At 46.8% G+C, this 223,999-nt stretch carries 214 protein-coding genes, 3 tRNA genes, 2 rRNA genes, 1 pseudogene, 3 riboswitches and 1 other annotated feature; of the genes and pseudogenes, 144 read left to right on the top strand and 76 right to left on the bottom strand.

Features of this window, described 5'->3' with window-relative positions:
• The 21 genes from rrf to ligA form a co-directional block, all read left to right on the top strand.
• Nucleotides 1-88 (top strand): 5S ribosomal RNA (rrf, locus tag KNQ03_RS15210); the annotation flags it as partial.
• A 99-nt stretch (nucleotides 89-187) separates the two neighbouring features.
• Nucleotides 188-385: an NETI motif-containing protein gene (locus KNQ03_RS15205; RefSeq protein ID WP_023467064.1), complete on the top strand. Its 198-nt coding sequence runs from the start codon at nucleotides 188-190 to the stop codon at nucleotides 383-385.
• Between the two features lie 209 nt (nucleotides 386-594).
• Nucleotides 595-696, top strand: a riboswitch (purine riboswitch).
• Nucleotides 697-785: 89 nt separating this feature from the next.
• Nucleotides 786-1,277 (top strand): 5-(carboxyamino)imidazole ribonucleotide mutase, encoded by a 492-nt coding sequence (gene purE, locus KNQ03_RS15200; RefSeq protein WP_050678980.1) that lies wholly within the window; start codon nucleotides 786-788, stop codon nucleotides 1,275-1,277.
• Nucleotides 1,274-2,377, top strand: coding sequence for a 5-(carboxyamino)imidazole ribonucleotide synthase (purK, locus tag KNQ03_RS15195; RefSeq protein WP_050678981.1), 1,104 nt, complete (start codon nucleotides 1,274-1,276; stop codon nucleotides 2,375-2,377). Before purE ends, purK begins: the two co-directional genes overlap by 4 nt.
• On the top strand, nucleotides 2,374-3,669 hold the full coding sequence (gene purB / locus KNQ03_RS15190) for an adenylosuccinate lyase (protein ID WP_214725379.1): 1,296 nt from the start codon (nucleotides 2,374-2,376) through the stop codon (nucleotides 3,667-3,669). Before purK ends, purB begins: the two co-directional genes overlap by 4 nt.
• 59 nt (nucleotides 3,670-3,728) lie before the next feature.
• On the top strand, nucleotides 3,729-4,436 hold the full coding sequence (purC, locus tag KNQ03_RS15185) for a phosphoribosylaminoimidazolesuccinocarboxamide synthase (RefSeq protein WP_058704942.1): 708 nt from the start codon (nucleotides 3,729-3,731) through the stop codon (nucleotides 4,434-4,436).
• Nucleotides 4,433-4,681, top strand: a complete 249-nt coding sequence (gene purS, locus KNQ03_RS15180) for a phosphoribosylformylglycinamidine synthase subunit PurS (protein WP_023467069.1) — start codon at nucleotides 4,433-4,435, stop codon at nucleotides 4,679-4,681. Before purC ends, purS begins: the two co-directional genes overlap by 4 nt.
• Complete coding sequence (gene purQ, locus KNQ03_RS15175) at nucleotides 4,678-5,361, top strand: phosphoribosylformylglycinamidine synthase subunit PurQ (RefSeq protein WP_050678983.1); 684 nt, start codon at nucleotides 4,678-4,680, stop codon at nucleotides 5,359-5,361. The genes purS and purQ overlap by 4 nt, the downstream gene beginning before the upstream one ends.
• Nucleotides 5,342-7,561, top strand: coding sequence for a phosphoribosylformylglycinamidine synthase subunit PurL (gene purL, locus KNQ03_RS15170; RefSeq protein ID WP_214725377.1), 2,220 nt, complete (start codon nucleotides 5,342-5,344; stop codon nucleotides 7,559-7,561). Before purQ ends, purL begins: the two co-directional genes overlap by 20 nt.
• Complete coding sequence (gene purF / locus KNQ03_RS15165) at nucleotides 7,537-8,946, top strand: amidophosphoribosyltransferase (protein ID WP_035398966.1); 1,410 nt, start codon at nucleotides 7,537-7,539, stop codon at nucleotides 8,944-8,946. The genes purL and purF overlap by 25 nt, the downstream gene beginning before the upstream one ends.
• A gap of 16 nt (nucleotides 8,947-8,962) precedes the next feature.
• Nucleotides 8,963-9,997, top strand: coding sequence for a phosphoribosylformylglycinamidine cyclo-ligase (gene purM / locus KNQ03_RS15160; RefSeq protein ID WP_029340745.1), 1,035 nt, complete (start codon nucleotides 8,963-8,965; stop codon nucleotides 9,995-9,997).
• On the top strand, nucleotides 9,994-10,569 hold the full coding sequence (gene purN / locus KNQ03_RS15155) for a phosphoribosylglycinamide formyltransferase (RefSeq protein WP_023467073.1): 576 nt from the start codon (nucleotides 9,994-9,996) through the stop codon (nucleotides 10,567-10,569). Before purM ends, purN begins: the two co-directional genes overlap by 4 nt.
• On the top strand, nucleotides 10,566-12,086 hold the full coding sequence (gene purH, locus KNQ03_RS15150; protein WP_058704946.1) for a bifunctional phosphoribosylaminoimidazolecarboxamide formyltransferase/IMP cyclohydrolase: 1,521 nt from the start codon (nucleotides 10,566-10,568) through the stop codon (nucleotides 12,084-12,086). The genes purN and purH overlap by 4 nt, the downstream gene beginning before the upstream one ends.
• A gap of 15 nt (nucleotides 12,087-12,101) precedes the next feature.
• The gene (gene purD, locus KNQ03_RS15145) at nucleotides 12,102-13,364 is read left to right on the top strand and encodes a phosphoribosylamine--glycine ligase (protein ID WP_214725375.1); all 1,263 of its coding nucleotides are present in this window, start codon (nucleotides 12,102-12,104) and stop codon (nucleotides 13,362-13,364) included.
• A gap of 210 nt (nucleotides 13,365-13,574) precedes the next feature.
• The gene (locus KNQ03_RS15140) at nucleotides 13,575-15,314 is read left to right on the top strand and encodes an adenine deaminase C-terminal domain-containing protein (RefSeq protein WP_214725373.1); all 1,740 of its coding nucleotides are present in this window, start codon (nucleotides 13,575-13,577) and stop codon (nucleotides 15,312-15,314) included.
• Between the two features lie 68 nt (nucleotides 15,315-15,382).
• Nucleotides 15,383-15,697 (top strand): YerC/YecD family TrpR-related protein, encoded by a 315-nt coding sequence (locus KNQ03_RS15135; RefSeq protein WP_023467078.1) that lies wholly within the window; start codon nucleotides 15,383-15,385, stop codon nucleotides 15,695-15,697.
• Nucleotides 15,698-15,734: 37 nt separating this feature from the next.
• Nucleotides 15,735-17,114 carry a TrkH family potassium uptake protein gene (locus tag KNQ03_RS15130; RefSeq protein WP_029340750.1) on the top strand — a complete coding sequence of 460 codons (1,380 nt, stop codon included), beginning with the start codon at nucleotides 15,735-15,737 and terminating at the stop codon, nucleotides 17,112-17,114.
• Nucleotides 17,115-17,126: 12 nt separating this feature from the next.
• Nucleotides 17,127-17,351, top strand: a complete 225-nt coding sequence (locus KNQ03_RS15125; RefSeq protein ID WP_064300874.1) for a hypothetical protein — start codon at nucleotides 17,127-17,129, stop codon at nucleotides 17,349-17,351.
• A gap of 62 nt (nucleotides 17,352-17,413) precedes the next feature.
• On the top strand, nucleotides 17,414-18,109 hold the full coding sequence (pcrB, locus tag KNQ03_RS15120) for a heptaprenylglyceryl phosphate synthase (protein WP_174316006.1): 696 nt from the start codon (nucleotides 17,414-17,416) through the stop codon (nucleotides 18,107-18,109).
• A gap of 45 nt (nucleotides 18,110-18,154) precedes the next feature.
• On the top strand, nucleotides 18,155-20,380 hold the full coding sequence (pcrA, locus tag KNQ03_RS15115) for a DNA helicase PcrA (protein ID WP_050678990.1): 2,226 nt from the start codon (nucleotides 18,155-18,157) through the stop codon (nucleotides 20,378-20,380).
• Between the two features lie 14 nt (nucleotides 20,381-20,394).
• Nucleotides 20,395-22,389, top strand: a complete 1,995-nt coding sequence (ligA, locus tag KNQ03_RS15110; protein WP_214725371.1) for an NAD-dependent DNA ligase LigA — start codon at nucleotides 20,395-20,397, stop codon at nucleotides 22,387-22,389.
• A 469-nt stretch (nucleotides 22,390-22,858) separates the two neighbouring features.
• Here the strand turns inward: ligA and KNQ03_RS15105 are convergent, their stop codons facing one another.
• Nucleotides 22,859-23,440 (bottom strand): class D sortase, encoded by a 582-nt coding sequence (locus KNQ03_RS15105; RefSeq protein ID WP_050678992.1) that lies wholly within the window; start codon nucleotides 23,438-23,440, stop codon nucleotides 22,859-22,861.
• A gap of 134 nt (nucleotides 23,441-23,574) precedes the next feature.
• Here KNQ03_RS15105 and KNQ03_RS15100 point away from each other — a divergent pair, with 134 nt between their 5' ends.
• From KNQ03_RS15100 to KNQ03_RS15090, 3 genes are all read left to right on the top strand, one after another.
• The gene (locus KNQ03_RS15100; RefSeq protein ID WP_047394974.1) at nucleotides 23,575-24,753 is read left to right on the top strand and encodes a CamS family sex pheromone protein; all 1,179 of its coding nucleotides are present in this window, start codon (nucleotides 23,575-23,577) and stop codon (nucleotides 24,751-24,753) included.
• A gap of 270 nt (nucleotides 24,754-25,023) precedes the next feature.
• Nucleotides 25,024-25,878: a MurR/RpiR family transcriptional regulator gene (locus KNQ03_RS15095; RefSeq protein WP_050678993.1), complete on the top strand. Its 855-nt coding sequence runs from the start codon at nucleotides 25,024-25,026 to the stop codon at nucleotides 25,876-25,878.
• Nucleotides 25,879-25,891: 13 nt separating this feature from the next.
• Nucleotides 25,892-27,067, top strand: coding sequence for a M20 metallopeptidase family protein (locus KNQ03_RS15090; protein WP_214725369.1), 1,176 nt, complete (start codon nucleotides 25,892-25,894; stop codon nucleotides 27,065-27,067).
• A 55-nt stretch (nucleotides 27,068-27,122) separates the two neighbouring features.
• On the opposite strand, the gene KNQ03_RS15085 is transcribed toward KNQ03_RS15090, so the two are convergent.
• Nucleotides 27,123-27,317, bottom strand: a complete 195-nt coding sequence (locus KNQ03_RS15085; protein ID WP_023467094.1) for a YwbE family protein — start codon at nucleotides 27,315-27,317, stop codon at nucleotides 27,123-27,125.
• A gap of 195 nt (nucleotides 27,318-27,512) precedes the next feature.
• Between KNQ03_RS15085 and KNQ03_RS15080 the strand changes: the two genes are divergently transcribed.
• From KNQ03_RS15080 to glsA, 3 genes are all read left to right on the top strand, one after another.
• The gene (locus KNQ03_RS15080) at nucleotides 27,513-28,370 is read left to right on the top strand and encodes a DnaJ C-terminal domain-containing protein (RefSeq protein WP_214725367.1); all 858 of its coding nucleotides are present in this window, start codon (nucleotides 27,513-27,515) and stop codon (nucleotides 28,368-28,370) included.
• Between the two features lie 6 nt (nucleotides 28,371-28,376).
• The gene (clpB, locus tag KNQ03_RS15075; protein ID WP_214725365.1) at nucleotides 28,377-30,953 is read left to right on the top strand and encodes an ATP-dependent chaperone ClpB; all 2,577 of its coding nucleotides are present in this window, start codon (nucleotides 28,377-28,379) and stop codon (nucleotides 30,951-30,953) included.
• 127 nt (nucleotides 30,954-31,080) lie between these two features.
• Nucleotides 31,081-32,013 (top strand): glutaminase A, encoded by a 933-nt coding sequence (gene glsA, locus KNQ03_RS15070; protein WP_023467099.1) that lies wholly within the window; start codon nucleotides 31,081-31,083, stop codon nucleotides 32,011-32,013.
• Here the strand turns inward: glsA and KNQ03_RS15065 are convergent.
• On the bottom strand, nucleotides 32,004-32,792 hold the full coding sequence (locus tag KNQ03_RS15065; protein WP_149426803.1) for a CHAD domain-containing protein: 789 nt from the start codon (nucleotides 32,790-32,792) through the stop codon (nucleotides 32,004-32,006). The two genes, glsA and KNQ03_RS15065, sit on opposite strands and share 10 nt — an antisense overlap.
• A gap of 92 nt (nucleotides 32,793-32,884) precedes the next feature.
• Here KNQ03_RS15065 and KNQ03_RS15060 point away from each other — a divergent pair, with 92 nt between their 5' ends.
• The 5 genes from KNQ03_RS15060 to KNQ03_RS15040 all read left to right on the top strand — a co-directional run bounded on the left by KNQ03_RS15060 (nucleotide 32,885) and on the right by KNQ03_RS15040 (nucleotide 40,306).
• Nucleotides 32,885-34,240, top strand: coding sequence for an MATE family efflux transporter (locus tag KNQ03_RS15060; RefSeq protein ID WP_023467101.1), 1,356 nt, complete (start codon nucleotides 32,885-32,887; stop codon nucleotides 34,238-34,240).
• Nucleotides 34,237-36,795: a bifunctional lysylphosphatidylglycerol flippase/synthetase MprF gene (gene mprF / locus KNQ03_RS15055; RefSeq protein WP_214725363.1), complete on the top strand. Its 2,559-nt coding sequence runs from the start codon at nucleotides 34,237-34,239 to the stop codon at nucleotides 36,793-36,795. The genes KNQ03_RS15060 and mprF overlap by 4 nt, the downstream gene beginning before the upstream one ends.
• A gap of 183 nt (nucleotides 36,796-36,978) precedes the next feature.
• Entirely contained in the window at nucleotides 36,979-38,136 is a 1,158-nt protein-coding gene (gene nagA, locus KNQ03_RS15050; protein ID WP_214725361.1) for an N-acetylglucosamine-6-phosphate deacetylase, read from the top strand.
• Nucleotides 38,133-38,894, top strand: coding sequence for a glucosamine-6-phosphate deaminase (gene nagB, locus KNQ03_RS15045; protein ID WP_050679000.1), 762 nt, complete (start codon nucleotides 38,133-38,135; stop codon nucleotides 38,892-38,894). The genes nagA and nagB overlap by 4 nt, the downstream gene beginning before the upstream one ends.
• A gap of 299 nt (nucleotides 38,895-39,193) precedes the next feature.
• Nucleotides 39,194-40,306, top strand: a complete 1,113-nt coding sequence (locus KNQ03_RS15040; protein WP_231681811.1) for an LCP family protein — start codon at nucleotides 39,194-39,196, stop codon at nucleotides 40,304-40,306.
• A gap of 56 nt (nucleotides 40,307-40,362) precedes the next feature.
• On the opposite strand, the gene phnF is transcribed toward KNQ03_RS15040, so the two are convergent.
• Nucleotides 40,363-41,097, bottom strand: a complete 735-nt coding sequence (phnF, locus tag KNQ03_RS15035; protein ID WP_029340766.1) for a phosphonate metabolism transcriptional regulator PhnF — start codon at nucleotides 41,095-41,097, stop codon at nucleotides 40,363-40,365.
• Between the two features lie 128 nt (nucleotides 41,098-41,225).
• Between phnF and KNQ03_RS15030 the strand changes: the two genes are divergently transcribed.
• From KNQ03_RS15030 to lysA, 12 genes are all read left to right on the top strand, one after another.
• Entirely contained in the window at nucleotides 41,226-42,374 is a 1,149-nt protein-coding gene (locus KNQ03_RS15030) for an alanyl-tRNA editing protein (protein ID WP_214725359.1), read from the top strand.
• Nucleotides 42,371-42,799: a GNAT family N-acetyltransferase gene (locus tag KNQ03_RS15025; RefSeq protein ID WP_050678062.1), complete on the top strand. Its 429-nt coding sequence runs from the start codon at nucleotides 42,371-42,373 to the stop codon at nucleotides 42,797-42,799. Before KNQ03_RS15030 ends, KNQ03_RS15025 begins: the two co-directional genes overlap by 4 nt.
• A 118-nt stretch (nucleotides 42,800-42,917) precedes the next feature.
• Entirely contained in the window at nucleotides 42,918-44,123 is a 1,206-nt protein-coding gene (locus tag KNQ03_RS15020; RefSeq protein WP_050678063.1) for an argininosuccinate synthase, read from the top strand.
• Nucleotides 44,120-45,490: an argininosuccinate lyase gene (gene argH, locus KNQ03_RS15015; RefSeq protein ID WP_047395002.1), complete on the top strand. Its 1,371-nt coding sequence runs from the start codon at nucleotides 44,120-44,122 to the stop codon at nucleotides 45,488-45,490. Before KNQ03_RS15020 ends, argH begins: the two co-directional genes overlap by 4 nt.
• A gap of 70 nt (nucleotides 45,491-45,560) precedes the next feature.
• Nucleotides 45,561-45,738, top strand: a riboswitch (Lysine riboswitch).
• 113 nt (nucleotides 45,739-45,851) lie between these two features.
• On the top strand, nucleotides 45,852-47,051 hold the full coding sequence (locus KNQ03_RS15010) for an aspartate kinase (RefSeq protein ID WP_023467116.1): 1,200 nt from the start codon (nucleotides 45,852-45,854) through the stop codon (nucleotides 47,049-47,051).
• Nucleotides 47,052-47,064: 13 nt separating this feature from the next.
• Complete coding sequence (locus KNQ03_RS15005) at nucleotides 47,065-48,057, top strand: aspartate-semialdehyde dehydrogenase (protein WP_055966597.1); 993 nt, start codon at nucleotides 47,065-47,067, stop codon at nucleotides 48,055-48,057.
• Nucleotides 48,058-48,074: 17 nt separating this feature from the next.
• Nucleotides 48,075-48,956, top strand: a complete 882-nt coding sequence (gene dapA, locus KNQ03_RS15000) for a 4-hydroxy-tetrahydrodipicolinate synthase (protein ID WP_023467119.1) — start codon at nucleotides 48,075-48,077, stop codon at nucleotides 48,954-48,956.
• Nucleotides 48,953-49,699, top strand: coding sequence for a 4-hydroxy-tetrahydrodipicolinate reductase (gene dapB / locus KNQ03_RS14995; RefSeq protein ID WP_023467121.1), 747 nt, complete (start codon nucleotides 48,953-48,955; stop codon nucleotides 49,697-49,699). Before dapA ends, dapB begins: the two co-directional genes overlap by 4 nt.
• Entirely contained in the window at nucleotides 49,686-50,393 is a 708-nt protein-coding gene (gene dapD, locus KNQ03_RS14990; protein WP_029340774.1) for a 2,3,4,5-tetrahydropyridine-2,6-dicarboxylate N-acetyltransferase, read from the top strand. Before dapB ends, dapD begins: the two co-directional genes overlap by 14 nt.
• Before the next feature lie 25 nt (nucleotides 50,394-50,418).
• On the top strand, nucleotides 50,419-51,351 hold the full coding sequence (locus tag KNQ03_RS14985; RefSeq protein ID WP_023467124.1) for a branched-chain amino acid transaminase: 933 nt from the start codon (nucleotides 50,419-50,421) through the stop codon (nucleotides 51,349-51,351).
• The gene (gene alr, locus KNQ03_RS14980; RefSeq protein WP_055966600.1) at nucleotides 51,348-52,406 is read left to right on the top strand and encodes an alanine racemase; all 1,059 of its coding nucleotides are present in this window, start codon (nucleotides 51,348-51,350) and stop codon (nucleotides 52,404-52,406) included. Before KNQ03_RS14985 ends, alr begins: the two co-directional genes overlap by 4 nt.
• Before the next feature lie 13 nt (nucleotides 52,407-52,419).
• A complete protein-coding gene (lysA, locus tag KNQ03_RS14975; RefSeq protein WP_149426811.1) occupies nucleotides 52,420-53,736 on the top strand; it encodes a diaminopimelate decarboxylase in 1,317 nt (438 codons plus the stop codon).
• 128 nt (nucleotides 53,737-53,864) lie between these two features.
• Here the strand turns inward: lysA and KNQ03_RS14970 are convergent, their stop codons facing one another.
• Nucleotides 53,865-54,860: a LysM peptidoglycan-binding domain-containing protein gene (locus KNQ03_RS14970; protein ID WP_214725356.1), complete on the bottom strand. Its 996-nt coding sequence runs from the start codon at nucleotides 54,858-54,860 to the stop codon at nucleotides 53,865-53,867.
• A gap of 192 nt (nucleotides 54,861-55,052) precedes the next feature.
• Here KNQ03_RS14970 and KNQ03_RS14965 point away from each other — a divergent pair, with 192 nt between their 5' ends.
• Together KNQ03_RS14965 and KNQ03_RS14960 are read left to right on the top strand one after the other, a co-directional pair.
• Nucleotides 55,053-56,180 carry an ABC transporter ATP-binding protein gene (locus KNQ03_RS14965; protein ID WP_029340778.1) on the top strand — a complete coding sequence of 376 codons (1,128 nt, stop codon included), beginning with the start codon at nucleotides 55,053-55,055 and terminating at the stop codon, nucleotides 56,178-56,180.
• Nucleotides 56,177-57,760, top strand: coding sequence for an ABC transporter permease/substrate-binding protein (locus tag KNQ03_RS14960; RefSeq protein ID WP_029340779.1), 1,584 nt, complete (start codon nucleotides 56,177-56,179; stop codon nucleotides 57,758-57,760). Before KNQ03_RS14965 ends, KNQ03_RS14960 begins: the two co-directional genes overlap by 4 nt.
• Before the next feature lie 145 nt (nucleotides 57,761-57,905).
• Here KNQ03_RS14960 and KNQ03_RS14955 read toward each other — a convergent pair whose 3' ends face one another.
• A complete protein-coding gene (locus KNQ03_RS14955) occupies nucleotides 57,906-58,091 on the bottom strand; it encodes a hypothetical protein (RefSeq protein ID WP_050678068.1) in 186 nt (61 codons plus the stop codon).
• A 111-nt stretch (nucleotides 58,092-58,202) separates the two neighbouring features.
• Nucleotides 58,203-58,742 carry a gamma carbonic anhydrase family protein gene (locus tag KNQ03_RS14950; RefSeq protein WP_214725354.1) on the bottom strand — a complete coding sequence of 180 codons (540 nt, stop codon included), beginning with the start codon at nucleotides 58,740-58,742 and terminating at the stop codon, nucleotides 58,203-58,205.
• A gap of 124 nt (nucleotides 58,743-58,866) precedes the next feature.
• Between KNQ03_RS14950 and ade the strand changes: the two genes are divergently transcribed.
• Both ade and KNQ03_RS14940 read left to right on the top strand, forming a co-directional pair.
• Nucleotides 58,867-60,600, top strand: coding sequence for an adenine deaminase (ade, locus tag KNQ03_RS14945; RefSeq protein WP_214725352.1), 1,734 nt, complete (start codon nucleotides 58,867-58,869; stop codon nucleotides 60,598-60,600).
• Between the two features lie 262 nt (nucleotides 60,601-60,862).
• A complete protein-coding gene (locus tag KNQ03_RS14940) occupies nucleotides 60,863-61,120 on the top strand; it encodes a hypothetical protein (RefSeq protein ID WP_023467133.1) in 258 nt (85 codons plus the stop codon).
• A 116-nt stretch (nucleotides 61,121-61,236) separates the two neighbouring features.
• On the opposite strand, the gene KNQ03_RS14935 is transcribed toward KNQ03_RS14940, so the two are convergent.
• Together KNQ03_RS14935 and KNQ03_RS14930 are read right to left on the bottom strand one after the other, a co-directional pair.
• Nucleotides 61,237-62,871, bottom strand: a complete 1,635-nt coding sequence (locus KNQ03_RS14935) for a peptide ABC transporter substrate-binding protein (protein WP_214725350.1) — start codon at nucleotides 62,869-62,871, stop codon at nucleotides 61,237-61,239.
• Between the two features lie 109 nt (nucleotides 62,872-62,980).
• Nucleotides 62,981-63,664, bottom strand: coding sequence for an MgtC/SapB family protein (locus KNQ03_RS14930; RefSeq protein ID WP_149426816.1), 684 nt, complete (start codon nucleotides 63,662-63,664; stop codon nucleotides 62,981-62,983).
• 110 nt (nucleotides 63,665-63,774) lie between these two features.
• On the opposite strand from KNQ03_RS14930, the gene KNQ03_RS14925 reads away from it, so the two are divergent.
• Nucleotides 63,775-65,172 (top strand): basic amino acid/polyamine antiporter, encoded by a 1,398-nt coding sequence (locus KNQ03_RS14925; RefSeq protein ID WP_208796388.1) that lies wholly within the window; start codon nucleotides 63,775-63,777, stop codon nucleotides 65,170-65,172.
• Between the two features lie 57 nt (nucleotides 65,173-65,229).
• On the opposite strand, the gene KNQ03_RS14920 is transcribed toward KNQ03_RS14925, so the two are convergent.
• On the bottom strand, nucleotides 65,230-67,257 hold the full coding sequence (locus KNQ03_RS14920) for a sensor domain-containing protein (RefSeq protein WP_149426818.1): 2,028 nt from the start codon (nucleotides 67,255-67,257) through the stop codon (nucleotides 65,230-65,232).
• A 186-nt stretch (nucleotides 67,258-67,443) separates the two neighbouring features.
• On the opposite strand from KNQ03_RS14920, the gene KNQ03_RS14915 reads away from it, so the two are divergent.
• From KNQ03_RS14915 to nagE, 3 genes are all read left to right on the top strand, one after another.
• The gene (locus KNQ03_RS14915) at nucleotides 67,444-68,646 is read left to right on the top strand and encodes an ornithine--oxo-acid transaminase (RefSeq protein WP_029340787.1); all 1,203 of its coding nucleotides are present in this window, start codon (nucleotides 67,444-67,446) and stop codon (nucleotides 68,644-68,646) included.
• Between the two features lie 151 nt (nucleotides 68,647-68,797).
• Nucleotides 68,798-68,995: a CsbD family protein gene (locus KNQ03_RS14910; protein ID WP_023467139.1), complete on the top strand. Its 198-nt coding sequence runs from the start codon at nucleotides 68,798-68,800 to the stop codon at nucleotides 68,993-68,995.
• Between the two features lie 213 nt (nucleotides 68,996-69,208).
• Nucleotides 69,209-70,717, top strand: coding sequence for an N-acetylglucosamine-specific PTS transporter subunit IIBC (nagE, locus tag KNQ03_RS14905; RefSeq protein WP_023467140.1), 1,509 nt, complete (start codon nucleotides 69,209-69,211; stop codon nucleotides 70,715-70,717).
• Between the two features lie 21 nt (nucleotides 70,718-70,738).
• On the opposite strand, the gene KNQ03_RS14900 is transcribed toward nagE, so the two are convergent.
• The 4 genes from KNQ03_RS14900 to yhfH form a co-directional block, all read right to left on the bottom strand.
• Nucleotides 70,739-71,641: an EamA family transporter gene (locus KNQ03_RS14900; RefSeq protein ID WP_214725348.1), complete on the bottom strand. Its 903-nt coding sequence runs from the start codon at nucleotides 71,639-71,641 to the stop codon at nucleotides 70,739-70,741.
• Nucleotides 71,642-71,741: 100 nt separating this feature from the next.
• Nucleotides 71,742-72,383, bottom strand: coding sequence for a YkyA family protein (locus KNQ03_RS14895; RefSeq protein ID WP_214725346.1), 642 nt, complete (start codon nucleotides 72,381-72,383; stop codon nucleotides 71,742-71,744).
• A 15-nt stretch (nucleotides 72,384-72,398) separates the two neighbouring features.
• A complete protein-coding gene (locus KNQ03_RS14890; protein WP_251140331.1) occupies nucleotides 72,399-73,025 on the bottom strand; it encodes a polysaccharide deacetylase family protein in 627 nt (208 codons plus the stop codon).
• A 411-nt stretch (nucleotides 73,026-73,436) separates the two neighbouring features.
• Nucleotides 73,437-73,583 carry a protein YhfH gene (gene yhfH, locus KNQ03_RS14885; RefSeq protein WP_064505459.1) on the bottom strand — a complete coding sequence of 49 codons (147 nt, stop codon included), beginning with the start codon at nucleotides 73,581-73,583 and terminating at the stop codon, nucleotides 73,437-73,439.
• Between the two features lie 185 nt (nucleotides 73,584-73,768).
• Between yhfH and KNQ03_RS14880 the strand changes: the two genes are divergently transcribed.
• Together KNQ03_RS14880 and KNQ03_RS14875 are read left to right on the top strand one after the other, a co-directional pair.
• Nucleotides 73,769-74,395, top strand: a complete 627-nt coding sequence (locus KNQ03_RS14880; RefSeq protein WP_214725342.1) for a nitroreductase family protein — start codon at nucleotides 73,769-73,771, stop codon at nucleotides 74,393-74,395.
• 140 nt (nucleotides 74,396-74,535) lie between these two features.
• Nucleotides 74,536-74,608 (top strand) — tRNA-Val (locus tag KNQ03_RS14875).
• 46 nt (nucleotides 74,609-74,654) lie between these two features.
• Here KNQ03_RS14875 and KNQ03_RS14870 read toward each other — a convergent pair.
• The gene (locus KNQ03_RS14870) at nucleotides 74,655-75,206 is read right to left on the bottom strand and encodes a YdhK family protein (RefSeq protein ID WP_133208512.1); all 552 of its coding nucleotides are present in this window, start codon (nucleotides 75,204-75,206) and stop codon (nucleotides 74,655-74,657) included.
• Nucleotides 75,207-75,353: 147 nt separating this feature from the next.
• Between KNQ03_RS14870 and KNQ03_RS14865 the strand changes: the two genes are divergently transcribed.
• From KNQ03_RS14865 to KNQ03_RS14855, 3 genes are read left to right on the top strand one after another with little or no spacing between them, the layout of a single operon-like run.
• Complete coding sequence (locus KNQ03_RS14865; protein WP_214725340.1) at nucleotides 75,354-76,703, top strand: sensor histidine kinase; 1,350 nt, start codon at nucleotides 75,354-75,356, stop codon at nucleotides 76,701-76,703.
• A gap of 1 nt (nucleotide 76,704) precedes the next feature.
• Nucleotides 76,705-77,355 carry a response regulator transcription factor gene (locus tag KNQ03_RS14860; RefSeq protein ID WP_023467148.1) on the top strand — a complete coding sequence of 217 codons (651 nt, stop codon included), beginning with the start codon at nucleotides 76,705-76,707 and terminating at the stop codon, nucleotides 77,353-77,355.
• A gap of 16 nt (nucleotides 77,356-77,371) precedes the next feature.
• Nucleotides 77,372-77,938: a histidine phosphatase family protein gene (locus KNQ03_RS14855; RefSeq protein ID WP_214725338.1), complete on the top strand. Its 567-nt coding sequence runs from the start codon at nucleotides 77,372-77,374 to the stop codon at nucleotides 77,936-77,938.
• A gap of 58 nt (nucleotides 77,939-77,996) precedes the next feature.
• Here the strand turns inward: KNQ03_RS14855 and KNQ03_RS14850 are convergent, their stop codons facing one another.
• Together KNQ03_RS14850 and KNQ03_RS14845 are read right to left on the bottom strand one after the other, a co-directional pair.
• A complete protein-coding gene (locus KNQ03_RS14850; RefSeq protein WP_069940308.1) occupies nucleotides 77,997-79,484 on the bottom strand; it encodes a phytoene desaturase family protein in 1,488 nt (495 codons plus the stop codon).
• Between the two features lie 16 nt (nucleotides 79,485-79,500).
• Complete coding sequence (locus KNQ03_RS14845; RefSeq protein WP_371743272.1) at nucleotides 79,501-80,046, bottom strand: methyltransferase family protein; 546 nt, start codon at nucleotides 80,044-80,046, stop codon at nucleotides 79,501-79,503.
• A gap of 216 nt (nucleotides 80,047-80,262) precedes the next feature.
• Here KNQ03_RS14845 and KNQ03_RS14840 point away from each other — a divergent pair, with 216 nt between their 5' ends.
• Together KNQ03_RS14840 and KNQ03_RS14835 are read left to right on the top strand one after the other, a co-directional pair.
• Entirely contained in the window at nucleotides 80,263-81,090 is an 828-nt protein-coding gene (locus tag KNQ03_RS14840) for a M15 family metallopeptidase (RefSeq protein WP_149426824.1), read from the top strand.
• Nucleotides 81,091-81,155: 65 nt separating this feature from the next.
• Nucleotides 81,156-81,632, top strand: a complete 477-nt coding sequence (locus KNQ03_RS14835; RefSeq protein WP_023467153.1) for a hypothetical protein — start codon at nucleotides 81,156-81,158, stop codon at nucleotides 81,630-81,632.
• Nucleotides 81,633-81,694: 62 nt separating this feature from the next.
• Here KNQ03_RS14835 and KNQ03_RS14830 read toward each other — a convergent pair whose 3' ends face one another.
• The gene (locus tag KNQ03_RS14830; RefSeq protein WP_214725336.1) at nucleotides 81,695-84,835 is read right to left on the bottom strand and encodes an efflux RND transporter permease subunit; all 3,141 of its coding nucleotides are present in this window, start codon (nucleotides 84,833-84,835) and stop codon (nucleotides 81,695-81,697) included.
• Between the two features lie 186 nt (nucleotides 84,836-85,021).
• Here KNQ03_RS14830 and KNQ03_RS14825 point away from each other — a divergent pair.
• Nucleotides 85,022-85,094 (top strand) — tRNA-Val (locus KNQ03_RS14825).
• Between the two features lie 95 nt (nucleotides 85,095-85,189).
• Here KNQ03_RS14825 and KNQ03_RS14820 read toward each other — a convergent pair.
• Nucleotides 85,190-86,212 carry a PTS sugar transporter subunit IIC gene (locus KNQ03_RS14820; protein ID WP_029340800.1) on the bottom strand — a complete coding sequence of 341 codons (1,023 nt, stop codon included), beginning with the start codon at nucleotides 86,210-86,212 and terminating at the stop codon, nucleotides 85,190-85,192.
• A gap of 360 nt (nucleotides 86,213-86,572) precedes the next feature.
• Here KNQ03_RS14820 and KNQ03_RS14815 point away from each other — a divergent pair, with 360 nt between their 5' ends.
• A complete protein-coding gene (locus tag KNQ03_RS14815) occupies nucleotides 86,573-87,307 on the top strand; it encodes a metallophosphoesterase family protein (RefSeq protein WP_214725334.1) in 735 nt (244 codons plus the stop codon).
• Between the two features lie 35 nt (nucleotides 87,308-87,342).
• Here KNQ03_RS14815 and KNQ03_RS14810 read toward each other — a convergent pair whose 3' ends face one another.
• Nucleotides 87,343-87,621: a hypothetical protein gene (locus KNQ03_RS14810; RefSeq protein ID WP_023467158.1), complete on the bottom strand. Its 279-nt coding sequence runs from the start codon at nucleotides 87,619-87,621 to the stop codon at nucleotides 87,343-87,345.
• Between the two features lie 125 nt (nucleotides 87,622-87,746).
• Between KNQ03_RS14810 and KNQ03_RS14805 the strand changes: the two genes are divergently transcribed.
• Nucleotides 87,747-88,382, top strand: a complete 636-nt coding sequence (locus tag KNQ03_RS14805) for a sterol desaturase family protein (protein WP_214725332.1) — start codon at nucleotides 87,747-87,749, stop codon at nucleotides 88,380-88,382.
• Between the two features lie 16 nt (nucleotides 88,383-88,398).
• Here KNQ03_RS14805 and KNQ03_RS14800 read toward each other — a convergent pair whose 3' ends face one another.
• From KNQ03_RS14800 to KNQ03_RS14790, 3 genes are all read right to left on the bottom strand, one after another.
• Nucleotides 88,399-88,953, bottom strand: coding sequence for a TetR/AcrR family transcriptional regulator (locus KNQ03_RS14800; protein WP_133208520.1), 555 nt, complete (start codon nucleotides 88,951-88,953; stop codon nucleotides 88,399-88,401).
• The gene (locus KNQ03_RS14795; RefSeq protein WP_214725330.1) at nucleotides 88,940-91,258 is read right to left on the bottom strand and encodes a YhgE/Pip domain-containing protein; all 2,319 of its coding nucleotides are present in this window, start codon (nucleotides 91,256-91,258) and stop codon (nucleotides 88,940-88,942) included. The genes KNQ03_RS14800 and KNQ03_RS14795 overlap by 14 nt, the downstream gene beginning before the upstream one ends.
• Before the next feature lie 151 nt (nucleotides 91,259-91,409).
• Complete coding sequence (locus tag KNQ03_RS14790; protein WP_214725328.1) at nucleotides 91,410-92,375, bottom strand: quinone oxidoreductase family protein; 966 nt, start codon at nucleotides 92,373-92,375, stop codon at nucleotides 91,410-91,412.
• A gap of 104 nt (nucleotides 92,376-92,479) precedes the next feature.
• Between KNQ03_RS14790 and yidD the strand changes: the two genes are divergently transcribed.
• A complete protein-coding gene (gene yidD / locus KNQ03_RS14785; RefSeq protein WP_058703741.1) occupies nucleotides 92,480-92,764 on the top strand; it encodes a membrane protein insertion efficiency factor YidD in 285 nt (94 codons plus the stop codon).
• Between the two features lie 107 nt (nucleotides 92,765-92,871).
• Here yidD and KNQ03_RS14780 read toward each other — a convergent pair whose 3' ends face one another.
• Nucleotides 92,872-93,261 (bottom strand): tautomerase family protein, encoded by a 390-nt coding sequence (locus KNQ03_RS14780; protein ID WP_029340806.1) that lies wholly within the window; start codon nucleotides 93,259-93,261, stop codon nucleotides 92,872-92,874.
• A 55-nt stretch (nucleotides 93,262-93,316) separates the two neighbouring features.
• On the bottom strand, nucleotides 93,317-94,801 hold the full coding sequence (locus tag KNQ03_RS14775; protein WP_023467170.1) for an aldehyde dehydrogenase family protein: 1,485 nt from the start codon (nucleotides 94,799-94,801) through the stop codon (nucleotides 93,317-93,319).
• A 181-nt stretch (nucleotides 94,802-94,982) separates the two neighbouring features.
• Between KNQ03_RS14775 and KNQ03_RS14770 the strand changes: the two genes are divergently transcribed.
• From KNQ03_RS14770 to KNQ03_RS14745, 6 genes are all read left to right on the top strand, one after another.
• Nucleotides 94,983-96,212, top strand: a complete 1,230-nt coding sequence (locus KNQ03_RS14770; protein WP_149426828.1) for a DUF2254 domain-containing protein — start codon at nucleotides 94,983-94,985, stop codon at nucleotides 96,210-96,212.
• A gap of 37 nt (nucleotides 96,213-96,249) precedes the next feature.
• A complete protein-coding gene (locus tag KNQ03_RS14765; protein WP_023467174.1) occupies nucleotides 96,250-96,732 on the top strand; it encodes a DUF456 domain-containing protein in 483 nt (160 codons plus the stop codon).
• Between the two features lie 192 nt (nucleotides 96,733-96,924).
• Complete coding sequence (locus KNQ03_RS14760) at nucleotides 96,925-98,262, top strand: hemolysin family protein (protein ID WP_047395079.1); 1,338 nt, start codon at nucleotides 96,925-96,927, stop codon at nucleotides 98,260-98,262.
• Between the two features lie 176 nt (nucleotides 98,263-98,438).
• Complete coding sequence (locus KNQ03_RS14755; RefSeq protein ID WP_023467178.1) at nucleotides 98,439-98,873, top strand: organic hydroperoxide resistance protein; 435 nt, start codon at nucleotides 98,439-98,441, stop codon at nucleotides 98,871-98,873.
• A gap of 32 nt (nucleotides 98,874-98,905) precedes the next feature.
• Entirely contained in the window at nucleotides 98,906-99,079 is a 174-nt protein-coding gene (locus KNQ03_RS14750; RefSeq protein ID WP_023467179.1) for a hypothetical protein, read from the top strand.
• 26 nt (nucleotides 99,080-99,105) lie between these two features.
• Nucleotides 99,106-99,618, top strand: a complete 513-nt coding sequence (locus KNQ03_RS14745; RefSeq protein ID WP_214725326.1) for a type 1 glutamine amidotransferase domain-containing protein — start codon at nucleotides 99,106-99,108, stop codon at nucleotides 99,616-99,618.
• 46 nt (nucleotides 99,619-99,664) lie between these two features.
• Here KNQ03_RS14745 and KNQ03_RS14740 read toward each other — a convergent pair whose 3' ends face one another.
• Nucleotides 99,665-100,075, bottom strand: a complete 411-nt coding sequence (locus KNQ03_RS14740) for a VOC family protein (protein ID WP_149426829.1) — start codon at nucleotides 100,073-100,075, stop codon at nucleotides 99,665-99,667.
• 263 nt (nucleotides 100,076-100,338) lie between these two features.
• On the opposite strand from KNQ03_RS14740, the gene KNQ03_RS17220 reads away from it, so the two are divergent.
• The 7 genes from KNQ03_RS17220 (at nucleotide 100,339) to KNQ03_RS14705 (ending at nucleotide 106,603) form a co-directional block, all read left to right on the top strand.
• Complete coding sequence (locus KNQ03_RS17220; protein ID WP_214725324.1) at nucleotides 100,339-101,775, top strand: murein hydrolase activator EnvC family protein; 1,437 nt, start codon at nucleotides 100,339-100,341, stop codon at nucleotides 101,773-101,775.
• Nucleotides 101,776-101,977: 202 nt separating this feature from the next.
• Nucleotides 101,978-103,255: a murein hydrolase activator EnvC family protein gene (locus KNQ03_RS14730; RefSeq protein ID WP_149426831.1), complete on the top strand. Its 1,278-nt coding sequence runs from the start codon at nucleotides 101,978-101,980 to the stop codon at nucleotides 103,253-103,255.
• Nucleotides 103,256-103,318: 63 nt separating this feature from the next.
• Nucleotides 103,319-103,429: riboswitch (TPP riboswitch) on the top strand.
• Between the two features lie 115 nt (nucleotides 103,430-103,544).
• Entirely contained in the window at nucleotides 103,545-104,348 is an 804-nt protein-coding gene (gene thiD / locus KNQ03_RS14725) for a bifunctional hydroxymethylpyrimidine kinase/phosphomethylpyrimidine kinase (RefSeq protein WP_050678097.1), read from the top strand.
• Nucleotides 104,329-105,096: a hydroxyethylthiazole kinase gene (thiM, locus tag KNQ03_RS14720; protein WP_214725322.1), complete on the top strand. Its 768-nt coding sequence runs from the start codon at nucleotides 104,329-104,331 to the stop codon at nucleotides 105,094-105,096. Before thiD ends, thiM begins: the two co-directional genes overlap by 20 nt.
• Nucleotides 105,086-105,724, top strand: coding sequence for a thiamine phosphate synthase (gene thiE, locus KNQ03_RS14715; RefSeq protein WP_214725320.1), 639 nt, complete (start codon nucleotides 105,086-105,088; stop codon nucleotides 105,722-105,724). Before thiM ends, thiE begins: the two co-directional genes overlap by 11 nt.
• A 206-nt stretch (nucleotides 105,725-105,930) precedes the next feature.
• Nucleotides 105,931-106,179 (top strand): hypothetical protein, encoded by a 249-nt coding sequence (locus tag KNQ03_RS17100; protein WP_251133732.1) that lies wholly within the window; start codon nucleotides 105,931-105,933, stop codon nucleotides 106,177-106,179.
• A 55-nt stretch (nucleotides 106,180-106,234) separates the two neighbouring features.
• Entirely contained in the window at nucleotides 106,235-106,603 is a 369-nt protein-coding gene (locus tag KNQ03_RS14705) for an ArsR/SmtB family transcription factor (RefSeq protein ID WP_050678101.1), read from the top strand.
• A gap of 45 nt (nucleotides 106,604-106,648) precedes the next feature.
• Here KNQ03_RS14705 and KNQ03_RS14700 read toward each other — a convergent pair whose 3' ends face one another.
• Together KNQ03_RS14700 and KNQ03_RS14695 are read right to left on the bottom strand one after the other, a co-directional pair.
• Nucleotides 106,649-107,287: a CHASE3 domain-containing protein gene (locus KNQ03_RS14700; RefSeq protein WP_214725318.1), complete on the bottom strand. Its 639-nt coding sequence runs from the start codon at nucleotides 107,285-107,287 to the stop codon at nucleotides 106,649-106,651.
• 193 nt (nucleotides 107,288-107,480) lie between these two features.
• Complete coding sequence (locus tag KNQ03_RS14695) at nucleotides 107,481-108,347, bottom strand: YitT family protein (protein ID WP_029340819.1); 867 nt, start codon at nucleotides 108,345-108,347, stop codon at nucleotides 107,481-107,483.
• A gap of 136 nt (nucleotides 108,348-108,483) precedes the next feature.
• Here KNQ03_RS14695 and KNQ03_RS14690 point away from each other — a divergent pair, with 136 nt between their 5' ends.
• Together KNQ03_RS14690 and KNQ03_RS14685 are read left to right on the top strand one after the other, a co-directional pair.
• Nucleotides 108,484-109,086 (top strand): hypothetical protein, encoded by a 603-nt coding sequence (locus tag KNQ03_RS14690; RefSeq protein WP_214725316.1) that lies wholly within the window; start codon nucleotides 108,484-108,486, stop codon nucleotides 109,084-109,086.
• Nucleotides 109,087-109,269: 183 nt separating this feature from the next.
• The gene (locus KNQ03_RS14685; protein ID WP_023467197.1) at nucleotides 109,270-110,106 is read left to right on the top strand and encodes a formate/nitrite transporter family protein; all 837 of its coding nucleotides are present in this window, start codon (nucleotides 109,270-109,272) and stop codon (nucleotides 110,104-110,106) included.
• Nucleotides 110,107-110,142: 36 nt separating this feature from the next.
• On the opposite strand, the gene KNQ03_RS14680 is transcribed toward KNQ03_RS14685, so the two are convergent.
• Nucleotides 110,143-110,562, bottom strand: a complete 420-nt coding sequence (locus tag KNQ03_RS14680) for a YkvA family protein (RefSeq protein WP_023467198.1) — start codon at nucleotides 110,560-110,562, stop codon at nucleotides 110,143-110,145.
• A gap of 98 nt (nucleotides 110,563-110,660) precedes the next feature.
• Here KNQ03_RS14680 and KNQ03_RS14675 point away from each other — a divergent pair, with 98 nt between their 5' ends.
• Complete coding sequence (locus KNQ03_RS14675; protein ID WP_035398837.1) at nucleotides 110,661-111,884, top strand: aminopeptidase; 1,224 nt, start codon at nucleotides 110,661-110,663, stop codon at nucleotides 111,882-111,884.
• Between the two features lie 55 nt (nucleotides 111,885-111,939).
• On the opposite strand, the gene murB is transcribed toward KNQ03_RS14675, so the two are convergent.
• Nucleotides 111,940-112,851, bottom strand: coding sequence for a UDP-N-acetylmuramate dehydrogenase (murB, locus tag KNQ03_RS14670; RefSeq protein WP_035398835.1), 912 nt, complete (start codon nucleotides 112,849-112,851; stop codon nucleotides 111,940-111,942).
• 248 nt (nucleotides 112,852-113,099) lie between these two features.
• Here murB and KNQ03_RS14665 point away from each other — a divergent pair, with 248 nt between their 5' ends.
• From KNQ03_RS14665 to KNQ03_RS14650, 4 genes are all read left to right on the top strand, one after another.
• Nucleotides 113,100-113,615, top strand: a complete 516-nt coding sequence (locus KNQ03_RS14665) for a GNAT family N-acetyltransferase (RefSeq protein ID WP_058703640.1) — start codon at nucleotides 113,100-113,102, stop codon at nucleotides 113,613-113,615.
• Between the two features lie 14 nt (nucleotides 113,616-113,629).
• Nucleotides 113,630-114,115, top strand: a complete 486-nt coding sequence (locus tag KNQ03_RS14660; protein ID WP_214725314.1) for a GNAT family N-acetyltransferase — start codon at nucleotides 113,630-113,632, stop codon at nucleotides 114,113-114,115.
• A gap of 29 nt (nucleotides 114,116-114,144) precedes the next feature.
• On the top strand, nucleotides 114,145-114,504 hold the full coding sequence (locus KNQ03_RS14655; RefSeq protein WP_064300833.1) for a hypothetical protein: 360 nt from the start codon (nucleotides 114,145-114,147) through the stop codon (nucleotides 114,502-114,504).
• A 112-nt stretch (nucleotides 114,505-114,616) separates the two neighbouring features.
• Nucleotides 114,617-115,552, top strand: coding sequence for a hypothetical protein (locus KNQ03_RS14650; protein WP_214725312.1), 936 nt, complete (start codon nucleotides 114,617-114,619; stop codon nucleotides 115,550-115,552).
• On the opposite strand, the gene KNQ03_RS14645 is transcribed toward KNQ03_RS14650, so the two are convergent.
• Nucleotides 115,541-116,371, bottom strand: a complete 831-nt coding sequence (locus KNQ03_RS14645; RefSeq protein WP_350468363.1) for a GNAT family N-acetyltransferase — start codon at nucleotides 116,369-116,371, stop codon at nucleotides 115,541-115,543. The genes KNQ03_RS14650 and KNQ03_RS14645 overlap by 12 nt on opposite strands.
• Nucleotides 116,372-116,520: 149 nt before the next feature.
• Here KNQ03_RS14645 and KNQ03_RS14640 point away from each other — a divergent pair, with 149 nt between their 5' ends.
• Nucleotides 116,521-116,784, top strand: a complete 264-nt coding sequence (locus tag KNQ03_RS14640) for a hypothetical protein (protein ID WP_149426844.1) — start codon at nucleotides 116,521-116,523, stop codon at nucleotides 116,782-116,784.
• 88 nt (nucleotides 116,785-116,872) lie between these two features.
• On the opposite strand, the gene KNQ03_RS14635 is transcribed toward KNQ03_RS14640, so the two are convergent.
• Nucleotides 116,873-117,784, bottom strand: a complete 912-nt coding sequence (locus KNQ03_RS14635) for a hypothetical protein (protein WP_029340830.1) — start codon at nucleotides 117,782-117,784, stop codon at nucleotides 116,873-116,875.
• 144 nt (nucleotides 117,785-117,928) lie between these two features.
• Here KNQ03_RS14635 and nfsA point away from each other — a divergent pair, with 144 nt between their 5' ends.
• From nfsA to KNQ03_RS14610, 5 genes are all read left to right on the top strand, one after another.
• Entirely contained in the window at nucleotides 117,929-118,675 is a 747-nt protein-coding gene (gene nfsA, locus KNQ03_RS14630) for an oxygen-insensitive NADPH nitroreductase (RefSeq protein WP_064300829.1), read from the top strand.
• 15 nt (nucleotides 118,676-118,690) lie between these two features.
• Complete coding sequence (locus KNQ03_RS14625; protein ID WP_251140329.1) at nucleotides 118,691-119,932, top strand: LCP family protein; 1,242 nt, start codon at nucleotides 118,691-118,693, stop codon at nucleotides 119,930-119,932.
• Between the two features lie 156 nt (nucleotides 119,933-120,088).
• On the top strand, nucleotides 120,089-120,799 hold the full coding sequence (locus KNQ03_RS14620; RefSeq protein WP_023467211.1) for an NAD(P)H-binding protein: 711 nt from the start codon (nucleotides 120,089-120,091) through the stop codon (nucleotides 120,797-120,799).
• A gap of 148 nt (nucleotides 120,800-120,947) precedes the next feature.
• Nucleotides 120,948-121,493: a TlpA family protein disulfide reductase gene (locus KNQ03_RS14615; RefSeq protein ID WP_214725308.1), complete on the top strand. Its 546-nt coding sequence runs from the start codon at nucleotides 120,948-120,950 to the stop codon at nucleotides 121,491-121,493.
• A 2-nt stretch (nucleotides 121,494-121,495) separates the two neighbouring features.
• Nucleotides 121,496-121,948 (top strand): hypothetical protein, encoded by a 453-nt coding sequence (locus KNQ03_RS14610; protein ID WP_149426847.1) that lies wholly within the window; start codon nucleotides 121,496-121,498, stop codon nucleotides 121,946-121,948.
• Nucleotides 121,949-122,039: 91 nt separating this feature from the next.
• Here the strand turns inward: KNQ03_RS14610 and KNQ03_RS14605 are convergent, their stop codons facing one another.
• The gene (locus tag KNQ03_RS14605) at nucleotides 122,040-122,249 is read right to left on the bottom strand and encodes a DUF3006 domain-containing protein (RefSeq protein ID WP_023467214.1); all 210 of its coding nucleotides are present in this window, start codon (nucleotides 122,247-122,249) and stop codon (nucleotides 122,040-122,042) included.
• Between the two features lie 258 nt (nucleotides 122,250-122,507).
• Nucleotides 122,508-123,884, bottom strand: coding sequence for a Na+/H+ antiporter NhaC (gene nhaC, locus KNQ03_RS14600; RefSeq protein WP_064300825.1), 1,377 nt, complete (start codon nucleotides 123,882-123,884; stop codon nucleotides 122,508-122,510).
• A gap of 507 nt (nucleotides 123,885-124,391) precedes the next feature.
• On the opposite strand from nhaC, the gene argC reads away from it, so the two are divergent.
• The 7 genes from argC to argF are packed head-to-tail and all read left to right on the top strand — an operon-like array spanning nucleotide 124,392 to nucleotide 133,552.
• Nucleotides 124,392-125,423: an N-acetyl-gamma-glutamyl-phosphate reductase gene (gene argC, locus KNQ03_RS14595; RefSeq protein ID WP_214725306.1), complete on the top strand. Its 1,032-nt coding sequence runs from the start codon at nucleotides 124,392-124,394 to the stop codon at nucleotides 125,421-125,423.
• A gap of 27 nt (nucleotides 125,424-125,450) precedes the next feature.
• Nucleotides 125,451-126,668, top strand: coding sequence for a bifunctional glutamate N-acetyltransferase/amino-acid acetyltransferase ArgJ (argJ, locus tag KNQ03_RS14590; protein WP_214725304.1), 1,218 nt, complete (start codon nucleotides 125,451-125,453; stop codon nucleotides 126,666-126,668).
• On the top strand, nucleotides 126,665-127,438 hold the full coding sequence (argB, locus tag KNQ03_RS14585) for an acetylglutamate kinase (protein WP_058265752.1): 774 nt from the start codon (nucleotides 126,665-126,667) through the stop codon (nucleotides 127,436-127,438). Before argJ ends, argB begins: the two co-directional genes overlap by 4 nt.
• Nucleotides 127,404-128,549 carry an acetylornithine transaminase gene (locus tag KNQ03_RS14580; protein ID WP_214725302.1) on the top strand — a complete coding sequence of 382 codons (1,146 nt, stop codon included), beginning with the start codon at nucleotides 127,404-127,406 and terminating at the stop codon, nucleotides 128,547-128,549. Before argB ends, KNQ03_RS14580 begins: the two co-directional genes overlap by 35 nt.
• On the top strand, nucleotides 128,546-129,604 hold the full coding sequence (locus KNQ03_RS14575; protein ID WP_214725300.1) for a carbamoyl phosphate synthase small subunit: 1,059 nt from the start codon (nucleotides 128,546-128,548) through the stop codon (nucleotides 129,602-129,604). Before KNQ03_RS14580 ends, KNQ03_RS14575 begins: the two co-directional genes overlap by 4 nt.
• Nucleotides 129,594-132,626, top strand: coding sequence for a carbamoyl-phosphate synthase (glutamine-hydrolyzing) large subunit (gene carB, locus KNQ03_RS14570; protein ID WP_214725298.1), 3,033 nt, complete (start codon nucleotides 129,594-129,596; stop codon nucleotides 132,624-132,626). The genes KNQ03_RS14575 and carB overlap by 11 nt, the downstream gene beginning before the upstream one ends.
• Nucleotides 132,623-133,552: an ornithine carbamoyltransferase gene (gene argF, locus KNQ03_RS14565; protein WP_214725296.1), complete on the top strand. Its 930-nt coding sequence runs from the start codon at nucleotides 132,623-132,625 to the stop codon at nucleotides 133,550-133,552. The genes carB and argF overlap by 4 nt, the downstream gene beginning before the upstream one ends.
• Nucleotides 133,553-133,605: 53 nt before the next feature.
• Here the strand turns inward: argF and KNQ03_RS14560 are convergent, their stop codons facing one another.
• The gene (locus KNQ03_RS14560) at nucleotides 133,606-134,415 is read right to left on the bottom strand and encodes an MBL fold metallo-hydrolase (RefSeq protein ID WP_058265756.1); all 810 of its coding nucleotides are present in this window, start codon (nucleotides 134,413-134,415) and stop codon (nucleotides 133,606-133,608) included.
• Nucleotides 134,416-134,567: 152 nt separating this feature from the next.
• Nucleotides 134,568-134,641, bottom strand: a tRNA-Gly gene (locus KNQ03_RS14555).
• 169 nt (nucleotides 134,642-134,810) lie between these two features.
• On the opposite strand from KNQ03_RS14555, the gene KNQ03_RS14550 reads away from it, so the two are divergent.
• Together KNQ03_RS14550 and KNQ03_RS14545 are read left to right on the top strand one after the other, a co-directional pair.
• Nucleotides 134,811-135,356, top strand: a complete 546-nt coding sequence (locus tag KNQ03_RS14550) for a hypothetical protein (RefSeq protein ID WP_371743270.1) — start codon at nucleotides 134,811-134,813, stop codon at nucleotides 135,354-135,356.
• Nucleotides 135,353-135,772 carry a hypothetical protein gene (locus tag KNQ03_RS14545; protein WP_023467229.1) on the top strand — a complete coding sequence of 140 codons (420 nt, stop codon included), beginning with the start codon at nucleotides 135,353-135,355 and terminating at the stop codon, nucleotides 135,770-135,772. Before KNQ03_RS14550 ends, KNQ03_RS14545 begins: the two co-directional genes overlap by 4 nt.
• A 73-nt stretch (nucleotides 135,773-135,845) precedes the next feature.
• On the opposite strand, the gene KNQ03_RS14540 is transcribed toward KNQ03_RS14545, so the two are convergent.
• A complete protein-coding gene (locus KNQ03_RS14540; RefSeq protein ID WP_251140328.1) occupies nucleotides 135,846-136,802 on the bottom strand; it encodes an alpha/beta fold hydrolase in 957 nt (318 codons plus the stop codon).
• Nucleotides 136,803-136,818: 16 nt separating this feature from the next.
• Nucleotides 136,819-138,498: a formate--tetrahydrofolate ligase gene (locus tag KNQ03_RS14535; protein ID WP_214725292.1), complete on the bottom strand. Its 1,680-nt coding sequence runs from the start codon at nucleotides 138,496-138,498 to the stop codon at nucleotides 136,819-136,821.
• 166 nt (nucleotides 138,499-138,664) lie between these two features.
• Here KNQ03_RS14535 and KNQ03_RS14530 point away from each other — a divergent pair, with 166 nt between their 5' ends.
• The 5 genes from KNQ03_RS14530 (at nucleotide 138,665) to KNQ03_RS14510 (ending at nucleotide 142,913) form a co-directional block, all read left to right on the top strand.
• On the top strand, nucleotides 138,665-139,552 hold the full coding sequence (locus KNQ03_RS14530; RefSeq protein ID WP_023467232.1) for a carbohydrate ABC transporter permease: 888 nt from the start codon (nucleotides 138,665-138,667) through the stop codon (nucleotides 139,550-139,552).
• Nucleotides 139,549-140,436, top strand: a complete 888-nt coding sequence (locus tag KNQ03_RS14525; RefSeq protein ID WP_058703664.1) for a carbohydrate ABC transporter permease — start codon at nucleotides 139,549-139,551, stop codon at nucleotides 140,434-140,436. Before KNQ03_RS14530 ends, KNQ03_RS14525 begins: the two co-directional genes overlap by 4 nt.
• Before the next feature lie 144 nt (nucleotides 140,437-140,580).
• Nucleotides 140,581-140,828 (top strand) — a binding site (T-box leader).
• A 66-nt stretch (nucleotides 140,829-140,894) separates the two neighbouring features.
• Complete coding sequence (gene asnA, locus KNQ03_RS14520) at nucleotides 140,895-141,869, top strand: aspartate--ammonia ligase (protein WP_035398809.1); 975 nt, start codon at nucleotides 140,895-140,897, stop codon at nucleotides 141,867-141,869.
• Between the two features lie 170 nt (nucleotides 141,870-142,039).
• Entirely contained in the window at nucleotides 142,040-142,261 is a 222-nt protein-coding gene (locus tag KNQ03_RS14515) for a hypothetical protein (RefSeq protein ID WP_058703665.1), read from the top strand.
• Between the two features lie 16 nt (nucleotides 142,262-142,277).
• Nucleotides 142,278-142,913, top strand: a complete 636-nt coding sequence (locus tag KNQ03_RS14510) for a DedA family protein (protein ID WP_149426856.1) — start codon at nucleotides 142,278-142,280, stop codon at nucleotides 142,911-142,913.
• A 59-nt stretch (nucleotides 142,914-142,972) separates the two neighbouring features.
• On the opposite strand, the gene KNQ03_RS14505 is transcribed toward KNQ03_RS14510, so the two are convergent.
• Nucleotides 142,973-144,433, bottom strand: coding sequence for a potassium/proton antiporter (locus KNQ03_RS14505; RefSeq protein WP_058703667.1), 1,461 nt, complete (start codon nucleotides 144,431-144,433; stop codon nucleotides 142,973-142,975).
• 188 nt (nucleotides 144,434-144,621) lie between these two features.
• Here KNQ03_RS14505 and KNQ03_RS14500 point away from each other — a divergent pair, with 188 nt between their 5' ends.
• The gene (locus KNQ03_RS14500; RefSeq protein ID WP_029340853.1) at nucleotides 144,622-145,902 is read left to right on the top strand and encodes an ABC transporter substrate-binding protein; all 1,281 of its coding nucleotides are present in this window, start codon (nucleotides 144,622-144,624) and stop codon (nucleotides 145,900-145,902) included.
• A gap of 57 nt (nucleotides 145,903-145,959) precedes the next feature.
• Here KNQ03_RS14500 and KNQ03_RS14495 read toward each other — a convergent pair whose 3' ends face one another.
• Nucleotides 145,960-147,252 carry an NCS2 family permease gene (locus KNQ03_RS14495; protein ID WP_149426858.1) on the bottom strand — a complete coding sequence of 431 codons (1,293 nt, stop codon included), beginning with the start codon at nucleotides 147,250-147,252 and terminating at the stop codon, nucleotides 145,960-145,962.
• Between the two features lie 197 nt (nucleotides 147,253-147,449).
• Here KNQ03_RS14495 and KNQ03_RS14490 point away from each other — a divergent pair, with 197 nt between their 5' ends.
• The 11 genes from KNQ03_RS14490 to KNQ03_RS14440 all read left to right on the top strand — a co-directional run bounded on the left by KNQ03_RS14490 (nucleotide 147,450) and on the right by KNQ03_RS14440 (nucleotide 158,359).
• Nucleotides 147,450-149,213 carry a sensor histidine kinase gene (locus KNQ03_RS14490; protein ID WP_214725290.1) on the top strand — a complete coding sequence of 588 codons (1,764 nt, stop codon included), beginning with the start codon at nucleotides 147,450-147,452 and terminating at the stop codon, nucleotides 149,211-149,213.
• Nucleotides 149,210-149,914: a response regulator transcription factor gene (locus KNQ03_RS14485; RefSeq protein ID WP_149426860.1), complete on the top strand. Its 705-nt coding sequence runs from the start codon at nucleotides 149,210-149,212 to the stop codon at nucleotides 149,912-149,914. Before KNQ03_RS14490 ends, KNQ03_RS14485 begins: the two co-directional genes overlap by 4 nt.
• Nucleotides 149,915-149,938: 24 nt before the next feature.
• On the top strand, nucleotides 149,939-150,646 hold the full coding sequence (gene deoD / locus KNQ03_RS14480) for a purine-nucleoside phosphorylase (protein ID WP_023467244.1): 708 nt from the start codon (nucleotides 149,939-149,941) through the stop codon (nucleotides 150,644-150,646).
• Between the two features lie 100 nt (nucleotides 150,647-150,746).
• Nucleotides 150,747-152,129: an aldehyde dehydrogenase gene (locus KNQ03_RS14475; protein ID WP_149426861.1), complete on the top strand. Its 1,383-nt coding sequence runs from the start codon at nucleotides 150,747-150,749 to the stop codon at nucleotides 152,127-152,129.
• Between the two features lie 62 nt (nucleotides 152,130-152,191).
• On the top strand, nucleotides 152,192-153,361 hold the full coding sequence (locus KNQ03_RS14470; RefSeq protein WP_214725383.1) for a CDP-glycerol glycerophosphotransferase family protein: 1,170 nt from the start codon (nucleotides 152,192-152,194) through the stop codon (nucleotides 153,359-153,361).
• 16 nt (nucleotides 153,362-153,377) lie between these two features.
• Nucleotides 153,378-153,767, top strand: coding sequence for a glycerol-3-phosphate cytidylyltransferase (gene tagD, locus KNQ03_RS14465; protein ID WP_050678243.1), 390 nt, complete (start codon nucleotides 153,378-153,380; stop codon nucleotides 153,765-153,767).
• A 53-nt stretch (nucleotides 153,768-153,820) separates the two neighbouring features.
• Complete coding sequence (locus tag KNQ03_RS14460) at nucleotides 153,821-154,975, top strand: CDP-glycerol glycerophosphotransferase family protein (protein ID WP_149426862.1); 1,155 nt, start codon at nucleotides 153,821-153,823, stop codon at nucleotides 154,973-154,975.
• 159 nt (nucleotides 154,976-155,134) lie between these two features.
• Nucleotides 155,135-155,848, top strand: coding sequence for a Crp/Fnr family transcriptional regulator (locus KNQ03_RS14455; RefSeq protein WP_231884726.1), 714 nt, complete (start codon nucleotides 155,135-155,137; stop codon nucleotides 155,846-155,848).
• Between the two features lie 221 nt (nucleotides 155,849-156,069).
• Nucleotides 156,070-156,183 carry a hypothetical protein gene (locus KNQ03_RS14450; RefSeq protein ID WP_023467253.1) on the top strand — a complete coding sequence of 38 codons (114 nt, stop codon included), beginning with the start codon at nucleotides 156,070-156,072 and terminating at the stop codon, nucleotides 156,181-156,183.
• A gap of 12 nt (nucleotides 156,184-156,195) precedes the next feature.
• A complete protein-coding gene (locus KNQ03_RS14445; RefSeq protein WP_050678241.1) occupies nucleotides 156,196-156,666 on the top strand; it encodes a cytochrome c oxidase subunit II in 471 nt (156 codons plus the stop codon).
• A gap of 1 nt (nucleotide 156,667) precedes the next feature.
• Nucleotides 156,668-158,359, top strand: coding sequence for a b(o/a)3-type cytochrome-c oxidase subunit 1 (locus tag KNQ03_RS14440; protein WP_023467255.1), 1,692 nt, complete (start codon nucleotides 156,668-156,670; stop codon nucleotides 158,357-158,359).
• Between the two features lie 291 nt (nucleotides 158,360-158,650).
• Here KNQ03_RS14440 and KNQ03_RS14435 read toward each other — a convergent pair whose 3' ends face one another.
• The 5 genes from KNQ03_RS14435 to KNQ03_RS14415 are packed head-to-tail and all read right to left on the bottom strand — an operon-like array spanning nucleotide 158,651 to nucleotide 162,124.
• The gene (locus KNQ03_RS14435; RefSeq protein WP_023467256.1) at nucleotides 158,651-159,280 is read right to left on the bottom strand and encodes a response regulator; all 630 of its coding nucleotides are present in this window, start codon (nucleotides 159,278-159,280) and stop codon (nucleotides 158,651-158,653) included.
• Entirely contained in the window at nucleotides 159,277-160,302 is a 1,026-nt protein-coding gene (locus KNQ03_RS14430; protein WP_034785901.1) for a sensor histidine kinase, read from the bottom strand. Before KNQ03_RS14430 ends, KNQ03_RS14435 begins: the two co-directional genes overlap by 4 nt.
• Nucleotides 160,299-161,018, bottom strand: coding sequence for a cell wall-active antibiotics response protein LiaF (liaF, locus tag KNQ03_RS14425; protein ID WP_029340864.1), 720 nt, complete (start codon nucleotides 161,016-161,018; stop codon nucleotides 160,299-160,301). The genes KNQ03_RS14430 and liaF overlap by 4 nt, the downstream gene beginning before the upstream one ends.
• 59 nt (nucleotides 161,019-161,077) lie before the next feature.
• A complete protein-coding gene (locus KNQ03_RS14420; protein ID WP_029340865.1) occupies nucleotides 161,078-161,695 on the bottom strand; it encodes a PspA/IM30 family protein in 618 nt (205 codons plus the stop codon).
• A gap of 51 nt (nucleotides 161,696-161,746) precedes the next feature.
• On the bottom strand, nucleotides 161,747-162,124 hold the full coding sequence (locus tag KNQ03_RS14415) for a lmo0954 family membrane protein (RefSeq protein WP_023467260.1): 378 nt from the start codon (nucleotides 162,122-162,124) through the stop codon (nucleotides 161,747-161,749).
• A gap of 306 nt (nucleotides 162,125-162,430) precedes the next feature.
• Here KNQ03_RS14415 and rsgA point away from each other — a divergent pair, with 306 nt between their 5' ends.
• Nucleotides 162,431-163,447, top strand: a complete 1,017-nt coding sequence (gene rsgA / locus KNQ03_RS14410) for a ribosome small subunit-dependent GTPase A (RefSeq protein WP_167507601.1) — start codon at nucleotides 162,431-162,433, stop codon at nucleotides 163,445-163,447.
• Nucleotides 163,448-163,519: 72 nt separating this feature from the next.
• On the opposite strand, the gene abc-f is transcribed toward rsgA, so the two are convergent.
• The 4 genes from abc-f to pflB all read right to left on the bottom strand — a co-directional run bounded on the left by abc-f (nucleotide 163,520) and on the right by pflB (nucleotide 168,498).
• A complete protein-coding gene (gene abc-f / locus KNQ03_RS14405) occupies nucleotides 163,520-165,220 on the bottom strand; it encodes a ribosomal protection-like ABC-F family protein (protein ID WP_214725288.1) in 1,701 nt (566 codons plus the stop codon).
• Nucleotides 165,221-165,240: 20 nt separating this feature from the next.
• A complete protein-coding gene (locus KNQ03_RS14400; RefSeq protein ID WP_158408684.1) occupies nucleotides 165,241-165,408 on the bottom strand; it encodes a hypothetical protein in 168 nt (55 codons plus the stop codon).
• An 86-nt stretch (nucleotides 165,409-165,494) separates the two neighbouring features.
• Nucleotides 165,495-166,214 (bottom strand): pyruvate formate-lyase-activating protein, encoded by a 720-nt coding sequence (gene pflA, locus KNQ03_RS14395; protein WP_214725286.1) that lies wholly within the window; start codon nucleotides 166,212-166,214, stop codon nucleotides 165,495-165,497.
• A gap of 34 nt (nucleotides 166,215-166,248) precedes the next feature.
• Nucleotides 166,249-168,498 (bottom strand): formate C-acetyltransferase, encoded by a 2,250-nt coding sequence (gene pflB / locus KNQ03_RS14390; protein WP_214725284.1) that lies wholly within the window; start codon nucleotides 168,496-168,498, stop codon nucleotides 166,249-166,251.
• A 339-nt stretch (nucleotides 168,499-168,837) separates the two neighbouring features.
• Here pflB and KNQ03_RS14385 point away from each other — a divergent pair, with 339 nt between their 5' ends.
• Genes KNQ03_RS14385 through KNQ03_RS14375 form a run of 3 tightly spaced genes read left to right on the top strand, consistent with a single transcriptional unit; the run spans nucleotide 168,838 to nucleotide 171,108 of the window.
• Nucleotides 168,838-169,266 (top strand): hypothetical protein, encoded by a 429-nt coding sequence (locus KNQ03_RS14385; protein ID WP_023467265.1) that lies wholly within the window; start codon nucleotides 168,838-168,840, stop codon nucleotides 169,264-169,266.
• 28 nt (nucleotides 169,267-169,294) lie between these two features.
• Nucleotides 169,295-170,467, top strand: coding sequence for a DEAD/DEAH box helicase (locus KNQ03_RS14380; RefSeq protein ID WP_023467266.1), 1,173 nt, complete (start codon nucleotides 169,295-169,297; stop codon nucleotides 170,465-170,467).
• Nucleotides 170,464-171,108: a hypothetical protein gene (locus tag KNQ03_RS14375; RefSeq protein WP_149426868.1), complete on the top strand. Its 645-nt coding sequence runs from the start codon at nucleotides 170,464-170,466 to the stop codon at nucleotides 171,106-171,108. The genes KNQ03_RS14380 and KNQ03_RS14375 overlap by 4 nt, the downstream gene beginning before the upstream one ends.
• A gap of 55 nt (nucleotides 171,109-171,163) precedes the next feature.
• On the opposite strand, the gene KNQ03_RS14370 is transcribed toward KNQ03_RS14375, so the two are convergent.
• The 7 genes from KNQ03_RS14370 to KNQ03_RS14340 all read right to left on the bottom strand — a co-directional run bounded on the left by KNQ03_RS14370 (nucleotide 171,164) and on the right by KNQ03_RS14340 (nucleotide 178,549).
• Nucleotides 171,164-172,951 carry a GGDEF domain-containing protein gene (locus tag KNQ03_RS14370; RefSeq protein WP_149426869.1) on the bottom strand — a complete coding sequence of 596 codons (1,788 nt, stop codon included), beginning with the start codon at nucleotides 172,949-172,951 and terminating at the stop codon, nucleotides 171,164-171,166.
• A 10-nt stretch (nucleotides 172,952-172,961) separates the two neighbouring features.
• Entirely contained in the window at nucleotides 172,962-174,803 is a 1,842-nt protein-coding gene (locus tag KNQ03_RS17285) for a GGDEF domain-containing protein (protein WP_149426870.1), read from the bottom strand.
• Between the two features lie 171 nt (nucleotides 174,804-174,974).
• Nucleotides 174,975-176,876, bottom strand: coding sequence for an ABC-F family ATP-binding cassette domain-containing protein (locus KNQ03_RS14360; RefSeq protein WP_214725282.1), 1,902 nt, complete (start codon nucleotides 176,874-176,876; stop codon nucleotides 174,975-174,977).
• 1 nt (nucleotide 176,877) lies between these two features.
• Nucleotides 176,878-177,576 carry a lysophospholipid acyltransferase family protein gene (locus KNQ03_RS14355; RefSeq protein ID WP_029340873.1) on the bottom strand — a complete coding sequence of 233 codons (699 nt, stop codon included), beginning with the start codon at nucleotides 177,574-177,576 and terminating at the stop codon, nucleotides 176,878-176,880.
• Between the two features lie 78 nt (nucleotides 177,577-177,654).
• The gene (locus KNQ03_RS14350; protein ID WP_023467272.1) at nucleotides 177,655-177,912 is read right to left on the bottom strand and encodes a hypothetical protein; all 258 of its coding nucleotides are present in this window, start codon (nucleotides 177,910-177,912) and stop codon (nucleotides 177,655-177,657) included.
• A gap of 38 nt (nucleotides 177,913-177,950) precedes the next feature.
• On the bottom strand, nucleotides 177,951-178,256 hold the full coding sequence (locus KNQ03_RS14345; RefSeq protein ID WP_050678231.1) for a hypothetical protein: 306 nt from the start codon (nucleotides 178,254-178,256) through the stop codon (nucleotides 177,951-177,953).
• 125 nt (nucleotides 178,257-178,381) lie between these two features.
• Entirely contained in the window at nucleotides 178,382-178,549 is a 168-nt protein-coding gene (locus KNQ03_RS14340) for a hypothetical protein (RefSeq protein WP_023467274.1), read from the bottom strand.
• A 233-nt stretch (nucleotides 178,550-178,782) separates the two neighbouring features.
• On the opposite strand from KNQ03_RS14340, the gene KNQ03_RS14335 reads away from it, so the two are divergent.
• The 5 genes from KNQ03_RS14335 to map all read left to right on the top strand — a co-directional run bounded on the left by KNQ03_RS14335 (nucleotide 178,783) and on the right by map (nucleotide 183,940).
• On the top strand, nucleotides 178,783-179,637 hold the full coding sequence (locus KNQ03_RS14335) for a CvfB family protein (RefSeq protein ID WP_023467275.1): 855 nt from the start codon (nucleotides 178,783-178,785) through the stop codon (nucleotides 179,635-179,637).
• A gap of 332 nt (nucleotides 179,638-179,969) precedes the next feature.
• Nucleotides 179,970-181,529 (top strand): degradosome RNA helicase CshA, encoded by a 1,560-nt coding sequence (gene cshA / locus KNQ03_RS14330; RefSeq protein WP_035398788.1) that lies wholly within the window; start codon nucleotides 179,970-179,972, stop codon nucleotides 181,527-181,529.
• Between the two features lie 106 nt (nucleotides 181,530-181,635).
• The gene (locus KNQ03_RS14325; RefSeq protein ID WP_023467277.1) at nucleotides 181,636-181,902 is read left to right on the top strand and encodes a hypothetical protein; all 267 of its coding nucleotides are present in this window, start codon (nucleotides 181,636-181,638) and stop codon (nucleotides 181,900-181,902) included.
• Nucleotides 181,903-181,974: 72 nt separating this feature from the next.
• Entirely contained in the window at nucleotides 181,975-183,165 is a 1,191-nt protein-coding gene (locus tag KNQ03_RS14320) for an EAL-associated domain-containing protein (protein ID WP_023467278.1), read from the top strand.
• A 13-nt stretch (nucleotides 183,166-183,178) separates the two neighbouring features.
• A complete protein-coding gene (map, locus tag KNQ03_RS14315) occupies nucleotides 183,179-183,940 on the top strand; it encodes a type I methionyl aminopeptidase (RefSeq protein WP_023467279.1) in 762 nt (253 codons plus the stop codon).
• Nucleotides 183,941-184,235: 295 nt separating this feature from the next.
• Here map and menC read toward each other — a convergent pair whose 3' ends face one another.
• The 6 genes from menC to KNQ03_RS14285 all read right to left on the bottom strand — a co-directional run bounded on the left by menC (nucleotide 184,236) and on the right by KNQ03_RS14285 (nucleotide 191,383).
• Nucleotides 184,236-185,306, bottom strand: a complete 1,071-nt coding sequence (gene menC, locus KNQ03_RS14310; protein ID WP_214725280.1) for an o-succinylbenzoate synthase — start codon at nucleotides 185,304-185,306, stop codon at nucleotides 184,236-184,238.
• Complete coding sequence (menE, locus tag KNQ03_RS14305) at nucleotides 185,303-186,685, bottom strand: o-succinylbenzoate--CoA ligase (protein ID WP_371743267.1); 1,383 nt, start codon at nucleotides 186,683-186,685, stop codon at nucleotides 185,303-185,305. Before menE ends, menC begins: the two co-directional genes overlap by 4 nt.
• A 63-nt stretch (nucleotides 186,686-186,748) precedes the next feature.
• On the bottom strand, nucleotides 186,749-187,573 hold the full coding sequence (menB, locus tag KNQ03_RS14300) for a 1,4-dihydroxy-2-naphthoyl-CoA synthase (protein ID WP_023469886.1): 825 nt from the start codon (nucleotides 187,571-187,573) through the stop codon (nucleotides 186,749-186,751).
• Nucleotides 187,574-187,591: 18 nt separating this feature from the next.
• Nucleotides 187,592-188,368, bottom strand: coding sequence for a 2-succinyl-6-hydroxy-2,4-cyclohexadiene-1-carboxylate synthase (menH, locus tag KNQ03_RS14295; protein WP_214725276.1), 777 nt, complete (start codon nucleotides 188,366-188,368; stop codon nucleotides 187,592-187,594).
• On the bottom strand, nucleotides 188,365-189,987 hold the full coding sequence (menD, locus tag KNQ03_RS14290; protein WP_251140327.1) for a 2-succinyl-5-enolpyruvyl-6-hydroxy-3-cyclohexene-1-carboxylic-acid synthase: 1,623 nt from the start codon (nucleotides 189,985-189,987) through the stop codon (nucleotides 188,365-188,367). The genes menH and menD overlap by 4 nt, the downstream gene beginning before the upstream one ends.
• A 10-nt stretch (nucleotides 189,988-189,997) precedes the next feature.
• Nucleotides 189,998-191,383, bottom strand: coding sequence for an isochorismate synthase (locus KNQ03_RS14285; protein ID WP_214725272.1), 1,386 nt, complete (start codon nucleotides 191,381-191,383; stop codon nucleotides 189,998-190,000).
• 159 nt (nucleotides 191,384-191,542) lie between these two features.
• Here KNQ03_RS14285 and KNQ03_RS14280 point away from each other — a divergent pair, with 159 nt between their 5' ends.
• The 4 genes from KNQ03_RS14280 to KNQ03_RS14265 all read left to right on the top strand — a co-directional run bounded on the left by KNQ03_RS14280 (nucleotide 191,543) and on the right by KNQ03_RS14265 (nucleotide 194,976).
• Complete coding sequence (locus KNQ03_RS14280; RefSeq protein ID WP_029340886.1) at nucleotides 191,543-192,436, top strand: 1,4-dihydroxy-2-naphthoate polyprenyltransferase; 894 nt, start codon at nucleotides 191,543-191,545, stop codon at nucleotides 192,434-192,436.
• Between the two features lie 175 nt (nucleotides 192,437-192,611).
• Nucleotides 192,612-193,523, top strand: a complete 912-nt coding sequence (locus KNQ03_RS14275) for a guanosine-inosine kinase (protein WP_149426878.1) — start codon at nucleotides 192,612-192,614, stop codon at nucleotides 193,521-193,523.
• Between the two features lie 29 nt (nucleotides 193,524-193,552).
• Nucleotides 193,553-193,981 (top strand): NUDIX hydrolase, encoded by a 429-nt coding sequence (locus KNQ03_RS14270; RefSeq protein WP_058704970.1) that lies wholly within the window; start codon nucleotides 193,553-193,555, stop codon nucleotides 193,979-193,981.
• An 86-nt stretch (nucleotides 193,982-194,067) separates the two neighbouring features.
• Nucleotides 194,068-194,976, top strand: a complete 909-nt coding sequence (locus tag KNQ03_RS14265) for a YihY/virulence factor BrkB family protein (RefSeq protein WP_174316027.1) — start codon at nucleotides 194,068-194,070, stop codon at nucleotides 194,974-194,976.
• Nucleotides 194,977-195,025: 49 nt separating this feature from the next.
• On the opposite strand, the gene KNQ03_RS14260 is transcribed toward KNQ03_RS14265, so the two are convergent.
• Nucleotides 195,026-196,975 (bottom strand): heavy metal translocating P-type ATPase, encoded by a 1,950-nt coding sequence (locus tag KNQ03_RS14260; RefSeq protein ID WP_214725270.1) that lies wholly within the window; start codon nucleotides 196,973-196,975, stop codon nucleotides 195,026-195,028.
• A 185-nt stretch (nucleotides 196,976-197,160) separates the two neighbouring features.
• Between KNQ03_RS14260 and KNQ03_RS14255 the strand changes: the two genes are divergently transcribed.
• On the top strand, nucleotides 197,161-198,090 hold the full coding sequence (locus KNQ03_RS14255; protein ID WP_050677392.1) for a DMT family transporter: 930 nt from the start codon (nucleotides 197,161-197,163) through the stop codon (nucleotides 198,088-198,090).
• A gap of 163 nt (nucleotides 198,091-198,253) precedes the next feature.
• Nucleotides 198,254-198,541, top strand: coding sequence for a hypothetical protein (locus tag KNQ03_RS14250; protein ID WP_023467290.1), 288 nt, complete (start codon nucleotides 198,254-198,256; stop codon nucleotides 198,539-198,541).
• 41 nt (nucleotides 198,542-198,582) lie between these two features.
• On the opposite strand, the pseudogene KNQ03_RS14245 reads toward KNQ03_RS14250, so the two are convergent.
• From KNQ03_RS14245 to yfkAB, 3 genes and pseudogenes are all read right to left on the bottom strand, one after another.
• Nucleotides 198,583-199,737, bottom strand: a pseudogene (locus KNQ03_RS14245) (MFS transporter); the annotation flags it as partial.
• Between the two features lie 68 nt (nucleotides 199,738-199,805).
• Nucleotides 199,806-199,988 (bottom strand): hypothetical protein, encoded by a 183-nt coding sequence (locus tag KNQ03_RS14240; RefSeq protein WP_023467292.1) that lies wholly within the window; start codon nucleotides 199,986-199,988, stop codon nucleotides 199,806-199,808.
• Nucleotides 199,989-200,074: 86 nt separating this feature from the next.
• The gene (gene yfkAB / locus KNQ03_RS14235) at nucleotides 200,075-201,187 is read right to left on the bottom strand and encodes a radical SAM/CxCxxxxC motif protein YfkAB (protein ID WP_214725268.1); all 1,113 of its coding nucleotides are present in this window, start codon (nucleotides 201,185-201,187) and stop codon (nucleotides 200,075-200,077) included.
• A gap of 84 nt (nucleotides 201,188-201,271) precedes the next feature.
• On the opposite strand from yfkAB, the gene KNQ03_RS14230 reads away from it, so the two are divergent.
• Nucleotides 201,272-201,484 (top strand): SE1561 family protein, encoded by a 213-nt coding sequence (locus KNQ03_RS14230; protein ID WP_023467294.1) that lies wholly within the window; start codon nucleotides 201,272-201,274, stop codon nucleotides 201,482-201,484.
• A 40-nt stretch (nucleotides 201,485-201,524) separates the two neighbouring features.
• A complete protein-coding gene (gene rlmD / locus KNQ03_RS14225) occupies nucleotides 201,525-202,910 on the top strand; it encodes a 23S rRNA (uracil(1939)-C(5))-methyltransferase RlmD (RefSeq protein WP_058265782.1) in 1,386 nt (461 codons plus the stop codon).
• A 50-nt stretch (nucleotides 202,911-202,960) separates the two neighbouring features.
• Here the strand turns inward: rlmD and KNQ03_RS14220 are convergent, their stop codons facing one another.
• From KNQ03_RS14220 to KNQ03_RS14190, 7 genes are all read right to left on the bottom strand, one after another.
• A complete protein-coding gene (locus KNQ03_RS14220) occupies nucleotides 202,961-203,839 on the bottom strand; it encodes an aldo/keto reductase (RefSeq protein ID WP_214725266.1) in 879 nt (292 codons plus the stop codon).
• Between the two features lie 32 nt (nucleotides 203,840-203,871).
• Nucleotides 203,872-204,438 carry a TVP38/TMEM64 family protein gene (locus KNQ03_RS14215; RefSeq protein WP_214725264.1) on the bottom strand — a complete coding sequence of 189 codons (567 nt, stop codon included), beginning with the start codon at nucleotides 204,436-204,438 and terminating at the stop codon, nucleotides 203,872-203,874.
• A complete protein-coding gene (locus KNQ03_RS14210) occupies nucleotides 204,435-205,829 on the bottom strand; it encodes a sensor histidine kinase (RefSeq protein ID WP_023467298.1) in 1,395 nt (464 codons plus the stop codon). Before KNQ03_RS14210 ends, KNQ03_RS14215 begins: the two co-directional genes overlap by 4 nt.
• The gene (locus tag KNQ03_RS14205; protein ID WP_023467299.1) at nucleotides 205,826-206,509 is read right to left on the bottom strand and encodes a response regulator transcription factor; all 684 of its coding nucleotides are present in this window, start codon (nucleotides 206,507-206,509) and stop codon (nucleotides 205,826-205,828) included. Before KNQ03_RS14205 ends, KNQ03_RS14210 begins: the two co-directional genes overlap by 4 nt.
• A gap of 127 nt (nucleotides 206,510-206,636) precedes the next feature.
• On the bottom strand, nucleotides 206,637-207,197 hold the full coding sequence (locus KNQ03_RS14200; RefSeq protein WP_023467300.1) for a GNAT family N-acetyltransferase: 561 nt from the start codon (nucleotides 207,195-207,197) through the stop codon (nucleotides 206,637-206,639).
• Between the two features lie 230 nt (nucleotides 207,198-207,427).
• Nucleotides 207,428-208,567, bottom strand: coding sequence for an amidohydrolase (locus KNQ03_RS14195; RefSeq protein ID WP_023467301.1), 1,140 nt, complete (start codon nucleotides 208,565-208,567; stop codon nucleotides 207,428-207,430).
• An 18-nt stretch (nucleotides 208,568-208,585) separates the two neighbouring features.
• Entirely contained in the window at nucleotides 208,586-209,494 is a 909-nt protein-coding gene (locus KNQ03_RS14190) for a TIGR01777 family oxidoreductase (RefSeq protein WP_214725262.1), read from the bottom strand.
• A 132-nt stretch (nucleotides 209,495-209,626) separates the two neighbouring features.
• Between KNQ03_RS14190 and KNQ03_RS14185 the strand changes: the two genes are divergently transcribed.
• The 5 genes from KNQ03_RS14185 to KNQ03_RS14165 all read left to right on the top strand — a co-directional run bounded on the left by KNQ03_RS14185 (nucleotide 209,627) and on the right by KNQ03_RS14165 (nucleotide 215,216).
• Nucleotides 209,627-210,442: a RecX family transcriptional regulator gene (locus KNQ03_RS14185; protein WP_064300788.1), complete on the top strand. Its 816-nt coding sequence runs from the start codon at nucleotides 209,627-209,629 to the stop codon at nucleotides 210,440-210,442.
• Between the two features lie 321 nt (nucleotides 210,443-210,763).
• Nucleotides 210,764-212,491: an ABC transporter ATP-binding protein gene (locus tag KNQ03_RS14180; protein WP_214725260.1), complete on the top strand. Its 1,728-nt coding sequence runs from the start codon at nucleotides 210,764-210,766 to the stop codon at nucleotides 212,489-212,491.
• Between the two features lie 14 nt (nucleotides 212,492-212,505).
• On the top strand, nucleotides 212,506-214,566 hold the full coding sequence (locus KNQ03_RS14175) for an ABC transporter ATP-binding protein (RefSeq protein ID WP_214725258.1): 2,061 nt from the start codon (nucleotides 212,506-212,508) through the stop codon (nucleotides 214,564-214,566).
• Between the two features lie 60 nt (nucleotides 214,567-214,626).
• Nucleotides 214,627-214,947 (top strand): DUF1811 family protein, encoded by a 321-nt coding sequence (locus KNQ03_RS14170; RefSeq protein ID WP_023467306.1) that lies wholly within the window; start codon nucleotides 214,627-214,629, stop codon nucleotides 214,945-214,947.
• Nucleotides 214,944-215,216, top strand: coding sequence for a YfhJ family protein (locus KNQ03_RS14165; protein WP_023467307.1), 273 nt, complete (start codon nucleotides 214,944-214,946; stop codon nucleotides 215,214-215,216). The genes KNQ03_RS14170 and KNQ03_RS14165 overlap by 4 nt, the downstream gene beginning before the upstream one ends.
• 45 nt (nucleotides 215,217-215,261) lie before the next feature.
• Here KNQ03_RS14165 and KNQ03_RS14160 read toward each other — a convergent pair whose 3' ends face one another.
• Nucleotides 215,262-216,245, bottom strand: a complete 984-nt coding sequence (locus KNQ03_RS14160) for a metal-dependent hydrolase (RefSeq protein ID WP_214725256.1) — start codon at nucleotides 216,243-216,245, stop codon at nucleotides 215,262-215,264.
• Between the two features lie 103 nt (nucleotides 216,246-216,348).
• Here KNQ03_RS14160 and mutY point away from each other — a divergent pair, with 103 nt between their 5' ends.
• The 4 genes from mutY (at nucleotide 216,349) to KNQ03_RS14140 (ending at nucleotide 220,273) form a co-directional block, all read left to right on the top strand.
• The gene (gene mutY / locus KNQ03_RS14155) at nucleotides 216,349-217,365 is read left to right on the top strand and encodes an A/G-specific adenine glycosylase (RefSeq protein WP_214725254.1); all 1,017 of its coding nucleotides are present in this window, start codon (nucleotides 216,349-216,351) and stop codon (nucleotides 217,363-217,365) included.
• Nucleotides 217,365-217,790 carry an SRPBCC family protein gene (locus KNQ03_RS14150; RefSeq protein ID WP_023467310.1) on the top strand — a complete coding sequence of 142 codons (426 nt, stop codon included), beginning with the start codon at nucleotides 217,365-217,367 and terminating at the stop codon, nucleotides 217,788-217,790. The genes mutY and KNQ03_RS14150 overlap by 1 nt, the downstream gene beginning before the upstream one ends.
• A gap of 116 nt (nucleotides 217,791-217,906) precedes the next feature.
• Entirely contained in the window at nucleotides 217,907-218,449 is a 543-nt protein-coding gene (gene ntdP, locus KNQ03_RS14145; protein WP_023467311.1) for a nucleoside tri-diphosphate phosphatase, read from the top strand.
• A gap of 90 nt (nucleotides 218,450-218,539) precedes the next feature.
• The gene (locus tag KNQ03_RS14140; RefSeq protein ID WP_214725381.1) at nucleotides 218,540-220,273 is read left to right on the top strand and encodes an ABC transporter ATP-binding protein; all 1,734 of its coding nucleotides are present in this window, start codon (nucleotides 218,540-218,542) and stop codon (nucleotides 220,271-220,273) included.
• 50 nt (nucleotides 220,274-220,323) lie between these two features.
• Here KNQ03_RS14140 and KNQ03_RS14135 read toward each other — a convergent pair whose 3' ends face one another.
• Entirely contained in the window at nucleotides 220,324-221,622 is a 1,299-nt protein-coding gene (locus KNQ03_RS14135; protein ID WP_023467313.1) for a glutamate-1-semialdehyde 2,1-aminomutase, read from the bottom strand.
• Between the two features lie 175 nt (nucleotides 221,623-221,797).
• On the opposite strand from KNQ03_RS14135, the gene perR reads away from it, so the two are divergent.
• Nucleotides 221,798-222,220 (top strand): peroxide-responsive transcriptional repressor PerR, encoded by a 423-nt coding sequence (perR, locus tag KNQ03_RS14130; RefSeq protein WP_369792039.1) that lies wholly within the window; start codon nucleotides 221,798-221,800, stop codon nucleotides 222,218-222,220.
• Between the two features lie 14 nt (nucleotides 222,221-222,234).
• Here perR and KNQ03_RS14125 read toward each other — a convergent pair whose 3' ends face one another.
• The gene (locus KNQ03_RS14125; RefSeq protein ID WP_029340912.1) at nucleotides 222,235-222,597 is read right to left on the bottom strand and encodes a DUF2614 family zinc ribbon-containing protein; all 363 of its coding nucleotides are present in this window, start codon (nucleotides 222,595-222,597) and stop codon (nucleotides 222,235-222,237) included.
• Nucleotides 222,598-222,711: 114 nt separating this feature from the next.
• On the opposite strand from KNQ03_RS14125, the gene KNQ03_RS14120 reads away from it, so the two are divergent.
• Together KNQ03_RS14120 and KNQ03_RS14115 are read left to right on the top strand one after the other, a co-directional pair.
• A complete protein-coding gene (locus KNQ03_RS14120; RefSeq protein WP_214725252.1) occupies nucleotides 222,712-223,581 on the top strand; it encodes a nucleotidyltransferase-like protein in 870 nt (289 codons plus the stop codon).
• Between the two features lie 348 nt (nucleotides 223,582-223,929).
• Nucleotides 223,930-223,999 (top strand): 16S ribosomal RNA (locus tag KNQ03_RS14115); the annotation flags it as partial.

Raw genomic sequence — 223,999 nt, 5'->3', positions numbered from 1 at the left:
CCGTTCCCATGCCGAACACGGAAGTTAAGCACTTGAACGCCGAAAGTAGTTGGGGGCTTCCCCCTGTGAGGATAGGACGTTGCCAGGCAAACGGTGGTTCTGGAGCATACGCTCAAGGGCCGCCGCTTTTTTGTGTCTTTTTGTAGAAAGACATGTATCCATTTTAATGAAGGGACTGAACAGGGATATGGCGAAAAAAACGAAACTACGCGTAGCCGTCGAAGAGAACGAGACGATTGGTGCCTGTTTGGATCGTATCGATGCCATGGGATACCGCCCGACGGTCCGACGAGAAGAACCGATCTTTGGATTAGACGCTAATGGCGAACCGTATCCAATTCGTCAGCAAATCGTCTTCGATTGCAAAGTGAAAGAGAACGAATAACTGCCTAGAGCATCCTCCGAATCATGTGGAGGGTGCTTTTTTTAGTGCTTGATTCCATGTGATGCCTTTCAAGAAAATAAACTCCGAATGGACACTAGATGAAATCAGAAAAACTACTTTTAAAACCGAACGATAAATTTTCAGACAATTAAATTGTTCGCCTTTGGTTGACGCCTTGGGATGGACTTGTTAAGATGAAGTCGTGACAGGATGATTGAATATAAACACCTCGTATAATAGCAGGGATATGGCTTGCAAGTTTCTACCCAACGACCCTAAATCGTTGGACTATGGGGTATATGGATGTTCGTCGATATTTCTTTGGCGTACCTTTTTATACCCTAAGCCACCCTTTTAGCCGTGGTTTGGGCTTTTTTTATGCACAAAGGAGGAAACAGCGATGGGAAATGCAGAAGTCGGCGTCATCATGGGAAGTCAATCGGATTGGGAAACGATGAAACATACATGTGATGTGTTGGAGCAACTTGAGATTCCTTACGAAAAGAAAGTCGTTTCCGCACACCGGACACCGGATCTAATGTTTCGTTATGCTGAATCAGCACGTGAACGAGGACTGAAGGTCATCATTGCCGGTGCAGGCGGTGCTGCTCATCTACCGGGCATGGTAGCCGCTAAAACGACATTACCCGTCGTCGGTGTTCCTGTGAAAAGTAGAGCGCTCCAAGGAATTGATTCCTTGCTCTCGATCGTTCAAATGCCAGGTGGTGTACCGGTCGCAACGGTTGCCATCGGAGAAGCAGGCGCAAAAAACGCCGGATTGCTAGCTGCTCAAATTCTTTCGATTCAAGATGAACGACTTGCCCGCAAGCTCGATCATATGCGAGTCGAACTAGAAGGAGACGTCATTGCATCTGGAGGAAACCTGTTATGAAACGAATCGGGATACTAGGTGGCGGTCAACTTGGTCGGATGATGGCACTGTCCGCCCGTGAGATGGGCTTTGAGATTCTGACACTCGATCCAACGGACAACGCACCATGTGCGCAAGTGGCGGATCAACATATTAAAGCTCCCTTTACGGATGTCGAGGCAGCGAAACAGCTCGCAGCTGAATCAGATGTCGTCACCTACGAATTCGAGAACATCTCGACGGAAGTCGCTGAAGCGATCGGGACGAAACTGATTCACGGAACGGATCTTCTTTTTCAAACGCAACATCGTGTACGGGAAAAAGAGATGATTGAACGCATTGGGCACTCTGTCGCTCCGTACCATCCGGTGACGCATCCTTCTGACTTAGAGGAAGCAAAACAGCGACTCGGCTTACCGTTCGTCTTGAAGACAGCACGATTCGGATACGACGGAAAAGGACAGACCGTCATTCGGACGGAAGAACAGTTCCAAGCGGCAATCAAACAATTCGAACCGACTGAGTATGTCGCAGAACAATGGTTACCGTTTGATCAGGAAATTTCCGTCATCGTCACTCGAAGCGCAACAGAGACTCGTGTTTTCCCGGTCAGTGAGAACATTCATCAAGAGAACATTTTGCATCTATCGATCGTACCGGCACGCATTTCCGAATCACTCGAACAAGAAGCAATTGCGCTCGCTGAATCGATCGCGGATGCCGTCGGGTTGATCGGTACACTCGCCATCGAGTTGTTTGTCGTTGGTTCTCGACTAATCGTCAATGAACTAGCACCCCGACCACACAATTCGGGTCACTATTCGATTGATGCTTGCGAAACATCCCAATTCGAGCAACATATCCGTGCCATCAGTGGTCTCCCACTCGGTGATACCCGTCTGACGACACCGGTCGTCATGGCGAACATCCTGGGTCAGCATGTCACAGCATTATACGAGGAACTGCCGAGACTAAACGCTCGGACGAAAGTTCACTTATATGGAAAAGCAGAAGCCAAGACAGGTCGTAAGATGGGACATTTGAACATTCTTGCGGATACGGTCGACGATGCTTTGGCAGAAGTCGAACGCCTGTCGATATGGAAGGAGACAGTTCAATGATCGAACGGTATACACGTCCTGAGATGAAAGCAATCTGGACCGAACAAAACAAATTCGAGGCTTGGTTAAAAGTCGAGATTCTTGCATGTGAAGCATGGAGTGAACTAGGTGTCATCCCGAAAGAGGACGTCCAGTTGCTTTGGGACAATGCCTCATTTGATGTCAACCGCATCCTTGAGATCGAACAAGAGACACGTCATGATGTCATCGCCTTTACGCGTGCCGTCTCTGAAACACTCGGAGAAGAACGCAAGTGGGTGCATTACGGACTCACGTCAACGGACGTCGTCGATACAGCACTCTCGTATTTGTTGAAGCAAGCAAACGACATTCTTGCTGCAGATCTTGATCGGTTCATCGAAATCTTAAAAATCAAAGCGAACGAACATAAATATACGGTCATGATGGGACGCACACATGGCGTACATGCAGAACCGACGACGTTCGGTCTGAAACTAGCGCTTTGGTATGAAGAGATGAAGCGGAATAAAGTTCGTTTCGAAGCAGCGCGTGAGACGGTCGAATACGGCAAGATGTCGGGTGCCGTCGGAACATTCGCGAACATCGATCCGTTCATTGAAAAGTATGTCTGCGAAAAGTTAGGGACAAAGCCCGCTCCGGTCTCAACGCAAACGTTACAACGTGATCGTCATGCACACTACATGTCGACGCTTGCTCTAATCGCGACATCGATCGAAAAGATGGCAACGGAAATCCGGGGTCTGCAAAAGACGGAAACACGTGAAGTCGAAGAATTCTTCGCTAAAGGTCAAAAAGGATCATCGGCGATGCCGCACAAGCGGAATCCGATCGGATCAGAGAACATGACAGGTCTTGCCCGAGTCATCCGTGGACACATGGTGACAGCGTACGAGAACGTCTCACTCTGGCACGAACGGGATATCTCGCATTCTTCGGCCGAACGCATCATTCTTCCGGATGCGACAGGACTACTCAACTATATGTTGAACCGTTTCGGAAACATCGTGAAGAACTTGACGGTCTTCCCGGAAAACATGAAGCGGAACATGGACCGGACGTTCGGAGTCATCTTCTCGGGACACGTCTTACTCGCTTTAATCGAAAAAGGCTGGTCACGTGAAGCCGCCTATGATTTCGTTCAGCCGCGTGCGATGCAGGCGTGGGAAGAACAAATCATGTTCCGTGACTTATTGTGGCAAGAAGAAGAGATTCAACAGCTTTTCACAGAAGAAGAGCTTGATGCGTGTTTCGATCCGACGTACCATACGAGTCGCGTCGATGAAATCTTTGAACGGTGTGGCTTGAACTAATCAACCTGAGACGGGGCACCTGCCCCGTCTACATCTTAGGATCATGGGGGACGAAAGCGATGCAACCACTTTATGAAGGAAAAGCAAAACGATTGTACACGACGCAGGAGCAGGATGTGCTCCGGATCGTCTATAAAGACGAAGCCACGGCATTCAACGGCGAGAAAAAAGAAGTCTTTGCTGGAAAAGGCGAATTAAACAACCGATTGACGAGTCATTTCTTTGAAATCCTCGAACAAGCGGGCATTCCGACACATTTCATTGAACGTGTCTCGGAGCGCGAACAGCTCGTACGTCGTGTCACCATCATTCCACTCGAAGTCGTCGTCAGAAACGTCGTCGCGGGAAGCTTGAGTAAACGGCTCGGTATCGAAGAAGGTACGGTGCTCGAAACACCAATCGTTGAGTTCTACTATAAAGATGATACGTTAGGCGATCCACTCGTCACCTCATCACACATCAATTTACTGAAGATTGCGACTTCTGAAGAGTTGAAACAGTTGTCGGACAAGGCACTTCGCGTGAATGAAGTCTTGCAACCTTACTTCCGTCAAAACGGAATCACGTTGATTGATTTTAAATTGGAGTACGGCAAGACGGCAGACGGAACGATTCTACTAGCAGATGAGATTTCACCTGATACATGTCGCTTGTGGGATCAGGCGACAGGAGAACATCTCGATAAAGATGTCTTCCGTCGCAATATCGGTTCACTGACAGAGACTTACCAAACACTATTCAATCGCCTAGGGGGAAACACACAATGAAAAAAGTCATCGTATCGATCGCATTACGGGAAAGCATTTTAGATCCACAAGGAGTTGCTGTAAAAGGCGGATTGCAACAGCTTGGTTTTACGGGTGTCGAGAGTGTCCGAATCGGAAAACAGATTGAACTGCTCGTTGAGACGGAAACGACAGAAGCGATGATTCATGAGATGTGTCAAAAACTACTCGTCAACACGGTGATGGAAGATTACCAGATTACGATCGAAGAGGTGACGCCAGCATGAAGTTCGCGGTCATCGTCTTTCCGGGATCGAACTGTGATTTAGATATGTACCATGCGGTCAAGGATGCTCTCGGAGAAGAAGCGGAATACGTCTTCCATACCGAAACATCACTTGAAGGCTACGACGGTGTCCTGTTACCGGGCGGATTCTCCTACGGTGATTACCTTCGTTGCGGCGCGATCGCGCGCTTCTCACCGATCATGGAAGAAGTCAAACGTTTTGCGGCAGAAGGGAAAACGGTCCTCGGGGTATGTAACGGATTCCAGATCCTTGTCGAAGCGGGACTCTTACCAGGTGTCTTGCACCGAAACAACGGCTTGAAGTTCATGTGCCGGACGGTTGAACTAAAGGTTGAGAATACAAAGACACGTTTTACATCGGATTACCTGCCAGGCGAGACGATTTCGATTCCGATCGCGCATGGTGAAGGAAACTACTACTGCGACGATGCGACTTACGCGATGCTACAAACGAACGGACAAATCGCCTTCACATATGTCGACAATCCGAACGGCTCGCGCGGCGATATCGCCGGAATCACGAACAAAGCCGGCAACGTTCTTGGGATGATGCCACACCCGGAACGAGCGGTCGAACTCTTGACCGGCGGAACAGATGGACTAAAACTCTTTACTTCACTCGTCAAACAGGGGGCACACCATGCTAAAACAACAGTCTGAACCAACACCAGAATTGATTCAAGAGCAACGCGTCTATGCCACGATGGGCTTGAGTGATACAGAATACCAGATGGTTGTCGATTTACTCGGACGCCAACCGAATTATACGGAAACAGGATTGTTCTCAGTCATGTGGTCCGAGCATTGTTCATACAAGACATCTAAACCCGTCCTCCGTCAATTCCCGACGACTGGACCACGTGTCTTACAAGGACCAGGGGAAGGTGCAGGTGTCGTTGATATCGGCGATGAGCAGGCAGTCGTCTTTAAGATCGAAAGCCACAACCATCCATCCGCTGTTGAACCGTATCAAGGGGCTGCGACAGGCGTCGGCGGAATCATTCGTGACATCTTCTCGATGGGCGCACGACCGGTCGCACTCATGAACTCGCTCCGTTTCGGTCATCTCGGTACACCACGTGTCAATCAACTGTTCGAACAAGTCGTCGCTGGGATCGCGGGTTATGGCAACTGTGTCGGGATCCCAACGATCGGTGGCGAAATCGGATTTGATCGCTCGTATGAAGGCAATCCACTCGTCAACGCGATGTGTATCGGTTTAATCAACCATGCGGATATTCAAAAAGGTCAGGCAAAAGGTGTCGGCAACTCAGTCATGTACGTCGGTGCAGCTACTGGACGCGACGGAATTCATGGTGCGACGTTTGCCTCGGAGGATCTCGGAGAGGATACGGAAGCAAAACGTCCGGCTGTTCAAGTCGGTGATCCATTCATGGAGAAGCTATTGATTGAAGCTTGTCTTGAAATCGTCGGGCACCCGGCACTGGTCGGAATGCAGGACATGGGTGCTGCTGGACTGACATCGTCTTCAGCAGAGATGGCTTCAAAAGCCGGTATGGGCATCGAGATGCACCTCGATGACGTTCCGCAACGAGAAACAGGGATGACTGCCTACGAAATGATGCTCTCGGAATCACAGGAGCGGATGTTACTCGTCGTCAAGCGTGGTCGCGAAGCAGAGATCGAAGCAATCGTCAGCAAATGGGGACTCCATGCCGTTCACGTTGGAGAAGTCATTGAAGAGAAAGTCTTACGTTTGATCCATCACGGGGATATCGTCGCAGAAGTTCCGGTCGACGCGTTAGCGGAAGAAGCACCAGTCTATGAAAAACCATCTCGCGTCCCTGCGTATTATGAAGAATTCCAAGCGATGGAAGAGACGCTTCCAGTCGTTGAAGACGTCGTTGAGACATGGCGGGCGCTACTACGTCAGCCGACGATCGCTTCAAAACGTTGGGTCTACGATCAGTACGATCATATGGTCCAGACATCGACCGTCGTCGCACCAGGATCAGACGCAGCCGTCATTCGTGTCCGCGGCACGAACAAAGCGCTCGCGATGACGACCGACTGTAACAGCCGCTTCGTCTACTTGGATCCATATGTCGGTGGACAGATTGCGGTTGCAGAAGCAGCCCGTAATATCGTCGCGAGTGGGGCGACACCACTCGCCATCACGGATTGCCTGAACTTCGGAAATCCGGATAAACCAGAAGGCTTCTGGCAGTTGCAGCAAGCAACAGCCGGTATGGCCGAAGCATGTCGTGTCCTTGAGACACCTGTCATCGGTGGAAACGTCTCACTCTACAACGAGTCAGCCGGTCAAGCGGTTCACCCGACACCGGTCGTCGGAATGGTTGGCTTACACGAGCAAACCGAATGGATCACAACGCAACACGTCAAACAAGCTGGTGACCAGATCTATCTATTAGGAGAAACAACAGACGAGTTTGGTGGCAGTGAGCTTCAATATATGCAATTCGGTAAATCATTCGGTCGCGCACCACAGATTGATTTAGCCGTCGAACACGCACGCTTACAATTGTTACAGCAGGCAGTACAAGCAGGTGAAGTCAATGCGATGCATGATGTATCAGAAGGTGGTCTTGCAATCGCTCTCGCTGAGATGACGTTTGGAACGGATCTCGGGTTGACGGTTCAGTTCAACGGACCAACCTTACACCTGTTCAGCGAATCGCAATCACGCTTCATCGTCACTGTGCCACAAGCGCACGTCACAGCATTCGAACAACGGACTGGTGCTCAAGCGATCGGTGTCGTCACGAACGATGAGCTTCTCGTCATCGAAACGGTAGAGACACGGATCGAAGCAGACCGTTCGACCTTACAGGAAGACTGGGAAGGAGCAATCGCGTGTTATATGACATCAAAGGACTAAATGAGGAGTGTGGCGTCTTCGGGATCTTCGGACAACCGAATGCAGCGCAACTCGCCTATTACGGCTTGCACAGTTTGCAACACCGGGGACAGGAAGGGGCAGGCATCGTCACGAGTGACGGTGACGACCTCTTCCCGCACCGCGGGCAAGGACTCGTAACGGAAGTCTTTTCGGAAGAGACACTGACGAATCTGAAAGGACATCACGCGATCGGACATGTCCGGTATTCGACAGCAGGTGGAAACACGCTTGAGAATACTCAACCGCTGCATTTCAAATCGCGGACGGGAGATCTCGCCCTCGCACATAACGGAAACCTCGTCAACGCCGATTCACTGAAGCACCTGTTAGAAGCAGAAGGTGCCATCTTTCAGACGACGAGTGATACGGAAGTCGTCGCCCATCTCGTCAAACGCAGTAAGCTCGACACACTCGAAGACCGGATTGCTGACAGTCTCGCGCGTCTTGTCGGGGCGTTCGCTTTTCTTTTCTTAACGGAAGACACGTTATTCGTAGCGGTCGATCCACACGGACTGCGTCCATTGTCACTCGGAAAGACACCGGACGGCGGCATCGTATTCGCATCAGAGACATGTGCCTTTGATATCGTCGGCGCGGAGTTCATTCGTGATATCGAGCCAGGGGAGCTCGTAACGATCACAGAACACGGTATGTCGTCTCGTCAATACATGGAACCACGTGAACGGGCGATGTGTTCGATGGAATACATCTACTTCTCACGTCCGGATTCAATCATTGATGGCGTCAACGTCCATACGGCCCGCAAAGCACTCGGGAAAAAGATGTATGAAGAAGCACCGGTCGAAGCAGACGTCGTTACCGGAGTGCCGGATTCAAGTATTTCGGCAGCGATCGGTTACGCGGAAGCGAGTGGGATTCCATATGAAATGGGATTGATCAAGAACCGGTATGTCGGACGGACGTTCATCCAGCCGTCACAAGAGTTACGGGAACGTGGGGTCAAAATGAAGTTGTCCGCGCTACGTGGCGTCGTGCAAGGAAAGCGTGTCATCATGGTCGATGATTCAATCGTCCGGGGAACGACGAGTCGCCGGATCGTCGGTTTATTACGTGAAGCCGGTGCGACGGAAGTGCACGTCCGCATCACGGCACCACCAATTACGAATCCATGTTATTACGGGATTGATACTTCATCGAAGGAAGAACTGATCTCTGCTCGGTTGATGCCGGAAGAAATCCGTCAGGAAATCGGTGCGGATTCACTTGAATTCTTGACTGTACCGGGCATGGTCGATGCCATCGATCGCCCGTTCGATGGACCGTTAAAAGGACAATGTACCGCTTGCTTCACAGGAGAGTATCCGACACCGCTCGGTTCGCTCGAGTTAGAAGCTAAACTTTGATAGATGGGGGAAGAACATGAGCAAACATTACGAAGCAGCAGGTGTGAGTCTGACAGCAGGATATGAGTCAGTCACCCGAATGAAAAAACACGTCGCCCGTTCGATGCGCAAAGAAGTATTGACGGGACTCGGTAGCTTTGGTGCGATGTTCGACCTCAGCCAATTGCAGTTGAAAGAACCGGTCCTTGTCAGTGGGACAGACGGTGTCGGTACGAAGCTGAAGCTCGCTTTCGCACTGGAACAACACGATACGATCGGAATCGACTGTGTCGCGATGTGTGTGAACGACATCATCGTCCAAGGCGCGGAACCACTTTATTTCCTTGATTATATCGCGCTCGGTCAGGCGATTCCGGCGAAGATCGAACGGATCGTCGCAGGTGTCGCAGAAGGTTGCGTCCAGGCGGGATGTACGTTAATCGGCGGCGAGACAGCGGAAATGCCAGGGATGTATGCGGACGGCGAATATGATATCGCCGGGTTCGCCGTCGGTGCCGTCGAGAAACAAAAATTGATCACAGGTGATAACGTCGCAGCGGGAGATGTCATTCTCGGTCTCGCTTCGTCCGGTGTCCATTCAAATGGCTTCTCACTCGTCCGTAAAATTGTCGCTGACAGTGGTCTCCGTTACGAAGATGAAGTCATGATGCTCGGTCATACGCTCGGAAATGCGCTCCTGATGCCAACACGTATCTACGTCGAAGCAGTCAAAGCAGCCCTTGAGACGGAAAAGATTCAAGCGATGGTCCATATTACGGGTGGTGGTTTCTACGAGAACGTACCACGTGTCTTACCAGAAGGGCTCGGCGCATCGTTCGATCCGAAAAAGTGGCCGACGTTACCAGTCTTCGACTGGCTCGAGCAAGCGGGTGATTTGCCACGACATGATATGTATAATGTCTTCAATATGGGGATCGGTTTCATGTTGATTGTCAAACCGGAAGATGTCGCGGAAGTGACAGCACGCCTCGCTCGTGAAAATGAGACGGCGTACGTGATTGGTCAGGTGACCGATCAAGAAGGTGTCCGGATTCAAGGAGTCGACGCATGAAGATCGCCTGTTTTGCATCAGGAAGCGGTAGTAATGTCGAAGCACTTTTTGAAGCAATCGAGGCAGGAACATTACATGCCTCGATCGAACTGATCGTCTGCGATCAACCGGACGCAGCAGTCATCGAACGGGCGAAACGACGCGGATGTGACGTCTTCGTCTTTCGGGCGAAGGACTATCCGGATAAACCGAGTTTTGAGCGGGAAATCATTGCCCGTCTTGAAGCAAAAGGCGTTGAACGGATCATTCTCGCCGGCTATATGCGATTGATTGGGGAAGAGTTGCTCGGACGATACGCAGGGCGGATCGTCAACATCCACCCGTCGCTACTTCCGGCCTTCCCGGGAAAAGATGCGATCGGTCAAGCATTTCGTGGCGGAGTTAAAATCACAGGTGTTACAATTCATATAGTCGATGAAGGCATGGACACAGGACCGATCATGGCCCAAGAAGCCGTCCGGATTACAGAAGAGATGACGCGTGAAACATTGCAACAAGCGATTCAGCGTGTCGAACATAGACTGTATCCGCAAGTCATCGAAGAGTGGATGAAAGAGGAGGCAAACGTATGAGAGCGTTAATTAGTGTGTCGGATAAAACAGGAATCGTCGAATTAGGACGAGCGTTTCATGAAGCAGGGATCGAGCTCGTCTCGACAGGCGGAACACATCAAGCGTTAGAGGAAGCTGGGCTTCCGGTCATTGGTATCAGTGAAGTCACACAATTCCCAGAAATGCTCGATGGGCGTGTCAAGACGCTCCATCCAATGGTTCATGGTGGATTACTCGGTCGTCGTGATCTTGAATCCCATCGTGAGCAGATGGCTGCGCAACAGATCCAACCGATTGATTTCGTCGTCGTCAATCTGTATCCGTTCAAGCAGACGGTCTTACAAGAAGACGTCGCCTATGCCGATGCGATCGAGAACATCGATATCGGTGGACCAAGCATGTTGCGTTCAGCAGCGAAAAACCACGCAGCTGTCACGGTCGTCGTCGACCCAGCTGATTACGAAACAGTCGTTGCTGAGGTTCGTGAAGGTGGAACGACGTTTGAGACACGCCAACGTCTTGCGGCGAAAGCATTCCGTCATACAGCAGCGTACGATGCGTTGATTGCGGATTATTTCTTGACGCAAACAGGTGAGAAGTTCCCGGATCAGTTGACGATCACGCTTGAAAAAGTCCAGGATCTTCGTTACGGAGAAAATCCACACCAAGAAGCAGCCTTCTATAAAACACCGATTTACCGTGGAGCATCTCTCGCTTCAGCGAAACAGTTGCACGGTAAAGAGTTGTCGTATAACAACATTCAAGATGCGAACGCTGCACTTGAAATTCTCGACGAGTTCCGCGAAGCAGCAGCTGTCGTCGTCAAACACATGAACCCATGTGGTGTTGCCGTCGGTCCAACGATCGGAGAGGCATTCCGCCGCGCTCATGCAGCCGATCCAGTGTCGATCTTCGGTGGCATCGTCGCCTTGAACCGTGAAGTCGATTTAGAGACAGCAGAACAATTGAGCGGTATTTTCCTTGAGATCATCATCGCTCCATCCTTCACAGAAGAAGCATTCGCCTTGTTGTCAGCGAAAAAGAACATCCGTCTGCTTGAACTCGACGTCAAGCGTGTCCAAGCGATCCGTTATACGGCAGTCGCTGGCGGCATGCTCGTCCAAGACAGTGACGATGAGACGCTTGATGATGCAGCAGCACGTGTCGTGACAGACCGCAAACCGACAGCAGCGGAATGGGAGGACTTGAAACTCGCATGGCGCGCCGTCAAACACGTCAAGTCGAATGCCATCGTTCTCGCGAAGGACGAAGTGACGGTCGGTGTTGGTGCAGGACAGATGAACCGTGTTGGTTCAGCGAACATCGCGATTACGCAAGCCGGAGAAAAAGCAGTTGGCGCGTCCCTTGCTTCCGATGCTTTCTTCCCAATGGGTGATACGGTCGAAGCGGCAGCAGCAGCTGGCATTACAGCAATTATTCAACCAGGCGGCTCGATTCGTGACCAAGAGTCGATCGATGCGTGTAACAAACATGGCATTACGATGGTCTTTACGAACGTTCGACATTTCAAACACTAAGTGGAGGCGATTTGAATGAAGGTATTGGTGATTGGTAAAGGAGGGCGTGAACACGCGCTCGTCTGGAAGCTGGCACAGGATGAACGGATCGAGACCGTGTATGCTGCGCCTGGGAATGCCGGGATGACACAAGCCACATGTGTTCCGATCGCCGAAGATGCTATCGATGAACTCGTGACGTTCGCACAAGACGAACAGATCGATTGGACGATCGTCGGACCAGAAGGACCACTTGTTCTCGGAGTCGTTAACGCCTTTCAGGCAGCGGGACTGCAAATCTTCGGACCAACACGGGAAGCGGCAGCGATCGAAGGAAGTAAGCAGTTCGCGAAAGAATTGATGGAGCGTGCCGGTATCCCGACCGCTGCTCACGCCGTCTTTACTTCAGCAGCAGATGCAAAGGCGTATGTTCGCAAAGCGGGTGCACCGATCGTCATCAAAGCCGATGGACTTGCTGCCGGAAAAGGAGTCACGGTCGCAGAAACCGTGGACCAGGCGCTTGTTGCAATCCACGATACGTTTGCCGGAGAATACGGTCAACAAAGCCGCGTCGTCATCGAAGAATGTCTGATCGGGGAAGAGTGTTCGTTGATGGCATTCGTGCACGAAGAGACGGTCATCCCGATGGTATTGTCGCAAGATCATAAACGGGCGTTTGACGGTGACTTAGGTCCGAACACAGGAGGCATGGGCGCGTATTCTCCGCTTCCTCAGTGGGACGAAGCAGCGTTGACGACAGAAGCTGTTGATCGCATCATTCAGCCACTCGTCGATCAGATGGCAAGCGAAGGAATTCCGTTCACCGGCTTCCTCTATGCCGGTCTGATGCTGACGAAACAAGGACCATTCGTCATCGAGTTCAATGCCCGGTTCGGTGATCCGGAAACAGAGGTCATTCTTCCGCGCTTAGAGACGCCGTTGCTTGATGTCATCATGCCGCTGATGGACGGACAGATACCAGAAGTCGTTTGGACGGATCAAGCAGCTGTCGGTGTCGTCGTCGCAGCAGAAGGATATCCGGAAGCGCCAAAAACGGGACAAGCGATTCCACTTGATCAGATCGGGGACGGTCTTCTCGTCTTTCATGCCGGTACGGCAGAACGAGACGATCAACTTGTCTCAGCTGGTGGACGTGTCCTTGTGTGTGTCAGTCGTGCCGAGACGATCGAGCAGGCTGTCGAACAGGTCTATGCGAACTTACCAGACATGACGGATCAACCATTCTTTTACCGAACTGATATCGCTCAAAAAGCCTTTCGTGCCTCGCATGAATCATGATATCTGAACCAGACGTGCTCGAAGGAGTGGCGTCTGGTTTTTTGTTTCTTGGCGAAGTGCACGAAAAGATTTGTCTTCCATGGCGAATTTGTGTTATTTTGACCAAATGAATCCGGAACGGGGCAAAACTTCTTGAAACTTACTTAGCAACATTTTAGTATAAGAACTATAAGAAAGCGTTTTCAATAAAACAAAGGAGGTCGAGCTTTCGTGAAAAAAAATTATGGAAGATCCCCTTGGACGAAATCTGAAGTACGAACACACCAAGCGGTCATCAGCGGAAAGCTTGCACCGACACTTGTCATACAGAATGCCACTTACCTGAATCATGGTGTCAAAGCATGGCGGACGGCGAATATTTGGATTAGTGGCGACCGGATCGTCTACGTCGGTCCAGAGATGCCGGAACAAGCCGATGCGTATCATGATGCGACAGGTCAATATATCGTACCCGGTTACATTGAACCCCATGCCCATCCGTTCCAACTTTACAATCCAGCGAGTCTTGCAAAATTCGCAGCAGAGCGGGGAACATCGACGCTCGTCAACGACAATATGTTGTTATTATTAGAGCCGACGGAGCAAGCGTTTGCTCAAGTCGAGGCGCTAGCAGACTTACCGACCTCAATGTACTGGTGGGCACGACTCGACGCACAAACCGAGCTTGATGCCGACAGTATCTCGATCGATAATCGCCGGATTCAAGCGTGGCTCAAGCATCCACAAGTCATCCAAGCAGGTGAGTTGACGGGATGGCCACGTCTCTCGCAAGGAGATGATGAACTGCTTCACTGGATGCAGGATGCGATTAAACTCGGAAAACCGATCGAAGGTCATTTTCCTGGTGCTTCAGCGAAGACGCTGACGAAGATGGCGCTTTATGGCGTGACGAGTGATCATGAAGCGATGACGGTTGAAGAAGCGATGACACGTCTTGAACTTGGCTACACGACGACGATTCGTTATTCATCGATTCGTCCAGATTTACCGGATATTTTTAAAGGTCTCGTCGAAGCAGGGTTGACGCAGTTTGATAAGGTACTCGTGACGACAGATGGTTCAACGCCGTCCTTTTATAAAGCAGGCATGATGGACGAGACGATTCGATTGATGCTTGAGGCAGGCATCCCGGTCGAAGAAGCATACCGGATCGCGTCGTACAATGCAGCGCGTCATTTTAATCTCGATCATCTACTCGGGAGTATCGCACCTGGACGGATCGCGCATCTCAATTTCCTTGAGGCAAAAGACGCACCGACACCTGTCGCCGTGCTTGCGCGCGGCACATGGGTCCGTCAAGCAGACATCCCATGTTACCCGGCAGAAGCGCTTGATGCAGTCTATGCGCTCATGCCACGTTCAGAAGTCCAGGTTTCGTTAACGGAACAGGATTTTTCGTTCAGCATGCCGGTTGGTCTTGAGATGGTCAATTCCGTCATCATGAAGCTCTATCAAGTTGAACACGATACAAGTGTGCCTGTGCTACCAGCAGGATGTGATGAATCCTTCCTGATGTTACTCGACCGAGAAGGGAAATGGCGACTGAATACCGTTCTGAAAAACTTTGCGACACAAGTCGGAGGTCTCGTCAGTTCGTACTCGATTAGCGGTGATATCTTGATGATCGGTAAATCGAAACGAGACATGCAAGTCGCGTTTGATCGCATGAAAGCGTTCGGTGGCGGAATCGTTCTCGTCGAGGACGGAGAAGTCATCGCTGAAGTTCCGTTGACCTTGATGGGGCAGACGTCTGACTTGCCACTCGAAGATTTGATCGTTCAGGAAACCGCTTTACGCGAAGCCTTGTTTGAACGCGGTTATGCGTTTGAAGATCCTGTCTATACGTTGCTATTCCTAGCGTCAACTCACTTGCCATATGTGCGGATCACGCCGCAGGGAATATACGAAGTCCTTCGGAAAAAAGTCCTTTTCCCAGCGATTTTGCGATGACGCTTGAATTTTAAAACGTCGCGCTTTAAACTATTAAAGAGCAATTGAATGGGAAAGGGAGTCACAAGATGCAACTCGATAAATTGCGTGGAAAAGAATTGGATCAGTTATTTACAGCCATCATGAAGATGGATTCATTAGAAGATTGTTATACGTTGTTCGAAGACTTAGCGACCGTCAACGAAATCCAGGCGCTCGCCCAACGTCTTGAAGTCGCACGTCAATTACGTGAAGGCAATACGTATCACAAAATCGAAAAGGCGACCGGTGCTTCAACAGCAACGATCTCGCGTGTCAAACGTTGCTTGAACTACGGTTCGGGCGGTTATGATCTGGCGCTTGCCCGCCTAGGTCTTATCGAGCAAGAAGTAGCGGATAACTAATGTTATCCGCTACTTCTATGAAGGGGGGCGTGTCATATTGGATTTTGCGTTACAACATAAAATTCAGCACTTCATTCGAAGGCTGACGCCCATCCAGTCGCTCGTCATCATCTACTTCGTTGCGGTCATCATCGGAATCATCATGCTCGGTCTGCCGTGGTCGACCAAGGGAGACTACAACTGGGATTTCACGGACCTCGTCTTCATGGCGGTCAGTTGTGTCAGTGTCACTGGTTTGACGACGGTCTCGGTCTCAGAAACCTTCACGACGTTCGGCTACTTCATGATCATGATTTTAGTGCAAGTCAGCGGAATCGGTTTGATGTCGCTTCATATCGCGATGTGGGTCATTCTCGGAAAACGAATCGGCTTTCGGGAACGCCAACTTGTCGTTCGAGATCAGAACCAGACGACGATGCAAGGGGTCGTCAAATACATTCGGGAAGTCATCTTGATCATCGTCTCGATTGAATTGATTGGGGCATTGATTCTCGGGCTGTACTATACGAAATATTTTCCGACACTAGGTGAAGCGATGCTCCAAGGACTGTTCGGATCGGTCAGTGCGACGACGAATGCTGGTTTTGATATCACGGGTGAATCGTTACTACCGTTTCGTGGTGATTTGTTCGTCGTCTTCATGCAAATTTTGTTACTGACACTTGGTGCGATCGGCTTTCCGGTACTCGTCGAAGTCCGGCGCTACATCTCGTACCGGGCGACACGCCAAGCGACACGTCAACCGTATCATTTTTCACTGTTTACAAAATTGACGGCGTCAACGTTCTTCATTCTCGTCCTATTCGGAACGGTAGCATTGCTGCTATTTGAATGGAACCAATCCTTTAAAGGTTTACCGATCGATGAGAAGCTCGTCGACGCCTTGTTCCAATCCGTCACGACCCGAAACGGGGGATTGACGACGGTCGACATCACCTCCTTCTCACAAGCGTCGATTTTCGTCTTGTCGCTCTTGATGTTCATCGGGGCGTCACCGTCTTCCGTTGGTGGGGGGATTCGAACGACGACGTTCGCGGTCGCCGTCTTGAGTGTCATCGCCTTCATCCGAGGCGAATACGGCATCAAAATCTTTGGTCGTGAGATTGGTCAGTCGGACATCTGGAAAGCCTTCGTCGTCATCGTCGTCTCGACTGGTGTGACGATGGTCGGATTGATCGTCTTATTGCTTGTCGAAGATGCCCCGTTCCTCGTGCTATTTTTTGAAGCCTGTTCAGCGTTCGGAACGACCGGTCTATCGCTCGGCATCACGGATCAATTATCGGATATCGGAAAATGGACGTTGTCTGTGCTGATGTTCATCGGTCGAATCGGTGTCATCTCGTTCGTTCTTCTCCTGAAAGCGAACCAACCGAAACGTAACTACAACTATCCGAAGGAATCCGTCATCATCGGATAAGGAGGCTCTTTTATGAAACGTGCCTTTTGGATCAACTTCGCCTATATCTTTGCTGTTCCTGTCTTACCGTTTTTGGCGCTCGTCAACGGTCGAGCACTCTGTTCACCGGATTCACCGTTACTGGACGTCCCGATACTCGGCTTCTTTTTGGCAGAACCGTGGGCGTTCGTGCCGGTATATGCTGTCTTTGCGTTGTTACTGGCGTCACTCTTGACGAAACGACGGACACACGTCTGACCATCTCGCCCTGCGCGAGATGGTTTTTTGTTTTATACTGAATGTGGAATGAGAAAGAGAGGATGGGACGAACCGTGTTATTACCTTTTAATGAATGGCGACATGTCTTTAAACTAGATCCAGCAAAACCAATTGATGATGCTAGCCTGCAGGCGATTGCGACGTCCGGAACGGATGCGATTCTTGTCGGTGGAACAGATGACATCACACTCGATGCGACGCTTGATCTCTTGATGCGTTTGCGCCGGTATCCAGTCGCAGTGGCACTCGAGATTTCTGAACTCGAAGCCGCAACGATGGGATTTGATACGTATCTGACACCGACGGTCCTGAATGCGGGAACATTAGAGTACGTCGTTGAAAAACAAGTCGAGGCGTTAGAACAAGTCGGTCATATGCTGGCGCACGCTGATCTTGTCGGGGAAGGGTATATCGTCCTGAATCCTGATGCGAAGGTCGCGCATGTGACACAAGCAAAACCGCTAACATTAGATGAGACCGTCGCTTATGCGCAGTTAGCGGATAGCGTCTTCCGTCTACCGGTCGTGTATCTCGAATACAGCGGCGTTTACGGAGAACCGGAACGAGTAGCAGCCGTTCGCGATGTCTTGAAACAGGCACGCCTGTTTTACGGTGGAGGAATCGACTCCGAGGAGCGAGCGCGTGAGATGCTGCAGTATGCGGATACGATCGTCGTCGGGAACGTCATTTATGAGGATTTAAAAGCAGCGCTTGCGACTGTCGCAGCGACACGATAAAATATAGGAACAAAAGTTCGGAATACAAGAAATGAGGCTATTGATATGTTTAATTTGAGTGAACAGCTCGTCAGTGGACTAAACCCTGAGCAAGCAAGAGCAGTCAAGCATACGGAAGGTCCACTGCTGATCATGGCAGGAGCCGGTTCCGGGAAGACACGCGTCCTGACACATCGGGTCGCTTATTTGATGGCGGCTAAACAAGTCGCACCGTGGAACATCCTCGCGATTACGTTCACGAACAAAGCGGCGCGGGAAATGCGAGACCGGATCGGTCGTTTGGTCGGTGGTGTCGCGAATGATATTTGGGTTTCGACCTTCCACTCGATGTGTGTCCGGATGTTACGTCGTGACATCGATCAGCTTGGGTACGATCGCAACTTCACGATTCTTGATTCAAGTGATCAGCAGTCGGCGATCAAGCTCGTCTTAAAGGAACAAAACTTGGATCCAAAAAAATGGGATCCACGTTCGATGCTGACGATCATCTCGTCACAGAAAAATGAATTACGCAGTGCTGAATTCTACGCCTCGATCGTGACGAGCCCGTATGAAAAGACAGTTGCTGAAATCTATAAAGGATATGAAGCGGTCTTACGCCGGAACAACGCGCTCGACTTTGATGATTTGATCGGAAAAACGACGGAATTGTTCAAGAAGAGTCCGGATGTCCTTGCTTACTATCAGAAGAAATTCCGCTACATTCATGTCGATGAGTATCAAGATACGAACAAAGCCCAGTATGATCTCGTCAACCTGTTAGCATCGGGACATCAGAATCTCTGTGTCGTTGGAGACTCGGATCAGTCGATCTATCGCTGGCGTGGTGCTGACATCGCGAACATCCTCTCGTTCGAAGAGGACTATCCGAATGCAGCTGTCATCTTACTCGAGCAAAACTACCGTTCTTCCAAACGAATCTTGGAAGCAGCCAACCATGTCATCCAAAACAACTCGACACGCAAAGATAAGAAACTTTGGACGGATAATGATGAAGGCGAGAAGCTCGTCGTTCATACGGCGGAGAATGAGCGGGAAGAAGCCTTTTATATCGTCCAGGAGATTCGGAACTCACTTCGTTACGGGATGAAACTGAGCGATATCGCGATTCTGTACCGGACGAATGCACAATCGCGTGCCATTGAGGAAACGCTTCTTAAGTCGAACGTTCCGTACAAAATGATCGGCGGCACGAAGTTCTACGATCGTAAAGAGATCAAGGACGTGCTTGCTTATCTCCGATTGATTTCGAATCCGGATGAAGACCTGTCCTTCGCGCGGATCGTCAACGAACCAAAACGCGGGATTGGTGCGACGACGATTGATAAGCTGCGTGATTTCGCTGACTTACAAGGTGTGTCATTGATGGAAGCGATTCGCGATATCGAATTGTCGAGTATCGCACCAAAGACGGCAGCGAAGCTGACGGATTTCCGGACGATGATTCTCGGACTCAGCCAAATGCAAGAATTCATCAGCCTGTCGGAACTAGTCGAAGAAGTGCTCGAAAAATCAGGCTATCGTCAAGTGCTGAAGGAAGATAAGACGCTTGAAGCACAAAGTCGTCTCGAGAACATCAACGAGTTCATCACCGTTGCACAAAACTTCGAGAAGGAGACGGCGAAAGCCGATCCAGAAGACCGGACGATCATCGCCTTCTTGACTGATTTGACACTCGTCGCCGATGTCGATTCACTCGACGAGACGGATCCAGAAGAACAAGTCACGTTGATGACGCTCCACTCGGCAAAAGGACTCGAGTTCCCGGTCGTCTTCTTGATTGGGATGGAGGAAGGGTTGTTCCCACATAGCCGCTCGCTTCAAGATGAAGACGAGATGGAAGAAGAACGTCGCCTCGCGTACGTCGGGATCACACGTGCTGAGAAACGCCTTTACTTGTCACACGCGCGGATGCGCTCCCTGTACGGACGAACGAATGCGAACCAAGAATCACGGTTCCTAGCAGAGCTGCCGGAAGTCGTCATCGAGCGGACCGGTAAAAAAGCGAAGCCACTCCCATGGGAAGACCGCCCTGTTCCGCAAGGCAAAGCCGTCATCGGTCGCTCGATCAGCAAACCGACAGCAATGAAGACGTCAGGTGCGGAAACGCTCGGTTGGTCGGTCGGAGATAAGGCAGAGCACGGGAAATGGGGACTTGGTACAGTCGTCCAGACTCGTGGTGAAGGGGATAATCTTGAAATCGATATCGCATTCCCAGCAGTCGGAATCAAACGATTGCTCGCGAAATTCGCACCGATTAAAAAGGTATGACGGGAGGTCCACGGATGGACGCAAGCCAGCGTATAGATGAGATTCGTCAAACATTGAACCGATACAGCTACGAATACTACGTACTGGATCAACCAACGGTACCGGATGCGACGTACGATCAATTGCTTCGTGAACTGACGGAGTTAGAAACAGAGCATCCAGAACTGATCACACCGGACTCTCCGACGCAACGCGTCGGAGCAGCACCGCTCGAAGCGTTCGAGAAGGTGACGCATGATTTACCGATGCTGTCGCTCGGAAACGTCTTTGATGAGACGGAAATTCGCGAATGGGTCGCTCGGATTGAGCGGTCGCTCGGACGTTCGACGACGTATGTCGCCGAACTGAAATTCGATGGACTTGCCATCTCGCTGAAATACGAAGACGGGCGATTCGTCCGTGGGGCGACGCGTGGCGATGGAACCGTCGGCGAAAACATCACGCAGAATCTACGGACGATCAAAGCGTTACCGCTTCGTCTGCAGGCAGAAGAGACGGTCGAAGTCCGCGGTGAGGCTTACATGCCGAAACAATCGTTCGAACGCTTGAATGAAGACCGGGCAAGCCGGGAAGAGACATTGTTCGCGAATCCGCGTAACGCTGCAGCAGGTAGCCTGCGTCAGCTGGATTCGTCGATCACAGCGTCGCGCAATCTGTCGTTATTCGTGTATGGCGTCGGCGTCAATACGTTGACGGCCCGTTCGCATAGCGAAGCGATGGCACAACTCGCTTCACTTGGGTTACCGACCAATCAACATATGCAGACATGTGAGACGGTGGAAGAGATTCTTGCCTATATCGCGCACTGGACGGAAGCACGCGCGAGCCTGCCATATGAGATCGACGGAATCGTCTTGAAAGTCGATCGATACGATGATCAGGAGGAGCTCGGCTTCACAGCAAAAAGTCCCCGCTTCGCGACAGCCTATAAGTTTGCGGCGGAAGAAGTCATGACGACGGTAGAAGACGTTGATTTCAGTGTCGGTCGGACCGGGAAAGTCACACCTCGCGCCCGTTTTGCACCGGTCGTCGTCGCAGGATCGACGGTGACGTATGCGACACTACACAACGCTGACTTCATCGCTGAAAAAGATATCCGCCTTCAGGACTCGGTCATCATTAAAAAAGCAGGCGATGTCATCCCGGCAGTCGTACAAGTCGTCACGGCAGAACGGACAGGGGAAGAGACACCAATCGTCTTCCCGACACATTGTCCGGCTTGTCAGTCGGAACTTGTCCGTCTCGAAGGTGAAGTCGACATCCGCTGTGTCAGTCCGGAATGTCCGGCGCAATTGATGGAAGGCATCATTCACTTCGTTTCGCGTCAGGCGATGAACATCGACGGTCTCGGTGAAAAAGTCGTCCGTCAATTGTATGATCATGAAGCAATCCGGACGATTGCCGATTTATATCGACTCGATCGTGAGGAGTTGTTGACGTTCGACCGGATGGGTGAGACGTCCGTTGATAAATTGCTTGCGGCGATCGAAGCCTCGAAACAGAACTCGGTTGAGCGTCTCTTGTTTGGTCTCGGAATCCGACTTGTTGGTCAAAAAGCGGCGTATCTTCTAGCGGAACGTTTTGATTCGTTAGCAGGGATTGCGGCTACAAGCTACGATGAGATTGTCGCAATCGATGGCATTGGGGGGAAAATCGCAGATTCAATCGTGAAGTACTTCGAGCATCCGGAAGCACAGGCATTGATTCGTGATTTGGAACAACTCGGCGTCAATCAACGTTTCCTTGGTGAACGGATCGATCAGACGAATGCACCGCTCGGCGGCAAAACGATTGTCTTGACGGGAACGCTCGAGAGCTTAAAACGGTCAGAGGCCGGTAAACGACTCGAAGCACTCGGAGCCGATGTGACAGGAAGTGTCAGTAAAAAGACGGACGTACTCGTCGCAGGGGAAAAGGCAGGCTCTAAACTGACGAAAGCGGAATCGCTTGGTATCGAAATTTGGGATGAAGCGCGTCTGTTAGAAGAATTAGCTAAACACGAAGCGTGAAAAGAATGAATGAGAACGATCAAATAAAAAGGAAGGCGGAATTCCGCCTTCCTTTGAAACTGAAGATAGTGTGCAATTTTTCTCTAACGAGAAGGATTGCGCTTTTTTGTTCGTCTCGCATCGTTTTCCTGGGACAAGCATCGCGCCGCTTCGCTTCGCTGCAGGGTCGCTCTTGCTTGTTTTTTCCTAGGAAGCGATGTCGAGGGAACAAAACGCTTCTCTGATCTTTCTTCCGGGGATAAAAAAGAATGACGCGTCATACGCCACTCCTACAGGAAAAAGCGCGATTTTGCGCTGTCAGAGACAAACGAGACCCGTTTTCCTGCTCGAATGGAGCGGGAAAACCGGCTTGTGTCTCGCCTGAGGAAAGGGCGTGAAAAGACGCGTCATTTTTTGAGTCATCCTTCTTTTTGTCTATAATCTGAAAGGAAGGCGGGATTCCGCCTTCCTTTATTCGTGTTCATCCTTGTCACGAAGCAATCGTTTCGCTCCGAATCAAAGTACCTTGTTTGATGAGACGATTCGTTGCCGTTTCTGGTGGATCACAGGTGATCAATGTGATGGTTGGGGAAGCGACGGATTGGTCGAGAACGGACAATGTCGTCGGTGTGACAAGACGACTGGACGTGATGCGGTACGTATACCGATGTGTTTTTGTCGTGACGACGACGGTATCGCCTTTTTTGACGTCAGGCAGACGATTGAAGTGAAGCCCTTCCGTGAAACTTCGGTGTCCGGCGAGCGCATAATTGCCTTTTCCAGGTGATCCGGTTTCTGGAATATGACCGATACTACGGTCCAACACCGCTGTCGTCGAACCCTCTAAGATGACTTGTTCAAAATCAATGCTTGGAATCGAGAGCAATCCGACACCAGATGTAGCAAGGGGTTGTTTTGTCTCTTTCGCATCGACGGTCTTCAAACTTTTGGTCCATTGTTCCTTTAAATTTGCTGCTTCCTGTTCACGCTGATAGTCACTGATGAAGGGCCAAGCAATAAGGGCGATGCCTGCCAGTAAAAAAAGCAAACCGATGAATTTACGACGTGTCATGAGAAAAAGTCCTTTCGGATACGCCAAGGCGCATCATCTTTTTTGAAAATCAGGGAAAAACTTGTCCTTCCCCGATGGAAAACGATTCTGTTATGATAAAGAGAACGATTTAAAAACATGGGGTGCAAATAGAGATGAACTATAAAACAGCAGTAGCGTTGACGTTATCGAGCACGTTATTTTTAGGTGCTTGTTCGTTCGACCTTTCGCCAAGTAGCGATACAAAAGAAGTCATTACTGAAAGTGAACAAGGTAAGGAAGTCCAAGCCGTTGTCAGTCCAGCCATTGATACGACGGATTCGTACTATCGGACGGTCTTGCCGTTTCGTCCAAGTGTCGCACGTGGAATGACACAAAAACGTGTCAGTTCACGTCTTGAGCTCGATGAAATCGAAACGGGTTTAATGCGTCATTCGACACAGTTTTTTGATCCGGAAAAATACTATTACCAAGAAGGTCAGTTACTCGAAGCCGACCAAATCGCGAAATGGTTGTTGCGAAAAGGAAAAGCAGGCGATGGCGTCAGCGATCCTGAAGGTCTGAACCCAGCCTACACGTCTGGTAAGTCGTATAAAGAAAAAAACCAAAAGTCACCTATGATTCTATCGCATATCTTAGAGCAAGACTACATGCTTGAAGAAGATAAGAAACTCGAACTTGGTGGCACGTCGATTGCGCTTGTCTTAAATAGTGAGTATGTGTTCCAAGATGAAAACTATGGACCGACCTATACCGTTAAACTTGATGAAAAGAAAGTCGTTGCTGAAGGGAAGCGGATGGCAAACGATTTAGTCAAGAAGATGCGTAAGACACAAGGGATGAAGACGACACCGATTCACGTCGCCCTCTACCTCCAGGAAAAAGAAGGGTCACCGGTTTCCGGTCACTATCTCTCGTCTGCATTCATCGGTCGCGGGAATCAAATCAGTGCGAACGACTGGAAAAACTACAATGAGCGCTATTACTACTACCCGTCAGCACGCGCAACGAATGACGTGCGGGATGATGCAGCGAAATTCGATTTATTCAAAGACCGCCTAGAAGACTACTTCCCGAACTACACCGGTATGATGGGGGAAGGCTTCTATCAAGAAGATGAACTTAAAAAGCTTGAGATGAAGATTCCCGTTCAATTTTACGGAAAAGCAGAACTCGTCGCATTCGTTCAGTACGTGACGTACCTGCTTGAGAATCGTTGGGAGTATAATCGAAACATTCCAACGACGATCACTGTGACGAACTTGAACGGGGATACGGAAGCGATGCTATTCCTCGATCCGGATACAAAGAAACCGATCGTCAAGATTCGTTGATTTCTCCATTCACTTTATGTAGCGACATTCCTCCAATGGGCGGAATGTCGCTTTTTTGTACGACGGATGCTGGAAGAGAGAAGCATATGAATCAGAAAGGAAGGGTATGGAAGAAGAATGGTATTTTGTTTCACTTTCCCATTTTTTAGATTTACGAAAGCCAGTAGAAGAGAGCATAATGAAAGAAGAACAGTTCTACACACAGGAACGACGAGGTAAGTGATGAATCGTCAGTTCTTTTAAGAAGAAGAGGATAAAGGAGAGATGTAGATGAAAGGCGGTATCTATTCACAAATCGGTGCAGTTCGAGAGGAACTACCATCGTCCTCACGAAAAGTCGCAGACTATGTCTTGACGCATATGAACCAAATTGCGCGCATGACGATCCACCAACTTGCAGAGGAATCAGATACAAGTGCCGCTGCAGTCGTCCGCTTCTGTCGCGCGCTTGGATTAAAAGGATACCCGGAGTTGCGGATGCGCATTTCTGCCGATACAGCACGGACGGATTTAAAAGGGTATCACGATATCGAAAAGGATGAACGTCCCGTCGACTTGATTGAAAAAACGCTTAGTAACAGTATTCAAGCATTACAGGATACTGCGAAGCAGTTGAATGATGAACGGATTGCGGATGCGATTGATGTGATTGATCAGGCGCGTGCGATTTATTTTTATGGGATTGGGGCATCCCATGTCGTAGCCGAAGACGCTGCTCAAAAATGGACGCGTGTCGGGAAACTAGCGATTCAAGAAACGGACCAGCATCTACTTGCGACGATCTTAGCGAATGCACGTAAAGAAGATGTCTTCTTTGCGATTTCCTATAGCGGAGAAACAGAAGAGGTCGTCGAATTGATCCGTTTGGCGAAAATCCAAGGGCTGAAGGTCATCAGTCTGACACGTTTCGGGGACAACCGGATCAGCCAACTAGCGGATATCGCGCTTTGGACATCACGCGCTCCGGAAGCACCGCTTCGTAGTGCGGCGCTCAGTTCGCGTCTCGCCCAACTATTTGCGATCGATGTCTTGTTCTTATCGTATGCTGCGGGACATTATGAAGACACACTCGAACGCCTTCAATACACGCGGGAAAGCGTTAAGACACTGCATCAAAAGAAATAAGGGGGATACATATATGTCAGAACGAACTGCCGGACTAGAAGCGTTGTATCCAGAAATGGTCGAGCGCCGTCGCTATTTACATCAGCACCCAGAGTTGTCGTTTCACGAAGTCGAGACCCCGCGTTATATCGCGCGACATTTAAAAGCGCTCGGAATCGAAGTCAAGACGGAGGTCGGCGGACGTGGTGTCGTCGGGTATATTCGTGGAGGAAAACCGGGAAAGACCGTCGCGTTACGCGCCGACTTTGATGCCTTACCGATTGCTGACGCTAAAGAGGTCGCGTATCGGTCGACGGTTCCGGGTGTGATGCATGCATGCGGTCACGATGGTCATACGGCGACGTTACTTGCTGTCGCAGAGACGCTCATGCAACAGCGAGAATCATTACCGGGGAACGTCGTTTTGATTCATCAACATGCGGAAGAAGTCGTTCCGGGCGGTGCACGCGATATGATTGCGGACGGTTGTCTCGAAGGAGTCGATGTCATCTTTGGAACGCATCTTTGGTCAACGATCGATTTAGGACACGTAGGTGTTCGGACTGGTCCGATCATGGCGGCGGCGGATAAGTTCGAACTGACCTTATATGGAAAAGGCGGACACGGTGCGAAACCACATGAGACGATTGATGCTGTCTTACTCGGGGCAACAATCGTTAAGGAATTACAATCGATCGTCAGTCGTCAACTCAATCCACTGGAGCCGGCAGTCGTGACCGTTGGAACATTACATGCTGGGAATACGTTTAATGTCATTGCAGATCAAGCGATGTTGACAGGAACGGTCCGGACGTTTGATGAAGCGACAGCGGACGAGATCATTGAGCGGATGGAGCGGACGATCAAAGGAATCTGTGAGGCAGTCGGAGCAACGTATCACTTTACATACGAAAAAGGCTATCCAGCTGTCGTCAATCATGCTGCACCCACCGCATTGATTGAATCTGTCGCACGAGAAGTTTTAGGAGACGAGCGTGTATTTGAGATTGAACCGACGATGGGTGGCGAGGACTTCGCTTATTACTTGCAACACGTACCTGGTGCGTTCTTCTTTACAGGAGCGGGAGATGCTTCGTATCCACCGCATCACCATCCACAGTTTGATTTTAAGGAGCCGGCGATGCTCGATGCAGCGCGTATTCTCGTCGAAGCGACATGGCGTTACTTAGAACAAGCTACTGAATCATGAAAAAATCGCTCGTCTTGACTCCGAAAAGGAATCAGGACGAGCGATTGCTGTCTTTTTATCCTAAAATTTCTTGAACACGACCGACTTGACCGTCTTCTAAGCGCACTTTAATCCCGTGCGGATGTTGCGGAGATTTCGTGAGAAGGTCTTTGACGATTCCTTCTGTTCGTTTACCTGTTCGTTGATCTTGCTTCAACACGATGCTGACTTTAAGACCGGGCGTGATATTTTTACGTGTTTTACCATCCATCTGTAGATCCTCCCATCGTTCATTTCCTGTTTGGCTATCAGTATAACATGGTTCAGTCGGTGAAACTTGTTTGTCGCAAGGACGTAAAGTGAAAAGAGAACAGAATGTCAGAAAAAAGTTTGACTATATTTGACCAATTAAGATACGACTTTTATAATTAAGGTAATGAAGTATAGGAAAAGGAAGTGAATTCGAATGGCAAAAGACTACTACCAAACACTCGGTGTCGCAAAGGATGCATCGAATCAAGATATTAAGCGCGCGTACCGCAAATTGGCAAAGCAGTATCACCCAGACGTCAATAAAGAGGCGAGTGCGGACCAGCGTTTCAAGGATATCCAAGAAGCCTTCGATGTGCTTGGAGATGAGGAAAAACGAGCGAAGTATGATCGATACGGCAGTAACTTCGATCAGATGGCAGGCGCTGGAGCTGGTGGCGCTGGAGATTACGAAGATCTGTTCCGACAGTTCGGAGGTGGTGGACGGACACGACCTGGACAATCGTTCGGATTTGAAGATATGTTCGGTTCGTTCTTTAGTCAGGAAGAAGTGTCGACCGATGAAGAGCTTGAATTGACGGTCCCACTCAGTCATCTCAGTACGAACGAAAAAGTCACGGTGCGTCTTGCGACGGGTTCGATCCAGCTGACGCTTCCGAAAGACGTCTATGACGGTAAAAAAGTTCGCTTACGTGGAAAAAGTTCAATGCGTAACCGACAAGGTGTCGCGGGAGATGTTTACGTGACGATTCACTTGAAGGATGACGATCAGTTCCGACGGGTCGACCAAGACGTCATTTCAACCGTCCGTGTTCATCCGACGACGCTTGTGCTCGGAGGCGAAGTCGTCGCAGATACGCTTGAAGGGAAACGAATCAAACTGAAAGTCAAACCGGGCACGAAACCAGGAGCACGACTCCGGATTCCAAATCGTGGTCTGAGTCAAGCGAATGGTCATCGTGGGGCGTTACTTGTCCAACTCGAAGTCAAGTTACCTGAGATGGACCGTTCCTTTTATGAAGAGTGGGAACGTCAACTTGCAGTGAAGGAGTGATCAAGGATGGATTTTGAACGTTTAACGGATCGGGCACACGAGGGAATCGTCTCTGCCCAAGCGATCGCGAAACAACGTCGTCATAGTGAAATCACAGAATGGCATTTGTTACTTGCCTTACTTGCTCAAGAAGAAGGGATTGCACGAGTCGTCTTTGAAAAGCTGAATCAACGGATTGAGATATTGAATGGAGCGATTGACGAGGCGATTGGTAAACTTCCTGCTTTGTCCCAGGCGACGACGCCTCGGATCGGTAGCTCGTTGCTGAACGTGTTGACGGAAGCAGAGACGGAAGCGCGTCTCATGCAGGATGACTATGTCTCCGTCGAACACTTATTGCAAGCATTGATCAAACAATCAAGTCCAGCAGCTCAGTACCTACGTCGTCAAGGCATCACGGAAGAGACACTCCGGGAAGCGATCGTCAGTATGCGAGGCAATCGGAAGGTCACGACGAAAAATCCCGAAGAGACGTTTGATGTGTTGAAAAAATATGGACGTGATCTCGTAGCGGATTTCCGGTCTGGAAAAACAGATCCGGTCATCGGTCGTGATGATGAGATTCGACGTGTCATCCGGATTTTGAGTCGGAAGACAAAAAACAATCCCGTCTTGATTGGAGAACCTGGCGTCGGGAAAACGGCAATCGTTGAAGGACTCGCGCAACGGATCGTCCGAGGGGATGTACCGGAGAGTCTGAAGAACAAGCAGTTGTTCAGTTTAGACATGAGTGCGCTCGTCGCTGGTGCGAAGTATCGGGGTGAGTTCGAAGAACGCCTGCAGGCAGTCTTGAATGAAGTCAAGGAAGCCGAAGGACAGATTCTCTTATTCATCGATGAGCTGCATACAATCGTCGGTGCTGGGAAGACGGACGGCGCAATGGATGCCGGAAACATGCTCAAGCCGATGCTTGCGCGAGGAGAATTGCACTGTATCGGTGCGACGACGCTAGATGAGTATCGGAAGTATATCGAAAAGGACCCGGCGCTCGAACGTCGCTTCCAACAAGTCCTCGTCGCGGAACCGGATGTCGAGGATACGATTTCCATTCTGCGTGGACTAAAAGAACGATTTGAGATTCACCACGGTGTACGGATTCATGATAATGCGCTCGTCGCGGCGGCGATGTTATCCGATCGGTATATCACGGACCGGTTCATGCCGGATAAGGCGATTGATCTCGTCGATGAAGCATGTGCGATGATTCGGACCGATATGGAGTCGATGCCAGCTGAGCTCGATTCACTCGTTCGTCGGGTCATGCAGCTCGAAATCGAAGAAGCGGCGTTAAAAAAAGAAACGGATGAAGCATCCCGGAAACGACTTGCCGTCTTACAGCAAGAGCTCAGCTCTGTCCGGGAAGACGAGAGTGCGCTGCGGACGCGATGGGAACGGGAAAAAGAGAGTTCGCAAAGTGTCCAGCAGTTACGTGCGGATCTTGAGAAGGCAAAACTGGCGTTACAAGAAGCGGAAGGGCGCTATGATTTGAACCGAGCATCGGAAATCAAGTACGGTCAAATTCCGGATCTTGAGGCACGTCTGAAAGTCGCGGAAGAGTCATCTGAACACGTCTCACACGAACTCGTTCGAGAGGCGGTGACGGAAGAAGAGATATCCGACATCGTTTCGAAATGGACCGGCATTCCAGTGACGCGGCTTGCGCAGGGCGAACGGGAAAAATTACTTTATCTTGAAGATACGCTTCATGAGCGTGTCTTCGGTCAAGACGAAGCGGTCCGTCTCGTCGCGGACGCTGTCATTCGAGCGCGAGCAGGCATCAAGGATCCGAACCGCCCGATTGGCTCGTTCTTGTTCCTCGGTCCGACAGGGGTCGGGAAGACAGAACTCGCAAAAGCCTTGGCAGCCGCGATGTTCGATAGTGAAGATCACATCGTCCGCATCGATATGTCGGAGTATATGGAAAAACACAATGTCTCCCGTCTCGTCGGTGCGCCTCCGGGATATGTCGGTTATGAAGAAGGCGGTCAATTGACGGAAGCCGTTCGACGGAGTCCGTATTCGGTTCTGTTGTTCGATGAGATCGAAAAAGCGCACGGCGACGTCTTTAATATTTTGCTTCAGTTGCTCGACGATGGTCGATTGACGGATGCGCAAGGACGGGTCGTCGACTTCAAAAACACGATCGTCATCATGACGTCAAACATCGGAGCACCCATCCTGCTTGAAGCCGCCAAAGATGGTGTCATCGATGCAGCGGAAGAGGAAGCCGTTCGCCAAGAACTGAAGCGCCACTTCCGACCGGAGTTCTTGAACCGGATCGATGATACGATTTTATTCCATCCACTCCACCGGACGGAAATCGAACGAATCATCGACAAAGCGGTCGAGAAAATGAGTTCACGTTTATCTGGACGTGGCATTACGATTGATGTCACGGATGCTGCGAAGACGTTGATTTTCGAAGAAGCCTTCGAACCACAATACGGGGCGCGTCCAATCAATCGTTATATGCAACGAACGATTGAGACGAAACTTGCCCGTGCCTTGATCAGTGGGGCGATTCAAGATGGCGCCCGGATTGCGATTGACGTAGAAGACGGCGAACTAGTCGTCCACGGATGAAGCAGATGCTAGAAAAAGGAGTCGACTCGGCTGAAACGAGTCGACTCCTTGTAGCGTTTACGGAAGAACCATATCCGTATTCGTCAGATGCGTGATAAGCTAGAAAAAAAGAGAAAGAGGGAACGCCATGAATGTTACACAAGCCCAACTCGAGGAGTTGATTGAAGAATGCCGTCCGTATACAGTGCTTGGACAAGTCGCCAGTTATATCCCAGAGCTTGCGAAGGTTGATCCGACACAACTCGGAATCGCCGTCTGTAATGCCGACGGGACGTTCGTTTCGGCAGGTGATGCGGATACGATGTTTACACTACAGAGTGTATCGAAGATCATCACGCTCGCATTCGTTCTCGAGACATTCGGAGAAGATTATGTTTTTTCAAAAGTCGGGATGGAACCGACAGGCGATGCGTTCAATTCGATCGCAAAACTTGAAGAGACGATTCCGACAAAACCGCTCAATCCAATGATCAATGCAGGGGCACTAGCCGTGACGAGTATGCTACCGGGAACGGATGCTGCCGATAAATTACTTCAATTGCGTCAATTCATCGCAAAGCTATTGGATATTGAAGTAGAAATGGTAAAATATGACGCAGATGTCGCTGAATCAGAATTCGAAACGACGGATTTGAATCGGGCGTTGCTCTACTTCATGCGCTATCACGGTGTCATCGAAGGCAATGTCGAAGAAATCATCGACGTCTATACGAAACAATGTGCGATTTTGACGAACTGTAAAGGACTTGCCATGATGGGGAAAATTTTGAGTACATCCGGTAAGACGCCATCAGGACGCCAAGTCATTTCACGTCGGAACGCACGAATCATTCGAGCAATCATGACGACGTGTGGCATGTACGATGCATCTGGAGAATTTTCCGTCCAAGTCGGGCTTCCAGGAAAAAGTGGTGTTTCCGGTGCAGTCGTTGCTTGCGGTCGAAGTGATTTCGATATGGCCGATCTCGGAATCGGTGTCTTTGGACCATCGCTTGATGCCAAAGGAAACTCGATTGCCGGAACAAAGATGCTGGAATTACTCGTTCAACGTCATCCATGAGCGATTTCAATCTGATCAAGCGCAGAACGTAGTTCGTCCTCTAACCGCTTGATCTGACGCAAACGCTCTTCTTGATAAGCAGATGGAACCTCGAAAGAGCGCCATCTTTCTAATCGCTGATACGTGTCATTGATGTGTCCGAGTCGTGTCTGGGTTGCCTTTAGACGATCGACAGCAGACTTCGGTTGATGCGTGTAGGGACGAAGATACTCGACCGTATAACGGTATGCTTTTGTAGCAAGCCGTAATTCATGCATCCGTTCGACACGCTTCGTTCCATCCTTTCGTTGCACTTTTTCAAATTGTTCACGTTTTTTTTCATAGCGTTTCTCAGCGGCCTGAATCAGCTCTTTTTCTGACATCCGTTTGAGGCGCTTTGTCATCGGACCGGCTAAAAAGCGACGAACGGATCGATCCAGTTCATTGGAGATCAAGAGATGCATCGTCTCGATTAAAGTCGAACGTTTCCCTTGAAGTTGCAGAGCGACATGGTTCGCGAATAACTGATCGATTTCTGTTTTGTTTGAGGTTGCTTCGAGTTGTACGTCGAGGTCACGGACTTCGCCGAAAGCATGCATCAGCCGCTTCCAAATCAAATAAACGGGTTCCTCCGTTAAATCGACCAATCGGGCGAATGTGATTAGTTTCCGTAACCGAATCCGCGCTTGATGGACATCTTCCGGATTTTCAAACGTTTGAGCCTCTTTGGCATAATGATTGAAGGTCGACCATGTCTCAAGCAGTTCGAAAGTCAGCTTTTCAGTATCTCGATGGTTCATGAGATGAATCCCTCCTCGGATTATTTTCGTAAGAGTTCAAGAGTGCTAGGTTTTAAAATTAAGGAGGACACCTCCTGAAATGTGGTGGAAACATGTTAGAAACAGTTACGTTCTCAGGAAAGATGAAGCAATTCATGAAAATTTTCTTTCCGATCCTCGTAACGCAAGTCGCGTTTTACTTAATTAGTTTTTTCGATACGGTCATGGCCGGTCGATATGGTTCTGCTGATTTAGCAGGCGTCGGGGTCGGAGCAAGTCTCTGGGCACCCGTCTACACAGGACTGACCGGTATTCTACTTGCCGTCGCACCGCTCGTTTCCCAAGCGATGGGAGCAAAACGCGAGCGGGAAGTCAAACGGATCGTCATGCAGGCGTTGTACGTTGCTGTCGTGATCATTGGTTTGACTGTCGTCATCGGACTTATTGCTGTCAATCCGATTCTCGAACGGATGGAGTTATCAGCAGAGGCGCGTGAAGTCGCGCGAAATTATCTCGTAATGTTAGCACTCGGGATCGTACCGATGTTCGTTTTCTTCGTTTTACGAACACTCGTCGATTCATTAGGTAAATCAAATATCACGATGGTCTTACTACTAATCTCTTTACCCATTAACGTCCTTTTCAATTATCTATTCATCTTCGGAAACTTCGGTTTTCCGGAACTTGGTGGAGTGGGCGCGGGAGTTGCGACTGCCATCACGTACTGGATTCTCTGTCTAGCGATCATCGCTGTCGTCTTCAAAGGAGAATTATTTCAACGCCTTGGGATTCTGCGGCGCTTTTACCGTCCAGATATGAAGCGAATCAAGGAATTGATTCTACTCGGTGCCCCGATTGGTCTAGCGATTTTTTCTGAAGTCAGTATTTTCTCGGCGGTCACGTTGCTGCTCGGAGCGTACGGCGATGTCATCATTGGTGCCTATCAAGCGGCCATCAACTTCGCTTCGTTCGTCTATATGATCCCATTATCTGCTGCGTCCGCTTTGACGATCACAGTCGGTTTTGAGGTCGGTGCCAAACGGATTAAGGACGCTGTCCAGTACGTCGTCATTGGATTGACGATGTGTGTTGCCGTCTCCTTGTTCTCCGGGATCTTGTTGTACTTAAAGAATGAAGAACTTGCCGCTTTATATAGTCGTGATCCTCAAGTCATCGAAGCAGCCGCACATTTCATGATTTTAGCGATTTTCTTTCAACTGTCGGATGCCGTTGCTGCACCGACGCAAGGTGCATTACGTGGATTCAAGGATGTCAACGTCACCTTCTTGTTGACGATTGCTGCCTACTGGGTCATTGGACTACCATTAGGTTTTTATCTCGAACGCTATACGACGCTCGGACCAGATGGTTACTGGTGGGGATTGATCATCGGTCTTGCGGTCGGAGCAACGCTACTACTTGTTCGTCTTATGCATTTAATCCGTAAATCAAGGAGGCTGGCAGCTTGAAATTCTCAAAACAACGCATCATGACGATTGCGAAGATCATCTTGCCGATCGTCTTGATTGGATTCATTTTTTATCAAGGACAAAACGAATTGCGTAGTTTGTCGCTACAGGAATCGATTCAAGCGATTCGTCAAGTCCCATCTTGGCAATTCATCCTGTTGATTCTCGCAGGTCTTGCGGCAGTCTCGACGATGTTCTTTTATGACTTCTTCTTATTACGTTCATTGGAGGCGAAAGTACCGATCGGACTAATTTTCCGAGCATCCTGGATTGCGAACTCCTTTAACGGCATCATCGGATTCGGCGGTCTCGCTGGGATGGCGATCCGCTCCGCTCTTTATCGACCATTCGTTGAAGGCGGTCGTTTGTTGAAGGCGATCGGCTGGATGGCACCGACGTTGATCAGTGGATTGTCCATCTTATCTGCCTTATCGCTTCTACACGTTTTTCCGGCGTTTGAAGTGCTCGATTTAAAAAAATGGCTGTGGCCCGTCATCATTGGTGTCGCATTCTTCTTTCCACTCTATCTGCTGTTCTCGTTTCGACGAGGCAATAGTAGCATCCATCCGAAATCGATTGCGTTATATTCACTCGTTTCACTCGCAGAATGGTTCAGTGCTGGCGTTGTCGTCTATCTGATCTTGGCAGCGCTCGGAACGGATGTTAGTTTCTCAAAAGTCATCGGTGTTTTCATCATCGCTGCGACAGCCGGTTTGATCTCGATGGTACCGGGTGGGTTTGGTTCGTTTGACTTAGTGTTTTTGATCGGCATGCAGCGTGCGGGTGTCGAGGAAGGCATCGTCTTGACAGGATTATTGATCTACCGTCTTGTCTACTACTTGATTCCGTTCCTGATCGGTGTCATTTTCTCAGCTCGGGAGTTCAGCGGTCCGGTCGTCAAGATGATCGAAGACAAACCGATCGTTGGTCCATCGATGGAGGTCGGGGGCGTCATTTGGCGCTTACAACTGCGATTCCTCAGTAAAATTCGTCATTTCACACTCGCATTGATCACACTCGTTGCCGGGATCACGATCTGGGGATTGGCGATTTTACCACCTGTCTCGACGCAATATGAATATTTGGAATCGAAATTACCGCATGAAGCGCTGTTACTCGCGAATAGTTTCTTCTTGATGGGCGGCTTATTGTTCGTCCTCTTATCGACAGCACTGTATCGTCGAACAAAACGGTCGTTATATATGATGTACGGGGCATCTTTTTTCGCGTTGATTGGAATGGCACTTCGTGGTTTTAACTTGATTTCCTTCCTTGCCGTCATCATCGTCCTCGTCTTGCTACTGATGTCGCGAAAAGCATTTCACCGAGAACGAACGCTCATTACGACGACACGGTTCATCCGGGTTGCCTTCGCTGGTCTATTGTACATTGGAGGATTCGTCTTTTTTGGATACGCCTTCTATACACTCGGATCAGCAGACGGAACAAAAGTGTATCCGGCACATGAAATTTTCATGTTTGCAGCGAGTGCCTCTATCTTTGCGCTCGTGTATGTTCTCGTCTTCATCCGCTTATTCAATACATTCAATCAACCGGTTCTCGGTGAGCGATTCGATGCTGAAAAGATCGAGTTGGTGTTGCGTGAGCAGGGTGGGAATTATTTAAGCCATCTCGCGTTTCTAGGTGATAAACGTTTCTTCTTCTCCGAAACAGGACGTTCATTCATCCAGTTCAGTCAGACCGGCAATCGGATCATGGTCCTTGGCGACCCTAGTGGAGATCCGAAGGAGCATTCACAAGTCATCGCGTCTTTCTTGCGTCGCGTCGAAGATCTTGGATATATTCCGAACATCTATCAAATTCAAGCGCAAAATATGTCTCTCTATCATGATTTTGGCTTCAACTTCTTCAAACTTGGTGAAGAAGCGATGGTTGATATTCCATCTTTCACTGTATCAGGAAAAAAACGAGCTGGACTTCGGTCGATTAAAAATCGCTTTGAACGAGAGGGCATGACGTTCGAAGTAGTCGAGCCACCTATTTCAGGAACTCTATTAGCAGAACTACAAGAGGTCTCCGACGAATGGTTAGGAGGGAAGTCCGAGAAAGGTTTCTCGCTCGGTTACTTCCACGAACCTTATTTAAACCGAGCACCGATCGGCATCATGCGTGAAGCGGAAGGACGATTGATCGGGTTCATGACATTCATGCCTGCTTACCAAGAAGGGGTCCTATCGATTGACTTGATGCGTTTTCGACCAGATGGACCGAATGGAATCATGGATGCGATGTTCATCCGACTATTCGAGTATGCGAAAGATGAAGGCTACCACACGTTCAACATGGGAATGGCTCCGCTTTCGTCCGTCGGAGAGGACGAGACGTCCTTCTGGCAAGAACGTGTGGCAGCGGATGTCTTCAATAATATTCGCTACATGTATAGTTTCACCGGTCTACGACGATACAAAGAAAAGTACGATCCAAAATGGGAAGGACGATATCTTGCTTACCGAAAGCGTCAATCGTTACCGATGGCAATCTTAAAAGCAACGCGTCTGATTTCTCGAAAGAAAGACCGGATTTTATTACCATGATCGACTGACGCATGAAGTCGGCAATCGACGGGTATACAAAGGGCGACCCCATATCTACGGATATGCGGGATCGTCCTTTTATAATTTCGTTTAAATGTACAAAGGTCTATACAACTAGAATTAATCGCGTTATACTAGATACGGAAGCAAGTCATGGAACGGATAGAGAAAGGAAGATGCCAGATGACAGTGATCATCAATGCTCGGATTTACACGGGAGAGCAGACGATTGAAGACGGCTTCATTCGTTTTGACCGAACAATCAAGGCGATTGGACCCATGTCGAAATTCGAGGAAATCGCAGGAGAAGAGATGATCGATGCGCAGCATCAATCACTCATTCCGGGAATGATCGATGTGCATATTCATGGGGGATATGATGTCGATGTCATGGATGGAGATGTCGAGAGGTTGCGTCATTTCAGCCGACAGATGTTACAAGAAGGTGTGACATCATTTTTAGCGACGACGATTACTCAGGACTGGGGAAATATCACACGCGCGCTTGAGACGGTCCGAGAGGTCGTAGCGCAAGACGATACAACGATCGTCGGCGTTCATCTTGAAGGACCATTCATCAATCCGGATTATGCGGGTGCACAGCCTCACGAACATATCGTCGAACCGGATGTCGAGCAGTTCTTGAAATGGCAAAAAGCAGCAGGGAACACGATCAAGCTCGTCACATACGCTCCGGAACGCCCGGGAGCACGGGCGTTCGAAGAAGCGGTGCGCTTGACGGGTGCGATTCCGTCAGCCGGACATACAGACGCGACGTATGCCCAAAACCAAGCCGGTCACGTCACGCATGGTACCCACCTCTACAATCAAATGCGGGCACTTCATCACCGGGAACCAGGTACGGTCGGATATTGCCTCCTGACACCAGACGTCTATGCGGAGATCATTCCGGATGGGATTCACAGTGCGCCAGAAATGGTCGACTTCGCCTACCGAATGAAAGGCGCAGATCGACTGATCGTCATCACGGATGCGATGCGTGCAAAAGGATTAGCTGATGGTGAATATGAGTTAGGTGGTCAGGCTGTATTCGTTCGAGACGGTGCGGCACGTCTTGAAAACGGTAGCTTAGCTGGAAGTGTCTTAACGATGGACACCGCCTTACGGAATATCATCGCCTATACAGGCTGTTCGCTCGAAGAAGCGGTCCGCATGACATCGGTCAATGCGGCAAAAGAACTTCAATTGACTCAAAAGGGTAGCCTCTCGGTCGGCAAGGATGCGGACATCGTCCTGCTCGACGAAGCGCTACACATTCAAGAAACGATTCATCGTGGTACGCGACACCGGATCACGAACGGAAAGGAGTCTACCTCATGAAATGGATGATCGTAGAAAAAGGAGAAGAATTAGCACAGGTGGCCTATCAATTTTTGAAACAGGAAATTGAGCGTCACCCGGAAGGTTTGACGGTAGGACTGGCAACGGGAAGTTCACCGGTCGGCGTCTATGAAGAATGGCGGAAGGATTCGCTCGATTGTCGACATGTGACGACGGTTAATCTAGACGAATATGTCGGTCTCAGCCCAGAGCATCCACAAAGTTATCATACGTTCATGCAAGAGCATCTATTCAAAGATGTCGCGTTTAAGGAATCATTCGTTCCAATCGGGGACACAGAAGATCCCGTGCGCGAAAGTGAACGATATGAAGCGCTCGTCCGCAATCGAGGAATCGACATTCAATTACTTGGAATCGGAGCGAATGGACACATCGCCTTCAATGAACCAGGTACACCGTTCGATGCTAAGACACACGTAACGGAATTGACAGAGTCGACACGAGAAGCGAACCAACGATTCTTTGATCGATTAGAAGAAGTACCGACGAAGGCGATCACGATGGGAATCGGTACGATCATGGAAGCGAAGAAAATCCTTCTCGTTGCTTCTAGTGAACGAAAGGCAGAAGCGGTTCGCGACATGATGGAAGGTGTCGCAACAACGGATTGTCCAGCGACTGTACTCAAGCGTCATGCTGATGTCATGGTGATCTTGGACGAAGAAGCTGCATCTTTATTGTCAGATGACGCTAAACGTACAGGACGGGCGGCTTATCTGAATTTCATGAAAGTATGACGATGGAAGAGCGATGAATCAAAAGGGATAGAGACAATCATTGGATTGACTCTATTCCTTTTTTTGATTCTGTTGAGCCTAGTCTCAAGCGATTTTTTATTTTGATAGAAAGGCATCAACAGGACATATACCAAGATCATTCAATCTCATGATACAGCGCACTAAGGGTCCATGATTTTTTCAGTGCAACGATTCCATACGATTTCTTTAATCGAAACGTAAATTGACATTTCATTAAATGTACGGATAATGGAGATTAGCGAACTTTACGGAAAATTTACATGAAAATGAGGGTTTACATGATGGAAACGCGATCCGCACGAAAGAGACAGCCAAGTGCTGGCAAGATGTTCATGAAAGTCATCGCTGCACTCGTCCTGCTTGTCACAATCATCGGTTCTGGATATGCTGGAGCTGTTTTTATTAAAACGCAAGAAACATTGGCAAAGACGCAGATTAACATTCCCGGCTCGAAGGTGAGCTCTAAATATGATGATGTTCCGTCTGAATCGTTCTTGATTCTTGGGACGGATGAAACGAAAAAAAGTAAAGAACGAAATGAACCGGCGCGATCAGATGTCATGATCGTCGGAATCTTAAATAAAAAAACGGAACAATTAGTGTTGACGAGTATTCCGCGTGATTCACTCGTGAACATCGATTATTCGAAATACGATGTACCTTATGGTAAGACAGGTGTTGAGCAAGATAAAATCACCCATGCCCATTACTTCGGTTCGATGGATAAATCGAATTCCTATAATGGGATTAAATTAGCGCGTGAAACGACAGAAAACCTGCTCGGTATTCAAATCGATCACGTCGTTAAAGTTAATTTCCAAGGATTCGTTCAATTGATCGATGCATTGGACGGCGTAGACATCGATGTACGATATGCGTTCAAAGAGCAAGATTCAAAACGTAAAGCCGGTACTGTCACTGTTGATAAAGGGATGCAACACTTAACAGGAGAGCAAGCACTTGCTTACGTCCGGAACCGTCATGATGATCCGCTCGGTGATATCGGACGCGGTCAAAAACAGATGCAAGTCATTCAAGCGGTCGCCAAAGAAGCGGCAAGTTTCCGTTCCCTCAGTGCATACCGTGATATTTTGGATGCTGTCGGTGATAACGTCGAAACGAATTTAGGTCCGAACGATTATACACGCTTAGCAGATTTCACAGCAGCGTTACGTAACACGACGGAGTACCAACTCGCTGGAGAAGGTTATATTGGTATCAGCGGGAAATGGGAGTATCACCTCGATCCGAATCAATTGGAGCAAGTGAAAAGTAACTTAGCAAAAGCGATGCAAGGTCAAGAAGTCGAACCGATCAAGGAAGAGACAGACCCGGCACAAAGCACGACAGAAGAACCAGTGACGGAAACAGAAGCCGTTCCTGCTCAATAATATACGCTAAAAATCCCCTTGTATCATCGTCACTATACGACGATACAAGGGGATTTTTAGCGTTGTCGTTCCATTTCGACGGTGAAGGTATAGCGGTCTCCTCGGTAAGCGGAGATGACATATTCAAACGGTTGCTCCGTTGTAAGATACGTCAGTTGCTCGACAGATAAGACAGGCGAAGCGGTCGATAGACCAAGATGGCCCGCCTCTTCCTTCGTTGCCAGGCGTGATTCGAACGTTTGACTCGCACGCCCAAGGTTTAATCCGCTCGCTTCTGCAAATGCATAGAGCGATGCGGTCGCGACGTCTTGATCGAGTCCAGGTAAGAGCTGTTCCGGGATATAGACGGTCTCAAGGGCAAGCGCTTGCTCATCAGCAATTCGTAAACGTTTCAGTTCATACACCGATGCCCCTTCGCGAATCCGTAGCTTATTGGCAATCGTCATCGAGGCGTCGATGATTTGATAGGAAAGTAGCGCACTCGTCGGTTCTAAACCTAAGTGCTCCATCTCTTCCGAGAAACTCGTCAATCCAGACAGTTGCATGACGATTTTTTTATTCGCGACGAATGTTCCACGTCCTTTTTGACGAATCAAGTAACCGGCGTTGACCAAGTTTGAAATGGCTTGTCGGACCGTCATTCGGCTGATTTGGTGCGCTTCGGCAAATTCGCGCTCGGACGGGATCAGATCGCCAGGTTGAAGAACACCGCTTTCGATTTGTTGTTTTAAGGCAGCTTCGATTTGATAGTAGATGGGGAGTGGTGAATTTTTATTGATATGCTGAATCACGGCATTTCGTCCCTTCGCGATCGGTAGTCTTTCGTCTAGTGTACTAGGAAAAAGGCAAGCCGACAAACGATTCTGGATGAAATATGGCATAATACAGAGTGAAACTGACAGAGAAAGGTGGTCGAGGCATGCGCCCCGAACAAATAGAATCCGATGTCCGAACCTTTCAGACATCCATTCGTGCAACAAAACAAATAGATGGCTATTGGGTTGCTTTAAAGAAAAGTTACTTCTATCCGGAGAGCGGTGGACAGCCGGCGGATCGTGGAACATTGAACGACCAACCGGTCCTTGACGTTCAAATCGAAGACGGTGTCGTCTGGCACCAACTGGCGACGCCGCTCACAGGTGACGTCACCGGTATCGTAGATGACGCAGTCCGGATCGATCATGCGGCGCAGCATACGGCACAACATGTCATCTCTGCAATCCTACAAGATGAATCAAATATCAAGACACTCAGTTTTCGGACGGGAAGTGAGGTCTCGACGCTTGATATCGAGACATCTGAATGGACAACTATGCAACAAGAACAGCTGGATCGACGATTACGACATGTGATTGAACAAGGATTACCGATCACGGCGACAGAGTATGACGAGGCGGAAGCGCTACGCTTACCATTACGAAAAACACCACAAGTTGAAGGACGAATTCGTGTCGTTCAAATCGGCACACTCGATTATAGTGCCTGTGGCGGGACGCATCTTGATTCGACGGCACAGCTCGAGTCGATTCTCTTTACCGGAGTCGAGCGGATTCGTGGAAATATTCGTCTGTCCTATGTCGCGAAGGAACGGGCATACCAACTCGTTCAGGCAGAACGACGAGCCTTACGGGAAGCGGCGCAAGCCTTGTCGGTCAAACCAGTTCAAATGCTAGAAGCCGTCCAAGCGTTACAAGAAGAGCAGAAACGCTTAACGAAACAGGTCGAACACGCCCAGGAACAACTCGCAACGTTCACACTCGCTCACGCTTTAGAACAACAAGAAGGCATTCTTGTGTTTGAACATCTGGATGAAGAAATCAAAATATCCGAGCAACTTGCTAAAGCGATTCAAGAAGCGGGACGCGTCGGCGTCGTCTGGAATGCGACGACGAACAAGTTACTGATGAGTAGTCCAGGTGAACCCCATCTCGGGAAGTTCGCTAAAGCACATGTCCAAACATTTAACGGGCGAGGCGGAGGAAGTGCGGTTCAGGCACAGGCACAATTTACGAATCGGGATGATGCGATGGCATATGTCGATCGATTACGGGAGGAATATCAGTCATGACAGTCATTCAAGTACGTACAGCAGAACAACATCAAGCCGTCCGGATGATCCGGGAGCGTGTCTTCGTCGAGGAACAAGGCGTACCACGCCATCTTGAATACGATACACACGATGAGACAGCGATTCATCTGCTTGTCCTCGATGAAAAGAGTCGACCGGTCGCAACGGGACGTACCCGCCCATATGACGACCAAAGGATGAAGGTAGAACGTGTAGCAACGCTAGCGACAGCACGAGGAAAAGGATACGGTGGTGAGTTGATGCAGGCGATGGAGCGTGTCGCACGGCGTGAAGGGAAACAACTTCTGACACTCGGTGCACAAGTTCAAGCCATCCCGTTTTATCAAGGACTCGGGTATACGATCGTCTCCGATGAATTCGATGATGCGGGCATCCCACACCGGACGATGGAGAAAAAAATGTAAGTCATTTTGAAAGAAATCCTGCAAAAAGGGTTTCTTTTTTTTGTTTTCTATGTATATATATAATTCATAATGAATTTTTATACATACAGATGAATTTAAAACCAGGAGGTAATTATACATGTCGAAACAAAAATTGATCTTAGCGTACTCTGGGGGACTTGATACATCGGTAGCCATCAAATGGTTGAGCAAGGACTATGACGTCATTGCCTTATGCATGGATGTCGGAGAAGGAAAAGATTTATCCGTCATTAAAGAAAAAGCACTCCTCGTCGGTGCGATCGAATCGATCGTCCTCGATGTTAAAGAAGAATTCGCACAAGACTTCGTCTTGCCAGCACTTCAATATGGCGCGCATTACGAAAATGCCTATCCGTTGATTTCAGCGCTTTCGCGTCCGTTGATCGCAGAAAAGCTCGTCGAAGTCGCGCATCAACATGGTGCAACAGCGGTTGCTCACGGATGTACCGGAAAAGGGAACGACCAAGTCCGGTTCGAAGTTTCGGTCGCAGCACTTGATCCATCACTCGAAGTCATCGCACCGGTTCGGGAATGGAAATGGTCACGGGAAGAAGAGATCGCCTATGCGAAAGAAAACAACGTGCCGATCCCGATCAACCTCGACAGCCCATACTCAATCGACATGAACCTCTGGGGACGGAGTAACGAGTGTGGCGTCCTAGAAAACCCTTGGACAGAGCCACCACAAGACGCTTACGCGTTAACAGTAGCGCCAGAAGACGCACCGGATCAGGCAGAAGAAGTCATCATTGGCTTTGAAGCAGGTGTTCCGGTCTCGATCAACGGAACGACATATCCACTGGCGAAACTGATCACGGAACTGAACATCATCGCTGGTGCACATGGGGTCGGACGGATCGACCACGTCGAGAACCGTCTCGTCGGTATCAAATCGCGGGAAGTCTATGAGTGCCCAGGAGCAACGGTTTTACTCAAAGCTCACGCTGCACTCGAGACGATTACATTGACGAAGGACGTCGCGCATTTCAAACCACTACTCAGCAAACAATACGCAGAAACGATCTATAACGGTCTCTTCCATGCACCATTGACAAAAGGCTTGAAAGCATTCCTGACGGCGACACAACAGGACGTCACAGGAGAAGTTCGCGTTAAACTGTTCAAAGGAAACGCAACCGTGACAGGTCGTCAGTCCGCTGTCTCACTCTACGATGAGAAACTTGCGACGTATACGAAAGAAGACGCGTTCGATCATGAAGCAGCAAAAGGCTTCATCAAATTACACGGACTTGCCGTTTCGACTCATGCGAGCGTACATCGTCAAGCGGGTGTAACGAAATGACCAAACTCTGGGGTGGACGTTTTACGGAAAGTGCTTCCGCTCAAGCGGAAGCCTTCGGAGCATCGATCACGTTCGATCAAAAATTAGCGAGCGTCGATTTAAAAGGCAGTCTCGCACACGCGCAGATGCTATTTGAACAAGGGATCCTCGCTCAAGACGAGTGGACACAAATCGAGCAAGGACTGAAGCAACTGGAAACGACGTTAGCGGATCATGTGTATACGCTAGCAGATGAAGACATTCATATGAATCTCGAGCGTCTATTGACGGAACAGATTGGTCCGGTTGCAGGAAAACTGCATACGGCACGGAGCCGAAATGACCAGGTCGCAACGGATTTACATCTATGGATGGAACAACATGTTGAAGCGTTGACGACGGCATTACGCGAGCTCCAATCGGTTATCACGGAACAAGCTGAGCAACATATCGAGACGGTCATGCCAGGTTATACGCATTTGCAACGGGCACAACCGATCTCGCTTGCGCATCACTTGCTCGCTTATTTCTGGATGTTCGAACGTGATGTCGAACGGTTGACGGATAATCAAAAGCGGATCCGGAAATCACCGCTCGGGGCAGGCGCGCTCGCAGGGACGACATTCCCAATCGATCGTTTCCGTTCTGCCGAGTTGCTCGGTTTTGAGTCAATCTATCCGAACAGTCTCGACGCTGTCTCCGACCGCGATTTCGTCATCGAATACCTCGGGATCGCCTCGACCGTCATGATGCATCTCTCGCGTTTTTGTGAAGAAATCATCATCTGGGCATCGCAAGAATTTGGCTTCATCGAGTTGTCTGATGCCTTCTCGACAGGGTCGAGCATGATGCCACAGAAGAAAAATCCTGATTTCGCTGAATTGATTCGTGGGAAAACGGGGCGCGTCTACGGCAATCTGATGGGCTTCTTGACGACGATGAAGGCATTACCACTCGCTTACAACAAAGACATGCAAGAGGATAAGGAAGGGGTCTTCGATACAGCAGATACCGTTCTCCAATCCGTTCAAATCTTCACCGGAATGATTGAATCTGCGACGTTTAAGACCGAAGCGCTGAAGAAGGCGACAATGCAAGACTTCTCGAATGCAACGGAACTCGCCGACTACCTTGTAACGAAAGGCATACCGTTCCGGGAAGCGCATGAAATCGTCGGCAAAGCCGTCCTTTACTGTGTGCAGAACGGTTGTTTCCTGAAGGATTTGAACCTCGAGACGTATCAAACGTTCCATCCTGATATCACAGAAGACGTCTATCCGCTCCTCGATCCGGTTCAAGCAGTAGCACGCCGGACTAGCTACGGCGGGACAGGGTTTGCTGCCGTGTCGGAGCAACTCGAACTCGCGAAACAGCATCTTGCGAATTGACGAATTTTGAAAAAAAACAGTCAAATGACTGGATTTAACAAAAGATGTCTGCTATAACTGTAACTAACAACCGACAGATAGAGGCGCGGATGACATGAGTAGCATCATTCTTGAAGGCAAGCATGCCGAATGATGTGAAAGGGGAAGTCCGCCGAAGTGAACGAGAAGATGCTTCTTCTTGTTTGCTGGTACAACGGTTAAGATCCGTTGTACTGCCGAAACCGATGTTTCGGAGCGCTATCTTACGTAAAAGAACGAATGACTTTGTCTTCGTTTGTCCGATCGTGATAACGACGGGCCGTAGGAACGCTCCTACCGGCCCGTCGTTTTTTTTCTGTATCGGGACAAAGGAGATAGGATTGTGACAACTGTACTTAAATTTGGTGGAAGCTCGGTTGCGACTGTCGAACAGATTCAGTCTATTGCGAATTATTTGAAGAGTCGCGCAGCCGAAGGTGAAAAACTCGTCGTCGTCGTTTCGGCGATGGGCAAGATGACAGATTCTTTGATTGCTCAGGCGCAAGCCATCACAGATCGCCCCGAGCGCCGAGAACTCGATCGTCTGCTTGCCATCGGAGAAGAACAGACGATTTCATTACTCAGCATCGCCCTCAACTCACTCGGCGTCAAAGCGTTATCGCAAACAGGCGCTCAAGCGGGAATCAGTACGATGGGATTGCATACGAAAAGTAAGATCAAACAGATTGATGGAAATCTATTACGACAAAAACTCGAAACGTACGATGTCGTCATCGTCGCCGGATTCCAAGGTGTCAACGAACTCGGTGATGTCACGACGCTTGGACGGGGTGGGTCGGATACAACGGCAGTTGCCCTTGCGGCAGTCCTTGATAAACGGTGCGAAATCTATACCGATGTCGACGGTGTCTATACAGCTGATCCGCGAATCCATGCTGCTGCTCAACCGATTCCGCACATCTCATATGATGAGATGATGGAGATGAGCGCCCTCGGGTCGAAGGTCATGGAAATGCGGAGTGTCGAACTAGGAAAAAAATACGGCGTACACATCTTCGTCGGGAAAACACTTGAATCGAAAAGGGGAACATGGATCATGGAAGCGACGGAAACAATGGAACAAAAAGCGGTGACGAGTGTCAGTGTGACGAAGAACGTCTTGACGGTATCAATCAAACACGTACCGCAAACGAACGCAGCAGTAGCCGATATCTTCGAACTGTTATCCAATCGCCACGTCAACATCGACATGATCAGTCAAACGACGTTCGACAGTGACATCTTCTTATCGTTCTCATGTCCACTCGATGAGGAAGAGTTCCTCGATGAAGCATTGAAAGACATCATGGATCGCTTCACGACAGTCAAGGTCGACCGCCACAATCAACACGCGAAATTATCTGTCGTCGGCATCGGGATGCGGGATGCAACAGGTGTCGCTTCGAAGTTGTTCGCAATCTTCCGAGCGGAGAACATTCCGTTCTATCAAGTTACGACTTCAGAAATCAGCATCTCATACACGATTGCACAAGCAGATATTGAACGGACGGTTGCAGCGATTGCAAACGCGTTCGAGTTATAAGGAGGAAAACAGGATGTATCATGTAGCAGTCATTGGAGCAACCGGCGCCGTCGGTCAAAAAATGTTACAAGTACTAGCCGAACTGGACTTCCCGGTCAGCCGCCTGTCCGCTTACGCTTCTGCTCGTTCAGCAGGGAACACGGTACAGTTCAAGGAAGAAGCCATTACGATCCAAGCACTGACACCAAGTATCACGGAAGACGAGATTGACGTCGCGTTGTTCGCGGCGGGCGGAACGATCAGTGAACAATATGCCCCGTTACTAGCTGAAAACGGAACACTCGTCGTTGATAATTCAAGTGCTTTCCGGATGCAGGAGACGATTCCGCTTGTCGTGCCAGAAGTCAATCCACAAGCGATTCAAGCGACGGACCGCTTGATCGCAAATCCGAACTGTTCGACGATTCAATCCGTCGTCGCCTTAGCACCGCTCCAGTCACTGGGATTCGAGCGTGTCAACTATACGACGTATCAGGCCGTATCCGGTTCTGGTCAAAAAGGAATAGAGGATCTGGCACGTGGAGCACGCGGAGAAGAGCCCGTCAATTATCCGCATCCGATTCACGATAACATCTTGCCACATATCGATGTGTTCCTTGAGAACGGCTATACGAAAGAAGAGCAGAAGATGATTGACGAAACACGGAAAATCTTCAATCTTCCAGCACTACCAGTCAGTGCGACATGTGTGCGTGTTCCAGTCACGAATTCTCACTCGGTTGCGATCAACGTCACGTTTACGCAGCCGACGACGGTTGCAGCGATCCGTGAAGCACTTGAAGGCGCACCGGGCGTCGTCCTCATCGATGATGTCGCGAATACGCGTTATCCGATGCCACTCGATGCAAGTGGTACGGACGACGTCTACGTCGGTCGGATTCGACAAGATGATAGTCTCGCGAACACGTTCCATCTCTGGTGTGTAGCCGACAACATTCGAAAAGGTGCCGCCTCGAATGCCGTACAAGTCGCACGCCAAGCAATCGAACAGTCGATTCATTCATAAAAAAGGAGGAGTTCTTCATGTTCAAAGGAGCAGGTACAGCGCTCGTCACACCATTTAATGAAGCAGGCGAGTTGGATCTACACGTATTCGAACGCTTGATCGAGCAACAACTCGCAGCAGGAATTCAGGCGCTTGTCGTCGGAGGAACGACAGGAGAAGGATCGACACTGACGAACACGGAATTCGAACAACTACTGACGACTGCCGTTCAAATCACGGCAGGACGAGTACCAGTCATTGCCGGAACGGGTTCGAACAACACGGCAGCAACAATCGAGAAGACGTTACTCGCAGAGCGCCTCGGTGCGGACGCAGCGATGCTCGTCACACCGTACTACAATAAAACATCGCAAGCGGGTCTCGTCGCACATTTCACGGCGGTCGCTGATGCAACCGAATTACCAATCATGCTGTACAACGTTCCATCGCGGACAGGAGTTGCGATCGCAGTCGAAACAGCAGTGACGTTAGCACGTCATCCACGAATCCAAGCGTTTAAGGAGGCGAGTGGAGACGTCAGCTTCATGGGTGAACTGATGGCGGCGATTCCGGAAGATTTCGCGGTCTTCTGTGGAAATGATGATCAAATCCTGCCGTACATGGCATGGGGGGCACAAGGCGTCATCTCAGTTCTTTCGAACCCGTACCCAGCAGAGACACAAGCACTTGCTGAGGCGTTACTCGCACAAGATCTCGTCACAGCTCGCCGGATTCAGGCAGACTTGTTACCGGTCATCGGTGCCTTGTTCAGTGACGTTAATCCGATTCCAGTCAAAGCATCGCTTGAAGAACTTGGCTTTGCTGTCGGTGCGCCGCGCTTGCCGCTCGTCCGTCAATCGGAAGCGGGACATGCCCACTTACTCGAAACGATGCGGGCTTACAAAGGAGTGGTTCGATGAAACTCGCGTTACACGGTTATGGGGCGACAGGACAATACGTCGTCGAACTCGCACCACAAAGTGTCGTGGCGATCGTTGACCGGACGAAGTCATCCGATACGATCGCTTCATATGCCGAGCTAACAGAGATGTCAGAAACGGTCGATGCGATCATCGACTTCTCGCATCCGAGTTTGCTACCTGATCTGCTCGCATACGGGCTGGCGACAAAAACACCACTCGTTATCGCAACGACTGGTTTTTCTGAGGCGGAACTGGCATCGATTAAGGACGCCGCAAAAGAAATTCCGATCTTCCAGTCGTACAACATGTCGTACGGTATCGCGATGGTGCAGCAACTGCTGAAGACACTTGTGCCACTAGCAGGAGCGTATGACATCGAATTGCTCGAGAAACATCATAACCAAAAAGTCGATGCGCCAAGCGGAACGGCTGAGTTGTTATTGCAAACGATTCAGACGGCACGTGACGTCACACCGGTATATGACCGGTCACAGACGCGGCAAAAGCGGGAGACGAACGAGATCGGGATGCACGCGATGCGCGGTGGAACGATCTTCGGAGAACACGAAGTCTTATTCGCAGGTGTCGACGAATTGATTGAAATCAAACATACAGCGCTATCGAAAAAAGTATTTGCTTCTGGTGCGATCAAAGCAGCTGAGGCACTCATTCAAAAAACAGCGGGACTCTATACATTAGAGACGCTCTACACACAGGAGGATTCACATGTTACTCACTGATGCTTACGAAATTGCTAAATTCATTAAAGATGCTAAAAAACAAACACCGGTAAAACTTTACGTCAACGGCGATTTGGCGGGCTTGACGATCGAAGGCGCTACAGCATTCGGATCAGATGAATCAAAGATTTTCTTCGCGGATGCAGGACTTGCGGCTACTTTCTTAGAAAAGTATTCAGATCGCATCACGGATGTTCACGTGGAGTATGACCGTCGCAACAGTGCGGTACCAATGCTTGATACACGTCACTTGAATGCGCGCATCGAACCAGGTTCATGGATTCGTGATCATGTCGTCATCGGTGACAACGCAGTCGTCATGATGGGTGCCATCATCAATATCGGTGCATCAATCGGAGATGGTACAATGATTGATATGAACGCTGTCGTCGGTGCACGTGGGACGATCGGGAAAAACGTTCATGTCGGCGCAGGTGCCGTGGTCGCGGGTGTCCTCGAACCACCTTCAAAAACACCTGTCATCATTGAAGACGGTGTCTTGATTGGTGCAAATGCAGTCATTCTTGAAGGCGTCAAAGTCGGCAAAGATGCCGTCGTCGCTGCTGGTAGTGTCGTCACAGAAGACGTACCTGCTGGAAGCGTCGTTGCTGGAACACCTGCACGTGTCATCAAACAGAAAGATGCGAAAACAGAAGAGAAGACGCAATTGGTGGATGATTTACGTTCACTCTGATTGACGTCGAAGAGGAGGAAAACACATGGCAGTGGATACACAGTATGGAGAAGCAATTTGGTTAGATGGAGTCTTTCATGATCCGAAAGATGCGAACACGAGCGTCATGTCACATGCGATTCACTACGGTAGTGGATTCTTTGAAGGAATTCGTGCATACGCGACACCGGACGGACCGGCGATTTTCCAATTGAAGGAACATATCGAGCGTCTCTTCCGCAGTTGTGCGTACTACCACGTCACGATTCCGTATACTGTCGACGAACTTGTTCAAGCAACGATCGATTTAGTTGCGAAAAACGGATTTGAATCGTGTTATATCCGTCCATTCGTGTTCCTCGGTACGCCATGGCAAGCATTGATGGCGAAAGATACGACGGTTCATGTCGGCATCTCTTGCTGGGAGCTTGGGGAATACTTCGATAAAGGTGCTGGCATCCGTGCCAAAGTCGCATCATACCGCCGCGTCTCATCAACGATGATGCCGATGCAAGCGAAAGCGGCTGCGAACTATATGAACTCACAACTCTTAAAAGGTGAAGCGATCCGTGATGGATTTGATGAAGCAATCGCGCTCGACATGAACGGAAACGTTAGTGAAGCGAGTGTTGCGAATCTTTTCCTTCTTAAAAACGGAACGATTCATACACCGTCACTTGATTGTTCAGTACTCGACGGTATCACACGCCAAGTCATCATCCGTTTGGCACAAGATCAAGGCTATCCTGTCGTCGAACGTCATATCGGACGCGATGAGCTGTATGTCGCAGATGAGATCTTCTTAACAGGAACAGCTGCTGAAATCACGAGTGTCGGTGAAATCGATCATATCTCGATCAACGGCGGAACACGGAACGTCGCAGATGAGTTGCTCGATCTTTATCGTCAAGCCGTCACAGGTCAATTACCGCAATACGCGGATTGGTTGACGTACGTGACACCTGCTGTCGCAGAATGACGACGCGTACACTCGTCACGATCGATCGGAAGGCGGTGCGACAGAATGTCGCATCGGTCTTCGCTCGGTCACGTAAACGTATTTTTGCCGTGGTCAAGAACAATGCGTATAACTTAGGTATGCTCGAGATGGTCGAGACGCTGATGGCATCTGATGTGCATCACTTTGCTGTCGCTGAGTTGTATGAAGCCATTGAAATCAAAACGAATTTTCCAGACAGTTATGTACTGGTGATGAATCCGACGGAGGATTTTGAAACAGCACGACGTTTCGGAATCGCACTCGGTGTCTCATCGCTAGAATGGCTCGCCCTAAACAGTAAACAGCTGCAGGGAATCGAGTTACATTTGAAGATCAACGTCGGGATGAATCGTTTTGGTGTCAGTTCGCTTCAAGAGGCGGAAGCTGTCCTTGCGCTTGCGCAAGCAGATTCGCTTGATTTAACAGGTTTATATACACACTTTCCACTTGCCGATGAACCGGATGCGGATCACGATGGACAAGTCGAACGTTTCGTCGCCATTGCCGATGTGTTACGAAAGCGCCATACGTTTACGTATATGCACTCGGAAAACAGTGCGACGATCGTCAAACACGATCCGCGTCTCGCATTTTGTAACTATGTCCGCCCTGGCATCTTCTTATTCGGCTATTCACCGATTGAAAAGATGGACTGGCTCGTTCCTTCGCTACGGATGACGACGGAGGTCGTTGAAATTCGCGAAATTGGACCGGGTGAGCATGTGGGATACGGGACGAACTTTACGAGTACAGAACCGATGCGGATTGCTATCTTACCCGTCGGATATGGAGACGGTGTAGTCCGTGGGCGTGCCGCGTTGCCTGTTCATATTAAAGAAAAACCTTATCCGGTCATCAATAAATTATTCATGAGTCATACGTTCGTCGCTGTCGATGGGACGATTGAGGTCGGAGACGAGGTCGTGCTATACGGGGATGGCGTTGAAATTGACGATATCACCCGGACAGGAGCAGCGAACAATTCAGAGCAGATGTGCGCCCGGTCGTGGCGTTTGACGCATCAGTATCTATAAGGAGGAACTTATTATGTATGGAAGTCAATACCTGACAGAAGAAAACAACACGTTGCACATCGATGGTGTCGCAGCGACCGATCTTGCAGCACAGTACGGAACACCATTGTACGTGATGGCAGAGCGGGAGCTGACGGATCGATTAGCGACCGTCCGGGAACACTTCCTTGATAAGTATCCGAACACGTATGCTTCCTTTGCTTCTAAAGCTCTGACGGTCAGTGCCGTATATGAACAAGTCGTGCGTCATGGTCTCGGAATCGATGTCGTTACGGGGGGAGAACTCTTCATCGCCCGTCAATCCGGGGTTCCGGCAGAACGGATCTATTTCCATGGTTCGAATAAATCGACGGCTGATCTTCAATATGCCGTTGAGCAAGGTGTCGGACGGATCGTCATCGATCACTTTGCCGAAATTGCACAACTGGAAGCCATCGCAGCGCAAGCTGGTCAAACGGTCCATGTCCTGATCCGGATCGTGCCACAAGTCATCGGGGGAGCGCATGCGAAAATCCAGACAGGTGGCGTCGATACGAAATTCGGTTTCTCAACACATGCGTCAGATTACTTGGACGCGATCGAGGCAATTTTAGCATCGGAACATCTGTCGTTACTTGGCATCCATTGTCATGTTGGTTCGCAAATCCAAGATCCGTCACTGTTCGAACAGACAGCTCGGACGATGATGGGCTTTGTCGAAACGATTCGTGCGCACCATGGCTTCACAGTCAGCGAAGTCAATGTTGGCGGTGGCTTCGGTATTGCCTATACACAGGACGATCAGCCGCTTGATTTTGAAGCGACGATCGCACGCGTCATGGACGTGATCGAGACGGAAACGGAGCGACTCGGCATCGAACGTCCACGAATCGGGATCGAGCCAGGGCGCTGGGTCGTTGCGAATGCAGGAACGACACTGTATACGGTCGGGGCCATCAAAGAAATTGAAGGCGTCAGAACATATCTTTCGGTCGATGGCGGAATGACGGATAACATTCGCCCAGCACTTTACGGTGCCGTGTATGAAACCGTCATCGCAAACCGGATGAGTGGTGAAACGACTGAAGTGACGGTCGTCGGAGCAGCTTGTGAATCAGGGGATCTCGTCGCTGAAAAAGCACAGTTGGTCACACCGAACGGTGGCGATACACTTGCTGTCTTTGGGACAGGAGCGTATAACTTCTCGATGGCAAGCAATTATAACCAGTTCTTACGTCCGGCACTCGTTTTCGTTCGGGACGGGGAATCCCGTGAAGTCGTCCGTCGACAAACGTATGCGGATTTGATTCAGTGTGATCTTGGGATCAACGGTGTCCGATCAGAGTCGTAAGAGGTGCGGGGTCAAACGAAAGGACAAAAAAAACCGACGCTATCGCGCCGGTTTCATGCATACGATCTAAAGCGATTCTTCTCTTGAATAGAGAGGGATCGTTTTTTTTTGTGTTGCGATTAGCATATTCAGTTTGGAATTTTTAAGACTTGTCCAACGAGCAAGAGGTTCGGATTCGTAATGTTGTTTGCCTGCATCAATGCTGTGACGGTGACACCATATCGTGTCGCAATCGAGTAAAGTGTATCACCGGCTTTAACCGTATAAGTCGTTGTTGGAATTTTCAAGACTTGACCGACGTTCAACAGATTCCAGTTCGTGATGTTATTCGCACTCGCGAGGGCAGAGACCGAGACGTTGTATTTGCGGGCGATGGAATAGAGTGTATCGCCAGCTTTGACGGTATACGTCGTACCGGTTGAAGTCGGTGACCGTAACAGTTCTGAAATCGTGACGAACGAATAGCCTTTTGCTTTTAGTTTTGAAATCATCGTCGGCAAGGCGGTCGGTGTTCCTTTCGCACCAGCACCGGTATGCATCAGAATAATCGATCCGGGAACGACTTTTGGTAATACACGATCCAAGATGGCTGTTGAAGAGATGCCTTTCCAATCCGTCGTATCAATATTCCATTGAATCGTTTTCGTATAACCTGCCGCCCCAACGGCACTCAATACGTTACTATTACTTGCACCGAACGGCGCTCGGAAAATTGGTTTCGTCGTTTTTCCGGTCAAGGACCGGATGAGAGATTCTGTTCGGGATAATTCACTCGTCATCTGGCTTGCTGTTAAGGTCGTAAAATCCGGATGCGAATACGAGTGATTGCCGATTTGGTGTGTAGGAGAGGCAGTTGTGATGTTCTTGATCGATTGAGGATGATTGTTTGCACCACTGCCTGTCAAAAAGAAAGTCGCTTTCACTTGGTTACTTTTTAAGATACTTAAGATTTTTGCAATGTTCGTCCCATCTGAACCGTCATCAAACGTCAATGCGACGACTTTTTGTGTCGTCGTTCCTTTCGTCACAAACGTAGAGCTCGCCGCATTAGCCTGTGAAGGAATCGAAAGTGGACTAAGGAGAAGTAATCCGATCATCATGATGGTAGGTTTCTTGATGTTCATCGTCTAGTACCTCCTTCATCAAAAACATGCTTTACAAGTACTCTTTATTAAGGTATTCCCTTTATTTTAAAAAAAGAACTAAGAAATTCCCGTTTTGCAAAGAAATAAAACTAAATTACAGAAAATTTGTTTAAACCGTAATCTTTTTGGGAAACCATAATATATGGAAATAGTAAAAAGGAGTGAGAAGGAATGATCGAATTCAAAAACGTCGGTAAGCAGTTTAAGGACAATGTCGTCTTGAAAGGCTTATCGCTCGAGATTCAAAAGGGTGAACTCGTTGTTTTCATCGGACCAAGTGGCTGTGGGAAAACGACGTCACTTAAGATGATCAATCGACTGATCGAACCTTCTTCAGGCACGATTTTGGTCAACGGGAAGGACATCATGAAGACGGACACGATCGAATTAAGACGTCATATGGGATATGTCATTCAGCAAACCGGCTTGTTCCCTCACATGACGGTCCGGGAAAACATTCAATTGATTGCTGGGCTTGAGGGGAAGAACCACGATGAGATGGATCAACGGACAGAACAACTGTTGACGATGGTCGGGCTTGATCCAAAGCAATTCATCGATCGTTATCCAAGCGAACTCAGTGGTGGGCAGCAACAGCGTGTTGGTTTCGCACGAGCTTTAATGAATGATCCTGATGTCATTTTGATGGATGAGCCGTTCAGTGCACTCGATCCCGTTACCCGTAACGATCTACAGGAAGAACTTTTTAACTTGCAGGAAGAAGTGAAAAAGACGATCGTTTTCGTCACCCATGATATGGATGAAGCGATCAAGTTAGCGGATCGGATATGTATCATGCGTGATGGGGAAATCGTCCAGTTCGATACTCCAGAAGAAATCTTGCGTCATCCAAAAGATGAATATGTCGAATCGTTCATCGGAAAAAATAAAATCTGGAGTAGTCCAGAATTCATCAAGGCAGAAGATATCATGATCGAGGACCCAGTTTCAATCAGTGGCAAACGGACGTTATTGCAGGGAATTGAAATCATGCGTGGACGCAAAGTCGACAGCCTGTTGATCACCGATCGTGACCGCGTCTTACAAGGGCTGATTAAGTTGAAGAACATCCAGACGATTCCGGATAAGAGCCAACGGATCGAAGAAGTGATGGAGGGCGAAATCATCGCCGTCAATGAACACGATTCATTACTCGATGTTCTTGAAGTCATGAATCAGGAAGAGACTGGTTATCTACCAGTAACGGATGCAACAGGAAAACTCAGAGGGTTGATTACACGTAGTAGCTTACTTTCCGTCTTGAGTGAGCAATTCATTCATGAGGAGGAAGTCCAATGAACGGATTCTTTGATTATGTAAAAAATAATACCGATCAGATCGGTGATTTATTGCTAGAGCACTTACAGCTGACGGTCTTTGCCGTCGTCATCGCGGTCGTTCTCGGGATTCCGATCGGAATTCTGATCACCCGTTACCAAAAGTTCGCGAAACCTGTCCTTGCGCTGACGAGTGTCGTGCAAGCCGTTCCGAGTCTTGCCTTACTTGGTTTCTTGATTCCGTTCATTGGTATCGGATCGACACCAGCGATCATCATGGTCGTGCTTTATTCACTCTTGCCAATCGTTAAAAATACGTACACGGGTCTGTCGAGCATTCCAGGGGACACGCTCGAAGCAGCTAAAGGAATTGGTTTAACGGATCGGCAAATCCTCAGTAAGGTTCAGATTCCACTTGCCTTGCCGATCATGATGGCAGGGATTCGAATTTCAGCCGTTACAGCTGTTGGTTTAATGACGATCTCAGCATTCATCGGTGCCGGTGGTCTTGGTTACCTCGTCTTCTCAGGTATTCAAACAGTTGATAATAACCAGATTCTTGCCGGAGCAATTCCAGCCGGTATTTTAGCACTCGTCATCGACTTCGTCGTCAGTCGGATTGAATACTCCGTGGCGCCAAATGGGATTCCACTTGCAGATGGTCGGATCAAGAATAAGGCACGGAAGCGTCGTAAGGCGATGCCAGCTGGACGTAAGATCGCGATTGCAAGTATCGTCTTCTTATTAATCGGTGGAACGGTCGCTTACTCTTTCCTCAAGGAAGATAAGATCGTCATCGGATCGAAGAACTTTACGGAACAATTGATTCTCGGAAATATGTTAGCGGATTTAATCGAAGATAAAACGGATTTAGAAGTCGAACGTCAATTGAACCTCGGGGGGACGAAAGTCGCTTACGGGGCGCTTGAAAAAGGGGAAATCGACGCGTATGTCGAGTACACAGGTACTTTGTTGATCGACGTGCTCAAGCAAGACGTCGAGACGGATCCAGAAACAGTTTATGCCAAAGTCGGGAAGATGATTCCTGAGAAAAGTCAGGTCGACGTCCTGGACCCAATCGGTTTCAACAATACGTATGCCCTCGCCATGACGAAAGAAGATATCGAAAAATATGACTTGAAGACGGTATCAGACATGTCAAAAGTCAGTGATCGTTTGATTCTCGGATCAACAATTGAATTTGCGAACCGGGAAGATGGTTATCTTGGTCTGAAGAAAAAGTATCCGGACATGAAATTCCAAGATGTACAACCAGTCGATGGAGGACTCCGTTATACAGCATTGACGAATGGTCGAACGAACGTCATCGATAGCTTCTCAACAGATGGTTTGTTACAAAAATTCGATTTAACAGTGCTAGAAGACGATAAAAAGTTCTTCCCACCATACTATGCGGTACCGCTTGTTCGTCAAGAAACACTTGAAGAACATCCGGAGCTGAAGAAAGTCCTCAACACGTTAAAAGATAAGATTACGGATGAGAAGATGCAAGAATTGAATTACAAAGCAGATGTCGAGAAACAGCGTCCTGAAAAAGTCGCGCGTGATTTCTTGATCGAAGAAGGATTAATTTCAAAATAAACAGATAGAGCCGAGGCGGGAATCCGCTTCGGCTCTTTTGGTATGCGCGCTGACGCGCTATATCGTTTTGGAAAATACGTAATCAAGTGATTAAATTATTTTTTGATGCGACTAGCGAGCCAAGCGCGAACAGTGCGTTGCTGAATCATACACGTTCTTCCTCTCGGTTTAATGTTCCAAGGCGGTGCTCGGCATCTTTAACGATACGTGCTTGGATCTCGACTGTCAACCAATCCGTTTCCGATTCGGGTAACGTCGGCAAACCGTAACTTGGGTTATTCGTAGATGAAAACAAATCAGACATGATGCGTTCTTCGTATACTGGAATCATATAAAATCCCCTCTCTGTGTCTTGATTCATCTCTTACACCTTTAGTGTACGAAAGAATTGTAAAGACGGAAGAGGGGAGGTGTTAAGAACCCGTGAACTTTGTAAACGTTCTCACAAACTTGTCAAATCCTCTGTGATGGCTTCACAACTGTCAGCATACTGCTGCCCTCGTTTCACGTATTTTCGGACTGTTCGTTCCATGATGAATCGATCATGGTCACTGATATCCCGGACGATTTTTGCAGGAACACCCATGACCATCGCGCCGGCAGGTACCTTCATTTTTGGCGGAACAAGACTCCCCGCAGCAACGAATGCCCCTTCTCCGATTTCGGCTTCATCGAGGATCGTCGCCGACATTCCGATTAACGCTCCTTTTCGAATGATTCCGCCGTGAATCATCGCCATATGACCAATCGTTACTTCATCTTCAATGATGGTCGGATACCCTTCATACTGATGAATCATCGAACCATCTTGGATGTTGACGCGTTCCCCGATGTGAATCGGACCTTCGTCTCCCCGGATGACCGTATTGAACCAGACAGATGAGTCTTTTCCGATCGTGACCTCTCCGATGACTTTAGATCCGTCCGCTAAATAAACGGATGGATCGATGCTTGGAACAAGTGAACCGACACGATATTTCATGCGTTTTTCCCCCTCAGGCATTAAATCGATACTCTTTCATCTTGACGTTACAAAAAATAAATTGCAACAGCTTCCAAACTAATTGTAAGATGGTAAAAATACGCTTACAACAGGAGGAGACAGGATGGAACAAACAGTGCGTGAACGATTGATCGCGATTGCTGCAAAAAAAGAGAAAGCAGCCGTCGTCTATCAGAATATTTCAGTCATTGATGTCATGACACGTGAGACATATACAGCAGATGTAGCGATTGATTCAGGTTATATTGCTGCTGTCGGAGAGGGGTATGAGGGAATCGAGAATCGTCCGGGAGAAGGACTTTTCATCGCGCCAAGTTTCGTTGATGCCCACGTCCATATTGAATCATCGATGGTGCCACCGAGTGAGTATGAAAAAGCGATTCTACCGTTAGGTGTCACGACGATCATCGCCGATCCGCATGAGATCGCGAATGTCAAAGGAGCAGAAGGATTATCCTTCATGCTAGACGATGCTGAAGGTCTCGCGCTTGATGTCCGGATGATGTTACCGAGCTGCGTACCGGCGACTTCGTTTGAACACGCGGGAGCATCACTTGATGCGGCGGCACTTGCACCGTTCGTCAATCATCCTGGTGTCCATGGTTTAGGAGAAGTCATGGATTATCCAGCGGTCGAACGAGCCGATCGCGATATGCTCCAAAAAATTAAACAGATCGAAGACGCAGGAAAACTGGTCGATGGTCATGCTGCGGGACTTGGACCACGCGAAATTAACATTTATGGTGTCGCCGGAATTCGAACGGATCATGAATCTGTCAGTAAGGAAGATGCGATCGCCCGAGCGCGTCGTGGTTTGTATGTCGAAGTGCGGGAAGGATCAGCTGCCCGAAACTTGAAGGAAGTACTCGATGCTGTGACAGAGAGCAACGCGAGCCGTTTCCTCTTCTGTACGGACGATAAGCATTTGGATGACACGTTACGAGAGGGAACGATCGACTATAATATCCGCTATGCGATTCGTCATGGAATTAAACGCGAAACAGCGTATGCGATGGCATCGTTGCATGCGACGAACGCGTATCGTTTAGACGATCGGGGAGCCATCGTACCAGGACGCCGGGCGGACTTCGTCTTGTTATCCGATGCCGATAACGTCGTGATTGACGAGGTTTATATTCAAGGGAATTGCGTCGCGCGAGCAGGAAAAACGATCCGAACAGTACGGCGCGCGCATGTTCCAGAATCGTTACGAGGTGCATTGAATACAAAACCGATTACGCCGGAAGTATTTGCGCTGCCACTTGAATCAGCACGGGCGCATGTCATCGGAGTCATTCCAAAAAGCATCGTTACGGAACACCTGATTCTCGATGTTCCACTTCAAGACGGGTATTTCGTTCCTGTGCCAGAGCAGGATCTTTTGAAGATCGCTGTCATTGAACGGCATCACGGCACATCCTTCTCGGCAGTCGGTATCGTCAAAGGTTTCAAGATGAAACGCGGAGCGATTGCGGCGACTGTTGCCCATGATTCGCACAACCTCGTCATCGTTGGCGCGTCGGATGAGGAAATGCAACTGGCTGCGGAACGTCTCGTCCAAGCGGGTGGGGGAGTCATTGCCGTCAATGGGCAAGAGGTACTTGCTGAGTTACCGCTTGAAATCGCTGGACTGATGACGAATCGTCCCTTCCAAGAAGTTGGAGATACACTCGAAGCATTGAATGATGCCCTCGATGTGTTAGAGGCGGATCGTTCCTTTAATCCCTATTTGACGATGTCATTCCTTTGCTTACCGGTCATTCCGGAGTTAAAGCTGACCGACAGTGGATTATTCGACGTAAAACACTTTCAGCATATTTCAGTACAAGCAGACTGATGTCCGTCGCGAGTCTGAGTCTCATTCCGGGACTCAGACCGTTTTTCTGTCAATCAAGTTACGTTAAAATCAAAAAAAGTCACTTTACAAAACGGTTAGAAATCCTTAATGAAACTTAATAGTTTGGATATTGAATCATTTTGGAAAGCTTGTTATAGTAGGTTCTATATCATTTGTGAGAAACCTCACTTTCTATGAAACTTTTATCTAGAAGGATCGTAGAAAATAGTAGGACAACAAGATTAGAAAGGAGATCATCATTATGGATAAGACTTATTTTGAAGGGCATGAAGCTTTGATTGCCGATGTCTATCGTTCATTCACGCGTCAGTTCCATGCGTTACCAACACATCGACGAACGAAACGTCAGTTGCGAAATCTTGCATTCTCCGTCATTCGTCAAGCTCGACCGACGTATGAGGAACGCACCGTTCTTTATGCTTACTTCGCTGAATTCTTCCGAGCAGTTGAGGAAGGACAGGATGAAGAGATTGCTTTTTATAAACAAATTGCACAGTAAAGACCCCCGATGGCTCCATCAGAAGGGGTCTTTGTTGTTTTCTGAGAATCACGTCTGGAAATAAAAAAACAAGTAGGGAACGAGGTCCGCTACTTGTTCATCAATGTTTTAAAGGGTTATTTTACTTCCATCCATTTAAAGCTCATATCGGCACCGAATGGGTGACGGTATAATTTATCAATGTTTGTACGTTGTAAGTAAGCTTCCCCTTTTTGGTAGATTGGTGCGATGGCATAGTCTTCTGTCAACAGCATTTTTTCAGCTTCTTGCATGTCCGACCAACGTTTCGCTTCATCTGCTTGTTGTTTTGCTCCTTTAATGAGATCATCGAACTTTTTGTTCGAGTATTCCATCCGGTTGAAGCTTCCATCCGTTAACCACATATCGAGGAACGTCATTGGATCCTGGTAGTCAGGTCCCCAACCAGCCGCAGAGATATCGTAATCTCCCTTCGATTCGAGTTCGAGGAAGTTTTTGAATGGTTGTTGTTTGATTTTGATCGTCAAACCAGGCAGGTGCTTCTCAAGATCTCCTTTTAAGTACTCAGAAACCTTCTTGAAGGCATCTTCATCTCGTGAGAGCATGCTGAGTTCAACTGTTTTCACACCAAGTTCCTTCAAGCCAGCATCCCAAGCTTTTTTCGCGGCGTCAGCATCGTAGCTTTGAAGATCTGGATATTTCGCGCGGAAGTCTTCCCCATCTGGTGTAAACGTGAAGTCTTTCGCGACGATGAAGTTTGCTGGTTTTGATCCATCGTTTAGGATGACATCTGTAATCCCTTGCTTTTCAAAACCAAGCGCGAGCGCTTTTCGGATGTTCTTATTTTTCAAAGCTTTATTCTTTTGGTTAAAGCGAAGGAAGTTGATCCGAGCATCTGGACGTGTCTTGTAATCATCTGATTTTTCATACTGCGAAACGAACTCAGACGTAATTGGTGCGAAGTCGACTTCTTTCGCTTCGAACAGGTTGACGCCAGTTGAGATTTCTTTGACGACCTTGACATCGATTTTATCCATCTTGACATTCGCTTTATCCCAGTAATCTGGATTTTTCTTGTATGTCCAGCCAGCATTTGCTTGCCACTTATCGAGGATGAAAGGTCCGTTGAAGACCATTGTATCAACACTTGTCGCGAACTTATCGCCTTTATCTTCGACGAATGATTGTTTTAATGGTAAGTAAGTTGGGAAACTTGTCAAACCAAGGAAATAAGGTGCTGGAGCTTCAAGTTGGACTTCAAGTGTTTGATCGTCGACTTTCTTGACACCGAGCTCATCAAGTTCAGCGTCGCCAGCCATGATTTTGTTGGCGTTCTTTAAATCTTGTAAAATGTACGCGTATTCTGCTGCTGTCTTCGGATCAAGTGCGCGTTTCCAAGCATAGATGAAATCATCTGCTGTGACGGCTGATCCATCTGACCACTTCGCATCTTTACGCAGTTTGAATGTGTATGTTTTTTTATCTTCCGACACTTCGACGCTTTCCGCGATTCCAGGTGTTGGTTTGTTATCTCCATCAAGACGATATAGCCCTTCAAAGACGTTGTTCGTGACGATGATGGAAGTCGAGTCCGTCGTTTTCGTCGGATCTAGCTGAGGTACATCCGTCGTCGAAACGAGTGTGACTTCCTTTTTTTTGTTTTTCGAATCTGATCCGCTTGTGTTTTCGTCATTTCCTTGCCCGCATGCAGCGACAGCAAGAAGCGCGATGCTGGAAAGTCCAGCAAAAGCGATTTTCGATGGTTTATTCATGGAACGATGACCCCCCGAGAGTTAGTGTTAAATATTTCAGAAAAATGTGAACATATTGTTAATTTAAGTGAAAGTGATTAAAAATGCAACATAAATTTTCAGATAATTCTCACTGATCAAGGTCTATATCCTCAATTCCAAGCGATTTCAAATAGTCATAAAGTAGGAATAAGGTCAGCTTATGCGGGGAATACATTCGTAACGTCAATCGAACGGGATTACCACGTAAACGCATATTCGTAATACGGACACCTTTACGCTCAAGAGCAAGAACGATGTCCGTCGGATCAAGTCCGGAAGGAAGTAAGAGATGCGCAACGAGGACATTTGCTTCGAACCGACTATTGTTGATACGTCCCATCATCCGAGTTAAACCTTCCAGTAAGAGGAAGAGAAAGAGAACGAGAAAAATCGACTCCCAGATGAAACCTGCACCGACAGCGATTCCAATCCCGCTTGCACTCCAAATAATAGCGGCAGTCGTTAATCCGCTGACGATATCATGCGGTCGACGTAAGATGACACCAGCGCCGATAAAACCGATTCCGGTAATGATTTGGGCGACGAGACGCATCGGATCCATCTGAACATTCGTCGCCATGTCATGGTAGAGTAAGACCGATTTGATGGAAACGATGGTTAACAAGCAACTGATCAGGGTAATTACGAGGCTAGTGCGTATACCAACCGGTTTATTTTTGATTTCACGCTCGAATCCGATGAAAATTCCAAGCGTAGCGGCTAACAGGAGTTTTAGAAGGTCTTCGAGCTGAAATACATGAATCCAGTTCATTTGTCTCAAATCCTTTCTTTACTTTAAAAGGTGATTTGTTATAATGACTTTTGTGTCTTTCGAATGAATATACGTAAGATGTAATAGATATACGAAAAAGGAAGTGTCTCATCATGAATCAACAAAAAATCGGATTCTTTGCGCTCGCTGCAATGGTCATCGGTTCCATGGTCGGTGGAGGAGCTTTTAACCTTCCTGGTGCAATGGCCCAAAGTGCAAGTGCAGGGCCTATCCTCATCGGGTGGAGTATAACGGGGATTGGCATGATCATGCTCGCGCTAGTATTCCAACATCTCGCCAATAGTAAACCAGAGCTTGAAGGCGGTATCTATGCCTACGCGCGTGAAGGGTTCGGACGTTTCGTCGGTTTTAACAGCGCTTGGGGATACTGGGTATCGGCGTGGATCGGAACAGTTGCGAATATCACGCTCGTGTTCAATGCGATTAGTTATTTCTTCCCGATTTTCGCAGCAGAAAATCGAATATTCCTTCTTTTGATGAGTATAGTCGTCATCTGGGGATTGTTCTGGCTCGTCTCGAGCGGAATCAAGGAAGCGACGCTGGTCAATTTGATTACGACGATCGCAAAGCTCGTTCCAATCTTGATTTTCATTCTTCTAGTAGGAATTGCTTTTAATATCAAAACGTTTAATTTGGATATCTGGGGAGAGGGAACAGAACTCGGTTCGATTTTTGATCAAGTAAAAGGAACGATGCTCGTCACGCTATGGGCGTTCGTCGGTATCGAAGGTGCTGTCGTCTTATCAAGCCGTGCCAAAAACCGAAGTGATGTCGGGAAGGCGACAGTAACAGGACTTGTTGGCGTTCTTGTCATCTATATCTTAATTTCCGTTTTATCACTCGGAGTGCTCAGTCAAGAACAACTAGCTGGATTAAAAGAACCGACGATGGCGTATGTATTAGAGGCAGCGATCGGACCGGTCGGTGCGACGATCATCATGATTGGTTTGATTATCTCACTATCCGGCGCACTTCTCGGATGGACGATTCTCGCATCGGAGATTTCGTATCTCGTTGCAAAAGACGGCGCATTTCCGAAAGCATTCGCAAAAACGAACCGGAAAGGTGCTCCAGTCGGTGCGCTGTTGATTACACAAATCGCGACACAGGTCGTCGCTGGAATCGCACTCTTCTCAGCACAAACCTATCTTGTCCTGTCGAGTATCGCTGGGATTTGTGCGTTATTGCCATATTTATTGTCAGCGTTGTATAGCATTCGGACATCGCGAGAAGAGCGCAATCAGAAAATGTTACTTTTCTCTGTCATCGCATCAGCGTATTCAATTTGGCTCGTCTATGCGTCGGGTATCTGGTACATCGTCATCGCGGCATTAGTCTATGCGCCAGGGATTCTCGCATATGCGTTAGCAGAGCGAGAACAGCAACGGACGGGCATGTCACGTTATGAGTGGATTGCCAGTATGATTCTCGTTGTCTTAGCAGGAGTAGCTGTTTACGGAATGGTTGTAGGAGAAATTCAATTGTAAGAAACTCTATGCAAAAGAAGTCACGGTGATTGTTATCCACCGTGACTTCTTTTTTGATTAAGGTGTTAAGAATCTCTTTTCGACATCCTGTACAGATAGAGGTTCAGAGAAAATAAATCCTTGCATATGCTGACATGATGTCGTTTTTAGATAATCTAACGCGTGTTCTGTCTCAACACCTTCAGCGACAAGATTCAACTCTAGATTGCGACCGAGTTGAATGATGGAATCGAGCAAAGCATGATCATTTGTCGCCAGACCATCAATGAATACTTTATCGATTTTTAATTCGTCGATTGGAAAAGCACTGAGATACTGTAAAGAAGAATAACCAGTACCGAAATCATCGATTGATAAACGGAAGCCGAGCGACTTGATGAGGTGCATGCGTTCGACCGTTCGTTGTGTCTGTAAGATTGCAATATTCTCTGTCATCTCCAGCGTAACGGAAGATGGTGAAACGAGTCGCTCCGTTACGATATGTTGCAGCGTTCGAATAAAGGAGTCGCTTTGGAACTGATGCGGTGAGATATTGATTGCGATCGTCAGTTCAGGGTCAATCGTCTGTTGCCATTTTGCGAGCTGTTCACATGCTTCGATGATGACCCAGTTGTTGATAGGTGTGATCAGTGAAGCTTCTTCAGCGAGTGGGATGAACTCATCTGGTGGAATGCTCCCGAGTGCCGTGTGATTCCAGCGTAATAACGCTTCGAAGCCTTTGACGGCTTGTGTCTGAAGTTCAATGATTGGTTGATAAGCAAGATAAAGGGATTGATCTTCGAGTGCTGTGAAAAGGGAGCGCTCGAGTTGGATTTTCCGTGTGAATTGTGTGTCCATCTCGTGCGTTAAATACTGGATCGTTCCAGTACCAATCGATTTTCCTGCGTATAGAGCTGTTTCCGACCGGCGATATAAATCTTCCAATGTTTTGGCTTCGGACGGATAGACCGTGATCCCGAACGTACAAGAAACGATCAATGAATGACCGTTGATATAATAAGGACGCTGCAGTGCTTGTTGTAGTTTTCGAGCATATTGGAAAAGCAGATTGCTCGACGGTGCAGGTAACAAGACACCAAATAGATCACTCGTCGGATGAAAGGCGAGTACACCTGTCGTATGTTGCAAAAGGCGTGTTGCCATCGCTTGAAGTAGTTGATCGCCGACATGTGTTCCAAACGAATCGTTGATGACTTTGAAACGATCGATATCGAACAAGATGAGCGCAATCGGATCATGCGACGCGGCAGAACGGAATAATGCTTCGCCTTCGCGTAAAAATCCTCGTTTATTTAATAAATGCGTCATCTCATGATGATGTACTAAAAAATCGAGTTCTTCTTCAAGTGCTGTTGTTTCCGTGATGTCGTTCCCGATGAACAAATGTTGGAAGCGAACGCCGTTCGCATCATAGATCGGAATGAGCGTCGCTTGGAGATGTTTTCGTTCGCCCGTTTGCGAAGTGAGGCTAAGGCGACCAGACCATGCTTTTCGTTCACGAAGTTGTGCACGAATCCCCGAAACGACGGGACTGGATGGATCTAGGATGAGTGACCAAGGCTGGTTGAGAAGCATCTCAGAGCAATATCCTGTCACATCGATGAGTTGATCATTCACGTACGTGATCGTTCCTCGTGCGTCGAAGACGGCGACAGAAGCAATCTGATCGAAGGCATGACGCAAATCCATCAATCCTTGGAAGAGTGGTTTCATATTCGTTTGTTGCTCAGCTGAAGGGATACAGCAAGCAAAAGCGGCAATGACAGTTCCTGTATCATCAAGTAAAGGAGACAAAAGGAGAGTTGACGTTACAGAAGTGCCCGTCTTATGCAATAAGGAGGCATTCGGTAATTGGACGGATTGACGGCGCTCCAAGAAGGCATGCCAAATCTGCTGGCTGAATGCCATGTCTTCCCGTTCAAGAAGTGGAACAGTCTGACCCACGACTTCTTGTTGTGTCCAGCCCCATTGCTGTGCGGCTAGCTCATTCCAAGAGCGGATGGTCAAGTCAGTATTCAATATGAAAGCGGGTAAAGGGAATTCTTGAATGACGACTTCATAGGAATCAATGGTCGAACGGTCCATTACGTGCGCACGCTCCTTTATATTGAAAAGAGATGACGGTTCACTTCTCTTGTCTTTTCCCAATATATTCAATTCTTACGCATTAGAATCCTTTCGCTCGGATACTTTTTAGATGAAGATTCTGTGAAAGAATCTGCTATAATAACATTGAAAGCGTTTTCTAAAGAGTTATGAGGGGGAATTTCGATGAATCAAACAGAGAAAATCATTCAACAGACAGAACAGTTCGGAGCACATAACTACCATCCACTCCCAATCGTCATCTCAGAGGCTGAGGGTGTCTTCGTTACGGATCCTGAAGGACGTCGCTATATGGATATGCTAAGTGCCTATTCAGCCGTTAACCAAGGACATCGTCATCCAAAGATCATCGACGCCTTAAAACGTCAGGCAGACAAGATTACATTGACGTCACGTGCTTTCCACAATGATCAACTTGGCTTTTTCTATGAAAAAGTAGCACAATTGACGGGTAAAGACATGGTGTTACCAATGAATACAGGTGCGGAAGCTGTCGAGACAGCAGTAAAAGCAGCACGACGCTGGGCATATGAAGTCAAACAAATTCCAGGTGATGCTGAAATCATCGTTTGTGAAGGAAACTTCCATGGTCGGACGATGACAGCCGTCTCGATGTCGACGGAAGCAGAATACCAACGGGGATTTGGACCGCTTCTTCCTGGAATCAAGACGATTCCATATGGCGATCTTGAGGCATTAAAACAGGCGATCACTGAAAATACAGCGGCATTCATCTTGGAACCGATTCAAGGCGAAGCGGGCATCTTAATTCCTTATGATGGTTTCTTGAAGGACGCACAAGAAGTTTGTCGTGCGCAGAATGTGTTGCTCGTATCGGATGAGATTCAGTCTGGACTCGGTCGTTCCGGTAAATGGTTTGCTTCTGATTGGGACGAGGTAACACCAGACATGTACATTCTTGGTAAAGCACTGGGTGGTGGTGTATTCCCAATCTCGTGTGTTGCCGCGAATAAAGATGTCCTTTCTGTCTTTAATCCAGGTTCACACGGCTCGACATTTGGTGGTAATCCACTTGCGTGTGCCGTCTCGATTGCTTCACTTGAAGTATTAGAAGACGAAAAGTTACCGGAACGTTCACTCGAACTCGGTACGTACTTCATGGAGAAACTAAAACAAATCAACAACCCGATGATCAAAGAAGTACGTGGTCGTGGATTATTCATTGGTGTTGAGTTGACAGAAGCAGCGCGACCATATTGCGAAGCGTTGAAAGAAAAAGGCTTGCTCTGTAAAGAAACACATGAGACAGTCATTCGATTTGCACCACCGCTCGTCATTACAAAAGAAGAATTGGATTGGGCGTTCGAACGGATTGAACAAGTGTTAGGTGTTTCCGTCGCCCAGTAAATGAATAGATTCATCGAACAACAGTGGACGAGATGTTCACTGTTGTTTTTGTTTGGATGAGTGTTGGTTTTTCTTCAGGAAACGTTTGAAAATCAGTGACAAGGGAACAGACAACTATCGCAAAAAAAACTTTTAAACGGGGGTAATGGTTATGTCAAACAACAGTGGTCTCAATAAAAAAGTAGATGGTCTCGTCGATAAAGTAGCAGGGAAAGCGAAAGAAGCGCTCGGGAAAGCAACAGGCGATAAATCAACAGAACGTGAAGGTAAAAAAGATCAAGTAAAAGGCGAGGCGAAGAAAACAGTCGGAAACGTCCAACAAAATTTCGAAGATACGAATCGCCGCTAAGACCGTTGAAATTAAATAGAAAAACCGGACTGGAGAATGACTCTAGTCCGGTTTTTAGCGTCTGCTATAATGAATTTTTATATCAATAAAAAAAGATAATGAATAATTTGTATAAAGGTCTAGTCATTTAGATATTTATGTGGAATAATAAAAAACGTAAAAGCGTTTACATTGTTCTGTCATTATCGTTTTATTCAGGAAAGGGTGAAAGGTATGTTGCAGTTTCTACAACGAATTGGTAAAGCCTTGATGCTACCAATCGCAGTATTACCGGCTGCGGGAATCGTGCTCCGGTTAGGTTCGGCGGATATGCTTGATATTCCGTTGATGGTAGCAGCAGGAGGGGCTATTTTTGATAACCTTCCACTGATTTTTGCCATTGGTGTCGCGATTGGTCTATCGATCGATGCGAGTGGGGCAGCGGGTCTTGCCGGGGCCATCGGGTATCTCGTCTTAAAGAATGGCGTCGACTCGATGAACAAGGATTATTCCAGCGCACAGATTCAGGCGAAGTATGATGCGATCGCGGCGATCGTCAATGATTCCTCGACCAAGGTCGACGGAGCGACACTTGGTTCGATCGCGAATCAGGCGACACTCGGTTCGACCGTTAATATGGCGGTATTTGGTGGAATCATCGCGGGTATCGTCGCAGGACTTCTATACAATCGGTTCTATAACATTAAGTTACCGGATTGGTTAGCATTCTTTGGTGGTCGTCGTTTCGTTCCAATCATTACATCAGCGGTCATGCTCGTACTTGCTTTCATCTTTGGTTATGTCTGGCCGTTCATCGAGCAAGGCATCAACGGTGCTGGTGAATGGATGGTTGGTCTTGGTGCAGGAGGCGCTGCTCTGTTTGGATTCTTTAACCGTCTCTTGATTCCTGTCGGCTTACACCACGTCTTAAATAATATTTTCTGGTTCGTCTTCGGTTCATATGAAAAAGCAGATGGTACGGTCGCGAACGGTGACATCGCGCGCTTCTTCGCTGGAGATCCGACAGCTGGGATTTATCAAGCGGGCTTCTTCCCAATCATGATGTTCGCCTTACCGGCTGCAGCTTTTGCAATCGTCATGGCTGCGCGTAAGGAAAATCGAAAAGCAGTTGCTGGAGCGATGATTGGTCTTGGATTGACGTCCTTCTTGACAGGGATCACGGAACCAATTGAGTTCTCGTTCATGTTCTTATCACCTGTTTTATATGTCATTCATGCAGTTTTAACAGGTCTATCGATGGCCATCGTTAACTTACTCGGTATTTTACATGGCTTTTCCTTCTCGGCTGGTTTCATTGATTATGCCTTGAACTTCGGAATTGCCACAAAACCATTACTTCTCATCCCGGTTGGTCTCGCGTTCGCGGTCGTCTACTACTTCCTGTTCTACTTCATGATCACGAAATTTGATTTGAAGACACCAGGTCGTGAAGATGAATCGCTCGTCACAGACACGGGAGTCGTTTTGACAGATTCAGACGATAAATATGAGCAACAAGCAGCACGCATCTTTGCGGGACTAAAAGGAACAGAAAATGTCACGTCGATTGACAACTGTGCGACACGTTTACGTCTTCAAGTCAAAGATCCAAGCATCATTGACGAAGCAGCGATTAAAGCGGCTGGAGCAAAAGGTGTCATGAAGATGGGGGCGACTAGCGTGCAAATCATCATCGGCACGGACGTCGAGTTCGTTGCGGATGCGATGAAACGACAGAAGTAAAGAAAACGACCTTTCCTGAGCTCAGGAAAGGTCGTTTTGCTGTACGTTCGCAACAGCTGCTGTTTTGCTTGAGCGATAGATTGGATAAAAGATTCCGATCAAGATGATGACGATCCCGATCCATTGGGAACTCATCAGATGTTCTCCTAAAATTAAGACAGAACAGATGACTGCTGTCGGTAGTTCAGCCGCTCCAAGTAAAGAAACGCTTGCTGGGGAAAGATGAGGTGCGCCAGCAGCAAATAAGAGTGGTGGTAAAATCAACGCGAACAGACCGAGCGGAATCGCGTATAACAGAAGTCCATTTTCGAAGTTCGCAGAGGACAAGAATGTCGTCGGTGGATACATGGTCATGACGAAAGCAAGACCACCTGTCATCATATAAAAACTTTTCTTGATGACGGGTAAATGATTGGCGATGCGTCCACTAGCGAGTAAGAAAATTGAGAAGCTGACAGCTGCTCCAAGACCGAATAATGTTCCACGTAAATCGAGTGGACTCGAGTAAGTGGCACTCGCAAGAATGGCTCCGCCAATCAGTAGAATCGCGGACAGGAAATGCGCGCGAGTAGGTAAACGTCTGAATGCGAGCGCATCGATGACGACACCGATCCAAGTAAATTGGAATAAGAGAATGATCGCAACGGATGCGGATACAGTCTGAAGACTTTGATAGTACAGATAACCGGTTGTACCACTTGAGATACCGATCAGCATGAGCAGACCAGCTGTCTTGAGATCGAGACGAAGATTTTTCGTAAATAAGGCAAGTCCGAAAATCATGAGCCAGCCGAAGAAAAATTGACTACCTGAAACGGCTGCTGAGTTAAATCCAGCGGCATAAGCGAGTTTGACGATCGTTGAGAGGACACCATAACTGATAGCGCCAATCAGAACGAATAAGGTTGCTTTTGAACGATGCATGAATAAATTCCCTCCATTTTTAATAAAAACCACACAAAAAAGGTTGCAACAGGGCCTTGTCCAGGTTTTTTGGACAGGGTTTGGTTGCAACCTGTGTGATTTATTGAGTTGATGTGTCGAGCAAACGATACAGCTGGGTTTTCGTTTGATTATACTGAACGGTCAGCGCATTCCACTTCTTTAATGACGCGGTAGCTTTCCGTGTTAAACGATTTAAATCCGCTGTTGACTCATCAATCTTAACGAAATCCGGTTTTTTCGTCAAGCGTGAAAGCACTTTCTTTTCAGCGTCCATCGCTTGTCGATACGTTTTCGAGAACGTTTGAAATGTCTGCTGGCGTTCCTTGATGATTGTCACTAAGGCAGTTCCTTCTGTTTTTGCTTTACCATCAAGTTGGTTGACAGCATCCTTCAATTCTTCAAGATCGAGTGCAGCGTACGTTTCCTTACGTAACGTTTCTTCTTGTTTCAATAAAGCAAGCCGTTCGTCATTTAAGGCTTCTAATTCCTCTCGTTCATTTTGAGAGCGTTTGATTTCTTCAGCACCTGCATCAAGAACGGCTTGGTACGTATTAACTGAAATTTCATCCTTACGAGCACGTTGATCAGCTAGCGTGAATGCCTTCTCTTCACCTTTCACTTGTTGCTCTAGCTGTTCATGAAGAGAGGCTGGTGAATCGTTGGAACAGGCAGCGAGTCCAAAGCTCGACAGAAACAGTACTGCTACGAATGTTTTTTTCATCTGGATAGTAACTCCTTATAAATTCGAGTGTTGCGCGAAGTTGTACGGAATATGGAAATCTTCATCATAAATCGAGAATTGATAGCCTTTTTTCTGAAGTCCGGCAACAATGGCTGGAAGTGCTTTGATGGCTTGTGGTTGTTCATGTAAGAGTATGATTTCAAACGGACGCTCTGCTCGCCGAATGACCGTATTCGCTACTTCTTTTGCACTATCTTTGTAATACCAGTCCATTGAATCGATTGACCAGTCCCACACACGGAAGTCTGCTGAATGAATGGCAGATGCCATTTTTTTCGTGATGCCGGGATCAGAGCCATAAGGTGGTCGTGTCAAATGTGGTGTTAGCTTCGTCAACTCATGGATTTTCTTCTGAACACTTTGCATCTCTGAGACATACTTTCCTTTTTCGTACAATGTATCGTAATCGTGTGTTTCCCCGTGTAATCCGATATAGTGTCCAGCTTTAGCAGCAGCTTTGACTTCTTGCGGAAAAGCATCTACTTGTGATCCGAGATAAAAGAAAGTGGCACGAGTCTGAAGTTGATCCAATGTTCGAAGTAAGTCCGGTGTTAATGCGGATGGACCATCCTCGAATGTTAAATAAGCGACTTTTTTCGTCACACCATTCCATTTTTCCATGCGTGCTTTTTCCATATTGACGACAGGTACTTCAGTAATGGATTTACCTGTCGTAATGGATTGCTGTTCAGGAGTAAAAACGTATCGATAAGCGACATATCCCCCAACTCCGAGAAAAACAAGTGTGAGAAGTAAGAAAAATCGAGGGAAAAACTTTCTTTTTTTTGTACGCGGTCGTGGACCGAGTTCGCTAGCGTGGCTTGAGGTAAATGGATCCATCGTTGTCTGTCGCTCCTTTTGTCAAAAAATATCATATACAGATAATGTAACATTCTGACTGTTTCTTTTGTAACAAACAGATGACAAAAAGATGACGGAAAATCGATTTTTCTAAAAAATATCGATTTATTTAGAAAGAGTTTAAAAGAAATAAAAAAACAACCACTAAGTAAGTGATTGTTTCATGTGTTATTAGTGTTCTGTTACAGCACACTCATCGCATTCCGTTTGATAGGATTCACATTGTTCATCCATCTCTTTTCCGCAATGGGCACACGTCTTGACGGGAAGCTCACGATAGAATGCAGCAGATGCTTCTTGGTAAAGGGGTTGTTCCATGTGTTTTTCCTCCTTCAAAGTAAACGCAATGATCTTTTTTCTTGATTTTATTGTATTAGTACAGAAATTGAATGTCAACTATTGTTTTATAACAGTTAATTCATTTGAAGTACTGATAGAGGACAATGAAAAAGAGACATGCTACGATATCTAAGTAATCTGATAATGATAAGGGGGATTTACACATGACACAGGCAACACTTGATATAATGCGTGTCTTAACAGAAAGACGTTCCGTTCGTCATTACGACGAAACGTTCAAGCTTTCAAAACAGGAAGTAGAAGAACTATTAGAATGGACGACAGCCGCGCCGAGTGCTTGGAATTTGCAACACTGGCATTTCACGGTCTTTCATTCGGAAGAAGCGAAGCAGCAGCTTGCACCGATCGCATACAATCAGCCGGCTATCACTTCGGCTTCAGCAGTCATTGCGATCTTAGGTGATGTTCAAGCTAATCGAAACTACAATCCGGTGTACGGGCCAGCAGTGGAAGCAGGTGGCATGACAGAGGATCTGTTTGATTCGATCAAGGCACAGGTAGAAGGCGCTTATCAAAGTGAGGCGTATGGACGCGACGCGGCTATGTCGAATGCGAGCCTTGCTGCGATGCAATTGATGCTTGCGGCAGAAGCGCGTGGATTATCAACACTCGCAATGGGTGGATTTGATCATCAACGTTTTGCGGAAACGTTCATCACCGAGTCACGGTATGTACCGGTCATGCTAATTGCTGTCGGAAAAGCGGTTGAAGATGCGAAAAAACGTCCGGCACTACGTTTACCGATTGATCGAGTATCAACCTTCCTGTAAGTCATTCAAAATGGGGGAAGCGGGGTTGATTCCCCCATTTTAAATTTTTTTATTTTTTTTTCGGAAAAAGACTTGTCAGCCTTTTAGTTTCTTGATATATTAATACATGTCCTAGCAAGTACATAACGTACTGCAAACATGATTCTGTAGCTCAGCTGGGAGAGCGCTACCTTGACAGGGTAGAGGTCGCTGGTTCGAGCCCAGTCAGAATCATACCGAAAGCCCGCTTTTCCTTTATAGGAAAAGCGGGCTTTTTTTATTATTTCTTTATCTCATCCTCTGTGACCCATTTATGGTTTTTCACCATCTCTCCACCGTCCGTCGGTTCATAGTTCACCATGTAGACCGTCGTTTCCTTTACTTCATCAATCGTCGCTTTTGCTCCATCCATACCTTTCATATGATCCGCTTTGACAGTCGTTTCATCACCAACTTGCAGTGGTTTAGTTGGAACGGGATCGAGTTCTTCCTGAATGACCCATTTATGATTTTTCACCATCTTTCCACCAGTAGTCGGTTTGTAACTGATCGCATAGACGACGGTATCGTAAGCTCCCGCAATCGTTGCTTTAGCTCCGTCCATACCGTCCATATGATCCGTCGTCAACGTGACGTTGCTTCCTTTCGGATAAGTCGGATCACTGGCTTCCTTTAAACCGGATGGTAGCTTTCCGTCGCTCGAATGCATCATATCTCCATGAGACATATCGTGTGAGTCACTATTACTTCCATCGTTATTGGCGGATCCACATGCACCGAGCCAAAGCGTAGAACTAAGAGCAAGTGCGGTTAATGTCAATGATTTTTTCATATAAAACCCTCCTGAAGTCACTAGTCTTCTTTACTATACCCAGCGTATATGCAAATCGTGTGCAGATGAGGTGACAGTTTCGTTTGCCTACGTCGATCGCGTTTTTTTTAGCTATACTAAAAGTGGAGAGAAAAAGGAGGAATCGTCATGCGTCGTATTTCATACTCAGTCGGAGGAATCGTGCTTGCGGCATTTTTAATTTGTGGCAGTGTGTTGTTTGGGACATTGTATTATCAGTTGTCTCAAACACGAACGCAGGAAGTAGTAGACGGTTTACTGAACCGAGGAAATACACACCGTGATGTCCTTGTCGATTCCTATGACCAAACGACGATGCGCCATGTCAGCATGATGGAAGCAGATTCATCGTTTACTGTGGTGATCACTGATGCAGATGGAAAACAACTCGAAGCGTCACGACCTTTGTCGAATGAGATGAAGAGCATGTTAGAGCATACGGATTTTGATTACCGTCAACAAGGAAAAATCGTGACGATGCGTGACTTTTTAATGACGGACAGTCCCATCACCATTGACGGGGAACATCGTGGTCATGTCTTCATGTTCGCTTCTAAAGAAATCGTAGATCACGTACTTGATCCGTTGAAACAGCAGTTTCTCCAAGTGGGTCTGCTAGCGCTTTTATTAGCAGGTGCGGCAAGCATTTGGACGACCCGACTCATTTCTCGTCCGTTGATTCAGATGGAAAAAGCGACAGCGCGTCTATTGGATGGGGAAGGTGGAGAGTTGCCGATTGATCGAAAAGATGAACTGGGACAATTGGCGCGTTCGATTCAGCAATTAAAACAAGATCTCGATTTTTTGAATCGGGAACGATCCGAATTTTTAGCAACCGTATCTCATGAACTACGAACACCATTGACATATATAAAGGGATACGCGGATATTCTCGAACGCCAAACGTTGACGCCGGATGAACAACAACGCTACATTACGATCATTCGAGAAGAAAGTCAGCAAATGAATGAATGGATTGAGCAATTGTTTTGGCTAGCACGAATTGACGCCAATGCTTTTATGATGGAGCGAAAACCTGTCGATGTCGAAGACTTGATTCATCAAGTGATACGATTGATGCGTCCAGACATCGAACAAGAAAATGTTTCGTTCGAGATAGAAGGTGAGCGATTAGAAGTGATGGGTGACGCTCAGCAGCTCCGTCAGATGATCGTGAATATCATTGAAAATGCACGGCGACATACGACGTCGGGAAAAATTATCGTTCGTTATGGTGTCAACGCAGTAGGGGCTTTCATTCAAATCGAAGATACAGGAGAAGGGATCGCTGCAGAATCTTTACCTCATGTAACGAAACGGCTCTACCGAACGGAAGCATCTCGTTCTCGAAAACATGGAGGAACTGGAATCGGACTCTCCATCGTTGAAGCAATTGCTCAGACACATGGTGCAGAATTGAACATCAAGAGTCAACTTGGACATGGAACACAAGTGACACTGCAGTGGAAGGAGAAATAAAATGCCGCATGTATTGATCGTAGATGATGAACCAAGAATGCTTGAACTGCTCAAACTGTATATTCAGCCGTATGGGTACACGTGTCAGCTTGTGGATTCTGCGCAACAAGCTCTTGATCTCTGCCGTCAGCACGTATTCGACCTGATTTTACTAGATGTCATGATGCCGGATATGGATGGCTGGACATGTTGTCGTCTCATTCGAGAACACTCTAACATCCCGATCTTGATGGTTACGGCTCGGAATCAACGGGAAGACATCATTCGGACACGAGAAGTAGGAGCGAATGATTACATATCAAAACCGATTCAAGAAGGGGAACTGATCGGGCGAATGGAAGTTTTATTACAGCAACAGTATGATGGTCTATCCTATGACCGGGAAAGCTATCGTTGTAGTTACCTCCAACAAAAGATTTCGTTAACGAAAACGGAATTTGAGTTGTTAGGTGTATTTTTAGATTCTCCACGACGTGTTTGGACGCGCGATCAACTAACGACGATGTTATGGGGAGCGGAAGCGTCTGTAGACGAGCGGACGATCGACTCGCATATCAGACATTTAAGAGAAAAACTACGTGTTTGCGGTTTTCCGATTGAACAGCATCTCGAAACAGTTCGCGGAATCGGATACCGCTGGACACACCAATAAAGGGGAAAATCAAAACATGACGACACTCTATTTCGTACGGCACGCACACTCGACATATTCACCAGATGAACGGAAGCGGTCACTTTCCGATGCAGGACAGGCAGATGCGATACGTTTACTTGAAACGTTTAAAGGGATTCCAATCGACAGATTCTACAGTAGCCCGTATCAACGGGCAATCGAGACGATTGCACCGCTCGCGGAGGCACGTCAACAACCAATCATTGAGGTAGAGGAACTACGAGAGCGATTGTTGGCACCGGGAGAGCTTGACGATTTTCAAGGAGCGGTCACATATGTATGGCAACATCCGAATGAAAATCCGTATGGAGGCGAAACGAACAAAGAAGCGTCGCAACGCATTCGACCATTCATCGACGGACTAATGGAGAAGCATCCTGACGAAACAGTCGTTCTTGGAACACATGGAAATATCATGGTGCTACTTTTAGAAACATTTGATCCGACATTCGATTACGCATTTTGGAAGTCCTTACCGATGCCAGCCGTATGTCGAATGGATGTGAAATCAGGAGAAAAGGCGGATATTCACGTCGTACCACTTTTGACGAATACAAAGTAAAAAAGAGACGGAACTGATGCGTGAATCAGTTTCCGTCTCTTTTGTAATTGGAGAAATCTTAAGGTGTAGGAACAGCACCTTCATGTTTTCGGATCAAGTCCGCCGTCAGTTGACCGGACAATGTGACCATCGGTACACCGCCGCCTGGGTGTGTCGAACCACCGACGAAATAAAGTCCTTCGTACAAGTCACTCTTCGATGGAATCTTGAATCCACCATTTTTCTTCCGGTCGGCTGCGACACCATAAATCGATCCACCGTTTGGACCGTATAATTCCTTCAAATCTTCTGGGGTAAAGCGATATTCAAACTCGATCGATTCTCGAAGTCCATGAAGTCCCATCCGCTCCAGTTTATCGAGAACGACTTCACGGTACGCATCCCAGTCGACCTCACCTTTTTGAAGTGTTAGCGGTGGAACGTGTGTCAAGACGAATAAGTTATCCTTCCCTTCAGGAGCTTGGGAGGCGTCGGATTTTGACGAGACTCCGACGTAAATCGTCGGATCCTCAGGAGGGGTACCTTCTTTGAACATTTGGGCGAATTCACGCTCTGGATTTTCCGAGAAAAAGAAATTATGATGCGCTAGCCCGCGATACTCACGATTTACACCGAGCAGTAGGACAAGACCTGAAACGGAAGGGGCAAACGACGCTTGTAATTTTTTTGCCTGTTTCCGGGCTTTTTTCTCCGGTACGATCCGTTCGTAAGTCGGGATGACCTCAAGGTTTGAAACGACGATGTCGGCTGCATGAAACGTTCCGTTTGATAAGACGCCAACCGCTTTTTTATTTTCAAGGACGATTTGTTCAACGGGTGAGTTGAGATGAACCGTGACACGGAGCTCATCAAGCAACCGTTTCATGGCACGCGCGATTTGGTACATACCACCTTTGACATAATAGATGCCGAGTCCCATTTGAACGTAAATCATCTGATTGAAGACAGCAGGTGCCTGATACGGATTGGAACCAACATACATGACCATATAGTTGAATAGCTGTTCGAGATACGGATCATTGAGATGTTTCTTTGTTCCGGTCGCGACCGTATTCATCGGGTCCATCTTTAATAAATCAGACATCGTATGGTATTTTTTTAAGTCCTTTAAATCTTCGAGACTGTATTTATAAAAACTGTCGAGGCACAAGTCGTACATTTGTTTGGAGTACCGGAACAATTCAACGAAATCAGCCCGTGACGAGACTTGTTCGACTTCTTCAAGCATTCCAGGTAAGTCACCTTTGACATCGATTTTTGTTCCATCCTCAAAGAATGTACGCCATTGCGGTTCAATGCGCTCGATTTCTAAGTAATCATCCAAGTTACGATGAACGCTTGAGAAGAGTTGTTCGAGTACCCAAGGCATCGTTAAGATGGAAGGACCGGTATCGAAAGTAAATCCCTTTCCACTCCGTTGATTCAGTTTCCCTCCGACGTTTGCATTCTTTTCAAGCATCGTGACTGCATAACCATCTCCAGCCAAACGAATGGCGGCAGACATACCAGCAAGACCTGCTCCAATGACAATTGCGCGTTTCTTCAAATGAATCACTTCTCCTTTAGTAGATGAATGGAATCAATCGTTTTCGTTTCGCAGCCCATACCGTATAGGCAGGTCCAAAACCTTTCGTTAACATCGCTTCCTCGATTCGAATCCGGTAGAGCAAGAAAATGAACATCAAAAGTCCAGAGAGAATGAAAAGTCCGAACTGACCGGTGAACAGGGGGAAGCTCATCGTAATCAACAACAATCCACTATATAACGGGTGACGTAAAAAACGATAGGGACCGCTACTGACGAGCTGATCACCAGACGCCACGACGACATGACGAGTGAACTGTTGCTTTAAGTGGAGAATTCCCCATAGACGTAAGGAAACACCACACCATAACAAAATGCATGAAAAGATGCGCATGATAGAAGAAACGGTTTCATTCGCAAAGAGGAAAGCGCAGACGATCGTTCCGCTTAGGACAAGGAAAATCAAATAAAAACTCACTTGTTCTGCTGCCCCTGACTTAGACTCGGAGCGATTCCGAAAACGAATCATCTCACCAATCCAGCAGATGCTACCAATACTGAAAATCCATTCCCAAAGTGACACGTACGCTACTCCTTTCTACATCAGAATCATGTTTCGAAAACGCATACATCGTTATTTACCCATTGTAATTCGTCCTTAAGCTACATTTAGAAAACTTCAGAAATACTTCATTTTCATGACAAGCATTCCGAAAGAACCCTGTTTGAAAAAAAGAATGGTATTCTAATCTAAAATATGGATGCAGATTAGAACATGCATAAAGGAGATATACGATTCATGAAATACATCACGACACTCATCACGACGTTGACATTAACAGCGGCCTGTACATCAGTGTATATACCAACAGTCGAAGCATCGACTTCTACTTATCGGCAAGCAAAGACATCTCTTCATTTGCGTAAAGGAGCATCGATTGATCAACCGAGTCTTGCGGTTATTCCGACGGGTATCTATGTGACGGAACTTTCAAAAGTCGGTACGTGGTCAAAAGTACAATATGGTACGAAGATTGGTTATGCGAGTACGAAGTATCTACTGACGGATGAACAAATCGGTGGGAAACGGATCGGTAAGACCCTCATCGCGAATAAGAACTTAGCGCTCCGCGCGACGTACGCTCCTGGTGAGAATCAACAAGCAAGAGCAGCGTTTGAGAAAATGCGTGTAGCGGCTAAAAAAGAGGGAATTACGCTCGTTGCGTTTAGTACATATCGCTCCTATGCCTATCAAAAAACGTTGTTTGATAAATATGTTGCGCGTGATGGATATGAGAAGGCGAGTACGTATAGTGCAGAACCTGGGAAAAGTGAACACCAAACAGGTCTTGCGTTTGATATCGGAGGCGCTGATTCAACAAAATACGCCACGTTTAGCTTTTCCAAAACAAAAGAGGCAAAATGGTTGTTTGCGAATGCTCACCGCTACGGTTTCCATCTCCGCTATCCTTCTGGTAAAGAATCTTGGACGGGGTATACGTATGAGAGCTGGCACTATCGGTATGTCGGAGCAACGCTTGCCGCTCGTCTAAAAGTCAGTGGATTAACAATGGAGGAGTATTTCCACCTCGCACCATGGAAACCAGTAAAGGTTTCGACTCCTTAAAAACATGGTAAATAGAGGATGTTGGATTAGTCGGTTATTCGTCTCAGGTGAAAGAGGTGGAACGAATGGCAAAAAAAGATGCGAAACATCACATCATGACGTTTACGTTCAAAGAAGAAGCGACATCCTATCAAGTGTTCAGTGAATTGAAGAAATATCATGCGCGAGGTCAAGTCGATTTCGAACAGATTGCCGTCATCAAGCGAAATGAGAATGGTGCTTTTTCGTTTGAAGATGCTGTAGACCTAAGTGGATCGAATCGCGCCGTCAAAGGGTCGTTAATTGGAATGGCGGTTGGTATTCTAGGAGGCCCATTCGGCATCTTACTTGGTTCGATGACGGGTATGCTGATTGGTGGATCAAAAGACATGAAGGAAAATCAAGAAATCCAAGAAACATTCAAACGAACACTCGGTGTCATTCCGCCTGGACAAACAGGGATTATCGCGATCGGTGAAGAGTTTGAGCCATCCGTCCTCGACGGATTAGTGGCGCAACATGATGGTACGTTGGAACGAACGGATGAACAGTTAGAGTCGTAAGGTCTTATAGAATGAAAAGGGGCCTATCGCTTGGATCGCGATAGGCTCCTTTTCATGTGCATTTACTTAGTCGTACGTTCTTTTTTTGCTTTTTTGAAGAAGAACAATTCATAGACGACAGGAACGATGATAAGTGTCAACAACGTAGAGGTCGTTAATCCACCGATGACCGTCAAGGCAAGACCTTTTGAGATCAATGTTCCTGAAGAAGTGGTTAATGCGAGTGGTACCAATGCCATGATTGTTGCAAATGCGGTCATCAGGATTGGGCGTAATCGCGTTTTACCAGCTTCAATCAATGATTCGCGAATCGGCATACCACGTCCGACGTTTTGACCGATGCGGTCTACGAGAACGATTGCGTTCGTGGTGACGATTCCAATCAACATCAGGAAGCCGATCATGACACTGACAGACAATGGTTCATTCGCAAGGAAGAGCGTGACGAGTGAACCGATCGGAACAAAGATCAGAGAAGACAAGATGATGAATGGAATCCGAGCTTTTCCGAACGTAATCAACATTGTCAGGTAAACAAGTCCGATTGCAACGACGATCGCAATTCCAAGTGATTGGAAGATTTCAACCGTATCGTCATTTCCGCCACCACTTGTCAATGAGACACCGTCTGGTAAATCGATTTTTTCGACGTCAGCTTTTACGGCATTCGATACGTTTTGAACGTCGTCTCCTTTGACTTGTCCAGATACGCGAGCATATACTTTTCCGTCGAGTTTCTGAATCGATGTGAAAGTCTCGACTTCATTGACGTTCGCGACATCTTTCAATGCGACAGGACCGTTTGCTGAGAAGAGTTGGACGTCTTCGAGATCTTCTTTCGAGACGAGTCCTTCTTCATAAGATAATTGTACGTCTTGATCCTTATTGTCGAGATTGAGCGTTCCGACCGTAACTGGCTTCGTTTGATCGTTAACGGTACCGAGAATCTGGAAACCAGATAGTCCGCGATCACTTGCTTTCTCAGGATCGATTTCTACGAGATACTGCTTTTGTTTTTCGCTGAAGTTGTTCGTGATATATTTCAAATCATTATTTTTCGACATGTTATCTTCGACAAGTTTTGCCGCCTCTTGAAGGGCTTCGAGGTCGTTCGAGAACAAGTCGACATCGACGTTGTTATTCGACGGAGGACCACCTGTTGATAGTTCAGCCACACTGATTTTGACATCGACGTTTTCATCTTGAGCGATGTCTTCCATCTGTGTTTCAAGTGACTTGATCGTTTTCTCGACGTTTACACCGTCTTTTAGATTCAAGAAGTAACTTGCTTTATTATCGAGACGTAAGCCTGTCGTGAAGTCACGCGCTCCGACAGAAGTCGTCACGTCAGCAATGGCTTTTTCTTTATCAAACATTTTTTCCATCTCAAACGAGACGTCACTTGTTTTTTCAAGTGATGTGGCAGCCGGAAGTTCAAGCGATGCCGTCAAGGTCTTCGATGCTTCGTTCGGAATGAACGTAAAGCCGAGACGCGGTACGATCGCAAGGGAACCACCGAGAAGGATGAACGATACGACCAAGATGATCGCCTTGTGCGAGAGTGATTTTTCAATCAGCTTGCCATACCAACGTTGGAGAGCGCCTTCTTTTTCTTCCGCTGGTACCTTCTTGAATGCAAACTTCGCGAGAATCGGTACGATCGTGATCGCAACGAGTAGTGAAGCAAGTAATGAGAAAATAATCGTCAAAGCGAACGGTAAGAAGAACTTACCAGTAATACCACCGACAAATCCAATCGGTAGGAAGACGACGACGGTCGTCAGCGTCGATGACGTGATTGCTTTTAGAATCTCTTTTGTCGATTGTTCGATGATCTCATCCGTCATACCGGATTCGGATTTTCGGACGCGCCGGAAGATGTTCTCGATGACAACGATACTATCATCGACAACACGACCGACTGCAACAGCCATCCCACCAAGTGTCATGATGTTCAGGGAGATATCTTGCCAGTTCAAGAAGATAGCGGCGATGAGTAATGATAATGGAATCGAGACGATGGCGATGATCGTCGCGCGGATATTCCGCAAGAATAACAGAACAGCGAGTGATGCGAAGAGGGCACCAAGTAATCCTTCTTTGACGAGTGTCGCAACGGACTCCTCGATATCCTTCGCTGAATCAATCCCAATCGTATAGTCGACTTGGTCGTCATATTTATTGAGAATCTTCGTGACTTCATCTGCGATTTCGACTGTATTGGCATCTTGTTTTTTCGTGATTGCCATCGATAAGGAATCTTTTAAATCGTAACGCGTTTTTTCACTTTGTTGTGAGACGGCTTCGATTTTTGCGATATCCTCTAGGCGAATCGGTTCTGCAGGTTCAGACGCCTGATCTGCAGCTGCTCCACCTGTTGTACTTGGTGGACCTTGCGTTGCACCTTGTGGTGGACCGCCAGCAGATGAACCACCTGTTTGACCGTTACTTGATGAACTAGTCGCACCTGCAGCAGGTGTCAATTGTAGATTTTTTAGTTTATCTAGATTTTCTAGTTTTTCCTCAACGCGAATCGGAATTTTCGAATCGTTTTCTGATAGCTGACCAGATGGGAACGAGACATACTTTCCATTGATTTGTTCCTTGATGCTCGAGAGCGAGAGACCCGCTTCCGTCGCTTTCTCCTTATCGACGGTGATTTGAACGAGATCATCCTTATAGCCACCAACCGAAACGCTGTTGATTCCTGGAATCTTATTAAGTTCAGGTTCGATATCTTCCTTTAGGATTTTTTCGATGTCTTTACCATCCTTACTAAAGAAAGAGATGTTATAGATCGGGAATGAACCAAATGACAAACGATTCAATTTCGTCGTTGCTTCCTCCGGTAGATTCGCATCTTGGATTGCAGCATCGATTTGTTGTTCGACCTTATCAATATCGGTATCGAACGGGAATTCGATGTTTAAGATACCGATACTTTCATAAGAAGAACTCGTTAGCTTGGTAGCCCCTTCAATTCCTTTAAGGGAAGTTTCAAGCTTTGAGACGACTTGTTTATCGACATCGTCAGGAGATGCACCAGGGTAAACCGCTTCGATTGAAATCTGAGGAAACTCGATTTCTGGGAACTGATCGACTTTTAATTGTGAGAAGGAATACACGCCTCCTAAAATCAATAGGATTGCAATGATGAAGACAGCAACCGAGTTCTTCAAACTAAATCGGGTTAAAAAGTTCATATGAACGCTCCTTTCTTTTATATGTGCTTATTTACATAGTAGAGGACACTCATAGAACCCGCAACTTTAAAACTGTTTTTATTTAAAAAGATCTTTTTGAAAAAAGATAAATTTTTTTTATGAAAAAGGCTTTACACTTTTCGATATGCTGCTATAATAAAAACATACCCAGTAACAACACAGCATGATTCTGTAGCTCAGCTGGGAGAGCGCTACCTTGACAGGGTAGAGGTCGCTGGTTCGAGCCCAGTCAGAATCATACCGAAATCGTTCCTTTTCGAAGGAGCGATTTTTTTGCGTTAAAAAACTATTCCCGAAATCAATCAGGAATAGTTGGAAGGGAGGTAAATTGTTTTATTGAATTTCGAGATGAAGATCGCCGCGCTTCGTCCACCCTGCGACAGTCGTCAATCGATAGAAGACGAGCGTCAAGACACCAGGTAGAACGACACCAGTCAAGAAGAAGACGAGGAACGCCTGAGGACCTTGGTTGACGAAGATATTGAGTGGGGCAATCATCGAATTTAATCCAAGTCCTGCGAGTTCGTACGGTACTTTCAAAGAGAGAAGAAGCGTCGCGACAGGAGCCGAAATCATTGCTGCGAGAAACGGTGCAACGACAAGACGTGGATTTTTAACGATATTCGGGAATTGTACTTTAGGTGTTACAAAGAATGAAGCAATCAAACCACCTGGATCCGTCTGACGGTATGCCATCAACGTGAAGCCGACGAATTGAGCGGAACAGCCAATCAGTGCAGCGGCACTTGCTACAGGATCAAGTTGCAAAGCAATAGCGAGTGCAGCGGACGAAGCAGGAGACATCAATAAGACACTAAAGATGAGTGCAATGACAAGAGAAGTTGCGATTGGAGATGATTCAACGGATGCTGTGATCATGGCACTGAATTTTGTAAGGAGTGGTGTCGTGACGGCAGCAGCACCGATTCCAGTCACGCCGCCAGCAAGGACAGCACTCATCGGGATGACCATCATGTCAAATTTCGTTTTTCCAGTCATGCGTTTTCCGACGTATACAGCGACGGCAGCTGCGAGTAACGCACTGATCGGCTGACCGGGTACAAGAACGAGTCCAGAAGCAGTTGATTGAAGAGCGGCACCACCGATCGTTGCTGCGATCATCGCGCTGAACAGGACAAGTGTGTTTCCTCCGAGCTGAAAGGCAATACCGGCACCAAGTGCAGGGGCGAGTAGTACTTTTGCGACACCACCAATCGTCAGTAGCATTTGGATATGTAGAAGATTTCCGAGCGTCTCAATCAGGAGTCCGACACCGAGTGTTACAAGAACGGCATTTGCCATTCCAGCTGATACTTTTACCATTCGATCCATCGCATATTCTTTCAACGTTGTCATCCTCTCTATCTATCTCTATTTTTTGCCATGAAAAAAGCCTATCCGTTTTTGGGATAGGCGCCACTCATTCTGTGCGGGCGCCTCATTCGATGCATCGAAAGAAGGGCCCAAAAATCATTTCCGTTTCATCATCGGAAAAGTTTTCAGTCCCTCATGCATAGAATAATCAGTCGTCCAACTTGGTTAAATGGCTGTTGCGTCGGAATCATTCGATCGTGCCCCTCTCTGTGAATTTTTCTAAGCCTAACACGCTCTTGATTAATAATCAATATTTTCTGACAATTTATTTTTTCCTGAAATCTGACAGGAATTCACGGTATCATCGGGAAATCCTAATTTAACAACAATGGAGGCGTTTACATGAAAGTGATGCTTTTTACAGATATTCATGGCAATGCATCAGCATTACGTGCGGTACTGTCCTATCTTGATCAACAACCAGATATCGATGCCGTCTATTGTCTCGGTGATCTTGTCGGCATTGGACCAGAGCATAATGAAGTCATTGATCTATTGAAGCAACGACCTGATATTCAAACGATTTCTGGGAATCATGATGAATGTGTCCTTGCTTTAATCCATGGGGAGAACTATCCCGATAGTTACCGCCATGCTAAAGAGCACCACCAATGGATTGCGGATACGTTGACGCAAGAAAATCAAAAGTATTTGGAACGTTTACCGCGTGTCTTAAATATCATGCATCAGGAACAAACGATGCACCTGACGCACTATGCTTATGCCGATCAGACGAAGAAGATTGGTGAAGAACCCTTAAAGCAAGCAGTGGATGGAACAAAAGACAACTTATCCGTCTTGTTTGCTGGAAATGAGGTGCAGATCATTGGTTTTGGTCATCATCATCCAGCGCAACAAGTCGAGACAGAGCAAACGCTCTTTATTAATCCAGGTGCACTTGGATGTCAGGAAACAGCTATTGCTCCAGTAGCAATCATTGATTGGGAGAAGGATCAAGTCCGTTCAGAAATCCTGAAGCTTTCATATGATGATCGACCATTTTTAGACGTCCTCAATACGACGGAGATGCCGGAACGTGAGTTGATGCGCCGACTCTTCTTCGGTAGTAGGACATGAAAAAACCTTCATGAGTAGTTCATGAAGGAATTTAATCAAGACGACAGTTTTGTCATGATTGAGATGAGACATACGACAATCAGTAACACGATACCGATGTTTCGTTTCAATGGATGGCGTGACCAGTAAAAGAATAGCGCAAGGACAGGGGCCACAAAAAAGGCAACGATGAGACTGATTAATGTTGCAAGAAACAATACAAACATCCAAAGCTTGCTCGTTATCCGGTATACCTGCCACATGTCGTAAAGCGACATGAGTGTATAGGCGAGTAACACGAAGATGATTCCGGTCGATAAACTCAAAGTGATCATCACTCCATTCTCTATTTAGTATAAGGGAGGGAGCGAGAATGATTACACGACTTGAAGTAAAAAACGTGACGAATCGATGAACGTACGATTATACGCTGTAACGAAAGAGAAAGGGGAGGGCACCTATGTCAAATATCTATCGTCGTTTTTTTCTGTTTCCGGATATTTTGATCATGCTCGTATTACTGATTGCGGTCAGTGGTTATGTCCTTGCTCAGCCGTTTCATTGGTCGATTTTACAGTTCTTTTGTCTTGGACTGATCGTCTTTAGTTTCAGTGAATACTTGACGCATCGTTTTTTGTTCCATTTACCACCGCCTAAAAATATGCTTGGACGAAAGTTGTTGAAACGACTTCATTACGATCATCATGCGTATCCGAATGAACTGCATCTGTTGTTTTTACCGGTCTGGTATTCCTTGCCGAATCTTGGTTTCTTTGCGACTCTGACCTATCTTCTGACGCAATCTGTCGTTTCGACAGCTGCAGCCGCGAGTGGATTGATCGTCATGTTGCTTGTGTATGAATGGAAACATTACGTGGCACACGTTCCGCTGAAACCGAGAACACGCTTTGGAAAATGGATGAAAAAGACGCATCTGTTACATCATTTCAAAAATGAACACTATTGGTTTGGTGTATCAAATCCAGTGGGAGACTGGTTGTTTGGCACTTTGAAGGATGAAAAAACAGTTGCTTCTAGTCAAACGGTACGGAATTTAGAAAAGAATCAAGAATATGAAAAACCGCCGATCCACTGACCGGCGGTTTTTTGATTCATAAAATACGTAGCATGGCACGACGAATCGTATCTAACTCTAACGGCCGAGCAATCAATGGCCATTCGGCAATTAGCGCAATGTACGTCCGGAAAATCAGAAAGGCGGTGACATCGACTGGTACGTCACGATCATCTTGTCCAAGGCGAGTCTCAAGTAGCGTTTTAAGATATTCGACGACATGTCGTTCGATCCGTGTCCGTAGTTCTTGCATTTCTTGTAATTTAAGATTACGTGTTTCTTCGATGATTTGAAGAATGAACAAATGTTGTTGCTGATGATAGACGATAGCGTCGATCATTGATTGCTTATTTTCTTCTACCGTCGCATGTTCGACGTAAGCGCGTTCTGCTTCTTCTTTCATCTCTTGCAGCACACGTGTTACGAGCGATTCGAACAGGTTGAGTTTACTTTCGAACAATTGATAGACGGTCGGTTTCCCGACATGAGCGCGTCGGGCGACACGCTCAATCGTCGTACCTTTATAACCAAGTTCAGAAAAACAAGCCATCGCTGAGTCCAGTATCAATGTTTCTTTATCAGATTGTGTCATGTTGTTTTCGTCTCACTTTCGTTGAGAGTAAAATTCGCTTGGCTCCGAGCCCTCCAACGAAGCTGATGATCAACGCGACGACTAAGATGGTCGCGAGGACTTGACTGTTTGAGATGAGGGCGTCTGTCACACCAAGTCCAAGAGCTTCACGGAATCCGCCGACTGAATACGTCATTGGTAAGAACGTATGGATGGCTTGGAAGAAGCTTGGCGTCATCTCGACTGGGAACGTACCACCACTACCGCCGATTTGAAGCAGAAGTAGTAGGAAGGCAAGGAACTGTCCGACACGACCGAGTAGCATCGCGAGCGTGAACAGAATCGTAATGAACGTCATACCTGTTAAGGCAGCAAATCCATAAAGCGCAGGAACACTCGCGACATCAGCATCGAGGACATAGACGATGGCTGTAGCCGCTGCGACACCTTGTAAGGCTCCAATCGGTAAGATGAGTGATAATTTACCGACAAGGAAGCGCCATGTCAGACTTTCACCATGTTCTGGACGAATCTGATAGACAGAAGAGAACATCAAGGCACCTGCGAATAAGGCAATACTAAGGATATAAGCTGATAAACCAGAACCGTAGTTGTTGACCGTCGAATAGTCATGTTCTTTTAAGACGACGGGTTCTGCGAGCATATTATCCCGCTCTTTCGTCGGCTTGACGGTTGCATCCTTAGCCCCTTTGCTGAGCTCATCCTTCAATGTTTTAGCACCATCTTCAAGTTTTGTGTTGGCATCCGCGATTTTCGAAGCCCCATCGGTCGTTTTGCCGATTCCGTCCGTAATCGTAGTTGAACCAGAAGCCAATTGTCCTAACCCGTTATTTAACGCGCTAGCACCTGTTTGGAGTTGATGTGTGCCATCTGAAAGCTGATTAGCCCCGTCAGCCAGTTGTACGCCACCTGTTGCAGCTTTATGCACACCCGCAGTATATTGACCGAGTTTTTCATTGAATGTTTGTTGACCACTTGCTAATTGTTGTGCACCAGACTCGACTTGTTTCGCACCGTCGACGAGTTTCACTTGACCTGCGTTCAGTTGTGATACAGCTGATTCGACTTGTTGACCACCTGCAGCCAGTTGACCAATCTTCTTCGTCGCGTCCGTTGCTTGAGCAAGACTCTGATCAATCGCGCCTTCTTGGGCGGCGAGATTTTGGATGTTTTCTTCTAATGAACCGATAGAACCGAGTAACGTTTGTTTTTCTTCATCCGATAACTGTTCAGAAGCAGAAATGACTTCTTTTAGTTGCGCAACGTTTGCTTCAAGGGCTTCACGACGTGCTCGTAAATCTTGTTTCGCTTTTTCAGCATCTTGATTAAGTTGCGTTAAAAAGGCGTTGGCAGCTTGTGCTTTTTCATCCAATTGATTTAATCCATCCGTCAATTGAGGAATTTTTTCATTAAGCTGAGCCGTACCTGCAGCCAGTTGTTCTGCCCCTTGACGGACTTGTGTCGAGCCACCGCTGAGTTTCGTTGCTCCGTCTTCTAGTTGTGCAGCACCGGCTTGTAATTTGCCACCATTTTCGTCTAGCGTGTTCAACCCAGAAGACAACTCACCCGTTTTTTGGGTGAAGAGGGCAGTCTTTTCGTCGAGTGTCGTGACGCCGTCACTGAGTTTTTTCGAACCTTGATTGGCTTCCCCCAGTTTTTCGGACAGTGTCAGACTGCCATCCGCAAGTTTTCCAAGGTTCGTTGCTAGTGTTTTGGCACCATCCGCTGTTTTATGGTTGCCATCTTCTAGTTTAGAAGAACCGTCCGATGCCTTTTCCATACCGTTTGCAATTTTCTTTAACGCACCGAAAATCGCACTACTGTATTGTTTCGTCACGGATTTTCGGATCTTTTCGTTTAATTGTTTTGCAGCCGTACTCGAAATTTGTGTGCCCGAGTAGTTTTTGGCTGGATTCAAGTAATACTCCAACTCAATCTTCTTCGGATGATCATCGAGTAGTGTCGTTGCATTTTTAGAGAAGTTCTTCGGGATGACGACCGTCATATAGATTTTGCCGTCACGTAATTCTTTTTCGGCTTTGTCCTTAGATAAGAACTGCCAATCAAAATCATCATTTTTTTTGAGTTTGTCGACGAATTGATCCCCGATGTCGACTTTCTCTCCTTTAAACTTCGTCGCCTTGTCTTCGTTGACGATAGCGACCTTGATATCTTCTGTTTGACCGTATGGGTCCCAGAATGCAGATAAGAAGATGGAGTTGTAGAGAAACGGTACGAGGATGAGGGCGAGAATGACAACAATCATCATCGGACTCTTCAATTTCTTCCATTCTGAGCGAAACATAAATACAAATCCCCTTTCTAAAACTCAAAACTTATTTGGGTTTTAGGTTTTGATGAGATTTACTTTACTCTCTTCATTAAAAAAAATCAATCGATAATTCTAATTTCACATAAAAAAGACGACTCGCAGGGAGCCGTCTTGGAAAAACGAGTTAAGGAAGCAAAAGTAGTTTTCCTGTACTGCGTCGACTTTCTAAAAAGTCATGTGCTGCTTTGCCATCAGATAATCTGAATGTTGTAGGAGAAGACAGGGTGAGATGATTGGATAGAATCCAATCAAATAATTCACCAGATCTACGGATTCGTTCTTCAGAAGATGTTAATACGTTCCAAAGGTCACCACCCGTCAATGTTTTGGACGTATCCATCAAAAAGCGAGGATCGACAGATACGGGATCGCCGCCTGCCATACCATAGAAGACAACCGTTCCATGGACTTTTGTCACATGGAAACTATCCATTAAGGTAGAACCAATGGATTCGTAGACCACATCAACTCCTTTACCAGAAGTTTGCGCGAGCACGTGCTCGACCCAGTTCTCGGAATATAAATAGACAGATTCACAGCCAGCAGTTTTAGCGATCTGTGCTTTCTCAGGAGAAGACGTCAATCCAATCGGAGTTGCCCCAAGCAAACGAATGAGCTGTGTCAACAACTGACCAACGCCACCGGCGGCTGCATGCACTAAGACGACATCTCCCGGTTGGACATGATAGCTATCTCGAGTTAAATAATGCGCTGTTAACCCTTGTAATAAGACAGAAGCTGCTGTTTCGTATGAGATACCATCAGGAAGCGGAATCAATTTATCGACGGGTGCTGCGACGTACTCCGCGTTCGCAAGCGGAACGTCCGCAAAAGCAACTCGTTGACCTACGTGGAACGTTGAAACAGCAGCACCGATTGCGGTGATGACTCCTGCACCTTCATACCCTAAAATATAGGGAGGCTGTCCTTCTAAATGATAGTTTCCTTTTCGGCGATAGATGTCTGCAAAATTCAGACCGATCGCTTTCATTTCAATCAGAACTTCCTGTTCAGTGATTGTTGGCGTTGGTACGTCTTCGAAGCGTAATACATCAGAACCTCCGAATTCGTGGAAAGTTAATGCCTTCATCTCAACACATCCTTCTTTTAAATCTGCTTTTAGTATAAGGCAGAACATCTGAAAATGATGGACAGATGCGTTACACTAGAAAAAAAGACGAAAGAAGGGACAGTATGAAGCGTGTCTTAATGGGAGGAATTCGTTTTTATCAAAAAGTCATCTCTCCCATGAAACCAGCTACATGTCGATTCTATCCAACATGCTCCCATTACGGGATGGAGGCGATTGAACGTCATGGTGCGGTAAAAGGTAGTTATTTGACGACGCGTCGATTGTTACGGTGCCAACCGTTCCATCCAGGAGGCCTTGACTTCGTTCCAGAACCCGATCAATTTAGTTGGAAAGCACCGCTGCAACGGGAAAATCCACGGGAGAAGACGGAAGAAACGAAGGAGTAAGTCATGTGAAGGTTCTCTCTTGTTTAATGAAGTAAGAACAAATAAAGGGAAGTATGTTACCGGAAATTACCGATAACATACTTCCCTTTTGTTCTACTTACAGACGATCATAGTTTACCCGTTAAAAACTGTGCTTCGCCAAGACCGAAGCTCCAGTCGGCTGCATCATTTTCGACGATCGAAACCATCAAATCAGTCGGTGCGAGTCCGCAGTTTGCTTGTAAGCGTTCGGCGAGTAATTGGTAGAGACGTTGTTTTTTCTCTTCCGTCCGCGTTTTACTCGTCACACTAATAAGAACGATATCTTTACTCCGTTCAAATCCGAGTCCTGTATCTTGAATGACCATCTCATGTGCTTTATGCGTATGCACGATTTGATAACGATCGCGCTCCGGCACATCAAATGCTTCGACCATCGCATCGTGTGCGGTATCGAGTAACGTTTTTAACTCTTCTTCTGAACGTCCTTCAATGACGTCGAATCGTAATAACGGCATGTGAAATCACTCCTTCACAAAATTATGTAGAGTAGGGGAAAACCCTACTCTTATATTACTCAAAGAATGGTTTGTATTGACGACGATCGTGCATGACAGATAACCATTGGACAGTCGAGAATTCTTCAAGTACCCACTCGCCGTTAAAGCGACCGAGCCCTGAATCTTTTTCACCACCAAATGGCATATGTGGCTCATCGTTGACCGATTGATCGTTGATATGAATCATACCTGTCTCGACTTCAAGCGCAAAGGCAGTCGCGCGTTCAATAGAAGAACCATGGACAGCGCCGCTCAATCCGTACGGAAGCGAGTTCGCGATTTCAAGTGCCTCTTCATCCGTATCGAACGGGATGATGACAGCGACCGGTCCGAAGATTTCATTTTTAGCGAGTGGCATATCATTCGTAACACCAGTGACGACAGTAGGTGCGATGACGTTATCTTTTGCTTCGCCACCGACACGAACGGTTGCACCCGCAGCTTTTGTTTTCTCGAGATCTTCAAGAATCCGTTCAACTTGTGATTGGTTGATGAGTGGTCCGACTTGTGTCCGATCATGTGATGGATCACCGTATTGTAGCTCTTTTACACGAGCGACGTATTTCTCGACGAATTCATCATGAATCGAAGAAGCGACGAGAATTCGGTTCGTCGACATACAAATTTGACCTTGGTGATAGAACTTGCTGTAGACAGCAGATTCGACCGCACGATCGAGATCAGCATCATCAAGTACGACGAAGACGTTGTTTCCGCCAAGTTCAAGCGCTGTTTTCTTCAGGTGTTTACCAGCAAGTTCACCGATATGACGACCAACTTCAGTGGATCCTGTGAATGAAATCAAGCGTGGTACAGGATGTTCGACGATAGCATCACCGATTTCTGAACCGCGACCGACGATGACATTCAAGACACCTTTTGGCAATCCAGCTTTTTCAAATAGACTAGCAAAAATCAATCCACCTGAAACAGGTGTGTCCGTAGCCGGTTTAACAACGACTGCGTTCCCGATGGCAATGGCAGTAGCGATCGACCGTACAGCTAAGTGGAACGGGAAGTTCCATGGACTGATGACACCGATGACACCAAGTGCTTTACGGTAAATCCGGTTTTCTTTGCCTGGTACGACCGATGGACGAATTTCACCGTGCATCCGAAGTGGGAATGTCGCAGCTTCCTTGACGATCAAGACAGAAGCAAGGAATTCACCTTCCGCTTTGATGCGTGTACTTCCGGACTCTTTGATCAACCATTCGATGATCGTTTCTTTCTCTTCGTACAAGACTTTCAAGAAGTTTTCGATGAGACCTTGACGTTTTAAGGCAGGAACTTTCGCCCAGTCTTTTTGAGCGACTTGAGCCGCTTCATAAGCGTCATCTAAATCTTGTTGATTCGCTGCAGAGATTGTAAAGAGCTCTTCACCCGTGAAAGGATTCGTGTTCGTCATGTTGCTGTCACTTGCGCCTGTGCGCCACTGACCATCAATGTAAATCTTCGTGAAATCTGTATGCAATGTTGCTTCGTTTTGTTGAGCCATATCATTTCATCTCCCATTCGTTTTCATAACAATTAAGTTATTCACGTTATGAAAAGAAGTAAAACACATCCGTGCACTTCGACCAAACATATTGCTCAAAGTCAGTCAGTCAGATGGGTTTTAAAGCGCTCTAAATCAGGAATTCAATCAATATAGTGCTATAAAAAGGAGGAATTTTATTTTGAAGAAGCTGAAAGTCCTGTCTCGAGAAATCAATTGGTGGTGGCCATTGTTATATGGTCTCATTGGGATTGGTTTGACGGGAATCGTGACGTGGTTAGATGTGTATATATCAAACTGGTTTCCAAAAGACTGGCAAACGACGCTTGGCTTAGCGCAGACAATCCATAGTTCTGTCTTTACCGGACTGCTCGCCATGATGACGTTCACATTCTCAACCATTCTTGTCGTATTGACGACCTATTCATCACAATTCTCACCACGGACATTGCCTAACTTCATCGAGAATCGGCAAGTGCAACACATTTTCGGCATATTCATTGGAGCGGTCAGTTACTCGATGACGATGCTCTTTTTTCTTCGTCCGGCGTTGAAGACGAGCGTCGTCGCTTCGACAGTAGCCGTTCTCGTCGTGTTGATATCGATCGTGGCATTCGTCGCATTCATTCATATCGTCAGTCAGTCGATTCGTGTGACGACATTACTCGATCGATTACACGAAGAAGGGAACGAATTATTGAAACGACAAGTCGAACATCTAGGATCAGGAGAACAAAAGATTACTGAAAGAAAGATGACGACAAATTATCCACATCTTATTCAGGCAACTCGAACCGGATATATTCAAGCAGTCGATTATGATGTTTTTGATCAGAAAGACCGCGTGTATATTGATCGAACGGTCGGCTCATTCGTAACAGAGGGAGAAGCCATCGGACGGGCAACTTGCCGGGATATCAATGAAAGTATCTTGATTGGACCGACGAAATCTTCAGAACAGGATTTTGCATTTGTTCTTGAAAAATTAAGTGAAGTTGCTTTACGTGCGATTTCTCCAGGAATCAATGATCCGAATACAGCGAGACATGCGGTTCGGATTATTGGTGACTTAATGCGACAGTATGCCGTAATACCAGATGGTGTGCTAGTTGTTGGAAAGGACCAGCAACACATCGTCGTCAGGGAAACTTACCAACAATTGTTATACACGACGTTTTATCAACTACGACATTACGGAGCAGAAGATATTTCAGTTCTCGCGACGATGCTTGAGTCGCTTGGAACGATGAAGCGGCAAGCCTTACCAGCTCACTATGAAACGATTCAACGGTTCATTCCATACATCTGTTCGGAAGTACGTTTTGAAACAATGAACGACTGGGATCGTGATTTTTTACAAAATCAAATCCATCGGGCGTTGAATGAAACTTTTGTCTCCCCTTCGACGTAAAAAGGGCAAGAGAATCAAAAGAAGGGAGGAATAGAAAGTGACAATCTTGTTATGGAGTCTGATCGTCGTCTGTTTTCTAGTCGCTTTTGCAGGTCTCGTGTATCCGATCATCCCAAGTGCGCCGATTTTAGTAGTTGGTTTTTTGATTTATGGATTCGGATTTGGGTTCTCTGAACTATCGATTAGTTTTTGGGTGATTCAAGCGATTTTCATCATTCTCTTATTTACACTCGATTATCTCGTTAGCGCCTACACCGTCGATCGACGGGGAGGCTCACAAGCGGCTAAGATTGCAACGACAGTCGGATTGATTGCGGGACCATTTATTTTGCCGGGTATCGGATTATTAATTTTCCCGTTTGTCTTTGCCATCTTGACGGAAAAAATCATTAGTAAAAAGACGTGGCAAACCTCGGTTTCAGTTGGGATCGGAACAGTCCTTGGTATCTTATCAAGTGCCTTGTTAAAGGGAATCGCGATGTTACTCATGATCGTAATCTTTATTCTCTATGTCGTCTGACGGTCTGAAATGATGTCTTCAAGTACACATTTTATGAAAGTTCCGTTATAGTATGAATATGAAAAAGTAGGGAAGCTTTGAAAGTCTGAAGCTTCTTTTTGCTGTAAACCACCAGATGCCTCGGCATCTGGCTTTATATTAATGGAGGTGAATCCCCTTTCTTCGGGGAAACGATTGGACAGTACACACTCAATGGAGACATTCGACACGACGACGATCATCATTCGGCTACTCGTCATTGCACTACTCATCGTCTTAACCGCTTTTTTTGTAGCTGCCGAATTTTCGGTCGTCAAAATGCGAATGTCTCGAATCGATCAGTTGATTACAGAAGGAAGCAAGACTGCGAAAGTGGCGAAGAGGCTACTTGAGAATTTGGATTATTATTTATCGGCCTGTCAACTTGGAATTACCGTGACAGCGCTTGGTCTCGGGTGGTTAGGAGAATCAACGGTAGGTGCGATTCTCGGTATGTTGTTCGAAGAGATTGACATTCCGAACTCCGTCTCGACGATCATTTCGTTCGTTCTTGCATTCTCGATTGTAACGTTTCTTCATGTCGTGCTTGGAGAACTTGCTCCAAAATCTTTAGCGATTCAAAAAACGGAAGCGATCACGATGTTACTCGCGCCACCACTATATTGGTTCGGTAAAATCATGAAACCTTTCATCTGGACATTGAACGGTTCAGCACGAATCATTCTTCGGTTGTTTGGCGTCGAGCCAGCGGGACACGAAGAAGTCCATTCTGAAGAAGAGATTAAAATCATCATGACACAGAGTTATAAGAGTGGAGAAATCAACCAGACTGAGCTTTCCTACATGCAGAACATCTTCTCGTTCGATGAGCGGATCGCGAAAGATATCATGTTACCGCGGACGGACTTAATCACGATCTCGAACGATGCATCGATGGAGGACATCATTCGTCTCGTTGAAGAGTATCAGTTCACACGTTACCCAGTAGCGGAAGAAGGAGATAAGGATAAAATCCTTGGCTTCATCAATGCAAAACAATTATTTACGGATCATATGGCTAACAAAGGAAAAGCATTAAGCTATTACATCCACAACTTGCCGATTGTATCCGAGTATTCACCGCTTCAAGACGCTATGTTGAAAATGCAGGTGGAACGGACGCCAATGGCACTCGTCATTGATGAGTATGGTGGTACAGCCGGTGTGATTACGATGGAAGACATATTGGAAGAAATCGTTGGAGAAATCCGAGATGAATTCGATAAGGATGAGAAAGCAGATATCGAACAAATTCATGAGCGATTATACCGGATCTCAGGCCGTGTCTTGATTGATGACCTAAATGAACGCTTTAACCTAGGAATCGAAGAAGAAGACATCGATACGATTGGTGGCTGGGTCATGGCACAGGATACGGAAGTGTCGAGTGGTCAAGAATTCCGCTATCAGGAATACACGATCAAAGTCATGGAAGTCGATAATCATCAAGTCAAATCAATTTATCTTCAATTGCCTGATCGAGAAGAAACTGCAACAGAAGAGATCGGATAAGAAATAGAATGTGCAAGACGATGGACTTCGAGTTCATCGTCTTTTTTTGTCTACTAAAAAAATGAATCAGCTAAGGTGATAGACACCTCTTGTGTTTATCTCCCTCACTGACGGGTATTACTGTCTATGTGGCAAAAAAGCATTTTTTAATTCAACAGGAAAAGGGGTTTTTTATTATGTCAAACGTCATTCTTACTTCACGTGCATCTGCAGTCGGTGGTCGCGACGGGAAAGTCGCTTCAGACGATAACGTCATCAATCTCGATTTAGTCATGCCAGGAACAAAAGGCAAAGAAGACATTCCGACATCAAACCCGGAACAGTTATTCGCAGCAGGATATGCCGCTTGTTTTGATGGTGCCTATAATTTGATGGCGCGCCAAGCAAAAAAACGAGTCGAGACGCGGACGAATTCAGAAGTCAGCCTCTTACAGGACGAAGCGGATAACGGTGTAAAAATTGCAGCGAAACTCGTCGTCGAGGTCGTCGGCGTATCGCAAGAAGAAGCCGAAGATTTACTAGAGAAGACACACAATTTCTGCCCGTACTCGAAAGCGACACGTGGCAACATTGATGTCGATCTTTCTGTTAAAGTCGTCGATTCACTATAAGCATAATCGACGAATCATAAGGAGGGTTTTCCATGGCACCGAAAGAAACCGATCGTCCAAATGAAGAGTTTGAAGATGAACGGGATCGTCTGTCGGATAAAGAACGGAAACTGACAGAGGAGCAACAAAAGGAAATCCTAAAAGGAAAAGACGAAATGCCAGATGATACGGTTTCTCCACGAGATCGTGGAGAAGATCCGATTTAAATCAAACAACTTGGGGGATGAATCACATGTCTAAAAAAGTAGCAGTCGTACTCGCCGATCATTTTGAAGATGTAGAATTCACAGGACCGGTTGATGCATTAAAAGAAGCAGGGCACGAGATCACGGTCATTGGTGCTAAGAAAGGTACAGAACTCGTCGGCAAACAGGAAGAGGCAAAAGTAAATGTTGATCTCTCGATTGATGAGACTTCAGCAGCAGACTACGATGCTCTCCTAATTCCAGGCGGATTTTCACCAGATTTACTTCGAGAAGATGAGCGTTTCGTCTCATTCGTCGAAGAATTCGATATGTCGAAAAAACCGATTTTCTCGATCTGCCATGGACCACAATTGATGATTAACGCAAAAATCGTCAAAGGAAGAAAAATGACAGGTTATAAATCAATTCGAATTGATTTAGAAAATGCTGGTGTGGACTTTGCAGATGAAGAAGTCGTCGTTGACGATAATTTCGTCTCAAGTCGTCAACCAGATGATATTCCTGCATTCAATCGGGAAATCGTTGCAAAACTTGGCTAATGGTATAGAACAAAAATCAGCACTGCGATAACGCAGTGCTGATTTTTTATAGATTTTCTGGATAATCACAGAGTTCCGTAATGACGCCGTGTGAATGACGAGGATTCATATAAATCAATCGTCGTCCGAATGGCGTCGTTCGATACGTATCTTCTAAAAATGTTAAGCCTTGTTGTTTTGCTTCTTCAATCGCTTGATCTAAATTCTCTACACGATAAGCAATGTGGTGGACACCTTTCCCACGTTGTTTCAAAAAACGAGCGATCGGACTATCCGGACTTGTTGGCGTTAACAACTCGATGTGCGCATCATCGAACTCGATGACCGCAATATTGGAAGCGACACCAGGCGCAGGATTCGAGTACTCTTTTGTTAAAATTCCTCCAAGTACGTTTGTATAAAATGAAATGGCTTCCTGCATGTCGCGAACGGCAATTCCAGTGTGGTCTAATTTCATATGATATCCTCCTTCTGTTCGCTTCAGTTTCCCAAAAACACTCCAAAGTTGCAACGATGAGTTACCTTCCAAATGTTTCTATTACATAGAAGAGGAAAGATTTATTTAAAATGAAATATCACTGAAATATTATGGAAGAGGAATGAATGCTATAATCAAAAACGTTCTTATAAAAAAGAAAAACTATTACAGAATTTAAATTTAACTTAAATACTCTACGATAAATCATAAAACATACACTACAGAAAAAGAGGGAATACTACATGAAAAAAACGTTCGCGTCGCTCATCGTTTCCGCACTGGTTCTTTCATCAGCACCTCATTTTGCAGCAGCTGACGATTTAAGTGAACAGAAAGCCAAAAACGAACAACAGCAACAAGACAATGCTAAAAAGCAAAAAAACTTAGAGTCTTCTGTTAATCAAGAAGGTCAAAAAATCTCTAAAACACAACAAGAAGTCAATCGACTAGACGAAGCGTTGAACGAAAAAATCTTTGCTGTCGAAACAAAGGATCGTCAAATCAAAGCAACAGAACGTGAAATCGTTGAACTTGGAAAAGAAATCGAGAAATATAAAGCGAAACTAAAACGCCAAGAAAAACTACTCGGTGATCGTCTTCGTGTCATGCAAGAGAATGATGGAAACTCAATTAAATGGGAAGAAGTCATCTTTGGTGCTAAAAACGTTGGTGATCTCGTAAGCCGTGTCATGGCAGGGAAATCCATTTCAAAACAAGATGATAAAATGATCACGGATTACCAGAATACGCAAAAGCAATTAGCGAATGCGCAGCAAGAAGTAAAAGAAAAGAAAGCGCAGTTGGTAGTTGAGAAAAAAGAATTAAAACGTCAACAAGCGGACCTTGAATCACAATTAAAAGAGCGGAATAAACGCTTAAAAGAACTACGTAAGAAAAAAGAAAAGTTCGAAACACAATTGATGGATGCAAAAGAAGTCCAACAAATTCTGATTGCGCAAGAAAAAGCGATTGCTGCTGAAAAAGCAGCACGTGAACGTGAAGCTCGACTCGAAAAAGAGCGTCAAGCTCAAGCGGCACGTGAAGCGAAAGCACGAGCAGAGGCTGAAGCAGCGCAAGCAGCAGCACAAAAAGCAGCAGAAGAGCAAGCTGCTAAAGAAGCAGCAGCTCAACAAGCAGCACAAGAGAAAGCGGCACAATCGGAAAAACCTTCTGGTTCGACGAAACAATCAGCACCAAAACCATCTACACCAGCACCAGCTGCGCCTGCTCCAGCACCAGCTGCACCAAAACCAGCACCATCATCAGGTGGTCTGTTCATTCATCCAACTGCTGGAACTGTTACACAAGGTTATGGTTCTGCAGGCGGAGAGAACGGATATACGTTCCATAACGGAATTGACTTTGGTGGTCCAGTCGGTACGCCGATCGTGGCAGCTGCAACAGGTACAGTCATTACAGCATCAGGTGGCGGACCTTACGGAAATCATGTCATGATCGCTCACCAATTGAACGGGAAGACATATACGACAGTATATGCTCACATGAGTTCACTCAATGCCCGTGCTGGTCAACGTGTCAGCCAAGGTCAACAAATTGGCGCGTTAGGTAGTACAGGAAATTCAACAGGACCACACCTCCACTTCGAAATTCACGTTGGTGGATACAGCTATAGTGCAACTGGTCCAGCTAACTCAGTCAATCCATTGTCGATGCTTTAATCGTAAAGAATCGTTGCGTATGCAACGGTTCTTTTTTTGTCATTTTCAAAAAACAAATCGTATATTACAAAAAACCGTTTTCATTTGAAATGTAAATGAAATTTTTTTGAAACGATTACGGTGCTATAATCTATTTCAGATATGAGAGAAACTTGAATACTATAATAAAATATGAAAAAAACATAAGTGAGGAAAACGATATATGCTAAAAAAACTAATTTCTACCATTGTTTTAGGAGCATTACTTATAACAGGAACACAACCGATCGCAGCAGCGACCATTAAAGAAAAAAAAGCTGAAAATGCCGCTGAACAACGTAAACTTGAAAAAGCGATCAAAAAACAAGAAGCTAAAATCTCAAAAGAGCAACGTCAAATCAATCAAATTGACGCAGCAATCAACGAAAAGATTTTCCAAGTCTCTGAAAAAAATAAACAAATCGAACAGTTGAACGTTCGAATCGATGAGTTAAAGGCAGACATCGTCCGTTACGAAGAAATGTTACAGAAACAGGAAGAACTACTCGGTGATCGTTTGCGTGTTTTCCAAGAGAACGATGGAAATTCGATTAAATGGGAAGAAGTCATTTTTGGATCGAAGGATTTAGGTGATTTATTCAGCCGTGTCATGGCGGGGAAAAAAATCGCTGAGCAAGACGATAAAATGATTTCGGATTACATCGCAACGCAACAAAAATTAGGAGAAGCAAAACAAGCGCTCGTTGAGAAAAAAGCGGAGCAAATGCAAGAAAAGAAAGTATTGCTTGAACAAAAGAAAGCGTTAAAGCTTCAAATGAAAGAACGTAGTGCCACGCTGAAGAAATTACGAAAAGGGAAGACGAAGTTCACGACAGAACTGTTAGACGCAAAAGAACTTCAAGCGACTCTCGAAGCGCAAGAACGTGCAATTGCGGCAGCGAAGGCAGCTGCTAAAGCAGCGGCTGAAAAAGCAGCAGCGGAGAAAGCGGCAGCCGAAAAAGCCGCTAAAGCGAATGCTCAAGCAGCAAAACAAGCAGGTAAGAGTTCGGAATCAACTGATTCTGTTGCCCCGCCGGTTGTTTCGAGTGGAGGGAAATTCGTTCGACCATCTTCTGGTGGAGTGTCACAAGGATTCGGACCAGCAAGCGGCGCGAACGGTTATACGTTCCACAACGGTGTTGATTTCAGTGGTTCGGTCGGATCTCCAATCGTCGCTGCAGCAGCTGGAACGGTCATTACAGCATCAGGTGGTGGACCTTACGGCAATCATGTCATGATTTCTCACTTCCTCGATGGACAAGTGTACACGACTGTCTACGCACATATGAGTTCATTATCGGTTCGTGCAGGACAAACGGTCTCTCAAGGTCAGCAAGTCGGGACACTTGGTAGTACAGGGAATTCAACAGGACCACACTTACATTTCGAACTACATGTCGGAGGCTATCAATACAGTGCCTCTTCTCCTCTAAATGCAGTCAATCCATTAGCATATCTGTAATCAAAACGGGCTTCGGCTCGTTTTTTTTTCTTCTCTATGCTACAGTAAAGGCGAAACGAATACTTGAGCAACTAGGGGAGCTGGAGGAATCCGGCTGAGAGGAAAACCAATCTGTTTTCGACCCTATTACCTGAACTGGATAATACCAGCGTAGGAAAGTTGAGCCGAACGGATACCGGAATGCGTGTATAACGCTTTCGTATAGCGTCGACTGCTTTTTTACAGCGGTCGACGCTTTTTTTGTCGGTCACGACTCCCTTACATTGCTCGATGGGAAGGTGAAAAGAACATGAAACATGTACTGACGATTGCAGGATCCGACTCCGGTGGTGGAGCTGGGATTCAAGCAGATTTAAAAACCTTTTCGGCTTTAGGGGTTTATGGAATGAGCGTCCTGACAGCCGTCACGGCGCAAAATACGTTGGGTGTTCAAGCGGTGGAAGAGTTATCCCCAGAAATCGTAGATGCCCAGTTAACGTCGATTTTTTCAGACATTCGTGTCGATGCGATCAAAATCGGGATGGTCTCGAATGCGCAGACGATTCGAGTCATTGCTAGACATCTCCGCAAACAGACAGTTCCTATCATATTAGATCCCGTCATGGTCGCTAAAGGTGGTCATGCCCTGTTGCGGACGGAAGCTGAACAAGCATTGATTTCAGAACTTCTGCCGCTTGCGACACTCGTTACACCGAATTTACCGGAAGCGGAGCGGTTAACAGGACGATCAGTGACCAATCTAGAGGAAATGCGACTGGCGATGCATCAATTGGCTACACAGACAGGGGCAGTATTACTAAAAGGTGGACATCTCTCAGGAGCTGCAACGGATTTATTGTTTGATGGGGAAGTGGAACACCGTTTCACATCGGAACGGTTAGACAATCAACATACTCATGGAACTGGTTGTACCTTATCTGCAGCGATTGCAGCACGGATGGCGCTTGGAGAAGATTTACAAGATAGTGTACGACAGGCGAAAAACTATGTCACGGAGGCAATTCGTCATGGATTTGCTCTCGGACAAGGTATTGGACCGACACATCATTTTCACTCACTTTGGAGGGATACACATGTTTACGACCATTCTTGAACACAAACCACTCATTCACCATCTGACGAACACGGTTACGATCAACGACTGCGCAAACGTCACACTCGCTGTTGGAGCATCACCCGTCATGGCGGAAGACATTCGTGAAGTAGAAGAGATGGTTAGACTCGCACAAGCTCTTGTCTTAAACATTGGTACGATCGATGCAGACATGCAAGCAGCTCAACGACTCGCAGCACGTGAAGCGGGACGTTTGAATGTCCCGATCGTTCTTGATCCAGTTGGAGCAGGGGCAACGACATTACGTACTGCCTTTTCTAAAGAACTCATTGATCTCGGGTGTACGGTCATTAAAGGAAATGCTTCTGAAATCAAGACGTTACTTGGGGAAGATGGGCGAACTAAAGGAGTCGATGCTGCGGGAGATACAATGATAGATCGAGAAAGCATTCGTGCATTCGCTCGCAAACACAAATCTGTCCTCGTCGTGACAGGTCCGAACGACTATATCACGGATGGAACGCGCGAAATGGAATTACATGTAGGAACACCTCGTCTAGGAGATATCACGGGTACGGGCTGCATGACGGCCTCCTTGATTGCGAGCTTCCTCGGTGCAGGATATACAGCGTTTGAGGCGGCTGTTCACGGAACATTCGTCATGGGAAAAGCAGGAGAACAAGCAGCCTCCGCGCAAGGTCTTGGTGATTTTAAACGAGAGTTGTTCAATGCCATCAGCCTCATGACGGTACAAGATCTTGTGGAGGTGACAGAACGTGTCAATTGATTACTCCATCTATGCAGTGACGGATCGTCGGTACCATCCTGAAGTCGCGATCGAGACGGTCGTTGAGGAAGCCATTTTAGGTGGTGCAACGATCGTGCAATTACGGGAAAAAACAGCGCAAGGAAAGGAATTCTTTGATCAGGCAGTTCGGTTGAAAGCACTCACGGATCGCTACGACGTTCCTTTGATCATCAATGATCGGATTGATATCGCGTTACTCGTCGGAGCTGGTTTGCATATCGGACAAGAAGACATTCCTTTAACCGCAGCACGTCGCCTTTTACCAGATGCCGTGATTGGTGTGTCGGTAGCAACCGTTGCACAAGCGATTGAAGCAGAACGAGACGGAGCATCTTATTTAGGCGTGGGGTCTCTATTTACGACGTCATCCAAAGCGGACGCTGATTCCATGTCGCATACGATGCTTCAGGCGATTCGGGAAGCTGTACGATTACCCCTAATCGGTATTGGTGGAATCACAGCAACGAATGTCTCTTCTCTGCCTATCCCGCTAGAAGGGTATGCCGTCATCTCAGAAATTTTTGCTAAAGAAGATCGGCAACTCGCTGCGCAGCAAATGACAGATGCTGTGCGTGAATGGCATCAATCACTTCAGAACAGGGTATAATCCGTTCAGAGGTGATTGTATTGAAATGGCAGACGATCCGTTTTCGCGGCTATTGGATTCGATATCGGTTAGAACCACAAATCATTCGAGTCGATAATCAGGGGATCTACCATCTAGGAAAAGTCTTATTTCCACATCCTAATCGTATATCTTATGAGATGGCCCTTTTATTGAAAGAAAAGTATGAAAGACGCTACAAACGTCCGTTGTATATTAAAACGAGCTCGATTGCGACGGAAATTTGGGGACATACTCATTTAGATATTTATTACCGGGCACTTCTTCATCTACCGATTCCGACGCGACTTCGTCAACGTTATACGAATCGATTAGAAAGCACGAAAGTCATTGACATCGGCGTACGCGCTGTCGATCAAAATCGAATTGTCTGGGATATTGGAGATTACGTAGGAGGATGGTTCGTGTTTTGGCTCATTCGCAGACGAATGCGCTGAACTTGCAATGTCCCGTTTCTCATGGTGCAATATAAGTAGAAACGAGGTGACGGACATGGACATTCCCCGTTGTGAAACGATTGCGATTGATGAACAACGTGCGTCTGAAATCGGACATATCGTTGATACGATTCCGACGCTTGAAATCGGAAAGCTATTTAAGATTCTTTCGGATGCGACACGACTGCGAATCGTTTATGCGCTGACGATCGAAGAAGAACTATGCGTTTGTGATGTCTCGGCCTCTGTCGACTGTTCGATCGCGACAGCGTCGCATCATCTTCGATCTTTGTTGAAACAAGGACTCGTCAAGTTTCGAAAAGACGGTAAAGTCGTCTATTATTCCTTGGATGACCATCATGTGTCATCGCTTGTACATATGGCGATGGAACATGTACAAGAGGGAAAAGCCATGCCTGAATGAGTCTTTAGAATAAACGAAAAGCGCAGCTTTAGCTGCGCTTTTCGTTTATTCTAAAGACGATTGTTCTGATCCTTTTGGAGCGAAGTGGTGGAAGAAAAAGACCGTGGCACTAATCAATAAAAAGGACAGGATGGAGAGAGCGAGACACATCCATTTATATGTAGCGATTAAAGTATCTGATTGTTGTAATTTGGCTTGAAGCGTTTTATACAAATCATCTTTCACACGGGATAAGTCTTCGAGAATCGTTTGAGTCGTCTGAGTCGACTGTCTAGCAAGACGTTTTGCGGCTGTTGGACTTTGACGTTCATAGACAACAAACACGCGTTCAATCTCGGACTCCCAGACATTGTTGCGGCGAAGAAGATCTTTAATCGTCCCTGGAGTAGTCGACGATTGGTTCAGACTATTGCGCAAATCATGGATTTTAGACGTTGAAAAGTAATATTGTTCGATATAACGATTATCTTCATACAATAAGAGACCACGAACCGCATTAGCACGATCTCGATTGTGTTCGACCAACTGATCTACCTGATTGATTAACGGTATATCATGATCCTTCATTTGCTCGGTCATCGTTGCAATCGTCCGATAACCGGATAACGCATAGATGATCGGGATAGAGGCGAATAAGCTGACCAAGAAAATCAGCAGAATACGCTGACGCCAAAGAGAGTGCATGCAATCATTCCTTTAAATAAAAGACATGTCATAAGCTTAACTACTATCGTAAAAAAAGTGAAGCCTGTCTATTTTTTGAATAGGGATAATGACTGAAAAAGTGAATAATACTCATAAAAAAGCAGGAAAGATGATGCAATACGAGAAGCTGTTTTAAGAAGATGAAAAAAGCACAGCTAAGCTGCGCTTGGTGTTAAAACGAATACGAATGTTCCTTGTAATTGCCGAAGACAGTGTGGATTTCCGAGAATGTAACGAATGCATTCGGTTCGACAGAAGAGACGATTTCTTGCAAACGGACGATTTCATTATTTTGAACGACGACATATACCATTTTTTTCGTTCGGTTGGAATATCCTCCACGTGCATCGAGAATCGTGACACCACGACCGAGTTCTTTTGTAATGACTTCATTGATTTCATCTGCTTTCTCACAAATGATGATACATTGCTTAGAAGCAGAATAGAAACTGTAAACCGTCTGAAGGGCTTTGGCACGAACAAAGCTCATGATGAGAGCATACATAACGTGTTTAAGATCAAATACCCACCATACAAGGATGTAGATGACAAGATCTTGCATCAGAAATATACGAGGAAGTGGCCAGTTATGAAAACGAGCAAAGAAAAACTTTCCGAGAATATCAAGCCCTCCAGTTGAAGCACCACCGAAGAAGATCAATGCCATTGCAAGACCAGAGACTAGACCAGCAAAGATGGAAGCGACGAGTGGATCGTTTAAAGATTCCGGAACGATTTGAGTCGGAATCCAGTCAATTAAAAAGGAAGAAGCAATGACGATAATTCCAGATAAGAACATGAATCGTTTGCGTAGGAAACGGAAACCTAAAAGGAAGAGGGGAATGTTTAAGAGCAATTGCGTTAATCCAATTGGCGTGTGGAAGAGCTCTTGAATAATGAGCGTGATCCCCATGATACCGCCTGATCCGATATCATTTGGAGATAGTAGTAGGCTGATGTAAAGGGAATACAGCAACGTACCAATGATTAAGAAACTGATTTTTTCAACTCTCTTTTTCTGTGGGTGTGTTGTAGTCATGGCAATATGATGAGTGACCTCATGCTCCTCCTTCTGTGAGTATCTGCCTGCAAGAGTACGCTCATATGCATAAAATTTCAACCCTTCTTATGAAAAAAGATGAAAAAGGGTACGTTTTTTTAGGAAGGTGATGAAAATGAAGAAAATGCTATGGATTCTTGGTTGTATCTGTTTAGGAGTACTGGTCGGAATTCGTCTTTTTGAACAACCCAATGAAAAAAATCAATCATCCATTTGGCATGATGGTGATCTTGTAGCGAGACAAGTGGGTGCCTCGATGATGAATACGGTAGCGGTTCGTCAATTAGCCGAACAACTTCCGTTCTCATCAGAATTAAAACAGGTAGATGTCGAAGGAGAATCGTTACGTCTTGCCTATGAAGTGACAGGAAAAGAGCGACAAGCTTGGATTGGTACCGACACCGGAACACTACAAGTGAATCAGGATTTTTTGAAGGCTCGGTTATCTAAAGTTCTGATGCATCATACGCTTGTTTTATTTTCAACGATTCCTGATTTAACCGACCTTGAAATTCACTACACGGATCCGTATTCAGGTGCAGATTTTACGATTGACCGGAAAACATTCGACGCCTACACTCCGACCGATATCGAACGAGCTACTTCATCTTCTAGACGCTTTAATCGTGTTGTCATTGATGGTTATGTGCTCGATGCATCAAGACGAAACACTTTCTTTGAACGCTTCGCATCACGACTACAGATCCAAACTAATTAGTTGTATAAAGCAAGAAAAGGCATTTTTCACAATCTTGACACAATGATATCGTTTACATCTCGTTCTTTTATAAAAACGATAAAACAGGTCTATTCAATACTTGAACATCTTTTAAGATGGAAGTATGATAATAAATGAACAAACATTGTGAAGTGTTGAACAAAAGAAAGAGAGGTTTCTACGATGAACGAGGTAGAAGCATTAGAAGGATTACGGAATAAAGCAATCAAGTCGACGCGCATGCTACAAATGCGTCCTCTCGAGTACTTAGTTCGTGCCATGCTAGCAGGGATTTTCATTGGATTTGCAATTATTTTTACCTTAAAAGCAATTAACGGTCTATATATGGCGGAGTCACCTGTTGCGACACTTGTCGGTGGACTGACTTTCGGAGTGGCGCTTGTCCTGATCGTTTACGGTGGGGCAGAGCTGTTCACAGGAAATACGATGTATTTCACGACGGCGACGATGCGTGGCTATACGACGAAGATGGATACGATGAAGGTCTGGTTGATCTGTCTAATCGGAAATGGACTTGGAGGATTAGCGTTTGCGCTACTCTTTTCCCAAACAGGAATCATACAAGAGCTTGGTATGAACAACTGGTTATTTTCTGTCTCAGAAACGAAGATCCACCATACGACGTGGGAAATCTTCACACGAGCTATCTTCTGTAACTGGATGGTCTGTTTAGCGATTTTCATTCCAAAGAACATGAAGAATGAGTTGGCGCAGATCATGATGATGATGGTACTCGTCGCAGTATTCTTTGCTTCTGGATTTGATCACGTCATCGCCAATATGGCATTGTTCTCCATTGCGTTAGTCGTACCACATCCGGATACGATCACATTTGCCGGAGCGATGCATAACCTGTTGCCAGCTTTAGCTGGGAACATCATTGGTGGAGCAGTCTTCATGGGAATGATCTATACGTGGCTGAATAAAGAAAAATTAGAAGTAGATGAATCACGTCAATCCACGACACCTGTTCATATTGCTTCGAAACAAAATGCATAATCAAAAAGCAGCTGTCGCGACAGCTGCTTTTTTCATTCATTCCATATGTTGAAAGCGATCGACGTCTGCAGCCAGTTCTTCGTAAATCGTCTCGACGATTTGTGCATCATCGAAGAGCCCGAGGACGTTATCGTCCGGTAAGGCGTCAACAGGAGACGTGAAGTACAGAACGGCCGTCAATAACAATTGTTCCTGCTCCGCATGCATTTCGAATTTTTTCTGATAGAGAGCACGAAGCATTTCAAGCAGTTGTTTTAATTGAAAATAAAGGACGAGTTCTGCCTCGCGTTCGATGTCCGAGCTTTCTGTAGACGCGATATCTTGCGTCAAGTGCGCAAGTCCGATTTCTGCTCGAACTAACAATTCTTGCTGTGCTTTTTCATCACCAACGAGGTCGAGTGCCTGTCGGTGAAAATACGTATAAGCCGATTTAAAATCGCCGGGTGTGAATTCCATGGTGATGCCTCCTTCTCTTCTCTTTCTAGTTTCGCCTTATTTCTTGCAAAATTGCAACTATTTCGTGAAAATAAAGATACAAGAAAGGGGATTACATAATGCCGACACAAGCAGAATTACAACAATACGCGTCTTTAGCCGTGCGTACGGGAATTAATCTACAACCAGGACAACAACTCGAGGTGCGTGCAGGAATCGAAAATTTGCCGCTCGTTCGTGAAATCACGCGTGTCGCCTACGAAGTAGGAGCTACGCAAGTATATGTACAGTGGTCAGATGATGAGATGACGAAAATCCGTTATTTCGATGCACCGGAAGAGTCGTTTGATACGTTCCCGGATTGGTTAAAAGCACGTTACGACCAACTGGCAGAAGAAAAGACAGCGTTCTTATCGGTCGTCAGTGAAGATCCAGATTTATTGAATGGCGTGGACTCGAGCCGAATCGCACGTGCGAATAAAGCAGCCGGTGTCGCTCTTGCTAATTGGCGGAAGTTCGTCATGAGTGACAATGTCAGCTGGTGTGTCGTAGCAGCACCTTCTGAAAGCTGGGCGAAGAAAGTGTTCCCTGATTCAGAGAATGCTGTTGAAGAGCTCTGGTCAGCTATTTTAAAGGCTACACGTGCCGATCAAGCGGATCCGGTCGCTGCATGGGCGGATCATGATCATAATCTGCGTTCAAAAGCAAAATTCCTGACAGAGAAGAAATACAAAACATTGCACTACACAGCTCCAGGAACAGAATTATCAATCGAATTACCAGAACGTCATGTTTGGTTAGGTGGCGGTGGTCCGAATGCAGATGGTGTTGATTTCATCGCGAATCTGCCGACAGAAGAAGTGTTCACGTTACCGAAAAAGACAGGTGTCAACGGACACGTCTCGAGCACAAAACCGCTTAGCTATAGTGGGAACTTGATTGATGAGTTCACACTCTGGTTCGAGAACGGAAAAATCGTTAAAGCGGAAGCGAAACAGGGTCAAGAAGCATTAGATGACTTGATTTCACTTGATGAAGGTGCACGTTATCTCGGAGAAGTTGCGCTCGTGCCGCACCGTTCGCCGATTTCTGACTCGGGTATCCTATTCTATAATACATTGTTTGATGAAAATGCTTCGTGCCACTTAGCGATTGGTCGTGCGTACTCGACGTGTCTCGAAAATGGTCCAAGCCTTTCAGCAGAAGAATTAGAAGCACAAGGCGCGAACGACTCGATGACGCATGTCGACTTCATGATTGGATCAGCGGATCTGTCGATTGAAGGAGAACTTGCAGACGGAACGCGTGAATCAGTCATGCGTGACGGAAACTGGTCAATCTAAACGAACAAAAAGGTGAGTCCGAATACGGAACTCACCTTTTCTTGTAAGATTCTTGTTATGCTTCTTCACCGATAATTTTCACTTCTGTCTCAAGTAAGATACCGAATTTTTCTTGAACCGTTTCTTGGACATGACGAATAAGCGCGATATAGTCGGATGCTGACGCATTCTCGACGTTGACGATGAAACCAGCGTGTTTCTTGGACACTTCAGCGCCACCGATGCGTGTTCCCTGTAAGTTGCTATCTTGAATCAGCTTCCCTGCAAAATAGCCTTCTGGACGTTTAAAGACGCTACCACAAGAAGGGTACTCGAGTGGTTGTTTCGTTTCTCGCTTATGCGTCAAATCATCCATGACTTCCTTGATCAATGCTGGGTCACCCTCTGTTAACGCAAATCGACCTTCGAGGATGATGTATTCTTTCTTTGAGAAGCAACTCGTCCGGTATCCCAGTTCGAGCTCATCATGTGAAATGTTCAACAGTTCTCCTTGTCGTGTCAATACAGTAGCGCTATGGAGACAATCCTTGACTTCACCACCGTATGCTCCCGCATTCATGATCAATGCGCCACCAATCGTTCCTGGAATCCCACAAGCGAATTCAAGACCGCTGAGCTGATGCGCGTAAGCTACACGAGACGCTTCGATGATTGCTGCGCCACTTTGAGCGACGAGCTCATGTCCTTCGACCGAGATATCGGTTAACTTCTCAAAGGAGAGGACAATGCCGCGAATGCCGCCATCACGTACGACAAGATTCGATCCGTTTCCAAGCAACGTCAAGGGAATACCTTGTTCGTAAGCATATCGGACGACAAAAGCTGTTTCTTCATAAGAAGTTGGGATGATGAATAAATCCGCGATTCCTCCCATTTTTGTATACGTATGATATTTTAAAGGTTCATTGATTAGTACGGACTCTTTTGAAATGCCTTCATACAGTCCCGTCATTACTTGTTCAGTCATTATGGTCTCAGTCCTTTTCGTGAATTCCTACCCAGCGCTCATGCGCTCAAAATATATTTTAACATTAATCGTGCGGTCGTTGTTCAACATACTGTTCCCAAAATACCGACTTATGCCGGGAATTGCAAGCACTAGGGAGTGAATGTCATCGATTAGTAATGAAAAATGTCACAGGAAAAGCAGGATCAGGAAGAGGAATGAAGCGAAAAGAACTCGGGAAAAGAGAAGTATAGAAGGAGGCGATGACGATGGAAAGTGAACGTTTATGGATGCGACCGTTCGAAGAAGAGGATTTTAGTTTTTATAAGTCACTTGTCCAAAATGAGCAAGTCATGCGTTATATCAATGGAGGCACTGCCTTAAGTGAAGATGAGGCACGAGAGTGGTTCGAACGGCAGTTGGAGCGATATTCGGATGAGCGACAAACTGGTTTTTTACTGTTGTTCATAAAAGAAACGAATGAACCGATTGGCTTTGCCGGATTATTGATGCAGGAAGTGGATGGGAAAGAAGAGTTAGAAGTCGGTTATTGGCTCGAACCAAAGCACTGGAAAGTCGGTTATGGTCGCGAAGCAGCAAAACGATTAATGATGGAGGCGTTCAATCGAGGGCATGATCGAATCATCTCGATCATTCATCCCGATAATCGTGCTTCGCAAAATGTCGCTCGTGCCAACGGGCTGAACTGGGAAAAAGATACGGTGTTTAGAGATGTTCCCGTCACGATTTACGCTGGACAACTATCACGACTTTGTCGTAACTAAAGAGGAGAGTTTTTATGTACGAATTTAACTTTGCGTCTTTTCATTCCATGACACCTGATACCTTATATGCACTTTTGAAATTACGAACGGATATCTTCGTCGTCGAGCAGGAGTGCGCGTATCCGGAGCTAGATGATCAAGATCAACAAGCGACACACCTAATCGTACGGAGTGAGAGCGGTCAAATCGTCGGATGCCTTCGGATGTATAATCATCCTACAAAAGGAGTAGCGATTGGACGGGTAGCTGTTCATCGTGATCACCGATCGGTTGGGTTAGCGAGACAAATGATGGAGAGAGCGATGGTACATTTGCAGAAAGAAGCTGCGATCTACTTACAGGCACAAGCACACCTAGAAGGGTTTTACGGATCGTTTGGTTTCGAAACCGTATCTGACCCTTATTTAGAAGATGATATTCCACATGTGGACATGCAGTTTCACGTAAAGGATTCGAAAAAAGACTTCACGTCAACGATGGATGAACCGATGAATAAGTAGAATGAACTTTTTTCGGAGGTGGATCAGTCATGAAGAAAGTGCTGGTCATTTTCGCTCTTAGTCTAATTGGCATCCTATCTTTAGGAGTCGGTATTTCGTATGCTCAATTGCAGGGGAACTATCGTGACTCGGAAAAAGAGTTGATGACGATCTTAGAGCGGCAACATGATTTATCAGCTTCCTCCTTTCTTGAAGTGCGCGCATCATTCTCTTTACGACATCGACAAATCATACACGTTCGACTTCGGGGCGAACCTGCCATCACATACGAGTTCATTCAACCAAAGGATGAACTCGAATACCTGGGGTCTGTCGGAACAAGTGTTGAAAAGACAGGAAAACAAGATGCTGTCTTTCGAAACGCTCATTTAAAAGTCGGTAAAAAATAAAAAATGGAGGATCTTCCTGAAACGACGGAAGATTCTCCATTTTTTGCTTTCAAGACGATAGAATATTGCGTACACTACGAAGAGATACTGGAATGAGGAGGTCGAGGGAATCATGTGGAAACCCTTTATAAAAAATCAATCAATTGCACCGGCGTTGCAAGCCTTCCGGGAACTTGACATCGAAATGTTTCGGACACATGTTACCCAACTGAACGATGCGGAACAACAGGCCTTACAATTCATTAAGCGTGCGCTAGAGCAGGATTCACCTGCTCATTTGAAAATAGCGCTTGAAATGAAACAACCACTCGTCGAGGTTGATCGTCTGTTTCAAACACTCGTCACGTGTCAAAATCGTCAGCAGTTACTCGAAATGCTGCTAGCAGACGGTCTGGACGTCAATCAAGTCTATACACTTGAAGGGCATCGCTCGATCGTCCGCCAACCCCTTCACTTTCCGGTAGGTCTATATGCGGCGCGCCATTCCGAGTTGTGGGCACTTGTTGCTGAAAAGCTGGACTTTACTTATACGATGCATCTTCAACGCAGTGATCAATTCATGGAGACGCATGAATTGAATCTGCTGGATCTCGTCTTATTGCTCGATATCGAAGAAGAGTTGACGGTTCGAGTGCTTGATCAGCTGTGCGAATGCAAGGCGACCGTTGGACTTGCAGAACGATTACAACGTCCCGCTTCACCATTGTTACTAAAGACGATTGAGGCGGATGCCTATTTGCCGACGTTTGTTTATGCTAAACATTATTTCCCGTTTTATGCGCTGATCGGACGACAAACCGTACTGTTCCAATCTTTATTGAACCGTGTGATGCAAGCATCCATTGCTTCTGAAATGATTGAAGATGCCTTGCTTGCTTTTCATAATCACCAACCCGGACTTGCCTTGACATGGGGAGATGCCTATATCGAACAGTTATACGAGATGGGGCTAGTGCTTCGTAAAACGGGTCATGTTGATTTTCGGGAAATGGATGAGGAGTATGTGTTGCCTGAATACAAGGGAATCGTCAATCGCCTAAATGATTAACGGAGGTTGATCCGTACTGAATGTATGCCAATGAGAGGTTAACTGGATATCGCAAAACATCGAGGGATGATACAGGCGTAATACATCTTGTTGTGTTGAGAGAAAAAAGACTTCAAACGTTTGGATGTTTGCACGTCGTAACTTTTCTTGAAATGCATGGAGGATGCGGCTACCGTATCCTTGACGTCTCAGCTCTGGTAGGCACGTGATTTCAAGAAGACGGATATTCTGTCCCTGCTTTTGAAATAATAGTGTACCGACGATCAATTGCTTATCATAGACTAAGTAAGGAATCGCTTTTCGTTGAATCAACTTGTCTAAATCAGATACCTGATAAGGAAAAAAGTGATGTGTTCCTTGAAGGGCATCGTTACGAAGTGCGAGATAAGTATCTTGATTCTGTGCATGAACAGCTTTCAAACGTAGCGTAGCAGGCTGTCCTTCTGAGAGTCCAATTAAACGAAACTGTTCGGCATATAAACTATAACCAAGCTCTTTCCAAATCGAAGTTAAAGAAAGATCATGCGGCGGAGAGACTTGTACATGTATCTGCCGGCATCCTTGTCGAACGGCATGTAAGTGTAGCAAAATAGCCAGACGACGAAAGGCTTTGATGTCATGAAAGGCGCTGTTCATAAAGTGAACGACGTCATGCACGACATGATATCCGAGCGTCGCTTTCACCTGACCGGATTCGAGGTAGACCCATTGGTAATCTTCAAGCGGCTGAAAAAATGAAAAATCATATGCCTTTTGATGGTACTGTAGAAGTTGATGGACGTGTCGCCTTTGAACATGAGACAATTGATTGTAATACACAATAGGCAAATTAAGTTCCTCCTTTAGCAAAGTGAAGTTAAAAATATCTTGCTTTTATATTACAGGAAATAAAAGGTATTTATATCTTCTGTTTCAAACAAAAAGTAGATGGATTCCTGAAGATAAGAAAGAATCGAGGCAAAATTATCATGAAGTATCTCTGGATCGTCATCGGTTTATCGGGCTGGTTATTCAGCGCGGATACATTGGTAGCCGAAGCACGTGATTACGATGAACCGGGTGTAAGCAGTTCGACGACATATGGGAATTATGGCGCGGAGGATCATATCATCGTTGATCGGAAGGAACCGATCTATGAAGGATTCGATTCACCGAACGACATGGCATTCCTATTCGCTTGTATTGCATTACTCGCAACAGTCGGACTTGGCATCGTCAATGCCTCCGATTGAAATGAATCTGACTAATAAAAGGCAAGTGACGAATCCATCGTCACTTGCCTTTTAATGTCTACTACGTGTGAACAAGAAGAATCTACTCTTAGAAATGAATTCGTTTTTTTCGACCAACGCGTGCCATTCGTTCGTGTTCTTGTTCGAGTCCGGCTCGTTCGAGGAGATCGAGATAATAGCGAAACGGAGTCGAGCGATGCGAAAAATATGGGATGTATTCAGTGAACAGCATCGTCTCCGCTCGTTCTAACGCGCGTAAGGAAATGAGAGCATGTAGCTCTGCGAAACGAATTTCTTGATAGGTGGATAAAGCGTCTGCATCAATCCGAACATGCGACTGTAGTTTTTTAGCATGCGCATTCAAGCAATGGATATATGCTTCTTGATGTTCGGGTTTCTCGCAATGGGCAAGTACGGCAAGCAAAAGGTCACTGCGCTCGGTATCGACGTCCATCGGAACCTTCAACGCTGTATAGAGGGCGCGTTCCATCCACTCGACACCATGACTATCATTTTTATAATAGCCGACTAATTCTTGAAAAAAATCGACTTGCGAGACTTTCAATAATCGAAACGGATCATTACTTAAAAATAAAGGTTCTTCCCCGGCAGCCGACGAAAGAAGAAAGAAAAATTCCTCAAAGGCAATCCGGGTTCCGTTTTTACGATGAGCGTAATGGCGTAAATGCTTCAACAGGCGTTTTGCGGTGATATACCAATTCTTTTGTTCGCGAAGCGGTACGATCGGATTCGGCTCAAGGTACTGGAGATCGTATGCTAATTGAATAAACCGTTCCGTCTGAGCAATCGTCTGTTCGACGGTCGGTTGTTCCTGTTCTTTTTGCAAATCCTTATACTTCATGAACTGTGTCAACATGGCGTCAAACTCTTTCTCTTCGATGACTTGTCTCGGGAGTTGACGATAGATTTCGACGATGATATCGCGAAGGGTCGTATCGCCATATTGTTCTAGTAAGAGTCGCAGTTTCCGTATTCTCATGATCGCCCTCCTTCGCAAGAAAAGCACAGTACAACACTATTCAATTCCCGCTTTTTTCATAAACCGAACCTCTTCATTTGCGCTTTTTAGTCAGAGACGACTATCTTAAATAAGAAGACTCATTACAGAAGGGGACGATTACACATGAATGAAACCATTCAACATTTACTCAACCACCGGTCCATCCGGAAATTCAAACAACATCAATTAGACGAAGAGACGATTGAAACACTTATAAAAGCCGCACAAGCTGCCTCGACATCCTCTTATCAGCAAGCCTATGCGATCATCGGTGTCGAAGACGAAGGATTGAAACGACAATTAGTCGACGTTGCAAGTGGTCAACAATATGTGGCAGAAAACAGTTACTTCTTCGTCTTTTGTATGGATTACCACAAACATACGTTAGCGGCAGAACTAGCAGGAGGCGACGTGAGCCGGACGATCGAGACGACGGAAGCGCTTGTCGTAGGGGCTGTCGATGCGGGACTTGCCGCTCAAAATTTAGTCGTAGCTGCCGAGTCGCTTGGCTACGGAACGGTCTACATCGGTTCCCTACGAAATGATGCTCGTCGTGTCAGCGAACTCTTACAACTTCCAGATCACGTCGTACCATTATTCGGAGTCGCGGTCGGTCTTCCGGATCAACAACCGGGTAAAAAACCCCGCCTTCCGATGGATGCGGTCTTCCACCGGAATACGTATACTGATGACGATACGATGCGTGAGTTACTGACAGGATACGAAGAGTCAACGTCATCGTATTACGGAGAACGGACCGGTGGTCAACGGACAGAAGGGTGGGTCAAACAGATGGCTGCCTCGATGCACGAACCGAAACGGACGTATCTCCGCGAGTTCTTGAAAGAGAAACAGATCGCAAAAGATTGATACGGAGGTATCTGAATGGCAGAACATCAACCACACCGCTCTCGCTTAGAGCGACGACGTATGCAGTTAGAAGAGCAAGCTAGACAAGAAGAAGAGCAGGCTAGGCAAGAAGAAGCTTTTTCGAAAACGTACGCGCCGGACGAATCATTTTCTCAAGAATCCTTTGAGAAGCAGCAAGAACCGGCTACGTATCATCGATATGTCGAAGAGCAACCGCGAGATCGAAAAAGTACATCGCGTCGTTCCGGGAGCGGCATGCTTAAACAGGTCGCACAGATGATCGGGGGTGCCGGATCACGGTTGTTTGCTAATCGGGAACGCTCGAGACGCTCGAGGAAGGCGGGTCGATCAGAGCAATCGGTACAGAAGAATCCTGACGTCTCTTCACGCGAAGCTCATCCTAAAAAAATCAAGAAAAAACGTCGTTTTAAACGAAAGCTTCTTGGACTATTTTTATTGTTGCTCATCGCATTCGTTCTTTTTGCTTCACAACCATTCACGTTCTTATTGATTGGTAGTGATGCACGACCTGGAGAGTCGTTGCGTGGATCACGTTCAGACTCCCTGTCGGTCATGCAATTCATTCCACTTTCTCGAACGATTCAACTGACGTCGATTCCTCGAGATACGTATACACCGATCTCCTGTGAGAATGGAAAGAAGGATAAAATCACACATGCCTTTGCCTTCGGTGGAGAAGAATGTACGCAAGATGCTGTTTCGGGTCTACTCGATGAAGAGATCGATGGAAAGATCGTCATCTCCTTCGATAGTTTCATCGGATTAGTGGATCAAATCGGCGGAATCGACCTTGTCTCGACAGGAACATTCTCCGAGCAGGATGCGAGTGGGAAAGCAAATCAGTATTCATTCCAAAAAGGTAAGGAATATCATATGGATGGCGCGATGGCACTTGCCTATTCGAGACATCGAAAAACGGATAATGACGGAGCGCGCGCGAATCGTCAGTCGGAAGTCATCCAAGCCGTCGCGACACACTTGATGAAGCCGACTGGATGGTCGAAAATTCCAGCAGCGCACACGTATATGAAAGAAGAGATGAACCTTGATTTAAGTGTCCGCGAGATGGCAACGGCAGGGTTATCGATTGCCTTGATGTCAGAACGAAAACATTATGAAATCGAAGCTGTCAGCCAACGACTGAACGGGATTTTCTATGACTTACCGAATGAGAAGGCACTGCAAGAACTACGTGATCAGCTCGATACGACGTTTTATGGCACATTGAAGAACTAATGGGGAGGGGTTTCCTTCCGTTCATTGCGGGTATAAATTGATGTACGTTGCTCCTTTGGTGGATTGTTTTAGGTTATCTCTGAAATCGACGATTTTTGGACATGACATCATGACATTCCACGAAGGTGACTAACTTATCGAGGAGGGACCCCCCATATGAAAGTACTAGTCGTAGGTGCATCCGGTACGATTGGAGCGCGCGTCGTCAAATCGCTTGCCAAGGGTCATCAGGTCACGGTCATCGTTCGTCATGAACATCTGGTGGAACGATTCGAAAAACTCGGTGTCAAGGCGCATTACGTCGATATCGAAACAGAACTCGAAAAAGTCATTGAGCACGGAGTCGCAGGGCAGGATGCAGTCATTTGTGCGGCGACCGCAGGAGTAGACGGCGAAGCAACTGAAATAGAACTGCTGGATCGAACAGTCGCTTTGAAAACAATTGATGCAGCTAAAAAAGCGCGAGTACGTCATTTCGTGCTACTGAGCGCTTATGGTGCAGATCGACCTGAGCAATTCAAGAAAGATGTCTATCCGTTCTACGCTGCTAAGAATGCAGCAGAGGAACAGATTGAACATAGTGGTTTGACGTATACGATCATTTGTCCGGTTGCCATCACAACAGGTGAAGGGCGTGGCTTGATTGAAGCCGATGAAGATTTGAAGGACACGAAGGACGCGACGATTTCGGAAACGGATGTCGCATCGATCCTCGTTGCTTCTGTCGATAATCGATCGGTATTCAATCGACGTCTAGAAGTCAAGGAAGGAAAGACATCCTTGAATGAGGCCTTAGGAGGAGCGGAAGCTGTCGGTAGCGTTAAAGATAACCGTCAAGTCAAAAAACAATTACCACGTTTTAACTAACCGTGTGTCTCGTTAAAACGCGAATTCTCTAAAATAAAGCGAACTCATTTCCGCGTATAAGACGGAAGAGTTCGCTTTTTTGTTGATAAAAGTAGATAGTCGAAAAGAGGAAGTCTGCTACACTGAACAAAGAAGGAGGGGGTTAGATGTGAAAAAACCGTTGATCTATCTGATCCTAGCGATTGCTATTATCGGCATTGCCTATCAAAGTTATCAAACATATGATGCAAAACAAAAAAAAGTGGAGCAACAACAAAAACAAGCATCACAAGGTGGTCTCGAAGTCGGGATGAAAGCCCCGAATCTATCCTTGCGTCAAGAAGGAAAAATTGTCGATCTAGACGAAATCAATCATGATGTCTTTGTCATTAATTTTTGGGCAACGTGGTGTCCACCGTGTAAACAAGAGATTCCAGAACTAAATGCCTTTGCACGACATACAGATATACCCGTCTACGGAATCAATGTCACGACATCAGAACGACGTGTTTCGGATGTTGCTGATTTTCTGAAGCAGACACCTGTTGAATATCCTGTGTTATATGATCGAAAGGGAACGTCAGAAGATGCTTATCGTCTCGTAGCAATGCCAGCAACTTATGTATTAGACCGGAAAGGAACGATTCTTTCGAAACACATCGGTCCTGTAACGGAACAGATGTTAAAAGAGATGGTGAAACGAACAGGAGGATGACAATGGAACTCCTATGCCGCAACTGCTCCTTTCAACAAACATTCCAACTCGGTCAACTAGAGGGTTGGCCGACATTTCCTGCTGTCTTGACGCAAGGGGTCGAAGCGTTCATGACGGGTCTCCCGCTTTGGTTCGTTCCGTCGATGCATGAACCGATTTTACAGCGGACGTATGTAGACGACTGGAATCGATTTCGATTAATTCAGCACTATCAACTCCATCAGGAGGAATTAGCGGATGGTTGGGTACCGTATCAATTGGATTTATACCACTGTCCGACTTGTCACCGATTTTCGAATCGATTTTGGTGTGCCCTATTTTTGCAACTAGATGTCGTTCAACCACTTTACGAATGCCCACATGATCAGACGGAACTGGAACGAATCGAAATATCCGATATTGATCACTTTCCTTGTCCATCGTGTGATGGTCACTCCCTATATGTGCGTAGATAAAGCGAAAAAGCCATTCATTTCATGAAAGACTGATGAGAGAAATTCCTTCTCCATAGTCAATGCATGATACGGAATGGCTTTTTATCGATCATCAACCCATTTGCCGAAACGAAAATGTTTGAAAGGAAGAGGGTGATGAATTACTGACATCTAACGTATAGGTTGTACCGTCAAAAATAATCGTATCGCCTAACCTTGCTTCAGGTGGTAAATAACGTCGTGGAATGAAACTTGAACCATTTTCCCATAGTAGGACAGCATACTTGCCGTCAAGTCGCTCCAGCGTACCACGTTTGATCATATTAACTCCTCCCACAATTACATCGAAGTCATCCCTCGGTCGATCAGGAACGTACTCTCTCTCTATCATTCTCTGTAATTTTTAATCTTATGTTTGGTATATTCCCAGTTCATTTCATCTTTACACATGATTCTTTAAAAAAACGTGATTCCAAGCCGTTTTCGTCTTAAATCTGACGTATTTAACAGGAAATAAAGGAGATATTGGAAAGAAAAAAAGACCCGATAGGACATATCGGATCTTTAAAATGAAATAGGCTCAAGAAGCGAGAGATTGTTTTGTTTCGATTTTCGTTGGACGAAGAAATGCGAGTAAAAACGTAAACAATGGTGAAAGGAGTAAAAAGAATGCGAACGGAACGTATGCTGTTACTGGGACACCGAGTGTCGAAGCGAAGAACGCCCCAGAAACACCCCACGGAATAAGCGGATTGACGAGTGTTCCTCCATCCTCGAGTGAACGAGAGAGGAAGCGCGGATCAATCTGACGCTCTTCAAAGATTTTCTTGAATGCTTGACCCGGAAGCAAGATGGACAAGTATTGTTCCCCAGCCATCAAGTTTACACCGATAGACGATAAGGCGACGGATGAAATGATGCTACCATCACGTTTTAGTTTAGAAACGGTCCGTTCAATGACCACGTCAATGACACCGATGCCACGTAAGACACCACCGAACGCAAGGGCGAGCATGACGAGCGACACCGACCACATCATCGATTGCAATCCACCTTTACTAATGATGGATGTGACCGTCTCACTAGAAGATTCTAGTTTTAACCCGTTCTGAATGACGGCCATCCAGTTCGAGATATTCCAGTTTCCTTGTACAAGACCTGTTAACAACAATCCACTTAAAACGCCAGCAACAAGTGTTGGGACGACCGGCATCTTACGTAATGCTAATACCATGACGAGCAACGGTGAAAGCAATGTCCAAGGTGACAAGTCGAACAAACGAGCTAACTCTTGTTGTGTCGTTTGAACAGCAGACGAATCGACATTTCCACTACTACGTCCGAAAATGAAGAATAAGATGAATGTGATCGTGATAGCAGGAATCGTCGTTCCCATCATGAAACGAATATGATCGAACACAGACACATTGACAATTCCGGGCGCGAAATTCGTCGTATCTGATAAAGGTGACATCTTATCTCCGAAACAAGCTCCACTGATGATGGCACCTGCTGCAAGTGCCGGGTTGACGCCCAGTGCGATCGCAATGCCCATCAAGGCAACACCAACCGTACCAATCGTTGTAAACGAACTACCTGTAAAGGTCGAGACGACCATCGCGATCAGAAGAGCGCTCGGTGCGAACCAAGTCGCTGAAAGGGTAGATAACCCAAAATGAAGAAGGGTCGGCACTGCGCCACTCATCATCCAGACCGCGATTGTCATACCAACGAGCAACATGATCAAGATCGGTTTAATCGCTTCACGAATACCTTGAATCATATGGTGTTCGACGTCCTCGAACTTAAAACCGCGGTAAACGGCATATCCTGAGACGAAAATAAGACTAGACAAGATGGCAAGATGCGGTTCGGCTTTAGCACCGAATAACGCGGACAATAAGATGATGATACTGATTCCTAGGATAGCTGCGGATTCACGGAATGACATGCGCATGCTTCCACCTCCTTATATGAATATGAAAGTATGATAACGCTCTGTTACTAACACGCTTTTATGCACAAAAGCATTGAACAAACGTAATACTAACGAATATTATGGAGGACGTCAACCATAAGAGTGTCGATAAAAAATATAAAAAAATAGAAATGTGACGATTTTTTGTCGTAAACGCTTTCTTTTTTTGTTCAAATCTTGCACAATAAGAAGTATCAAATGACATTTTTGTGAACGATGAGGAGGATACATATGTTTACATTGATTTTTGTAGTAGTCGTCGCGATCATGGGTGCAGGCGTATTTGGGATTGATCATCTCGTAGCGCAACGTGCGGAAAAGCGTTAAGTAGATGCGTATAAAAGAAGCGTTGAAGGGACTGTCTTATAGAAGACAATCGCTTCAACGCTTCTTTTTTTGTATAAAAACTAATAAAAATTCAATTGACAGTATAAATATACATGTGTTTAAATCGGTATAACATTCTTTGAAGGGGAGCGTACAGATATGAAATGTACCATCATCGGAGCAACAGGATACACGGGAATTGAACTGATTCGCCTAATAGAATCACATCCTTCATTTGAGATCATCTGTTTGATGAGTGACTCGATGGCGGGGGAATCCATGCATGACGTATTCCCATTTATGAATAAAAAAACATATTCCTCGTTATCTTCCTTTTCGGTGGAGCATTTGATGGAAACCGAGACGGACATGGTGTTCTTAGCGACACCGAGTGGGATTTCGAAGCATTACTTAGAACAACTTCAAAACTGGTCCGGTTACGTCATTGATTTAAGTGGCGATTTGAGACTTCCATCTGAAGCATATGCAACGTGGTATGACAAGGAACCCATTGATGCCCAGTTACAACAAAGAGCAACTTATGGATTACCAGAATGGAATCGTCAAGCTGTTACAGCGAGCAAATGGATTGCGAATCCAGGCTGTTACGCGACAGCAGTTTTGCTTGGACTAACACCATTCTTAAAAGAGAAAAAAATCGATCCATCTCAAATCATCATTCAAGCTTCTTCTGGTCTGACGGGAGCAGGGAAAACGTTGACGGCACAAACACATCATGTCCATTCAAGCGAAAACGTTCGCTTGTATAAAGTGAATCAGCATCAGCACATCCCGGAAATTGAGCAGGCGCTTTTCGAATGGACCGGATCATCGCATCCGATTACGTTCTCGACTCAACTACTACCGATCAATCGAGGCATCATGGCGATTATGACGGTTCAGCCGTTGATCGATTTATCGGAAACGGAGTGGCGATCCTGGTTGACGGACCAGTATGCAACGGAACCATTCGTCCGAATCCAACAGGCTGATCCGGAAATCAAATCCGTCGTCGGGAGTAATCACTGTGATTTGACCGTTTATAAGGATGATCGGACAGGGCGAATGACCATCGTTTCAGTCATCGATAACATGCAAAAAGGAGCTGCCGGACAAGCCGTTCAAAATGCCAACATTCTAGCTGGTTTTGATGAGACATCCGGTTTAACGCAACAGCCGATCTACATTTAATCAAGAGAAAAAAGAGGAGGAACGCCTGTGTGGCAAGTACAAGTAGAGACCCCATTGACGATCACGACACCGAAGGGATTTCAAGCATCGGGAATACATGTGGGTCTGAAACGAAAGCGGAAGGATTTAGGTCTGATCTGGTGTGAAGCAGGAGCAAGCGCTGCAGCTGTCTATACGACGAATCAGGTGCAAGCAGCACCAATCACTGTGACGAAACAAGCGATTCAGGTGTCACAAGGACGTATTCATGCCGTCCTCGTCAACAGCGGGAACGCGAATGCGTGTACAGGCGAACTAGGGTTATCCCATGCGTATATGTCGCAACAAGCGATGGCGAAAAGTTTAAATGTTGCTCCAGAACAAGTCGCGATTGCTTCAACAGGGATCATCGGTCAACCGTTAGCCATTGATACGTTACTGGCAGGTATTCCACAGCTGATGCCTACAAATGACAAGGATGCCGCAGATGATTTTGCTCATGCGATCCTGACGACCGATACTGGTACGAAAACAGCTGGTCAACAATACATGCAAGGGGATATCCAAATTTCAGTCTGTGGTGTGGCAAAAGGGTCAGGGATGATTCATCCGAACATGGCGACGATGCTTGGTTTCTTGACGACCGATGCAACGATTGAACCGGATGTCTTACAGACACTGTTGCGTCGGACGATTCATCGTACGTTCAACTGCATTACCGTAGATGGAGACAGTTCGACAAATGACATGGTCATGATTTTAGCGAGCGGAGCTGCAGGGGGCGCAACGATCGTTGAAGGCACGGACGAAGCGTTAGCATTCGAACAGGCGATCGAAACGGTCTGTCAAGATTTAGCGAAACAGATTGCGCGGGACGGCGAAGGCGCGACGAAGTTGATCGAGGTGACGGTAGCGGGAACACAAACCGATGAAGTAGCACGAATGATCGCCAAACAAGTCGTCGGATCGTCTCTCGTCAAAACAGCCATCTTTGGGGAAGATGCGAACTGGGGGCGAATCATCGCTGCTGTCGGAAGTATCAAGGAGCCACTCGATGTATCAAACGTTGACATCAAAATTGGTTCGCAGTGGGTGTTGCAACAGAACATGCCTGTCTTATTCGATGAAGCAGTTGCATCGCAGGAACTGGCACAGCAGGATGTACAGATTCACATTGATTTGCATGATGGAGTAGGACAAGGACACGCTTACGGCTGTGACCTGACGTACGATTACGTCAAAATCAATGCGAGTTACCGGACATGACGAAACGAAAAGTCATCAAACTAGGTGGTAGTGTGTGGGAGCAACTGGATGCGCAGTATTTCGAGGAATGGAAAGCGTGGGTCGAAACCGGTAACGAATTATTGATCGTCCATGGAGGTGGTCCTCTTCTATCGAGTTACTGTGAACAAGAGGGAATCAAACCCGTGTTTCGAAACGGTGTCCGTGTAACGACGGATGGGGTCTTACTCGGGGCGCGACGGATCTTAGCAGGGGAAGTCCAATCCGGGATCGTTCAGCAGTTGAATCAAGCGGGGATTCCTGCCGTCGGGATGAGCGGGTTAGACGGAGCAAGCGTCCATGGTAAAAAAGTCAAAGGACTCGGAGCAGTCGGTCAGATCACGCACATTCATCCACGATTATTCACGGTGTTGAGTACGAATGGTTATGTGCCTGTCGTCACATCCCTTGTCACAGGAGAACAAGGTGTATTGAACAGTAACGGGGACGCGTGCGCCATTGCTGTCGCGAAGGCTTGGTCTGTCGACCGATTTGAATTGTTGACGGATGTTGAGGGTGTAAAAGTAAACGGTGACTATCAATCAGAAATCACGTCTGCAGCCATCGAAGCTGCGATAGCGTCGGGAGAAATCTACGGGGGAATGATTCCGAAGGTCGAAGCGATGATGCAGGCCACTCAGCATGGTATTCCAGAGGTCGTCATTCGGTCTGGGAAAAATGCGTTAGCTGCAGGGACACGAATCAAGGAGGAATTACATGAGTGCACTACTACCCACTTATCAACGTACTGATGTGGAATTGGTCAAAGGACAAGGGTCGATTGTAGAAGATGCGACAGGAAAGACGTATCTGGATTTCATCATGGGAATCGCTGTATGCAACACAGGACACCGTCATCCTTATATTCAGCAACGGCTAGAGGAACAATTGAATCAAATTTGGCATACGTCGAATCTGTTTCAAATCGCGGCACAAGAGCGGGTCGCCGAGCGACTGACGGAAGACAGTCATCTCAGTCATGCCTTCTTTTGTAACAGTGGTGCGGAAGCAAACGAGGCGGCGTACAAACTCGTTCGAAAATGGACAGGGAAAACGGAAGTCGTCACATTTAAACAATCTTTCCACGGGCGGACATTTGCGATGATGGGCGCAACAGGACAGGAGAAAATCAAAGCGGGATACGGTGAGATGGTGAATGGCTTCAAACATCTATCGTTTAACGAGATGGAGAGCCTATCAGCGATTACGGAGCAAACTGCTGCCGTATGGCTCGAAATCATTCAAGGAGAGGGCGGAGTCGTCGTCGCCGACGATGCGTGGCTAGAAGCGTTGATGAAGAAGGCGCAACAATACGATGTCAAAATCATCGTCGACGAAGTACAGACCGGCATTGGTCGGACGGGATCTCGTTTTGCATTTGAGCAGACACCCCTCGTACCGGATATCATCACTCTTGCGAAAGGACTTGGAAGTGGACTCGCGGTTGGTGCGTTACTCGCGACGGAGGAGGCGGCGGAAGTATTCACACCTGGATCGCATGGTTCGACCTTTGGTGGAAATCCACTCGCGATGACAGCTGCGGAAGCAACACTTGACCTCTTGTTAAATGACACTGTCATGGCAGACGTTCAAGGAAAAGGCGAATATTTACGTCAACAACTAGAAAATAAATTACCCAAGTCGATCGTGAGTTCTATTCGTGGACGTGGCTTGATGATTGGTATCGAGTGCACGATGCCTGTTGCACCGCTGATTGACGCTTTGCGTGAGAATGGTCTTCTCGTCGTCTCGGCTGGGCCTCATGTCATTCGCTTATTGCCATCATTGTTCGTAACGGAACAGGAACTCATGCACGCCATCGAAAAAATACAACTCGTTTGTCAACAGGAGGTCATCGTATGAAACAATCCGGAAAACTAACGCTTGCGAACGGAACGACGTTTACCGGTTCGTGGCAAGGAACAGCTCCAGTCAAAGGAGAGGTCGTCTTTTTTACAGGAATGACAGGATATCAGGAAGTCTTGACGGATCCATCTTATCAAGGACAAATTCTTGTCTTCACATACCCGTTGATCGGTCAATACGGTATTCAAGTGGAAGCGTCAGAAAGCAACCAGATTCAAGTCGCTGGTGTCATCGTTCAAACTTTGGCTGAGGACGGGGAAGGAACATCGCTCGCGAGTTGGTTGGGTGAAGCAAATGTGCCGATTTTGTCGGGAGTCGATACGCGTTCTCTTGTGCATCTATTACGGACGGAAGGCGATCAATTCGGTGACATGACGCAAGTAGATATGACTGTCACTGCCTCAATCGACACAGCATACATCGCTTCCGTATCAACGACTTCAAACATCGAATACGTACCGGAAGTCGAACAGGGGCACATCGTCTGTATCGATTACGGTGTGAAACAATCGATGATCGATGCTTTGCTTGAACGCCATATGCGTGTAACGGTCGTGCCATATAATACGACACCGGAACGGATTCAAGCGCTGGCTCCAGATGGTCTGCTGTTTTCCAATGGACCTGGTGATCCAACACAATTAGACCCGTTCCTTTCAGGAATCCGTGAACTGGCGACGAGCTATCCGACACTTGGTATTTGTATGGGACATCAGGTTCTCGCTCATGCCTTCGGCTGTACCTTATTAAAACAACATCACGGACACCGAGGAGCGAATCATCCTGTACGTCATCTAGCATCCGGACAAGTGTTCATGACGTCTCAAAATCATGGTTATGCCGTTGATGTAAAAAGTATCGAAGCGTCTGAGATGGAACTTGCGTACGAACACATCAATGATGGATCCGTTGAAGGATTGATTCATCCGGTACTACCGATCATGACAGTCCAATTTCACCCAGAAGCGAGTCCAGGACCGACAGAGGCGATGGTCGTCTTCGATCAATTCGTAAATAGCGTATTACATCAGGAGGTAGCATATGTGGGATAAACAGAAAGTACTCGTCATCGGTTCGGGTCCGATCGTCATCGGGCAAGCAGCAGAATTTGATTATTCCGGCACACAAGCCTGTCAGGCGCTTCGAGAAGCGGGATGCGAGGTCATCTTAATGAATTCGAATCCGGCTACTATCATGACGGATCCGAGCACGGCAGATCATGTCTATATTGAGGCGATGACTCTTGAAAAAGCAACGGCCATCATCGAACAAGATCGACCATCCCATCTCCTAGCGACGGTCGGTGGTCAAACGGCACTCAATCTTGCGATGTCACTCGAAGAAGCAGGCGTACTTGAACAATACGGTGTCGAACTTCTAGGAACTTCGCTTGAGACGATCCGAGACGGAGAAGATCGTGAACGATTCAAGCAAAAGATGATCGAACTCGCGCAACCGCTCCCGGAAAGTCAAACGATCGAGTCGTTAGCAGAGCTTGAGGAATTCATGGCAGTACACGGGGTACCACTCGTCATCCGACCAGCCTTTACGCTCGGTGGAACGGGCGGCGGAATCGCAGTGACGAAGGACGAGGCACGTCTGTTAGCGCAGAACGGCTTACAAGCGAGTCCGATTTCACAGTGTTTGGTTGAAGTGAGTATCGCTGGCTATAAAGAAGTCGAATACGAAGTCATGCGTGACAGCGCAGATACGACGATCATCGTCTGCAACATGGAAAACATCGATCCTGTCGGTGTCCATACCGGGGACTCGGTCGTCTTTGCACCGATTCAGTCGATTTCGGATCGAATGAATCAACAATTGCGGACGGAAGCGCGTAAAATCGTATCGCATCTCGGTGTCATCGGTGGATGCAACATTCAATTCGCAATCCATCCGACGGAAGAACGTTATTTCGTCATTGAAGTCAATCCGCGTGTCAGTCGTTCTTCGGCACTTGCTTCCAAGGCGACGGGATATCCGATCGCAAAATTAGCGACACGTCTTGCGCTCGGTGAGCGACTCGACGATTGCATCAATCCTGTCACGAAGGAAACGATGGCGAGCTTTGAACCAACGATGGATTATATCACGGCAAAAGTGCCGTGTTTCCCATTCGATCTATTTACCGGCAGTAACCGGACGCTTGGAACACAAATGAAGGCGACGGGTGAGAGCATGGCGATGGGGAAGACGTTAGAAGAAGCGTTACAAAAGGCGTGGCGCGGTGCAGGAGTCGAGCAATCGCCTCTTTATCCGACATGGATGAAAACAGCGGAGGCTGACGTATTGTGGAAAGAAATAAAGGCGCCGACGGACCGTCGCTTGCTTGCGATGCTCGCGCTACTCGATCGCAAGGAGACGACCGTCGAAGAACTCGTTGAACAGACGAAAGTACAAGCTTTATTCGTCAAAGTGCTTCAACGCCTCGTCGAGCAGCAACAAAACATCGATGTATCGAATGAAAGTTCTCTGAAACAGACAAAAATGATGGGCTTTACGGACGAACAAATTGCCCTTCTGACGGGCGTTAGTGCTGTAGACATCGAGCACTCACGTAAAGAAAAAGGCATCCTTCCTGTCTATCACATGATTGATACATGTGCGGGAGAGTTCAAGAGTGCGACTCCTTATTTCTACGGAAACTGGAGTGGTCAAACAGAAGTCACAGCATCGACGAAAAAGAAAGTCGCTGTCATCGGTGCGGGACCCATTCGGATCGGTCAAGGAATCGAATTTGATTATTGTTCCGTTCACGCGGTACGTGCATTGCAAGCATCCGGTTATGAAACGATCATGATCAACAATAACCCGGAGACCGTCTCGACCGACTTCGAAGTCGCAGATCGCCTGTATGTCGAGCCATTGACACTTGAAGACGTCATACATGTGCTAGAAGCAGAGGATTGCCAAGACGTCCTAGTCCAGTTCGGAGGACAAACGGGGATTGCGCTGGCGTCTGGTTTGGAAAATGCCGGTTATCATCTTCTCGGAACGACGGCAGATGTCATCGATCAAATGGAAGACCGTGAGCGGTTCTATCAATTTTTAGATGATATCGGTATCGATCGTATTCCAGGACAAGAAGTGACGACGCACGAACAAATGACAGAAGTTGCAACAACGATCGGTTATCCGGTCATGATTCGCCCTTCCTATGTCATCGGAGGTAAGGGAATGCATATCATCCACGATCAAGAGCAATTAGAGATGATTGTTTCCGAATTATCATTCCCTGTCCTCGTGGATGCCTACCTCCAAGGAAAGGAAATCGAAGTCGACTGTATTACGGACGGAACAACGACGTACGTTCCGATTTTGATGGAGCAATTGGAACGCGCAGGAGTTCACTCTGGAGATTCGACGATGATTCTGCCACCTGTATCGCTCAGCGCTACCGTTCAGAGCGAAATCGAGCGAATTGCACAGATGATCGGGCAACGAATGGATTATAAAGGAGCGTACAATATCCAATTCGTCTTGCATGACGATCAAGTCTACGTGCTAGAAATCAATCCACGTGCCTCCCGCACGTTACCAATCGTCGCCAAAGTAACAGGTCAACCAATCTTGCAGTGGGCAGTCCAAGCAGCGGTCGGTCAAGCGGTCGCACTACCAACGGAACAGACGAAACTTGATTTCCATGCCGTCAAGACCCCTGTTTTTTCAACGTTGAAACTACAGGGTGTTGATCCGAAAACAGGTCCCGTCATGCGTTCGACAGGTGAAACGTTGCAATGGACGACAGACGGACTGGCGCTGGAACGTTTCATTTTCGACGAGACGACAAAACGACATTTGACGACGAGAGACATCATCGTTGCTGGAGCAGATACAGAGGCTTTCGGAACGGGTGTAGCATTAGATGAAACGATTGACTGGGCACAATGTGCGATTTTCTATTCGCACGTGACAGAAGAAAAAGCGAGTCGCGAAGCAGCGCTTGCTGCCGGGGTACAAGTTCTGACAGAACCTGAACTAGCACATTATCATCTACAAGCGACAGAAAAGTCCCCTTATGCTGTGAAGCCACTTCATACATGGACAGAGCCGATCAAGGAGGAAGTAAAATGAAGACGATGCAACAACTAAAGCATTTCTTGACGATGGCGGAACTGACGCCGGAAGTACTGACGGAGCTGTTGGCACTCGCGAAAGACATCAAGCATCAGCCGAGTGTCTACCAAAACGCATTAAGCCATAAAAAAGTGGCCTTATTGTTTGAAAAGGCATCGACGCGAACACGTCTATCGTTTGAGGTGGGTGTCGTCGAACTCGGTGGACATCCGATCGTGCTAAGTGGAGCAGACATGCAAATCGGGCGGGGGGAGCCGCTCTCAGATACGATCCAAGTCATGAGCCGTTACGTCGATGCCCTGATGATTCGGACGTTCGGTCATGAGATCGTCGACACACTTGCGGCACATGGTACGATTCCAATCATCAATGGATTGACGGATCTACACCATCCGTGCCAAGTCCTTGCTGACTTGCTGACAATCGAAGAGACATTTGGAACACGATCCGGAAAGATTTTGACATATATCGGGGACGGAAATAACATGGCACATTCGCTGATGATTGGTGGAGCGCTCAGTGGAATGGAAGTTCGCATCTGTGCGCCGGAGGCGTATGCTCCTGATCCACAAATCGTTCATGAGGCACAAGTCATTGCGAAGGAAACGGGTGGAAACATCATCGTCATGACGGATCCTGAGGAAGCAGCGAGTGGTGCAGACGTCGTGTATACGGATGTCTTCGCGAGTATGGGACAAGAAGAAGAAGCGACGATGCGTCTGCAAGCATTTGAAGGATATCAGGTTAATGCCAATATTATGAATCAAGCAAATGATGAAGCTATTTTCTTGCATTGCCTTCCGGCGCATCGCGGGGAGGAAGTCACGGAGGACGTCATCGATGGCAAGCAATCGGTCATCTTCGATCAAGCTGAGAATCGCCTCCACGCACAAAAAGCGTTGCTCGTCACATTACTTGGATAACCATAAAAGACTCGGTCGCCAATTTGGCGACCGAGTCTTTTGGTTGAGCGAAGTTAATCATAATGGCGTCGGGCTAATCGTTCTTCTTGTTCTTTTTTGACTTGTCGCTTATTTTTTTCATGCAGACGTTTCATAAAAGGGGTCGTTTGCCAAGACGGAGCCCAGTCGGATTCTTTTCCGGCACGGAGGGCAAGAATATAATCATAGCTCTGATGAAGTCGTTCGATCATCTCTGTTCGGACATCACAAATGTGACCGTGTCCGGGAATCAAGAGTTTGACTTCATATTCATAAATGAACGACTCGAGTAACTCGAGCGTCGTCAAATACTCAGAGGAATCGTGTTCGATCAAGGGGATTTCAACGTCTGAAGCGTAATCGCCGCAGACTAACAAGTGAAGTGGCATGACGATGAAGGAAAGATGAGTCGCTTCATGACCGGGCGTCAAAAAGAAGATTAACTTCGTTTGTCCGATCGTTAAAATCGTCTCAGACTCATGGATGACATGTGTCACGTCTGGGAAAAGGACGGGAGAATCAATATAGAATTCATCATTAAAATCTTGGACGGCTTTTAGCGCTTCTTGTCGGTCGACATCGATGAACGGTTTCGAAGCAATGACGATGGCATCCGTAAAGGCATAGGCACCTAAAATATGATCGAAATGGGCATGCGTATAGACGACGTATAATGGTCGTTCGCGACGCACGATTTCGACGTCTCGACGAATCGTTGCAATCTCATCGGGAAGCCAGCCAGGGTCGACGACGATCAGACAATCAGGCGTCTCGATTAATGTCGAAGTCGTTTTCATGAGTGTACTTTGATAGATCGTCACGCCGGGCATTTTCATCTGAATCATACGAATCCTCCTTTACGAATCTCTATCTATATCGTTGTATACCCATAAATTCGTTGGAATCATCAGCAGAATCAATAAAAAAGACGACTCGCACGTCGCGAGTCGCCTGCCCTCTAGAGGGAAATGGTCCTAGACCTATGTTATGTCATAATTGGAGCGGGTGAAGAGAATCGAACTCTCGTCATCAGCTTGGAAGGCTGAGGTTTTACCATTAAACTACACCCGCGTATCGGCTACATGAAATATAGTAGCATAGCAAAGAGTGCATTTCCATAACTTTTATGAAAAAAAGCAATTTCTTTTAAGATTCGGTGTACAATAATACTAGTTAATCGTTTCCAATGGTAATCTTGATTTGCAATATGGGTAAAGTTGGGTAGAGGAGAGAGTGTCTGGTGAATGAAGTGCGAGTTTGGAGCGAACAGTCGATGGGAAAAGGATGGAAGGCGATCTGTCACCATCAATTCGATCGTTATCGCTTATTGATAGGAGAGTGGTTCCATAACGTAGGTGTACTTGCTTTTTCCATCAATCAAGATGCGGATTTGCTACCGGATGTCCTTCCAAACACATTCGATCTGCCGCTCGTCTCGGAACGTGTGCAACGCGTCATTGCAGCATACGCGCCTTTTTCTGTACAATGTCTCAAGGTACATCTTGAGACGAAGGACGGAGTGGTTCCGTACTATCTTCTCAATCTCTTATCTGTCAGTCGGATCGAACATCTACATACGACGGATGTATTCCGTCCGGTCCCGAGACGACGCGTCTATTTCTTGACAGAGCGACGAATCAGCGATTCGATTTGTCCGCATCATCTTATGCGAGATGAGCGCACGCATCGCATGTTCGTCTCTGCTCAACTCGCTCGACAATTCGAGCGTATGGCTGTGACGGGTATCCGCTTTGAAGAGATACAACGAATGGAGGAATTCAAATGAAACAGTACACAGTCGATCATTGGATCACGCTAGAATATCCAAAGGTATTCGAATATCAAGAAGAAGAGACATATGTCAGTTTTTATTCGACGGATGAAAATGCAATGGGTACGCTCCAATTATCCATTTATGAGTCCGATTCAGAAGAGTTGACACCGTATGAGGCGGCGGAACAAGAAATCAATCTGTTGGTGGAAGAGTTCGGCATCGAACTAACAGGAGCACTTGAAGTCCGTCGTAATTCAACAAAAGAAGCGTTGCTTGCAGTAGATGGGAAAGAAGAAGATATCTTTTTACGCATCTACGCGTATTCGGACGGGGAACGGTTAGTCTTATTGACGTACTCTGCAGAACGCGAGACGCTTGAAATCGAAGAAATCGAAGCGATGATTTCTTCACTGACTTGGATTCAATGAAGGATACGATAGAAGTGCAAAAGGCAACGGATCACAAGGATCCGCTGCCTTTTTTTATATCGATCGATGTGGCTTAAGAAGAACGGGAAGATGACTGTTTAGCTGCAGGATTGACTTGTTTATTCAACCAGCTCGCGATATCGGCAAAAACGCGGATGCGTTCGAACTCATGGAAGAGCTCATGACGTAACCCTCGATAAATCGTCAGCTGTACAGCATCGACACGGACACGATTATACATATCAAACAAATGATGGATACCTTTTCCGTCGAACGCGACCGCGTCATCCCCACCAGCAAGCAATAAGAGGGGTAAGTGACGTGGATGCTGATAGACGGAAGCAAGTGCGTTGACGAGCTTCGTTGCATGCAAGAGTTCGTGGAAGAACCCAAGCGTGACCGTTTGACCGGACAATGGATCTGCATCATAGCGCATGACGGATTGAGGATCCGAAGAGAGCCAAGCATTTTTAGAAAGTGCTGGGAAGAAACGTAAGTTATACCGTCCGAACACGAGTTGTCCAAACCGTTCAGCAGGGTGTGTTGCTGACAGCTGATGGATTTGACGTTTGACGAGTTTTTGACTGACATCACCGAGTAAACCTGTACTCGTCGGGGGGCCGCTCGCGATGATTCCGGCTACTGTATGACCGAGTGTTTGACCGATCCGGCGAGCGATCAATGAACCAAAACTATGACCAAAAATGAACACCGGTAGCGTCGGATAACGCTCTTTGATGTCAGAGACGAGTTCTTCTGCATCCTGCATCAATTGTTTAAACCCTTGATTCGGCTCAAGGTGTCCAAGTGTTCCAAGCTGTGCTGCTCGAGTTCCGAAACAGCGTAAGTCTGCGATGATTGTATGGTAATGATGCGCATAGAGGAATTCGGCGAATTCCTCATACCGTGCGCCATGCTCCATCATCCCGTGAAAGACGATCACGACTCCTTTAGGATCATGGGCTTCGAGGCTATGCAATGTCGTAGTATAGCCGTCAGAGGCTATCCAATGTGAATGATCAATCGTCATGTAACTCATCCTCTCATCAAGAAAGTCCGAATACCTGTCCGTCTTCCGAAACGCCCATGTGGAAGGCGGCGGGAACTGCGGGTAATCCTGGCATCGTTAATACATTCCCAGTCAATGCAACGATGAACCCTGCACCAACCGATGGTCGGATTTCGCGGACCGTGATCGTGAAGTCTTCGACACGACCATAACGAGCAGGGTCATCGGTTAAAGAAAATGGTGTTTTTGCCATACAAATCGGTAACTCATTCAACCCCATCTCCGTACACCGTTCGAGTTCGCGGAGTGCTTTGTCTTCAAAATGAACGTCGGCTGCACCGTAGACACGCTTTGCGATACGCTCGATCTTTTGACGAAGCGGTAAGACGTCAGGATACAGAGGGCGGAACTGGCTCGGTTCCTCAAGAGCTTGCATGACTTCCGTGACGAGTGCTTCACCGCCAGCTCCCCCTTTACTGAAGACTTCACTTTCCGCGACACGAATATTACGATCCTGACACCATTCTAGGATCATGTTCCGTTCTGCTTCCGTGTCGGTGAAGAAACGGTTCAAGGCAACAACGGCAGGAACGCCGAATAGACTCATCGTCTCGACGTGTTTTTCAAGTAACGCAAGACCATCTGTTAAGGCAGCGAGATTTTCTTCGCTGAGTTGCGTTTTGTCTACACCTCCGTGCATCTTCAAGGCACGAACCGTAGCGACGATAACGACGGCATCCGGGTGGAGTCCGCCAATCCGTGATTTGATGTTGAAGAACTTTTCGGCACCTAAATCGGCTCCGAATCCTGCTTCTGTGACAACGTAATCGCTTAGCTTCAGTGCAGTTTGCGTTGCAATCAAAGAGTTACAGCCATGTGCGATGTTCGCGAACGGTCCACCGTGAATCAGTGCTGGTGTTCCTTCGACGGTTTGAACGAGATTCGGACGAAACGCATCTTTTAGAAGCAACGTCGCAGCTCCTGACGCCTGAATATCTTTGACCGTAACCGGCTGTTGATCGTACGTATAGGCAACGACGATGCGACTCAAGCGTCGTTCGAGATCCATGATCGAGTCTGCTAGACAGAGGACCGCCATGATCTCGGAAGCGACCGTGATATCGAACCCATCTTGACGCGGCACGCCATGCGCAGGACCACCAAGACCAATCGTGACTTGGCGCAAGGCACGGTCATTCAAATCAAGAACGCGTTTCCAGACGATACGACGCGGATCGATGCCAAGGATGTTACCTTGATGCAGGTGATTGTCGAGCAAGGCACTAATTGTATTATGAGCAGATGTGATCGCATGCATATCGCCTGTGAAATGAAGATTGATCTCTTCCATCGGTAGGACTTGGCTATAGCCACCACCACACGCGCCACCTTTTAAGCCCATCGTCGGACCGAGTGAGGGTTCCCGTAAACAAATCATCGTCTTGTGGTTTGCCCGATGCAACGCCTGTCCGAGTCCGACAGTGACGGTTGATTTTCCTTCACCGGCGGCTGTCGGATTGATGGCAGTGACAAGGATCAATTTACCGTCAGATTTCGTTGCCAATCGGTTCAACAGTCCGTCTGTCAACTTCGCTTTATACTTTCCGTACGTATCAAAATCCTCTTCTTGCAAACCGATTCGGTTCGCAATTTCTCGAATCGGGCGTAAGACGGTTTGTTGTGCGATTTCTAAGTCTGAACGAATGGTCTTTTCCATGGTATCGACTCCCTCTTTGATTGGATCTCTCTTTTTTCTAATAGTAGCGTATCTAGTGCGAACGCGCCAAAAGAAAACGTTCAATATTTTCCACCCAATGGGTCAAATGGTGACGTGTTCAAGTGCTAGAGAAAGACGTACTGTAGAGTGGAGGAGGGATGAAACAATGACATCTGGACAAAAGAAGTGGAAACGCGGTCTTGATTTTTGGCTCTTCGTCGGACCGGTCTTTCTTGTATTCGCAGTGATCGTGCTTGTACCGTTTTTCAATGGCGTCATGTATTCGTTCACGGATTGGAACGGTGTAACCGGAGAATTAAATTGGATCGGCTTTGATAACTATGTCCGTCTCTTTACGAGTGACGAGCAGTTCCAGCAGTCATTTTGGTTGACGACGAAATATACGGTCGTTGCCGTCATCTTAACGAATGTCGTTGGTTTCATCTTGGCGTTCTTATTGACACAAAATATTCGCACGCGTAATTTCTTACGAACGATTTTCTTCATGCCGAACTTGATTGGTGGGTTGATCCTCGGGTTCGTTTGGCAGTTCATCTATGTCAAAGGCTTCGCATCGATCGGTGAATTGACAGGGTGGAGTATATTTGAACTTCCATGGTTAGGAGATGCCCGGACAGGATTCTGGGGTATCGTCATCGTTTCGATTTGGCAAGGTGGCGGTTACATCATGGTCATCTATATCGCAGCGCTACAAAACGTGCCACAAGAGCTGATTGAAGCAGCAAAAATCGATGGTGCCAATCGTCTCTCGACGTTACGGAACATTACGTTGCCACTGATCATGCCGTCGGTCACGATCTGTTTGTTCTTGACGATTTCATGGTCCTTCAAGTTATTCGATACGAACTTATCCCTAACGAATGGTGGACCATTCAAATCGACCGAAATGCTTGCATTAAACATTTATAAAGAATCGTTTACGAACAATAATCTTGGACTCGGGTCAGCGAAAGCGATCATCTTCTTCGTTGTTGTCGCCGCGATTACAGTCACTCAAGTCTATCTGACGAAAAAACGGGAGGTGGAAGCATGAGTACGGCACAACCGTTACCCACTCCGCAAGAGGAGAAACCGAAGCGCTCCAAAAAGACGAGAGGTCGTTATTCATTCCGTCTTGGAACAGTCGAACTGGCAGCCTTATTGATGGGGCTTCTGTATATGATTCCGTTTTATTACGTCGTCTCGAATTCATTCAAGACGCAGGGAGATATCTTTACGAATACATCTGGCCTACCAAAGGAATGGATGACGTCCAACTATTCAGAAGCATGGGAAGCCATGAACTTCGGAAAAGTCTTTTTAAACTCCGTCATCATTACAGTCGGCGCTAACGCGGTCATCATCATCTTTTGTTCGATGGCAGCTTGGAAACTCGTCCGGACGAAAACACGCTTGTCGACGATCATCTTTTTCTTATTCGTTGCCGCGATGATCATTCCATTCCAGTCGATCATGATTCCCTTATCGAAACTGTCTGGTGATCTCGGATTGCAGAACAGTTATTGGGGATTGATTCTGATGTATCTTGGTTTTGGATCTGGATTATCAATCTTCTTATACCATGGATTCATGAAGTCGATTCCTGAAGAAATCGAGGAGGCAGCCATCATTGATGGTTGTTCACAATGGGGTGTATTCTGGCGTATCGTGTTCCCATTACTCAAACCGATCACGGTCACGATTATCATCTTGAACACGCTTTGGATTTGGAATGATTTCCTACTGCCATCGCTGATGTTACGAGACGTCGATTTACGAACGATTCCACTCGCGACGTTCTATTTCTTCGGTCAGTATACGAAGCAGTGGGACTTAGCACTTGCCGGACTCGTCCTCGGGATCATTCCGTTATTGTTGTTCTTCTTTGCCTTGCAAAAACAGATCATTCAAGGAATTACGAGTGGATCCATCAAATAATTTTTGTAAGCGCGTTCTCGCTTCTGCGAGAACGCTTTTTTCATGATTCACACGTCAGATTAATCTGACAACTTTTATTTTTTTTGAAAAAAAGTCTTTTCAAACACTTGCGACCTGTTGTACGATGTTCTCAATTCAATTGTAACAACGACGTTGAAGGGAAGAGTAACACCTTGTACGACCGTATAGCGAGCTGGGGATGGTGAGAGCCCAGTCGGAAGCAAGATGCGAAGAACCTCCCGGAGTCGCTACCCGAACCCGAATGTCAGTAGGCGTAGCCGGAGTTGCCTGTCCGTTATCATATGGCCGAAGATGAAGTGATTCGTCTTTTGAGTGAGCAACATCGTTGCTAACATGGGTGGTACCGCGGAACCGAGTCTTTCGTCCCATATTCTTGGGAAAGAAGGGCTCTTTTTTATGGCTTCTTTTTCAAAACACAATTGAGGAGGAACACCACCATGACAACACTCGTATCGATGAAACACACACAGGAAGCTATCACACTCGTAAAGAAACGCTTTGAAGAACGCTTTTCGACGACACTCGGATTGACACGTGTCGAAGCACCATTGTTCGTAGAAAGCACACTCGGTGTCAACGATCATCTCAACGGCGTAGAGCGCATCATTCGCTTCGATGCCTTGGACCACACAGCAGACCTTGAAATCGTACAATCTCTTGCAAAATGGAAGCGTCAAGCGCTTCATACGTATGGATTTGAAGCAGGAGAAGGCTTATACACGTTGATGCATGCGATTCGTCGCGATGAGATGCTGGATGCGACACACTCTATTCACGTCGATCAGTGGGATTGGGAACGTATCATTACGAAAGAACAACGGACGAGTGCTTATTTACAAGAAACGGTACAAGCGATCTATGCAACGATTCGTCAAGTTGAGCAAGAAGTGGAAGCGGAATACGGCATTTCAGCGATCTTACCGGAAACGATTCATTTCATGACGACGCAAGAGCTAGAGGATGCCTATCCGACACTTTCGACGAAAGAACGTGAAACAGAAGTCACGAAAGCATATGGCGCAGTTTTCCTCATGCAAATCGGTGGCGCACTGGCTTCAGGTGAGAAGCACGATGGTCGAGCGGCTGACTACGATGACTGGACACTCAACGGTGACATTTTAGTACACCACCCAGAAATCGGAGCATTCGAATTGTCTTCAATGGGAATTCGCGTTGATCGTGAAGCACTTTTAAAACAGACAGCGATTGCTCAAGAAGAGGATAAATTGGCGTTCCCGTTCCATCAAGGTGTGCTCGAAGAGCGTCTACCGTTAACGATGGGTGGAGGAATCGGTCAATCCCGTATGGCGATGTTCTTATTGAAAAAACGTCACATCGGTGAAGTCCAAGCTTCTGTCTGGTCAGAAGAGACGCGTAAAAGTCTCCAAGCGGAAGGCATCCACTTGCTCTGACATATATTATATAGTAAGAAAGCGTCAAAACAGGATGTTTTATAAAGCAAAGGGCATGCTTCGATTCAGAAGCGTGTTCTTTTTTTAGGTTCGTAAGACCTCAGGCGGAGGAAAGACGTGTCGATTCCTGATAGAATGGGGATAACAATAAATAAGAAAGAGGTGAAGACATGTCTTCTTTATTGATCGTAGGATTACTCATCCCTGTATTATTCCTCGTATTCCTTTGGTTCAACATTAAAGGATTACGGACGATGTGGCGGGATTATAAACAGACAGGCTCAATCGTTGCACTCGGTTTCTTCATTGTCGGGATTATCGGAATCTTCACAGGCGTCTGGACGACGTTAGTCGTCATCATTTATTATCTCCTCCGTCCAGCGAGAGGATGAACGGAGGGTTACTCGTATGTTGGAATGGTTGTTTTCAGCCGGAGAATCCAATCTCTGGCTGTTTTTAGGAATTATGATCGTTGGTCTTGGAACAGAATTGATTCCGGCAGAAGTGGGCTTACCGTTGCTCGGTCTATATGTGTCGAACGGAACGGTCAGCTGGACAGCTGCTGTTCTGGTCGGTTTTTTAGGAAGTCTGATGGGCGCGACGGTCTTTTATCTTCTAGGTCGTTATGCAGGTCGTCCGATACTTATCCGGTACGGCAAATGGTTACTGATTAAAGAAAAAGAAATTGAGCAAGGGGAGCGCATCGTCGGGAAATACGGAACATGGTCTGCTTTGTTCGGCCGCTTTTTCCCCGTCGTGCGCTCGGTCGTCTCGATTCCGTGTGGTTTGTTTGGTCTTTCGTTCAAACGCTATTTACTCGCTTCAAGTATTGGACTTTTTCCGGTTTCCTTCTTTTACATCTGGGTCGGTGAACGATTCGGAGTAGAACGTGCTGAATCCATGCTAAAAGGATTAGAACAGGAGTTATGGTGGATCTTAGGTGGAATCGTCGTGATTCTTGGTGGATACGTTCTCTACCGTCGTGCTAAAGCGAAGCGTAAAGAACAGAAGCAAGACACACAAACGAAACAACAAGATTCATGAATATGTAAAAAAACAACGCAGTGGATCTTCAGGATCCACTGCGTTGCTTCATGAACAGATCAAGCGGGAGGAAACAGGAATCGCTTCAGTGTCTTGATCCGATGTTTTGGGGTAAGGAGTAGTAGCTGATCATTGCCTTCTAGGGCAGTGTCCCCACGTGGTGTAATGATTTGATCATCACGGATGATGGCCGTGATCAAAAATTCCTGAGGCAAATCAATCTCTGAGATCGTCGTTCCAATGAATGGATGGGACATCGGTAACGTCAATTCAATGATTTCCGCATTCGGTTTACCGATTGACATGAATTCAATGACGGTATGGATAGCAGTAGTCTGTGTTTCGTTCAGTCGTAACCGCTCGGAAAGGAACGTCAACATACTTCCTTGAATTAGCGTTGATAATAAGACTGTGAAAAACACGATATTGAAGATCATCGATGCATTCTCGATATCCGCAACGAGAGGATATGTCGCGAGAATGATCGGTACCGCTCCTTTTAGACCAGCAAAAGAAATGAAAACCTTCTCTTGCCACGAATAACGAAACGGAAGAAGACTCACCCAGACTGACAAAGGACGAGCGATGAAAATTAAGATCAGCGCCAACGCAATGGAAGACAGGATGACCTGGACATCGAGCAATTGTTTCGGAAAGACGAGTAGACCGAGCACGATGAACATTCCGATTTGGGCAAGATGCGCCATACTCATCGTAAAACGGACGAGTGTCTGTCGGTAGACGAGTTCATGATTACTGATGTAGATCGCTGTGACATAAACGGCTAAAAATCCACTGGCATGGAACGTATCAGCTAAACCGAAAGACAGGAAAGCAAACGACATGAGCATGATCGGATAAAAGCTAGAAGAGGACAAATCGATCCGATTGATCAAGGTCGAAGCTGCCCATCCGATGAACAAACCAATCAGAAGTCCCATCGCCATTTCCCAAACGAGTGATCCAAGTCCCGATAAGAGCGATGCTTCTTCAGGGTTTGTCACGAACTCAAGGAACAAGACAGTCAAAAAGACGGCCATCGGGTCATTCGTACCGGACTCAACTTCGAGTGTTGATCCGACTTTCCGTCGAATCGGCTGACCACTCAAGACAGAAAAGATAGCAGCGGCATCCGTCGAACCAACGATTGCCCCGAGTAAAAAAGCATTCGCCCAACTGAAGCCCAGAATATAATGGGAAGCAACGGCAACGATGGATGTAGCGATGAAGACCCCGAACGTCGCAAGCGAGAGGGAAGGGGCTAATTCATGACGCACTTCCTTCCAAACCGTTTGCAGACCACCCTCGAATAAGATGATGATGAGGGCGACGGTTCCAAGAAGCTGAGCCAGTTCTGCATCGTCAAAACGAATGAACCCCGTAATGTCGCTTCCAGCAATCATACCAAGGGCGATAAAAATCAGTAGAGCAGGAATATTCAGACGACTTGATAACTTCGTCGTCCAGACGGCAGCAAACAGCAATATACCAATCAATAAAATCGTGAGTTGCAAGGACATGGCATCAAACTCCTATTCATAAAAGAATCTCTAGTTTCATGATACAACAATTCCGATGAAAAGACTCGGATAACGATTGTTCAATATTTTCCACCACACCGGACAACTTTCTCTCTCTTCATTGCAAGCGTTTTCATTTATTGTGAAGATGTAGCACGAAATGAAACGAAATCAGGGAGGGAATCCGAATGCGTAAAAGAAGATGGGCAGCATTACCTGTCGTCACGACGGCGATGGTCGTCGCTTTGGCAGCATGTGGTGGCGGTACATTGAATAGCGATGACTCGAAAGATAGTGGTTCAAAAGACGGTAAGACGCTCAACGTATTCCAATTCAAGGCTGAAATCGCAAAAGACATGGAAAAGATGGCAAAAGCGTATGAAAAAGAAACCGGAACGAAAGTCGTCGTGCAAACAGTCGGTGGTGGATCGGACTATGGCGCGGCTCTGAAATCACAGTTCGCTTCAGGTAATGAACCAGATGTCTTTAACAACGGTGGCTTTACGGAAGCAAAGACATGGCAGGATAAGTTAGAAGATTTGTCAGATGAAAAGTGGGTCGGCGATCTAACGGATCTATCAAAAGAGCCAATGACGATTGATGGTAAATTGTATGGTATGCCAATGAACCTTGAGGGGTATGGCTTTATCTACAATAAAGATATCTTCAAAAAAGCTGGTATCACGGAACTTCCGAAAACATTAACTGAATTGACGGAAGCTTCAAAGAAGCTAAAGGCAGACGGGGTGACGCCATTCTCGATTGGGTACGGGGAGTGGTGGATTCTCGGTAATCACCTGTTGAACATTCCGGTCGCACAGCAGGATGATCCAGATCAGTTCATCGCAGACTTGAATTCTGGAAAAGGAAAGTTCGAAGATAACAAACAGTTCAAGGATTTCATGAATCTATTTGATTTAACGATTGAGTACGGTAATAAAAATCCGTTAACGACGGATTACAACACACAAGTTTCCCAATTTGCTGAAGGTAAGACAGCGATGCTTCAACAAGGGAACTGGGCACAACAATTGATTACGGACGTCAATCCGGACATCAACATGGGCTTCATCCCGATGCCGATCAATGATGATAAAGAAAAAATGGACCGTCTTCCTGTTGGCGTACCAAACAACTGGGTCGTCAATAAGAACTCGAAGAACAAAGCAGAAGCGAAAAAATTCCTCGAGTGGATGGCGATGTCTGACACAGGAAAAGACTACATGGTCAATAAATTTAAATTCATCCCTGCCTTCAAATCAATCGAAGCGAAGGATCTAGGACCGCTTGCAGATGATATTCAAGCGTACTCGAAAGACGGAAAAACGATCTCATGGAACTGGTTCAAGTATCCGGATGGTGCTGTAAACGAGTTCGGAGCGATCATGCAAGCATATGTTGGTAAGCAAAAAACAGCTGACGAGATGCTGCAGGACTTCACGAAAACATGGGATAAAATGAAAAAATAAGAAGTGATTCAAAAAAACATGCCTGTTCCGATTAACTGACGGAACAGGCATGTTTTCTTATGATAAGAAGAATAATTGGATGAAGAAGAGAAGCGCGAACACATAGATGAGTGGATGGACACGCTCTTTTTGGATAGCTTTCATGATTGGATAGACGATGAAACCGAATGCGATACCGGTTGCGATGCTACCGGATAATGGCATGATCAAGATGACGAGGAAAGCCGTGAAAGCTTCGCTGAAATCATCCCATGGAATCTGTTTGATATTTTGAATCATGAAGGCACCGACTAAAATCAATGCTGGCGCAGTAATCGCAGGGACGCTCGAAATCGATTGAACGAACGGTCCAAAGACGGCAGATAATGCGAATAGAATCCCGACCGTCACGGATGTGAGTCCAGTCCGTCCACCAGCAGCGACACCCGCTGCAGATTCTACGTAAGCGGTTGTGGGACTTGTTCCGAACAATGAACCAGCGACCATCGCAGTCGAATCAGATAATAGGGCACGTTCGCTGTTTTTCAATGATCCATCTTCTTCAATCAATCCAGCCTGTTCTCCGACAGCGACCATCGTACCTGTCGTATCAAACATCGTCACGAGAACGAAGGAGAGGACACCGCTGAACAGACCGTATTGGAACACGTCTTGAATGGCGTTGAACGGATTCGTGATGATCAATCCTTCTGGTAAAGTCGGTAACGCAACGAAGGAATCGGAAAACTTCAATTCACCTGTCAGGAATGCAATCAATCCAGAGAGGATCATGGCATATAAAATAGCACCTGGTACACGTTTGATCGTCAAGATGGCTGCAACTAATAGTCCGATGAGTGTGATCAATGCTTCTGGTGACGTCAATGCGCCAATCGTGACGAGTGTATCTTCACTAGCGATGAGAATTCCTGACATCTTGAGACCGAGTGAAGCAATGAAAAGACCGATTCCACCTGTGATCGCAAGCTTTAATGTCATCGGAATGATTTCAATCAGCTTCGTACGGATTGGTGAGAGTGATAACAATAAGAAAATGACACCAGCAACGAAGACAACTGAGAGTGCTGTCTGATATGGAATCTTCTCACCAACGACAAGTGTATAAGTAAAATACGCATTGAGTCCCATTCCGGGTGCGACTGCGATTGGTAGATTCGCATAAAGCCCCATCAGGAGCGTACCGATCAATGTCGCGATGATCGTCGCAGAAAATGCTTGGGCTTGGGGGATACCGGCATCTGCTAAAATCGTCGGATTGACGAGCAGAATATATGCCATCGTAATGAACGTCACGAATCCAGCTTGGATTTCACGTTTTACGGTTGTTTGATGTGCGGCAAGTTTAAACATGGGTAAAAGGACCACCTTCATAACAAATTGATTAAAAAACGAACATTGATGATATTATAGTAAAATTCATTCGGAATCAAGTCGAAACAAAAAAGAATTTTTTATAGGAATCATGAAAGAGAATATCAGGAAATGATGTAAGCGGATTCAAGGTTATGATACGATTGATTACAAGAAAAAGGATGGGGGCGCCTTTCATGAAAAGTATCCGGACACGTTTGATTCGTCTCGTCGTCCTAGCGATCTTGATTCCGACAGCCCTCGCGACATCGATCTCCTACTTGTATGTACGGCACCAAAACATTGAACAGGCAGAACGCTCTAGCCTGAACGTGTTGACGCGAGGAAATACACAGGTGACCCATTACATAGAGGATATCCGCCGTCTCTCGACAAGTCTGTATGCGAATCGTTCGTTGATGAACATCATGCGCGTCGGAGCAGATCAGGAATTAGACGAATCTGATGGAGTCGTTTCGCGGGCGATGTTAGGTCTGTTTTTATCACGTCAGGATATCGAGCAGTTACATTTCGTCATCTTAAATGGTTATTCGGAGTATTCGGTCTACAACATGAAAACGACGAGTCGGGGAACGTTTGATTGGATGCAAGAAACGGATTATTTTCGATTGATGAAACAAAAAAGTGGCTGGTTGATTGACGGAGCGCACACGATTGAACCATACAATGTGCACACGATGATTCTTGATGAGAAACAAGTCGTTAGTTTTCGTTATCGCATCGATCGTGTCGAAACAGATGAGCCACTCGGCTTCCTTTCAGTGGATATTCCAGTCCGTGTATTCGAACAACAATTGAAACTGTTCGAGAATGATCCGGAAGAGTCGTTATGGTTGATGACAGAACAGCGTGTATTGGCACAGACTGGAGCAGAGATGGAACTACCGGTCGATCAATTCACTGGGCAGAGTGGGAGTTTACGTGTCGGAAAATCGTTCATTGTCTACTCAAAGACGATGACGAATGGCGTTCCACTCATACTCGTCAAACGGATTCCGTATGCGTCAGTCATCCAAGGGGCGAACGAAACGGCATTGATTCTTGTTTTGATCGGTCTCGTCTCACTGTTCGTCATGATCATTGCTGCAAGTCTCGTTGCAATGCAGATCACGAAACCAATCAAACAGTTGACAGCAAACGTCTGGCGAGTCGAACAAGGGGATTTATCAGCACCATTCGTTGCGACGACGAATGACGAGATTGGATTACTCAACCGTCAGTTCCAACGCATGATTCAACGGATTGATCGTTTAATCAAACGGGAGTATCGACTGGCACTTGAAAACCGGACGAATGAGCTACGTGCATTACAATCTCAGCTCAATCCGCACTTCTTATTCAATGCCTTACAATCGATCGGAACGACGACGTTACAAGGAGACCGGAAGATCGCGTACCGCTCAATCACCGGATTATCACAAATGATGCGCTACTCGATGAATAATGAGCAGACGATCGTAACCCTAAAACAAGAAGTCGATCATCTTCAAGCGTATATTCGTTTGCAACAGCAACGTTTTCCGGAACGGTTCCGTTATATTGTTGACGTCCCGTGGCATCTCAATGACATTGAAGTACCGAAGATGATCTTGCAACCGTTCGCTGAAAATTACTTTAAACACGGCTTTCGACAGCAATTAGCAGCGACGGAAAACTATCTCGCCTACAAAGTACGGACGGATGGTGGACGTCTCATCATTCAAATCGAGAATAGCGGCGCCATTCTTGAAACAGGACGACTTGAAGCGATTGATCGAAAAATGCGCATGCATCGTAGCCCAGAAGATCTCGAGACGAGCGGCATTGGTCTCCATAATATTTATGAACGACTCTTGATTTTTTACGGGGAGCAAGCAAATATGACGCTCTCTTCTTCAGCGGTAGAGGGAGGATTCAAAATCGTGATTCGAATTCCATATGAGAAGGGGGACTTGGCATGAACGTGTTGATCGTAGACGATGAACGACATGTACGGGAAGCGGTCAAATTGCTCGGAGAATGGGACAGTTGGCAGGTCTCACATATTTACGAGGCGGAACATGGGGAAGAAGCGAAACGATTACTGGATACCGGAACGATTGATTTAATGCTGACAGATGTCGAAATGCCTGGACTCGACGGATTAACATTACTAGAATGGACAAAAAATCATCATCCAAAGGTCGTCACGATCGTGCTGACAGGGTATGATGATTATACGTATATGCGACGTGCCATTTTGCATCAATCCTTTGATTATTTATTGAAGCCGGTTGATCCAGATGTACTCAATGATGCCTTGTCCCGCGCGATGGAATGTATCCATCCGGTAGTGGAATCAGGAGAAGCGATTGATCAAATCGCCAAATACATCGAAACGCATTATGCGGAAGAATTGACACTGCAATTCATGAGCGAACGGTTTTACTTGAGCCGAGAGTATATATCACGACGCTTCAAACAGCGTTTTTCCGTTAACTTATCTGATTACATCCAAACGATTCGCTTGAATCGGGCGAAGGAATTATTGAGTGAGACGGACGCGCGCATTTACGAAATCGCACTTGAAGTCGGATATCAGGACGATAAGTATTTTCGGAAAGTGTTCAAAAAACAATTCGGTATGACACCGAATGAGTTTCGTGAATTGTTGTCGATTTAAACGACTATCGAGGAGGAATCGTACATGAGTGTACACATTAATGCAGCTGAAGGACAAATCGCCGAAACGGTCTTACTCCCAGGAGATCCGTTACGTGCTAAATACATCGCTGAGACGTTTTTAGAGGACGTCGTCCTTTATAACGAAGTTCGAGGCATGTATGGCTTCACAGGTACTTATAAAGGGAAAAAAGTTTCGGTTCAAGGAACAGGTATGGGTGTACCATCGATGTCGATCTATGCGAACGAACTCGTTCAGTCATACGGTGCGAAGAACTTGATCCGTGTCGGAACTGCCGGTGGGATCACGCCAGACGTTAAAGTTCGTGACGTCGTCATCGCGATGAGTGCTTCGCATGACATGGCACAGAACCGTGTCCGTTTTAATGGACTAGACTACGCACCGACAGCCTCTTTTGATCTGCTGCATAAAGCATATACAGCAGCTAAAGAACAAGGTATCGATGCAAAAGTCGGTCAAATCTTCACGACGGATCAGTTCTATCAAGATGATTTCCATCACTTCAAAAAATGGGCGGATTTCGGATGTCTCGCAATCGAGATGGAAGCGGCAGGTCTTTACACACTTGCAGCAAAACATAAAGTAAACGCACTGACGATCCTGACGATTTCAGATCATCTGTTGACAGGTGAAGAAACAACATCGGAAGAGCGCCAGACGACATTCAACGATATGATGAAAGTCGCGCTTGAAACAGCGATTCAATTATAAGAAGCAAGACGGAGAAGCCTCTCCGTCTTTTTTCATAGTCGAAAAGAGATATGGTAAGATAAAGGCAGTGTTATAGATCAGTTAAAGGGGAGATTCTCGGATGGAGACAACGATGACAGAGACAGTGCTTTCAGAGCGCCTTGAGACACAGCGTCACTTTTTCCAAACAGGTGCAACACGTAGTCTAGCTTTTCGCTTAAGCATGCTGACGTTCTTACGCCAAGCGATTGAAACGCATGAAGCAGCGATCTATGAGGCATTAAAACAAGATCTCAATAAAGGACAGCATGATGCTTTTACGACGGAAATCGGTTTCGTTTATGGAGAGATTCAACGGATGGAGCGACAACTCCGTCGACTAGCACGTCCAAAGCGTGTCGCAACACCGCTTCTGCATATCGGCTCAAAAAGTGAAATCCAGTACGAACCCTATGGCAACGTTCTTGTCATCGCGCCATGGAACTATCCTTTCCAGCTGGCACTTGCTCCGGTCATTGGTGCGATTGCAGCGGGGAATACGGTCGTCCTTAAACCATCCGAGCTGACACCGAACGTCTCTCGTGTATTACGAGAAGTTTTTGAAACGGCATTCCATGAACGATTCGGAATCGTCATAGAAGGAGATGCTGAAGTCAGTAGCGCTTTATTAAACGAACGTTTTGATTATATCTTCTTTACGGGTTCCACACGCGTCGGAAAAATCGTGCATCAAGCTGCAGCGAAGCATTTGACACCGGTCACACTTGAACTGGGTGGGAAATCACCGACAATCGTTCACAAGGATGCGGATCTTCGTCTAGCAGCGAAGCGGATCGCATGGGGAAAATGGCTGAATGCCGGACAGACATGTATCGCCCCGGATTACGTATTGATTCATGAGGACGTTAAAGAACGTTTCTTGCAGTTGATTGAAGAAGAAGCCTTCAAACAGTACGGGAATGGCGTCGGCGTCTCATCCTACGTCAAAATCGTATCGGACGATCATCTGAATCGCCTCAGCAGTTACTTGTCGCAAGGGACGATCGAATTCGGTGGACAAGTCGATCCGGAAACGCGTAAGATGGCGCCGACCGTCATGACGAATGTAGCGGTGGATGCTCCATTGATGCAAGACGAAATCTTCGGACCGATCCTGCCGGTGTTGACCTACCGTGAAATCGAAGAGGTCATCGCGTTCGTCAATGATCGTGACAAACCGCTTGCACTTTATCTGTTCACAGAGAACAAAGCCGTCGAACATCGTATCCTTGAACGGATTTCATTCGGTGGTGGATGTGTCAATGACACATTGATGCACGTCGCACAGCATCATCTACCATTTGGTGGAGTCGGGGCGAGTGGTATGGGTGGATATCATGGCAAGTATAGTTTCGAGACGTTCAGCCATCGTAAAGGAATCGTCAAAAACACGACGGCGTTCGATTTACCTTTCCGCTACATGCGAACAAATAGCAATTCCAAATGGATGCGCTTTTTGTTATGATGAGCTGTGATTAATTGACTTAAGAAGGAGCTCTTCACTTGAAAGATCAAGTAAAACAGTGGATGAAACGAACAGGCTTGATTGAACGCAGTCTGCGAACCATCATGAAAGTCTTTACGTGGTTGCCACAAAAATCAAATCGAGTCCTTTTCGAGAGTTTTCTCGGAAAGCAATATAGTGACAGTCCGCGTGCCATCTACGAATTGATGCGTACGATGCATCCGGAATGTGAGTTGATTTTTAGTAAACAACGAGGTGTTACGTTTCCACGAGACGTCAAGACGGTAGATCGGTTGACGTTTCGCTGGATTTATTTGCTCGCGACGTCACGGGTCTGGGTATCAAACAGTCGGTTACCGGGTTGGTTGATCAAACCGAAAAAAACGTATTATCTCCAGACATGGCACGGCACACCGCTCAAAAAGCTTGCGCTTGATATGGATGATGTCCAAATGGCGAATACGACGACGGAGCGGTACAAGCAAGGATTTAAGCAAGAGACTGCAAAATGGTCCGGTTTAATTTCCCCGAATGCCTACTCTAGTTCAATCTTTCGGCGGGCATTTGCTTTTGAAGGTGAGATGCTAGAAATTGGATACCCTCGAAATGATATATTTTATCAAGAGGCACGGCATGCTAAAATCAAAGAAACGGTTTATCGCCACTATGAGATTGATTCTTCGAAAAAAGTCTTGCTGTATGCACCTACTTGGCGAGATAATGCGTTCGAAGGTCAAGGGAAATATTCATTTGAGCTGCCCTTTTCGTTAGAGGAATTTGAAAAGCGATTCGGGGATGAATATGTCCTGCTTATTCGAATGCACTATTTAGTCGGAAGTCGTCTCGACGTCACTGCTTATCCATCCGTTCGAAATGCATCGGACTACCCGGATATCGCGGAGCTCTATATGGCGTCAGACGCTTTGATCACGGATTATTCTTCTGTCATGTTTGATTTTGCGCATTTATCGCGTCCGATTTTATTCTATACGTATGACTTAGAACATTATCGCGATCAGTTGCGCGGATTTTACTTCGATTTTGAACAGGGGGCACCGGGACCATTATTATCCACTGAGACAGCACTATTTGAAGAATTGAATCAGTTGGATGATTGGCACACACGGTATGCGTCAGCATTCCGAGCGTTCCAAGAGACGTATTGTCAATGGGATGATGGGCAGGCTTCAGAACGGGCGATGAAGACGATCATAAAGAGAATTTACGGATAAAAGGGAGAGCAAAATCATGAAGAAGGTTATTACGTACGGAACATTTGATTTATTGCACTGGGGTCATATCAACATCTTAAAACGTGCCAAAGAGATGGGCGATTACCTCATCGTCGCGATTTCGACAGACGAATTCAATCGTTTAAAACATAAACAGTCTTACCATAACTTTGAGAATCGGAAGATGATCCTTGAAGCCATCCGTTATGTGGATGAAGTTATTCCAGAAAACAGCTGGGATCAAAAAGTAGAAGATGTGAAAAAACATGATGTTGATCTCTTCGTCATGGGTGACGACTGGAAAGGCGAGTTCGACTTCTTGAAGGAGCACTGTGAAGTCGTTTACCTCAGTCGGACTGAAGGCATCTCTACAAGCCAGATTAAAACGGAATTAGCTTCGAAGTGATTGAAGAGGAGACCACACGATCGACGTGCGGTCTTTCTTCGTAGAAGGGCAGGATGAAAGTGGTTAGAGAAGGTATCGTATGGGTCTATTTATTGTTGTTTCGTATTTGTTATGGTGTCTTTCGATGGCTACCGCTTCGACCAGTCACTTTGTTTTGGATGACGTATGGTGATAACGCAAAACCTGTTAATGATCGCTTAGCGCAGGAATTGCCAAGTGAGAAACGGTATCTGGTATATGATCATCATTTCATGAAGCAGCCGGATCTGTGGAAGTCAGATCGGACTCTTCGCTTTCGTCGTTTACGATTCGTCCGATTGGCGTATTTGCTTGCGACCTCCCGGACGGTCTTCGTCGATAATTATGTCGCAGAATTCAGTGTCGCAACAACGCGACGAGGAACACGACGTATCCAGCTATGGCATGCGGCAGGAACATTAAAGCAGTTTGGACTGACCTCTTCCAAAAGTCTGTTCGTATCAGAACGAGTAAGAAATCGTTTTCGACGAGTTTATCAAGAATATGGTGATTTCATCGTACCAGGGATGCGCTGTGCGACACAGTTCATGGCACCACACGACTTAAAACGGTCTCACTTTAAACCATTCGGCATGCCACGAACGGACTATTGGTTTGATGAGAAGCAACGAAAGCAGAAAACACTGGAATTAAGAAAACAATATGTAAAGACTGATCGTCGGATCTTATTGTATGCACCGACATACCGGGAATACAAAGGAACAGAAGATCATACGATTCAACAGTTCGAACAACTTGCTCAAGCGGGATGGACGATTCTCGTTAAATTACATCCAACGATTCGGTCTCTTTCTACCTATCGTTCTAGCCATATCCATCTTTTGGACGATACGTATCAGATCAATGATTACTTGCTAATCACAGATGTGCTCGTAACTGATTATTCTTCCATTCCATTTGAAAGCTGTCTCCTCAACATTCCGGCGTTCTTGTATACACCGGATATCGACACATACCGACAACTACCAGGGCTCGTGGATCAGTATCCGAAACCGCTACCTGTCCGCCAGACAGAACGGATGGAGCAGTTGATGGAGTGGATCACGTCTGATGTGATACTTGAAGAATGTCGTCAACACATGCAGAAGTTCCAACAGAACTGGTATGATCAGACGCCGGGTCAAGCAGTCAATCGAATTGTTCATCATTACTATGATATAAATCCATGACATCACTCCTGACGATTCCTTTTGTATTCTTAAAAGAGTCGTCAGGTCATTTTAAAAATAATAATGTGAAATGTTGAACAAAGTTTGACAATCTTTTGAAAATCCATTCTTTTCGACTGTGATGTTCTATACTAAAAGCAGAAGAAGAGGAGAGGAGAAATGGATATGCTAACTTGTGGAACGACTGAAGCCAATACGTTCGTCTTATCACCCGAAACGCGAACGTTGCTTGAGAGCTTCATGACAGAAACGACGTTCAAAAAGGATTCCATTGTCTGTTGGGAAGGGGAAATGAACGATAAGTTGTTTTATGTGAAACAAGGAGGCGTCAAACTATCGAAGTTGACGAAAAAAGGCAGTCCATTACTCATGTTTTTATATTTCAAAGGAGATTTGTTTGGCGAATTTGATGTAGGAGAAGCTTTTCCGAGTTCCTACAGTATTGAAACGATGGAAGATAGCATCATCGGATTCTTATCGAAAAACCAATTAGAAGAGCTTATGAAAAAAGACGGTGCCTTTGCGCTTGAGATCATGCGATGGCAAGCATTAATGCGGAAGCAAACGGAAACGAAATTACGTGACTTACTACTGTTTGGAAAACCAGGGGCATTAGCTTCGACGTTACTTCGCTTGATTGCGATGGAAGGGGAACAAGTGGGAGAAACGTATCGTCTTGCGAAGCGACCATCCGACGGTGAGTTTGGTCAATTGATTGGTGCACCACGTGAGACAGTTAATCGTATGTTTTCTCAGTGGAAAAAAGAAGGGGTCATTTCGATGACTGCAAAAGAAATCATCATTCACGATCCGCAATATCTACGGGATCTGTGTCATTGTGAAGGATGTCCAGCAGGTGTTTGTCGAATTTAATAAGATGTACGAATCATCCCGACGCGAAACAGGACTTTCCTGTCTCGCGTTATTTTTGTGTATAGAAGTTTTTTCTAAGCTCGCTTAGATGTGAATTTTCTGTGTGTTTTCGAAATGAAAAGTGCGGAATTTTCATATTTAAAGTGATATTTATCACAGTTTCCAGACTTGCTGAATTCTTACAATAAAGACAAGTTCAGAGTAGGAAAGGAGTAATCACGATGAGTCAAAAGACAGAATCGAACCTAAAAGGAACATTCGTTGCCGTCCTGATCGTAGCAGGTGTCATCATCGGGATGTGGAGTTCAATCTTTCTATTGTTCATATCACGTTAAGGGGGAATCACGATGCACATTCATCGTTTAGAAAAAATTTGGCTGATCTTCGGAGTAGCGATGCTAGCGGTCTTCTTGACCATCATCGGTGTATCCGCTTTTGCATCGGGCAATCAACCACCATCCGATGCGACATTGATTGATCCGACAAAAGTCGATCAGACGAAACCGTTTGATAAACCAGGACTAAAAAAGATTGATGATGACCGATACGAAGCGGTCATCGTTTCACAAGCTTTTCAGTTTACACCAAAAGATATGGTCATACCTAAAGGGGCGACAGTCGATTTTCTCGTGACATCGAAGGACGTCGTTCATGGATTTGAAATCGTTAAGACGAACGTCAACATGATGGTCGTTCCCGGACATATTAATTCGATTGAGTATACGTTCAAGGAAGCAGGCGAATATCTCGTCGTCTGTAATGAATATTGTGGTAATGCCCATCATATGATGGCAACGAAAATCAAGGTGGTGGAATAAGATGAATGCTATATCAAATAAACTAAGACAGTTCGAGATGGAGCGTGGTCTACCCGCTACCGTCATCGGAGTCAAGGAAGCGAAACTGGCCTTTGCACATGTTAGTTTTTCACTTGTCGCCTTATTGATCGGTGGTCTATGTGGATTACTACAAACAATGGTACGGACAGGTGCCATTCCAGAAATCGCTGGAATCGGATACTATGAGCTTCTGACTGCTCACGGATTGATGCTTGCAATCGTCTTTACGACGTTATTCATTTTCGGATTATTGTTCTCATTTTTAGGTCAATCGTTCGGACGCTTCGAAGAGTTTCCGCGACGTCTCGGATGGGTCGGGTTCTGGTTCATGATTCTTGGTGTCGTCCTCGTCACGTGGATGGTGCTTGCAGGTGAAGCTTCCGTCCTCTATACGTTCTATGCACCACTCAAGGCACATCCTGTATTTTATATCGGACTCGTCATCTTCGTCGTCGGAACGTGGATCGCGTCTGGTGCCATGTTCCGAATGTATGCTGATTATAAGCGGGAACACCCTGGTGTTCATCCACCGCTTCAAGCGTACATGAGCATTATGACTGCCTTGTTATGGGTGGTTGCGACACTCGGCGTAGCGGCAACGATTCTCTTTCAACTCCTTCCTTTATCTCTTGGTTGGACGGATAAGGTCGGGATCGAACTATCTCGGACGCTATTTTGGTACTTTGGTCATCCACTCGTCTATTTTTGGTTATTACCTGCTTATATCGTTTGGTATACGGTCATTCCGAAAATCGTTGGTGGGAAGATTTTTTCTGACGCGTTAGCACGCATGTCGTTCTTGTTATTCCTACTCTTTTCATTCCCTGTTGGTTTTCACCATCAATTGTTAGAGCCGGGGATTTCTGCATTTTGGAAGTATGTCCAAGTCGTCTTGACATTCCTCGTCATCATTCCATCATTGATGACTGCCTTCTCGATGTTTGCGACTTTTGAGCTAGCAGGTCGCCGGAAGGGAGCAACTGGCATATTTGGTTGGGTGAAGAAAATGCCATATCGCGACGTCCGTTTCCTTGCACCGTTCATCGGGATGTTATTCTTCATTCCAGCAGGTGCAGGTGGTGTCATTAATGCATCGCATCAGCTGAACATCATCGTTCACAACACATTGTGGGTCACGGGACACTTTCATATCACGGTCGGTGCCGCCGTCGCACTGACGTTCTTCGGAACAGCCTACTGGCTTGTCCCGCTCTTACGTGGTCGAACGTTAACAGCAGCAATGAATCGTCTTGGACTTATTCAAACGGCTGCCTGGACGATCGGAATGCTCTTCATGTCGACTGCGATGCACATCTCAGGATTACTCGGTAATCCACGACGGACGGGACCAGCCACCTACTTCAAGGATTCCATCGTCGCTGATTGGATTCCATATCATGTCGCAATGGCGATCGGCGGAACGATTTTATTCATCTCGATTCTGCTATTCCTCTATGCGATGTTCCAACTTGCATTCCGAGCGCCAAAAGGAACGGAAGAATTTCCGATTGCTGAAACGGAAGAAGAGGCGATGGCAACGCCACTCTTCTTTGAAAATTGGAAGCTATGGATTTTCGTGACGTTCGCTTTGATTGCGTTTGCGTACACGGTGCCGATTTGGCATATGATTGAAAATGCCCCTCCAGGAGCTCCCGGATGGAGACTCTGGTAAGGCAATAAGGGGCTTCAAAAAAAGAATGACGCGTCTGTACACGCCCTTTCCTCAGGCGAGACACAAGCCAGTTTTCCTGCTTCATTTAAGCGGGAAAGCGGGTCTTGTTCGTCTCTGACAACGCATAAAAGCGTTTTTTCCTGTAGGAGTTGCGTGTGACGCGTCATTCTTTTTATTACGAGGTAAGGGAGGCAGATCATCAATCTACCTCCCTTATCTTTGTAGAGACTGACTTTTGAGTCAGCCCCTTATTTGCGTGAGCTTAAGGAATAAGTAATGAAGGGCTAAATCTTATTTGACGAGATTATGCTTGAAGGCATAGACGACAGCTTGTGTACGGTCTACGACATCGAGTTTCGATAAGATGTTCGAGACGTGTGTCTTAACGGTTTTTAAGGAAATGAATAATTCGTCTGCGATTTCTTGGTTCGCCATACCACGAGCCATCAATTGAAGAACTTCCTGCTCACGTTCCGTCAAATCATCATGTAAGTGTGTCGTAGGACGACGAAGACGTTCCATCATTTTACCAGTCACTTGTGCTGCCATGACGGATTGACCGTTTGCCGTCTTGCGAATCGCTTCTGCGATGTCAAAGGCGCTAGCCGTTTTTAAGACATAACTCATCGCACCAGCTTCAATGACAGGATAAACTTTCTCATCATCAAGAAAACTCGTCACGACGAGAATCTTTGCTTCCGGCCAGTCTTTGCGGATCAGTCGCGTTCCTTCGACACCATCGACTGGTTCCATTACTAAATCCATCAAGATGACATCCGGTCGGTGTTCAAGCGCAAGCAAGGCTCCTGCTTGACCATCCGACGCTTCGGCGACGACCTCGATGTCTGGTTGTGTGGAAAGGAAAGCAGACACACCGGCCCGGACCATCTCGTGATCATCTACTAATAATACGCGTATCATACTTGCACCATCCGATCTTTTCTAAGTTTGACTTCGATTTGGGTTCCTTGTCCCGGAACACTGACGAGACGAATCGTTCCGCCCATCTCAGCCGTCCGTTCCCGCATCGAATTAATGCCATAAGAGGCAAGTTTTTTTTCATCAACGACGAATCCAACACCATCATCATTCATGCTTAAAATGATCGTTTCGTTGAATTGTCGGAGTTCGATATCCATATGAGACGCTTTCGCGTGACGTAATGCATTCGTCAATCCTTCTTGAACGATTCGGAACAACTCGTTTTCAATTTGTCGTGGAAGTGACATCTCTTCTAACTTCCAACTCAATTGTGTGGACTGCTTTCTAGATAATTCTTCGAGCAGTTGCGAAAGTCCTTGTTGTAACGTCATCCCTTCGAGTTCGACAGGGCGAAGCTGAAGTAAGAGGGAGCGCATTTCAGACTGCGCCGTTTGCGCCATCGTCTCGACCATCTCGATCTGTTTGGCTGCAGCTTCAGGTTGAGACAGAATCGTCTGTTTAGCTGCTGTCGTCATCATGGAGATGGCATAGAGCTGTTGCGAAACGGAGTCGTGTAAATCACGTGCGAGTCGCTTTCGTTCCTCCGTGACGGCTTGAACTCTTACTTGTTCAACATGTTGCGGACGTGTACTGATTTTTTGGACGGTCTCGACTTGTTCGTCGATACGTTTTCCAATCCGCGACAAGCGCGTCAGCGTATGAAAGTAGGGACCCGGAACGATCGTCACATCTTTTCCTTGCTCGAGTTCAATGATGGCAGTCGTGACACGTTTGAAGTCACGTCGCAAGAAAAAGTAATGCATGCTACCAATGGCAAGCGGTAGTAATAACGAGAGTCCGATGACGAGTAGAAGGACAGGGAAATCTTGTTGACGGACGAATAGGACATGCCAATCGACTTGTCGTGTACTTAAGAATAACAACGTCGTCATGACGGCAGTCAAAAAGCCCGTCATGACTTGGAGTGCAATGACACCAAGCGGGAATTGATCACGCTTCATATCGAAGACACCTCCACGTTGCCAATACCGAGCATGACATGAATGCGAACCTTCCGCGTCGCTTCACCGTATTCCGGTGCCCGGAATTGAATGCGTCGATTGAAGAAGGTCGGAATCCGGCGGATGTCCGTCTTGACGCTTCCGAAGCCGATTGACGTGTCGAGTGTATAGTCGTAGCCGGACGGTAAAAGAATTCGGACGTCCCCGACGACACCACTGACGACGATCAAGGTCTCGCCTTCTGGAACATAGGCGTGCGTCAAATCGATTTCTAAATCCTTGACGATGAACTGTTCGCTCAAATCCTGTAAGACGTACGGTGCATCGGCTTGAGTCGAGAAGGAGTAAGCGGGTTGAATCTTGATCCCTTCCTCTTCATATTGATGCGGAGCAATCCGTGAAAATAAAAATTCGCGGACAGAATGTCGTGTCACGAGAATGATCCCAAGATAGAGCAAGATACCAGCAATGACAAAACCGATGGCAGCCGAACTAAGGACGACGCCAGCAAGAATGATCGTACCGACGATGTAAAAGAGGATTGCTAATTTTTCATGATTACGTCGTCGGAAATGAATCCCGACATAATACAGCAGGAACGGAAATAAGACACCAAACAATACATTTCCTGCACCAGACAATAGGTCATAGAACAGACCGAGGGCGAACAGGATCGATACGTAACCGACCAGTTGTTTCGTACTTAATCGTCGCACGATCAATCTCCTTTCTAACATGACAAAGGGAGGCATACGCCTCCTTCATCATTAATTGCTTATTGGTGAATGCGGCGTTCGAGTTCAGCGATACGCGCATCGATATCATCTTCATCAACGGCTGGTTGTTTTGCTTCAGGCTCTTCCGCCGTGAACGGATGTGCTTCTTCTTTTATAGTAGCATTTGGTTCGCGATCTAGCACCTGGTTCATCTTGTTTTTTAAGTTCGAGACGTTTTCGCGCATCATCCATTCGTACCGTTTGTTTTGTAGATCTTCGAGCTTCAACTTCAACTCGAGGGCTTCACGTTCCAATTCATTCAGCTCGCGTTTCGTCTCAGCGACGAGTTCTTCGAAGAAGCGGTATTGCTCCCCATAATGCTTCGATTCGATGGCTGCGCGCTCAGCCAGTTGTTGTTCACCGGCTTCGTTTGCGATTTCGACTTGCTTGAAGCGTTTATCTGCTAAATCCTTCGCTTCTTCTTGTTTATGCGTTAATTCTTGCAGTAATGTCCGTTGACGCTCGAGAAGTCGATCAATCTCTTTTAGATCAGCTTCTGTAGATCGAATATGACGAACGAGCTTTTTAGCAGGTACTTCACCCTGTTCGGCTGCTTTTTTGACTTCTGTCATCATTTGTGTCGCAAAATCGTTGAGTTGATCAAATACGTTTTTCATGAAAAAATTCCTCCTTGGAAGTGGCGAATGATATCGGGTCACACATTTTGATTAGAAACGTTTTTCGTCTAGGTCTTTCCAGTCTGCTTCGAAATGTGTCGTTGATGTACGGCGACGGTTGAAGAGATCTTGAACATTGACACGTTGTAGTTTCATACGCATGTAACCGACGTACAATGCGATGGCTGCTGCGATTCCGATGACTGCCCAGATGTTCGAGAGGGCAAGTCCGATTCCGATGGCTGCTAGGAATCCGAAGCCGAGTTTCGCTGGCCATTTGTTCGACTGCATGAACTTACTGATCGAATAGAACGCGAGTAACGCCCCTAAACCAAGTCCGATCATATGCGGTAATGTTCCGATGACGACGGCAAGTAACGCCAGTCCGGCGAGAATCATCACCAGTTGTTTTCCTTTCGATTGCTTCATGAGGAAGCCTCCCTTGTGTTGATACCTTTATGATACGGGAGTCCTTCTATTCCTACGACACTCTTTGGACCGTATTTGCTCTCGGGCTTAAGGCGGAGAGAAGGTCTGACTTTAAGGGAAGCGCTATCAGCACCAATGATTCATGTGATACTCTATAAGGGAATCGAATCGAGAGGAGTGATGTTGATGAGTGCAACAATCAACGTAAACCAAGTAACATGTGTCGGAAACCAGGGAGGGGTTTCCCTCCCTTAAATCAGAGGAGGAAACCATTTGAACGAATGGGGTACACCACCTGTCTACGAAATGACAGGAACAGAACGATTAGGACGGATTACAGCCGTCTATCAAACACATTATCGCGTCATGACGGAAACAGGAGAATCGCTGAGCGAACTGTCTGGTAAATTGCGTTTTCAATCGGGAACGAAAGCTGAATTGCCAGCGGTTGGTGACTGGATCATCCAAACAGAGCGAGAGCCAGGCAAAGGACGAATCGAACGTGTCTTACCACGATCTTCTCAATTTTCCCGAAAAGCGGCAGGAACGGAGACTGAGGAACAAATCATCTGCGCGAATGTCGACGTTGCCTTGCTCGTCATGGCTTTTGGACATGACTTCAACGTCCGTCGACTGGAACGTTATTTAACGGTTGCTTGGGATGCAGGGGTGACACCAATCATCGTCCTGACGAAAAAAAGTCTGATGCCGTCGATTGAAACGGAACTGCAGGCTGTCGAAGCGATCGCGTTCGGAACACCAATCCTTGCCGTTGATTCTTTAACTGGTGACGGATTAGAGGAGTTGCGTGAACAGTTACAAATCAAGCAGACAATCGTGTTAGTTGGGTCGTCCGGCGTCGGGAAGTCGACGCTCGTCAATGCTTTAGCTGGAGAACAGTTAATGGAGACGGGTGGCGTACGAGAAGACGATGAACGCGGACGTCACACGACGACACATCGCGAACTGAAACGACTATCGAACGGTCTATTGCTTGTTGATACACCGGGGATGCGAGAATTGGCCTTATGGGATGGCAGTGACGGTTTATCGTCGACGTTTTCCGATATTGAGGAGCTTGCTGAAAACTGTCGTTTCCGAGACTGTGAACATGATAAGGAACCGGGATGTGCCGTTCGGATAGCTTTAGAAGATGGCACACTAACTGCTGAGCGCTGGAACAGCTTCGTCAAGCTAAAACGAGAAATCGCCTATGCGGAACGCAAGCAAAACGTGGCGTTGCAGGCGGCGGAGAAAGAAAAGTGGAAAAAAATCCACAAGCAGGCCCAAGCGCATACGAAAGTGAAGTATCAAAAGCGATAATACGATTGATATATGAAAAGCATCTGCAACGGAAAAAGGAGTCTCTTTTTCTATGCAGATGCTTTTTTCTCGTTATTCTTTTGAAAGTGATTCATTTGTTTCTGTATGGAACGGCACGTTACCCGTCAACGCATCAAGACGATGTAAGTCGGATTGAATCGCTTCAGGGTCACTTCGGCGCGCGTTTCGTACCGTGGCCGTTCCGACCGGATGATCGTTGAATCCAGTCGTTAAATCAAACGTCCGATTCGACAGCCGATCGGTAAAATAACGATCGTGAGAGACGAAGATGAGCTCACCAGGGAAAACATCGAGGGCGGCTTCGATTTGTTCACGAGTCGCAAGGTCCAAATAGTTCGTTGGTTCATCGAGAATAAGCAAGTGAGCACCAGAAAAATACAGACGTAAGAAAGCGATCCGACATTTCTCACCCATACTGGCGTCGGAAATCGACCGGTAAACATCATCGCGACGGAATAAAAAGCAGGCGAGCAACGTCCGGGCGTCCGTTTCACTCATCGTGCCGTACTCAAGTAACGCCTCTAACAACGTACCGGATGTCGGTAAGTGGGAAAGGGCTTGTGAAAAATAGCCGGTCTTCAATCGAGGATGACGGATTACGTTCCCTTGATGAGGAGCATATTCGCCCTCGATGAGACGCAGTAAGGTCGTTTTCCCGCTTCCATTCGGTCCGATGACAGCAATTCGGTCACCACGTTCTACCGTAAACGAAACGTCGTTTAGGATCGGTTTCGTCTCATGCACGAATGAGACACGTTCGAACGAAATCAGTCGTTTCGCACGAATCGCTTCATGTTCGAATGCGACGTGAACAGTCGGTGCAACCTGTGGTTTTTGTACACGATCCTCGAGTAGACGCTCGAGTTGCTGCTCTTTTGCCTTGACCTTCGTCGCATGTTTAGCAGCCTTCTTTTTCGCATACGGATCCCGTTCACTCGCTTGATTCGAGGCTTTTTGATGCCATTGCCGGTATCCTTGAATCATGCGTGTCAGCTCTTTACGGGTGCGTTCTTGTTTTTCGTACGCTCGTTGTTGCGACAGAGCTTGATGTTCCTTTTGTTCTTTATAGGACTGATAGTTTCCGCTGTATCGCGTTGCCCCTGATTCGGATAATTCAATGACGGCATCAGCCGTTGCGTCGATGAAGAATCGTTCGTGTGAGACGTAGAGAATCGAGGTCCGTGACATGTTGACCCATTCCGTGAGCCACTCGAGTGTCTCTTGATCCAGATGATTCGTCGGTTCATCGAGAATGATGAAATCAGGTCGTGACAGAAGCAGGCAGGCAAGTTGGAGGCGCGTCTGTTCACCACCGCTTAAACTGGATGCTTTGTGTGTCCAGAGTGCTTCCTCTAATTTGACTTCTTTTAAGACGCGTGCTGCATCTGCTTCAAGCGAGAAGGCGTCCTGATCGAGTGCTTGTTGATAGATCGTCAAGTCACCATTCATGGCATTAGCGCGAAGTTGATAACGAACCGCATCCGCTCGTTCGACGACATCAAGAACGGTGTGATCGCCCGCTACGAAGTGTTGTGATAGTAGACCGAGTTTTTTGTAATGACGCTTGATCGAACCGTCAGTCGGCTGAAGTTGGTCAGCGATCAAGTGTAACAGTGTCGTTTTTCCGATGCCGTTCGGACCGATTAAGGCGACATGTTCACCGGTATGAATATGAAAAGAAACGTCCGAGAAAAGACGTCGTTCGTCGTAGTCCATCGATAGGTGTTGGATCGTAAGTGTTTCAGTAGGCATAAAAGCAGCTCCTTTAGTGTTCATTTCCGATAAGATGAAATGAAAAACACACCATCCGAAGCGAGCGGATGGTGTGCCGGAGTGTAACTCAAAGAAGGTGCTGGCCAGAGGTTGGTCACACCGAAAAAGAGCAGACTCGTAGCGTCAGACATCCGCAACTGCATTGCGAAAGAGATGATTTCATTCATCAAGCGACGTGTACGAGTGATTGCTTCATTTCGGTGTTGTACCTCCTGTTCATAGTCTATGCCGTCATTGTAACAAACTGGAAACGTTAACACAAGTACGATTCAAGTAAGGTTTGCGCAGTATCCGTTTCTTCTGATGAAGGGGGAAGCACATCAGTTAACGGATATGCAAGACCGAGGTTTTCCCACTTATAGACACCGAGTTGATGATACGGGAGTACTTCGACGCGCTCGACGTTTCCGAGCGTCCGGATGAACTCGCCGGTCTGACGGAGGAAATGTTCTGACATCGTAATACCTGGAACGAGGACGTGGCGAATCCAGACGGGAATGTTTCGCTCGGCTAGGCGTTTTGCGAAGGCGAGTGTATTGGCGTTACTCCGTCCAGTCAAGACGCGACAAGCGGCATCGTCGATATGTTTGATATCGAGTAGTACTAGATCCGTCGCATCGAGAATCGCATCGATGTTTTTCGGGACGACGGATCCCGCGGTATCGATGACCGTATGCAGTCCATGGCGTTTTGCTTCTGTTAAAGCAGCCTCCAAGAATTCTGGCTGAGCGAGCGGTTCACCTCCAGAGAAGGTGATTCCGCCACCCGTGGTCTCGAAAAAGGAGCGATAGCTGATCGCTTCTTTTACGACTTCGTCTGCTGAGACACGCCGTCCGCAACCGAACTCCCATGTATCCACGTTATGACAGTATTGACATCGTAGTGGACATCCTTGCGTAAAGACGATGAATCGAATGCCAGGACCATCGACTGTTCCGCATGATTCAACGGAATGGATCATACCATAGGTCATCCTGCTCACTTCCTTTCACATACTACACATCATTTTAGAGAGAACCGTGGAACGTTCGATTGATGACATCGATCTGTTGTTCACGCGTCAGTTTAATGAAGTTGACGGCATAACCGGATACCCGAATCGTTAACTGTGGATATTGTTCTGGATGCTCCATGGCATCGAGTAACGTCTCACGGTCAAAGACGTTGACATTCAAATGGTGTCCTTTTGAAGTCGTACCACCCATATATCCGTCAAGTAATCCGACTGTATTGCGAATGCGTGTGTCTTCATCCTTACCAAGTGCTTTTGGAACGATCGAGAACGTGTAGGAAATCCCGTCGAGCGCATGTTCATATGGTAATTTTCCGACAGATGTCAGTGCGGCGACAGCTCCTTTAGTGTCACGTCCATGCATCGGGTTAGCACCCGGTGCGAATGGTTCACCCGCACGGCGTCCATCTGGCGTATTTCCTGTTTTTTTACCGTAGACGACGTTTGAAGTAATCGTCAGGACAGACTGCGTCGGAAGGGCATTGCGATACGTTGGATGTTTACGGATTTTCTCCATGAACAGTGTGACGAGATCGACCGCCATCTGATCCACCCGTTCATCGTTATTCCCGAACTTCGGAAACTCGCCTTCGATCTTGAAATCAACTGCAATCCCATCCGCATCTCGGATTGGACGAACTGTTGCGTAACGGATGGCGGATAGACTGTCAGCGACGACCGATAAACCAGCGATACCGCATGCCATCGTCCGTAAGATTTCTGGATCATGTAAAGCCATTTCAATCCGTTCGTAGCTATACTTATCATGCATGTAGTGGATGACATTCAGTGTGTTGACGTACAGTTCTGCGAGCCAATCGAGTTGACGATCATAAGCCGCCATGACGGTTTCGTAATCGAGTACTTCATCGAGCATCAGTGGTGTAGCTGGGGCAACTTGGATTTTGAGCTTCTCGTCCATTCCGCCATTGATCGTATAGAGTAATGCTTTTGCCAGGTTTGCTCGCGCACCGAAGAACTGCATCTGTTTCCCGATCTTCATCGCGGAGACACAACAAGCGATGCCGTAATCATCTCCATAAACCGGTAACATCAAATCATCGTTTTCATATTGAATCGAGCTTGAAACGATCGACATCTTCGCACAGAATTCCTTGAATCCGCGTGGAAGCTGAGTAGACCAGAGAACGGTTAGATTCGGTTCCGGTGCCGGACCAAGTGTCGAGAGAGTGTGTAAGAAGCGGAATGAACTTTTCGTGACGTTTGATCGTCCATCTTCACTCATTCCACCGATTGATTCCGTTACCCACGTCGGATCACCTGAGAACAGATCGTTGTAGTCTGGTGTCCGTAAGAACTTAACGATCCGAAGCTTCATGACGAAATGATCGACGAGTTCTTGTGCAGTCTCTTCCGTCAAGCGACCAGCCGCAAGATCACGTTCGACATAAATATCAAGGAACGTCGAGACTCGACCGAGTGACATGGCTGCCCCGTTTTGCTCTTTGATGGCAGCAAGATAGGCAAGATAGACCCACTGGAATGCTTCTTGTGCTGTTTCTGCAGGGCGGGAGAGATCGAAACCATAGCGAGCTCCAAGCTCGGTCAATTCCGTTAATGCGCGCAACTGTTCATTCATCTCTTCACGGTCGCGAATCATCGATTCAGATAAGAACCCGCCACGTGCCTTTAAATCCTTCTTACGTTCTTCGATCAAGCGTGCCGTTCCGTACAAAGCAACACGACGATAGTCACCGATGATCCGTCCGCGACCATAAGCATCAGGTAATCCGGTGATAATACCGGCTTTACGTGCAGCGCGCATCTCAGGGGTATAGGCATCGAAAACCCCTTGGTTATGTGTCTTCCGGTACTCGCTGAAAGTTTTCGTGACGGTCTCGTCTGCTTCAAAGCCATACGCAGCTAGGGCATCATTCACCATCCGAATCCCACCGCTCGGATGAATCGAACGTTTAAACGGTTCGTCTGTCTGTAAACCGACGATTTTTTCGAGTGAACGATTCAGATACCCTGCATCATGCGAGAGGATCGTTGATGGTGTTTTAGCATCGACGGCATACACACCACCACGTTGTCGCTCTTCATTCGTCAGCTGTAGAATTTGTTGCCAGAGACGTTCCGTTGCTTGCGTCGGACCGACTAAAAAGTGATCATCTCCTGTATATTCCGTGCGATTGAGTCGGATGAAGTCTGCGACATCAATCGTCTTTACCCATTCACCAGACGTAAAGTTCGTCCAAGCACTCGTTTTTTCTAATAACATGGATACCACTCCTTTAATATTGAGCTAATCATCAGTTCCTTATGTGAATAGTGTAACAAAAGGAAGGGGTGATTCCCTTTACGTTCATGTGAATGTTTTAACAAGTTGACAAACGTTGATATGACGGGCTTTCTTTATTTCTGTATTCATATGAAAATAGTTTAAAAAAAACAGTTTTAGATTGCTAATTCAAGGTTTTTTGGAAACTGTATGAGTTGATTTGAAAAAGATTCACTAGAACAGTTGAAACTGTGAGGAATGTCACGCTACGGTGCCTTGTATTTTTAAGACGTATCGTTGACAATGAAAAAGGGAATATAGAACGTGGAGGTGTGCCAAATGGAGTATGTATCATTAACACAACAAGGAGAGTATCAGTCAGGAGACTGGGTCTCGCTGAAAATCGGATCGGACGGTTCAACGCGAACGGGAATGATCACGGAATTCGAAAATGATGGATTCTGGATTCGGTTTGAAGATGATTTTGATTATGAAGACTTTATCGGCTATGATGAATCGTATTGGATTGCGCTTGTTCGTCGTCCGGTTGACGTAAAAGCGACGTATGCGAGTCTTGCGGAGTACCCGGCACTCGCTGCAGAATTACAGGATCGTGTCATCCAAGGATTCGAAATTTTAGAAGAAGAAGCCGGTGAAAGCGAGATTCGATTCCATATTCGATTGCTCGACGCAGGAAATGAATATACACAGACATTACGGGGATACCGTGATGCATCAGGAGATCATGTCGAATACGTAACGGCATGATGGAATTAAGAGAGTAGGAGAAATCGTTATGAACTTTACAAAACCATTTTTACAGGAAGCATGGGAACGCGCACGCTTTACGGAGTTGATGCCTGTTCAAGAACAAGCGATTCCGTTGTTGCGCGAAGGAAAAGATGTCCTGGCGGAAGCGCCGACAGGAACAGGGAAGACGCTTGCCTATGTCATTCCAGCTTTAGAAAAGATTGAAGTAGAAGAACCACACGTGCAAGTCGTGATCACGGCACCAACACGGGAACTCGTCATGCAAATTCATCAAGTCATTCAATTGTTTGCTCAAGGAAGTGGTATCAAATCCGGTGCATTCATTGGTGGTGTTGAATTAAAACGACAATATGAACGATTGAAGAAAAAACCACAAATCATTGTTGGAACGCCAGGGCGTCTCGTTGAGTTGATCGATTCGAAGAAGCTGAAGATGCATAAGGTGAAATTGATCGTCTTGGACGAAGCGGATCAAATCTATGAGAGTGGTATGAGTGACTCGGCGACGCGAATCGCAAACAGTGCACTACGCGATCGTCAGTTAGCATTCGTCTCCGCGACATTACCGGAACGGACAGCAGAATGGGGACGGACGCTTGCAAACAACCCTGAGACGATTCGAGTTGAGCGTGCCGTCAGTACACAAGTGACATTCGGTTATTTGGAGACTTCACGTCGTCAGAAGCCGGAATTGTTACGTCGTCTGGCGAACATGCAAGGATCAAAAGTACTGACATTCATTAATAACCGTTCCTTCCTCGGACCATTGAATGGCGAGTTGAGTAAATTCTCATTGAAATACCGGATTTTAGACGCTGAAAAAGGCAAACGAGAGCGGATGGAGACATTGCGTTCTTATAAAAAGGGAGAGTTTCCTTTACTCGTCACGACAGGTCTTGCGGCACGTGGGTTAGATATCGAAGCAGTCACGCATGTCGTCCATTATGATTTGCCGGAGTCGCTTGACGATTTCGTACACCGTTCAGGTCGAACGGGACGTGGAAACGCGAACGGAATGGTACTTGCTCTTGTTACGGATCAAGACTTAAAACACTTAAAAACACTTGCGAAGCAAATGGGCGTCGAGATGGAAGCGATGGAAATTTACCGTGGGGAAGTCATTCCAAAACGTGAATTCACAGCACCTCAGACGATTAAACGACCGGCTACTCCTCACCGGAAAGGGCGATCGAAATGAAGAACGATCGAAAAGTAATTCCGTTTCCGACGACGGTTTCTGAAGCGGAAATGAATGCAGCCTTGAAGAAGATGTATCAAGAAGCAGCGACAGCGCGTAGTACGGATTGGGTCGCTTTCATTGAAGAGATTGCGACGGAGGGACGTTGGTATTTAAAAGATGCTGAATTGTTCCGGGACTTATTCGTAGATTGGGCAATCTTCTATGAGACGGATGATCAAGGAAAAACGCCGCACGGTCGTTTTCTTGAGCAGGTCAAAGAAGAGTTATCGCCTAGCCTCTACCGCGCCTTGCGTGGATTAGCGGACCCGATGCCTTCGTTGTTTCAAGTCGAGGCGGATGGTGTCGTTGATTTAATGTCAAAACAGACGTATCAAACGGATTTGTCTGAGATTGAAGTCGAACCAGGTGATTTGTTGATTGGAAAACTGCTCTACATTTCTGGGAAATGGCGCTTTGCGATTGCCTATATGAAAGTAGCGCGCGCACTGGTACCAGAAGTCCTCGCTTTGTTGACGGACTTCGTGGATGAAGTAGGAGAAGACGCGTTGCTTCGTCAGTATCCAGAATTTTGTGCGGAATTGATTGACTTACTCCTCGATATCGAAGAAGGCAATATTTCACCGAGACCAGAAGAATAATCGAAAAAACCTAGAATACATGACCTGATTATGGTCAACGTATTCTAGGTTTTTTTCATGAATCTGCTCGATATAGGGCGACATCGTTTTTATCCCGATGTTTCACGCGATACATGGCAAGGTCGGCTTGCTTTAAGCATGTTTCAAGATCAGCCTTATGACACGCGGTCACACCGATGCTTGCAGAAACGAATAAGGATTGTCCTTTATAAACGTAAGGACGTCTTAAAAAGTGTAAGAAGGATTTACATTTTCGACGTAAGGACAGTTCATCATCGGCGTGTAAGAGGATCGCGAACTCATCTCCACCAAGTCGATACACCTGTTCTAAAGAATTCGTATGCTCGCTCAATCGTTTCGCGACTTCGATCAATACGTAATCACCTGCTTCATGACCATACGTATCATTGACTTGCTTAAAACCGTCTAAATCGACTACCGCAAGATAATTCATCTCGAGAAGATGGTTTGAAAAATCTCGCTCCAACGAACGACGGTTTCCGATACTTGTCAAGGCGTCATGGTAGGCGTGGTATTCGATCCTTTTTTGCCGGAGCTTTCGTTCAGTGACGTCATGTAAAATCGTGAAACGTCCCATCGAGGTGGCAGCAATCTGAATCGGAATATCAATGATCTCATACTTTCTGTGTTGTTCATCTTCATACTCATCGATATCTGTCTCAAGTGTTTCTAATAAGTGACGCATCGTACGAGGTATATGTTCAATCGTCATGTCGGGTAAATGAAACAGACGTTGGGCAGCTAAATTTGCGTATAGTGCCGTTCCAGATTGATCGAGTCGAATCATCGGGTCAGGATGACCGAGAAAGAGTGGAATGACTTGCTGTTCACTATCTTTGATTTGTTGTTTGCGATGTTCGATGCGTGAAGCGAGTTGTTCATTCCGTTCGTGTAATTGTGCAACGATCAACCTATGCTGACGAGCAATCAAGATTTGTCGAATGATTAGTAAAACTAAAATGATGAAGATATCGAGCTTCCCGCCTTCTTGTTCCACCATATAGTGAATGAATAAAGGAACGGCCAGTAGAGGGAGCCAGGAACGGGGAATGACCTTCGTTCGAGTGGTTCCTTCTTCAATATGATCAATATGCCATAAAATAGCTGCACTTTGCGCCAAACGGATCAAGATCGGGAAAAACAATAGATAATTTGCTGAGAAGTCCGGGAAATAAACACTTGAGACTTCGTAGATACCGCGAATGAAAATGGATAAGAACAATAAGAATAATGCCATCCTTGATACCCAATGAGTTTCTTGAATGAACGTGAAATAGAAGAAGACGAATAAACCGAGTGATGTATTCGTAATGACGATGATGGCATAAGGAACAGTTTGCAGTCCCGGATTCGTCAATTCATTGAGGACATGAAACGCAACAAGTGCTATGAAAACGACGATGATCGCGGCATCGACGAAAGCGAGCACGTGTTGTCCGAGTGTCCGTTTTGTGATGATTCGGTAAAAAATCGCGTATAAGAATACGTAATGAGATATTGAAAATAAAATCAGGCTATAAATAGATGGAACTGGAAAGTCTTGATCGAAGAAATGTAATGTCTCAAGAACGGAACCGATGCAGGATAAAGCCAGTGATCCTAAAGCGATCAGCCAAAACTTTCGTCTGGGTACGACCAATGTTTGTTCCTTACGATAAGCAGTAAGAATAAAGTAAGCAATCAATCCAAGAGAGGCATACTGTAGTACTTGTTCAACGATCCGATTAGAGATGGAAGGAGTCCATGTAGCAAGGATCATTAGAGCAAAAGATATGACGAGCATGGCAGGAAACCAACGGATGAAATAGTTCGATTTAAGCATGAACTCCCTCCTAACGTTTAATTTGAGTAGCGAACAAAAAATTGTTTTTTTCGGTCTTCTTAATATGGTACATGGCTTCATCTGCTCGAATCAATAATTGTTCAGAGCTTTTACCATCTTCAGGGTATAAGGAAATTCCGATTGATGGTGTGACTTGAAGCGTATGTGTCTGGATGTAGAACGGATGATTTAGAACTTCGAGAACGTGTTCGGCAAACTGGCGTGTTTCCGAAGCAGATGCCTGAATGAAGATCAAGAACTCATCTCCTCCAAGACGTGCAACGAGATCAGTTGACGTCGTCATCGATTGAAGGCGGCTCGCCGTCTCTTGTAAAACGAGGTCACCAACATCATGCCCATAAGTGTCATTGATTTGTTTGAAACCGTCTAAATCAATGAATAGTAAGGAGCCGTATTCTAACGTCGGCAGAGTCAGATAAAGTTGTTCCTCGAAGTAACGCCGGTTTGGCAAATGCGTGAGCGAATCATGGTACCCCATACGTTCTAGCCATACTTCCTGTTGATAATCTTCCGTGATATCCGCCAAGATGACGAAATAGCGTTGTTGATCCGGGATATCGATGATTGTCGTATTCAAAAAGATTTCCGGATGTTCCTCCGTGGCCGGTACATGTAGCAAGTGAGAGGGATAAATCAGCTGCGCTTGTTGAAGTAATGGAATGAGTCGATCGAGTTGTAGCCGTTGGCTCGGTCCGAGCGGTAAATCGCTCCATCCAGCTTCGACAGCAGCTGGATTGACAGATCGAATCTGATACGTAGCATCGATTTCAAGAACAACTTCTGGATAAGATAGAAAAAGCGACGTTAGTTCTTTTTCGCGTAACTGTAAGAGTGCTGTCTTTTGATGGACGATGTCTTCTAGATTCGTTTGCAGTGCTGTTGTTTCCTGTAACAACCGCAGATTTTCCTGATATGAAAAAAGCTGTCGTGTTAAAAATAATAAAAACGTAATGCCGACGGAAAGTGAGAAGAAGGTTTGGGAGACAGGGAAGAATGTAATATAGAGAATCAGTACAGATAATAAGATGTACGACATCAAGGAACGCGTAAGTGTTTCGACCCGAATAAGAGTTGCTTGTTGTTCATGACTGATGGGAAGAGCGCGAGTATTCATGAAGGCAAGGATGAAGAGTCCGCTGAGTGGGTATAGCGGAAGCAATAAACCAGCTATTCGCGGTTCACCGTTCAATAACAACGTATAAAAAATAAAGTTCGTCATACCGAGCACGAACGTTCCGAGTACTAGGAAGAGGAACCCTAATCTCGATACGTTTCGCTTTAGTCCAGAAGCATAAAGTAAGAAAAAGAACAGCGTCAACAGAATCGTCAAGAAGGCATAGAAGGTCCAACTGATTTGCTCGAGCACCGTTCGCGTATAAGAGGGGACAAAGCGGAAAATAGCGATGTATCCAGCAATCATCGATACAGTGAACAATGTTAAAGAATCAAGAATCAATAATTTTTGTTTTTGAAACAAAGTCAAATCCAACTGCCGAAATAAGAAGATGACCATCATCGTTAAATGAACCGTATAAGGCAGATCCAGTAAGACGTTCAGGTTAACAGCGTTCCATTGAAAAAGACGACCAATCATATTGAGGAGATCGCCTAGAAAATACGAGAAAAAGGCGACCGATAACCATTTATATGGAATGGAAGATTGTTTGAAAGCCTTCGATTGACTAAGTAGGAAAATGACGAAAGAACCGACTAGACTAATGATCGCTGAAAGTTGTAACGAGCGATCTTGTGGCAATAGCCAGAGCAGGGTGTACGTGACAACTAAGTAGAATGCGACGGTAGGGTAGATGTTTTGAACGATCCGTTTCACCGGAACTCCTCCTTTCGCAAGCCTTCCATGAAAATGAAATATGCTATAACATTACCCGATATCTAGTTTGAATTCACATTTATTTTCAGATTTAAAATGAAAATAAGAGGCAATTCCCATTTCATGAAAAAAGCGGGGTTCTTCTTTAAGGAAGAACTCCGCTTATCGAAATTATTGATTAGATTGACGATAGTTTTCAAATGCCTCGATTTTTTCAGAAAGGTACGTCCAATACTCCATCCGTTCATCAAGCATCGCTTTCGTTTTTTCAATGGCTTGATACAGTTCATTGACTTTACCGAGATCGCTTCCTGCCGAAGCAAGTTCGGCTTCTAATTGCTCCAGTTCTGCCTCACTTTCTTCGATTTGTTGTTCAATGATTGCCCAATCTTGTTGTTCCTGATAACTTAGTTTCTTTGGCGTCTCTATCTTTGTTGCTGTAGCAACCTCAACCGTCTTTTCAACAACGATTGATGGAACGGGTGCTGTCATTTGCTCAAGATAGTCTGTATATTGTCCATAATAAAAGACGACATTCCCGTCTTCAAATGCAATCAAGCGATTGACGACCCGGTCGAGGAAGTAGCGATCGTGGCTGACCGTGATGACGGTGCCTGGGAATGATTCTAAATAATCTTCGAGTACGGATAACGTCTCAGTATCCAAGTCGTTCGTCGGCTCATCAAGGAAGAGGACGTTCGGTTCTTCCATCAAAATCGTCAACAATTTCAGACGTCGTTTTTCGCCGCCGGAAAGCTTACCGATTTGTTTATATTGGGCTTCCGGTTTAAAGAGAAACTGTTCGAGCATCTGACCTGCCGTGATCTCCTCGCCAGCGAGTGTCGTGATGACTTTTGCGATTCGTTCGACCTCATCGATGACACGACGTTCGGGATGCGTGAATTCGGCAAATTGCCCATAAAAGCCGATCTTCACCGTTTCGCCGTGAATGATTTCACCGGTTGTTGGTTCTAAGCGTTTCGCAAGGATTGAAAGAAGTGTTGATTTTCCACTCCCGTTTCGCCCTACGATACCATACCGTTCTTTCCGTCCAATCAGAGCGTTAAACGATTCAAAAAGGGTCCGTTCACCAAATCGATGCGAGACATCATGCGCTTCGATGACTTTTTTACCAAGACGGGTCGAACCGACCTGTACTTCGAGTGTTGATTCTTCTTCCTCGTACGAGAGGTCTTGTAAAGCATCCACGCGCTGGATCCGCGCTTTTTGTTTCGTCGTCCGTGCCTTTGCTCCGCGGCGCAACCAGGCGAGTTCACGACGGAGGATGTTTTGACGTTTTTCTTCCATAGAAGCCGTCCGTTCACGACGTTCGGCACGTTTCTCAAGAAACGATTCATAGTTTCCGACATAGAAATAAGCCGTACCGTTCGCGATTTCCATCATATGATTCGTCACACGATTCAAGAAATAGCGATCGTGGGTAATCAGTAGAATCGCACCACGGTATTCCTTGATTTGAGTCTCAAGCCAACTGATCGTCTCAGCATCGAGTTCGTTCGTCGGCTCATCGAGCAGGAGAAGATCGGCTTCATCAAGTAAAGCTTCAGCGAGTCCGACACGCTTGCGTTGTCCTCCGGAAAGAGAGCCGATCAACGCGTTCAAGTCGAGGATGCCGAGTTTGTTTAAAATCATCTTTAAGCGTGATTCCGTGTCCCAAGCTTGCGCAGCATCGACTTCTGTCTGAGCAACGATGAAGCGATTGAGTAGCATTTCACTCGTCGGATCTTGTTCGAGTGCTAGACGCGCTGTTTCATAGTGACGTAACGCGTTAATCGTTGGTGTATCACCAGACAGGAGTACTTCCATGACCGTTTGGTCTTCCGGATAATCGGTCGTTTGCGATAGCAAGCGGATCCGATAATCATTCGGGTGATGCATCGTACCAGCGTCTGCCGTCTCTTTACCTGCCAAGATATGCAGGAGTGTCGACTTACCGGTACCATTGACGCCGATGATGCCAATCCGGTCGCCAGGTGAGACGGAGAATGTCACATCTTCGAAGACGATTTTATCGGCGAATTCTTTTTTGAGATTTTCTGCTTTCATTAACATATTAGACACCTTCTACAATCTGTTTGATTTGCTGTTCGACTGTTTGGACGAGTTCTTTCTGTGTCATCGTACTCGGATCAATCGACGGTAAGATCGTGACGTCGACCGTGGCAGGACGAATCTTACCCGTCTCCTCCATAACACGATAACTTCCTGAAATTGCGACGGGTACGACACGAGCGCCACTTGAGGTCGCGAGTGTGAAGCTACCCGCTTTGAACTCCGCCATTGGACCGCCTTTGGAGCGTGTTCCTTCCGGGAAGATGATCATCGATTGTCCGTCCTTGATCGTCTCGACACCAGAACGAATCGCTTTCAGCGATTGGCGTCGATCTTTTCGATCGATCATGACACATCCCATCAGATTCATCCAAACATTGACGATTGGAATTTTATTCACTTCGATTTTTGAGATGAATGCTTTCGGTTTATCGATTGTTCCAAGTAGAATCGGAACATCGAAGTTCCCTTGGTGATTCGAGATGAAAACGACGGGTTCGTTTGCTGGGATGTGTTCACGACCCGTCACGTTGACACGAACACCAGCGAGTCGGAGAAGAGAGTTTGCCCAGGCACTTGCTACACGCTGGACGAATGCATAGCGCGCGAGGTGCGTTCGACGTTTTGCACTAGGTAAAAACGGTAAGGTACAGGGTAAGACAAGTCCAAAATAAATGAACCATATGACAGTACGTATCATGGTGAAGTGACAGCTCCTTTTTTCATTACTGATGTTATTGTACAAAAAAAGACCGGGTGTCGCACCCGGTCTGCGTGATTATTCCCAGTAACGAGGTTCAGATTCCTCTTCGCTTTCTCCTAGTTCAAAGGTGAGGCGACGTGTCGTTGGATCAACAGAGAACGTAGCGTTCGTATTGTCGATCTGTTTGATTTCCATCGTTTCCTCATCCAAAATGAGAGTCAAGCGGACCTTATCTTCGTGATCTACGAGCAGTACGCCATCTTCCTTCAACCATAAATCGATGACAGGGGAGTAGCGAAGTGTCCAACCGTTTGATAAAGGGATTTCGTTCATAATGAATCTGTTCCTCCTAGATGATGAAATCGTGTTCTTTACTTATCATGCTGGTCTGTCGCGGAGAATGCAAGTGGTGTGCTGGAATCTTGTTGAGGATAGGAGACTTGATAAGAAAGTTCACGCTTTTTCATCCGTTCGTATTGTTTTTTGACACGACGGTGTTGGATGTATTCAATGTAAGTCAGATAGGACGTACGTATCAGCTGGCGGATTGATGATAGTGACAGACAAATCGCTAGCGTAAAGACGAACACACCGATCGAACTCGTATAATAACCGGTAACAAAACTTAAATATGTAGTGATGAGACCCGCAATCGTCGTGAATAAGTAGAAGAGCACGTCCGTTTCCTCCTCGAAATTAAAATAATGGTATGTCCATTACAATTCGAGGTAAGTCGTGATTTTCCTTTATCGTCCTGTAAATGTCCGGAAAAAATAAAAAATCCACACGGAAGGTGTAGATTTTAAGGGCGATCGATTTGCTGAAGCGCTGGTGTCTTCGGTGTCATATCCGTACTGTTCGATCCTTCTGCGAAGACGATTCCAATCGTAGCAAGGAACGCAAAAAATGCAAAAACCAATGTTTTCGTGAAGCGTCGTGCGAACGAACGCGATTGAATGTTATGAAACATTTTTATCCCCCATATTTACCTAAACTAAACCTTCTTTTTCCTGTTATTTAATCATATATCTTTTTTTCAAAAAAATCACGCAAATGTGTTCCGTTCACAAATATGTCACAACTGTCACCATTGTGTCGATATCAGAGATGAATGGAAAAAGAGTATAGTATGGTAGGGAAAGAACAGCAGAACGATTCACAAGGACTGGAATCGATTCAAATACAGAGAGGAGATGACCCGAAATGGGATTACGCGCAGGACAGGTTGTCACATTAAAAGTAGAACGCGAAGCAGAGTTCGGAGTGTTTCTGACAGATGGAAATGAAGACGTGTTGTTGCATAACAATGAACAAACACGGAAAGTAGCCCTCGATGAAGAGGTAGAAGTCTTCTTGTATCAAGATAATGAAGGGCGTCTAGCATCATCGATGACGATTCCAGAAGCTTCATTTGAAGACTATGTCAAGACGACGATTAATGGAACACGCTATAACACAGGAGTGTTCGCGAACATCGGTATTCAAAAAGACGTTCTCGTCTCACTCGACGATTTGCCGCAGCGCCGGATGTTCTGGCCAGAAGAAGGCGATCAACTCTTCATTCGTCTGAAACATGATCAGAAGCTTCGGTTACTCGGAGACCCTGCACCTTATGCATACTTCAACTTACGTGCGAAGCCAGCTCCAGAGGAGTGGAACAATATGGACGTCGAAGGTCTCGTCTTCTCACAACGTGAACCAGGCGTTAACGTCTGGGTCAACGATCAATCGATCGGATTCTTGCATGAACGTGAGATGGAACGTTGGCCGCGTCTTGGAGAAGTCTTGAAATTACGAGTGACAAATGTAAAACCAGATGGTACAGTATTACTTTCAGCACGACCACGTGCCTTTGAAGCCATTGATACAGACGCGGAGTTGATTCTGAACCATCTACTTGAACATGATGGTCAGATGCCGTATGGTGATAAGACAGCTCCCGAGACGATCGATGAAGTATTCGGTCTCAGCAAGGCAGCATTCAAACGAGCGCTCGGTCGCCTGTTGAAAGATAAAAAAATAGAAAAAAATGAAACGGGTATTCGGTTGACGAAATAATCGGACCGAGTAAGCCTGCGTTTCGAATAGATAGTAAGGAATTCATCATTTTGGTGGTTGCGGCTGGTTTGATTACCGGCGACCATTTACTGAATATACCCCATCACTAGTGGGGGCACGCGATGACGTACATCGCACGGTCCGGGCACTTCGCCTTTCCCTCGCCCTTATGGCAACGATTATGATGGTGACTTCCCTAAACATTATTATAAGAGAAACCGCTCTATCTTTATGTGATAGATTCTGTTATAATAGGTAGTCGATTGTATTCGTTACGGTAGCGTCTGTTTAGTGGCAGACGCTTTTCATATGACAAAGGAGAGTATTTAGCATTGACAACATTTCGTGAATTAAATCTTAGTGAGGCACTTATCAAAGGTGTCCTAAAAATGGGCTTCGAAGAAGCAACACCAATCCAAGCAGAAACAATTCCAGTCGGACTCAGCGGCGTTGACTTAATTGGTCAAGCACAAACAGGTACTGGTAAAACTGCAGCATTCGGTATCCCAACAATCGAGCGTCTTGACGCAAAATCACGCAACATCCAAGCGTTGATTCTTGCTCCAACACGTGAGCTCGCAATCCAAGTAGCAGAAGAATTGAACCGGATCGGTGAAGTAAAACGCGTTCATGCACTTCCTGTTTACGGCGGTCAGCAAATCGATCGTCAAATCCGCGCACTTCGCAAAAATCCACAAATCGTCGTTGCGACACCAGGACGTTTGATGGACCACATGAACCGTAAGACGTTGAACCTCGATCACGTTCAAACGGTCATCCTTGACGAAGCAGATGAGATGTTGAACATGGGATTCGTCGAAGACATCGAGAAAATCCTCGGTGCACTTCCTGAAACACGTCAAACACTCTTATTCTCAGCAACGATGCCACCACAAATTCGTAAAATCGCAGATCGTTTCATGACGACTCCGACACACATCAAAGTCAAAGCAAAAGAAATGACAGTTGAAAACATCGACCAGTCATTCATCGAATTGAAAGAAAGCCAAAAATTCGACGTTCTTTGCCGTTTGATCGACACGGATTCTCCGGAACTCTCAATCATCTTCGGTCGTACGAAAAAACGTGTTGACGAAATGACTGAAGGTTTGATCCAACGTGGATACACAGCTGACGGTTTACACGGTGACTTAACACAAGCAAAACGTGACCAAGTCATCCGTCGTTTCAAAAAAGGAACGATTGATATCCTCGTCGCGACAGACGTTGCAGCACGTGGTCTTGACATCTCTGGTGTCACACACGTCTACAACTTCGACGTCCCACAAGATCCAGAGAGCTATGTTCACCGGATCGGTCGTACGGGTCGTGCTGGTAAAACAGGATCGGCTGTCACATTCGTTACACCACGTGAATTCGGTCAAATCAAAACAATCGAACGTGTCACGAACAAAAAAATGTCACGTCGTCATGCACCAACACTTGATGAAATCTTAGAAGGCAACTTGAAGCTTGCTGCACAAGAACTCATCAAACGCGTTGAAGCAAAAGACTCAAAAGAATATACGACACTTGCACAAGAACTCTTAGAAGAGTACGAAGCAGTGGAACTTCTTTCAGCAGCACTTAAAGGATTGACGAAAGAGCCGGATGCAACACCAGTCCAAATCTCTTCAATCGAACCAATCCGCGTGAAACGTTTCGGTAGCAACGGTGGTGGAAACCGTCGTCCTTACGGAAACAAAGGTGGAAGTGGAAGCGGCAACCGCAGTGGCGGATACCGTGGAAACAACCCACGCGGTGGCGAGCGTCGTGAAGGTGGTCGTTCATCTTCTTCATCAGATCGTCGTGAAGGCGGTTATGCTGGACGTAGCAACCGTAGCGAAAGCGATCGTAACCGTGGTGGACGTAAACCACGTTTTGAAAAGTAAACGATTCGAACCGATTTGTCACAGACAAGTCGGTTCTTTTTTATGATTTATCTGAGCGGTCATGATAAAATGAGCCATGAACGATAGGGAGAGGGCTGAATCATTCGTGTATACCATTTATGTAGCAGCATCCGTCTGTCTCGTTGCACTGATCGTCGCGACGAAAAAGATTTGTGAGCGGACGACAAAAGGACATTTTCGTTATATTCCGTTGGCGACCTTATTATTTGGCGGCATCATCTTTCTTGTGCTAGCCATCGGTAAGGGAGGAGCCGTCGGAATCCAATACGGTGTCCTGAGTATCATCTACTTGACGGCGACATTCGGTGTGTACTTGTATATCGCATTGCGGAAAGATACGACGTTATCGTAAAACAGGGGCTCTCTCGTTACAGAGAGGCTCTTTTTTTGTTAAGATAGAACAAGAGTACAAGGGGGGAATAGAATGGATGCATTAGATGTCATCGTTCATCCCGAAGAGATAGAGGCATGGTTTCAACCGATCGTAGGCGCTGCCCCTTTTAAGGTGGAAGGGTATGAAATCCAGTCCCATTTTCGTGGAGAACCGTTAAAACCATTTTTTCAGGAAGACGATGTTCCAATCGAGTATCAACTCGAAGTCATGGGGCATGTCGTCCGTCAAGCATTCCAAAAAGTACCCTCCGATGCACAAGCGTTTATTCTGATCCGTTGTCGTCCAGCTTGGCTGTTTGAAAACGGTGGGGAGGACTTCTTGCATGTCTTACGGACGGTCGACTCGTCGTTTCCAAAAGAGCGGATGTACGTTACTTTGACGGATGTCCAAGTCGATGATTTTGACCGTCTGGGTCGAATCGTTGCGTATTACCAGAACTCTGGACTGAAGGTAGCGCTGGACCGTGCGGAAGCAACGAGTCTTGAACGTGTCTTTTCGATGTCGCCGGATATGTTGATCGTCGATTTATCCTCCATGATTGAAAAAAAGACCGTCTCAGCGTCGTATCCACATCTCTTACAGACGATGGAGCATCTTTGCGACCAGCTTGGAGCGCCACTTTTGTATAAGAATATCAGTCATCTCGGTCAACTTCGGTATGCGTGGCAACACGGAGGACGTTACTACATGGGGAATCTACTTGGAGAAGCATCACCTGAATGGGTCATGACCTGTCCTGGTATGGAAGTGTTGATCCATGAAGTCCCGATGTTTTATAAATATGATCGCGAGCAGATGAATCGCTTGTTTCAGCTAGAGCAAGACTGGACGGTTCGATTTAATGAAGATTGTCAGTCCTTGAAGCCGGAGCAAGATCTCGATCAATGGTTGCTGACGCTTGCCCGGAAGATGGAGCCGGAATTCATCCGGTTTTATATCACGGATGCGAATGGATTCCAACAATCTTCAAACGTCAGTAAAAAGAGTGGGGAGTGGAAACTGTATTCCTTCTACAAAGGGTACAACTGGAGTTTCCGTCCTTACTTCATCCGGACGACGGTAGCGATGGAACGACGACATAGTGGATATTTGTCCGAACGGTACGTCGACTTCAGCTCGAGTGAACAAACGCGGACATTTAGTATGCCGCTCAGTAATGGGATGTTCTTATTTGCGGATATCTCTGCAGATTATCTATATCAAGAACGATTGAGTGAATGAGGAGGAAATGAAAGTGTTAGATTATGATTACGAGGCATTACGAGAAATTGGACGAATCGTCGCCATGGCACGCGATGAGATGGCGGATGCCGTCAAACCGGGAATCACGACGAAGGAACTCGATGACATCGGAGCACGCATCCTGAAGGAACAGGGAGCAGAGTCTGCTCCAATCGTCATGTACGATTTCCCAGGAGCGACATGTATCAGTGTCAACGATATCGCAGCACACGGTATCCCAGGGAAGTATGTCATTCAAGAAGGTGATATCGTCAATGTCGATGTCTCGGCTGTGAAGAACGGTTACTACTCGGACACAGGGAAGACGGTCATCGCAGGAGAAGCAAAACGTCCGGAAGATGTCCGACTCGTTGAAGTGTCATTGACGGCGCTTGAGAAAGGACTTGAAAAAGTCAAAGCCGGAACGAAGGTCAACCAGATCGGAAAAGCAATCTATGCCGAAACACGTAAGAGCGGTTTCACGGTCATCCGTAACTTAGCGGGACATGGTCTCGGTAAGACACTTCATGGTGAGCCAGAATCCATCTCGAACTACTTCAATCGTGAAGAGAATGATTTGTTGAAGGAAGGCCAAGTCATCGCTGTCGAGACGTTCATTTCAACAGGAGATGAGTTCTGTATCGAAGATGAGCGGGACGGTTGGACGTTATACACACCGAACCGGAGCCTCGTCTCACAATTCGAGCACACGGTCGTCGTCTTGAAGGACGGGTATGAGATTTTGACGAAAGTCGAAGGCAAAGAATCGTTCTAAGAAAAGCTCATATAGTAAAACACGAGAAGGGGGCTGACTCAAAAGTCAGTTTCCACAAAGGTAAGGGTGGCAGAATGATAATCTGCCACCCTTATTTCATAACAAAAAGAATGACGCGTTTCACGCAACTCCTACAGGAAAAAGCGCATCTTTGCGCTGTCAGAGACAAACAAGACCCGCTTTCCTGCTTGAATAAGGCAGGAAAGAGGGGCTTTGTGTCTCGACTGAGGAAAGGGCGTGAAAAGACCCGTCATTCTTTTTTGAGTCAGCCTTCTTTTTCGTCGTAGTGCTCCTATTATAAGGATATCCGGGACGTTGCCAATTTGTTTAACTGTGACTCGGATACGGCTGGAGCGGAATAACGAATGTGTCCGTGTTCGACATGATACGGGGTCTCAAGCAAATCTTCTTCGAAATAATCGGCAGTACTTGCCATATCGATCGGATAAGCGAGTCCAGGCAGTGTTGCAAAAGCAAGGGTCTGACGACGCCCGATACCGCTCTCGAACATCCCACCGAGCCAGTAGGGTGCTTTTGTTCGAAGGGACAAAGCGTTCGTCAGTCCACCGACGCGTGCCGGCTTGATGTTCAGAATCTGACCAGCGTGGAGCGTCTGCATCAACTCGGCATCCACTGGAGCGACGATGGATTCATCCAGACAAATCGGTGTCTGTAAGAGTCTAGCGAGACGTTGATGTCCGGACCAATCCGACGCTGCGAGCGGCTGTTCCATCATAACGAGACCGAATGAATCCCACTGTTGTAATAGAGGGAAGTCTGCTTCAGTGAAGCTGCCGTTAGCGTCAAACATCAAGGGCGCATCAGGGAAAGCGGCACGTACTTGCTCAAGAACGACGGTATCCGTCGGAGCGAGCTTCAGCTTGATCCGTCCATATCCGGAAGCGATCGCTTGTCCGACGGCTTCGACGGTCTGTGCTGCAGAAGCCCGTCCGAGTGCTTTCCCGCAAGGTACGAGAGATGATTCATCACCTCCGAGATACGTGGCGAGCGATTGACCGGTAGCTGCTGCGAATAATTCATAGATCGCTCCTTCGAACATCGCCTTTGCCATCGGATTACCTTGCACGATGTGGAAGCGATCCGTAACGTCTGCTGGATGATGGAGCGGTTGTTCAAGTAATCGATACAGCAGCGGAGCGATTCCTTGAAGAGAGTGCTGCGTTTCCGATGTATACCACGGTGTATCAAACGCGACACCTTCCCCGTAACCGATTCGTCCTTCCGAATCAGTCAGACGCAAAATCGTCGTCCGACGTACTGTCAGCGTCGAGAGGGCGGTTTGCATCGGACGACGAAAAACGAGCGGAACATCGAACAGTTCGGCAGACCGGAGAGTGATACTCATAATGACTCCTTCAGTTGCTTCCGCAATAGTTTACCGTTCGCATTGCGTGGCAGCGCGCTATGATAGATATAATCAACCGGACACTTATATTTAGCGAGCAATTGACTGATTTCCGTTCGGACGATGACTTCATCGAGTGTGCTGACGATGAAGGCGACCGGAACCTGTCCCCATTTAGCATCAAATCGTCCGACGACACCTGCTTCTTGAATTCCATCAATCGAGAGAAGTGCTGATTCGACTTCAGCTGGATAAATGTTTTCCCCACCTGAGATGATGAGGTCGCTTCGACGATCGAGGACATAGAGGTATCCATCGGCGTCCAGACGTCCTAAGTCACCAGTCTTGAAAAAACCGTCTGCCGTAAACGCTTCTGCCGTTTTCTCTTCCTCATGAAAATAGCCTTTCATGATCGTCGGGCCTTTGACTTCGATCTCTTGGTGACGCGTAATGCGGATTTGCGTCGGATGAATCGCTTGTCCGGCCGATCCGATCTTTCGTAAGGCATCCTCTGGCAAAAGAGTCGCGATTTGAGAAGCTGTTTCCGTCATCCCGTATGTCTGCATGACCGGGATATTACGATCAAGGGCACGCGTCAGAATCGGTAATGGAACAGGACCGCCTCCTGTCAGTACGACGCGAAGCGCGTGGCGACGTAGTCCGGCTTCGAGTAAACGATCAAGCATGACCGAGACGAGTGAGACATGGGTGATCTTTTCTGTCGTAATCCAGTGCAGGGCGCGTTCTGGTGAAAAATGTGGCTCGAGAATGATCGGTACTCCATAGATGACCGCCCGGTAGACGACAGCTAACCCACTCATGTGGAACAGCGGCGTGACGATCAAAAAACGATCCTCTGGCAGTGATCCAATATGACGCGCGGCGTTCGTTGCACTCGAGAAATGATTCAACATCGTTTGTTCGACGGCTTTCGGATGTCCGGTCGTACCACTCGTAAAGAGCATCGATTGGACGTATTGCTTTGGCATATGGCGTATTAACAGGTCAGGCGCTTCTTTTTCATAAGAGAAAGCACGGCACGGAATCCTTGTATCAAGTGTCCGGTCCGTCACGATGAGCCGTACATCTGCCTGCTTGAATTGACGTAATACTTCCGTTTGCGTCAAACGTGTGTTGATCGGGACGACGGTCAGTTCGAGCAATTGAGCTGCGTGAAGTGCGACGATGTAGCGCGCACTCGATGGACCGTACAGGGCGATCCGGTCTCCACGTGTCACGATCGTCGCCCAAGTACTCGCTAAGCGATGCGCGCGTGCATATAGTTCGGACCACGACCAACGCTCTGTTTCCGTAATGAGTGCGATGTCATCCGGCTGTTCTTTTGCCCGTGTATAGATCCAAGGATACAAAATAGTCACTTCCTTTTGAGATGAATATACGAAAAAGGTTCAATGTCGTAAGACGATTGAACCTTTTTTTCATTATGGGAAACGCGGGAACTGTCCGAAGTCCGGGTTGCGTTTTTCTTTGAACGCATCGCGTCCTTCTTTTGCTTCGTCCGTTGTGTAGTACAACAATGTTGCATCTCCTGCGAGTTGCTGAATCCCTGCAAGACCATCTGAATCAGCATTGAATGCCGCTTTAAGGAAACGAAGAGCCGTTGGTGAATGTTGAAGGATTTCAGCACACCATTGAATCGTTTCTTGCTCGAGATCTGCGAGTGGGACGACCGTGTTGACGAGTCCCATATCAAGTGCTTGCTGTGCGTCATATTGACGGCAGAGGTACCAGATTTCACGCGCTTTCTTGTGTCCAACAACGCGTGCGAGGTAACCAGAGCCATATCCAGCATCGAATGAACCAACTTTTGGACCAGTTTGTCCGAAGCGGGCGTTGTCTGCAGCGATCGTCAAGTCACACACGAGGTGAAGGACGTGTCCGCCGCCAATCGCATAACCTGCGACCATAGCGATGACTGGTTTTGGAATGACACGAATCAAACGTTGAAGATCAAGAACGTTCAATCGTGGAATTTCATCGTCACCGACATATCCACCATGTCCACGTACCTTTTGATCTCCGCCAGAACAGAATGCGAGATCGCCTTCACCTGTTAAGATGATGACGCCGACATTTTGATCGTCACGTGCACGTGAAAATGCGTCGATGAGTTCGTGGACCGTGTGTGGTCGGAACGCATTGCGAACTTCAGGACGGTTGATCGTGATTTTCGCGATCCCGTTCCATTGTTCATATTTGATGTCTTCATAGCTGCGGGCTGATACCCATTCCGGAGCATATTTCATGTGAATTCCCCCAATATGTTAGTGATGAATAAGTAGATTCTCTACCATTGTAACAAACTTTTGCGGTTGGTCGATATGTGGGGCGTGCGAAGCATGCAAAATCACGTGAATTTTTTCAGGTGATGCCGCGCGCAAAGCGATGGCACGGAATTTTTCATCCTCTGCCCCGACGATCCAATCAATCTCTTTCGGAAGGCATGACCATAGGGATGGCATGCTTCCTGTACCTTGTGCACGTAACGAAGCACTCAGACCTTCCACCGTTTGGGACAGGCGCTCCTGACGCAGTCGCGTACGTTGCGATTCCGGGAGAAGGGCTTGGGGTTTAAATAGTCCAAGTGTCTCCCAGTAATCGATGAAAGCTTCGAGTCCGCCTTTTTCGAGTCGCTCCGCAAGCAATCGATCCGATGTACGACGTACTTTTCGCTCGATTGCCGTCTGGATACCCGGTGTCGTACTAACAGCGATTGTCCGAGCGATTTGCTCAGAGACGACGCTCAGCATTAAAGCGATTCGTCCACCCATCGAATATCCGAGGACGATCCATGGCTCGGATCGCATAGCGAGCAGTGCCTCGAGATCCTTGACCTGTTGCGTCAAACGCATTCGTTGCTCAGACGCCGGTGTCGTTTTTCCATGTCCCATCAAATCGAGGCGATAGACGGTGAAGTGAGGCGATAGATGCTCACTTAGCATGTCCCACGTTGAGAGGGAGCCTGTAAAACCATGAAGCAATAGGAGCGGTGGACCAGATCCCTCGATTTTCACATGATACGTATGCCCACGCAAAATCATTGGAATACCTCGGCTAACGCTTGATTTGTCACGTCCCAGATCGAACGGTGCATCTGTACGTTTTCTGTTCGTGTCGTCTTGACTTCAAGAATCCGAGTGACGTTCGTCTCTTCCGCAAGTGCTTGACGTAACGCGGCGATTGAATCAATCGCCTGATAGGTTACGCCGTATCCGGAAGCGAGGGAAGCGAAGTCGAGATGCTGCGGTGTACCGAAGAGTGGTTCGAAAACATCTTGATCGAGTTGTTGCTGTGGTAAAAAGCTAAAGATGCCGCCACCCGCATTGTTGACGAGAATGATCGTTAACGGAAGTGTGCGTGCTGTCATCAGCCCATTGATATCGTGAATGAACGCCAAGTCGCCGACGAGTAAGTAGCGATGTGTGGCATCAAACGTTGCTCCGAGCGCACTGGAAAGAATCCCGTCGATCCCGTTCGCACCTCGGTTCGCGAGTAGACGAAGGGGTGTTCCTGTCGGCAGGAACGTATCGACGTCCCGAATCGGCATACTGTTCGAAACGAATAGACTTCCGTCTTGTAACGTCGTCAACGCACGGACGACGTTATACTCTGTCATTTCTTCTTGATCAATTGTCGCAAAAGCATCGGCGACGCGTCGCTCCGCCTGTTGCAACAGTTCGAGGTACTTAGGGTCGTGCGGAACAGATTCATGATGCGCGAGTTGTCGCGCGTGACCAATCACGAAATCCGAATGAAGCTGTGGATCGCGCCAGTTTCCTGGATGACCGACGACCGTCGTCGGAATATCCCGAGACCAAAGCAGATAAGGTTTTGACGTCGGCATGGCACCGAAACGAATGATTCGATCTGGTCGGACGTGCTGTGCGGTAGCTGGATGTTTGAGCCATGTATCGTAATAGGCAAAAACGTGAGCATCATGCGATTGTCGTCCTTGACTGAGTGGATCCGCTAACACCGGAATCCCTGCTTGTTTCGCATACGAGATGACAACCTGACTGTCCACCGCAGTGAGTTGTGGTCCAAGTACAAAAAGAAGACGCTCTTCTTGCAGTGCGGTCGCTAAAGCGTTGTTTACTCCCGGTGTCGGTTCAGGTAAAACACCGACCGGACGTCCTGTCCGTAAGAGATCGAGTTCCGGCACGAGGGGTTCACGTAACGGAACATTGATTTGAACCGGGCCTGCTGGTTCCGTCAGAGAGAGTAGGGTTGCACGTTGTGCGACATGAGCGACGTAAGGAAGGCTCGCTTCTTCTGCTAACGGAAGATCAAACGCATGCCGAACCTGCTTCCCGTACAGACCGATCTGATCAATGGCTTGTGGCGCACCGACATTCCGTAATTCATGTGGTCGATCGGCGGTCAAGACGATCAACGGAAGTTCAAAAATATTCGCTTCGGTCACTGCTGAATAATAGTTCGTCGCAGCGGTACCGCTTGTACAAATCAACGCAACGGGACGAACACGTTCTTCCGTCCGTGTTAGACCTAAAGCAAAAAAACTAGCCGACCGTTCGTCAACAAGGACGTGGGTACGGCTAGAAGGATGCAGAAAAGCAGCAATAGCAAGTGGTGTCGAACGGGAACCGGGACTGATGACGAAGTCCCGGACACCAGAAGCGACGAGCGTATCGATTAACATGTGCATCCACTTAGTCAACATAAATATCATCCTTTTCAATCGAACCGACGTGTCCAAGTGCTTGTAACATCGGTGATAGTTTAGTTTCCGTCTCTGCCAGTTCACTATCGAGATGAGAGCCTTCGACGAGACCGCAACCGGCATAAAGAATGACCGCCCGTTCTGTAAACAATCCAGATCGAATGGCAACGATGAATTCCCCGTCATCCTGTCCGTTCATCCAACCAACAGGTGAACCGTACCATCCTCGTTCAAACGTCTCGATTTCTTGGATGGCATCGACTGCTAACTGCTTGGGTTCGCCCCCAAGCGCAGGTGTCGGATGCAGTTTTTCGATCAATTGGAATAACGTCACATCTTCTTTTAAATGAGCTGTGATCGGTGTATAAAGATGTTGGATATGGCGATTCTTCAAGAGAATCGGCGTATCCGGACAATCCAGTTCCTCTGAAAAAACAGATAATGTCCGTTCGATCGAATCCGCGACGATTCCGTGCTCCACCCGATTCTTTTGATCTTGTAATAACGATTGACCGAGTGCTTCGTCCATCTCATCCGTTGCGTGGCGTGGTGCAGAACCAGCGACGGCTGCCGTTTCAAGACGACGTCCACGTTTTAAGACGAGTCGTTCCGGTGTAGCGCCGATAAAGGCTTCTTCCGGATTTGGTTGGAAACAGAAGACGTAGCTGCCGGGCTGCGTATCTTCGAGTTCAGCGACGACAGCGGCTACGTCGAGTGGACGATCCAGCTCATAGACGACTTCGCGCGCCAGGACGATTTTTTCAAGTGTCGTCTCCAAGTAGTGCATAGCTTGATGGAACGAAGCTTCAAAGGCTTCATTCCCATCTCGCGATAGTCGTAAGCGCGTGACGCCTGCCGCAGTCGATGGTTGCGGTTGATTGACTTTGGCGAAATCGAGTGAGAGTTCATTTAAGATAGAATCGACTTGATCCATTGGCTCGACGCGAGCAAAAATCGTCACACGTGTCTTGCCATCTTGTTCTAGAAATAAAAACTTCGGAATCGTCATCGAAGCGTCTCTGAAGGAAGACCAACGATAATCCGGTTGTTTAAGTTCGGTAAACGAAAATCCGCTGAACGCAAATAAATCATGACCGACATGATCGCGATTCAAGTTTGCCCATTGCGATTGAATTCGTAAAAAACGATCCGTTCCTGAAGCCTGAAGTTGTTGTACGATGCCAAACCCGATGGCCCGCATCGAGCGATCAGGTGTCGCGAAATAAAATCGTTCCTCGATACCCTGTTCGAGGGAACGCATGTCAGTTGCTTCGATTTCCCATGAATACGAAGCGAGTATAGGTCGTTGTGAGGCGTTCGCCTGACTGACGGCCTGTTCGATACACTGTTTTAGCTCTTGTTGAGCGTAAGCCATACCGCTCATTGCCCCCTAGTCTATAGATACTGTGATATGTTTCACTTAATCTAAGTGTAAACTTTTTGCGGACAAAAAAGAAGGAATAAGCTATCTCGGATTGAACATTGACAGCAAAAAACGAAACCCGATACACTTAGACAGGAAAGGGGTTATTATATGAATAAATCAATCGCTGTCTATTGGCGAATGACACGACCGCATACATTAACAGCAAGTTTTGTTCCGGTCGTCGTCGGTACGGCAGTTGTCGCACCACGCGTGGAATCGATACGCTTGGATTTGTTCGTGGCGATGTTGATCGCATCGATGTTGATTCAAATCGCAACGAATCTGTTCAATGAATACTACGATTACAAACGTGGTTTAGATACGGAGGAGTCGGTCGGAATCGGTGGATCGATCGTTCGTGACGGATTCAAGCCGGGAACGATCCTAGCGTTCGCACTTACATTGTATGGCATCTCGGCATTACTCGGTGTGTATCTGTGTATCGAGACATCGTGGTGGTTACTTGTCGTAGGACTCATTTCGATGTTCGTCGGATATATCTATACAGGAGGACCACTTCCGATTGCCTATACACCGTTTGGAGAAGTCGTTGCAGGCTTTTTCATGGGATATATCATCATCGCGATTTCTGCGTACTTACAAATTGGTTATGTTCCGACAGAAGCCGTTGCGATTTCGGTACCAGTCGCCATCTTGATTGGTTCGATCCTACTTGCGAATAACATTCGTGACTTGGATAATGATAAGGTCAACGGACGAAAAACGATTGCCTGTCTCGTCGGACATCGCCGTGCCGTGTACGTCTTGATCGGATTTTTTGCGGCGGCTGTCCTGTCTCTCATTATTGCCGTACTCGCATTTGAAGTCTCATGGTTTGCGTTACTCGCGTTATTGAGTATTCCGCTCATGATCAAAGCGGTCCGTCTCTTCTGGGAAGACTTACCACCGGAAAAGCTGATGCCTGGCATGGCACAGACCGGTAAAGTGAACACGATTTTCGGACTCTTACTCGCAATCAGTCTCGTGATTGCGAATATCTGATTCTTTGGAGCAGCAGGCGATTCGCTTGCTGTTTTTTTTACGTGAAGATAGCGAACAGTTAGAAAAAAAGTACTTCGGTTGTCACTGATTTAAAATTTTACTATAATTGAAGCAATGTGCCTGAAAGATCAAACAAGGTCGGAAATCAGGAAATATGGTTAGAGGTGGAACTGAAATGAATAAAATCGCGGTAATCGGAAAAGTATTCGTCGACATAAAAGGAACTTCGTTCGCTCCTTTGCATAAGGATGCGAAAAACGTAGGAGACATCACGTTTTCAAATGGAGGAACAGGACGCAATGTAGCACAAAATCTAGCCGTCCTCGGGAATGAAGTTCGCTTTATCTCGACGGTTACGAATGATCAGATTGGCGTGGGAGTGCTCGATGAGCTGAAATCTTACGGTGCAAATGTGGATCACGTCGAAATGTTAGAAGATCATGGAATGGGCATGTGGCTAGCTGTCATGGATAACGAAGGTGACTTGCAAACATCGATCTCGAAACAACCAGATGCGAAGTTGCTCGAAGAGGCGATTTTACGTCAATCAATCTATGCACTCGATGGGGTCGATGCCGTTGCGATCGATCTTGATTTATCCGTTACGGTCTTAGAACGTTTGATTCATCTATGCCGTAAAATGGAGTTGCCATTGTTTGGTGTTTGTGGTCACTTGAGCGTCATCGAACGAAATCGTCATCTGCTACAAGGGTTCACTGGATTCATTTGTAGCCGAGAAGAGGCGGAAATTCTGTCTGATCTGTCGATCGTGACGGTCGAAGATGCGATTCATGTAGCAAATGAGCTAGCGAAAAAAGGTGCTCCATTCACGGTCGTGACGATGAGTGAACTCGGGGCGGTCTACGTTGATCGTCGTACAGCGACATCAGGTCACGTCGGAACGAAAAAAGTGAAGGTCGTTGACTCAACGGGAGCAGGCGACTCATTCTTCTCTGCTGTCTTGTCTGAATTGACACAAGAGAGACCGGCAGAAGAAGCCTTGAAGCTTGGCATGAAGGTTGCAGCGGAAGTCATCGCTTCGACAGAAAATGGACTCGTTCCTGAAATGCTGGATGCTCTTCGATAAGTAGAAATGATAAAAGGGGAGGTGGCGTCATGCCGATTCAACGAAGTGCAATCATTTTACGAAACGAACAGGATGAAATTGCGTTGATCCGACGGGATAAACCGAACGAAACGTATTATGTCTTTCCAGGCGGTGGGAAAGATAACGGAGAATCGTTAGAAGAAACAGCGATTCGTGAAGCACATGAAGAACTTGGAATCGATGTGGAGTTGACCGGTATTGCCGCCATCGTCCGTTTTAATGGATTCGACAATCCTTATTTTTGGGCGAAAACAATTGGGGGTCGCTTTGGCACCGGTACGGGTGAAGAGTTCGAAGAGGAAGGATCGGGTTATACACCGGTCTGGATCAAGCGTTCGGAGCTACCTTCGTTACCGATTCGTCCACCGTCACTTGCCAAACAGCTGGCAGAAATGACAGAACCATTCTATGAATTAATCCTTTCTGAAAACGAATGAGGTTTTAGTTGAAATAAAATGGGAAAAGTATATTAAAACAATGAGGTGGTCTTCGACTGCCTCTTTTTCATGAAGGAGAGATGACGATGGCGCATTCACGCGATCCAAAAGGGCTTGCCCTGAACTTAAAGCAGCGAATGTCCGATCATAACATCACGGATTATGCAGGGACACTCGCTTATTACTGGTTTTTATCCATTTTCCCAGGAATCATTTTCGTCATTTCGGTCTTATCATTCTTTGACATCGATCGTCAGACACTCGAGTCACAAATCCGGGACCTAGCGCCAGGCGGAGCCGTCAATACGTTCACGGATACAATTTTCCAAGCCATCAAAGAACCGCAGGGTGGTCTGTTATCGGTTGGTGCGATTCTTGCTGTCTGGTCCGCTTCAAAAGGAGTCGATCGTTTGATCACGACGGCGAACCATGCCTATGGTGACTTCTCGCCCCGTGGTTTTGTCGCAGCACGTGGGATTGCCTTATTGCTCACGATCGTACTCGGAATCGGGATGTTGCTGCTGATCGTCTTGAATGTTCTCGGTGGTCCGATCATCACGTATCTTGCCAATTTCGTGTTGCCGATTGATATGGGGCAAAAAATCCTACTGACGGTCTTACGATATGTCGTGTCGACGATTCTATTGATTGGTATCCTGTCGATTTTTTACCGCGTCGCACCAAAGCGCCCGATTACATTCAAAGAAGCAATTCCAGGAGCCGTTTTTGGTGTCATCGTCTGGCAATTATTATCGGTTGGATTCGGATTTTACGTCTCGAACTTCTCGAATTACAATCAAACGTACGGTTCGCTCGGTAGTGTCGTCATCTTGTTACTATGGCTCTACTTCACAGGGCTGATCATTTTACTCGGTTCTGAATTGAACGCATCATGGGAACGGTTCATGAAAAAAGCGGATCCGAAGAAAATGGAAGAAAAGCGCTTGAAGGAACAAGCTGAACTTGATGCCATTCCGACGAATACGTTCGGATGAAGGTACAAAAAAGCCTGACTGCCATGTGGCGGTCAGGCTTTTTTGATGGTTAAGCAGCTAATCGTTTTTCAGATGAACGCTGTGGAAGACTTGGTAAAGCATCCTGTTGAAGAAGGCGTAAACCGTTCAGGATGACGAGAATCGTTGATCCTTCGTGTCCAACGACGGCGAACGGCATGATGAGGAACTGGGACAAATTCGATGCGATCAATAGGAGGATGACACCGATCGCAAGCGTGATGTTTTGTTTGAGGATCCGGTTCATCTTCCGGGCTTTATGCACAGCATAGGCAAGACGACCTAAGTCATTTTTCATCAAGACGACGTCAGCGGTCTCGAGTGCAGCGTCCGTTCCTTCACCCATCGCAATCCCGACATGTGCTAATGCAAGGGCTGGGGCATCGTTAATGCCGTCACCGACCATTGCGACGGTCCGACCTTCTGTTTGGTATTGTTTGATGTAGCGGACTTTATCTTCCGGTAGGCACTCAGCGACGAAGTCCGTCAATCCCGCCTCACGTGAGATGGCAGCTGCCGTGACCGGATTATCACCAGTTAACATGATCGTTGCGATGCCGAGATCATTTAAGGCAGCAATCGCTGTTTTGGCTTCCGGACGAATCGTATCACGTAACGCATAAAGCGCTACGATCTGTGCTCCATTGCTGACATAAACGATCGTATGCCCTTGCTCTTTCAATGACTGTTCGATCGCGACGAATGGATCGTCTAAACCATCATGGAACGCCCGTTTACCGATACGATACGTGACACCATCGACAGTTGCTTCAATCCCGTATCCTGTCACATCTTTAAACGTTGATGGTTCGCGGACTTCGGTTTTTAAGTGATCGACGATTGCTTGTGCGAGTGGATGGTTCGACTGCGCTTCGATGGAAGCGACCGCTTGTTGGACTGCGCGGACGTCCATGCCTTCCGCGTAACGACTTTCAGTGACGACGGGTTTCCCTGTTGTCAGTGTTCCCGTTTTATCAAAGACAATCGTGTCGACTTGTCCGAGCGTTTCGATGTGGGCGCCTCCTTTAAAGAGAACCCCATTTTTCGCAGATGCGGCAATTGCAGACAAAGCAGCAGGTGTAATCGACGCAACAAGGGCACAAGGTGAGGCGACGACGAGAAGAATCATCGCGCGATAAATACTTGTCTCAAATGTCCAGCCAACGACGTAATGAGGGAGGACCATCATCAGTGCAACGACAAGCAATACGATTTTGACATAACGGCTTTCGAAACGTTCGATGAACTGAGCAGATGGAGACTGTTCGCTTTGCGCGTTTTGGACCATATGAATGATCTTTTGAAACAACGACTCGTCAGCAGCTTTCGTCATCTCAATCGTCAAGACACCGTTCATGTTGACCGTCGAATTATAGACAGTATCACCAGTCTGTTTTTCAACTGGGATTGATTCACCAGTAATCGATGCTTCTTCAATCGCCGCTTGACCACGAATGATGACACCATCAACCGGAATCCGTTCCCCAGGACGGACATAGACGAGGTTACCAATCGATAATTGCTCGATTCCGACAACTTCAAGTTGTCCGTTTGCGTTCAGGCGTGTCGCTTCCTCTGGCTGTAAAGACATCAAACTTTGTAGGGCGCGTTCGTTTTTATTCATCGTATACGTCTCAAGAGCACCGGATAACGCGAAGATGAAGATAAGGATCGCACCTTCCATCCAGTATCCGATAGCAGCAGCACCGATAGCTGCTAAAATCATCAACAATTCAACATTCAACGTTTTTTCTTGATACGTCTCCGTCAATCCTTCCTTCGCTTTCGCATATCCTCCGATTACATAAGCCGATAAGTACAATGTGACATATACGGCAGATGCCGCATTGAATTTTTCAAGTCCGTAAGCAACTAAAATCAATATTCCGCTAAACAATGCTAGAATCAATTCGTGATGCTCATCCCAAGCATGACGGAATACGGAACGCTGTTGAACATCGGTAGTAGTGGAAGTCGTCATATTAAAACTCCTTTCAAAATGTAAATGAGAAATGAAATCATTATAAAAAGAGAATGAGAATGTGATATATCAATGAGTTTAACTGATTGATAATGAGTTTCATTGTCTCTAGATTATAATTATTATTATCTGTAGAATTACTATACCATGCTTCAGTGAAAAGGAACAGGAAAGGAACTAGAAAGATGCAAAAAATTTTAACCCATCGGATTGGACTCGTCGTCTTTGCGTTACTGACGACTTTTTTGTGGGGCAGTGCATTTCCCTTCATTAAAAAAAGTTATGACTTATTACAGATCACATCTTCGGAATACGGAGAGCAATTGCTGTTTGCGAGCTATCGTTTCTTTTTAGCAGGTGTGTTATTACTTGTCGTCAGTGTCTTCGTCTTCAAACAGACGATCACACTGAAGGAGCGGACTTATGCCTATAGTCGTCTCGGCTTCTTTTTGACGTTCTTGCAGTACGTCTTCTTTTATATCGGTCTATCTTTGTCAACTGGCGTACAAGGATCAATCATTGCCGGATCGACTTCGTTCTTCCAGATGTTACTTGCTCATTTTCGATACGAAGACGATCGACTGAATCGATTTAAAGGACTCGCCTTATTCCTTGGATTCACAGGTGTCATCTTGGCCAACTGGCCGCAAGGTGGACAAGGTGTCTCGTTCGGTATAGGGGAAGGGCTGTTGATTGCGGCAATGGTTTCCGGGGCGTTCGGTAACTTGATCGCGAAAGAATACTCAGCACGTTATCCGGTGGCGCCGATGACAGGATGGGCGATGGTCATTGGATCAATCGGTCTCTTTATCGCAGGAGTCATTCTCGATGGTCACGTCGCACCATTCACCTTTTCAACGACAAGTGCTTGGATGCTCGTGTATCTTGCCTTCTTATCAGCGACTGGATTTACGCTTTGGAACTTACTAATGAAATATAATCCAGTCAGTAAAGTGTCGTTGTTCATGTTCTTCGTACCGATCTATGGTGTCAGTTTATCGGCCTTGATTCTCGGCGAGACGATTCCACCGCAAGCGTTGCTTGGGTTACTCTTCGTCGTCAGTGGTATCTTAGTCTCGACGTACCTTCCTGTATGGTTTCAAAAGCGAGGTTGACGAAGATTCAGAATCGTGCAAAAATAGTTTCAATCAAAGTAACTCCCAATCGTTCGTTGCTCAAGCCGACCCGTTCGGCTTTTTTCTGTACGGTCAAGTGAAGACCGATTCGGCCTTGTCTGAAAGGCTAGTGCGACTATAAAACGGAAGGAGATGAAAACGAATGGAACGGAATGAGATCGTTCGAAAGATCATTGCCACTCGTCGTCCACGTGATGAGTTTGCCCGGTTCGTCGTAACGTGCGTCAGTCAGCAGTTGAAGGAAACCCATGGAGATGTGGATGTGGAAATCATCGAGGCGGAGAGAGGTTACGATTCAGTGTGGTCAATCAACGGTCGAGAGGTCGTCGTGCTGCTCGAGACAGAAGAGCTGAAGCGTGCAAAAGAACAGCCGTATGCGATCGACGATAAGCTCTGGCGGAGTTTTCGGCAAGAAGGAATCGTGAAATAAAACAAAGGATCTTGCGCATCATTAGCGCAAGATCCTTTGTTTTAGATCCGGGATGATTCGTGACGTTTCGCGTATCGTAAGAGAAACGCAAGTGTCGCTAGAACCAGAACGAATAGACTGAAATAAAGCATAGCTGGAAGCAGAACGAACAAGCTGCCGGCAATCGGTCCAAGGATCGAACCAAGACTAAAGGCAATCCCTGCAAGCAAGTTGCCCGTCGGAAGAAGGTGTCGCGGTAACTGTTCCGTCATATAGGCGACACCGAGCGAGTACGTCGAGCCAAGTGCCATCCCGCTAATAGCAAAAATTGCGAATAACCAACCGTATCGTTCGAAGACGAAGCAAGCGATAAGGAAAGCAACGGAGCCAATCGAAAGAACGGTTACTAACGTCCGACGTTTTCCGAAGTGATCAGCAAGTCGTCCAAGTGGAAGTTGCATGATCAACGAGCTGACGACGAATGTCGTGATCAAGGTACTCGTCTCAGATAGACCGTACCCGTTACGCGTCGCAAAAACGGGAAAACTGGCATTCAGTGTGGCTTCGAGAAAACCATATGTAAAGCCAGGAAGTAACGTGAACCAAGCAGTTGATAGGACAAGTTTATACCGTGAGGCGGCGCTTTGCAGCTCCTCCGGCATGACGGATGACGGTTTTTCGTTCGGCATACGCGATAACAAGATCAGGACGATGACAGTCAATGTACCAGTCAACACGAATGGTAGCCAGTTGATGACATCGACGAGAGGTGCCGCAAGAGGACCGAGAGCAAAACCGAGACCGAATGCCATCCCGTATAGTGACATCGTTCGTCCTAACCGTTCATTTGGGGTAATGGACGTCACCCAAACCTGTGATCCATAGTGTAACGTCTGATCACCAAATCCGACGAGGAACCGTAAAATCATCCAAGCAATGACGCTTGGAAGAAGTGGAAATAAGAAAACTGCTACTGCAACAAGAGCGAGTCCAAACGAGATGACCGGAATATAACCACGTCGTCGTAGTGGACCTTCCATGAGAGGAGCGGCGACGATGACACCGATATAGAGAACGGCAGCGCTGAGACCGTTGATGAAAGCGGGGGTTCCTTGGCGTTCAAGTAAAATAGATAACAGTGGAATCAGCAGACCTTGCGTGAATCCGGAAATGAAGACGATCGATAAGATAAGAGCAAAACGACGTGACACAAGTAACGACGACCTTTCTTTTTTCTTTTAGCATAACACGCCCCGGTCTCTGAAACGGGAGACCGGGGCGTGCTTCATTTATTTTCTTGTTCAAAACGTGTCGGACGCGGCATATGCAGAAGATGTTCGTCCCAGTCTGTCTGGTCGAATACTTCATCATGTTCGATGCTGTGTGAAGCGCGAATACCAACCATCATGACGAACAAGACCATACTGAACGTACCGATGATTGCGACAATACCTACGAGCCATTCCATCCCGGTCACCCCTTTTAGAAAAACAGAATGTGTCTACTTTGTGACATTTTTCCCGGGATGCCATCGTTCAAAACCTTTTTTTAGTTTTAAAGCCGGCTGGACTGTTTTGTGAAATCAATCTCAGGGTAGTATGCGTTTTTCACAAGCGCGTTCGGTCCAAGGCATTGCACCGCAGGGCAGTGACATGACAAGCTTTTATTCAGTTCTGTCTCTTGCCACTCGGCATAAGCATCATTGAAGGATGTCTCATGAATCGTACCTAGCGAAGCAAGTTCGTCACCGAAATCCGTCACGATGATCTCGCCATCAAAGATGTTGACGTTGAGACGGGAACGTCCATCAGGGTCATTGCGAACAGAGACGTTTTTCTCTTGACGCAATCGACGATGAAGTTCTAAATCCGCCTCTTCCATCGAACAAGCATAGAAGGGGAGTGTTCCGAATAACATCCAGACGTTCGGATCCCGGACGTCAAGCAAACGATGGATCCCGTCGCGAATTTCGGGCAAGCTAGCTGCTTCGATCATCGACGCGAAGTCAGCGGGGTACATCGGATGCACCTCGTGGCGGACACAGCCCATGTCGACGATTTCCTTATGAATCGCTTCAAGGTGTGGTAATGTCCGTTTATTGATCATCGTCTCTGCAGAAACGATGACACCACGTGCATTTAGAACACGGGCATTCTCTTTCATCGTCTCGAAAAGCTTCGTCCGTGCTTCACGTGACGGTTTTCGTTCCATCATCGCAAAGCCACCATCGATGAAATCATCAGCTGTTCCCCAGTTATGTGAGATGTGCAAGACATCTAAATAAGGAATGATTAATTCGTAGCGAGATAACGGAAGTGTTAAATTTGAGTTGATTTGGGTTTTAGCGCCACGTTCGTGGGCATACTTAAGTAAAGGGACGACATATTCCTTGACGGATTTCATCGAAAGCATCGGTTCTCCGCCTGTGATGGAAAAGGCACGCAGGTGTTCGATTTCATCCAGACGTTGAATAAGTAGCTCGACTGGAATCTCGGGTGACTCGCTACTGGATAACATGTAACCGACGGCGCAATGTTCGCAGCGCATGTTACACAGTTTTGTTGTCGTGACTTCAATGTTCGTCAAACGGACCGTGCCGTATTGTTCAATGTCGCGATAAGCTTCCCACGGATCGTTCGCAATCGTGATGGGTGATGAATGTGACATAGATACTCCTCCTTTTTAGTGCTCCACTTCGTATCGTATGCTAAAATAACGTCGGAATCCAGCGGAAGAAAGGAAGTCTGAATAATGGGAAAAGCAAGAACTGATAAACTTGGTCAAATGAATGTGCTAAAATCAAGAATGCAGCTTCTCTGTCATACAATCGATTCACTCGATGAATCATCAGATATCGAAGATTTGGAACGACTGATCGTATCACTGGATCAACTCAAGGCGAAGGTCGTTCGATATGCGAAGGATATGAAAGAACAAGAAGAAACGAAAAAAGCGGTAGATTGAGACCGCTTTTTCATTTGCACAAACGGAAAGGATGAAATCAATGGCAACAAAAATCAAATTAAAGACAGGTGAGGTTCGTTCGGTCACTTGTCTACGGATGGGAATCAACGGTGAAGGGATCGCGACGCTCGAGCGACAAATCGTCTTCATCCCAGGACTGCTCGTCGGGGAAACGGCACAGATCGAGATCACGGAAATTCATGCGAACTATGCGAATGCAAAAATCTTAAAGCGTGACGATCGTTCACCGGACCGTGTTACTCCACTTTGCCCGGTCTATAGTGTCTGTGGCGGCTGTCAATTACAACACATGAGTTACGATGGACAATTGCGTTATAAGGAAGAAATGCTTCGCAACGCTTTCTTGAAATCAACGAAGTTGAATGTCGAAAAAGCGGATATCCGTCCGACGATCGGTTCGAAGGAATGGGAATACCGCAACAAGTCGCAATTCGTCGTCGGGAAACAAGGCAATGAAATCGTTAGCGGTCTCTATTCTGCGAATTCGAATCGTCTGGTCGCGATCGATGATTGTGTCGTCCAAAACAAGGACACGCTTCGCGTCAACCAAGCTGTCACGAAATTACTCAATGACTATAAAGTACCCGTTTATCATGCAGCAAAACAAGACGGTGTCATGCGCCATATCGTCGTCCGGACAGGAATCAAAACGGGTGAAATTCAGGTCGTACTAGTTGCCTTTAAAGACGGCTTCCGTGATCTAGAAGGTTTGTCACGCGATATCATGGATATCCCAGGTGTCGTCTCGGTCGCACTGAACATCAATGATAAGTTGACATCACGTGTCTTCGGAGAAGAGACGGAAGTCTTGCGTGGCGTGGAACGGATTGAAGAAGAGATGGGGGAATTCACGTATCAATTGTCTCCGCGTGCCTTCTTCCAATTGAATCCGGAACAAGCAGAGCGGATGTATGAAGAAATTGCGCGTGCTGCTGCTTTGACAGGCGAAGAACGTGTCGTTGATGCCTACGCAGGTGTTGGTTCAATCGGACTTTGGATCGCTAAAGGAGCAAAAGAAGTCCGCGGCATGGAAATTATTGAAGAAGCTGTCGAAGATGCCAATGCGCACATGAAGCAATACGGATTCGACCATGCCCACTACGTCGTCGGTAAGGCAGAAGCCTGGATTCCGCGTTGGGTCAAGGAAGGCTGGATTCCAGATGTCTTCATCGTCGACCCACCACGCTCAGGTTGCGATACACAATTGTTGAACGCGATGATCTCGTCTAAAGCGAAAAAAATCATCTATGTCTCGTGTAACCCGCAGACGCTTGCGCGCGATTGCGATCACTTGATGAAAGCGGGATACAAGGTATCGTACATTCAGCCGTACGATATGTTCCCACAAACAGCGCACGTCGAAGCAATCGTCGTGCTCGAAAAAAAGAAAAAGAAAAAGTTCTAAGTAACAAGCCCGTATGCACTCTTTGAACGAGTGGACATACGGGCTTTTTATCATGTTTGCGAAAGATAACCGAACGTCGCGTCACACTCAGCGAAGCGTTCCTTCAACCGAGCAACACGATCAACAGGAAGTGGACCGCGCTCGATCAGTTGCTGATTCAGCGCGAGGTGTTCTGGTCGAGACGTACCGATGATGGCTGTCGTGATCCCTGGCTCAAAGACTGTGAAACGAAGGGCAGTTTCAAGCCAACTGGATTCCTCGAGTGGATAAGCGAGTTGTTGCGCACGTTCCCAGTAGGGTTCGACGTACTGTCCGACCGGACGCTCTGCGAATCGCCACGGGGCGTTACCGATTGGACGCTTGGCGATGACACCGTGATCTAGAAGGGTGGGCAGGACTTCATCGACACGTTGATCAAATAGATTGAATGACGTTTGGAAACTGTCGAAGCGATTCGTTTCGATAGCATATGTTAAGTCTTCCCGATCACCGGAATAAGCGATGACGCGGACTTTTCCAGCTTGTTTTGCTTGGTCAAGCGCTTCGATGACATCTCCCTGGGCGAGAATTTCTCGACTACAAGAATGGAGGTGTACGATGTCGAGATAATCCGTTTGCATCGTCTGTAAGGCTTGATCGATGCCACCATGGACCGCTTCAAAGGTCCAGTCCTGCGTACCGGGAACATCATAGCCGACTTTCGTCGACAGAATGACGTCGTGACGACGATTCTTTAGAAATTGTCCGACGCGTTGCTCCGATAAGCCATAGCCGCGTGCTGTATCGATCAGATTGATGCCGAGATCACGTGCTTGTTCGAGTAAATAGACTGCTTCGCGATCCGTCATCTGTTCTGCGCCGATGTGACCGGCTCCGAACCCAAGCGGGGATACGAGTAGGTCGGATGTTCCAAAACGTCTTAACTCCATGAACGATACTTCCTTTCAGAAAATCTGTAGTTTTATATCGATGATGCTCGTTTTTGTTGAATACGATAGGCCAGATAACCAACGAGTGCCACGCCTGCAATCGACCATTGGATGATGGATGAGGATTGCATGAACTGATGGACGGCGAACACTTCGATTAACATGGCTGGAATTTTTCCGATCGTACTCGCAGTCAGGAAAAGTAGGATGGAAATACCACTAGCAGCACTGACGATGTTGACGATGCCAGACGGGACGAACGGTAACAGCCGCAGCAAGATGATCGTCAAAAAAGCTTCGCGTCCTTGTTGTGCTTGTAGTTTTTGTTGCAAACGAGCGAATCGATCCGGAAGTGGGCGACGAAGGGCATACCGCAGTCCTTTTCGGTAAAGTAGAAACGCACAAACCACACCTAGGACTTCACCGATGAAAGAGAGCAATGTGCCCATCCATAGACCGAAATAGACGAGATTCGCAGCGGTGACGAACGTACTCGGTAGGACACCAAGTACACTGACGACGACGCCGACTAAGATACTAACGAACGGAGCGAAAGGTCCGAAGAGTTCAAAGGTTTGGATGACATGATGTTCCATCATTCGAATCCATCCTCTTCATCCGGAAGAAGCGGTAACTCGATGTGGACAGTCGTTCCTTCTCCAAGAACGGAGTCGAACCGGATTGTCCCATCATGACGATCGATGATGTGTTTCGTGATGGCAAGACCAAGACCGGTTCCGCCATCTTTACGCGTCCGTGATTTATCGACACGGTAAAAACGTTTTGTCAGTCGATCAAGATGCTCTTCCGGAATGCCTTCTCCTTCGTCCCGGATAAGACAATGCGTCCGGTCGCCGATCGTTTCAGTCGATAAGAAAATCTGTTTTCCAGGCGGTGTGTACCGTAAGGCGTTATCGAGTAAATTGCCGAAGACTTGCTCGAGTCGGTCCGTATCGCCTAAGACGATTTGATCCGGGTCGAGATTCATGACGAACGTGACTCCTTTTGACTGGGCGATTGGTTCCATCCGGTAAATGACATCTTCAAGTACTTGACTGAAGACAAGTGGTTGTTTCGACATCGGATAGGAATCGCGTTCAAGTTGAGCGAGATCGAGCAGATCATTGACGAGACGTTGCAGACGTTCCGTTTCCCGCTCGATGATTTGGTAATACTGCGCACGCTTTTCTTCCTCGAGCGAATCATCCTGCATCATCTCCGTATAGCCACGGATGTAGGAGAGAGGTGTCCGTAATTCGTGGCTGACGTTCGCGAGGAACTCTTTACGCTGCTCGTCGACTTCTCCGAGCGATTCCGCCATCTTATTTAATGTTTCTGCGAGTTCCCCGATCTCATCGTCCGATTGAATCGGAATCCGGTAATCAAAGTCACCTTGCGCATAAACAGTCGAGGCGCGCTTCATGTCGATCAACGGACGGATGATCGTATCGATGATTTGTCGTCCGAAGATGACGAGATTCAAGACGATCAGTCCGATCATGAAGAAGATCATCAGACGGAGTGGGCGGAATGGTTCACTGATTTGGCCAAGTTCCAGATATAAAATCAGTGTACCGACCAGTCGATTGTTTTCGATGATCGGAAACCCGGTCATCAAAATGTCCGTTCCTTCAATCGGATGGGTCCGACTGGAGACGACGGTTTCACCGTTTCGAAGTTCTTCGATATCCGCATTCGTCAAAAAGCGCAGTCCAGCTGGATTTTTCTTCAGGAAATCGATGAAGAAGACTTTCGATTCCGTCAATTCATTCGTATAAGTCATTCCATCGTAAAAAGCACCGGATAATCCTTCAGATTCATAGATATTGATCAGCTTTTCGCCTCGGTTCAATAAGATATCTTCCTGCGTTTGAAGATAGAACCGGTCATAGAGATAGAAAGTGAGCAGGACGAATAAAATAGCGGAAAAAACGCTTGTGAACCAAATCGTGATCCAAATCCGGCGCCGGATCGTATAGCGCTTAATCATACTTCCTCGAATTTATAACCGATGCCCCAGACCGTTTGAATCGAGCCACCAGCTTCCCCGAGCTTTAAGCGAAGTGTTTTGATGTGTGTATCGACCGTCCGTAAGTTCCCGATATAATCCGCACCCCAGATTTGATCGAGTAACTGTTCACGAGAAAAGACCTTATCATTGTTTTGAGCGAACAGATGCAGCAAATCAAATTCCTTACGCGTCAGACTGACCGGTTTGCCATTGACGTGGACACTCCGACTTTCGGTATCGAGTTCGAGCATTCCGAGCGTTAAAGTAGCCGATTGATCAACTGTAAAGCGGTGAGAACGACGAAGAGTCGCTTCGATGCGAGCAAGCAGTTCTCGAGGGCTGAATGGTTTTGTAATATAGTCATCAGCTCCGATTTTCAGCCCGTGAATGCGATCGAGTTCATCCGAACGTGCCGTCAGCATGATGATCGGAACGTTTGAGAACTCACGGATGCGCATACATGCTGTCAAGCCGTCCATTTCCGGCATCATGACATCGAGTAGAACGAGATGGAATGTATTTTGTTGAATGAGATGGATTGCTTCTTGTCCGTTAGAAGCTGTCATCGTCGTGTAGTGTTCTTTTTCAAGATTCGAGACGAGAAGATCACGCATTTGTGCTTCATCATCTACTACGAGAATGTTAAACGATTCTGGCATTAGTCTTCGCTCCATTTCCTGTAGAAGAAAGTGTTTCTTCCATAAAGATGAGTTTTCTTATTTATCATACCATTTCAAACTTTAGAAGCGCATGCGTGGACACAAAAAAGCATGAGAGACAAGGCTCTCATGCTTCGAGTTGTTGGTGATCGTATAGTGTTTCGAGCTCCCGACCATGAATGTACATATGGAAACTAGATTTTGAGACTTCATATAGCGTGAACTGTGTCTCACCGGCATTCAATTGCTCAAGAAGCGCAGGGCGCAACTCATCCGCACAGAACGCATACGGCAATTTTTCAGCTGCTTTTTGTGACCGAATATTGCTTTTGCGAATTTTCATGAAGACACTTTCGTATCCAAGCTCAAAGAACAGCTCAGAGAAGAAGGCTTCTTTCGCTAAATGATTGTATCCTTTACCATGATACGGTTTACCTAACCATGTACCGAGAAACCCATATTGTCCTTCGATATCGAGTAAACTAATCGTACCAATCGGTTGATCGAATTCATCTAGGATGGTACGTGATACGATTTCACCACGTTCTTCCTCTTCGATTGCCTGCTTTGTAGTAAACAGAAATTCATCAAAGTACCGTGTTTTTTGGCGGACGTACGGATATACGTCTTGATGCTGCATCAGTTCGAACAAATCAGCGCAGTCGCTCAGCTCCCGTTGCTTGAGCATACTTCCATTCCTCCTTTTAGGACCGCAAGAATGATTGTCGAAAGCTACCTGTCTGACTCGTTTGAACCGCGCATGGTATGCCTTCTTCAGTTGTCGGATAAGATAATATTACCTTCTTTTTTTAAAATTGCAAGAAAATAATTTTTGTGAAAAAAGATACAAAAACAAGATGTTTTCCGTAAGCGTTCAAAACCCCCGAAAGGTGCAAAAAACACCTGGCGGGGGTGGGGTTAAGTCAAGTTCAGTTGAGCGTGTTCAAAAATGATTTTTCCGTCAATCATCGTCATGAGCGGCTTCGCTAAATAGTCGAGTGGGAAGTGACTCCATAGGACGAGATCCGCGTCTTTTCCGACCTCGATCGATCCGACGCGATCGTCCACACCGAGCGAGCGGGCTGGATGAATCGTGATCGCGCGCAAGGCGACATCGACCGGTAGACCTTCTCGTGCAGCTAGACCGGCACAGAGATTCAAGTACTGGACAGGGGTGTACGGATGATCGGTCGTGATTGAGATCTCGAGACCATGCTCATGAAGAATCCGATACGTTTCCCATGTCTTATTCTTCAGTTCGATTTTAGACTTTCGCGTGAAGGTTGGTCCGACCGTCACTTTTTCGATCGGTAATTGTTCCATCTCTTTTGCGACGAGATGACCTTCCGTACAATGTTCGATACGCAAATCGAGATCGAACTCTTCCGCAAAACGGATGGCAGAAAGGATATCATCTGCTCGGTGCGCATGTACACGAAGCGGCATTTTATGATCAAGGACCCGTTTGATCATCTGGTGAGCAAACGTTTCGGAAACTCGTTGTGTCCGAACTTCAAGAAAGGCTTCGCGCAACATCCCCATGATGCCCATCCGTGTCAGTTCACCGGCGCGACCAGCACTATGGACACGCTTTGGGTTTTCACCGAGCGCCACCTTCAGACCCGCGTACTTTCGAAGAATCATATCATCGATGAACCGTCCATGCGTCTTGATGACACTCGTGACGCCACCGATGATGTTCATGCTACCGGGCATGACTTGAACGGTCGTAATCCCGTGCTCGACGGCTTCCTTAAATCCTTCATCAAGTGGGTACACGCCATCAATGGCACGCAGATGAGGAGTCATCGCAAAAATCGTCTCATTCGCATCATTTCCGACGGTTCCGGTACCTTCGTCATATAATCCGAGATGTGTATGGGCATCGATGAAACCGGGTAATAAAAAGTGACCTTCTGCTTCAATGACTTGATCGTTTTCTAAGTGATCCAGTAATTCACCGATTTCAATGATTTTCCCATCACGAATGCGGATGTCCCCGTAAAAACTGTCCGAAGTAATCGGATAGATATGTGCATTTCGAATTAAGATATCCAAGTATCGTCCACCCCTGTACTAGTTTGAATGCTCGATTGCTCGCAATGCATCCTTTAGTTCAGCATACCGAAACTTGTATCCGTTTTCGAGCGCTTTTTTCGGGATGACACGAGCTCCTTCTAGTACAATCGTACTCTTTTCACCGAGTGCGAGCTCTAACGCGAAGCGTGGCGCCGGGAGCCAGTGTGGGCGATGTAAGACTTTTCCGATCGTCTGTCCAAAACGGCGCATCGTCTCCGGGTGAGGCGCAGTGATGTTCAGCGGTCCTTCGACTGTCGGGGTCTCAAGTGCGAATAGGAATAAATCGACTAAATCATCGATGTGGACCCAGGAGACCCACTGTTTTCCGTCGCCCATCGTCCCACCACCAAACAAGACATAGGGCAGGCGCATTAATGGGTAAGCGCCACCGGCTTTCGTTAGGACGACACCGATTCGTGGATGGACAAGTCGAATGCCAGCGTCAGCAATCGGACGGGCAAGGTCTTCCCACGCGACACAGACATGACTTAAGAAGTCAGCGGTCGGTGGAAGTGGTTGATCTTCGGAGAATGTTTGATGCCGATCTTGTCCGTAAATGCCAACCGCAGAAGCAGACAATACGACATTTGGCTTTTGATCGAGTGCTTCAACGATCCGAACGAGCTCCTTCGTCGTGCTGACGCGACTGTCGAGAATGACGCGTTTGCGTTCATCCGTCCAACGTCCGTCGTTGATCGAAGCACCAGCAAGATGAATAAAGGCATCGATGCCCTCTAAGTGCTGTTCCGGTTTTGCGTCTTCTGTCATCCACTTGATATATGTGACATGCGCGTCATTCGCTTTCGGATGACGCGTTAAGATAAAGATGTGATGTCCTTGATCTAGTAAACGTTTCGTCAAGGCTTGACCAATCATACCGGTTCCACCGGTAATCGCAATGTTCATGTAATCCATCCTCCCTAAATAAGTAAAAGTAGCTTCTTTCCATTTGTTCCCGTTCCATGGTTTCACTCAAACATAGACCTGCCTGTTCATGATATCGTAGAACTACCGAATCAGGTTAGGGGAGGGAACGAAATGAAGATCAAACGGATCTCGACGCAGAAAAAGAACAGCGAACGATTCAACATCTATGTCGAGCGTGATGGCAAAGAGGAATATGCCTTTGCCGTAGACGTCGATATCTTAATTAAATACAATCTACAACGCGATAAGGAACTCGATGACGATTTCGTCAAGGAAGTGTTAACGGCTGAAGAACAGCAAAAAGCGTATCGTCTCTCGTTGAATCATTTATCGTACCGCATGCGGGCGACGAGTGAAGTCGTCGCCTATTTAACAGAGAAAGAGACACCGGAGCATGCGATCAAACATGCAATCGATCGATTGACGGAGCAACGCTATTTGGATGATCAACAGTTCGCACTTGCTTATACGGCAACGAAAAAAGCGACGACACCTCAAGGTCCGGGACGGATTCGCCGCGACCTTGAGGCATTGAAGATACCGAAGACAGCGATTGATGAAGCGATCGTGACGTTTACGGATGAAGAGGAATACGAAAAAGTCCTGAAGTTTTTGCGGCAAAAGCAAAAAGAGCTGCAACGGCGTTCCGTGCGGGAACTGACACAAAAGTTGCAGTTAACGCTCATGCAGCGTGGGTTTTCGTCCGATTTGATTAAAGCGGGCATTGAAGAGGTGTTTCGAGCTGAAGAAGGTGACGAAGAAGAACAAGCGGCCCTTTATCAAGCGCGCAAGTATTATCCGAAATACCGACAACTTGAACCGTTCGAACGCGAACAAAAAGTCAAGCAAGCACTCGTCCGAAAAGGATTTCCATACGGTCTAGCCGCTCAAGTCCTCGAACAAGTCAAAGAAGAAGAGGCGGAGTAATAAAAGCAAGACGAAAAATTGACAATTATCCGACAATTGTGCTATTCTACGCACAGACTAAGAAAAGGAGGAACCGTCCTATGAAAAAGCCAATTGGTTTCACTCATATCCAACAGCTGAATACGACGGAGACTCTTGAGCACGTATAAGTAATTCATTTCATGTGCGAGCAAGGGGATTCGTCTCCCGAGCGCGCAGACGAACAAGAATGCATCATGCCCATTTCAAGGCATACTGATTCTCGGACTGCATCCGGAAATCCGTATGCCTTTTTGCGTGCTCGGAAAAAGTACTTCATTTCACAGTAAAGGGGGGACCCTCATGCGTTTATTTCGGCAATTGAGTTGGTTTCTAAAAGAACACAAATCATCGTATCTCGTAGCAGTCGTCTTATTGATCATCACTGGCTTCATTGATTTAACGCCGCCATGGCTAATCGGTAAGGTCATCGATGGATTGCGGTCGGGATCGATGGACCAGGCGACGCTCTGGCAATACGTCATCGGATTAACAGCCATTTCTATCGTTTCTTTCATCTTGACGTATCTATGGTTAGCGAAATTATTCGGAACGGCATTTTTATTAGAACGGACACTTCGGAGTCGCTTCTTTACGCACTTATTGAAACTGACGCCGACGTTCTACCAAAAGAATCGGACGGGAGACTTGATGGCACTCGCGACGAACGACTTGAAGGCGGTCGAGCGGACAGCCGGATTTGGTGTCTTGACGCTCGTCGACTCGTTGAACATGACAGCGATCACCCTCGTCGTCATGGGGGTGGCGATCGATTGGAAGCTGACGCTCGCTGCCTTGTTACCGATGCCACTTCTCGCCTACGCGATGAATAAGCTCGGAAGTCAAATTCACGGACGCTTCATCACTGCCCAGGATTCATTCGGAACGATGAATGACCAGGTCGTCGAGTCAATTTCCGGACTGCGTGTCATCCGCTCGTTCGTACAAGAACCAGTCGATGTTAAACGCTTCGACGATGTCACGACGGATGTCTTTGAGAAAAACATGCACGTCGCAAAAATTGATGTCTTATTTGAACCAATCATCAAGCTGCTCGTCGGCTTCAGTTACTTGATCGGCTTATCGTTCGGGACATATCTCGTCTTTACGAACGACATCACGCTCGGACAATTGGTCGCCTTTAACATCTATCTCGGAATGCTGATTTGGCCGATGTACGCCTTTGGTGAATTGATCAATGTCATCCAGCGCGGAACAGCAAGTCTTGATCGCTTGGAAGCAACGATGCGAGTCAAACCGTTGATTGCTTCGACACCGCGGGAACATATTGATCGCCCTGAACGGATCGAGATGAACGATTTGACGTTTACGTATCCAGAGACAGCCCATCCGGTCTTACGAGATTTGAATATGACGATCGAACAAGGAACAACGATCGGTGTCGTCGGACCAACGGGATCCGGGAAAACGACGTTCTTGCGTCAATTCTTACGTGAGTATCCAATCGGACGGGATATGCTAACGGTCAACGGCGTACCGTATGAAGATGTTGCGCTAGAGACGGTTCGCGGATGGACGGGTTACGTATCACAAGAACATTTACTATTCTCAAAATCCGTTCGGGACAATATTCTATTCGGTGCAGGTGAAGCGACAGAAGAAGAATTGCAGGAAGCGATTCGTCTCGCATCGTTCGAAAAAGATATCGAAACGCTGGAACAAGGACTTGAGACGATGGTCGGTGAACGTGGCGTCACGTTGTCGGGAGGACAAAAGCAACGTCTCTCGATCGCGCGGGCGATGTTAAAAAAACCAGAGTTGCTGTTGCTGGATGATTCACTATCAGCAGTAGATGCGAAAACGGAATCACATATCATTGATTCGATTCGATCGAATCGCCACCAATCCACGACATTGATTGTTGCCCATCGTTTGTCGGCAGTAGCACATGCGGACGAAATCATCGTCTTGCAAGACGGAATGATTTCTGAACGAGGAACACATGACAGCCTGATGGCACAAAATGGCTGGTACGCTCAACAATTCGAGCGACAAAGTGAAGAGATGTAAGGAGGTGCCTCTGCATGAATGAATTGGAATTATATCAACTCGATCCGGCACGTCGGAAGACGACGATCCGTTCGTTGATCCGCTATGCGATGCATGAGAAACAAGCGATTTTCTTAGGGTTGTTTCTACTCGTACTGGCAGTCGGAGCGGAATTGACAGGTCCGTATATTGCCAAAGTCATCATTGATGAACATATCGTGGCAATTGAGAAGGACTGGGTCGAAGTTAAAGCGGATGGTGCGGTCACGTATGATGGTCGTCAGTTCGCCAAAGCACAAGACGTCTCGAAAAGTCAGATCGTTCAATCCGTCTCGATCGTCCAAACGACCAACGGCTACTTTTTCGTACCGGAACAAGTCGTCAGTGGGGGAGAGCGGAAAATCAGTGGAAGTACGATGACGATCACGCGTGGAGACGACGTCTACACGTATGATAATATTCAAAAACTGACACAAGGACAGGTCTATGATTTTTATTCAAAAGACTTAAAAGCAATCGGCTGGTTGTCCTTGATCTACGTCCTTTTGCTGCTGGTAGCAGCTGGTTTGAACTGGATTCAGCAAATCTTGCTCCAGCGATCTGCTCATAAAATCATTAAACGGATGCGGCTGGATGTCTTTACGCATCTGCAACGGTTACCGGTTCGTTATTTCGACCAGACACCAATCGGAAAAATCGTCAGTCGCGTCACGAATGATACGGAAACGATTCGTGATCTTTATCTCGGTGTGCTCGCCCGGGTCTTCTCGGGAATCATCACGATGGCGGGGATTCTCGTCGCGATGTTCTTCCTCGATTATCGCTTAGGACTAGTCTCACTAATCATCATTCCGATCGTCTATTTCTGGATTCAGCTATTCCAGAAACTCGCGACGAAGAACAACTTCAAAGTCCGCTCCCTCGTTGCCGACATGAATGGTCAACTGAATGAGAACATCCAGACGATGCCGATCATTCAGGCTTATGCACGTGAGAAGGAAGTTCTTGCTGAATTCGAACAAAAGAACGAAGAGAACTATCAGACACGGGCAAAGTTGTTACGACTTGATGCCCTGATGTCCCATAACTTATCCTACTTTTTGAAAAACTTGACGCTCGCCTTGTTGATTTGGGTCGTCGGCGGAAAAAGTCTGACGAACGGCTCGTTTTTATCTCTCGGGATCTTATATGCGTATATCGATTACGTGTCCCGTTTATTCGAACCCGTCACCCAAATCATGAATCAGCTGTCACCACTACAACAAGCACTCGTGTCAGCGGACCGAATGTTCCAGTTGCTCGACGAAAAGGGAGAGCCGGTCGAACAAGGTCGTGTTGCTCGGTTTAAAGGGGCGGTGTCCTTCAAGGACGTCGAATTTAGTTATGAAGCGGGAAATCCCGTATTACGTGAGATTCAAATTGATGCTCGTCCTGGCGCGACGATTGCCCTCGTCGGACACACGGGCAGTGGGAAAAGTTCGATCATGAACTTGCTGATGCGTTTCTATGATCCGTCAAAAGGACAGTTGTTGATTGACGGACAGGACGTGACGACTTTACCGAAACAAGCGGTCCGTGAGCATATGGGGATCGTCCTACAGGATCCGTTCCTCTTCACAGGAACGATTCGCTCGAACATTACACTCGGCAATCCTGATATTTCCGAAGAACGAGTACGACAAGCGATTGAAGCTGTCGGTGCGGATCGGTTCATTGATCGTTTACCGAACGGGCTCGATGAACCAGTCATCGAAAAAGGTGCCACGTTATCAGCGGGGGAACGGCAGTTGATCAGTTTTGCCCGTGCGTTAGCGTTCGACCCTGCGATCCTAGTTCTTGACGAAGCGACAGCGAGCGTTGACTCGGAAACGGAAGCGGTCATTCAGGATGCCTTGCTGACGTTGACGAAAGGGCGGACAACGTTCATCATCGCCCACCGCTTGTCGACGATCAAGGATGCGGATGAGATTCTTGTTCTCGATCATGGTCGGATCGTCGAGCGAGGATCCCATGATGTGCTCCTTGCAACGTCCGGGATTTATGCGAAAATGTATGCGTTACAAAGTAAACGGAATCTTGAATTGAAATCAAGCTAATCCATCCAGTTTCTCCTCCTTTTCGTTTATACTGAAAAACGAAGAGGGGGAGTTTTTGTAATGGAGACACGGATGAGTCAATTATCGAAATACGAGCTTGAGATGTTGATCACGAAATTAAGTGAACAAAAACGAAAAGCGGAGCAACACGGGAACGTCAGTGAAGTGGAAGTCGTGACGCGAAAAATCGCCATTGCGAAAAGTTATTTGATCGATCCGGCACGATTCGAACGGGGCGCCTTTTACCGAATCGAAGGAGAAGAGGCACGATTTGAGTTACACTTCGTCAATGGCGTCATGGGCTGGGGACATTTTGAAGGGACCGCTCAGGAAGTCGCGATTCCGCTCGCGTTATTCACAGGAGAGGGAGAACAGACATGACGAATCGAGAACAAGCCCTTCAGCAACTGGCTGAAGAATTATTGCAAGTGAATGAAGTATTAACCCCGGAAGAAGCACTGACGTGGGTCGAAGTGCTGTGGGAAGATTTCGAAGCGACACTCGCGCGCGCAGGTGAGAAATATCAAGGTGAAGCCGTCGCGGTTCATTTCGTCGAGCAACAGATCAAACAGCACGGGGCAATGTTACACCGATTTAATACGACGAACGAAAAATTCAAACATTTGATGACAGGTCGAAACGTCGAATGAAAAAAGCTCCGCACATCGGGATTTCCGTTGCGCGGAGCTTTGTCTTTATAATGCAGGGATGAACAGTTTTTTCTGCAAGGTCCGTTCGCTGAACACCCAGCCGGTATAGGAGCTGACGATCTCTTGTGTGGCAGCGTCGATTCTGACGACGGCAACGAATGGATAGACTTCCTTCGTGAAGTAACGCAGGTTGGTGAAGCGGTATTCGACAATGCCATCCTTTCGTGAGACCGTATACGTATGAATCTTCGAAAACTCAAGAAACGCTTGCAAGTCCGCGTTTTGTTTGACGATTTCGTACAAGGCGTCACCGTGTGGTTCGTCCTTGATCCGGAAGTTTCCGCATTCGACGACGGTTCCACTGTTAATCTTAACGACGGAATACTCATCGCGTAAACGTGCCGCGACATGCCACTCATCCCATTTCATGCCAGGGGAGATGAACAGTTTATGCGCGCCGCGATAATAGCGGGCTGCGGTCGCGAGGGCATCGTTTCGTAACTTGAATTGAACAGCGTAGTAGATAATGACGATGGCGATTAAAATCGGGAAGATGACGATCGTCGCTCTCGTTAGTAGCCAAATCCCGAACGCGGCATAATACATTGTGAACAGATATGGATCAAATGTATTGATGACACCCCAACCGATCCAGGATTTTTTGAACGGGTGTAAGGCTTGTGTTCCGTAAGCGTTAAACAGATCGACGAAGACATGAAGAGCGACAGCGATCTGCGCCATCAGCCATAATGAAGTCGGAGGTACACTGAATAACGTGCCGATGACGATTGAAAGTAATAACGGCCAGGCGAGCAAAGCGATCAACCCGTGCGATTTTCCGCGGTGTTGACGCAAGTAGGCGCTGTTTCCTTTAAACTTAAAGACAGTATCGAAGTCCGGTGCGTGTGAACCGACGAGCGCCGTCGTCGTCACGGCAGCAAACATCGTCGTGCTCGCTGCGACGTCAGGGTGTAGCGTCGAGATGGCGGCGAGACAAAGTCCCATGCCGATATGCGTACCAGTATCCAATGCGAATTCGCTCCTTCTATAAAATCGTGATGGTGAATCCATCGAGGTTCTGCCGAGTAATTTTTAATAAATATATCGTATCCAAGAGAAAAGAGGTAACCTTTTGACTGTCGTTCAAGAATATTTCACAAACTTTAATAAAACACAATTTACCACAGAACTGATTGCTTGGTTCCTTCGTGAACAGCGGGATCTCCCGTGGCGAAGAACCAAAAACCCATATCATATCTGGATTAGTGAGATCATGCTCCAGCAAACGCGCGTCGATACGGTCATTCCGTATTATGAGCGCTTCACGAAACGTTTTCCGACACCGCATGACTTAGCAGAAGCGGATCAAAGTGAAGTCCTGAAGCACTGGGAGGGCTTAGGGTACTATTCCCGTGTCAAGAATCTTCAAATCGCGGTTCAGGAAGTTGTTGAAAAATATGATGGAATCGTTCCGGACGAAAAGGAATTGTTCAGTCAGCTGAAGGGCGTCGGTCCGTATACGACTGGAGCGGTTCTATCGATTGCTTATGGGCAAGCAGAACCAGCTGTAGACGGAAACGTGATGCGCGTCCTCTCGCGTGTACTTGGGATTTATGAAGACATTGCTGCACCGAAGACACGGAAATTGTTTGAAGCAGCAGTTCATCAATTGATTGATCCGGCTGACCCGTCCAGTTTCAATCAAGGCTTGATGGAACTCGGTGCGATGGTCTGTACGCCAAAGTCTCCGATGTGTGGACTCTGTCCTGTTCAAGACGTTTGTTTCGCATATGATCGAAATGCACAGGAAGAACTACCTGTGAAGACGAAGAAAGGGAAGACGCAAATTATTCCGTATGATGCTCTCGTCTATGAAACGAACGGAAAAATCGCAATTGAACAACGAGCAGAAACGGGTTTGCTCGCAGGTATGTGGCAATACCCACTTCGAGAAGCAGAAGAAGATCGTAATGGGACGCTTGTCGGTCACGTCCGACATATCTTCTCACACCGGATTTGGGAAATTGCCGTCTATCGCGTGACGGAACAGCCGGACCAGACAATACTGGTTGATCAGGAAACGTATGCGACGCATCCGGTATCTGTCGCGCAAATGAAGATTGATCGACTATTAAAGGGGGAGATCTAATGCATACTTTTCGTTTTGAGACACGTGTCGATACATCAAAGGAGCAAGCGTGGGATTTTTTAAGTGACGCCAAAGCCTTAAGTCGATTGACGGTATTTCCGCAAGTGAAGACTTCGGGTGATACACGGACGCGAGCAGGAAATACGATTCGTCTGCGCGTTGGTGTTCCTCCACTATTTGTCTCGTGGACGTCTTGGATTCCTTTCGTAGAAGAATATGTCTTCGTCGATGTCGGTACAAAAGTTCCGTATCCATTCCGGGCATGGTGCCACGTGCACCGAGTCGAAGAACGTGAATCTGGCGTCTATTTCGTGGATGAAGTGACGTATGCATCGTTCTTGCCAGCCTTCGTCATTGAAGCATTCATCTTGAAACCGATGTTCAAACAACGAAAAAATGCGATTTTGAATCACTTTCAAGCCTGAATTCCGTCATTTTTCTGAAAAAATACCCTTTCGTTTTTCATGCGTTCTGAAAATGGGTATAATAAGCACGAGAGTATAACAGAATGGAAGAAAAACGCTTTAGAAAGGAGTAGCACATGAGTCGATTCCCAAAAGAAAGTAGCAAGATTGAGATTCAAAGTTTCAAACATAACGGGAGCTTACACAGAGTTTGGGAAGAAACGCTCGTGCTGAAATCGACGGAAGAAGAATTGATTGGGTTCAATGACCGCATCATGGTCAGTGAATCGGATGGTCGTCAGTGGCGAACGCGAGAGCCTGCAATCTGTTACTTTTCAACAGAACTCTGGTTCAATGTCATTTGTATGATTCGGGAGGATGGCATTTACTATTACTGCAATCTTGGATCACCTTCTACGTTCGATGAGAAAGATCGAGCAGTTAAGTACATTGATTACGATTTAGATATCAAAGTGTATCCGGACATGTCCTACATGATCCTCGATGAGGACGAGTATGAGAAGCATCGCCGCGAGATGAACTATCCGAAGGCAATCGATCGTATTTTGAAAGACAATGTCCAAATCCTGATTCAATGGATCCGCAGTCGGAAGGGTCCATTTAACCCGGCTTTCGTGGATATGTGGTATCGTGAATATGAAACAAGATATCGGAGATGATGGTTCGCCATCGTCTTTTTTTAATTGAAGGAAGTGAAACACGTGGCAACACAAGCAAAACGTAAGAAACAAGGTTCGATCCGCCGCTATATGGCGTTCGTCAAGCCGTATCAAAAACAGATTCTCCTGACGGTTTTCGTCGGGATCATCAAGTTCTCGATCCCACTTGGACTTCCGTTGTTGTATAAGTACATCATCGACAATATCCTAACTGGAAACACGATGCCGATGGCGGAAAAAAGTAAACAATTGGCGTATTTGATTGGAGCGGGTGTCTTCATCTTCTTGATCGTCAAGCCGCCGCTCGAATACGTCCGTCAGTACCTCGCGCAATGGTCCGCGTCTAAGATTTTATTTGACGTTCGTAATCGATTGTTTGATCATGTTCAGAAATTATCGCTTCGTTTTTATTCGAATACGAAAACTGGAGAAGTCATCTCGCGAATCATCAATGATGTCGAGCAGACGAAAGACTTCGTCGTCACGGGATTAATGAACCTATGGCTTGATATGATCACGATTTTCATTGCGATCGCTATCATGTGGACGATTGATCCGAAGTTGACGCTCGTCGCCATTATTCCGTTACCATTCTACGCCCTCGCCGTTAAGTTCTTTTACGGTCGCTTACGTGGATTGACACGGGAACGTTCGGCAGCCCTTGCGGAACTACAAGGTCATTTGACGGAACGCGTCAACGGCATGGCAGTCATTCGTAGTTTTGCACTCGAACCACACGAGAACAAGGCGTTCAAACATCAAAATGATGGCTTCTTAAAAGCGGCGCTGCGTCAAACGAACTGGAATGCGCGGACGTACGTCGTCGTCTCGACGATTACGGACTTCGCACCGATTCTGATCTTCGGAACGGCAGCCTTCTTCGTCTTGAACGGACAAGTCTCGCTCGGGACGATGGTTGCGTTCATTGGTTATATCGACCGTTTGTATGCGCCGCTCGGTCGTCTCGTCAACTCCTCAACGACGTTGACACAGTCGATTGCCTCAATGGACCGGATGTTCGAGTTTTTGGATGAGCCGTATGACATCACGGAAAAACCGAATGCACGTGAACCGAAAGATGTCCGCGGAAACGTTCAATTCGAAAACATCAGTTTCGCTTATGAAGAAGGCGGCGAGCTAGCGATCGATCGCTTGACGCTTGACGTTCAGGCAGGCGAACGGATTGCTTTCGTCGGGATGTCAGGTGGCGGGAAATCAACGCTCGTCAGTTTGATTCCGCGTTTCTATGATGTGTCTGCCGGTCGGATCACGCTTGACGGTGTTGACATTCGTGACTTGAAATTACGTGGTCTTCGCGATCAGATCGGGATGGTCATGCAGGAATCGATTCTCTTCAGTGAATCGGTCCAAATGAACATCAAGATGGGGAATCCGGAGGCGACGGACGAGGAAGTCATCGCAGCGGCAAAAGCAGCAAATGCGCACGAATTCATCGAACGGTTACCAAACGGTTATCATACGCCGGTCGGTGAACGAGGCGTCAAGTTATCGGGTGGTCAAAAGCAACGTCTAGCCATCGCTCGGGTCTTCTTGAAGAACCCGCCGATTCTGATTTTGGATGAGGCAACGAGTGCGCTCGATTTAGAGAGCGAAGCGATGATTCAAGATTCTTTAGCACGTCTCGCGAAAGGACGGACGACGTTCACTGTCGCGCACCGTTTATCAACGATTACCGATGCCGATAAGATCGTCGTCATCGAAAATGGTCAAATTACGGAAATCGGAACACACGAAGTCCTCATGCAAAAACGAGGCGCTTATTTCGAACTGTATGCCATTCAAAATCTGGAACTCGTCGAATAACACAAAAGCAGCGATCCTCGTGAGGGTCGCTGCTTTTTTAGGAGGAAGACTTAGAGTCGAGCAAAGGCGCGATCGACTGCTGCGATCGTCTCTGTGATGTCGGCTTCCGTATGTTCCGTCGTCAAGAACCACGCTTCGTATTTCGAAGGGGCAAGGTTGACGCCTTCTTCTAGCATCAACTTGAAGAAACGTCCGAACATCTCGCTATCTGCACGTTCTGCACCATCGTAATCGATGACTGTTTCATCCGTGAAGTAGACCGTCATGGCACCTTTTAGACGGTTGATCGTAATCGTGACGTCATGACGTTTTGCTGCTTCTAGCACACCTTGTTCGAGTAAGGCGCCAAGGTGATCAAGTTGTTCATAGACACCAGGCTGCTCAAGTAATTCAAGGCAAGCGATACCCGCAGCCATGGATGCCGGGTTACCTGCCATCGTTCCCGCTTGATAAGCCGGACCGAGTGGCGCGACATGTTCCATGATTTCTTTACGACCGCCATAAGCGCCGATTGGTAAACCACCACCGATGATTTTGCCGAGTGCCGTCATATCAGGACGGATATCGAGTAACTCTTGTGCACTGCCGTACGTGAAGCGGAAGGCTGTGATGACTTCATCATAGATGACGAGTGCGCCGTGAGCATGCGTGATTTCGTTGACCGCAGCAAGGAATCCAGGTTGCGGTTCGACGATACCGAAGTTTCCGACGATCGGTTCGACGAGTACACAAGCGACCTGATCGCCCCATTGCTCCATGATTTGACGGTACGATTCGATATCATTGAACGGTGTCGTGATGACTTCTTTTGCCGTCGCTTTCGTGACACCAGCTGAATCGGGAGAACCAAGTGTCGCCGGTCCGCTACCTGCTGCAATCAGCATCAGATCCGAGTGACCGTGGTAACAACCACTGAACTTCACGACGAGCTCACGACCTGTATACGCTCGTGCGACACGAATCGTCGTCATTACGGCTTCGGTTCCCGAGTTCGTAAAGCGTACTTTTTCAAGCGAAGGGATCGCTTTTTGTAGTTTATGTGCAAAGTCAATTTCTAGACGGTGTGGTGTGCCGTAAAGAAGACCATTTTGGGCAGCATGGGTGATCGCTTCCGTAATGTGAGGGTGACCGTGTCCCGTGATGATCGGACCATAGGCTGCTAAGTAATCGATATAGCGATTGCCATCGACATCATAAAAGTAAGCACCTTCTCCGCGTTCCATATAGACAGGTGCGCCGCCACCGACGGCTTTGAATGAACGGGATGGGCTGTTGACGCCACCAACGATACACTCTTGTGCGATTTCATATAACGCCTCTGAAGTAGGACGTGTAGTGTGGGTAGACATGAGGATTCCTCCAATCGATGATTCGTGAAAAATATCACGATATGATTGTATCATGGACGTCAAATCCGGTGCAGAGCCGTTGACGGAATGCCTATTTGTAGGTAGACTAATTATAAAGATTACAATCTGATAATCAATGAAAGATAGAAATGAGGGGATGGACGTGGCTAACGAAATGCTGGATGACGCCGTGAAGTCACTTCGGGAATCAGGCGTTCGAATGACACCACAACGTCACGCGATTTTGGAATATTTAACGACGGGACACACGCATCCGACAGCGGATGAGATTTATCGTGCACTCGAACATCGTTTTCCAAACATGAGTGTGGCGACTGTATATAATAACTTACGCGTGTTTCGAGAAAAGGGAATCGTTGAGGAAATGAATTACGGAGACGCTTCAAGTCGCTTCGACTTCGTTACGACACGTCATTACCACATGATCTGTGAAAATTGCGGAAAGATCGTTGACTTCAACTATCCTGTGCTCGATGATGTCGAAACGGTTGCGGCGCACTTAACAGGCTTTAAAGTCGATCGTCACCGATTAGAAGTGTACGGAACTTGCCCGGACTGTCAATCGAATGTCCAATAAAAAAACGAGCTGCCTTAGCGGGGAGCTCGTTTATTGTGTTTATTATATTTTTCATCGAATTCTTTACCTTCAAGAGATGGATCCATCGTCAGTGGTTCATCGCAATGCATACATAAGTCGACGCGACCAAGGACCTTTGTTTCTTTTCCGCAGTTCGGACAAGTGACGACAGCTGCCTTCGTTGATGTCAGACCAATCAAGAAATAGAGTGCCGTACTGGCAAGAACCATGACGAAACCGAGAAGCATGAGTAAGACCATGATGATTTCAAATTGTTTGAGTAATAGACCGCCATACATGACGAGCATCCCACCGAACACAAGAAACATAGCAAGGTTTCGCGCGCGGTTTATTTTATTTTTACGTTGTTTTTTCAAGTGAATTCCCCCTGTTGTCAGTCTAGCATAAGAAGTGCAACTGTCTGAAGGAGGAAAGCTTGTTTTTTTGTCGAAAATGGTAACGACGAGTTCGTATAGAAGGGTGAGAAGTACATGGAACAAGCAACACGAACGATTTATTCGGAATACGCGGCTTATCGTGAAACACAAGGGATCATTGCTGTTGAGAAACGGCAACCACGGGATTCCCTGACGGATCAATTTGATACACTTCTTGTCGTCATCACGAGAGACCCAGAAGTCGAGTGGACGATCAAACATTATCGACTGAATACACTAAAGGTGTCGTTACACCTCGTACATGAAGATGTGTTATCACGCTGGATTTTATTAAATGCCAATCGACGCGCGATTCACTGGATTGCAGAAGGAACGATCGTGTTCGAACGGAATGATTATTTAGTTGACTTAAAACGGCAGCTATTAAACTTTCCTGATGAGGAAAGATGTTTACAGATGACGATCTCATTCGCTAAACTTTTGCGTCGTTTCCAAGACGGTAGGAACTTGTTCAGTCGCGGACATCATTATGATGCCTATACACACGTCCATCATGCATTACATCATCTCGCGCGATTATCGGTCCTTGAAAAAGGAAAACATCCCGAGACGGTCGTTTGGGAACAAGCGCGACTCGATGATCCGGATGTCTATAAACTATATGAACAATTATTGATGAGTGAAGAGACATTAGATCAACGTATTCACCTCGCCTTGATCGGACTTGAGCATCTTCTGCAGTCGAAGGTCTTATCGGGAGGACGCTATTTATTTGAAATCATGCGTGAGCGGACAAGTCCTTGGACGATGTATGAATTGATGGAAGAAGAGCGACTACAAGAAGTCAAAGTGGATTTAAGTAGTCTGATGGATTTCTTCATGCGAAAAGGTCTAATCAGGATTTCGTATCAAACAACTAAAGGAGCAGGGGTCGAACTCGTGACGTATGAGCCGGTCGTATGACGATCGGCTTTATTTTATCCATTTGATTGTTTTTTGCTATATATAGAAGGGAAAAGATTATAAAAGTTTTTTTAGAAAAACTATTGACGGTATTATACCGAGATAGTATATTAATACATGTCGACAGGGCAACACGCTCTGGACGGTGACAAGAAAGAAAAAAGATTTCAAAAAAGGATTGACGCTTAAGTTATTCCATGATATCTTATTAAAGTCGCTGAAAACGACACGACGAACTTTGAAAACTGAACGATGAGGCAAAAATCGTATTCTACGGAATACAAAAATGAATGAAGCGCAAGCTTCGTCAATCGTGACTTCGGTCACACAAACGAGCAAGTCAAACACTTCATGGAGAGTTTGATCCTGGCTCAGGACGAACGCTGGCGGCGTGCCTAATACATGCAAGTCGAGCGCA

Source organism: Exiguobacterium sp. s143 (genome assembly GCF_018618895.1).
Lineage (GTDB): Bacteria > Bacillota > Bacilli > Exiguobacteriales > Exiguobacteriaceae > Exiguobacterium_A > Exiguobacterium_A abrahamii.
Note: the sequence above shows the minus strand (reverse complement) of the source record. Positions and strands in the feature narration are given on the sequence as shown.

Excerpts from the sequence above, each read along its gene's own strand:
- KNQ03_RS15205 (WP_023467064.1), top strand. The coding sequence starts at position 188 with ATGGCGAAAAAAACGAAACTACGCGTAGCCGTCGAAGAGAACGAGACG.
- purE (WP_050678980.1), top strand. The coding sequence starts at position 786 with ATGGGAAATGCAGAAGTCGGCGTCATCATGGGAAGTCAATCGGATTGG.
- purK (WP_050678981.1), top strand. The coding sequence starts at position 1,274 with ATGAAACGAATCGGGATACTAGGTGGCGGTCAACTTGGTCGGATGATG.
- purB (WP_214725379.1), top strand. The coding sequence starts at position 2,374 with ATGATCGAACGGTATACACGTCCTGAGATGAAAGCAATCTGGACCGAA.
- purC (WP_058704942.1), top strand. The coding sequence starts at position 3,729 with ATGCAACCACTTTATGAAGGAAAAGCAAAACGATTGTACACGACGCAG.
- purS (WP_023467069.1), top strand. The coding sequence starts at position 4,433 with ATGAAAAAAGTCATCGTATCGATCGCATTACGGGAAAGCATTTTAGAT.
- purQ (WP_050678983.1), top strand. The coding sequence starts at position 4,678 with ATGAAGTTCGCGGTCATCGTCTTTCCGGGATCGAACTGTGATTTAGAT.
- purL (WP_214725377.1), top strand. The coding sequence starts at position 5,342 with ATGCTAAAACAACAGTCTGAACCAACACCAGAATTGATTCAAGAGCAA.
- purM (WP_029340745.1), top strand. The coding sequence starts at position 8,963 with ATGAGCAAACATTACGAAGCAGCAGGTGTGAGTCTGACAGCAGGATAT.
- purN (WP_023467073.1), top strand. The coding sequence starts at position 9,994 with ATGAAGATCGCCTGTTTTGCATCAGGAAGCGGTAGTAATGTCGAAGCA.
- purH (WP_058704946.1), top strand. The coding sequence starts at position 10,566 with ATGAGAGCGTTAATTAGTGTGTCGGATAAAACAGGAATCGTCGAATTA.
- purD (WP_214725375.1), top strand. The coding sequence starts at position 12,102 with ATGAAGGTATTGGTGATTGGTAAAGGAGGGCGTGAACACGCGCTCGTC.
- KNQ03_RS15135 (WP_023467078.1), top strand. The coding sequence starts at position 15,383 with ATGCAACTCGATAAATTGCGTGGAAAAGAATTGGATCAGTTATTTACA.
- KNQ03_RS15125 (WP_064300874.1), top strand. The coding sequence starts at position 17,127 with ATGAAACGTGCCTTTTGGATCAACTTCGCCTATATCTTTGCTGTTCCT.
- pcrB (WP_174316006.1), top strand. The coding sequence starts at position 17,414 with ATGGGACGAACCGTGTTATTACCTTTTAATGAATGGCGACATGTCTTT.
- pcrA (WP_050678990.1), top strand. The coding sequence starts at position 18,155 with ATGTTTAATTTGAGTGAACAGCTCGTCAGTGGACTAAACCCTGAGCAA.
- ligA (WP_214725371.1), top strand. The coding sequence starts at position 20,395 with ATGGACGCAAGCCAGCGTATAGATGAGATTCGTCAAACATTGAACCGA.
- KNQ03_RS15105 (WP_050678992.1), bottom strand. The coding sequence starts at position 23,440 with ATGACACGTCGTAAATTCATCGGTTTGCTTTTTTTACTGGCAGGCATC.
- KNQ03_RS15100 (WP_047394974.1), top strand. The coding sequence starts at position 23,575 with ATGAACTATAAAACAGCAGTAGCGTTGACGTTATCGAGCACGTTATTT.
- KNQ03_RS15095 (WP_050678993.1), top strand. The coding sequence starts at position 25,024 with ATGAAAGGCGGTATCTATTCACAAATCGGTGCAGTTCGAGAGGAACTA.
- KNQ03_RS15090 (WP_214725369.1), top strand. The coding sequence starts at position 25,892 with ATGTCAGAACGAACTGCCGGACTAGAAGCGTTGTATCCAGAAATGGTC.
- KNQ03_RS15085 (WP_023467094.1), bottom strand. The coding sequence starts at position 27,317 with ATGGATGGTAAAACACGTAAAAATATCACGCCCGGTCTTAAAGTCAGC.
- KNQ03_RS15080 (WP_214725367.1), top strand. The coding sequence starts at position 27,513 with ATGGCAAAAGACTACTACCAAACACTCGGTGTCGCAAAGGATGCATCG.
- clpB (WP_214725365.1), top strand. The coding sequence starts at position 28,377 with ATGGATTTTGAACGTTTAACGGATCGGGCACACGAGGGAATCGTCTCT.
- glsA (WP_023467099.1), top strand. The coding sequence starts at position 31,081 with ATGAATGTTACACAAGCCCAACTCGAGGAGTTGATTGAAGAATGCCGT.
- KNQ03_RS15065 (WP_149426803.1), bottom strand. The coding sequence starts at position 32,792 with ATGAACCATCGAGATACTGAAAAGCTGACTTTCGAACTGCTTGAGACA.
- KNQ03_RS15060 (WP_023467101.1), top strand. The coding sequence starts at position 32,885 with ATGTTAGAAACAGTTACGTTCTCAGGAAAGATGAAGCAATTCATGAAA.
- nagA (WP_214725361.1), top strand. The coding sequence starts at position 36,979 with ATGACAGTGATCATCAATGCTCGGATTTACACGGGAGAGCAGACGATT.
- nagB (WP_050679000.1), top strand. The coding sequence starts at position 38,133 with ATGAAATGGATGATCGTAGAAAAAGGAGAAGAATTAGCACAGGTGGCC.
- KNQ03_RS15040 (WP_231681811.1), top strand. The coding sequence starts at position 39,194 with ATGATGGAAACGCGATCCGCACGAAAGAGACAGCCAAGTGCTGGCAAG.
- KNQ03_RS15030 (WP_214725359.1), top strand. The coding sequence starts at position 41,226 with ATGCGCCCCGAACAAATAGAATCCGATGTCCGAACCTTTCAGACATCC.
- KNQ03_RS15025 (WP_050678062.1), top strand. The coding sequence starts at position 42,371 with ATGACAGTCATTCAAGTACGTACAGCAGAACAACATCAAGCCGTCCGG.
- KNQ03_RS15020 (WP_050678063.1), top strand. The coding sequence starts at position 42,918 with ATGTCGAAACAAAAATTGATCTTAGCGTACTCTGGGGGACTTGATACA.
- argH (WP_047395002.1), top strand. The coding sequence starts at position 44,120 with ATGACCAAACTCTGGGGTGGACGTTTTACGGAAAGTGCTTCCGCTCAA.
- KNQ03_RS15005 (WP_055966597.1), top strand. The coding sequence starts at position 47,065 with ATGTATCATGTAGCAGTCATTGGAGCAACCGGCGCCGTCGGTCAAAAA.
- dapA (WP_023467119.1), top strand. The coding sequence starts at position 48,075 with ATGTTCAAAGGAGCAGGTACAGCGCTCGTCACACCATTTAATGAAGCA.
- dapB (WP_023467121.1), top strand. The coding sequence starts at position 48,953 with ATGAAACTCGCGTTACACGGTTATGGGGCGACAGGACAATACGTCGTC.
- dapD (WP_029340774.1), top strand. The coding sequence starts at position 49,686 with ATGTTACTCACTGATGCTTACGAAATTGCTAAATTCATTAAAGATGCT.
- KNQ03_RS14985 (WP_023467124.1), top strand. The coding sequence starts at position 50,419 with ATGGCAGTGGATACACAGTATGGAGAAGCAATTTGGTTAGATGGAGTC.
- alr (WP_055966600.1), top strand. The coding sequence starts at position 51,348 with ATGACGACGCGTACACTCGTCACGATCGATCGGAAGGCGGTGCGACAG.
- lysA (WP_149426811.1), top strand. The coding sequence starts at position 52,420 with ATGTATGGAAGTCAATACCTGACAGAAGAAAACAACACGTTGCACATC.
- KNQ03_RS14970 (WP_214725356.1), bottom strand. The coding sequence starts at position 54,860 with ATGAACATCAAGAAACCTACCATCATGATGATCGGATTACTTCTCCTT.
- KNQ03_RS14965 (WP_029340778.1), top strand. The coding sequence starts at position 55,053 with ATGATCGAATTCAAAAACGTCGGTAAGCAGTTTAAGGACAATGTCGTC.
- KNQ03_RS14960 (WP_029340779.1), top strand. The coding sequence starts at position 56,177 with ATGAACGGATTCTTTGATTATGTAAAAAATAATACCGATCAGATCGGT.
- KNQ03_RS14955 (WP_050678068.1), bottom strand. The coding sequence starts at position 58,091 with ATGATTCCAGTATACGAAGAACGCATCATGTCTGATTTGTTTTCATCT.
- KNQ03_RS14950 (WP_214725354.1), bottom strand. The coding sequence starts at position 58,742 with ATGAAATATCGTGTCGGTTCACTTGTTCCAAGCATCGATCCATCCGTT.
- ade (WP_214725352.1), top strand. The coding sequence starts at position 58,867 with ATGGAACAAACAGTGCGTGAACGATTGATCGCGATTGCTGCAAAAAAA.
- KNQ03_RS14940 (WP_023467133.1), top strand. The coding sequence starts at position 60,863 with ATGGATAAGACTTATTTTGAAGGGCATGAAGCTTTGATTGCCGATGTC.
- KNQ03_RS14935 (WP_214725350.1), bottom strand. The coding sequence starts at position 62,871 with ATGAATAAACCATCGAAAATCGCTTTTGCTGGACTTTCCAGCATCGCG.
- KNQ03_RS14930 (WP_149426816.1), bottom strand. The coding sequence starts at position 63,664 with ATGAACTGGATTCATGTATTTCAGCTCGAAGACCTTCTAAAACTCCTG.
- KNQ03_RS14920 (WP_149426818.1), bottom strand. The coding sequence starts at position 67,257 with ATGGACCGTTCGACCATTGATTCCTATGAAGTCGTCATTCAAGAATTC.
- KNQ03_RS14915 (WP_029340787.1), top strand. The coding sequence starts at position 67,444 with ATGAATCAAACAGAGAAAATCATTCAACAGACAGAACAGTTCGGAGCA.
- KNQ03_RS14910 (WP_023467139.1), top strand. The coding sequence starts at position 68,798 with ATGTCAAACAACAGTGGTCTCAATAAAAAAGTAGATGGTCTCGTCGAT.
- nagE (WP_023467140.1), top strand. The coding sequence starts at position 69,209 with ATGTTGCAGTTTCTACAACGAATTGGTAAAGCCTTGATGCTACCAATC.
- KNQ03_RS14900 (WP_214725348.1), bottom strand. The coding sequence starts at position 71,641 with ATGCATCGTTCAAAAGCAACCTTATTCGTTCTGATTGGCGCTATCAGT.
- KNQ03_RS14895 (WP_214725346.1), bottom strand. The coding sequence starts at position 72,383 with ATGAAAAAAACATTCGTAGCAGTACTGTTTCTGTCGAGCTTTGGACTC.
- KNQ03_RS14890 (WP_251140331.1), bottom strand. The coding sequence starts at position 73,025 with ATGGAAAAATGGAATGGTGTGACGAAAAAAGTCGCTTATTTAACATTC.
- yhfH (WP_064505459.1), bottom strand. The coding sequence starts at position 73,583 with ATGGAACAACCCCTTTACCAAGAAGCATCTGCTGCATTCTATCGTGAG.
- KNQ03_RS14880 (WP_214725342.1), top strand. The coding sequence starts at position 73,769 with ATGACACAGGCAACACTTGATATAATGCGTGTCTTAACAGAAAGACGT.
- KNQ03_RS14870 (WP_133208512.1), bottom strand. The coding sequence starts at position 75,206 with ATGAAAAAATCATTGACATTAACCGCACTTGCTCTTAGTTCTACGCTT.
- KNQ03_RS14865 (WP_214725340.1), top strand. The coding sequence starts at position 75,354 with ATGCGTCGTATTTCATACTCAGTCGGAGGAATCGTGCTTGCGGCATTT.
- KNQ03_RS14860 (WP_023467148.1), top strand. The coding sequence starts at position 76,705 with ATGCCGCATGTATTGATCGTAGATGATGAACCAAGAATGCTTGAACTG.
- KNQ03_RS14855 (WP_214725338.1), top strand. The coding sequence starts at position 77,372 with ATGACGACACTCTATTTCGTACGGCACGCACACTCGACATATTCACCA.
- KNQ03_RS14840 (WP_149426824.1), top strand. The coding sequence starts at position 80,263 with ATGAAATACATCACGACACTCATCACGACGTTGACATTAACAGCGGCC.
- KNQ03_RS14835 (WP_023467153.1), top strand. The coding sequence starts at position 81,156 with ATGGCAAAAAAAGATGCGAAACATCACATCATGACGTTTACGTTCAAA.
- KNQ03_RS14830 (WP_214725336.1), bottom strand. The coding sequence starts at position 84,835 with ATGAACTTTTTAACCCGATTTAGTTTGAAGAACTCGGTTGCTGTCTTC.
- KNQ03_RS14820 (WP_029340800.1), bottom strand. The coding sequence starts at position 86,212 with ATGACAACGTTGAAAGAATATGCGATGGATCGAATGGTAAAAGTATCA.
- KNQ03_RS14815 (WP_214725334.1), top strand. The coding sequence starts at position 86,573 with ATGAAAGTGATGCTTTTTACAGATATTCATGGCAATGCATCAGCATTA.
- KNQ03_RS14810 (WP_023467158.1), bottom strand. The coding sequence starts at position 87,621 with ATGATCACTTTGAGTTTATCGACCGGAATCATCTTCGTGTTACTCGCC.
- KNQ03_RS14805 (WP_214725332.1), top strand. The coding sequence starts at position 87,747 with ATGTCAAATATCTATCGTCGTTTTTTTCTGTTTCCGGATATTTTGATC.
- KNQ03_RS14800 (WP_133208520.1), bottom strand. The coding sequence starts at position 88,953 with ATGACACAATCTGATAAAGAAACATTGATACTGGACTCAGCGATGGCT.
- KNQ03_RS14795 (WP_214725330.1), bottom strand. The coding sequence starts at position 91,258 with ATGTTTCGCTCAGAATGGAAGAAATTGAAGAGTCCGATGATGATTGTT.
- KNQ03_RS14790 (WP_214725328.1), bottom strand. The coding sequence starts at position 92,375 with ATGAAGGCATTAACTTTCCACGAATTCGGAGGTTCTGATGTATTACGC.
- yidD (WP_058703741.1), top strand. The coding sequence starts at position 92,480 with ATGAAGCGTGTCTTAATGGGAGGAATTCGTTTTTATCAAAAAGTCATC.
- KNQ03_RS14780 (WP_029340806.1), bottom strand. The coding sequence starts at position 93,261 with ATGCCGTTATTACGATTCGACGTCATTGAAGGACGTTCAGAAGAAGAG.
- KNQ03_RS14775 (WP_023467170.1), bottom strand. The coding sequence starts at position 94,801 with ATGGCTCAACAAAACGAAGCAACATTGCATACAGATTTCACGAAGATT.
- KNQ03_RS14760 (WP_047395079.1), top strand. The coding sequence starts at position 96,925 with ATGGAGACATTCGACACGACGACGATCATCATTCGGCTACTCGTCATT.
- KNQ03_RS14755 (WP_023467178.1), top strand. The coding sequence starts at position 98,439 with ATGTCAAACGTCATTCTTACTTCACGTGCATCTGCAGTCGGTGGTCGC.
- KNQ03_RS14750 (WP_023467179.1), top strand. The coding sequence starts at position 98,906 with ATGGCACCGAAAGAAACCGATCGTCCAAATGAAGAGTTTGAAGATGAA.
- KNQ03_RS14745 (WP_214725326.1), top strand. The coding sequence starts at position 99,106 with ATGTCTAAAAAAGTAGCAGTCGTACTCGCCGATCATTTTGAAGATGTA.
- KNQ03_RS14740 (WP_149426829.1), bottom strand. The coding sequence starts at position 100,075 with ATGAAATTAGACCACACTGGAATTGCCGTTCGCGACATGCAGGAAGCC.
- KNQ03_RS17220 (WP_214725324.1), top strand. The coding sequence starts at position 100,339 with ATGAAAAAAACGTTCGCGTCGCTCATCGTTTCCGCACTGGTTCTTTCA.
- KNQ03_RS14730 (WP_149426831.1), top strand. The coding sequence starts at position 101,978 with ATGCTAAAAAAACTAATTTCTACCATTGTTTTAGGAGCATTACTTATA.
- thiD (WP_050678097.1), top strand. The coding sequence starts at position 103,545 with ATGAAACATGTACTGACGATTGCAGGATCCGACTCCGGTGGTGGAGCT.
- thiM (WP_214725322.1), top strand. The coding sequence starts at position 104,329 with ATGTTTACGACCATTCTTGAACACAAACCACTCATTCACCATCTGACG.
- KNQ03_RS14705 (WP_050678101.1), top strand. The coding sequence starts at position 106,235 with ATGGACATTCCCCGTTGTGAAACGATTGCGATTGATGAACAACGTGCG.
- KNQ03_RS14700 (WP_214725318.1), bottom strand. The coding sequence starts at position 107,287 with ATGCACTCTCTTTGGCGTCAGCGTATTCTGCTGATTTTCTTGGTCAGC.
- KNQ03_RS14695 (WP_029340819.1), bottom strand. The coding sequence starts at position 108,347 with ATGACTACAACACACCCACAGAAAAAGAGAGTTGAAAAAATCAGTTTC.
- KNQ03_RS14690 (WP_214725316.1), top strand. The coding sequence starts at position 108,484 with ATGAAGAAAATGCTATGGATTCTTGGTTGTATCTGTTTAGGAGTACTG.
- KNQ03_RS14685 (WP_023467197.1), top strand. The coding sequence starts at position 109,270 with ATGAACGAGGTAGAAGCATTAGAAGGATTACGGAATAAAGCAATCAAG.
- KNQ03_RS14680 (WP_023467198.1), bottom strand. The coding sequence starts at position 110,562 with ATGGAATTCACACCCGGCGATTTTAAATCGGCTTATACGTATTTTCAC.
- KNQ03_RS14675 (WP_035398837.1), top strand. The coding sequence starts at position 110,661 with ATGCCGACACAAGCAGAATTACAACAATACGCGTCTTTAGCCGTGCGT.
- murB (WP_035398835.1), bottom strand. The coding sequence starts at position 112,851 with ATGACTGAACAAGTAATGACGGGACTGTATGAAGGCATTTCAAAAGAG.
- KNQ03_RS14665 (WP_058703640.1), top strand. The coding sequence starts at position 113,100 with ATGGAAAGTGAACGTTTATGGATGCGACCGTTCGAAGAAGAGGATTTT.
- KNQ03_RS14660 (WP_214725314.1), top strand. The coding sequence starts at position 113,630 with ATGTACGAATTTAACTTTGCGTCTTTTCATTCCATGACACCTGATACC.
- KNQ03_RS14655 (WP_064300833.1), top strand. The coding sequence starts at position 114,145 with ATGAAGAAAGTGCTGGTCATTTTCGCTCTTAGTCTAATTGGCATCCTA.
- KNQ03_RS14650 (WP_214725312.1), top strand. The coding sequence starts at position 114,617 with ATGTGGAAACCCTTTATAAAAAATCAATCAATTGCACCGGCGTTGCAA.
- KNQ03_RS14640 (WP_149426844.1), top strand. The coding sequence starts at position 116,521 with ATGAAGTATCTCTGGATCGTCATCGGTTTATCGGGCTGGTTATTCAGC.
- KNQ03_RS14635 (WP_029340830.1), bottom strand. The coding sequence starts at position 117,784 with ATGAGAATACGGAAACTGCGACTCTTACTAGAACAATATGGCGATACG.
- nfsA (WP_064300829.1), top strand. The coding sequence starts at position 117,929 with ATGAATGAAACCATTCAACATTTACTCAACCACCGGTCCATCCGGAAA.
- KNQ03_RS14625 (WP_251140329.1), top strand. The coding sequence starts at position 118,691 with ATGGCAGAACATCAACCACACCGCTCTCGCTTAGAGCGACGACGTATG.
- KNQ03_RS14620 (WP_023467211.1), top strand. The coding sequence starts at position 120,089 with ATGAAAGTACTAGTCGTAGGTGCATCCGGTACGATTGGAGCGCGCGTC.
- KNQ03_RS14610 (WP_149426847.1), top strand. The coding sequence starts at position 121,496 with ATGGAACTCCTATGCCGCAACTGCTCCTTTCAACAAACATTCCAACTC.
- KNQ03_RS14605 (WP_023467214.1), bottom strand. The coding sequence starts at position 122,249 with ATGATCAAACGTGGTACGCTGGAGCGACTTGACGGCAAGTATGCTGTC.
- nhaC (WP_064300825.1), bottom strand. The coding sequence starts at position 123,884 with ATGCGCATGTCATTCCGTGAATCCGCAGCTATCCTAGGAATCAGTATC.
- argC (WP_214725306.1), top strand. The coding sequence starts at position 124,392 with ATGAAATGTACCATCATCGGAGCAACAGGATACACGGGAATTGAACTG.
- argB (WP_058265752.1), top strand. The coding sequence starts at position 126,665 with ATGACGAAACGAAAAGTCATCAAACTAGGTGGTAGTGTGTGGGAGCAA.
- KNQ03_RS14580 (WP_214725302.1), top strand. The coding sequence starts at position 127,404 with ATGAGTGCACTACTACCCACTTATCAACGTACTGATGTGGAATTGGTC.
- KNQ03_RS14575 (WP_214725300.1), top strand. The coding sequence starts at position 128,546 with ATGAAACAATCCGGAAAACTAACGCTTGCGAACGGAACGACGTTTACC.
- carB (WP_214725298.1), top strand. The coding sequence starts at position 129,594 with ATGTGGGATAAACAGAAAGTACTCGTCATCGGTTCGGGTCCGATCGTC.
- argF (WP_214725296.1), top strand. The coding sequence starts at position 132,623 with ATGAAGACGATGCAACAACTAAAGCATTTCTTGACGATGGCGGAACTG.
- KNQ03_RS14560 (WP_058265756.1), bottom strand. The coding sequence starts at position 134,415 with ATGATTCAGATGAAAATGCCCGGCGTGACGATCTATCAAAGTACACTC.
- KNQ03_RS14545 (WP_023467229.1), top strand. The coding sequence starts at position 135,353 with ATGAAACAGTACACAGTCGATCATTGGATCACGCTAGAATATCCAAAG.
- KNQ03_RS14540 (WP_251140328.1), bottom strand. The coding sequence starts at position 136,802 with ATGACGATTGATCATTCACATTGGATAGCCTCTGACGGCTATACTACG.
- KNQ03_RS14535 (WP_214725292.1), bottom strand. The coding sequence starts at position 138,498 with ATGGAAAAGACCATTCGTTCAGACTTAGAAATCGCACAACAAACCGTC.
- KNQ03_RS14530 (WP_023467232.1), top strand. The coding sequence starts at position 138,665 with ATGACATCTGGACAAAAGAAGTGGAAACGCGGTCTTGATTTTTGGCTC.
- KNQ03_RS14525 (WP_058703664.1), top strand. The coding sequence starts at position 139,549 with ATGAGTACGGCACAACCGTTACCCACTCCGCAAGAGGAGAAACCGAAG.
- asnA (WP_035398809.1), top strand. The coding sequence starts at position 140,895 with ATGACAACACTCGTATCGATGAAACACACACAGGAAGCTATCACACTC.
- KNQ03_RS14515 (WP_058703665.1), top strand. The coding sequence starts at position 142,040 with ATGTCTTCTTTATTGATCGTAGGATTACTCATCCCTGTATTATTCCTC.
- KNQ03_RS14510 (WP_149426856.1), top strand. The coding sequence starts at position 142,278 with ATGTTGGAATGGTTGTTTTCAGCCGGAGAATCCAATCTCTGGCTGTTT.
- KNQ03_RS14505 (WP_058703667.1), bottom strand. The coding sequence starts at position 144,433 with ATGTCCTTGCAACTCACGATTTTATTGATTGGTATATTGCTGTTTGCT.
- KNQ03_RS14500 (WP_029340853.1), top strand. The coding sequence starts at position 144,622 with ATGCGTAAAAGAAGATGGGCAGCATTACCTGTCGTCACGACGGCGATG.
- KNQ03_RS14495 (WP_149426858.1), bottom strand. The coding sequence starts at position 147,252 with ATGTTTAAACTTGCCGCACATCAAACAACCGTAAAACGTGAAATCCAA.
- KNQ03_RS14490 (WP_214725290.1), top strand. The coding sequence starts at position 147,450 with ATGAAAAGTATCCGGACACGTTTGATTCGTCTCGTCGTCCTAGCGATC.
- KNQ03_RS14485 (WP_149426860.1), top strand. The coding sequence starts at position 149,210 with ATGAACGTGTTGATCGTAGACGATGAACGACATGTACGGGAAGCGGTC.
- deoD (WP_023467244.1), top strand. The coding sequence starts at position 149,939 with ATGAGTGTACACATTAATGCAGCTGAAGGACAAATCGCCGAAACGGTC.
- KNQ03_RS14475 (WP_149426861.1), top strand. The coding sequence starts at position 150,747 with ATGGAGACAACGATGACAGAGACAGTGCTTTCAGAGCGCCTTGAGACA.
- KNQ03_RS14470 (WP_214725383.1), top strand. The coding sequence starts at position 152,192 with ATGAAACGAACAGGCTTGATTGAACGCAGTCTGCGAACCATCATGAAA.
- tagD (WP_050678243.1), top strand. The coding sequence starts at position 153,378 with ATGAAGAAGGTTATTACGTACGGAACATTTGATTTATTGCACTGGGGT.
- KNQ03_RS14460 (WP_149426862.1), top strand. The coding sequence starts at position 153,821 with ATGAAAGTGGTTAGAGAAGGTATCGTATGGGTCTATTTATTGTTGTTT.
- KNQ03_RS14455 (WP_231884726.1), top strand. The coding sequence starts at position 155,135 with ATGGATATGCTAACTTGTGGAACGACTGAAGCCAATACGTTCGTCTTA.
- KNQ03_RS14450 (WP_023467253.1), top strand. The coding sequence starts at position 156,070 with ATGAGTCAAAAGACAGAATCGAACCTAAAAGGAACATTCGTTGCCGTC.
- KNQ03_RS14445 (WP_050678241.1), top strand. The coding sequence starts at position 156,196 with ATGCACATTCATCGTTTAGAAAAAATTTGGCTGATCTTCGGAGTAGCG.
- KNQ03_RS14440 (WP_023467255.1), top strand. The coding sequence starts at position 156,668 with ATGAATGCTATATCAAATAAACTAAGACAGTTCGAGATGGAGCGTGGT.
- KNQ03_RS14435 (WP_023467256.1), bottom strand. The coding sequence starts at position 159,280 with ATGATACGCGTATTATTAGTAGATGATCACGAGATGGTCCGGGCCGGT.
- KNQ03_RS14430 (WP_034785901.1), bottom strand. The coding sequence starts at position 160,302 with ATGAAGCGTGATCAATTCCCGCTTGGTGTCATTGCACTCCAAGTCATG.
- KNQ03_RS14420 (WP_029340865.1), bottom strand. The coding sequence starts at position 161,695 with ATGAAAAACGTATTTGATCAACTCAACGATTTTGCGACACAAATGATG.
- KNQ03_RS14415 (WP_023467260.1), bottom strand. The coding sequence starts at position 162,124 with ATGAAGCAATCGAAAGGAAAACAACTGGTGATGATTCTCGCCGGACTG.
- rsgA (WP_167507601.1), top strand. The coding sequence starts at position 162,431 with ATGACAGGAACAGAACGATTAGGACGGATTACAGCCGTCTATCAAACA.
- abc-f (WP_214725288.1), bottom strand. The coding sequence starts at position 165,220 with ATGCCTACTGAAACACTTACGATCCAACACCTATCGATGGACTACGAC.
- KNQ03_RS14400 (WP_158408684.1), bottom strand. The coding sequence starts at position 165,408 with ATGAATGAAATCATCTCTTTCGCAATGCAGTTGCGGATGTCTGACGCT.
- pflA (WP_214725286.1), bottom strand. The coding sequence starts at position 166,214 with ATGACCTATGGTATGATCCATTCCGTTGAATCATGCGGAACAGTCGAT.
- pflB (WP_214725284.1), bottom strand. The coding sequence starts at position 168,498 with ATGTTATTAGAAAAAACGAGTGCTTGGACGAACTTTACGTCTGGTGAA.
- KNQ03_RS14385 (WP_023467265.1), top strand. The coding sequence starts at position 168,838 with ATGGAGTATGTATCATTAACACAACAAGGAGAGTATCAGTCAGGAGAC.
- KNQ03_RS14380 (WP_023467266.1), top strand. The coding sequence starts at position 169,295 with ATGAACTTTACAAAACCATTTTTACAGGAAGCATGGGAACGCGCACGC.
- KNQ03_RS14375 (WP_149426868.1), top strand. The coding sequence starts at position 170,464 with ATGAAGAACGATCGAAAAGTAATTCCGTTTCCGACGACGGTTTCTGAA.
- KNQ03_RS14370 (WP_149426869.1), bottom strand. The coding sequence starts at position 172,951 with ATGCTTAAATCGAACTATTTCATCCGTTGGTTTCCTGCCATGCTCGTC.
- KNQ03_RS14360 (WP_214725282.1), bottom strand. The coding sequence starts at position 176,876 with ATGTTAATGAAAGCAGAAAATCTCAAAAAAGAATTCGCCGATAAAATC.
- KNQ03_RS14355 (WP_029340873.1), bottom strand. The coding sequence starts at position 177,576 with ATGATACGTACTGTCATATGGTTCATTTATTTTGGACTTGTCTTACCC.
- KNQ03_RS14350 (WP_023467272.1), bottom strand. The coding sequence starts at position 177,912 with ATGAACGAAATCCCTTTATCAAACGGTTGGACACTTCGCTACTCCCCT.
- KNQ03_RS14340 (WP_023467274.1), bottom strand. The coding sequence starts at position 178,549 with ATGTTTCATAACATTCAATCGCGTTCGTTCGCACGACGCTTCACGAAA.
- KNQ03_RS14335 (WP_023467275.1), top strand. The coding sequence starts at position 178,783 with ATGGGATTACGCGCAGGACAGGTTGTCACATTAAAAGTAGAACGCGAA.
- KNQ03_RS14320 (WP_023467278.1), top strand. The coding sequence starts at position 181,975 with ATGGATGCATTAGATGTCATCGTTCATCCCGAAGAGATAGAGGCATGG.
- menC (WP_214725280.1), bottom strand. The coding sequence starts at position 185,306 with ATGAGTATCACTCTCCGGTCTGCCGAACTGTTCGATGTTCCGCTCGTT.
- menB (WP_023469886.1), bottom strand. The coding sequence starts at position 187,573 with ATGAAATATGCTCCGGAATGGGTATCAGCCCGCAGCTATGAAGACATC.
- menH (WP_214725276.1), bottom strand. The coding sequence starts at position 188,368 with ATGATTTTGCGTGGGCATACGTATCATGTGAAAATCGAGGGATCTGGT.
- menD (WP_251140327.1), bottom strand. The coding sequence starts at position 189,987 with ATGTTAATCGATACGCTCGTCGCTTCTGGTGTCCGGGACTTCGTCATC.
- KNQ03_RS14285 (WP_214725272.1), bottom strand. The coding sequence starts at position 191,383 with ATGGCTTACGCTCAACAAGAGCTAAAACAGTGTATCGAACAGGCCGTC.
- KNQ03_RS14280 (WP_029340886.1), top strand. The coding sequence starts at position 191,543 with ATGAATAAATCAATCGCTGTCTATTGGCGAATGACACGACCGCATACA.
- KNQ03_RS14275 (WP_149426878.1), top strand. The coding sequence starts at position 192,612 with ATGAATAAAATCGCGGTAATCGGAAAAGTATTCGTCGACATAAAAGGA.
- KNQ03_RS14270 (WP_058704970.1), top strand. The coding sequence starts at position 193,553 with ATGCCGATTCAACGAAGTGCAATCATTTTACGAAACGAACAGGATGAA.
- KNQ03_RS14265 (WP_174316027.1), top strand. The coding sequence starts at position 194,068 with ATGGCGCATTCACGCGATCCAAAAGGGCTTGCCCTGAACTTAAAGCAG.
- KNQ03_RS14260 (WP_214725270.1), bottom strand. The coding sequence starts at position 196,975 with ATGACGACTTCCACTACTACCGATGTTCAACAGCGTTCCGTATTCCGT.
- KNQ03_RS14255 (WP_050677392.1), top strand. The coding sequence starts at position 197,161 with ATGCAAAAAATTTTAACCCATCGGATTGGACTCGTCGTCTTTGCGTTA.
- KNQ03_RS14250 (WP_023467290.1), top strand. The coding sequence starts at position 198,254 with ATGGAACGGAATGAGATCGTTCGAAAGATCATTGCCACTCGTCGTCCA.
- KNQ03_RS14240 (WP_023467292.1), bottom strand. The coding sequence starts at position 199,988 with ATGGAATGGCTCGTAGGTATTGTCGCAATCATCGGTACGTTCAGTATG.
- yfkAB (WP_214725268.1), bottom strand. The coding sequence starts at position 201,187 with ATGTCACATTCATCACCCATCACGATTGCGAACGATCCGTGGGAAGCT.
- KNQ03_RS14230 (WP_023467294.1), top strand. The coding sequence starts at position 201,272 with ATGGGAAAAGCAAGAACTGATAAACTTGGTCAAATGAATGTGCTAAAA.
- rlmD (WP_058265782.1), top strand. The coding sequence starts at position 201,525 with ATGGCAACAAAAATCAAATTAAAGACAGGTGAGGTTCGTTCGGTCACT.
- KNQ03_RS14220 (WP_214725266.1), bottom strand. The coding sequence starts at position 203,839 with ATGGAGTTAAGACGTTTTGGAACATCCGACCTACTCGTATCCCCGCTT.
- KNQ03_RS14215 (WP_214725264.1), bottom strand. The coding sequence starts at position 204,438 with ATGATGGAACATCATGTCATCCAAACCTTTGAACTCTTCGGACCTTTC.
- KNQ03_RS14210 (WP_023467298.1), bottom strand. The coding sequence starts at position 205,829 with ATGATTAAGCGCTATACGATCCGGCGCCGGATTTGGATCACGATTTGG.
- KNQ03_RS14205 (WP_023467299.1), bottom strand. The coding sequence starts at position 206,509 with ATGCCAGAATCGTTTAACATTCTCGTAGTAGATGATGAAGCACAAATG.
- KNQ03_RS14200 (WP_023467300.1), bottom strand. The coding sequence starts at position 207,197 with ATGCTCAAGCAACGGGAGCTGAGCGACTGCGCTGATTTGTTCGAACTG.
- KNQ03_RS14190 (WP_214725262.1), bottom strand. The coding sequence starts at position 209,494 with ATGAACATTGCGATTACCGGTGGAACCGGTATGATTGGTCAAGCCTTG.
- KNQ03_RS14185 (WP_064300788.1), top strand. The coding sequence starts at position 209,627 with ATGAAGATCAAACGGATCTCGACGCAGAAAAAGAACAGCGAACGATTC.
- KNQ03_RS14180 (WP_214725260.1), top strand. The coding sequence starts at position 210,764 with ATGCGTTTATTTCGGCAATTGAGTTGGTTTCTAAAAGAACACAAATCA.
- KNQ03_RS14175 (WP_214725258.1), top strand. The coding sequence starts at position 212,506 with ATGAATGAATTGGAATTATATCAACTCGATCCGGCACGTCGGAAGACG.
- KNQ03_RS14170 (WP_023467306.1), top strand. The coding sequence starts at position 214,627 with ATGGAGACACGGATGAGTCAATTATCGAAATACGAGCTTGAGATGTTG.
- KNQ03_RS14165 (WP_023467307.1), top strand. The coding sequence starts at position 214,944 with ATGACGAATCGAGAACAAGCCCTTCAGCAACTGGCTGAAGAATTATTG.
- KNQ03_RS14150 (WP_023467310.1), top strand. The coding sequence starts at position 217,365 with ATGCATACTTTTCGTTTTGAGACACGTGTCGATACATCAAAGGAGCAA.
- ntdP (WP_023467311.1), top strand. The coding sequence starts at position 217,907 with ATGAGTCGATTCCCAAAAGAAAGTAGCAAGATTGAGATTCAAAGTTTC.
- KNQ03_RS14140 (WP_214725381.1), top strand. The coding sequence starts at position 218,540 with ATGGCGTTCGTCAAGCCGTATCAAAAACAGATTCTCCTGACGGTTTTC.
- KNQ03_RS14135 (WP_023467313.1), bottom strand. The coding sequence starts at position 221,622 with ATGTCTACCCACACTACACGTCCTACTTCAGAGGCGTTATATGAAATC.
- perR (WP_369792039.1), top strand. The coding sequence starts at position 221,798 with ATGCTGGATGACGCCGTGAAGTCACTTCGGGAATCAGGCGTTCGAATG.
- KNQ03_RS14120 (WP_214725252.1), top strand. The coding sequence starts at position 222,712 with ATGGAACAAGCAACACGAACGATTTATTCGGAATACGCGGCTTATCGT.